The sequence below is a fragment of the Psychrobacter sp. L7 genome (assembly GCF_002810365.1).
In the GTDB taxonomy this organism is placed as follows: domain Bacteria; phylum Pseudomonadota; class Gammaproteobacteria; order Pseudomonadales; family Moraxellaceae; genus Psychrobacter; species Psychrobacter celer.
Window position 1 is genome coordinate 57672 of record NZ_NEXR01000010.1, and the last position, 230686, is coordinate 288357.

The following is a 230686-nucleotide window of genomic DNA, read 5'->3' on the forward strand; positions in this document are numbered from 1 at the left end:
TATCATTCGTCTGGCTCAGCCAAAGGCGGATAACGCGGCTAGCACAAACAATGCACCAGCCTCTCAAGCTGCCGCGCCGCAAACCGTCACCGCACCGCAGCCACCCACCGTACAAAACCGCCCGCCGATGAGTACGTTGCAGCCACAAGACGTCAGGCCACCAGCGACGCCTGAATTCACTGGTACCACACGTGTCTACGATCCAGGTCCGATGAATGCCACTGGCATCGACCTTCGTAGTGGTCAGCTGACCAACATCCCCACTCCGCAAGTACAACTGTCTGATATCAGCTTTGTACCAACGGTACTGATTCCGCAGCAGACGGGCGATAATAATGACAAGCTTGATGTCAGCCTACTCGATGACTTTATCAAAGATGTCTCACCCAACGCTCGTCATTACCCACCCAACTTCCCTAATCGCTCACAGCGTCACTACACCCGCGAAAAAATCAAGGTGTTGGCAGAGTGGATTGAGCCTTATGCCAAAGCGCCGAACGCGTCTTATGATGTACTGATTCGGGCAGCGAAGCTCAATGGCATGGGCCGCAACCTAGATTTGGGCTCGGACTATACTATCCGCGGTGGGCAGTATGTGGATCGCGCCATCAAAATTCAGCCAGACAGCGGCGAAGCCAACTTCTTGTATGGCATGATGCTCTCAGAAGGTGGCGGGTTTAAAGAAGGTCAAAAGTACTTAGACCGTGCCGTCTCGTTGGGCTACACCGAAGCAGAGCAAAGCTTGGCACAATCAGACCTTCTTAGCGATCGCCGTGACAAAGCCTTGGAGCGTCTGCGTCGCCTCGAAAGTCAGAACCCCGACAACGACATTATTCCTCAGCAAATCAAACTTATCGAAGAAGGTAAGTTTTATATCTGGGACATCCCTGCCCCTGACATCAATGTCAAACCAAGCGTCTAATCTGCTGTACATCAGCTTGTTTGACCGATAGCCCTTATAGCGCCTTCATTTTCTCACTAAAAATGAAGGTGTTTTTTTGCTGGATAATAAATAGTCTAATCGCAAAAGTTACGCTACACTTATCTGCACGCCTGCCGGCACTCCTTCGCCTTTTTGATACTCGTTTTTGGGATTGACTTATGACGCCGCTTAGCCTTATCAAACCGATGATGCACACCAATCAAAAAACGCGGTCGATGACCCTAGCAGTCTTGCTTGCCGCAGTAGCGCTACTGCCTGCCTGTAGCACGGTGTCTGTCAACAAACAAACCTCCGCAAAAACCATCGCCGACCAGCGCGGCAATATCGTCACTGATAAAAAACTGAGTAGCGACACCGCCTCAGCGCTGCTATCTGCAGGGCTAAACGAGCAAGCCTGTATGCAGCAGTTTGATCTGTGCTTGACGCAGCTGACCGATAGCATACTAAATAAACACTACCGCCCTGCTTTAGCGATTTTTGCCGAGCTACACTATGCCAAAGCCCGTCAGCTGGCACGCTCGCAAGCCTGCCGCGACGCCTTGTCTCGTCCGCCGCTTGATCCCTATTATGCCAATGCGCCGCTAAGTGCAGAAGACGCCAAAGTCCAGCAACAAAACACCAGTCGCTGTCTCAATGACTATCAAGAGCGGCTATTTGATGCGGTAAAATCGAGCTACACCTATTTATTTTATGACGCGCTCGTACACGATTTTGAGGGAGCGGATAAGGCCAGCGGGCAGTCGCAGCAACAAAACCGTATTCCCAATGATACAGATATTCAGACCCAAGACATATATAACGCGGCCAGCAACGATATCATCACTCAGCTGTATAAGTCCGCTGATGGCACGGACAAACTGATGGGCGAGGCACAGATAGAATACCTCCCCATCACCTCAAGCAAGCGTGATAGCAGCGAGCAAGCAGCCATCGCCAATTTATCACCGATCACAGGCAAACCCACTGACCAAATCAAAGTGATGAAAATAGCCGTTGATGACTATCAGCTTGGCGTCTATCTGCCAAACGAAAACAGCTACTTACAAAATGCGCACAAGCAAGCCTCAGCACTTGCCGACCTAGTCTCCACTTACGAGCTGCGCCTCTCTGGCCTAAACTCTATCAGCAAACGCCCGGGGCTCGGCATCAGCCTAGTGGCATCGTTAGATGATCGTTATACCACAACGATTCGGCAACTATTGGCGTCGTCGTTGGCGGGGCGCTTGTCCTATGAGCAAAACAGCGACAGCGTCAATGAGAATGAGAGTAATCCAAGCTCGCGTATCTATCCTACAGGCCATTTGTTATTGACCGGCCTTATCAAGCCCAGCGGCGATAGCGTTTTAGACGCGCTGAGCAGCCGCACGCTCGATATCCACCTCTATAACCCGTATCAAACAGAGCATGTCAATATCTTGGGTGATAACTACCCCATCGCGGCCAATTTTTCGGCAGGCTATGGTCTTTGGTTGGCAGAAAACCAGCTGGACGGTGTCGGTTATCTTAATCTCATCACTCGCCAGCCTGACGCCCGACTGCCCAAGCTGTTTATGCTCGAGCCCTATGACCCTGATAAGCGCGTGCTGATTATGCTGCACGGCCTCGCCTCTAGTCCTGCAACGTGGGTCAACTTGACCAACGATACCTTAAACGATGATAAGCTGCGCGATAACTATCAAGTCTGGCAGATATTTTATCCCACCAATCTACCGATTTTAGAAAACCGCTATCAAATCCAGCGCCTGATCAATAGCACTTATGCCCAAACCGACCCACAAGGACAGAACCGCGCCAGCAAAAACAGCGTGATTATCAGCCACAGCATGGGCGCTGTCATCGCCCGTATGATGCTATCAGACGACAATCTGGTCGAGGATTTAGACAGCTTAGACGATCAAAACCTGCTCTCTAATAGCGAAAAGCGGCAAATTCGCGATGCTCTTAAAGCCTCATTTGGTGAGACCGAGCTCAAAGAGCGCTTTGAGCTCACAACCTTACCGCAAGTGGATACAGCGGTGTTTTTATCAGCGCCGTTTCGCGGCACCGATTATGCAGACCGCTGGTTTACCCGTGCGCTGCGCCGCATTGTGTATCTGCCCGTTGGGCTGGTCAAGACGGTCACAGACAATCTGGCGACCATTGCCACCCAAGGCGACTTGGCACAAAACCCACTTGGCGCTTTATACCTACAAAACGGTGCCAGCCAATTGAGTGACAAATCCTCATTTATTCAATTGACCCGAGATATCTCCATCAATGACCGTATTACTTATCACTCCATCATCGCCAATAACGATTCAGATATCACCAAAGGGCTGGCACAGATGCAGCCAGGCAATGCCAAAATCGACTTATCACAAGCCATAAAAGAAGAAAAAGACAGTCACGCTACCAGCACTAGCGCTACTGACACCGCCAATACTGCTAACAATAAAGCATCGACACAGCCGCTGGTGGCCGCAGTCACCGTCGATAAAAACATCAGCCAAGCGTTGACTGAACGTCTATCAGACGGCATCGTGCCTTATACCAGTGCGCACTTAGACGGTGCAGCTTCTGAGACCATTATAAATGGGGGTCATAGTATTCAGAGCAACCCCCAGACTATCTTGACGCTACGGCGGATCTTGCACAAGCAATTACAAGAATAATACTCAAGCCGTTGCCGCAGATAATGAGCAGCTGACTGTAAGGAAAAGTAGAAACGCTACAAACTGATAACATGTTGCTTATTTGTACCCCACTCGGTGACAGATAGGCATGATAGCCGCCCTGATAGCAGCGCAGATTTTTTTAAATAAATCATTGTTTTTATTGTTGTTTTTAAAGAATCTATCTGTTTTTTTACCCCAAATATTCGTGACTACTAGGTAGGTCGTCAGGGTGCTGCATCGCTTGCGTGTGTACCGAGGGAGGCGCATAATATATTGACAGCACATAACAGTCATGTATTAATTTATAAGGATGTAAATTACTTAATTCAGCTAAACAGTCGTTAGCTTAGCCACCATGTATCATTTAGGTCGCGCGCTAATCCATACTGAGACACAATCTGCCTATTGCCTATATATAAATAAAGACAGTATGCAGACTGTTATTTGAGCGTGTGAGGGAAGCCTGCGCTATTCAGCTAACAGATAAGGGTAACCGTTTATGTTCGCTACGTTTATGATTGACCAGCTCGATGCGCTGATGCTTGCGCGTATCCAATTCGCTTTTGTTATCTCATTTCATATTGTTTTTCCCGCCTTTTCTATTGGTCTGGCCAGCTGGCTGACGGTGCTTGAGTTCCGTTGGTTAAAGACCGGCGAGCCTATTTATGCTGAAGTCTATAAGCATTGGGTCAAAATATTTGCCGTGGTCTTTGGTATGGGGGTGGTCTCGGGCGTGGTGATGTCCTACCAGTTCGGTACCAACTGGGCGGTGTTTTCGGACAAAGCCGGTAACGTTTTAGGCCCTCTACTTGCCTATGAGGTATTGACTGCGTTTTTCTTAGAGGCGTCCTTTTTGGGGATTATGCTGTTTGGCTGGGGCCGCGTGAGTAAGCGGATGCACTTTGCTTCGACAGCCATCGTTGCCATCGGTACGCTAATTTCAGGATTTTGGATTTTGTCTGCCAACAGCTTTATGCAGACGCCGCAGGGCTTTATGCTGGGCGCGGATGGCATCTTGTATCCTACCAACTGGTTTGAGATTATTTTTAACCCATCCTTTCCTTACCGTTATGCCCATATGATGACGGCGGCGTTTTTGACCACCGCCTTCGTCGTTGGCGGTATCGGTGCTTACTATCTGCAATCTAAAAAGCACAAAGAGCACCGTCAGCATGGCCGTGTCATGTTAGGTATGGCGATGATTATGGCAATATTTGTCGCGCCAGCACAGGTGTTGATTGGTGATGAGCACGGTCTTAACACCTTAGAGCATCAGCCAGCCAAAATCGCTGCTATGGAAGGTATCTGGGAAGATGAGCGCGGCGCGGCTCTGCGCTTGTTTGCGCTGCCTGATCAAGAAAACCAAACCAATAAGTACGAGGTAGCCATCCCTTATGTTTCAGGCTTGATTCTCACCCATTCGTTTGATGGTGAAGTTAAGGGTCTCAAAAACTGGGCACCTGAAGATCAGCCCCCTGTGGCTATTGTATTTTGGGCGTTTCGTATTATGGTCGGTATTGGCATGCTCATGGTGTTGGTCGGCTTATTTAGTCTGTATAAATACTTTAAAAAACAACAGTATGATCCACAAAGTGTCTGGTTTCACCGTGCGTGGATGATGATGACGCCGCTTGGTTTTATCGCATTGCTGGCTGGTTGGTTTGTCACCGAAACAGGACGTCAGCCATGGACGGTATATGGCGTGATACGTACGGCCGAGAGTATGTCACCCCTCGCCGCTCAGCAAGTCGCCACGACACTGATTGGTTTTATTGTGCTTTATGTGTTTGTCTTTGGCGCAGGGAGTTTTTATATCTTGCGACTGATCGCTCAGGGGCCAAAACCGTTTGAAGATCCCGCTGAGGACAATTTCTATGAGCACTCAGTCACAGAGAGTCAAGGACGGACACTAAGCGGTGATAGCAGTCCTGATCAAAGTACAAAAGAAAATATCGATACACCTGCTGATGATGTCGATGATGGAGGGTTACGCTAATGTTTAACTACGGTGATGTATTAGACTTACCTTTGATCTGGGGCGGCTTGATTGCCTTATCTGTCTTTATTTATGTGTTGCTTGATGGTTTTGATTTGGGCTGCGGGATTTTATTTCCTTTTGCAGGCTCAGACAAAAACCGTAGCCGCATGATGAACTCTATCGCGCCTTTTTGGGATGGCAATGAGACGTGGCTGGTACTGGGCGGTGGCGGTTTATTCGCAGCTTTCCCAGTCGCTTATGGCATTATCATGACAGGATTGTATCTGCCGGTCATCTTTATGCTGTTTGGCCTGATCATGCGCGGCGTGGCGTTTGAGTTTCGTTTTAAAGCCTCCTCACGTCGTCACGTATGGGACAGTTTTTTCTTTATCGGCTCCGTGGTGGCGACTTTTTGCCAAGGGCTGATGTTGGGCGCGTTGATACAAGGGATTGAGGCAAGCAATCGTCTCTATACAGGCGGGCCTTTTGATTGGTTCACGCCTTTTTCTATCATTTGCGGTATTGCCATGATTATCGGCTATGCGCTCCTTGGCTCTACGTGGCTCATTATCAAAACCGAGCATACTTTACAAGTATGGGCACGCAAGGTTTCAGGCTGGATGCTATTGGCACTGATCATCGCAATGGTCGTCGTCACAGGCTTTATGTATTTTTCTGATATCAAAGCGCTTGAAGGCTGGTTTAGCTTCCCAGGCTTGCTATATTTGGCACCCATGCCGATTATCGTGCTGCTCTTGGCCTTTTTGATGCGTAAAGACCTAAAGACAGAGCGTGAATATCGCCCATTTCTCTTGACGGTGGCGTTATTTTTGATGGGTTATATCGGGGTCTGTTTTGCCGTTTTCCCTTATATCGTCCCGTATGAAATGACGATTTATGAAGCAGCAGCAGCGGATACCTCGCTATCCTTTATGCTGATTGGGGCCGCTATCATGCTACCGATTATCTTAAGTTATACCGCTTTTGCCTACTATACTTTTAAGGGCAAGACAGATCATGAGCATATGTACTAGGCGTAGTATATGTGCTAAGTCAGAACAAGCAGTATGAGAAACAAGTAGCATCAGAGAAATGACAGCTAAAAAGTGACAGGCCACCGCAAAAGGTGGCGGTCACTACGCCCGCCCGTATGGCGTATCTATAAAAAGATAGGAGACGAATATGAAAAAGCTCAGTAAAAAGCAATCACAATGGGCATGGTTTATTGGTCTATATATCGCGGGTTTTTTGGTGATTTTTACCATTGCCCAATTGATTAAGCTGGCTATGGGTGTCTAGCTCATAGATACCTAGCGTTGGGTAACCCACCCTTTATGGCTTATCGTGCCTTAGCAAACGAAAAAGCAGCGCCACAAATGGTCGCTGCTTTTTTATTGTCCTATAGATAGTGAGCACTAAGCGCCTTGATGACTGGCGGCTCCTTTATCATCGATAAACTCATTGACTTGCGCCAAACGTTCAGGTGTGCCAACGTCTATCCAGTTATCTGCTATCACCTCGGCGGTGATTTGAAACTTCATCATCGCCTGCTTGAGCAGCGGCGCCAGTGCCGCTGGCTGACCTGAGGCCAACCCATCGACCAGTCTTGGCGACATCACGCTGATACCAGCAAAGGTATGTTTGTCTGCATTATCAATCGGCTGCTCGCTGGCAAGACCATTGTTAATGGCAAAATCCCCGCCACTATTGTGCTCTGGATTGTCAATCAGCAATAGATGCGCGCGCTGATCCGCCCCCAGCTTATAGTCAATCAATTGCGAAAAATCATAAGTCGTCCACACATCCGAGTTGACTAAAATAAACGGCTCATCTCGTAGCTTGGCTGCCTGCAGCGCCTGAAATATCCCTCCTGCCGTCTCCAGTGGCTCATCGCTTTCGACCGACCAATGCAGGGTCACGCCATATTGCGCCCCGTCACCCAACCTCTCTATCAGGGTATCGGCGAGCCATGAGGCGTTGATAGTGATATCGGTAATACCAGCCGCTCGTAGTGCCTTGATATGCCAGACGATCAGCGGCTGACCGCCCACCTCTACCAAAGGCTTGGGAGTCTCTAAGGTCAGCGGCCGCAGACGCGTACCCTTGCCAGCTGCCAAAATCATTGCTTGAGTAATCGTTGCTTGGTTGGTCTCAGACATGTGCGCTCCGTGTTTTTGTTTTTGTTATTGCTTTTTAAATACTGCTAAATACTGCCTAGGGCGTGCCTTCAATTCACTCGGTAGTTATCTAAACGGGCTAAAAATGGCCTAAATATATTGCTGCACAAACTGACGCTGATACGCTGGCAATATATGCTCTCTTAGATAGTCATTGAAAGGTGCCACCGCTTGCTGCATCTGCAGGCTACCATGCGCCTCCAACCATTCTAGCTCAACCATAAAATCGCGCATCACTTTCGGAATATCGGCCAAATAGCGGTCTTTGCCATCACGCTGCGATAGGCGCACAAAGATTCCCAGTACCTTTAGATGGCGCTGGACACCCATGACATTCATATCGTTTTCAAACTGCGCGATATCGGCAGCTGTGCTCAAGCCTGCTTGCTTTTGTAATTGCCAAAAATCACGCGTCCATGCAGATATCTGCGGCTCAGACCACTCCACATAAGCATCACGCAGCAGCGATACCAAATCATAAGTATAAGCGCCAATCACCGCATCTTGAAAATCAATCACCCCCAAGCGTGAGTGATCGGCTTGATCTTGCATCAAGTTGCGGCTGTGATAATCACGATGGACGACGACTGCTGGCTGCTGCAAAATCTCTTGTATCAATACCGCTTTTAGCGCCCGCCACAGCTTTGGATCAACTGCCACGCCGATATATGGCATAAACCATTCACTAAACAAATCCATCTCTCGGTCTAGCAGTGCACTGTCATAATCAGGCAGCTGATGCTCAGATTTTGCTTGTTCAACAGAGAGTGTTTGTAATGCGACCAACGTCTGCATGGCCAGCTGATAATGGCGATCGACTTGCTCGGGCGTGGCTTTAACTAGTAAATGAGCAAACTCTACCGTACCAAAGTCTTGTAGCACCAAAAAGCCTTTTGCCACATCCTGCGCAATCAGCGTTGGCACATTGATCACAGGTGCCATCAATTTGGCGACATTGATAAACTGACGCATGGCGTCTTGTTCATCAGCCGAATCCATGACAATATAACGTGCCGCTTGCGATTGGGGCTCTGTTGTCAGCTGCAGGCGATGATACTGACGCGCGCTGGCATCCCCTGGCAGACTCTGTAAATCAAAGGTCTGCTCTGTAAAGACTGCTTGTAGCCAGTCGTGCAATTGCTGCTGGCGGCTGTTGGGTAGCGGCTGGGTCATAGGGCTCTCTAAAATCGTATTATCGGTTATAAAAAAGTAAATGTCGGTGGTCAACAACTAAAGTAGTGATAAGTCTGGCAAAACCTTGCTAAAATAGTGACGCCTATCTTGGTCATCATCGCTTTTATTGGTAGATAAGCGCGCGTTTGGCACGATGGCTACTGCTGAGCATAAATGCAGCAGCCTGTGCTCATCTTATAATTTTTGGTAAATAGTGTAGCTGATTTGGTTTTTTTTGACTATGATTAGTCGTCATTATATGTAAAACCGCCTGACTGTTGACACCATTTAGCATAATAAGGTCAATCTGTCGGCGCTGATGTATGACAGTATCTAAAAGATACGGCCACTCAATTACGTATCGCAATCTAACCGGCTCTGCAATCATAGGTGTGCCCTTGCTATATTCTTCGCTCTACCAAAGCATTCGTTTGATCTTATTTGGCGCGTTAGGTTTATCGAGCCTTGCGGTCAATGCCGCACTCAGCGAGGCAGAACCACAGACACAAACGACCAAGCCACTGTCTGCGGATAGCGCGCACCGTCCTGCTTATCTAGCAGCAAATCAGGCTGCCAGTCGCGCGGCAAAGGACACCCACCATGCTTTTGACCAAGATATCCGTTATCCTCAAAGCGCTCTTACGCCCAGCGCAAAAAATCCGACTGTAAACAATGCCCGTGCAAAAAACGCCCATACATCGAGCGATAGCGACAGTACGCCAAGCCCGTCACTGGGGGCAACAGCGATCAATAACCACGGCAATAGCAATGACGACAGTAGCGTCTCAGGCTCTGCCTTGCCGCCAGCATTTGTGCCAGCCCCTGCGATACCCGACACGCTCGATGCGCAGTATGGCGGCGTTACATTTTTTGATGAGCCTACCGGCACCATTAATACCGACAATACCTCCCTACAAACGCCTGAGCAAGTGGCCAGCACTCTAGATATCGATACCACAGCCACTATGGCTCACCATGCCAATCCTGAGGTTAATACCAGTAACAGTATCCATTACAACGCTGGCGCTGATACCCATAACGATAATAACAATACTGATACCCCTAACAGCGACGAGAGTATTCAAGACAGCCTCAAACGGTTGGCTGATTTTTATGAGCTTACACCTGAAACTGAGACAGCGGCACCAAACATCAATAGCAGCATGAGTCTGCCAGACGATGAAACAAACGCGCTACCAGAGGCGCTCATGCCGAGTGTACAAACCATTTCAAAGGTTGGCCGCAATCTAGAGCTGCTGCCTAGGGCAATCGATAGTGCCCAGCGCTGTGAAGGTCAATGGGTCTATCCTAAACGCAACCCCAATTATCAGCGGGCAGTCAATGAAGCAGGCGGCATCAATGGACAAACCGCGCCGAATGTCAGTGAGATACCAAACCAGCAAGCGCCGCTATTTTCAGAGTCAGACTACGGCTATTATGACAACGTCGACTATGCTGAGCTATCAGGCAATGTCATTATCAACCAAGGCACCCAGCATATCGAAGCTGACAAAGTATTGCTGGATTTGGGCAGCGGTGTGGCGGCAGCGCAAGGCAAAGTCATGTTTACGGACAAGGCAACTGGCAGGCGAGCCGCGCAGCGCAAGGCAAACCAAACCCAAGTCAATTTGACAGACAAAGCGACTCAAGGCGGCCTCATCGGGGTGGCAGATAGCCTCAATTACAACACCGAAACAGGCCAATCCACCGCCAAAGACGTGGCGTTCGCCAGTGTCGAATTACAAGCTCACGGCTATGCCAAGCAGCTAAACAGACCCAATGAGACGCAGTATGAGCTCGATGAGGTGATGTTTAGCACCTGCCCACCGACCAATCGAAAATGGCAATTTGACGCCAAAAGCATCGATTTAGATACCGACACCGGTCGCGGCGAGGCATATAACACGACTTTTCGTGTCGCCGATGTGCCCGTATTTTACTTGCCTTATTTTAACTTTCCGATAGACAGTCGGCGTAGCAGCGGGTTTTTGTTACCCAGCGCCAGTGTCAGTAGTGAAAACGGCTTAGAAGTTGATGTGCCTTATTATTTTAACTTAGCGCCCAACTATGATGCCACGCTCAACACGCACATCTATACCGATCGCAACCCTATGCTATCAGGTGAGTTTCGTTATTTGACCGAAAACTACGGCGAAGGTATCTTTAATGGCTCTTATTTGCCAAGCGACCGAGAGTATGGTGATGAAGATCGCAGTAGCTTTTTTTATGATCATGCATGGTCTTCTAAGAGCATTCCGCGGTTGAGCGGCGATGCCAAATACAGCTACGTGTCAGACTCAGATTATCTCGATGATTTTGATACCCTCGGCTTATCTGATAGTACGGTAAACTTACCAAGACGGGCGCGCCTAAACTACTATAACGACTATGTCAGCGGCGAGCTCAAAGTTGAGACTTTTCAGACGCTCGATGCGTTCAATGGTGATGGCGAGGCGTTGCAAGATAAGGACAAACCGTATTCACGCTTACCGCAGCTAAGCGTAAACTATCGCCTGCCCACCGCCAATAATTTTCATATAACTGGCGTCCATGACTCCGCTTATTTCAAAAAATCCATCGATGATGGCTCAGAAAACGAAAAAAGCGGCACACGTCTTTATAATAAAATCAGCGCCGTCTACCCTATCGAAAGCTCATGGGGCTATGTCAAACCCAAGCTCAGCCTCCAGCACCTGTATACGTCTTATGACGAAGACAGCTTGGCAGACAATCAGCTGAGTAAAGAAGATGGGAGCCAGTCAGTCTTTGTACCGCAGGCCAGTATCGACGCTGGACTGAACTTCTATCAAGCAGGCTCACCATTTGGCGCATTTGATGAGACCATGGGCGGTTACCGTTTGCTCAGCCCGCGCTTAAAGTACACCTACTCGCCATACAAAGATCAAAACGACATCCCAAACTTCAACACCCGTATCGCCTCTATCAACTATGAGCAGCTATTTTCTGACAGTTGGTTTTTAGGTCACGATCGTCTGCAAGATTTGCACGCCATCACACCGGGTATAAATTATCGTTACATCGATGCAACGGGTGTGACACGTTTTGATGGTAGCATTGCAGAGCAGTTTTATATCGACAATGGACGCGTAACCTTAGAGAATGAGCAGCCAGTCTTTACCTCTTCGTCTTCAGGAATGGTGTGGAATACCAGTACGCAGCCTTATAACAACTTTTGGGTCGATGTCAGCGGCGCTTTGACCAATGACTATGACCTAAATTATGTGACCACTGAGCTGCGTTATCAGCCATCGGACAATAGTTTGTTTAACGTCGGGTTTGTCAAGCGTCAGCGTGACGAAAACACCGATCAGCTGCCATTGTCTGCCTTTACCGCCTCCGCCATTTTTCCTATCAACAATAATTGGCGAGTATTGGCACAGGGTCAATACGATTATAACCGTGATAAAATGCTCGACTCTTTAGTCGGTGTCGATTACGAAGACTGCTGTTTTGGTTTTGCAGTTTATGGTCGTCGTTACTATAATGACCTCAATGTAAAGGACGAGCCAACCCAAGCGGTGATGGCTGAGATTAGACTAAATGGTTTGGGCAGTGGTAGCAGCCGTTTGACCCGCCTGCTCTCTGACAAAATCTTAGGTTTTGAGCCTGTACAAAACGCTTGGAAAGACTAAGACATGATAGGTACTATGTGACGCAGCAATGATACTGTGGGGCAATGGTACCGATATTTATAACCCTGTATTTTTAGGCTTTTAGGGACAACCCTGTCTATTATTTGATTATTAAGTGTATTGGGTAGAGTTAACCGACTACCATCCGATGCGATGACATTGATGAGGAGCATCATGAGATTTTTTTCTGTACGTCAGACCAGCCGCGCGGTACTGCTATCTATGGGTGCCAGCATTGCGCTCACTTTGAGTGCTCAAGCGGCAACCGTCAAGCCTGCGAGCGTCCAAGCGGCTGATCCAACCAGCACCAGTCGTTTAACACCAGTAAACAGTACCGACGGTATCATCGCTTTGGTCAATGAAAATGCTATCTTAAAAAGCGAATTGGTTGAGGCCATCCAGCAAACTCAGGCGCGCGCCCAAGCCGCGGGCGAACCGATAGCCAACTCAGCACAGCTACAGTCTGAAGTACTAAACGCCCTTATCTTGCGTGAGTTGCAATTATCCATGGTCCAGCGTATCGGTCTAAACCCTGATGAAGCCGCTATCAATCAACGTCTTGGCCAAATCGCACAGGCTGAAGGCTTAAATAGTATCGCCGCCTTGCAGCAGCGTCTAGATACTGCCCAAGCTGGTAGCTATGCTGCTCTGCGCGCGCAATTGATCGAAGACGCCGCTATTCAGGCATTGCAGCAGCGCCAAATCAGTAGCCGCGTACGCATCAGTGAGCAAGACATTGATGCGTTTTTGGCCTCACCTGAAGCCAAACGCCTAAACCAAAGTGAATACCAAACCATTCATGTGCGCGTGCCTTATATGGACGACTATAGCCGCCTATCCGAGGCGCAGCGCGAAGAAGCGCTAAAAGTCGCTCAAGCCCTACGTACGCGCCTGCTTACGCCAAATGTCGATGTCACAGAGGCCATCGCCGCCAGTCAAGGCAGCTACTCCATCCCGCTCCAAGGTGGCGACATGGGCTTTCATAAAGCAGCATCTCTACCGACAGAGCTATCTAGCGAGATTACCAAACTCGATGTGGGCGCCGTCAGTGCACCGCTTATCACACCAGAGGGTATCGACATCATTAAACTGGCTGACAAAAAAGCCAGTGACACCATGCTGGTACCGCAGTGGCATACTCGTCATATCCTCGTCAAAGTCGATGAGCTACAGACAGACGCCCTCGCCGAACAAAAAATCAATGACTTATACGAGCAGCTACGCAGTGGCGCTGACTTTGCAAGCTTGGCCTCGACCTACTCAGATGATCCAGGCTCTGCCGGACGTGGTGGCGATTTGGACTGGGTTAGTGAAGGCGATATGATAGGCCCATTTGAAGCCATGATGAAAAACACCACCGTGGGCGACTACTCTGCTCCTTTTAAAACGCAATTTGGCTGGCATATCCTGCAAGTCGAAGGCAAGCGTCAGCAGGACGTCAGCGACGAATATCGCCGCAATATGGCACGTCAAGCCCTGTATCAACGCCTAGCGCCGCAAGCAAAAGAAGACTGGCTCCAAGAGCTACGCGCGGGCGCTTATATCCAAGTGCTTGGCTAAGTGCCTATCGGTATATAAGCATAAGCTGTCGTATAAATATCGACAAAAACACCACTGTCAAAAAAAGGGTACATGCCAGCGCTTGTACCCTTTTTTGTTGCTTAGTAGGCGGCAGACTATCGTAAGAAACACACCTAGCGCTTATATTTTTATTATTAATTCAATCGATTACAAACACGATTATAAAAACCTAACCAGCATATAAACCCCCATAGCGACCATCATGATGTTTTCGGTCAAAGACACAAAACCAAGCGGTACATTTGAGTTACCGCCCACGCAAGCACACTTAAGCTCACGCTTGTCTATATAGACTGCTTTGAACACCGAGACGCCATTGATACCGCCGATAACTATCGCAACGACAGCCGCTATGATACTCAGCCATGCCACACCTGCTAGCATGGCAATACCGACAAAAGCCTCGGCGAAGGGATAAACATACGCATAGCGCACAACTTTGCGTGCCAATAAATCATAGCCCAAAAACTGATTGGTAAAGCTTTCTAAATCTTGTAGCTTTTGAATGGCAAGCACAATCATCGATAAGGCGATAAACCAGATAAGCGTTTGTATTGTCAATAGCGTACCGATCATGCCCCAAGTCAGCGAAATGCTGGCCAGTGCGGTGGTGGCAAATATGGCAATCACTGGCGTGTAGCTAAAGCCATCCTTTTGAGTAACCTTTTTACCAAAGTAGGCTTGCAGGTCATCATAGCCACCTACGCGCTCGCCATTAATAAGTATTTGCGGGGTGGTAGTAACATTGAATTTGTCTTTGACCGCTTGCGTCTCAGCATCGCGGGTTAAGGGTTTGTCCTCAATCTCATAGCCTTTACGCTGTAACAAATCGAGCGCCTTTAGCCCAAAGGGGCAAACGTGATCGGCTTTTACCATACGGTAGACGGTTGCTGTTTTCATGCTCAATACTCCCTTTACTTTATCCTCACCGATAGCTCAGTGTGCAAACGTTGTAGTCAGTACGAATATGGACACATCAGCGGTCAAACCCGCTGCCTTTGCTCGACTACTCTAGCTCTTTTATCAGCTGCTGCATCTCACCGATTTCGCGCTTTTGCGCTTTGATGATGTCATCGGCCAATTGACGAACACGCGGGTCATCGATATCGGCGCGCTCACTGGTCAAAATAGCGATAGAGTGGTGCGGTATCATCGCTTGCATCCAGTCGACTTGATCGACGGTTTGTTGTGAGCGCACGCCCCATATGCCAAAGGCAAATAGCACGACACTTAGCCCATAAACCATCAAATTGACTTTGGTTTTTTTGTACATATTACCCATAAAGGCAAGCATAATGACTGCCATCATTGCGCCCATATATAGCGCCATATAGGCACGCGTTTCACTAAAATAAACGTGATCCCATTGATAAGTATTAAAGTACATCATGATGTACATGACGATGGTCGAGGTAAGTATCATCAAAAAAAACTTCAGATACGGGTTCATTTGCGATTTATTATTATTCATATCCATGTGATTATCTCCATAAATGACACCTATATGGATAGATGCCAGTAATGAGCGTTATATTAATCTTAAGGCAGTTAGTAAGCACGCCTTTACAAAACTGATAGACTAAGACTGAAGTGCGGGTCTAAATCAAAACCAAAATTTCACCCCTGCCGTGACGCTACTGGTATCAACATCTTCGTTGTTTTGGCGACGTAAGTCTCTTGTATCTGATAATGCTGTCTCGTAGCTAAAACCCACATAAGGGGACAGCTGACGACTAAGCATCTCATAAGTGAGCCGAATCTCAGTTTCTAACTCATTAAAGCCTTTGGTAATGTTATTGTCAGTATCATCCTTGCTAAATACCGTTAACCCAGCTTCTGGGATTACCACCCAATGCTGGTCTAAGCGCCATTCATACTCTGCACCAAGGTCAAGCTGGACTTGACCGTCGGTATAAACATAGGCTCTAGCATCCGTCTCAATAAAGTAAGGCGCCGTGCCGGTAATACCAGCCATCAGTGCTGATTTGTCGTTTTCGGTATTATAAGCGGCGCCGACTTCGCCGTTCCAAAAGACACCAAGCGGTTTCCAGTAAGACAGCGAGCTTAGGCTATCGATGGCTTTATCGTCTTTGGTCTCGGCGCTACCCTCGGTACGCAATCTTACCCGATGACTATCATCACCATACCAGCCTTCGAGCTCAAAGTTGACGGCATCCTCTTCAAACTGATAGCCCAAATCATCTACCGATATGCCCCAAGTCGGCAGGCTACCCATCATCACCGGCTTACCAAATTCACCATAGCCTATGCCATTGGAGTAATTAGGACTACGCGCATCAGCTGGCGGCTCACCGCCTTGCATGCCAGACATATCCATATCGTCATGACTCATACCGCTGTGATCCATATCCGACATATCCATACTGCTATGGTCCATACCAGACATATCTATCTTATCGCCATGATCCATACTCGACATATCATCTGTCATATCCATACCGCTATGGTTCATATTCGACATGTGCATACTGCTGTGCTCCATATCTGACATGTTCATTTCGGCTGCTACTAAGGGTGACGCTAGCAATGCGAATGATGACACGCCGATGAATGGCAGACTTTTTTTAATGGTTTTCATAATGAGCCTCATATAGTCTATTTATTTTGAAAAAACACAGTGAGGCTGCTAGAAATTTTTGCAGCCTCTGTCTGCGTAGGCACAGCACGCAAGAAAATTTTTATCAGCCTCACGCCATGACTCTTACCTGTATATTCTTCAGATAAATTAAATTCCACCATTTCTATACAACAGCCACTTCTCTAAACATACCTGCTTCCATGTGATAGAGCAGATGGCAATGCCAAGCCCAGCGTCCCGCCTCGCCCGTCACATCAAAGCTCACCTTTTGCGCAGGATGTACCAATATCGTGTGTTTACGGACTTGAAAGTCACCACTAGGCGCGCGCAAATCACTCCACATACCGTGCAGATGCATTGGATGGCTCATCATGGTGTCATTAACTAAGGTAATGCGCACGCGCTCATTAGGCTTAATATTGACAGGCGGCGCGTCTTTAAACATGATGCCATCGAGCGCCCAGATATAGCGCTCCATGTTACCTGTTAGATGAATCTCAATCTCACGCGTGGGTGTGCGCTGCTCGCTCATGATCTCATTGCCAACAGAACGCAGCTGGCTATACGTCAGCACCTCTCTGTCGATGTTACGCAGATTAATCCCAGGATCATTGAGATTCATCCGCGGACTATCGACGCGCATATCGGTCTTAAAGTCATACTCGGTCTTGGCATGGTGTGCGTCATAACCCTTGTCGCCCATCGCCCCCATCATATCGGCCATGGTGAGCCACTCGATACCATCCATCTGAGGCGTGGCAGCACGAGCGCCTTTTTTAGTGGCTAAAGTTGCGGTCACATAATCGGTGCGATCGATGTTTTGCGCAAAGATAGTATGGGCGTCTTTAGTTGGCGTGACGATGACATCATAAGTTTCAGCGACGCCAATCCGAAAATCATCGACTTCTACTGGCGCGACATCATTGCCATCAGTACCGACGACTTTTATCTTCAGACCGGGTATGCGCACATCAAATATCGTCTGCGCAGAGCCATTGATAAAACGTAGCTTAACGGGTTGTCCTGCTTTAACAAGCTGCGCCCAATTCGCCTTAGTCGTTTTACCATTGATCAGATAAGTAAAGGTTTTCTCACCTGATAAATCACTAAAATCAGTCGGCATCATACGCATCTGATTCCACATTTTGCGCTTATCAAAAGCGGCCTCTATATCGGTGGCGGCAATATCGGAGAGGAGTTTTTTAAAGTCAGGCAGATGATAGTTATCAAAGTCAGCGCGCTGCTTGAGTAGTTTGAGTAACGTATGCGGATCACGGTGCGTCCAATCACTGAGCAAAATCACATGATCCTCTGCCACCGGATAACGCTCAGCGGCTTTTGGCTCGATGACGATCGCGCCGCGCATACCCGTTTGCTCCTGAAAGCCCGTGTGCGAGTGATACCAGTAAGTACCCGATTGCAATAGTTTGAATTTATAAGTAAAAGTGCTATTGGCGGGTATACCATCAAAGCTAATACCCGGCACGCCGTCCATCTCAAAAGGTACGAGCAGACCATGCCAATGAATAGAGGTCGGCTCATTCATCTGGTTATGCACGCGAATGATGACCGTATCGCCCTCTTGCATCTTCAGCGTTGGCGCAGGTAGTGAGTCATTAATCAGCGTGGCCATACTGGATTTTCCATTAACGATAACAGGCTTTTTGCTGATATATAGATCGAACTCATCACCCGTCAAGATAGGCACTTGATGATCGGGTCTATCGCTGTTAATAACCGCCTTGTTTTGCGAGTATGCAAGAGTACTATTAGCTATCGTTGGCAGGCCAGATAACATGGACGCCCCTACCAAGGCGGACGATCCTGTCAAAAAATGACGTCGGTTGAGCGTATTTTTATTATTCATAAGATGACTCGTAATAAGGAATTAATAAATACTAAAATCTCTAAAAACGCTTCAAACTATAGTTGCTGCTGCGGCGACTCAATTTGTGCATAAACCGTGCTGCTACCGTCTTTGTTAATTTGCATGATTTGATACGGATCAAATCTGTTTTGATACTCCATACCTGGACTGCCCATAGGCATACCCGGCACCGCAAGGCCAATCGCACCGCTTGGTGGGTTTGCTAAAAACTGCGCCACATATTTGGCTGGTACATGACCTTCAAACACATAACCATCACTCGTCACTGTAGTATGGCAAGAGCGCATATTATCAGGCACGCCGTAGCGCTGTTTAAACACCGCCAAGTCGCTGACATCTTGCCCGTCTGCCGTCATACCATGTTCCTCGGCATGACCGATCCATTCTTTACAGCAGCCACAATTGGCATCTTTGTAAACGGTGGCCGAGACGTTTTGTAAAATGGTTGATGATGGCTGCAGGTCTGATGCCTTTGTGTTTGACGCTGGGCTTATAGTCTCTACTGGTACTTGTGTGCTCGCCGTCGTTTGCTTATCAGCCGCATCGACATCTGGCTGACTACAAGCCATCAGCCCAACGCTCGCCGTCAATAAAACAACGCCGCCCAACCACTTATGGTCTGTATTAAACATCATGCTTTTATCCTTTTTTATCCCATTGCCTTGTATCAGATAATACTGTAGAGCGGGCGGCCTTTCACTAAGTCAACAGCCGTTATAAATGCGGCGGCCGATACCGTCCATAGTTTATATATTAGCGACCCCATTCTGACCGGCAGATGACGTGCAGATGACAATCCTGTCATCTTTGCCACCATCGATGTTCATAGCAGACAGAATCCTTTAGTATGGCCTTATGCTATGAACCTAATCTGCGAGGTGGGATGATGAAGGTATTATTGGTAGAAGATGAGATCAAACTTGGCGAGTATATAAAAAAAGGACTAACAGAAGCAGGGTTTGTCGTTGAGCATCATACAGCGGGTCTAGATGGCTATCATGCGCTCATGACCGATGAGTATAGCGTTGTGCTGATGGATGTCATGTTGCCTGATATCAGCGGCTTTGAGCTGATACGCAATTATCGCGCTGCCGGTAAGCAGACGCCTGTGCTGTTTTTGACCGCAAAAGACGAGTTGAGCGATCGAGTCAAAGGCATCGAGATCGGCGGCGATGATTATCTGACCAAACCTTTTGCCTTCGCCGAGCTGATCGTGCGTATAAAAAGCCTCTTGCGCCGCGCCAATCAAGCAGACTATAACAGCACGATATTACAGATAGCAGACCTACAGATGGATATCGCCAAGCGCACTGTGCATAGAGGCGATACAGCCATTAAGCTGACGGCCAAAGAGTTTGCTTTGTTGCAGTTTTTATTAGAGCGCCGAGGTGAGGTGCTCCCGCGCTCTGTCATCGCCTCACAAGTATGGGACATGAATTTTGATAGTGATACCAATGTCATCGATGTGGCCATCAGACGCCTACGGCTCAAAATCGATGATGACTATGAGACCAAGCTTATTCATACCGTGCGCGGCATGGGATATCGCTTAGATGCGGCAGATACCGCCATAGCAGAGACGGATAACGCGCGATGAAATATCGCTTTGATAATCGGCGCTTACCACTATTATGGCGTACGATTTTTTTATTGACGATCGTTGTCGTCATCTCCCAAATCGTTATTTATATTTGGGTACAACGCTCGGTCAGCGGCCACTTTGAGCAAATGGACTCAGAGATCATCACACATGCTGCCTTTAATTTGCGCAAACGTGCCGATTATTTTAATGAACGCACGACGGCGACTTTGCCATTGTCCTCTACGCCTTCAGCGCCACTTTATCCTGATGACCTGCACGCCTCATGGTCAGACTATAATCTAAAAATCCTAGTGACTGACAGACAAGGGCATCAACTGTCCAGTGCGCCAAGTGGCTTTGCTCATGAGCTGCCAGCGGACTTTGACCTTTGGTCATTATGGCAAACGCATCGCGAGCAGCAATTTGTTACCAAAATCAATGACCGAAACTACCGCGCGGTGCTCATCAAAGACGAGCAGATCCTCGCCTTGATTGCCTTACCAATTGATGTCCATCATCAGTACCTTTTACAGTTCAATCGTCAGCTAAGCCTGATTTTACTGGCGATTACGTTGTTACTGGTTTCTGTTGCGGCCTTGAGCGTCTATTGGGGATTTGCGCCTTTATCCACCATTGTACAAAAGATGCAAGGCATCAATCCAGAGCGCTTGGATGAAAGAGTAAGCGTCAGTGACATGCCACGCGAGCTACGGCCTTTGGCCGAGTCTTACAACCTCATGATGAGTAAACTTGAGGGTAATTTTGCTTCATTACTGCGGTTTTCGGACAATATCGCCCACGAGCTGCGCACACCGCTGGCCACCCTTGGTACACAGACCCAAGTCATGCTGAGTAAGACCCGAGATACGGAAGAGTACATCGAGCAGCTACACCATCAGCACGACACACTCCAGCAGCTATCAAGCCTCATCAATAATATGCTGCTACTTGCCAAAACTCAAAAAGGGCTACATGACTCACAGCTTGCGCCAGTAAATACAGAGGAGCTGATCATAAAACTGCTGGATTATTTTGAGCTGATAGCCGAAGACCGCCACTTACTCTTTAAAAAAACAGGCAGTTTTGAGATAGTATTGGGCGATGAAGGCCTGCTACAAAGACTGTTTGCCAATCTTATGTCAAACGCCATACATTACGCCGCCAGTGACAGCGTCATTAGCGTCGACGCTGCCATCGAAGACCCATCAGAGCTGCAACCTATCAAACCCTCTAACATCAGTACAGCTCATCGGTCAGCGCTCATCATTACCATTACCAATCGCATGGCGCAGCCTGTCAGTCAAGTAGAGGCAGACAAGCTGTTCGAGCGCTTTCATCGTCATCATACCACTACCAACATGCATGCTGGATCGGGGCTGGGGCTATCTATCGTACAAGCCATCGCCCAAGCCCATGATGGTACTGTCAGCATTCGCATCAGAGATCATGAGTACTTTGCCGTGAGTGTTAAGCTGTATCTGGCGCCAGTATAGTGGAGTCCAAATACATCAGCTATGGATACTTGTCTTCTACCAACAGATCTTCTACTAACAGTTTTTACAGACACAAAAAAACCTCAAACAATCTAATGTTTGAGGCGAAACTTTCTTAAACTTAATAGTTTAAATTCGTTTTAAATATGGCGCAGCGGACGGGACTCGAACCCGCGACCCCCGGCGTGACAGGCCGGTATTCTAACCAACTGAACTACCGCTGCTTAGGTCGTTTTAGCATCTTGCCTTTATAAGGGCCCACTTGCTAATAAGTGGTGGGTGATGACAGGCTCGAACTGCCGACATTCTGCGTGTAAGGCAGACGCTCTACCAACTGAGCTAATCACCCTGAGAAGCGTTAAAAATGGCACTGCAATTTTTGCTTCACAAGAGAATTTTCCTTAATGGGAATATTCTAACAGAAGCTGACTGACTAAAGCCTCGCTCTGTGGGTGTGTATTATATAGATTTACACATGGCTGTCAAACGGTATTTTGCCTTTTTTTCATGATTTTCTTTTATTTTAAAAAAACAATCAGCAAACCTATGTTTTTATTAATTTTATATTTTTTAAAATTTACAGATATTTCTAATATTGACGCATTCTGGATGCACAGCTTGGCTCGCTATCCCATGTTATAGTGAGTTCAGTATAAAAACGATACAGTGGGACTGGGATAAATTTTACGCAGCCTCTGTCGGCGCAGGCACAGCACGCAAGGAAAATTTATACCAGTTCCACGTTGACATATAATATATCTGTTTTATTGAGAATCGACTATATCTATGAAAAACCTGACCTTTATACTGCGGACACAACCCCTCTAGCCCTTCAAACTGCGGGGTAAATCGGCACTTGCTGGCCGCATTGACGACCAGCAAGACTTTTTTATATCAAAAAATGCGTGCGCGATGCCATTCATACGCTCTGCGGTAAAATCACAAAAGCAGGTTATTTTGCAGATTTATCCAAATCAATAGAGACCGAGTTGATACAGTAGCGCATACCTGTCGTCTCACGCGGTCCATCAGGGAACACATGACCCAAGTGCGCGCCGCAGTTACTACAGGTCACCTCGGTACGGCGCATACCTAATGAGTTGTCTTCATGCTCATCGATAGCGGCATTGTCGATACCTTGATCAAAGCTTGGCCAGCCGCAGCCTGCATCAAACTTGTTGTCAGCATCGAATAACTTTGCACCGCAGCCTTTACAGCGGTAGATACCTTCGTCATTGACATCATTATAAACGCCAGTAAACGGACGCTCTGTGCCTTTTTCGCGCATCACATGATACTCTTCGCTACTCAAACGCTCGCGCCAGTCAGCGTCGGTCAATTGACTGATTTCTTCTTTGCTAAGTTGGTTGTCTTGCATGGTTTATCCTTATTTATCGGTTTTGTCTAATTTTTTGTGGTTAATCGCTATAACATTATTTCGCTACAACACCATCTCGCTATAAAACTACCAAAATACAGAGCCAGTTAAGCCCATGATAATAATAACGATGCTATGTATTTGTCGATACAACCAGCATTATTCAAGGTGTCTACTATAAGAATATCATTCTACCTCTCAAGTCTGATGAGCACTGTAATAAAAATGATAAGAAAGCAGCGCTTCTCCCTTTGGCAATTTATGAGCGTCTTATATAGTCAAATTGGTTAGGCGAGTTGGTCATGCTTTAAAAACCGGATAGCTTGGCAAAAGCTACAGATATACTCAGGGCACCGCTTAAAGATATATTTTGCAAGTTATTCTTGCATTGTAAAATAAGCCAATAGATACGGCTTGCATTGATAGATAAAATGCAATAATATCTTGCATTGGCGTTAAACATTTATGCGCCGCAATCACAGATTTATTGATGCGTAAGACTCGCACTACCACATATATATAGGCTTAAATGTAATGGCTGATAACAATAAAAAGAGCACTCAGGCTGAGCGACTGGTGCAGCTGCGCCGTGATAAAGGGCTGACCGCCGAGCAGCTAGCCCAAGCGATGACTGCCGCTGGCGCTAAGGTCAGTCGCGGTGCTATCTCTAACTGGGAGCGTGGCACCAACGGTATCGTCTCATCCAAGCTGCCGACATTGGCACGTATTTTGGGCTGTAGCGAAGGGTATTTGCTGCGCGGTGAGAGTGCAGCCGATACAGAGCTGCCCCGCCCTAACAGCGCCCCTGAGCTAGCGATAGCTCAATCCGGTGGCCAACATCGCGTGTTAGACGAGCATATCAGTCAATCCCAAAAACCAATCAGCCAAGCTGATGCAGCCATGACACAAGCTCCTTCACCAACCAACCAGACAAGCGATCCCTTTATGAATACAATAAAAAAGTCTGACAAATTACAAAACGTCTGCTACGACATTCGTGGCCCCCTACTTCAGACTGCCAATAAAATGGAAGCAGAAGGCAAACGTATTTTGAAGCTCAACGTTGGCAACCCTGCGCCCTTCGGTTTAGAGGCTCCGCATGAGATTTTGCGCGACGTATCAATGAACCTGCCAGAGGCGACTGGTTACTCAGACTCGCAAGGGATTTTTTCGGCGCGAAAGGCCGTGCTGCAATATTATCAATCAAAAGGACTCCTCTCTGCCGTCGATGTGCGCGACGTCTATCTGGGCAACGGCGTGTCTGAGCTGATTGTGATGACCATGCAGGCGCTGATGAATGATGGAGATGAAGTACTGATTCCGATGCCAGACTATCCACTGTGGACGGCCGCGGCAAATCTGGCTGGTGGCACCGCTGTCCATTATCGCTGTAATGAAGACGATAACTGGCACCCAGATATCGAAGACATCAAATCTAAAATCACGCCCAAAACCAAAGGCATCGTCGTGATCAACCCCAACAACCCCACAGGGGCGCTCTACAGCGACGAGCTGCTACGACAGATTATTGAAGTGGCCAAAGCGCATAATCTGATCATCATGGCTGATGAGATTTATGATCGTATTCTGTATGATGATACCGTGCATACACCGATGAGCACCTTGACGGATGACGTGCTGGTACTCTCCTATAATGGTCTCTCAAAGTCGCACCGTATCGCAGGCTTTCGTGCCGGCTGGATGCTGGTTTCAGGGCAAAAGCAGCACGCCGCCGACTTTATCGAAGGCTTAGATATGCTGGCGTCCATGCGTTTGTGCTCCAACGTCCAAGGCCAGTACGCGATTCAAACGGCGATGGGCGGCTACCAGAGCATGAAAGAGCTGACCTCAAAGACGGGGCGCTTGTATAAGCAGCGTGAAATGGCCGTCACTCGCCTCAACGCCATTAAAGGTATTTCTTGCACCATGCCGCAGGGCGCGTTTTATTGTTTTCCCAAAATGGACCCTGAGGTTTACCCTATCGAAGACGACATGGCCTTTATGATGGATCTACTGGTAGAAGAAAATGTCCTGATGGTACAAGGCACCGGGTTTAACTGGGACAAACCTGACCACTTCCGCTTGGTGTTTTTGCCCAATATCCATGATCTAGAAAACGCCATGGATCGCTTGGATCGCTTTTTCGCCAAAAAGCGTCAGCAGTTTGGTACGGATTAGTCCCATCCACTGTCTGTGACTGAGCGCTAAGATAGGATAGGTTCTACATTTATAAAAAAACGCTTATCGGCATTAGGCTGATAAGCGTTTTTTATGAGAGTGTGCTCGTGTACAACACTGGCCACCTATCTGCATGCGTATCTTTGCACGATGGTTGCCGCTTTTGTTGGTTAAAAGATATTTTTTAGAACCACATAGCTTATCGCAGACATCGTAGCGGCAGCTGGCAAAGTGACAACCCACGCCAGACCAATTGGCTTCATCAGCGCCCAGTTGGTGTCTCTGTTGACAATACCAATCCCCAATACCGCACCGACCAACGTATGCGTACTCGATACTGGCAAGCCCATGGTCGAGGCACCCATCACGACGGCAGCGGCGGCCAACTCTGCTGAAAAGCCAGAAGCGGGATGCATTTTTGCCAAATTGGTACCGACAGTTTGAATAACTTCCTTACCAATAAACCAAAGACCGACGATCAGCGCCACCCCAAACGTCAACATCACCGCTGGTGGCACTGCCGCTTGTGAGGCAATCTCATTGGTGCGGATGACATCCATAATGGCCGCAAACGGGCCGACGGCGTTGGCAATGTCGTTTGAGCCATGACTAAAGGCAAAAGCGGAGGCCGTAAATACTTGCATCCAGCTAAACATAATAAAGGTCGCTTTGGTCAAATCCTCTTTATGCTTACCGCGGATACTTTTGGTGTAGATAAAGGTGGCCAACCAGACAAGGGCAGCAATCATGCCCATGATCAAAAAACCTTGTAGCGTCGTCAGGCTATTATTGACGTTTTTAAGACCTTTAAACACCACCAAAGACGTCATAATCGCGCCGCCAAGCGCAGCAATCATCGGCACCCATTGCTTGAGTGCTTTTAGTGTATCTAGACTGCTACGCTCATTTTCGATCTCATACAGCTTTTTGTAATAGTCCGTTTCTAAATCTTCGACGACACAATCATCATCTTTGTAGATTTCTTGGTCGCGCAGCATCGCTGAGGTATAAGCCAGCTGCTCCGACTCGGTCAGACGCTCCAGATACTCTTTATGATTTTGTTTTAAGACTTTTTTACTGGCTTTTAATTCACCAATATGAGCCTCGGTTCTATCGTTATACTCGATGATGTTTTTCTTGATTTGACCGTACAATATATAGGCCAAGATACCACCCAATAGAGGCGATAACACCCATGAGATGGCAATGGTGCCAACCGTGCCCCAATCGACTGTCGAGAGTGCCGTCGCGCTGCCACCCAAATCAAAGCCCAACACGATAGAGCTACCAACTACCCCGCCGATGATAGAGTGCGTGGTCGATACTGGCAGGCCTTTGCGAGTGGCAAACAACAGCCAGAATGCGGCCGCAACCAGAGCTGAGAGCATGACGTAAATGAACTGGTTGGGCGTGACGGTCAGACCATCTAAGTCTACGATGCCTTTGCGGATGGTGTCCGTCACTTCCCCGCCTGCCAGCACTGCGCCGGATACTTCAAATATCGCGGCGACCCCGAGCGCTTGCGGGATGGTCAACGTCCCCGCGCCCACCGAGGTGCCAAAGGAGTTGGCAACATCGTTACCACCGATATTAAATGCCATAAAGACACCAAAAGCGGTAGCGACAATAAATAGCGTCGTTTGTTGACGCATTGTGTAATCTAGACCCCACCATAAAAAGTAGGCGGTCATCGCAATCAGTAAAATGGCAAAAAATAGATTTATTCTCATAGAGCCGACTGATTTGGCGGGCCCTGTAGAGCTGCTGCTAATACCCATACGTTGATACGTCCTGCGTAAGCTGATTGAAATTATATGCGATTAAAGACAAGCGTGCCGAAGGTAAAACCCTTAATGCAACATGTCACAAAGCCGCAAGGGATATTGCTCAATCGTCTGATTACAGCATCTTGCGGCTTAGATTTTTGTGATGATAATGTTAGTACTTGATAACTACTAATTATGATAAGCGTTGTCAGAGCTGTGATGGTCGGTGTATTACCAAAGGCACCAATACAGGTCACAAGACTCTATTTGCTACGTTTTGTTGGGTGTAGCAAGAAACGTTACGCGCCTATTATATTCAATATAAGCACATAATGCATGATGATATTACAAGATTTGTAACTGCTCATGGTTAGGGCAGATGATACCGTGTTTACCTGCGCCATTATACGCTTATTTACGCCATACGCCTATAGCGACGATAGTTGTGCGATGGCATGATCCAAGACTTGCAGGCGCGCTTGGCGCTTTTCGTTGGTGGCAATGACGCACCATGGTGCCTTGTCTGTGTCTGTCCGTGCCAGCATATCAGCGGCCGCCTGTACATACCTCTCCCACTTATCGCGATTGCGCCAATCATCCTCCGTCAGCTTATACTGCTTGTGCGGTGTCTGCCGGCGTGCCTCAAAGCGCTGTAGCTGCTCTTTTTTGTCGATGGCCAGCCAGTATTTTATCACCAGCGTGCCTGCATCAGCTAGGTCGGCCTCAAAACGGTTGATTTCATCATAGGCACGCTGCCATGCCGCCGCGTCAGCAAAGCCTTCGATACGCTCAACCAACACTCGCCCGTACCAAGTCCGATCAAAGATAGCAATACGACTGATGCGGTCAGTGTGCTCGTTGGGCAGTTTATGCCAAAAGCGCCACAAATAAGGATGCTGCAGCTCATGAAGCATCGGTGCCCCGATATTATAGACCTGATACTCGCGCGGATCGAGCGGCGCTACTAGCCTTTTGATCGCCCCGCCTTTGCCAGCAGCATCCATGCCTTCAAAAGCAAAGACCACATGCCGACCGTTGCGCGCACGCAGTAGCGCAGCCAAATGCGCTTGCTTAGCCGCCAGCGCCTCTTTATAGTCAGACTTGTCTATTTTTGTGCTGGTGATTTCTTGTAGCTGATTGGGAATGGCGACTGGCACGAAGGTGCTGGGATAAGACTTTGCTTTAGTGTCATCCTTCGTCTTGCTACTTGCCAGCGCTTCTTGCATGGCGTGCAGCACCTCATGACAAAAATGATCGGCGGCAGCAGACTTGTCCTCCCCATCGATGATGACCCAGTCTGATTGTTGTCTAAGCAGCGCGGTTGCCACCTCATTGAAGGTATCGACCACTTGTCTGTCGTGCCAGTCCATTTGATACAAAAACTGTGGGTCTGCTGTTTTGTCAGTCAGGCGTTTTTGCAACGTATCGACATCGACATGAAACCAGCATTTAAGCAGTCGCGTTTGGTTGGCCGCCAAATCCTGCTCAAAGGCAGTTAGTTTCGCCAGCTGCTGCTGTAGGTAGTCTTGCCACTTGGTGGTCATACGAGACATCAAAGATGATGGCGCATCATCTTGTCTATTTTGACTCTTTGTCCCAGCGGCTGTTTCGGTAGTGTCTTTTGCGCAGGTCATACGCATGACGTCATACAGCAGGTCAGCATACCAATTCCCAAAATACACCATCACGTCACCGTGACGTGGCAACACGTTGGTATGCGTTTGCCAAATCGGCTGATAATCCAGTGGGCAGTCGCCAACGGTCGCCTCGACTTTTAGTAGCCGCGGATCTACCCAGCCTCTTAACTGCTTGACTGCGGTGCCTTTACCGGCTTGCTCCATCCCGTTGACCAGTACCAGCAGTCCCGTGGCTTTGTCATGGGTAGGCGAGCTTTGTTGCCGCGTTGCCCGCAGGGCGTATTGCGCCGTGACCAACGCCAGTCGCAGGGCATCTTTGTCCATAAAAAACTGGCTGAGCGGATTGGGTTTGAGACGCTGACTGATGACTTGTTTATCAGCTGGCGTGCGTCCAGCTGGTGCACTCTGCTCTGCGGCATGGTTATTTTTTGACATCACATCCTCCGTCCTAATTGGCTTTTTATAGGCTCATCCAATGCTGATTCATTGCATCAATCTTGCAAAATTTTGAGCCATTTTTATACTAGCACTCAGCCAATAGACTAAATAACGTTGCTGTGTAACCATTTGGGTAACAGTTTGGCATTTGTATTCTGTTTTGTTTTCTTTTAAGGTGAACACTTTTTACGATACGTCCGTTTGCTACAGGTTGTCTTTTAGAGATACGCAAGATATAGCTGCGTCTAAATAAATCAGATACATGGCTATTCAGATACATGGCAATAAAGCCGCTTCATAACAAGTTGCACGTTGATATGAGCGTATCGATTTTATAGCAAATTGACCGTACTGCTTTTTGACCTTGTCTTTCTGACATTGTCGTTATAATGACGGTATTTTTATACGGTTTTTAAAATCTTTATAGCGTTTTAAAAATTATTTTGCGCACAAAACCATTAAAATATGTCATTGACAGATAGGTAACACCACGCCATTTATCAGCACTTTGATAATATTATTGATTTTATAGGATTGATTGCCATGGCCGCTTTAGCCAACTTACAACAACACTTGACCCGCTTTTGGGCGCTGCCCTACCATCAAGACGATGCCCTAAACAATAAACTAAAAGACGTACAGTCATGGCAACAAACGCGCATCAAACACACGCACCATGAACTGTTTTCTCAGCCCAAAAATCAACTGATGGCTGAGTATTTTTTGACCCAGCTATACGGCGGCGATGAGTTTAAGCTACTGGCCAAACAGTTGGAGCGCATTTTACCCAAAGCGCAAAAGCTTGAGCGCTTGGCAAAAGAGTCGGCGCTGGAGGCTGGCAGTATGGGCATTCAAGCGGCGATTTTGGCGATTGAGCTGGATTTGCATTTAGCGCAGTGGTTACTGACCCAAGAGTTGCCAGTGACCGAAGACAATATGCTGGCCGCCTATCGTGCTGTCGATGAAGCAGAAGCACGCCGCGTCCAAATCGCCAACCTCAAAGACGTCTGTTATCGCACAGACAAGCATTTAAACTCATTTATGCTCAAAAAAGCCTTTGCTTTAGCCAAAGGCACCGCCTATCGCTATAATTTTCAACCACTGTATGATTTCATTGACACAGGCTTTCAGGCCATGAAACCACTCAAGAGTGTCAGTCATTTTATCGAGCCATTTTGCCAGCAGGAGCTTTTGATTATCGAGCAAGTGCATGCCACGGATAATGACGGTAAGCCAATGCGGTTTGGTGTATCATAGACTGATAGTGTAGATTGGCTAATACCAATACGCCCTACCAAGAAAATCATAACAATAACGAATAGGACACAATGATGACCGACAGCACAGACAACACCAACCGCGCCGCTAACACCCACGAGCCATCCAAGCAGGCCGAGCTGCAAGACAGTCTCGTCAAAGACAAGCTTGTCAAAGAAAGCATCCGTCATAATCAAGACATCACAGCGCAAGCACAAGCGCGGCAGACAGACGCTCAGCGCAGCCAGCACCATGATTTTACCCAAGTTCAAGACTTACCCACCGGAACCCCACAAGGTCAACAAACTACTATGCCTAATACGATCAATGACAGTGCTGACCCTAGCACTGCGCAAGCACAAACTGCCAAGCAGACGCTATTTAATCAGCGCGATGACATCAACAACCCGCACACGCCTGAAACCGATGGTAATGAGCAGACACACTTTGGCTATAAGACAGTCAATAAAGCAGAAAAACAAGCACGTGTGGCTGATGTCTTTACTTCTGTTGCCAAAAAATACGACATCATGAACGACCTTATGTCATTTGGTATCCATCGTCTATGGAAGCGTTACGCGATTAGCTTATCAGGCGTGCGGGCCGGTCAGCAGGTGCTCGATATCGCTGGCGGCACCGGCGACTTGGCCAAAGTGTTTAGCCGCGAAGTGGGTCGCCACGGCCATGTGGTACTATCAGACATCAACGCGGCCATGCTGGAGGTCGGCCGTGAGCGCCTGATCAATGCAGGCTGCAACAACGTAGATTTTGTATTGGCCAACGCCGAAACACTGGCACCGTTTGATGATGAAAGCTTTGATTTGGTGACCATCAGCTTTGGTCTACGCAACGTCACAGACAAAGACGCAGCGCTGCGAGCCATGTACCGCGTACTAAAGCCAGGTGGTCGCTTGTTGATTTTGGAGTTCTCAAAGCCCGTTTTTGAGCCACTGTCTAAAGCCTATGATCTGTATTCATTTACAGCGCTACCGATGATGGGCAAGCTGATTGCCAATGATTCTGAAAGTTACCAGTACTTGGCAGAGTCGATTCGTATGCATCCTGATCAGCAAACGCTAAAGCAAATGATGCAACAAGCTGGCTTTGAAAACTGTGATTATCACAATCTCACCGCCGGTATCGTCGCGGTGCATCGCGGTTTTAAGGCGTAATATTGCTTAGTATTTAGTATTTAGCACTTAGTATTTAGCACTTAGTATGTAGTACTTAACGCTGCGTCTTTTCTACTGCATGATGGGATAACGATGGTGACTATTGAGCCGCTACACTCTGTAGTCGTTGATTATTATAAACTTAGCGCTGTTGTTAGGCGCTTCACCAAACACGCGAGAGCCTTATGCTGACTGTTTTACTTTTGGCTGGTGCCGAAAAGCTGATTAACCTTGCTATCGCTAGCGATGACATTACCAAAGCAGGATTGGCCCCGCTTGCTGGTAAAGTATTGCGGCTAGAGATGGCCGTGCCTGAGATTCATCTAGACGTGCTGTTTAGCCATGAGCGTTTGCGCTTTGAGCCTGTGACCACGGACAGTGTGTTTGAGCCAAGCGGCACTATGGATGAGCGGCAAAAAGCCAGTAGGCAGCGCGCGCGTATCGGTCACAGCCGACCAGATTGCACCATCACAGTCGACAATCCTGCCCAACTGCTCAACCTGATGCGCGGCACCGAAGGCAACCTGCCTATCGCAGGCGACTATAAGGTACTCATGCAGCTAAAACAGCTGGTCGCAGGGTTTGACCCTGACGTGGCAGGACAGCTGGAGCCTTTCATCGGCAAGCCCATGGCCAGCCAATTACACCTGCTCATCTCTCAGCTAAAAAGCAGCTGGCGACATAGTGCCAAACGCGCATTTGATGACGTCAGCGATTGGGCCAATGATGTGGCAGGCAATGCTGCACCTGACCCCGCTGAGGTGGCAGAAGTTAATGATCTCAGGCAGCAGCTCCTCAAGCTACGTGCTGATGTGGCACGCGAAGAAGCGAGACTTGCAGCCATCAAAGAAGAGCAATCACGTTTTCTTAACAACTCGTTTCATCAGTAACTGGTCTGGGGCATGTTGAATATTTAACAAACCCTAAGCACCGCGCTACCCTATTTTTGAATTTTTTAGAGTGCTTATTTCTCATGCTACTATCTCACCGCGCCCGTTTATTTGAGCTTTGGCGTATCGCCGCCACTTATCGCATCGATACGCACCTGTCTTTAGAAGAGATGCCGCAGCTACAGCCTATCGCGCGCTTGATTCGTCTGCACCCCGCCGCGTGGGGCAAAAAACATCAGCCCAACGCCATTAAGTACGCCCTAGAAGACATGGGCACGCTGTTTTTAAAACTTGGCCAGCTGCTCTCTACGCGCCGTGATTTGGTGCCACCCGAGATCATCGAGCAGTTGGTGCAGCTACAAGATAAAGTCAAACCCTTCGACGCTGACGTTGCCATTGCTCAGATTCAGCACCCAAAACACGGCCTCGGTCAACCGATCAACACATTGTTTTCCCGCTTTGATGTCAAGCCACTAGCGGCGGCATCTATCGCCCAAGTACACACCGCGGCCTTGCATGATGGTCGTGAAGTGGTGGTAAAGGTGGTACGGCCGGATATTCGCGCCACCATCGTCTCTGACTTTGAGCTACTGCGCGAGCTGGCCGGCTGGGCATCAGCACGTATCGAAGCGGCGCGCGCGGTACATATCATCGATATCGTCGAAGACTACCGCCAAGTGATGCTCAATGAGCTGGATCTGACCTTGGAGGCGGACAATACCACGCAGATGCGCAATAACTTCTTAGGCTCGGCACTCATGTATGTGCCTGAAGTTTATGATGCCGCCAAAAACGTCATGGTCATGGAGCGCATCCAAGGCGTTCCTATCTCGCAGGTCGAGGTATTTAATAAGCTGGGTTATGACCGTGCGGCACTGGCAGAAAAAGGCTTAACGATATTTTTTACCCAAGTATTTCGCGATAACTTTTTTCATGCTGATATGCATCCGGGTAATGTCTTCGTTGAGACACCACCTGTCAAAGATTTATACGATGATACGGCAAAGCTTGGCCATGAGCCGCGCTATATCGGCCTTGATTGTGCCATCATGGGTACGCTATCAAGAGACGATCAGCTGGTGGTGGCGCGGATGCTGCTGGCAGTGATGAATAACAATTTCACGGCCGTGGTAGATATTGTCAGCCGTGCAGGCTGGATACCACCTAACGCTGACAAGCATGCACTCATGCGTGACATGAAACGCACCGTCGGTCCGATGCTACAAAAATCCATTAATGACATCGATTTTGCTGGAGTATTGATGCAGATTTTGGATATCGCCCGTCGTCATCATATGAGTATTCCGCCACAGTTAATGCTACTGCTCAAAACCTTGGTACATGTCGAGGGACTGGGGCGCGACCTATATCCTGAGCTTGATATTTGGTCGCTTGCCAAGCCCATCCTTAGCGGCTGGATCAAAGAGCAGCTCGACCCTGTGCGCAACTTACAACAGCTGCGCCAACAGTTGCCAGAGCTGTTATTATCGACCACGGATATCCCAAAACTACTCGACCAAGGTTTACAAAGCCTTGCCACGCAAGGGTCGCGGCAAGACAGTCAGCTCAGAGAAATACAGCAAATCCGAGCGGATATGCTCAATGACCGTCGTCGCGACTGGCTGGCACTCTCAGGCTTTGCTATCTTTATTGCGATTGCCACGCAAGTCGGCTGGTTTGCGCCTGTCTTTTATCTATTGGCCATCGTCGTGGTTGTTTGGCGGGTACTGGCCTAGTTGTTCTTTTAGCGCTCGTTATGCCATTGGCGTATATTGTTTTAGGGCGTCTCCTCATTTTAAAAATGGCGATAAAAATGAGATAAATTGCCGCCAAATAAGGAAAATATCGCCGTTAATATCGAGATATTCGTCAGCTATTCGACACCGTTTAGCCATTTTTAGCCCATTTAGATAGCTATCGATTAGATTGAGGACACGCCCTAGTCTACGTCCAAAAAAATAAAAACACATGCTGTCTAACAAATCATATATGTAGGAGTCATCCATGTCTGCCCTATCCGCCTTACCCGCATCCGAGCTGCACGATAACACTACGCCCGATCACAGTGCGGCCATAGCTGCGCTACAGACGCGCTTTGGCAAACAGCTGAGTGTCAATAAAGCGGTACGCGAGCAGCATGGTCATACCATGACATGGCTTGCCAACCAGCCACCCGATGCGGTGCTGACCGTGCAGGATAAACATGAGGTCGCCGCGGCTGTCGAGATTTGCAACCAGTATCAGATGCCAGTGATTGCTTTTGGTATAGGCTCATCCTTAGAAGGTCAGCTAAACGCGCCTTTTGGCGGGCTATGTATCGATATGCATGCGATGGATGCAATCTTACAAGTCAATAATGAAGATCTGACCGTGACCGTACAGCCTGGCGTCACACGCGAGCAGCTCAATCACTACCTGCGCGATACGGGGCTGTTTTTTCCGATAGACCCAGGCGCTAATGCCAGTATCGGTGGCATGGTGGCCACTCGCGCCTCTGGCACCAACGCTGTGCGCTACGGCACTATGAAAGATGTGGTGCTCGCTCTAGAAGTCGTGACCGCCAACGGGGAGATCGTACGTACAGGCACACGCGCCAAAAAGTCGGCCGCTGGATACGATCTAACACGGCTTATGATCGGCTCAGAAGGGACGCTAGGCATTGTCACCGAAGTCACGCTCAAGCTGTTTGGTATTAGCGAATGTATTGCTAGTGGTATCTGCCACTTCCCAACGATTGAGGACGCTTGTCAGGCGGTGATGCTTACCATCCAGATGTGCTTGCCAGTTGCCCGTATTGAGCTACTCGATGCCATGCAAATCAAAGCCTGTAATCAATATGCCAATCTAGACCTGACTGAGACGCCAACTTTGTTTGTGGAGTTTCATGGCACGGACGCGGGCGTGGCTGAGCAAGCAACAATCTTTACTGACATCATCGAAGAGTTTGGCGGTAGCGATTTTGCGTGGGACACAGACGAGGCCGAACGTAAGCGTCTGTGGCAAGCGCGGCACAATGCCTATCATGCCAGCTCTGCCCTACGGCCTGAAGCCAGCGCCTTATCGACCGATGCTTGTGTACCTATTTCGCGCTTGGCAGAGTGCGTCAGCGCCACGGCAAAAGACATCGAGGCATCAGGAATGATTGGCCCTATCGTCGGACATGTGGGTGATGGCAACTTTCATGTTTTATTATTGGTCGATACCGATAACCCTGAGGAAATCGCTACTGCCGATGGCATCATTAGCCGCCTGGCCATGCGCGCCATCGAGATGGATGGTACGTGCACAGGTGAGCATGGTATTGGTCAAGGCAAGCAAAAATATATGCAACAGGAGCATGGTAATGCCTTAGTATTGATGCAAGCCATCAAATCAGCGCTCGACCCCAATAACATCCTTAATCCTGGAAAAATATGGCCAAAGACTGTGGTCGCAGATTAACAGCCTACGCCGACCTATAGGCTATCCGATATGACAATTTTTCATTGAATGACTTGATAGCGACATCTCTGATTTAAACGAAGAAGCGCCACCTTTTAATCAACCAAAAGGCGGCGCTTTTTGTATAAAGGTGTTTTGGCCAGTTTTATATCATCTCATCTGGCCTATAACATCTGGTCAATGGCCATCTGCGTCAATACGCGGCCACGAGCCGTACGTAAAACGTAACCTTGCTGAATCAAATACGGCTCGATGACATCCTCAAGCGTGCCGCGATCCTCTGCCATTGCCGCCGCTACCGCCTCAACCCCTGCCGGCCCTCCATCAAAGCGCTCTTGCAATATCTCGATATAGCGTCTGTCCAAATGGTCAAGACCGCGCCTATCGACCGCCAGCATATCCAGCGCACTGCCTGCTATCGCGCCATTGATACGGCCATCGCCTTTGACCTCGGCATAATCACGTACACGGCGCAACAAACGGTTGGCAATCCTTGGGGTGCCGCGTGCACGGCGCGCAATCTCGACCGCACCGTCTTCACTCATCGGCACGCGCATCAAGCGCGCCGCTCGTGTCACAATGGTAGTCAGATCTGCGATATTATAAAACTCTAACCGCTGAACGATACCAAAACGATCTCGCAGAGGTGAAGTCAAAAGCCCCGCGCGCGTGGTCGCTGCTACCAGCGTAAATGGCGGCAAGTCCAGCTTGATAGAGCGTGCTGCAGGCCCTTCACCAATCATAATATCCAGCTGAAAATCTTCCATCGCAGGATAGAGTATCTCTTCGATGACGGAGCTTAACCGATGAATCTCATCGATAAATAACACATCACCTTCCTCTAGATTGGTCAACATAGCAGCCAAGTCACCAGGTCGCTCAAGGACAGGCCCCGAGGTTGAACGCAGGTTACCACCCAGCTCGCGCGCGATGATATTGGCCAGAGTCGTCTTACCTAGCCCTGGTGGCCCAAAGATAAGCGTATGATCCAACGCTTCATCACGGCCGCGCGCCGCTCCGATAAATACTTCCATCTGCTCACGCACGACAGGCTGGCCAATGTACTCTGCCAGTAGTGCTGGGCGAATATTTGCGTCAGGCGCATCACCGGCGCCCTCTAGCGGATTAATTAAACGATCTTGCGTCATAGTTTTTTCATTATATTAAAAATGTGAAATCATACAAAACATCATAAAGCACCAGCGCACGAAAGCACAGACGTAAACAAAAATAAGCGACAATCGATGTCGCTTATCTTAAGTCAACTATGCTAGGTCGCTGTCAAGCATATTCGGCATACCCTAATTAATAATAAAAACTGCCTTAAAAGCCTGACAACTGCTGCAAAGTCGCTTTTAGTAAGCTTTGCGTATCAGCAAACGTATCTCCACTACGCTTAGCCGCTTTAATCGCTTGTTGCGCTTCTTTTTCTTTGTAACCTAGGCTGATAAGTGCGCCCTCGACCTCAGCGATGATGCTGCCTTCGTGAGAAGCTGTGGTTACCTGCGTTGGCAGCTCTAACAAATCATTGTCGACTTCGATATTTTTTAGCTTGTCTTTGAGCTCAATTAATAACCGCTGTGCGGTTTTCTTGCCAATCCCTGGGATACGCGTCAGTGCACTCTCTGACTCTTGCTCGACATGCATCTTAAGCTCGGCGGCCGACATAGCAGATAGCATCGCTAACGCCATTTTTGCCCCCACACCATTGATTTTGATAAGCTGACGAAACACTTCGCGCTCTTTGCGATCGATAAACCCATAGAGCAGCTGCGCGTCTTCGCGCACATGCAAATGCGTCCAAATACGAGCCTGCTGATCGAGCTGTAACTGACAAAATGACGGCAATGGTAGCTCGATATCATACCCCACGCCAGATGCGGTCAAAATACATGCCGTTGGTGCCATCAGGTACGCGACCTGCCCTGTAATCAGTCCAATCATCATCCATTACCTATCATTATAAAAAATAAACCGCGCCATACTCTACGCTTAATACTCAATATTTTGGTTTAAAAACGCCTATGCAAAAACGTACACGTAAACCTCTTGCGCTTACACCCAAGCATTTAGAGAAAAAAAGGCGTTTGCATATCGATATGACAAACGCCTTCTTTGATAAGCTCAGCCCTACTTGTCAGGCTTAGTTATAAAAATCAACCATACCTTCAAGACTGATTGGGCGAATCTTGTGCGCTTGACCAGCAGAACCAAAGGCTTCAAAACGGTTGGTACAGATGTCAGACATCGCGACCATAGAGGCTTTGAAATATTTACGTGGATCAAACTCACTTGGGTTTTCTACCAAAAACTGGCGGATAGCGCCTGTGGAAGCCAACCGCAAATCGGTATCGATGTTTACTTTACGCACACCGTGTTTGATAGCCTCGACGATTTGCTCAACGGGCACGCCGTATGTTTCACCGATATCACCGCCATTTTCGTTGATGACTTTTAGCCACTCTTGCGGCACAGAGGACGAGCCATGCATGACCAAGTGCGTGTTTGGAATACGGGCATGAATCTCTTTGACGCGCTCGATAGATAGGATATCGCCTGTCGGTGGACGTGTAAACTTATAAGCACCGTGACTGGTACCAATCGCAATGGCAAGTGCATCGACATTGGTATCTTTGACAAACTGCTCGGCTTCGTCCGCACTGGTCAATAGCTGCTCATGGTCCAACACGCCCTCTGCTCCTGAGCCGTCTTCTTCACCCGCCATGCCAGTCTCAAGGCTACCTAAACAGCCAATCTCACCTTCGACAGAAACGCCGCACGCATGCGCCATCTTGACCACTTCGCGTGTGACGCTAGCGTTATAATCGTAATCCATTGGGGTTTTGCCGTCCTCACCCAGTGAGCCGTCCATCATCACCGATGAAAAACCAAGCTGAATAGAGCGTTGGCAAATGGCAGGCGACATGCCATGGTCTTGGTGCATCACTACAGGAATGTGCGGCCACTCTTCTATAGCAGCGATAATCAGATGACGCAAAAACGCCGAGCCTGCATATTTGCGAGCGCCAGCACTGGCTTGGACGATGACCGGTGAGTCGCAGGCGTCGGCCGCCATCATGATTGCACGCATCTGCTCTAAATTATTGACATTAAAAGCAGGCACCCCGTAATTATGCTCGGCAGCGTGATCTAGAAGTTGACGTAAGGATATTAAGGCCATAAAACGCTCTCTGATTAAAATTTTGGATAGTATGTAAAATAGCTTTTGAAATGATAGCAGCAACATAGCGCTGCCTATATGACTCGCCCAAAGCTGTACACTCAATGAGGTCAAAACTGCCCGTCTGGCAAAACCATTGGCAACTGGCAATAATAGACGCTCATTATCGTGCGCTGATTATAGCAAAAATTGCCTTGTCTTCGTAGCGGTTGCCTGACTATTTATTTTATGACGGATTGACTACAAAAAAATGCTTGTAGCGTTTCGCCATCACCATACAAAAAGCCTTGGCAATCGCCAAGGCTTTTGTAGTATTTTGAGGGCTTATAAAGCAGCTATTTTATGAGACAACCATTATAGGGCAGTCATAAAAAACTGCTTATTTAGCGAGCTGTACATCAATCTATCAGTAGTCAAACAGTGATAAAAAAGGTTTGAACCGGTCAAACGATGCTTATTTACTAAGCGACTAGTTTTGACAAGCTACTGATTATCGAACCTATTAGTACTGCTGCTCAGCATCAACTGCGACATCATTTGCGCCGTCAGCCACTGCATTTGCGCCATCAGCTACCGCTTCGGCAGTGTTTGCTACTGCTTTGTTGGTACCATCAGCGATTGCATCACCTGTGTTTTCTAGAGCGTCTGTCGCAGCCGCGCCAGCAGTTTCAGCGCTTTCGGCGACTTCAGTGCCAGCATTTTGAGCAGCAACTTCTGCTTCTGCAGCAGCAGCTTCTGTCTCTACAGCGGCGGCTTCAGTGTTGGCTGCGACATCATCACCAGCAGACTCAACAGCAGCTTCAGTGTTTTCTTCTGTTTGTTGGCTACACGCAGTGATAGCAAAAGTACCAGCAAGTACGCTAGCAAGTAACAAATGACGTTTTAACATAATAAACCTCTCGTAAATAAAGCATGTCAAAATACATGGTTGCGCTATTTTATAGAGTGCAAATAAGACATGCAATAATAATTTTCAGTGTATAAACAAATAAATACGACTTAATAATAATCGGCGACCATCAATACCGAAGTCTGTCATACAGAACACTATATTGATGGCCATCCTCTTATTTCCACAGCCTACCTTAGATGATTCATCATGGTTGTACGTCTAGTGTTACTAACGTACTAAGTAACGTTAAAGGTTTACGCATCTATTTGCAGGGCAGCAACTGCAGGCAGCACCTTGCCTTCGACAAATTCTAAGAAAGCACCGCCACCTGTAGACATATAACTGACGCCATCCGCCACTTGATATTTATCAATAGCAGCTAGCGTATCACCGCCGCCTGCGATAGAAAACCCAGCACTGTCTTTGACCGCTGCGGCCAATATCTGCGTACCCTGTCCAAAAGCATCCACTTCAAAAACTCCAACTGGACCATTCCATAAAATGGTCTTGGCATTGATGATAGCCTCAGCCAATCGCTCAGCGCTTTTTGGCGCGATATCCAAGATCATGTCGTTGTCGCCGATGGCATCGACCGACTTAATGGTCGCAGTGGCTTGTTGTAATGAACCAGTAAAATCGGCAAAGTCAATATCGCCTTTATCAGCCACCACCACAAACTCAGGCAATAAAATCTCAGTTTTGCTCATAATATCGCGAGCGCTATCGATCAAATCCGCTTCATACAATGATGCACCAACGCTATGACCTTGCGCCGCCAAAAACGTATTGGCAATACCGCCACCAACGATGATTTGGCTACATACCTCAGCTAAGCTATGCAGCACTTCAAGCTTGGTCGATACCTTTGAGCCACCCACGATAGCCAGCATTGGCTGAGCTGGTGTCTCTAACGCCAAACTTAGCGCATCAAGCTCTGCGGCCAATAACGGCCCTGCGCAGACCTTCTTGCCTGCTTGGCGCATGGCTTGAGTGACGCCCTCTGTCGATGCTTGGGCGCGATGCGCGGTACCAAAAGCATCCATCACAAACACATCGCACAAATCTGCGTATTTTTTTGCCAAAGCAGCTTCGTTTTTCTTCTCGCCTTTGTTAAAACGGACGTTTTCTAGTAGCACCACTTCACCCGCTTTGATAGACACGCCTTGATTCAGATAGTCAGTGTCTAAACGCACAGGCGCAGCCAGTTTGTCGCTCAGATAGTCAGCGACCGGTGCCAATGAATAAATGGCCTCAGGGCTACCTTCGGTTGGACGCCCAAGATGTGAGCAGACAATCACAGCCGCGCCTTTTTCTAGCGCCATCTTAATGGTAGGTAAGCTTGCTTGTAGGCGCGCATCACTGCTGACTTTGCCATCTTTGATTGGCACGTTTAAGTCTTCTCGAATCAAGACAACCTTATCCGTTAAGCTCAGCTCACTCATACGCAAAAAATTCATTAACTGCTCCTCTACATCATCTATTGTTAATCTACAGTGGACTGCTCGATAAGTCCTACTACCACATATTTATGGTCAATCCTAAATAAAACTGACACCATGGATACGATGCCGCACTATGCCGCCCGAGTGGTAGCGCTCAGGCCGATCAAAAACACTCTAGTAAGAATTTGTGGCGGTGTATTCTAGCAGTTTTCTGCCACGCTCTCCTATCAAAGCGTGGATTAAATATTACTCAGCAGACAATCAAACAAAACCGGCTTGACAAACTGATGATAAAAATCAGCATTTTATAAAACCAGTAACATTTCGTGGTGGCACTCATGGATTGCGCTGTTTATGATAAATCTACACTACGATGACCTTAGGCTAGACCAGAATAAATGCAGGCTCCGACAAACACAGGCACTAGCCTAATATTTTAGTGAATAATAACAACAAATTACTAGGAGAAAACCATGAGTATCGATCTAAAAACAGCAAAACAAGACCTATTAAAACTCAAAAAAGAGTACGAAACTCGCATCGACAAAATCGAAGAGCATATCCAAAACCCACAGGACGACCTCAACGAGCATTGGGAAGACCAAGCCATCTCCTACCGTCAAAACGACATGCGAAAAAATCTCATGGCTGAGGCGCGCCAAAGCCTAATCTATGTAGAAAACGCACTAAGCCGTATCGAAAACGGCACTTATGGAGAGTGCGAAGTATGCGGCGAGGCAATCGAAGAGCAGCGCTTAGAGGCCCTGCCCTATGCTACGTTATGTATGCAACACGCCAAATAACGAATGGCTTTTGACTTATCCTTGTGGCTTATTTCGTCTTGTGCCTTATATAGTTAACCTACTTTAGGGAGACTTTATATTGGATTGACGATACTTGGTCATCAGGCCTTTACATCACTGGCAGCGGTATGCCACTTTGCAAATGCTTGCTGCCACTGCTGACAACGAGGTGCTATCTGCGCCACAGGCAGATCCATAATATCTCCAACGACAGCCACATATTTGATAGACAGACCTGCCAGCGCGCCGACATTCTCAGCACTTAACCCGCCTATCACGCAGATATCGATGCCTTGCTGGCAGCCTTCTTTTAGCTGCTGGTACGAGATGGTATCGGCTTTAGGCTTGGTCGTAGAAGCAAAAACAGCACCCATGGCCGCATAGTCTGCGCCTTGCTGCTTGGCTTCTTTGACCAGCGCCACTTGTCCATGACACGTACGACCGATAATCTGATCCGGACTTATTTGGCGCTTGGCATCGACCATCTTGCTATCTTGCTGACCTAGGTGTACCCCGACACCGAGCTTGGCCGCCAGCGCACTATCATCATTGATCACGACTGGTACCTGATATCTGCGTGCCAGCTCGACGATTTGCTTGGCTTCTGCCAACAGTGTTGCCGCGCCATCTGGCAGTGCCGCTGTTTTTTTACGGCGTACTTGCAGCAGACCGACCAGCCCTGTTGCCAGCGCGGCCTCTAGCTTTTGATAGAGTTGCTCAAACTCATCATCGTTGGTCAGTAAATAAAGCTGAGGTACGACAGCCGATTGCAAGTGATTCATACCACGAGTATCCTTTTTGATATAAAAAAGGCCGTTATATGATATAACAGCCCTTTGAATTATTTTACCTGTCTATTTTTGATCTATATACTTGCGTTTGTGCATTTGTATAGTGACATCAGTGTCATCCGCACTTATACAGTACGACGCGTGGCCAAGCTGTTTAAGATATTCTTTGCATCGCCCCAGCGCGTGGCTGAGCTGTTTGCGCCCAAAATAACAATAATGGCTGGACGGTTATTGACCCTCGTTTCCATGACCACACAGCGCCCTGCTTCATTGATAAAGCCGGTCTTTGAGATACCAATAGGATAGCCACCCTCACGTACTAAGCTGCTGGTATTGTTGGCTTTATATGTGCGGTTGCCGCGAGAGTAATTTGATACAAAGAAATCATAGCTTTTGGTGGTGGAGAAGCGGCGAATCACATCGTAGTTACCCGCAGCGCGTACCATCTTGACCAAATCCTTTGATGACGCCACATTACGCTTGTCAAGACCCGTTGGATCACCAAAAAAGGCAGTCGTCATACCCAAGTCTTGCGCTTTGCGGTTCATCGCTCGCATAAAGGCACTATATCCACCTGGATAGTTACGCGCCAGACTCTTTGCGGCTGGGTTTTCCGACTTCATCAAGGCCATGAGCAGCATTTCGGCACGGTTGAGGCGATCCCCTACTTTTAGACGAGAGCTTGCGCGTTTGGGGCCGACGAAGTCTTCTGCGTCTAAGGTAATCTCTTCACGCATATCCAGACCGGCATCTAGTACCACCATCGCGGTCATGACCTTGGTGATACTGGCCATTGGACGGGCAATATCCGCGTCTTTTTCGTAGATAGACTCGCCTGTTTCAGCATCGATCACAGCCACACTACGCGAGTCTGTGCTGATCGGAATCATATCACTACTGCCAAAGGCGCCGCGATAGGTGGTGTTGTAGCGATTGCTATTGGTATAGCTATTATTGCTGCTGCCAAAACTGTTGGCATTGGTGATATTAGTGGTGCCATAACCGGTATCAACCTTTTTGATAGCAGAGCCTGTCGATTTGTACATAATCTTACGGGCTTCAGACAAGCTATCGGCACCGCCCCAGCTGATACGCGCGCTAGATTCTGTATCAGCGCTACCATTAATCGTAAGTGCAGCTTGTGCCACACCACCCAAACTCAGTGAAATCATGGCAGCGATCAGTTGCTGTTTGGTTAATGGTAGTTGCTTCATTGTGCCTCCTGCTGTCGCTATCACGCCAGATACATACGATCTGACGCCAAAAACGTTCATAGCGTTTATGAATAGGTTTGTAAGTACTCGTATAGAGTTTTTGTATTTTTAGTGTATCATGGTTTGCTTTTAAGTTTAATGTATCAAGCTGATTTAATGGTTTATTTTGTCCCAATTCAAATTTTGCTACAACCACTTTATATTATAGAAACATTGGTTCACATTTCAGCAATATATTTTAACCCAAAGCATGGCAATTATTCAAAATTTGATATATTAAACAACAACATCCACATAATATATTAGCAGTATTTTACATCGTCAAAAACTAAAAAATAACTTAGACAGTTTTTTGTCTGTGATTTATGCTAGGCAGTATCCCTTCTTCTGACAAATAGTAAAGAGTATAGTGATGATTAAAGTATTGGTAGTCGATGATCATGATTTGGTACGTATGGGTATCAGCCGTATGTTGTCAGACAGTGCGGATATTGAGGTGGTCGGTGAGGCCGATAGCGGCGACATGGCGATCAAAATGGCCAAACAGCTGCACCCTGATGTGGTATTACTCGATGTCAATATGCCCAATATTGGCGGGCTTGAGGCCACCAAACGTTTGGTTCAGCTAGACATGGGTATCAAGATTTTGGCGGTCAGCAGTATGTCGGCGCAGCCTTATCCTTCTATGCTGATCAAAGCTGGGGTCAACGGTTATATCACCAAAGGCACACCCTTAGACGAAATGATACGGGCAGTAAAAAAAGTCTATCAAGGGGGCCGCTATTTTAGCCAAGATGTCGCAGAGCAGCTAGCAGACGTCTTGCTATCAGACAATGCCAGCTCGCCCTTTGATTTGCTCAGTGATCGCGAAAAACAAGTAGCGATGATGGTCGTCAACTGCCAAAGCCCACAGCAAATCGCGGACCAGCTGTTTGTCAGTGTCAAAACCATCAATACGTATCGCTACCGTATCTATGAAAAAGTCGGGGTCGATAGCGATGTCAAACTGACACATTTAGCGATTCGTCATGGTCTGATTCAGCCATAATCTTCGCCTACTTGCCTGCTCAGTAAGTCAACCAGCTAAGCCAGACAGCCCTGTAAGTCAGCAAGTAAGATTGTCCATGACGGTACATTTATGAAACCTGCTATTCGTTTTGTCTCGACCATCACCCGCTCAGCGCCCCCCAATGACACCCTGCCATTGCCGCAGCTGCGTAAATTAGGACTTATTTATAGCAGTTATCGCTTTGCTGTGAGCTTGTTTTCTATGCTCATGGTCTATATCACCGCGCGTGCTGATAGCGGCGCGTCTTTGCCCAGTTTTTTGCAACAAACCACCCTGAGCTTTTATGTACTGCTTAGCATGATATTGCTCGGTTTGTTTTATGTGGTCAACAAACACATGCGCCAGCAGCTGGCCTTTGGCTTGGCTTTGGATGTCATTATCTTAAGCTTGCTGCTTTATACCGCAGGTGCGCCTGATTTGCAGCTGACCATGCTATATATGGTAGTGGTAGCGGCAAGCTTTATGCTACTTCACAGCTCTCAAGCATTGATCATCACCTTACTGGCGATTATTTTTGTTATTTATCAGCAGTTTTTTTATGCCATTGCCAATAGTATGAGCTTGACCAACTTAGGCGATGCACTGCTGATGTCTGCCAGTTTTTTGGCGGTGGGTGGCTTGAGCTGGTCTATCTCTCAGCGTTTGGTGCAGTTAGAAAAAGTGGCCGCTCGTCATGCCAAGGAAGTCGAGCGCCTAAATGTCATCAACCAAGAGGTCATCACTCAAATGGTCAATGGCGTTATTGTCATCGATCAGGCGCATATCGTGCTGGCAAATCTTGCCGCATATCAGCTGCTCAGTATCCCTCATCGTCCATCACTCACCGTACCTACTACCAGTGAAAGTCGTACGCCAAACGATAGGCGCAGGCTCGATAGCGCATCTGCTGCCCAATTAGCAGATTTTGAAGAGCAACTTGACGAGCAGCATCCACAGCTGCTTCAAGCCTGCTTGACTGTCGCAGCAGGACAGTCGCGTACCTTTACTTATGACTTACCTGCCGTGGCCAATGTATCAGTGTTTGGCAAGCTACGTGTACAGATTATCCCTCTAAAAGACGGCAGTAAACTGGTCATGCTCGAAGATTTGCGCCGTGAGCAAGCCAACGCTCAGCAGCTAAAACTGGCGTCTTTAGGACAGCTGACGGCCAGTATTGCTCATGAGATTAGAAACCCACTGGCCACCATCTCACAAGCCAGCCAGTTGCTCATGGAGGACGTTGTTGAAAGCTGTCACCCACCAGCAAGTAACGACATGACAAGCCCTGCCCCTGATTATAGTGATGAGCACATCGCAGCCAATCATGAGCTGTATAAAATGATATTTTCGCAGACCAAACGCGTCAATCGCATTATAGAAGACATCCTAAAGCTGTCGCGTCAGCAGCAAGCAAATCAGCAGCCCATCGTACTTGCCGAATGGATGCCTGCGTTTTTAGAAAACCATTTTCAGGGGCATGACGTGTTTTTGCGTGTTAAGACCCAGCCGACCATCTCCTTTGACACCCACCAACTAGAGCAAGTATTGATCAACTTAATCAACAATGGTTTGCGTCATAGTAGCTACGCCCACCCTCATGCCTTTGTGGAAATCGAGATTTATTGTGCAGATAACGATGTTATAATCGATATTTTAGATGGTGGTACTGGGGTCCGCGAGCATGACTTACCGCACCTGTTCAATCCGTTTTTTACCACAGATCAAGCAGGGACAGGACTTGGGTTGTATCTATCACAAGCCTTTTGCGAAGCCAATCAAGCTCGCTTGCTATATGTGCCTGAACACACAAAAACCTGCTTTCGCCTCATCGCACCTGCCATCAATGCCCGCACCCATGTATAAAATGCATTGGTACGACCTTACTATTTGTGTCCCAATACCGCACTGATAAGCTGAGCATTTGTAAGTACTTAACTGCAATTGTGATAGATGCTTTGATAATTTTTCGCTACCGAATACGATGAGATGATGTATGACAAAAACCGCGCTAGTCGTTGATGATGAAGTAGATCTGTGCCGATTAATGCAAATCACTTTAACCAAGATGGGCATCAAAAGTGATGTGGCTTATACATTGTCACAAGCAAGAGACTACTGGCAAGAGCGCGAGTATGACTTTTGCTTAACGGATCTCAAGCTCCCTGACGGCTCAGGGCTGGAGCTGGTCAAAGAAATCAGTGGCAGCACCAACACGCCCATTGCCGTTATTACCGCGCACGGTAGTATGGATTTGGCCATCGAAGCCCTCAAGCTTGGCGCTTTTGATTTTGTCAATAAACCACTTGAGCTGCCGCGCCTGCGCCAACTGGTCGAAAATGCCCTTAAAGTCACTCACCAAGGTGACGACCCCGAGGCCGCGCCTGAGTGTACCCCTGAGCAAAAACTCCTCGATAGTAGGCTGATCGGTGACTCAGCGGTGATGCTACCACTGAAAAACACCATTTTAAAACTGGCGCGCTCGCAAGCACCGGTGTTTTTATCAGGGGCGTCGGGTACAGGTAAGGAAGTGGTCGCCAGACTGATTCATGACCTCAGTCCACGCCGTGATGGTAGCTTTGTGCCTGTGAATTGCGGCGCCATACCCTCCGAGCTGATGGAGTCAGAGTTTTTTGGCCATAAAAAAGGCAGCTTCACGGGCGCGGTCGCTGACAAACAAGGCCTGTTTCAGCAAGCCAATGGCGGGACTTTATTTTTAGATGAAGTGGCTGACTTGCCGCTAGCGATGCAAGTCAAACTTCTGCGCGCCATTCAAGAAAAAACGGTAAGAGCCATCGGTGATACCAAAGAGATACCTGTCGATATCCGCATATTGTCTGCAACTCATAAAGATTTATCCCAGCTGGTGCAAGCTGGCACGTTTCGCCAAGACCTCTACTACCGCATCAACGTCATTGAATTAAAACTACCGACGCTCAACGCGCGCCGTGATGACATACCTGTACTAGCGACACACTTTTTGGCCTTGATCGCTGAAGAGTGGCAATTGGAGACGCCGCCTTCACTGACGGCAGCCGCCTGTGAGCGTTTGCAATATCACGACTTTGCAGGCAACGTGCGCGAGCTGCGTAACCTACTTGAGCGTGCAGTAACCCTAGCAGAAACGCCAAATATCGATATAAACCATCTGGGCCTGCCAGCGTTGACGCCGGCGGATACAGAGCCGCATGCGGTAAACGCAGCTACGCAAGGCACAGCACCAACAGCTGAAACACCTGCCGCCCGCACTCATCCTGCTTCAGCAGACACGCTTTTACCAAACAGTCCATCGGAACAAATGGTGCCCATAGACAGCTCAGCAGCACGCGATGATAAGAGTCAACCTATCCAAGCCCCGACTTCGGCCAGCAACTTGCATCCTTATCGCACCCATACTCAGCACTACCCTTCTGTCATCAAAGGTGCGGCGGCCAATCACCCAAAAACGGCGCAGGGCGACAGCGCCGAAAACATAAAAACGGCCAATCAGGCCGTACAAGCGCCAAACGAGACAAAAAACATCAACAATGCAGGCTTACCCGCCCAAGGCTTAGAGCATTATTTACAAGCGCAAGAAAAACAGCTGATCATCACCGCACTAAAGCAAACAGGCTGGAATAAAACCCAAGCCGCTGAACTGCTGGGCACGACTTTTCGCTCTTTACGTTACCGCATGAAAAAACTAGAGATCGATGAAGACCAGCTGGAATAAGGACCAGAGACGATCTATGGCACGGGCGACCATTATATGATCTAGATTGGTATTACTGAGCGCGGTTGGGTTTTCGGACAAAACGAACGCCTGACGTTAAGGCGCGCTCTTTGACCAGCTCAAGAGCCTGCTGTCGCCACGTGCTCTCATTTCCAGAGAGCATCACATCAGGTGTCACCCCGATCTCATCTATCTTTTTACCCGTGGCGGTCATATAGTTGGCGACCGTCAGTTTGACCGCTTGCTCATCGTTTAGCGGAATCACCGACTGTACCGATCCTTTACCATAGCTGACCTCCCCAAGGATAGTGGCGCGCTGCTGCGCCTGCAGGCTACTGGCAAGCACCTCGGCCGCCGAAGCCGAGTAGCGATTTTGTAGCACCACCATAGGTAGAGGCTTAAGGATGGCCTCACCTGTCGTGGACAGCACGCGCGGCTCGTTTTGGCGCGCTTGTACCTGCACCACATCAGTATCATTCATAAACAGACTGGCGACATTCACCGCCGAGGTAAGCACGCCGCCTGGATTGTCACGCAGATCCAACAAAATGCCTGAAACCGGCGCGTCTAGATCGATCAAACCCTCAAGCAGCCTGTCACGACTATCGTTTTGAAAGGCTGGTAGCCTAACCACCGCAATACCATCGACCAGCTCTATCTCAATAGTTTGCGGATGGCTGTTATTTCGCTGCAAAGTGGTAGTGTGTTTACGGCGACCCGCTTTAGAAGTCACCACATCTACTTGCGTGCCAGCGATACCCATTAGCAGTTGCTCAACGTCGTTGGTTTGGCGATTTTCATCAAGCTTAAACTCGCCCACCTGATGCAAATAATCGCCGACTGCGATGCCTTTTTTGTCAGCAGGTGAGTCATCGATGACCTCTGTGATGACCCAGTAGCCTTCTCGCGGCTGATAGCTGACCTTGATACCGACATCGCCTACGTCGCCTTCGGTAAAGGCACGCAGGTTTTCATAAGCCTCGGCATCCAAAAACTCAGCATGACTATCGAGCTTGGTCAACATACCGCTCATGGCATTATTAAACAGCGTCTCATCGTTGACCGCATCGACATACTCACGGCGCACCAAATCGACCACAGCGACAAAGGTCTTGAGCGTCTCAGGAGAAATGGCATTCAATGACACATGCGCAACCTCCGGCGGTATCGCGGTATCGATTACCTCGGCCTCGTCATTGAGCACGCTTTCATCGGCAACGCTATCTATCGAGTCATCGATGTCGTCGGCTGCCTCTAGCATGTCGGCGATATCTGATAGATTGTCTTCTGCAGGATCTATCTCATCCGTATTTAAGCCAATCAGTTGCAGCTTCTGCGCCGAATGATGACTGGGCGCCGCGGCCGCTTGAGAGATATTGACACTGACCAGCCCTAGCAGCGCTGCCATAAAGACAGGCTTACATAAAGCAGGCGTGCTGGATAAACGTCTGATATCGCGATTGATTTTTTTGATGAGAAAAGAGCGTATGGCATAAATAGGACGCATAAAATACTCGTGTTAATCATAAAATATCGTAATTTTTATTATAAAAATATCTGTGATAGCGACTTTATAAGATAGCATCAAGAGCAGAGTTAAGACTAGTAGTGTATTGCAAACCCTCAGTATGTAAATCGTTAACTGTCATTGGTAGACTGCGGTCGTGATAATAAAAAACACCTAAAAAAATACCTAAAAATATCGCGAAAAAAAGGAGAGACAATCATGATCTCTCCTTATAATATAACGGTACAACGTCTGTCTGTCCTTACCATAGCCATATTACCGCTACAGCACAACTCACAGCATAGCCACAGTATCGTCATTCACCGCAATGAGCAACACGCCGCTACTCATGAGGGTGGCGTATGATCATAAAACAGGCTTACGACGCTGGAACCAATAGGCTCTTACCTGTCATTTCAGCTGGTGCATCCACACTCATCAGGGTCAAAATTGTCGGAGCGATATCGCTGAGTTTACCCCCACTGCGCACCGTGAGTTTTTGCTCGCCGATATAAATCAGCGGTACCAACTCGGTGGTATGCTGAGTATGCACTTGCCCACTGTCATAGTCCTGCATTTGCTCACAGTTGCCATGATCAGCGGTGATCAGCATATCGCCGCCAGCCGTGCGCACAGCAGTCTCAAGACGGCCGATACAAACATCGAGCGCCTCTACCGCTTGCACCGCGGCATCAAAGATGCCCGTGTGCCCGACCATATCACCATTGGCATAATTGACCACTAACACATCATACTTGCCAGACTCAATCGCCTCGACCAGCTTATCCGTCACTTCAGGGGCGCTCATTTCAGGCTTCAGATCATAAGTGGCCACATCAGGTGATGGTACTAGGATACGGGTCTCGCCTTCATACTCCTCTTCGCGGCCACCACTAAAGAAAAACGTCACATGAGCGTACTTTTCCGTTTCGGCGATACGTAGCTGCGTTTTGCCGATGTTTTGCAAATACTCGCCAAGGGTGTTGGTCAATGAGGCGGGATGATAAGCGATGCTGGTGTGAGGATTGTCAGCCAGCACATCAGAGTATTTGGTCAGCATGACAAAGGCGGCCAGCTTTGGCTGCTTTTGACGGGCAAACCCTGAAAACTCATGATCTGGCAGCACAAACGCTTGGGTAAGCTCGCGAGCACGATCAGCGCGGAAGTTCATAAAGATCAGCGCGTCATTGTCTTCAACTGTATAAGGCATTTCATCACGGCCAATCACAGTCGTCGGACTGACAAACTCATCCGTCTCGCGCGCTTTATAAGCGGCTTGTACAGCACCATCGGCACGCGTTGCCAAGCGGTCAGCTTTGCCTTCAGTGATCAGCTCATAGGCTTTTTGGACGCGCTCCCAGCGATTGTCACGGTCCATGGCATAATAGCGCCCGATGATACTGGCAATCTGTACGCGGCCACCTTCGTAGTGGGCATTGAGCTTACCGATATGGTCACGCAAGCGATCGATATATTTATCAGCAGACTTAGGCGGCGTATCGCGGCCATCTAGAAAACAATGCACAAAGACGTTTTTGGCACCATGTACCAGCGCTGAGTGACACATCGCTTCGATATGGTCTTGATGCGAGTGCACCCCACCATCAGAGAGCAAGCCCATGATATGCACATTACCGCCCAAGTCGTTTGCCGCTTTTACTGCATCGACCAGCGCTTGATTTTTATAAAACTCACGGTTGGCCAACTCATTTGAGATACGCGTTGAGTCTTGATAAAGGACGCGGCCAGCGCCGAGGTTCATATGTCCCACTTCTGAGTTGCCAAACTGACCATCTGGTAAGCCCACATCTTCTCCAGAGGCAGAGATCAGGCCATGTGGGTATTGCTGATAGATTTTATCCAAGTTTGGCATATTGGCCGCAGCAATGGCATTGTCCTTATCTTCTTCACGATGACCAAAGCCGTCCAATATCATCAAAACATGCGGTGTTTTTTTGTTTTGTCCGCCGTTTTTGTCATTAAGTTGTGCCTGATTGTCATCGATAGACTCTGATGGTTGCTGGTTCGTGGTCATATATTACCGCTCCTCAAGTGAATGAACGCCTATAATGCTGTCTTAGGGTGTTGAAAGCCCTCTATATTAGCACATATCTGAAAATTGCTGAAAAACTGACAAATTTTCACTACGTAGCAATCTGTAATTGTTACTTGCAATCACACTTTTCATTGGTTAAGATGAAACTATTCTGAAGTGTTGGCTAGTAGATGTTTATTCCCTGAGCCGATAATGCTTTACTAGGATGTGGTACCTATTGCCTCATTGTGTATGCCTGCACCGCTTGCGGTGTATCAGGAAACCTGCAGAGGCAGTGACGCATCCGCCCTGAACTTCACGGTTCATGGGTCACCATCTTGCGGCGGCACTTCGGTTGTTCTATTCGGTCTTCTCTTTATTTTATCGCTTGTAAAATACAAATGATAAATAAGTCATCAAGACCAGCAAAAAGCCCCTTTCGCTCATCACGAAAGGGGCTTTTTGCTATCTGCTTTACGGCTTGCTATGATTCATCATTGGCAGACTTGGTGATTTTTTTCACATCTTTAGGCACGGTTTTTGCCGTACCATCTACGGTAGTATGCTGTTTAAAGACATCGCCAAACGGGTTTTGCGACTGCTGACCAAAGGGGTTTTGACCACCCATACCACCTGCACCGCCAAACGGATTTTGGCCGCCCATGCCACCAAATGGGTTTTGACCGCCCATCTGTCCACCCATTTGTTTTGCCATCATTTCCATCATTTTTTGCTGATTATTCATGACATAGTTGTTGGCCGCATCTTTCAGCTTTTTTTGTACAGGCGGCAACACAACCAATAACGCTAGTAAATCACTGAGCACCCCTGGTATCAGTAATAAAATACCGGCTGCCGCCATCGCCACACTCTTTAGCATGGTAGACTCTTGCGGGCGCATCGCTGGATTCATCATGCCACCTGCTTTCATCTGCTGCGCCATCGGGTTGAGCGCGGCCATGCCTTTGCGCATCAGTGACACACCGATGACAGCGGCGATGATAAACCACATAAATACCCACCAGCCACTCATAAACTGAGCAAGCAAATACCACAGCAGCATCTCAATAATAAACCAAACAATGGCGATACCAACGATCTGACCCATAAAGTGTCGTCCTATAAAATAAAAACCAATAAATAAAGCGCCATACAAATTAAGATGGCTAACATATGATGTATATGGGGATTGATTGCTATACTATCAAACTTATAGCGGATTTTTAAGATATAAAACAAAATGTAAGTAAGACGGAATACTATGGCAATTATTATTGGGATTGACCCAGGCTCGCGTATGACCGGTTATGGCATCGTGCAACAAACCGGCGACAAACTGACCTATATCGATGCAGGCACCATTCGCACAGATACTAAGGAGATGCCTGAGCGATTAAAGCGTATTTTCAATGGGTTGACGCGTATTACTCAGCACCATCTAAAATATACTGACGAGCCAATTCATACGGCAATCGAACAAGTATTTATGGCCGAAAACCCAGACTCAGCGCTGAAGCTCGGTCAAGCCCGCGGTGCCGCCATCGCCGCGATGGTAGCACTAGACTTAGAGGTGTCGGAGTACACTGCTCGTCAGATCAAGCAGGCGGTTTGCGGCTATGGCGCAGCGGCCAAAGAGCAAGTGCAGGAGATGGTATGCCGTATACTATCGTTAGACGTCGTGCCACAGCAAGATGCCGCCGACGGCCTTGCTTGTGCGATTTGTCATGCTCACTCCAGCCATTCGATGAACAAACTGATATTAAACAGCGCTATGCGCGGGCGCGGCAGCTCTAAGAAAAAAGGCCGCTGGCGGCTAACAGAAGAAGACTTGGGCAATTTACGCTAGGTCATCAAGCTATTTGTCTACAAACCATCAGACATAAAAAAACACGCGTCATTTGAACGCGTGTTTTTTTATGTCATTTTGGCTATCTAGCCCTCGTTTTAAATAACCAAAACGACCAACTTACTTACCTTAAAAGCCTCACTCTACCACGCTACTTTCTATCACGGCATCGAGTACATAAGCGTACTCTTCACCTGTTGATACTGCGTCTTCGGCATCCAGCTGATAGCGCTGGAGACGCAGCACTTCATCATGCTTGCCGTCATGCTGATAGCCTTCGATTTCGCCCGTGAACGCAGCCCATTTACCTTCACTGGTCTTGATACCTTGATCATCATAAGTGATGGGTTTGACTTGCAAACACTGCTGCGTCCCCTCAGTGGTGCAAGGGGCTTTTTTGGCATTGACGGCCCAAAAGACGGTTTTTCCTTTGCTATTATATTTCGCCTGTGAGGTCAGCCGCCCTTTCCAAGTCAACGTCACCTCATCGCTGGTCACTTGCGTGAGTAAGGGCCGCTCCTCGGTCGTCACGCTCAGCTCACTCGTACCCTGCATCAATGTGTTCAGACGATTTTCAGCCTCATTGAGATCTTGGCAGAGCATTTGTGTACTCATGCTCTCTTCGGTGGTCAACGTATGACCTTGCAGCTGATAAACCGCGCTCATAGCATTGCAGCCAACGCTATAGCTCAAAGTGTCTTGCCCTTGATTTTGGTTAAACAATAATGATACTTGGTCTTTGATATCAGCCAGCATAGACACCGAGGGCCCACTGCCAGCATTCTGAATATCCGATAACGTCCAACGATAGCGCGATAGGTTTGCGATCATTTTTTGCTCTACCGTCAGCTTATCATCATGGCCATCGTCTGTATCCGTATTTTCTACATTCATCTCGTTTATTGGCGTATCGCCATCTGCTTCACTGGTTGCCCCCGCTTCATGACTATCCACCGTGTCACCATCAGCAGGCGCAGTGGATTTTTGACAAGCGCCCAGCGCTAGGCTTGCTACTAGCATGCTTGGTAATAGCAGCCATTTCGAAGCGGGTTTTGCGGTTTTACTTACCATACAACGTACCTCTTAGTAAGCTTGGTTTCTTTTCTTGTATAAAACAGATGTGGCCAAAAAACTGTCAAATATCATTTAAGCTCTATTACAAAGCTTTTTATGCAACGTCTAAAAGCTCAGGACAGATTGCTCACTATAACGCTGAGTCTACTGCACTATGTAATAAAATGTTTGTTTTTATTACATCTTTTAAAAATAGTTCCCAAATCCATGTTTTAGTGCTAGTAGTCATGAGTTACTATCTTGCAGCTTCCATCTTGGCTTGATTATAACGCCTTATTAACACTGCATAAAAAAACAGCCAATCATGAGATAGGCTGTTTTAATTGAATATAAGCTGTCAGCAGTTGAAAGGTTAATTGAGCAGCTAATTAAGGTACACTTAATAAGTAAGCAGCCGACTACTTATCAATCTCTCGTGTCAATCTCTCGTCACCTACTGCCATCTACAGGCTTGGCTTTTGCCATATTTTTGATACTAAACTGCTCATTCATTTTTTGATAAAAACGCGCTAGGTTTTCACCTTGCTCGCTTGGGTCGACTTTAAGTATTTTGCCAAAATCCAACCCCAAATACAGCACAATATCAGCAAAGCTTAACTGCTCACCCACGAGATAGTCGCGACCTACTAAAGCGTTCTCAAAATAGCCCATGGCTTTGGTAGCACGGGTGATAGATGGCTGGACAAACTCAGGAACCTGCTCGACGCGCTGAGCCTTGGAGGGATGACTGTGCTGAAACGCCAGCATCAGGTTGTACAACACCTCAAACTCAGCGATGCGGCGCATGGAGCAAACTTGCGCGCGCTGTACCACATCATTCCCCATCACTGAGCGCTCGCCATAGACGCGGTCTAGATACTCACAGACCGCTTGTGAGTCATTAAGCACCGTCCCATCGTCTAAGGTCAAGACCGGTACCGTCTGCATCGGATTGATCTTGGTAAATTCCGCCGACATCTGCTCGTTGGCTGCAAAGTCGATATCTATCACATCGACGTCATCCATGTCATCGACATCAATCCCTTTTGACGCCAAGAGTATCAAAGCTTTACGCGGATTTGGGGCAGTACGAGTAACGTATAGTTTTTTCATAGTAAACTCCTTGTAAAATAAACAGATAACGATTCAGCCCTGCCAGCCATTATTATAATAAGTAATGAGCATTGCTGATTAATAAACGCATGGCTCTTTTATTTAGAATAGACTCTATACTATAGTTATAGCCTACTCGGGGCATCATAGCAAAGCTTTCTTGTTTTTTGCTAAGGCAGAGTCCTAAAGCAAGATAAATACGACAGTTGAGATATAAAAAAAGCCTCACAACTTTACGTCGTGAGGCTTTGTATCATGCGACTTGCCATTCACTGCCACTTATTTATTAGGGGCAGGTGTGGTACGTAGATAGGGCTTAATTTCTGTATGGCCTTTTGGATAGTTGGCAGGGATGTCTTCGTTTTTGACACTTGGCGGGATGATCACATCGTCGCCATCTTTCCAGTCGACTGGCGTGGCAACATTATACTCATCAGACAACTGTAGCGCATCGATGACCCGAACGATCTCATCAAAGTTACGACCACAGCTGGCTGGATAGGTCAGGGTCAGACGTACTTTTTTATTTGGATCAATGATAAACACGCTCCGAACGGTCGCGGTGTTATCAGCATTTGGGTGAATCATGTCATACAAATCCGCAACCGTGCGATCAGAGTCTGCAATGATAGGGAAGTTCACCGCAGTGCCTTGTGTCTCTTCGATGTCGCCGACCCAGCCTTTGTGATCTTCTAAGCCGTCCACTGACAAAGCAATCGGCTTGACATTGCGTTTTTGGAACTCACCGCCCAATGCAGCGGTGCGGCCAAGCTCAGTAGTACAAACTGGCGTATAGTCGGCAGGATGCGAAAACAATACCACCCAGCTATCACCCGCCCAATCATAAAAATTAATATCACCCTCTGTGGTGGTTGCATCAAAGTTTGGTGCGGTGTCGCCTAAACGTAAATGTGCCATACTAAATTCCTTATTTATATGAATGATGAGCGCTGAGCTTACTGTCTTATGCGCCCTATTATTATAAACCGATTATTGCAATGTGCGAGACGGTTTGATCATTTGCTTATCCCGTCTAGTGCATCAATAAAACTCACTTTATAGTACCAAACTGGTTATGAATGTCTTGTGAAGGATTGTAATTCGCTTATTCCATTTATCACTAAGCGAACCAGTATATAGGTAGCATAGCGCCTTAAACTACCATGCCTGTATCCCACACGCAAAATTCATAAAAAACCCACCCCTAGCGCACTAGAGATGGGTCAGTATAAAAGGGCAATGATTTGACATTAAACCCTAAGGGCACGCTCAAAGGCTATGCATTAAGCTGGCTTATAACTGTCGCGTAAGCTGACGATTTGGTTAAATACCGGCTTATCACTGGTGTGCTCTTCGCTATCGGCGATAAAGTAACCTTCACGCTCAAACTGAAAGCGCGTGCCAGCATCGCTATTGGCCAATGACGGCTCAACCACTGCCGCAAGCTCAGTCAACGAATTGGGATTGAGTACTTGATGCACATCACTGGCGCTACCTGGATCCTCGACACTAAATAGCTGCTCATACATACGCACGGTCGCAGGGACGCCAAGGCTGGCTGACACCCAATGAATCACGCCTTTGACCTTGCGGCCTTCAGGGTTGTTACCCAATGTCGCAGGATCAATCGTCGCTTTAAGCTCGGTCACATTGCCAGCATCGTCAGTAATATGCTCAGTCACGGCCAGCACATAAGTATTACGCAGGCGGATTTCTGGCTTTTCTGGTGACAGGCGCTTATAACCGGCTGGCGGCTCAATTTCATAGTCGCCTTGATCGATATAAAGGGTTTCGGTAAACGGAATCTCACGCTCACCCATATCGACATTAGGATGTTTTGGCTGCTTGAGCCATAGAGTCTGAGCATCTTCATCCCAGCGTGCATTGACGCTATCGGCCTTTTGTGACTCCCAGCTGCTGACCGCATCGCTAAAGTTCGTAATCGTCACTTTTAAAGGCTTGAGCACCGCCATGCCGCGCGCGGTCGTCGTCTCGAGTGATTGACGGATACTGAACTCTAATAGACGAAAATCAACAACGCTGTCGACTTTGGTCACGCCAACGCGCTCACAAAAATCGCGCAGGCCCTCTGGCGTATAACCACGACGACGCATACCCGCGATGGTCGGCATACGCGGATCATCCCAACCGCTTACCACCCCTTCATCGACCAACTGTTTGAGCTTGCGCTTACTGGTCATGGTGTGATCAACGTTTAAGCGGCTAAACTCATACTGATGCGGCGGCACCTCAAAGCCGATTTTTTCTACCGCCCAATCATAAAACGGACGATGGTCTTCAAACTCCAGTGTACACAATGAATGGGTGATACCTTCGAGCGCATCAGAGAGCGGATGGGCAAAATCATACATCGGATAGATGCACCATTTATCGCCGGTTTGATGATGCGCTTGGTGCATAACGCGGTAGATGACAGGGTCACGCATGTTCATATTAGGGCTTGCCATATCAATCTTGGCACGTAGCACCGCTTCGCCTTCGGCAAACTTGCCGTCTTTCATCTCATTAAAGCGCGCCAAGTTTTCTGCGACACTGGCATCACGCTGCGGTGATGGCGTGCCTGCCTCATTAAATGAGCCGCGGTTGTCGCGGATTTGTTCAGGCGACTGCAAATCCACATAAGCGTCGCCCTGCTCGATAAGCTGCACCGCCCATGCATAGAGCTGATCAAAATAACCTGAGGCATGATGCGCCTCGCCTGCCCACTCAAACCCAAGCCATTTGACATCGTTTTCGATATTGTCGATGAAGTCTTGTTTTTCTGCGGTTGGGTTGGTGTCATCAAAACGCAAATTACAGACACCGCCAAACTCCTCAGCAATACCAAAGTTTAGACAGATTGATTTGACATGACCCAAGTGCAAATAGCCGTTTGGCTCAGGGGGAAATCTCGTTACAATTTGGGGGTGTTTTTGCGCATTGACATCATCACGAATGATATTACGAATAAAGTCGTTTTTTTGTGCATTATTGCTTGAGTGCTCACTCATTACTCATTGCTCCTAGCGCAAGTGTTCAGCGCGTGTTACCACGCTCAAAAATGATAAATTAAAAAAGACTGATAAAAGATAACGTTGCGTTATTCTATCAGGTTTCGCAAAGGCATTAACAGCCTGATACATGACAGACGACAAAAAAGCCGTTAGACTAGCCATAACTTTTAGTCACCAACTTTTAACCACCACTTGACAGCGTTATTTAAGGCGCTGCAATCAAAAAGGAATATCACATGGTAGACATGCCACCAGTAGTAGAGCTAGACACCAATATGGGTGCGATCGTCATCGAACTCAACGAAGAAAAAGCACCAAAAACCGTCGAAAACTTCTTAAACTACGTAAAATCTGGCCATTATGACGGCACGATTTTTCATCGCATCATCGATGGCTTTATGATTCAAGGCGGCGGTATGGACGCTGAGATGAATGAAAAAGCAACCAACGCTCCCATCGAAAACGAAGCGGACAATGGCCTAAAGAACGACAAGGGCACTATCGCCATGGCGCGTACGCAAGATCCACATTCAGCGACCAGCCAGTTCTTTATCAACGTCAAAGACAATGACTTCCTAAACCACTCTGGCAAAAACATGCAAGGCTGGGGCTACACGGTATTTGGTAAAGTCACCAGCGGTATGGATGTCATCGACAAAATGCGCGGCGTACCAACCGGTCGCTTCGGCATGCATGCTGATGTGCCAAAAGAGCCTGTCGTTATCAACTCTGCGACCATCGTTTCTCAGTAGGTCGTGATAAGTAAGTGTTACTGATAGTCTGACAATAGACGACAAGGATTATGATAAATGCAAACGTTTAATCATCTGATAACGACCCGCCCACATGAGGTGCGGCAAGTATTCATCAGCGATTTGCATTTATCGCCAGAGGAGCCTGCCTTAGTGCAGGCTTTTTTGGCACTGCTTGATGACTGTTTGGCCCTGCCCGTCCTCAAACGCTTATTTATCTTAGGCGATTGGTTTGAGGTCTGGATCGGTGATGACGCTTATTTGACGTTGTCAGATGACGCGCGCCAAACCCACTGGCTCACCCCGCTTATCGCTAAATTAAAACAACTGCGCATCAAGGGCTGTGAGATATTGGTGATGCATGGCAATCGTGATTTTCTGCTGGGTCAGCCGTTTTGCAGCCTGTTTGGCGGGGAGCTGATTGATGAGCAGTATATGTTAACCATCGGGCAGCAACACTACCGTCTCGAGCATGGCGACGCGCTCTGTACCGATGATAAAAAATACCAGTTTTTTCGAAAAATCATGCGCAATCGTCTAACCCAGTGGTACCTGCTGAATAAATCCCTAGAAAAACGCTTGGCCATCGCGGAAAAAATGCGCCAAAAAAGCCAGAAAAACAACGCCAATAAAGCCGCTCACATTATGGACGTCAACGATGAGGCAGTGATACATGCCGTGGCTAATAGCGATGCGCTGCTACATGGCCATACCCATCGTCCAGATATCCATCAAGCGACCGATGATAAAAAACGCTACGTGCTGGGTGACTGGCGCTTAATCGATAAAGAGAAGCGGCAACCAATCGTCAACGCAGTGATTGGTGTGACGATCACTAATGCACACTCAGATAGCAATAAAGCTAACTTTGAATTGGTTGAATTTAGCTCACTGGTCTAGCTTCTTTTTTTACAAACCAAACGATGTCATAAAATAAGGGTCTGCTAACTATTTAGCAGACCCTTATTTTATGGCTATTAACTTATCAAGTGTAGGCTCATTACTTATCGAGCTTAACTTATCAATATTATTAAGGCATCAGTTTAAAAAAGTGCTGACGATAATGCTTAAGCTCACGAATAGAGTCGCGGATATCGTCTAATGCGAGATGGCTGCCGCCCTTTTCAAAGTTTTTTAAGATATCAGGGCGCCAGCGAAAGCACAGCTCTTTAATCGATGACACGTCAAGGTTGCGATAATGAAAGAAGCGCTCCAGCTCTGGCATTTGCCGCGCCAAAAAGCGACGATCTTGACAGATCGAGTTACCGCACATCGGCGACTTACCGCTATCGACCCACTTATTCAAAAACTTAATGGTTTCCGCTTCAGCCTCTGCCAGCGTCACCTTACTACGGCGCACCCGATCGATCAGACCTGACTGACCATGCTGTTTGGTATTCCAGTCATCCATTTTATTTAACACCTGATCGGATACTTTAATCGCAAACACTGGCCCTTCTGCCAGTACGTTTAAATCCTCATCAGTGACGACAGTAGCAATCTCGATAATTTCATCGTTTAAGGTGTCAAGTCCGGTCATCTCTAAGTCAATCCATACCAGCCCTTTTTTGCCTTGATTTTTGATCTTAATTTTATTGGGATGGTCGCCGGTAGTCATAAAATATCCTATGGTCAATAATGTTTGGAGCAAGTTGTTATATAAGTTATATAAAAAGTGCCGTTTTATCTACGGTGACAAGATGAGGGCATGGGATTTAACAGTGCCAAATCAGCCCTGATATTACAAAACCACTATCTGCCACGGACGGTTTAGGCTGTATGTTAGCAAATTTTCACGCTACACTTAGCAATATTTTTATAATAGGTCAAAACCATGGCATTAATACGGCAGCGCAAACTGACTAAACAACAGATTCGTCGCATTGACAAACAGCAGCTCGACAGTCAAGACAGCCTCGATGACAGTTTGATGGATGGCGTGGTCATGGCGCATTATGGCAAGCAGCTAGAGGTACAAATCACCAGCTTGCCTGCGGTGCTACCGGTGCAGCCAGAGATTGCGCCTGATGATCCTGAGCCATTTTGGCAAGCGCTGGAGTTGGGCGATATATGGCGCTGTCATGTGCGTACCAACCTGCCTATGCTGGCGGCAGGCGACCACGTACGCTGGACAGCTGACCCCAATACCGGCTTTGGCCGTATCGAGTCGGTCAAACCGCGTACCTCTCTTGTCTCGCGTCCTGATCGTTATCATAAGCTCAAGCCTGTCGCTGCCAATATCGATATCTTGGCGATCGTGTTTGCGCCACTGCCAGCGGCGGCGCCGTCCCTGATCGATCGCTATTTGGTGGTCTGTCATCACGCGGGCGTCAAGCCGCTATTGGTATTGAACAAAGCCGACCTACTCACGCAAGAAGACGGCGTCGATACCAGTGAACTATTGGCACAATACGCGGCCCTTGGTTACGAGAGCGTACTGACGTCGGTTGACTGTCCTGAAAACATCGCTGGTAGCGACGCCCAAACAGGTCTTGATGAGCTAAAGCGTCATATAGATAAAAAGCTGGTGATTTTTGCCGGACAATCTGGCGTCGGTAAAAGCAGCCTTATCAATGCGCTGTTGCCTGAGTCAGGGCAAATGGTCAACGTCATCTCCGAAAACTCAAAACTTGGCCAGCATACCACCACCACCAGTCGCTTATTGCCGTTTAATCCAGAGGACTTGACGGAGGGCGGTATCGTCGATACCCCTGGCATTCGTGAGTACGGGATTTGGCATCTGACCCCTGATGATATCATCTCAGGCTTTATTGAGCTTGCCCCTCTCGCTGGTGATTGTCGGTTCCGTGACTGTCGTCACACTCACAACAGCAAAGGCTGCGCGCTATGGCAAGCCGTAGCTGATGGTGATGTGCTACAGCGCCGAGTCGAAAACCTGGTGACCTTGAGCGAAGAGGCTGATACCAAGCCCTATTAACAACGCGATTTATCAAATCCGCATTATTAAACTGTAGGTTGCTCATCATACATTTACTATAGATGACCTAATCGGTATAATAGCGCCTTGTTCAAAATCATTGAGCTGTCTTCTCGGCTTAATAGAACACTTATTTTTTGGAGGTATGGTTTGGATCGTGCGCTAGAATTTGTGGGCAACCACCCGTTTTTGTTTGGTATATTAGCCGTACTTGCTGTGCTGTTTTTTACCATCGAAAACAAACGTAGCGGTAGAAAAATATCGCCCAACACGCTTGGTATGATGGTGAACTCGCAAAACGCGCAGCTGATCGATATTCGCGCCAAAAAGAAATTTTTGACCGGCTATATTCAAGGCAGCCGCAACATACCTTTTACTGAGCTAAAAGATCGCCTAGAAGAAATCCGCGCCATCCAGCAGCCAGTGGTCATCATCTGCGATATGGGCGTACAGGCAGGCGCAGCCATTCAAATGATTGGCAAAGATGACGTTTATCGCTTAGAAGGTGGCATTGGCGGCTGGCAGGCAGCTGGTATGCCGCTCGTTGGTTTAAAAGATGCCAAGTCAAAAACCAAAGGCAAGGCCAAGCCGTCATTGAACAAATAGCTGGTGCTGCATTATTTAGTACCAGTAACCATTAAAAAGACACCGCATTTAGGTGTCTTTTTTTATGTGGTATAGTCATTTCACTATAACAATGTTATAGCAAGGCTGATAGAAATTTTTGCAGTATCGAGCGGTGTAGGTACAGTACACTAGAAATTTTTATCGGCCTTGCTGGTTAATAAACACATAACTTTTTTATTTAGAATCGACTATAGTTATACCGCTGCAGCGCCTTTTTGGCCCATCTCGCTTGAATTTGCCTGACACATCCCCACTGTACTAATAAGCCCGGCCCAATACCTCGCACGTTTACTTGTGAGTAACCGATGATCATCATTTTTATCACATGATTGTTTATCGTATTTTTTATAATAACTAGGGTCTGTTAAGCATTTCGTTTTTTATTCATATTTTTTATGCGTAGTTTTTTATAATAAAGTCATTACTGACGACCATACTGACCAATAAGGATTTATCATGACTGTATCTGTCAAAGTTTATACCACGCCTATCTGTCCGTACTGCTCTAACGCCAAACAACTACTAAAAACCAAAGGCGTCGATTATGAAGAAATCGGTATGCACGATATGACGAGCGAAGAGCGCCGCGCATTGATGCAAAAGACCAATAACTATCGCACTGTGCCACAGATTTTTGTGGGTGATACCTTTGTCGGCGGTTTTGATGAGCTCAATCAACTGAACCAACAAGGCAAGCTTGACGAGCTATTGGCCGGTTAATTTACAAGTTTTTTGCAACCTTGTTTTGCGGTTTGTCATCAGCTGTGTAATGATAAGCAGCGGCAAAATAAAACACGGTATTATGCAATGTGTGTGATAAAACGGCGAGATTGATCTTTTTGATTCAATCTCGGCTACTATTACCATAAGGCTTTTACGACGACGCTTTTGTCATAGTATTTTTAACCACAGTATTTTTAATCATAACTTGCCCAATCATTTGATTTAATTTTAGAGGAATTATCATGGCTGAAGAACAAGCACAACCACAATTGGCACTAGAGCGCATTTATGTAAAAGACATGTCACTTGAAGTGCCAGGCGCGAGCGTATTTACCAAAGAGTGGAACCCAGAGCTTGACATCAATCTCTCTAGCAACGCAGAAAAGCTAGACGACGATCATTATCAAATCGTCTTGACCGTCAGCGTGACTGCAAAAAACGCAGGCGAAGCCGCATTTATCGCTGAGGTGCATCAAGCGGGTATTTTCTTATTAAAAGACATTCCAGAAGACCAAATCGGTCAAATTCTAGGCGCTTATTGCCCAAATGTGCTATTCCCCTATGCACGCGAAGTCATCAGCGACATCGTCACACGTGGTAGCTTCCCACAGTTACTGCTCGCTCCTGTGAACTTTGACCAAGCCTACGCACAAAGCCAGCAGCAAGCACAAGTTGATGCGCAAGGTAATGCATAAGCGGTGAGCTGCTAAAGCAGAAAAGAAAGCTGTTGTGTAAAATGCGTATTAAAAGCCGCTTACTTATCATAGGTAAGCGGCTTTTTTGTGAGTATGGTCGTGTGTGGGCAGGGTTGTGCGGGCAAGGCTATATGAATGCGTATCAGCCACAAAAAAACCCTGCTAAGAAACAGGGCTTTCAATCACGGCATCGGTTATCTTATAACGAGATTAACCCTTGAGCGCCGTTAAGATTTGTTGTTTGACATCGTCGATCGCTTGCGTACCGTCAAACTTATCGTAGTTCGGCGCATCACCACCTTCAGCCGCTTTGTTTTGATAAAAATCTACCAGCGCTGAGGTTTGCTGATGATACGTCGCTAGACGATCACGAATGGTCGACTCTTGATCGTCCTCACGCTGGATCAGCGCTTCACCCGTCACATCATCGATACCTTCGACCTTTGGCGGATTGTGATCGACGTGGTAAACACGGCCTGAGCCTGGGTGCTGGCGACGGCCAGACAAGCGCTTGACGATTTCGTCATCGGGTACGCTGATTTCGATGACATGATCGATTGCAACATCAGCATCAGCCAGCGCTTGCGCTTGTGGAATCGTACGTGGAAAACCATCTAAGATACAACCATTGGCACAGTCAGGCTTGGCGATACGTTCTTTCACTAGGTTAATGATAAGGTCATCAGATACCAAACCACCAGCATTCATGATGTCTTTGGCTTGTTTGCCAAGCTCACTGCCTTCTTTGATTGCTGCACGCAACATATCGCCAGTTGAGATCTGCGGAATATCATACTCTTTAGAAATAAACTGGGCTTGGGTACCTTTACCGGCGCCTGGTGGACCTAGCAAAATAATACGCATCATTACACGACTCTCCTTAATAGGTAGGATTTTGGGACTAATAAATACTTAGGGATTGGTTGGTTGCTAAGCTACCTTACCTTGTGGCTTGACAAAGCTCAAGTATTTTCATTATCTGCAGTAAAAAGTCGCAATGACTTCTCTGTTCATATAATGCAGTTGCGCGCTGCTGTGACGACGACAGCGCGCTTACTGAGTGGGTAATAGTCGCTACTAACAACCGTTATAAATACTAGGGAATTTGTTGATTGATTTCAACATTGGCCTGATTTTGATCGGCACTAATGACCACAGGGTTGCCAGATAAGTCGCCTGACTCAGCCGCCGCGGTGCCGCTATGACTGATACGAGCGATCACTGCCAGCTGTACCTTGTCTGCACGCGCCGATTGCAAGGTGCGTTCAGGCATCATCGCATCGAGATCGCTTAGACTGATAGTGGCCTCGCCTTGTTTGATCACGCTGATCGGTAAGCGCTTGGCGGCAAATGGCGGTCCACCATTGACATCACGTATCGCCACAAACAATACATCGTCCGCCTTGACAAGTGGCAACAGGCTGGCGCTGATTCTAATGCTTACCTCTACCCCTTCTGAGGCTTGCTGCTGCTGGGCGCTGACATTGGCGCTGAGCTCATCTAGGCTGGCTAAGGCTTTTGTATGGTCGCCAGGTTTGGCAGCGATACTGCTCCGCAGACGTTTAATCCAGCCTTGCGCCTCCTCAAAGTTATTACTACGCGCCTCGCCCATGGCCATCAGCATTTGCGCGCCTTCGTGGCGTGGGTTTTTGGCCAGCACATCCTGCAAGACGCGGCGACTGGTGGCGTCTAGTTGGCCTTTATTGGCAAAGAAGCTGATCTGCGCATAGGTCGTCGCAATTTCCTCGTTATCAGGCGATAAGCGATAAGCACGTGACAATGCCTCTAGCGCCGAATCTGTCGCTTCTAATGACAAAAACAGCTCAGATAAACGCATCCAGCGATTGGGGTCATCAGCATGACGATAGACATTGGTCTGCATCGCGCTGATAAGCTGCTGGCCGTTTTCGATTGCCCATACAGGTGGCTGATCGATTTTGCCAGTCAACAAGTCATCAGCGACTTTTCCGACCTTGTCTTCGGCCGTCCACAGCTCAAACACAGGCGTTCGGTCACCCACCATCAGATACGCCAGCGCAGCCAATACAGGCACCCAAACCATGAGAATCAGGCGGCTTTTGATACCAGGGGTGACCATCGGCGTGACTTCACGTTGGGCATCCAATAATTGCCGCTCAAGCTCGAGCTTTTGGTTTTGGTAGTGAGCATCATCGATGGTGCCACTGTCTTTGTCTGTTTGTAGCTCTGCCAGACGCTCGCGAAACACCGCCACGTTGATATCTAGTAGCTGGTTGTCCACAGAGGTGCCTGATATACGCGCGGCGCGCAGCCATGGCATGATGGTAATAACAGCAAGGAGTAAGGCAATCAGTAAGCTTAGAGCAATAAATAAGCCAGCAGTAGAGAATATGGTCATTTTTTGTCCTCGGGGCTTGTGGTGTCATGAGCGTCATTATCGGTGCTATTGGCACGCGATAATAGACGATCAAGTTCGGCTTTTTCGGCGGCGGTCAGCTCCGAGGCGGTATTATCTACCGTCACTCTACTCTGACCGCTCGCTGCCAGCTGGCGGCGCCGGCTTTGCCAAAACCACCCTATCAATAATACGATCAGTAGCAATGGCGGAAAAAACCATAAAATCCATGTCGATGGACGTACAGGCGGCTTGTAGCTGATAAAATCGCCGTAGCGCTCTTGCATATAAGCGCGAATCTCACCATCACTACGACCGTCTTTTACCATATCATAGGTTTTTTGCTTTAAATCTTGAGCGATCGGCGCATCAGAGCCGGCCAAGTTTTGGTTTTGACATTTCGGGCAACGCAGCTCTTCGATTAGCCCTCGGTATTGGGCTTCTTGTTGTACAGAGTCAAAATCATATACCTCTATCGCCGCGTAACTTACGCTACTGAGCAAGCACGCTAGGACAACGCCGGCCAGCTTCAGTATCAGGGTAGATAAGTGATTGGCCATCATTTACATGCCTCCGCAACCTGAGCTGGATCTGGGCTGATGTTTTTATCATTGGCGTCATTGAGCACCATAAGACAAGGGGTGATACGGCTTTGCCAATTGCTCTCGTTTACTTCGCCAATAATATGCTGGCGAATAACACCCTTCCCATCGACCACAAAGGTCTCAGGCGCACCGGTCAACCCCAAATCCAAAGCAAATTGACCAGATAAATCTTGAATAGACATCGAAAACGGATCGCCGCCGCGGTTGAGATAGCTGAGCGCATCACCGATATCGTCTTTGTAGTTGACGCCCACCAAGTTGACACCGCGCTCCTCTAGCTGCATCAAAAAAGGATGCTCGATGATACAAGTGGGACACCAAGAGCCCCAGACATTGAGCAAAAATGGCTGATCGGGCAAATTGTCGTTGGTCATGATACGGCTGGTGTCTGACAATAATGGCAACTCAAAAGGCGGCACCGGACGCTCAAGCGCCGTATTGGTCACGATATCCGTGGGCTTGCCCAGACGCATATACAGCATAACGAGTAAGCCGATAAACACAATCAGCGGAATCAAAAACCATACTTTTAGCTGCTTTTTGTTCATGGTTTTAGGCCCCTGTACAGAAGTTTTTTGGGTGCTATTTTCAGAGGAATGGTTGGATGAGCTCATGTGTTTACGCCCCTCTCTTTGGTGCTGGTGTATCCAAGTCGGCAACCGTGGCAAAGCCTGATTTTTTGGCAGCTATTTGCGCAGGTGTCTTGTCTTTATTAAAACGATAACGCTTATCAAGCATACTGAGCAGCGCGCCTAAGGCCATGATGATTGCGCCTAGCCATATCCAGCGAATCAGTGGCTTCACATAGATACGAATTGCCCATTCGTTACTGTCAGCAGCGATAGGCTCACCAAGCGCCACATAGACGTCACGCATGAGGCTGGCATCAACGGCAGCTTCGGTCATTGGCATCATGCTGATGATATAGTTACGTTTTTCAGGATACAAAGTCGTGACATCGCGCCCATCTTTGCTGACCAATACTTCAGCTTGAGTAGCATCAAAGTTACTGCCTTTGACTTCGCGAAAGTCCTTAACCGTAAAGTCATAGCCTTGGACATGGACGCTCTCGTTTGGCCCTAGTGCCACATCACGCTCGATGCTGAGCGTGCTGGTAAAGGCCACACCAATGACAGCAATGATGACACCAATATGCGCGGTTTGTTGTCCCCAATAGCTCAGACGTAGCTGGCGCAGCCCCTGCAGACGACTCGGGGCATTTTTGGTTTTGTCTTTGAAATCAACGACCATCCAAAACAACACCCAAAAACTGATCGCCAATGTCACGCCAATATTGAGCATGGCAGAGGGGCTAGCAAAGTAGGTGATAATCGCAGCCAGTACCAGACTACTTGCGGCAATCACCATGCCAGCGCCCAAGAGCGGACGGCTGTCTTTTTTCCAGCGAATGTTTGAGCCCATACCCATCGCGATGAGCAGCAGCCACGTCAGTGGCACAAACAGCGCGTTGAAGTACGGAGGGCCGACAGAGACCTGACCGAGGTTAAAAGAGTCAGCGATAATCGGATATAGCGTACCCAGCAATACCACCAAAGTGGCAATTAAGATAATAACGTTGTTAATCACCAAAAACGACTCTCGTGAGATCAGTTGATACTGACTCTCAACCGTCAAGCGCCAACCGCGCACCGCAAACATCAATAGCCCGCCGCCCACAACGATACCAAGAATCATCAAAACTACCAGCCCGCGCGTGGGATCGGCAGCAAATGAGTGCACCGAGGTAATCACCCCTGAGCGCACCAAAAAAGTACCAAGCAAGCTCAGCGCAAAGGCAAAAATAGCCAGCATGATCGTCCAAGCCTTAAAGACCCCGCGTTTTTCGGTCACCGCCAGCGAATGCAGCAACGCCGTACCAGCCAGCCACGGCATGAGTGAGGCGTTTTCTACAGGGTCCCAAAACCACCAACCACCCCAGCCAAGCTCATAATACGCCCACCAAGAGCCAAGAGCGATACCAACGGTCAAAAACCCCCAAGCCGCTAGCGCCCATGGACGCGACCAACGTGTCCATACTGCATCCAAACGCCCTTCCCACAATGCCGCCATACAAAAAGCAAATGGCACCGCTAAGCCCACATAGCCCATATACAGCATCGGCGGGTGAATGATCAGCCCAAAATCCTGCAAAAGTGGGTTTAGATCTACCCCATCTACGGGCAAATTGGGCAAGGTGCGATCAAATGGCGACGAGGTAAAAATCAGCATCGCCAGCATCATAACCTGCACACCAGCCAATATCACGAGCACCCGCGCGCGCATCGACAACGGCAAGCCACGGCTAAAATAGGAGACCAGCGCGCACCACGTGGCCATGATGGTCATCCACAACAAGAGCGAGCCTTCGTGCCCGCCCCATGTCGCCGAGAGTTTATAGTACCAAGGCAACAAAGTATTAGAGTGCTGCGTGACATAGACGAGACTAAAGTCATTGAAATAAAAGCCTGCCATCAACGCAACAAATGAAAAAATCATGGCAGCAAATTGCGCCCACGCGAGACTGGGCGCGAGACGCTGCCAAGCAACGTGATCGCGCATGACGCCAACGGTTGGTAATACCACCTGCAAAATCGCCAATATAAAGGCGGCCAGCAAGGCAAAATAACCCAATTCTGTGATTAACATACGGTCTAACCTTGTTTACCTTGGATACAATTAAGGATTTGCCAATAGCCTTTTGGCCACTGGCAAACGCGAAATAGTCCTTTATGCGGTCATAGTTTACGGTTAAAAACGGCGGTTTTAATGGCTATAGAAGCTGTAAAACTCGCTACTATTGTCGTGATGTATCAATAGGAATCATTGATACAAAAAACGTATCTGCTATTTATACTTATACTCAGCGATGCGCCCATGACAGATCACTGTACTGAAGGAAAAAACACCAAGACCAAATGCAGCCAGCCTGCCAAAAACCCTGTCAAACCACCAAGGATGATCAGCGTCATCTCGTCCTCTTTAAAGGCAGGACGCAGCAGGTTTTGAAACTCATTTGGCGTCAGTGCCCGAATCCGATCGCGAAACATCCCAAATATTTTACTGGCACGGCTCTCATTGAGCTCAGGATCACGCAGCGGCACCATCGTGGCCACGATTGACTTGTCAATAATGGTGTTTTTTAGCTGACCATACTCACGGCGGCCCAGTCCGACACGCAGCGTAGTACTGATCACAGGCGACTCTAACACCTGATACAAATGCGACTTCATCAAGTCACGCGTCTGCGGCGCGCGCGCGCCATACATCATCTCATTCATGATGTTTTCTAACGTCACCAAGTCTCGCACCACAATCTCAGCAAACACCTCAGAGACCTCTTCTTGCCGCTTCATAAAACCGCCCTGCAAACGGTACTGGGCGATGTGCGGCATTTGCGGCTGAATAAACGGAAAGCGGCGCTGAACTGTAAAAAACTTCACATAAGGTATAAAACGCGGCTCAACAGGATTAAACACCATCCAAATCGCAATCCAATTGGTCAAAAAGCCCCAAATCGCCGCAAAAAACGGCACGGTCCAATGCTGCGGCACCACCAAAAAGATAAACATCTGGATAATACCAAAGACCAGCCCAATCAAAGCGCTGATATGCCAGATAAAATCTATTTCTTTTTGGCCAACTTTCAAAAACATATTGACCATCAAGCGGCGATCACTCTCCATTTTATTGACAATCATCTGACGCATATCGACGAGATCTTCGACATGGTACGTCAAATCCGTCACCAAGGACTGCATGATGCTTGGCAGCTCTTTGTGCGCTTGGGCATAGACGCGGCGCTTGACAGCATATGGCAAATTGCCCCATAAGGCTGGCGAATGATCGAGCATAATTTCATCAATCAACACCTCAAGGTTTTTATCGACCGTCTCCGTGATAAAGGCTGCCATCTGCTCAGGCTCCATCGCCTGAAAAAACTCATCAAGCGACCCAAGCTTTGATAATGTCTGATCGACGATAACCCCCGATATCTTACCGGCTTTACGCGGCACGATACCCTGCCAGCCAATACCTGGCAAACCAAAAAACGGAAAGTTTGGGATACGAATACCCCAAAACTTAATCGGATAAAACAGCATTTTGAGCGCCATCCACACATGTGCCCAAGTGACAAAGGCGGTCACCGGCGGGATGGTTAGCATGGCAAAAAACTCTGGATGCTCAGCGATTGTCTGCCACAATGAAGTTACGTCCATGATTTATCTGATTCCTGACAGGTTGATTGTCGGTGCTAGTAAATGAGCGTTAGCAAACTTCGAGCGCGGCAAAAAGACGCGCGGCCATCATAACGACTATAAAACAAATCGCCTGATTTTAGCATACTTGCTATTTATTAGCACACGTCACAGCGCGCAAGTTGTGACTCATCTGACAAATAACGGTGAGCCACTGCCAGCGCTGATACAGCTAACCCAACATAGCAATCGCGCCCTTTAGGTCGTGTCTACTGATATTCACTTTATATGGACCTGATGATGGTGGTCGGCCAGATAGCGCCTGACAGCAGATAATCGTGACAAACCCGCTGACGAGTACTGCGCGCGCGCATGGCTTCTGTTATAATTTGTCCACCAACCGCATAAGATATCAGCCAGTCAGTTGCTAAGATGTCTTTTTGAGCAAAGACCATCTATGTGATTGAAACCCTTTGCATTATCCTTTATTCTTACCGCGCTTTGGCAAACCTGTCTATTTGTTTGCTTATTTTTTGTTATCCATGTTTTGCTGACTCAGCTTTATTGACTCGCTGACCGTTTGGGCTTTGATTTTTATGAATAAACCGCTGACTCCCAATACCGAACAGGTCAATCGTATTTTTACCAATCGCATTATCATCTTTGGCGCTATTATCCTCCTAGGATTGGGTGGTCTGATATTGCGTTATGGCTATCTGCAGGTCTATGCGCATGATAAATATACGACGCAAGCGGACAATAACCGTATCAAGCTGATCTCAGCGCCGCCGAGCCGTGGCTATGTCTATGATCGCAACGGCATTATCTTGGCCGACAATCAACCTGTCTTTACCGCGATGCTCAGCCCTGATGAGGTCGAAAACCCTGAGCGCACCTTAAACTTACTGGCGCCTATTTTTGATCTGACAGAGACGGACGTCACTGATATTTTGGCGCGTCTGAATAAAGCCAAAAACGATCCAGTCACCATCAAGATTGACCTAACCGAAGCGCAGGTGGCGCAGTTTAGCGAGCGTAAACCGTTTTTTCGGGGCGTGACGATTCGAAGTAAGCTGACCCGCTCCTATCCTTATGATGAGCTATTTGCCCATGTCATTGGCTATGTTGGCCGTATCAATGACAAAGAAACCAAGCGTATCGACAAGGATCGTTATGCAGGCACTGACCTCATCGGTAAAATCGGTATCGAAGATTATTATGAAGATATCCTCTTAGGGCAGCCAGGCTATCAATCGGTTGAGACCGACGCGCACGGCAACATCATCCGCCAATTAGACACCAAACCACCGATCGCGGGCAACGACATCACTTTGAGCTTAGATTATGGCCTACAAAAAGTCGCCCAGCAGCAGCTAGATGGCCGCCGCGGTGCCATTGTGGCCATTGACCCCAAAACAGGCGACGTACTGGCGTTTGTGAGTAACCCAAGCTACGACCCCAACCCCTTTATCTCTGGTATCTCCTTTAAAGATTATGGCGACCTGCGTGATGACCCAGATCAGCCGCTGTACAACCGTGCGCTGCAGGGCATGTATCCCCCTGCCTCTACCATCAAGCCCTTTGAGGGCTTGGGCGCGCTGCATTATGGCCTACGAGAGTGGGAGACCTCTATCTATGACCCAGGGTATTTTAGCTTGCCAGGCGACAGTCACCGTTTTCGTGACTGGAAACGCGGTGGTCATGGCTCAGTCGACCTCAAAAAATCGGTGGTGATGTCGGTGGACACTTATTACTATAAACTCGCCTATGAGATGGGCATTCAGCGCCTGCATGACTGGATGGTGCGCTTTGGTTTTGGAGAGCAGACAGGTATTGATTTGCCGCATGAGCGCTCAGGTATCATGCCATCGCCGAAGTGGAAAAAAGAAACTTATGATAAAGACTGGCTACCGGGTGAAACCATCTCAGTCAGTATCGGTCAAGGGTATTTTTTGGCGACGCCGCTACAGGTAGCCAACGCTACCGCCATGACGGCCAGCAAAGGGCAACATATCACCCCGCATTTACTCAAAAGTAGCGACGGCGCAGCGGATGTAAAGATCATCAGCAAACCTGATGGCAAAATCGACTACAATGGCAAGCCCTCAGACTGGCTACGCATGCATGACGCGATGGAGAGCGTGATAAAAAACGGCACCGGACGCCGTATTTATACCTCAGAATATCGCATCGCAGGCAAGACGGGTACCGCACAGGTCAAGTCCATCGCCCAAGGCAAGCGCTATGATAAGTCTGCGCTCGATAAGCGCCACTGGGACCACGCGTGGTTTAGTGGCTTTGCCCCTGTCGATGACCCACAAATCGCGCTGGCGGTGCTGGTCGAAAACGGTGGCGGCGGTAGTACCGTTGCCGCCCCAATTGGCCGCGCGCTCTTTGATTATTGGGTAATACAGCGGCACGATGACCCTATCTTGCCACCGACAGCAGACGAGCTAAAAGCCATTAAACGTCAAAAAGCGTTTGACAAAGCCATGCGTGATGCGCTGCGTGATAAAGAAGAAAAAGCACAAGCTGAGCAAACTGCCAATGCAGCGGCACAATAGGATACATAGGAATAATAAGCAAAATAAAGACCACGATCAGACACGGTAACCCAAGCCATGACAAAAAAATCCTCAAGCAGACGCGCCGCTAAAAACCGCACACCCAAAACCAGCCATCTGGCAAAGAGTAGCTCTGCCGGAGATGTCCGCATCATCGGTGGTGAACACAAGCGCCGTATCGTCCGATTCGTCGACGCCGAAGGCTTGCGTCCGACGCCCGACCGCCTGCGCGAAACATTATTTAACTGGTTGCTGGCTGATATACACGGCGCTTATGTGCTCGACAGCTGTGCAGGCAGCGGGGTGTTGGGGTTTGAAGCACTGTCACGCGGCGCGGCGCACACTACCTTTGTCGAGCCCAATCCTGCCCAATGCCGCTTACTTGAGCAAAGCGCCACGCAGCTACGCTTAGAGACTCATCGTTATCAAATTAACCAAGGTACAGCCGAACACGTTCTGATGCACAATCAAACCTTGCAACGTCACTTTGATATCGTCTTTATCGATCCGCCGTATGCGCAGGACTTATGGCAGCCTATCTTGACGACGCTCATCGATCAGTCGCTGATCACAAGTGACACGCTGCTGTATCTTGAGGCAGACAAAGCACTAGAGTATCAATTGCAGCAGTTGGCCGACCACCTTAGCCAATCAACGACCTGCGCGGCGCAGACAGAGCCAACAAGCATCAGCTTTGATTGCCTGAAACAAACCAAAGTCGGCCAAGTTGTCGCTGGACTTTATCGGCTGGCACCGTCATAATTGCACCGTGCTTGCAAAAAGTGAGTGATGAGCAAATCGCTTTTCTTTGCCTCACCGCTTTTAGCAAAATCACGCAACACCTACAAAATGTCTAAAACCGCTTAAAAACTGGCCAAACGCTGCAGTTTGATGCATAAAGGCAAAAATAAACCCCAATGCAGCTTGCAAGCGTAGGCGCTACTGCTTATAATGTGCAGTCTGTTTTTTGAGAGCCCCGTTCCCAGCTAAACTCTCAACGAATTCTAATTTTAAGGTTTTATCATGAAAACACTTAGTGCAAAACCAGCTGAAGTGACCCATGACTGGTATGTCGTAGATGCTGACGGCAAAACCCTTGGTCGCTTAGCCACTCAAATTGCTACTCGCTTACGTGGCAAGCATAAAACTTCTTATACTCCGCACGTAGATACTGGTGACTTCATCGTTGTCATCAACGCAGAAAAAATCGCGGTAACGGGTAAAAAAGCACAAGACAAAAAGTACTATCGTCACAGTGGCTACCCAGGTGGTATCAAAGAAACCAACTTCACCAAGCTGATTGCACATAAGCCTGAAGATGTTCTATACAAAGCAGTTAAGGGTATGCTTCCAAAGGGTCCTCTTGGCTATGCGATGATTAAGAAGCTAAAGCTATATGCCGGGGAAGAACATCCACATACTGCACAGCAACCTAAAGAACTAGACATCTAAGGAGTCACTTATGGAACGCAATTACGGAACTGGTCGCCGCAAGACGTCTACTGCTCGTGTCTTTTTAGCGAAAGGTACTGGTGCTATCGTTGTTAACGGTAAACCACTTGATGAATACTTCAGCCGTGAAACTTCACGCATGGTCGTTCGTCAGCCACTAGAGTTACTTGACTCTGCTAACGAATACGATCTATACGTAACCGTTGCAGGCGGTGGTATCAGTGGTCAAGCGGGCGCAATCCGCCACGGCATCACTCGTGCATTGATCGAAGCTGACGAAACATTAAAGCCTGCTCTAAAATCAGCTGGTTTTGTTACTCGTGACTCACGTCAAGTCGAACGTAAGAAATTGGGTCTACGTAAAGCACGTAAACGCCCACAATTCTCAAAACGTTAATCAAAGCTATATCTTATCTTTTTGCGATTGGCCGCTTTATCTCAAAACAGCCCTATCCGCATTAAGCCACAGAGTAGATTTGCAAAACCTTATAAGCTGGTCACAGCTTATAAGGTTTTTTTATGGCTATGTGTCTAATACTATTCTAAAAAAACCTGCTACACGCAAAAACCACCTTGCAAAGTATTCAGCACTACCCCATCATGATAGTAACTTTTATTACCTCATCCTTATTATGAAAGCGCCAGAACAATACGACCCCAGCAAGCACCCAAAGACTGATGTATCAGGCTCACGCCCTGCGTCGCCTAATCATATGGCCACAAACAACAGCAAATCACCTGCCATCCCTGCCGGTACGCCGACCATCACACAAAACCACAAACGCACCGCACAAGCAGAAAAAAAGCCTTTTGAATGGCAGTTTTTGTTGCCCAAATACTGGGGCATTTGGCTATTATTCTTTTTTATATTACCGATGATATATCTACCGCTGCGTTGGCAGTTTTGGTTGGGCCGTAAGCTAGGTATTTTGGTTTATACCGTAGCAGGCACGCGTCGGCGTGATACGCTGATAAATCTTAGGCTGGCCTTTCCAGAAAAACCAGAAGCTGAGCGCGAGCTGATGGCAAAGCAAGTGTTTGTCAACCAGGGCATCGGTGTGTTTGAGACCTTGTGTGCTTGGTTTCGCCCCAATGTCTTTACTCGTACTGTCTCAATCTCAGGACTACAGCATTTGGTTAATGCGCAAAACGACAATCGCCCTGTGATTTTGTTGGGTGCTCATTACACCATGCTGGATTTGGGCGGCTTGCTAAGCGCGCAGTTTTTCCCTGTCGATTGTATGTATCGACCTCAAAACAATCCATTGCTCGATTGGTTTATCTACAACGGCCGCACCACTATCTTTGGTAAGCAAATCTCTAGCCGCGATATGCGCAGCTTGGTCACCTCAATCAAAGCTGGACACGTGATTTGGTACTCACCCGATCAGGATTATGGCCTCAAACAAGGGGTGATGGCACCGTTTTTTGGCGTACCAGCAGCCACCATTACCGCCGCCAGACGTATGGCAAAACTGGGTGACAAACAGCATCCACCTGCGCTCATGGCACTGCATACCTATCGGCAAACGCCTGATAACTTACCGCGAGGCAAACGTCCTCATTATCACCTGACCATTACCCCAGCGCTGGAGAACTATCCTAGTAATGATGAGGTGGCTGATGCAACACGTGTCAATGAGATATTAGAAGGACTGATTCGTATTGATCCGACTCAGTGGATGTGGTTCCATCGCCGCTTCAAAAACGGCCCTGATGGTCGTACAGATATTTATAAGTAGACATTGATACCCAAACAAAGCAGTAGCTAAATTTGTTATAATTTGCGCCATCAAATTGAGTCGTTGACGTCAATACCACTCTTTTACTTAAGCAAAAATACTAATATCACTCTAATAAATTAAAAAGTAAACCAACCACGGATTTTTCATGACTAATCAAACTGACGCCCTTAATAAAGAACACAAACGCATCCTCACTGGCATCAAACCGACAGGTATCCCGCATCTAGGTAACTATGTCGGTGCCATTCGTCCAGCGATTGAGTCGATCCAAAATAGCGACGATGAGGCGTTTTTCTTTTTGGCCGACTATCACGGCATCATCGGCTGCTACGATCCTGCCGTCATCCATGAGTCAACCAAAATCATTGCTGCGACGTGGATTGCTTGTGGTCTTGACCCTGAGCGTGTGACGTTTTATCGTCAGTCGGATGTGCCTGAGATACCAGAGCTGGCTTGGATTTTGAACTGCTCATGCGCCAAAGGTCTGATGAACCGTGCCCATGCCTATAAAGCGGCAGTCGATATCAATACAGAAAAAGCCGATGTCGATCCAGATCAAGGCATCAACATGGGGCTGTTTGGCTATCCTGTACTCATGGCGGCGGACATATTGATGTTCAACGCTACCCACGTTCCCGTAGGCCGTGACCAAGTACAGCACATCGAAATGGCGCGTGACATCGCTGGCACCTTTAACCATCGCTACAAACCGCTCTTTACCCTCCCCTCAGCGGTCGTTGATGAAGACATACCTTTGCTGACAGGGCTTGATGGTCGTAAGATGAGCAAAAGCTATAGCAACACCATTCCTCTATTTGGTGAGACCAATCCACAAGTCAGCGCTGAAAAGCAAATGCACAAAGCCATCATGAAAATCGTCACCAACTCGCAATTGCCTGATGAGCCAAAAGACCCTGATGACTCAGCACTCTTTGAGATTTACAAAGCGTTTGCCACTGCTGAAGAAATCGCTGATATGCGCGCACAGTATGCCGCTGGTATCGGCTGGGGTGATGCCAAGCAAGTATTGTTTGATAAAATAAATAGCGAGATTGCGCCATTTCGCGCGCGTTATGAGGAGCTGATGGCCAACCCCAAAGAGCTTGAAGAAATCCTACAAATGGGGGCAAACAAAGCGCGCCGTCATAGCCGCAAACAGTTAGATAAGGCGCGCCGTGCTATTGGAATACGTCCACTTGCCAAACTTAAATAGCTCCTTACGTGGCAAAGTACGTCGCCATCAGGACAGGTGCTAAACATGCAAACCTCAACGACCAAACAATCAGCCGCTTTAGATAAAGCGGCTTTGTCTGCTAGCACGCCTGACAAAAAAGACAGCACCGCTATCAGCCAAATACCGCTACGTATCTATCAAACGCCTGTACAACATCTGCCCGATGATCTGTACGTGCCGCCTGGGGCCTTTGCCATTTGGCTTGAGCAATTTGCCGGGCCACTTGATTTTTTATTGTATCTGGTCAAAAAAAACAACGTCGATCTCACGCAAATGCCCATCTTGCCTATCACAGAGCAGTATCTGGCTTATATCAGTGAGCTAGATACCGAGCATTTTGAGCTGGCGGGCGACTACTTACTGATGGCATCCACATTGATTGCGATCAAATCTGAACTGCTGCTGCCCACGCCTGAGGTGCCAAGCGATGAGCGTGACCCAAAGGCAGAGCTGATCGAGCGCCTTGAAGAATACGCACAGATCAAGGCGGTCAGTCAACGCTTGGACAATCTGGTGCGTCTTGAGCGTGATGTGTTTTTGGCGATGGTCAGCATGCCCAGCACCGAGGTGATGAGCGCCGAATTACCTAGCTATTCACCAACTCTGTTGATCGATAGTTTGTTTAAGATGCAGTTGCAGCCTGATTATCAGATGCACACCATCAAGGTCGATGCCGTGCCGCTGTCTGACCGTATCGCCAGCATCAGCCGTCAGCTAAGCACGGATGGCGCGCGCTCGTTTTATGAGCTGCTGGACAAAACCCAAGGTAAGATCGGTGTGGTGGTCAGCTTCGTTGCCGTCCTGGAGCTGATAAAACGGCAGCTGATTGGCGTTGTAAGTACCGATTTAGAAAGTCGCCCTAACGATGCTGGTACTGATGCTGATACAGGGTCTGCAGAAGACGACCACATAGGACAACTAACGCTACAATGGCTGGCTTAATATTTTTTAGTAGAGAATATATGCAATGACAGACAACCAGCACCAATCGCCAACACAGACGGACGATTATTTAGAGACGATGAGTAAGCATATCGAAGTGCTGTTGCACGCATCAGAGACACCTCTTACTGACACGGTCTTAAAAAAACAGCTGTCGTTAACGGTCGAAGAGCTGACCCAAGCGCTAGAGCGGTTACAATTACGCTTAGCCAGCGGCGTGCTCAGTCTGCACAAGACCGCTAGTGGTTATCGACTGCAAATCTCAGATGACTATAGCGCGCTCATTCAGCGCGTGTTTCCGCAGCGTCAAGAGCGCCTAAGCCAAGCCCTGCTTGAGACTCTAAGCGTCATCGCCTATAAGCAGCCTGTGACCCGTAGCGATATCGAGCACGTACGCGGCGTGACGCTATCGAGTAATATCTTGCGCCAACTGTTTGATAAAGGCTGGATCGTCGAGGACGGCTATAAAGACACCTTAGGGCGCCCTGCACTGCTGCATACCACGCCGCAGTTTTTGGACGCCTTTGGGCTGACGCATTTGGATGAACTGCCGCCTATGCCAGACATGGAAGCTATCCAAGCGATGTCTTAGAGTCCTGCTGCCATAAAAAAGGACAAACCACGCAAGGCTTGTCCTTTTTTTATCCATAGTCGTTTGTTTTGAAGACTAAACTTACTGATTGATGACGTCCACACCCTTTGGCGGGGTAAATTTAAACTGGCTACTACCAATACTGGGGTTTAGCTTGATATTGCTAAACTTGATAGACGTAGTCTGACCCAAACTGTCATTGAGCACCATCATCACAGGCTTACCGCCGCTAAAGCTCATCGACAGGCTCTTAAAGCTCGCGCTATCGGCTTTTGGATAAAGCACGTAGTAGTTTTTATTGTCATAAGGCTGGGTGATTTTGAAGTTTTTATCAATTTTACTGGGATCACCCGACAGCAATAACGCTGGCGTGTTGCCTACTTGGCTATCGACATTTTGTTTGGTCGCTTGCTCTAAGTCTTTGTCATAGACCCACATCGAGTTGCCGTTGGCCACGATAAGCTGCTGCGACGGGGATTTGGTTTCCCAGCGAAAATTATTGGGACGCTGTACACTCATCGTGCCTGTAAAGGTGCCGCTATTGGCGCCTTTGGTGGTTTGGCTAAAGTTTGCGGTCATACTTTTGGTGTTTGCCAAAAGCTTATTTAAGCGCTTAGCGGCCGTTAAATTGTCCGCAGGGGCGGCGGTTGCTGATTGGCTGATCGCCATCATAGGAGCAGCCACGCCAAGCGATGTCATCAATACACCTGTCAACGCACTGCTCATCAGTTTTTGTGTTAAAGTGGTTGGTTTGCTAGATAACGTCATACTCATTCCTCTCTCAACATGCAAATCGCATAAAAATAAAATGTCTTCATTAAAATTGTTTTTTTCAATAAGTGCTTATCCCGCGCCAAAAAATCGACGTGAGTAAACAATGCAGACAGTGTGCCAGTTTTTTTATTACACGCCTAGTCATCGTTTGCAATCTTTACTACGGCTGCCATACACGCTTGTAACTGATTGACGCGCGGCGATTGTACATCATAAACCAAACGCACTGCCCTATGGCGCGATTGGGTAAGTTTTTTTAGATTCCTTCCAAACCGGTCGTCTAATAGACCAATAGCCGTCTTTTAAACTCGTAATCTGACATACAATGGCTGATACAAAGCGCCCAACAAAACACTTAGCTCAAAGCACTTAGTACAAAACGCTCAATAACGTTCGTGAGAAATGACTGGCATAAAAAAAGCTCCTACTGCCCTCAGACAGTAGAAGCTTTTTTGTTGTCATTTTATACAAATGAAAGATAAATAAAATGACGTCGCATCATTGCTAAGCCGTTATAGGCCATGAATTATGCGCTTTCAACCGATACATAACGACGGTTGAACTTACCTTTGGTCGCAAACTTTACAACGCCGTCATTTAGGGCAAATAAAGTATGGTCACGACCCATGCCAACGCCTTCGCCTGCGTGGAACTCTGTACCACGTTGACGTACGATGATGTTACCAGCTGTGATAGCTTGGCCACCAAAGATTTTTACGCCGAGCATTTTTGGGTTTGAATCACGACCGTTACGAGTCGAACCGGCAGCTTTTTTATGTGCCATGAGAAAATCTCCTTGTTAATGTGACTTACCGCCAATGCGATAACTCTTAAGCATTTAGTGCGCTAGTTTAGCGATAATCGCTAAATAGGGAATTAGGCATTAATGGCTTTGATTTTTAACAAGGTGTACCATTGGCGGTGACCTTGCTCTTTGTGATAGTGCTTACGACGGTTGTGCTTGATGATACGGATTTTTTCGCCGCGACCATGCTCAACCACTTCAACTTCTACGCTAGCGCCTTCAACAACAGGCTGACCGATTTTGACGTTATCGCCGTCAACAACCATCAACACGTCTTCTAGTTTGATTGTCTCGCCTTTTTCTGCTTTTAGTAGCTCAACTTTTAAAAGCTCATCGACGACAACGCGGTGCTGCTTACCACCAGTTTTGATTACTGCGTACATTGTATGACTCCGTTTAACCCGTGTGCCGTGGCTGATGTTATATCAACGCTTCGATAACGAACACGACAGGGAAAAATTAAAGGCAAGATTTTACGGCTTTTTGCTCATAAAAGCAAGCCGCGCCTCTTGTTTTTGTAAGGTGGTTACCTAAATACCATCGTCCGTATCTCTCTGCTTGTCAGTGATGATCAAGCTTTATAAAGGTGTTCGCTATTGCTACACACTTTTTATGGCCTGTGACTGTTTATAACTTACAATCAATGATTGTGAATGCCCAGTTACTTAGTCTAGGGCGTGTCTTTATTTCAAAAATGGTGATAAAAATGAGCTACATTGCGGCCAAACAAGGAAAATAGCGCCGTTAATATCGGGATATTGACCCGCTATTTGATGATGTTTGGCAAAATTTGGCCATTTTTAGCCCATTTAGATAACTATCGAGTGAATTGAAGACACACGCTAGCAGACACGCTAGCAAATACGACGCATGGCTAATGCCTAACGGTGGCCATTATAGCTTATATAATCAGTGACTTACAGTGCTTTATTTACTCTTTGGTTGTTTTTAATGTCTATTCTCGGTTGGCTGTTAGCGTCTACCTTCCCAGCCCAGTACCTATCCGCGTCAGCGCACTACACTTTAACCAACCATTCAAAAACACAGCTATGCTATTATAACCAAAACGACGCCTTTGCTATATAAGACCGAGGCTACCAAACTTTTTTATTTTGACTGATATGACGATTTATTATGACCAGTACCCTTTTAGACACGAATACGCCTAACGCTCAGCCCACGCCCAGCTATGCCGATATCCAAAGTATCGTGGCCGATGATTTTGAGATCATGGACAAACAAGTATTTGGCAGCCTGAACTCCAAAGTACAACTCGTCATGAGCGTCTCACAGCATGTGATCAATGCAGGGGGCAAACGTATGCGCCCACTTATCACCTTGCTATGTGCTCGTATGTTTGATGACAACCCATCACAATCAGCCATGCATTTGGCGGCCATCACAGAGATGCTGCATACTGCGACGCTGGTACACGATGATGTCATTGATGAGTCAGGTCAGCGCCGCGGCAAGCCCACGGCCAATGCCACGTGGGACAACGCCACCGCCGTACTGGTCGGTGATTATCTGATCGCCCGTGCCTTTAATTTATTGGTTGGTTTTCAAAGCTTGCCGCTATTGCAAGTATTCTCTGATGGCACCTGTGATATCGCTGAAGGCGAAGTCTTGCAGTTGCAGCATCAGCATAATCCTGAGGCCACTGAGACCGATTATCTCAACATCATCGATGGCAAAACCTCACGGCTGTTTATGATGGCGACCCAAGGCGCGGCGATTTTGCAAGGCAAGACAGAATATATGCCAGTGCTTGGCAATTTTGGCCAGCACTTCGGCAACGCCTTTCAAATCATCGATGATGTGCTCGACTACAGCGGCGACAGTGAGCTGATGGGTAAAAACCTTGGTGATGACTTGGCTGAAGGCAAGCCGACACTACCGACCATCAAAGCTCTTGAGCTCCTCAAGCAAAGCGACCATGAGGGTTATGAGCAATTAAGAGTCGCTGTACAAACGGGCAAAACCCCCAATGCCGCGCAGCTCATCGAACTGGTCCGTCAATCGGGTGCTTTAGACTACTGTAAGCTGCGCGCCTTAGAAGAAACCAAGCTGGCGCAACAGGCGCTTGAGAGCTTGCCTGACAACCGCTACCGTCATGGTCTGTATCAATTGACTGAGCTTGCCAGCGCGCGCTTGCTATAGGTTGTAATGTCATTAGTAGTAAGATCGTCGCACTCTTTGTCCAATGACCGAGTGATTAAGCGTTTATTTCCGCGGTCACAATTATGGCTTGCCAACGCCGATTTTTTGTAGACAGAGGCGACTTAGGCAGCAAAAAACACCTTAATAGTTATAGGGCTTTGCATTTTTAACAAAAGTTAACATTTATTTTTGCTGATTAATAGGCGGTTAGGGCTGCTCAGTTATTTGACATAACGCTGATATCACGGATAGTTAGCACTTATAGCGCTGCCAACATTGCTGATTTTTATGACAATCCGCGATATTAGTCACTTGACTGTGGGGTTACCCCTATAGTTTATAATTATTTATTCATTTTATACATCCATGTTGCCGCTTACTCATAGGTCTCCTACCCCTAAGCGGCGACTAAAACACAAAGCGTCTTACCGCGGTACCTCATTGATATAGCGCTATCAGATGTCCTAGTAGCGAGGTTTTGAATATGGTATAGGTGCTTTGAATCAATATTAATTTTTATATTCAATACGCTTAGGTTTATTGATAAACTTTTTATACTGCCATTATTCTTTATACATATTGCCGAGGACATTGATGAAGCATTCTACTCTTGCGCTTGTAATAGCATCTGTACTATCTGGAGCTGTACTGGTTGGCTGTGACAAAAACGAGGACGCCGCTGGCGCTGAAGCCGCTCAGCAGCAGATGCCGCCTGCGGTCGTCAACGTCCAAACCGTTACATTTGATACCGTCCCTCAAGTACAGACATTCTCTGGACGTACCGCCGCGTATCAAACCGCTGACGTCCGCCCACAGGTCAATGGTGTCATCGACGAAGTGCTGTTCCGTGAAGGAAGCAACGTCAAAAAAGGCCAGCCCCTTTATCGCATCAATACCGACAACTATGCGTCTTCTGTCGCCAGTGGGCAAGCCGCGGTGCAGCAAGCACAAGCCAACTATCAGACAGCACAGGCCAACAACGCCAATGCCAAAGCTGAGCTAGCCAGCCGTCAAGCCTCATTGGCACAGGCGCAAAACGACTTACAACGTCTGCAAGGGCTGGTCGATATCGATGCCATCTCCAAGCAGCAATACGAACAAGCACAAACCGCGGTACGCACCGCACAAGCTGCTGTACAAAGCGCGGCGGCCGCTGTCGGACAGACCCAAGCGGGCATCGAAAGTGCCAAAGCAGGCATTCAAACGGCTAAGGCTGGGCTACAAGCCAGCACACTAGACCTCAACCGTACCATCGTACGTGCGCCATTGACGGGTCGCACGGACCGCTCAAGCGTGACGGCGGGTACACTAGTGAGCGCAGGTCAGCCCGATCCGTTGGTGACCATCTCTCGCTTAGACCCTATCTATGTCGATATCAGTCAGTCATCATCTGAGCTACTGAAGCTACGCCAACAAATATCTGAAGGCAAAGCACAGCCAGGTATGAACTCTGTAGAGCTGGTATTAGAAGACGGCTCGGTCTATCCGGTACGCGGTAAGCTTGCGCTGTCTGAGGCCAAAGTCGATGAATCCACAGGCGCGGTCACCTTGCGCGCGATTTTCCCAAATAGCAACAATATCTTGTTGCCAGGCATGTACGTCACCGCTCGCCTCACGCAGAGCGTCATCACCAACGCCGCCTTAGTACCACAAAGTGCGGTCATGCGTACGCCTAAAGGCGACACGCAAGTGTACATCGCTGACAAAAACAACAAAATCCAAGTGCGTCCAGTCACCATCAATGGTACTTATGATGGACAATGGATCGTCACAGATGGCCTGCAAGCGGGTGATAAAGTGGTCGTTATTGGTGGCTCGAAGGTCAAACCTGAGCAAGAAGTGGTGGTAAAACCACTAGAGAGCGCCAATCCAGCACCATCTGCAAAAGGTGCTGAGGCCAAAACACCGCAGCAAGCGGCAAAAACAATGGATAAGAAGCCAGCTGGTAATGACACCTCTGAAAACAACGCTACCAAAGAAAAATCTACAGAAGCCGCTGCTAACTAATTCCATTCAAAGATAGGAAGACTTAGGGATATACTATGTCACGTTTTTTTATTAATCGCCCTATTTTTGCATGGGTGCTGGCTATTTTGGTCATGCTCATCGGGGTGATATCGGTCATCAATCTACCGATCGAACAGTATCCACGTATTGCACCGCCGACGATTTCGGTGAGTGCCAGCTATCCTGGTGCCAACGCCCAGACCGTCGAAGATTCCGTTGTCCAGATCATTGAACAACGTATGAAGGGCCTTGATGGTCTGATGTATATGTCATCGTCGAGCTCCTCAAACGGTAGCGCCTCTGTGACGCTCACCTTTGAAAACGGCACAGACCCTGATACGGCACAGGTACAAGTACAAAACAAACTACAAGCGGCCATGAGCTCGCTACCTGAGTCGGTGCAGCGTCAAGGCGTCAACGTCAACAAATCCTCCAGCAGCTTTTTGATGGTACAGGGTTTTATCTCCGAAGACGGTAGTATGGATCGTGCGGATATCGCCGACTATATCAACTCAAACGTCGTCGATCAGCTAAGCCGTGTCGAAGGGGTGGGTGAAGTACAGGTGTTCGGTTCGGCGTATGCCATGCGTATATGGCTGGACCCTGCGCGCTTGCGTAGCTACAACATGGTGCCCTCTGATGTGGTCAATGCGGTACGCTCACAAAACGCGCAAGTCTCAGCCGGTCAGTTAGGGCAAGCACCTGCTGACACCGATCGACAAGTCATCAACGCCACCGTCACCGTACAGAGCTATCTACAAACTCCTGAAGAGTTTAAAGATATCTTGCTAAAAACAGACACATCGGGCGCGCAAGTACGCCTCGGCGATGTCGCTGATGTCGAAATCGGTAGTGAAAACTATAGCGTCATCTCCTTGTATAACGGTCAAGAAGCGGCAGGTCTAGGTATCTCATTGGCTGCAGGCGCAAACGCGCTAGAGACCCGTGAGGCGGTCGGCGCACGTATGGCTGAGCTAGAAGCCAACTTCCCAGCAGGCCTTATCTCTGTTGTGCCTTATGACACCACGCCATTCGTACGTTTGTCTATCGAGCAAGTGGTTCATACACTGATCGAAGCGATCGTGCTGGTATTTATCGTCATGTTTATTTTCTTACAGAACTGGCGCGCCACTATCATTCCGACCCTTGCTGTCCCTGTCGTTCTACTCGGTACTTTTGCTGTACTGTATGTCGCAGGGTTTAGTGTCAACGTCTTGACCATGTTTGCGATGGTACTGTCCATCGGTCTGTTGGTCGATGATGCCATCGTCGTGGTAGAAAACGTCGAGCGTATTTTAGAAGAAGATCCGCATATCTCTATCAAGGATGCCACCCTACAGTCTATGGGTGAAATCAGTAAAATCGTTATCGGTATTGCCTTGATATTGTCAGCGGTATTCGTACCGATGGCTTTCTTTGGCGGCTCGACTGGGGTTATTTACCGTCAGTTCTCCATCACCTTGATCACCAGTATGGTGCTCTCTGCCTTGGTCGCGCTGATCTTTACGCCAGCGCTGTGTGTGACCCTACTAAAACGTAGTAAGAGTCACGAAAAAGGCAGCAACGAAGAACAAAAAGGCTTTTTTGGCTGGTTCAACCGCGGCTTCTTTAAACTTAGCCGCTCGTATGAAAACTTCGTTGGTAAGAGTATTCGGTTTAAGTGGCTATATCTGATCGGCTATGCCGCCATCATCGGTATCATGGCAGTGGTGTTCTTGCGTATTCCAGGTTCGTTTTTGCCAGAAGAAGACCAAGGTATTATGTTTACCTTAGTCCAGCTTCCTGCTGGCGCCACGCTAGATGAAACACAAGACGTGCTCGATAAAGTCAGTAACTATTACGACACGCAAGAAGGCGACAATATCGCCTCTGTCTTTACCATTGCAGGCTTTAGTTTTGCTGGACAAGGGCAAAACATGGGTCTGGCCTTTGTGCGCTTATCTGACTGGGCGGATCGTCCTGGTGAAGAAAACACCGCACAGGCTGTCGCTGATCGTGCCATGGGATATTTCTTTACCCAACTAAACGAAGCACAAGTCTTTGCCATCGTTCCACCAGCGATTACTGAGCTGGGTAACGCCAGTGGTTTTGACTTGATGATTCAGGATACCGGCAACCTCGGACACGAAGGCTTGCTCGAGGCGCGTAATATGCTGCTTGGCATGGCCGCCCAAAACGATCAAGTCGCAGGTGTGCGCCCTAACGGCCAAGAAGATGCGCCGCAGCTCAAAGTCAATATCAACCAAGAGCAGGCTGCCGCTTATGGCCTATCGCTTGGCAGCATCAATAGTGTTATTTCTACAGCTTGGGGCTCAAGCTATATCAATGACTTCGTCGATCGTGGTCGTATCAAACGCGTCTTTGTCCAAGGCGAGCCTAGCAGCCGTACCAACCCAGATGACATCGGTAAGTGGTATGTACGTAATGATACGGGCGATATGATTTCATTTGATGCGTTCTCTAGCAGCGAATGGCAATCAGGCTCTCCGCGTCTGACCCGTTATAACAGCTTGCCTTCTATGAACATCCAAGGTAGCGCTGCGCCTGGTCTTAGTACAGGTGAGGCAATGAGCGCGATGGAAGCCATGATGGAAAAACTGCCTGATGGCGTCGGCTACGAATGGACGGGTATGTCACTTGAGGAGCAAAAATCAGGTGCCCAAGCGCCCATGCTATATGCGCTGTCTATCTTAGTGGTATTCTTATGCCTAGCCGCTCTATATGAAAGCTGGTCCATCCCCTTCTCTGTCCTACTGGTGATTCCACTTGGGGTATTGGGAGCGGTGATATTTACCTGGCTACGCGGCTTTAACAACGATATTTACTTACAGGTGGGTCTACTCACCGTCGTTGGTCTGTCTGCCAAAAACGCGATTTTGATTATCGAGTTTGCCAAAGAGCACCAAGAAGAAGGCTATAGTCTAAAAGAGGCGGTAATGACCGCAGCACGTCAACGTCTGCGCCCAATTATCATGACCTCACTTGCCTTTGGACTCGGTGTTGTGCCATTATTCCTCGCCACAGGACCAGGTTCGGGCAGTCAAAACGCCATTGGTACCAGTGTGGTCGGCGGGGTTGTCACCGCGACATTCTTAGGTATCTTCTTTATCCCTATGTTCTACATCTGGGTGCGTAGTTTGTTCCCGCACAAATATGAGAACAATCAACCGAATGATAAAGATGGTGGCAGTGGCCCAACTGGCCCACAAACCCCAACGCCTTCTGAAAGTTATCAGCCTGCAAGCTTTGGAGACAATACACAATGAGTGCTCAAAAAACCTTAACCCTAAGCTCAGCTGCGGTAGCCAACATGGCTACCCCTGCCCACCCAACGCGGGCAGCACTGCGCAAAAACGGCGGTCGTCTTATCGGCTTGACCGCCTTGGCGCTCAGCATGGCAGCCTGTAACACCATTCCAAAGGCGGATATGCGTCCTGTATTGGCTGAGCCCAATGTGCCGATTGAGCAAACCTACGGCGCATTTGACAAAGAAACCGTCAGTAGTGGCGAGCAGCCAAGTATCGCAGGACAGCGCTGGCAGGACTTTTATAGCGATGAGCGCCTAAAAGGTCTGATTGCATTAGGACTGGAAAATAACAAAGACTTTGAAAGTGCGCGCCTTGCAATTGAGAAAGCGCGCGCGCAATATCAAATCACTGACATCAATGATTTGCCTGCGATCAACGCCAGTGGCGGCTACACGCGTCAAGCGCAAAATAGCGTCGACAAAAACCCCAACAGCAGCTATAACGTCAACCTAGGCTTGGCCAACTATGAGCTGGATTTTTGGGGCAAAATTGCCAGCTTAAAAGATCAAGCCTTGCAAAATTTCTTAGCGACGAGCGCCGCCAAAGACGCCACGCAAATCAGCCTGATTAGTAACATCGCCCAAAGCTATGCCAACCTAAGCTATAGCTTGGCGCAGCTAAAACTGGCAGAAGCCACTGCTGAGAGCCGTGAGCGCTCGCTGTTTATTGCCGACAAACGCTTTGAAGCTGGGGTCGATCCCAAACTGCCCTCATTACAAGCCAGCGCGTCTTTAGAAAATGCCAGACTGGCGGTACTACGCGCCCAGAGTAGTATTTTGACCTCGCGTAATGCCTTGCAGTATCTGATTGGCGCCCCGATTCCAAATGATTTGATTCCAGCGCCTGCCGTCAGCAATATCACAAGCCAGCAGATCTTTAATGCCGGCTTGCCAAGTGAGCTGTTGCGTTATCGCCCTGACGTCCTACAAGCAGAGTACAGCCTCAAAGCGGCTGGTGCCAATATCGAAGTGGCACGCGCTTCTTACTTCCCCTCTATCAGCCTAGCCAGTAGTGTAGGCGTGAGTAGTGGTAGTTTGGATGACTTGTTTAAGAGCGGCTCGGTGGGCTGGTCGTTTGGCCCAAGTATTAGCGTGCCTATCTTTGATGCAGGTCGCCTAGATGCCAACTACGACGTGGCCAAAATCGAGCGCGAGCAGACCTTGGCAAATTACGAAAAATCTATCCAAACCGCCTTCCGTGAAGTGTCAGATGTATTGGCCACACGTGCGACGCTAGGACAGCAGCTCGAAGCACAGTATCGTCTACAAGACAACTTTGAGCAAACCTATCAGATAGCAGATGCACGCTTTAAGGCTGGTATCGCAAACTATCTAGACGTACTCGATGCCCAGCGCTCGCTGTTCTCAACTCAGCAAGGTATCTTGGATTTGGAACTACAAAAAATCGTCAGCCAAATCGAGCTATACCAAGCGCTCGGTGGCGGTGCCAACCTTGATGTACCAACAGCCATTCCCGTACCACACAAAAACTTGGTACAATTGGTCAACTTACCTGCTAGCACCAACAAAGCAAAAGCAGTAAACGCTATCGAGGCTGCCAGCTCAGCACGGGTAGCCTCGCCGCAAGAAGCAGGTGCAATCAAGCAAGCGCAGGCCAAAGAGACCGCAAGCTTTGAGCCAACCGCGGTGGTCGATGTCAATGACGATGGTACAACAGATGCTGCGGTCGGGGTGATCAACGAAAAGACCACCTTTGACACCAGTACAGAGACCGTCCCTGTGACCCAGATCGTTGAACCATAAGCAGTCTTAACGAGGGCAAGGCAACACAATGCCCTAACAGTCGATACGTACCATCAGCCCTACCGACTTGGTAGGGCTTTTTGCTTTTGACCGTGGCTATTGGGTATAGTAGTCAGACCATACTAGCCAGCCTCACATAGCCGTATCAGACGGCAACGCTTAGAGCATGTAAAATTCATCAAACAAAACAAATATAAGGAATGATTATGAGCTATACCTTTAACCGCCAATATCCTGCCACTCGCTTGCGCCGCTTACGTTATAACGACAATGTACGCGCGATGATTCGTGAAGTGGAGCTACACCCCAAACACTTTATCGCCCCTGTTTTTGTCTTAGAAGGTAAAAATCAGCGTGAGGCCATCTCTAGCATGCCAGGGGTCGAGCGTCTATCTATCGATCTGCTGATCGATTATGCCAAAGCGCTATTAAATGAGGGCGTCACAACCATCGATATCTTCCCCGTCATTGACAACGCTCTAAAAACCCCAGACGGCAAAGCAGCCTACGATAAAAATGGCCTGACAGCGCGCGCAGTAAAAGCCGTAAAAGACGCCGTACCAGAAATGGTGGTGATGACTGACGTGGCACTGGACCCGTATACCTCACATGGCCAAGATGGTCTGCTCGACGATAGTGGCTATGTCATCAACGATGCCACCATCGAGGTATTGGTCAAGCAAGCCCTTGTCCATGCACAGGCTGGCGCTGATATTATCTCACCAAGTGACATGATGGATGGCCGCATCAAAGCCATGCGTGATGCCTTTGAGAGCGAAGGTCTTGTCAATACCGCTATCATGGCTTATTCTGCCAAATACGCCTCGGCTTATTATGGACCATTCCGTGATGCTGTCGGCAGTGCAGGCAACCTAAAAGGTGGGCACAAAAAACAATACCAAATGGACTTTGGTAACCGCGCCGAGGCTCTACACGAGGTGGCCATGGACATCAACGAAGGCGCCGATATGGTGATGATCAAGCCCGGTCAGCCTTATCTGGATTTGATTCGCGAAGTCAAAAACACCTTTGGCGTGCCGACTTTTGCTTATCAAGTATCTGGCGAATATGCCATGCACATGGCCGCGATTCAAAATGGCTGGCTGACTGATGCGGTGATCTTAGAGTCTTTGATTGGCTTTCGCCGCGCGGGTGCCGACGGCATCTTGACCTATTTTGCCTTAGAGGCAGCGCGTCAGCTAAACAACGCTTAAAGATAAGTTTAATCAATAACTTATCATTCAAAAACGCCCCAGCTAACATCGGTCAGCTGGGGCGTTTTTTGTTGTGAGATTTTTTATCAGTATCAGTTAACCTCTGCCTGCGAACCTCTTAAACACACAGACAATTTGATAAATAGTCACTTTAAAATAAACTTATGCCTTATCACGCTGATGTGGCGAATGAAAATCAATCGCAGGCCCGACAGGGACGATACGTGTTGGGTTGATATTGGTATGACTACCATAATAGTGCTGCTTGATATGCGTCATATTGACCGTCTCTGCGACGCCTGGCACTTGATACAACTCTCGCAGATAGCCCCACAGATTGGGGTAATCAACAATACGGCGTATGTTGCATTTAAAATGACCAAAATACACACTATCAAAACGCACAAGCGTGGTAAATAAGCGCCAATCTGCTTCTGTGATCGTCTGGCCGACCAAGTAGCGCTGCTGGGACAAGCGCGCCTCGAGCATGTCTAACGCCTCAAATAGCGCCGTCACTGCCTCTTCATAAGCAGCTTGCGTGGTAGCAAACCCTGCCTTATAGACGCCATTGTTTACCGCTGTATAGACCCTATCGTTGATCTCATCGATTTCGGCCACCTTCTCTGCTGGTAAAAAGTTACCAGCACGCGCGCCGACCTCATCAAAGGCGGTGTTAAACATACGGATGATCTCTGATGACTCATTGCTGACGATGGTATTGGTTTTTTTATCCCACAAGATAGGCACCGTGACGCGCCCTGTATAATCAGGCTTCGCCGCAACATATATCTCATAAGCATAATCGGCATCGTGTAGCGGATCAGCAATCACGCCCTCGCCCGCGGCAAACGTCCAGCCCTTATCACCCATAAATGGATGCACAACCGACAACGACACCATATCCTCCAAGCCCTTGAGCTTACGATAAATGGTGGTGCGATGCGCCCAAGGGCAAGCCAGCGATACATACAGATGATAACGGTTTGGCTCGGCTTTAAAACCGCCTACCCCTGATGGGCCTGCGCTACCGTCTGCGGTCACCCAGTTTCTAAAGCCTGCGTCCTCACGCTGGAAGCGGCCCCCACTGGATTTTGTGTCATACCACTGATCTTGCCACTTACCTTCGACTAATAATCCCATAATCTATCCCATTCTACGTTAATATCATCATAGCCTTGTCACCGTCATCATTGAGTGCTGACATCAAACAAAACAGTCTGAACAACGACCTCTGATCAAAACCATTGCTCTTTTATGAAAACCATTGCTCTTTTATGAAAACCAATGCGCCTTTATGAAAATCATAGTAACATCAATGCCGGTGATATCTCTATAAAGCCATAAAAAGCCTCAATCTGGAAGGGATTATAAGTATTTTCATAATAATTCAATTTTTTTATAAAAAAGGCTTGCAAAGTCTTAAAAACTTGCTAAAATGCTCAACCTAAATAGGCGTATAGCTCAGTTGGTTAGAGCGCTACCTTGACATGGTAGAGGTCGCTAGTTCGAATCTAGTTACGCCTACCAGATTCGAAAAGCCCCAATCTTTATGATTGGGGCTTTTTTTTATGTATCCCGTCCTGAAAGAAGAAGGTACTACTTATCGTTCGCTATTTTCTTGACAGCTTTAGCTTTGAATTCGTCACTGCAAGCTCTCACTTTCTTGATCATAGCAAACTCCGATTAATGAGCTTAGTTTATCAAGTTTCTCTCTACGGTTTTTTCAGCATGGCTCAGTCTGATAGTAGCAGTCATTTTCAGCAAGACGCTAAAAAAGCGATGTCGTCATTACTAAATAAAAGAGATACATTGTATACGACGGGTGCTGCGTAAAATTCATTCCAGTCTCGCTGTATCCTGTTTATATTGACCTGACTATATATAAAAACAGCTGATGTATAATGAATATAAAATGATAGCCTATACAGATGGGTAAAACATATGAATATCGAAAGTGATAGCGCCAGCCAAGTAGAGATTGTTTATGAAGATGAGTTTTTGGTGGCGATTAATAAAGAGGCGGGATTATTGGTGCATCGCAGCTGGCTGGATAAGGGCGAGACGCGCTTTGCTCTGCAGCTGACCCGTGATGCCGTAGGCTGTCATGTGTTTCCCGTACATCGTCTGGATCGGCCGACGTCAGGGGTATTACTGTTTGCCAAAAATGCGGACGTGGCGCGCTCGTTGACCGAGGCTTTTACTACGCGCAAGGTAACCAAGCAATATTTGGCGGTGGTGCGCGGCTTTATGCCAGAGCAAGGCTTTGTTGATCATGCGCTAAGCTTTCAGCCAGACGCCATCGCCGATAAGTTTGCCAATGTGGACAAACCCGCTCAAGAAGCGGTGACTCATTGGCAACGCTTAGCACAGATCGAGCTGCCATTTGCCGTATCAAAAAAGCACAATACCAGCCGCTATAGCCTCATGCGCTTGATGCCCATCACTGGCCGCAAGCATCAGTTGCGCCGGCATATGAAGCATTTGTTTCACCCTATCGTGGGTGATACCAGTCACGGCGATGGACGGCACAATCGATTTTTTCGTACTCAGTATGATTGCACGCGCATGCTACTGCATGCTCACAGTTTGGCGCTCAGCCATCCTGTCACCGGTGAGCCACTGCTACTAAAAGCAGGACTGGACGAGCAGTGGCGTCACATCATAGAGACCTTTGCTTGGACAGCGAGTATTACAGACTAGGGCGTGTTGAACATCCAAATGTTCAACACGCCCTAGGCGCAGGTATCCATCGCTGCTATTTACCGATGCGCCAGCTTTTTATTTTGGTAAAAAAACCTTTTATTCTCTCAGAAAAGCTAAACGCCTCGGACGCAGGCACTGCCTCGACCTGATGGCGCGCCGCCAGTATCGGCTGCTGGAGTAGTCGCTCATGATGATCAAAGGCGCGATCCAGACTGATACTCATCATAGAAAAATTGGTCGGTCGTGGTAAGCAGCGATACACTTGACCCTTATTGATTAAATCAATCACCATATGAGCATCTTTAAATTCAGTCAGCATCAACACCATTAAGTCTGGCTGGATGTTTTTTAGGGCATAAACCACAGGCGTGATGTTTTCTTCGTTGAGCGTGGCGTCAGCAATGGTGACCCCAAAGCGCTTTTTTTGTAATAAGCTTGCTGCCTGCTCCAGCGTGTTTGCCCAGCTCACTGTATAGGCACCCTTAAAATGACCTTTTATTTGCTGATAGACATGCTCGTCATCGTCTAATACCAGTAGATGGCGCTTGCCAGCTGCATTACTGTATGCAGAATGAGACAGTGCGGTGTCCCCAAAAACACTCGGGGCAATGTCTTGTGTTTGTTGAGCAATCTCTGTCGCTTTGTTGATGACGTCTTTTAGCTCGTCATTTTGCCAAGGTTTGGTGATATAACGATAAATCTCGCCTTCATTGACCGAATCAATCACCGCGTTTAGATCGGCATAGCCGGTCAATAAAATACGAATGGTATTTGGCGATTTTTCTTTGATATCACGCAGCACTTCTGTCCCTTGCTTATCTGGCATACGCTGATCACTGATGACCACTTGGACATCGTGGCGGCTGACATACGCCATCAGCTCGGCGGCATCAGTGGTGGTAAACACATCGTGCGACTGGCGAAAGTGCATCTTTAAACTGCGTAAAATGCGCGGTTCATCATCGATAAAGGCAATCTTTGGTTTTTGCATGTCATTCTCTTTATAGTTTTAAGTCTATTCATTTTCAAATAAAGCCCGAGCTGGTTTGCTCTTATGGGCAGTCGACTGCACAGGCAGCAGCAGCGTAAACGTCGTGCCCTCCCCAACGACTGAGCTGACCTCCATACGTCCATGATGCTGCTCCATGATTTGCGCGCTAATAGCCAGCCCTAGGCCTGTACCCTCACCGGCTTTTTTGGTGGTAAAAAATGGCTCAAAAATCTGTACCAGCTTGCTCTCCTCGATGCCCACGCCATTGTCTTTGACACTCACGGCTAGGTACTGCTGGGTGTCATCGACAGATGACGTAATATGCAATGTGCCTTTACGATCGGCTGGCATGGCTTGAGCGGCATTATTAAATAGGTTTAATAACACTTGGTTGATTTGTGAAGGGTTACATTGAATCAATGGCAGCTCGGCAAGCTCTGTGCTGACGTCTAGGTTTTTTAGATTGTTTCGCGCCATGACAAGGGAGGTGGTGATACAGTCATTGATATCGACGTCTTTTACTTTAGATTCATCAATTCGAGAAAAATCACGCAAGCTGACGACCAGCTCTGCAATCTGATCGACCCCGTACAGCCCGTCTTTAATCAAATCGGCCAAATCCTCACTGACCTCATCTTCTTTGATTGCCTCGCAGCATTGTAAGGTTTGCGCTATCAGCTGCTCTGTTTTTTCTAGCGGGGTATTTGGCGCTTTTAAGGCCTGCAATAACTGCTCGATATGCTGTATCAGCTCATCAAAACGCCCAAGATTATCACCCACCAATTCCATGTTGCTGCGCACATAGCCAAGCGGGGTATTGACCTCGTGTGCCACGCCTGCCACCATCTGGCCGAGCGTGGCCATTTTTTCGGAGCGTACCAGCTGCACTTGTGAGGCTTTTAGCTCATCCATGGCTTGCTGTAGGTCTTGGGTTCGAGCTGCGACTTGCTTTTCTAGATGGACATTGATTTCAGCCAGTGCGCCTTCGTTTTCGACGATGCGGTCGATCAGCTGATTGGTTTGTTCACTGATGACATGGATTTCACTGACTGCTGAGGCTGGCAGTTTGTGCGCGCTTAACTGCTGATATTGCTTTTGTTCAATCAGCGCACCCATGTCAGCCACAGCATCGGCCATCCGCTTGAGCGGCCGCGTGAAGTAGCGACGAAACACCCATGCGGTCAATAATAAGATCGGTATAAAACCCAACAACATGGCCTGAATCAGCTTGTCAGACAACGCATTTGCCACGCTCATCATATCGTTATCAGGCTTGACGACGACCATCTTCCAATAGGTAAACGGCATACGAAAGACAAAAGCGGTCGCTGGCTGCTGCAATATAAAATCATTAGGCACAGCGATGGTCTCAACCAAATGACTGTCTACAAGCGCAAACGTCTGATCAATATTTAATAGTAGTAAAGCAGAGAGCAGTTTGGACTCTTGCTCGCTAATTTTGTCTAGATTGGTGGTGCTCAAGATACTACGAGCAGCGAGTGTAAAGCGGCCTTCATCTTTTGCCAGTGCTTCATCGATTAGCTGATTATTGATACGCTCTAAGCTGTCCGCAATCGGTGCAAAACCAGGGCTTTGGGCGGCCAGCTGCCGTGCCGTGACTACCTCACCTTGCGGATTATTCTCAGTCGTTTGTGTGACCTTCGATTGCTCTGGAAAGGCCAAAAACCGATTGTCCAAATCGACCAAAAACACATAACCACCGAGCTTGTCTTGCCACTTTTTCATGGCAGCGCCGAGGTTATCCAGCAACAAATTAAAGCTCACTACCCCATCAAACGCCTGATTGCGACTGTCATACAGCGCCTTGGCACAGGTCATTACCCGCTGATTGCTCACAGGATCGACGTAGGCTCGGCTCCAGACGCAGTGGTCGTGCCGCGCATACATCGCAGGGATGTACCACCAGTCCCGATAATACGGGGTTGGCGTTTGACGAGCTTGATTATAACGCGTCAATGGCTGCATCACGCCTGACGTGTCTCGCGCCCAGACAAACGACTGGCGCTCGCGGCCTTGTACATACATATTGGGATCAAACCACACACCGCCGCCCACGATACGCGCATCCGTCTGCTGCATGAGGTTGCCAAAGGTTTGTTTATAAATGTCATCTTGTTTTGGCAAGCCGCCTGCCATCGTGCTGGTGGCTTTGGCCAGTCCATCGACATGATTGATACTGGCCATGATGCTATTGATGGCTTCGTTGCCAGTTTCTACGACTATCTCTGACGTCATCGCTAGAATGCGCGGTTTGGCTTGTGTTTGTATGACCCAGTACACCAATAAAATAATCAACAAAAAAGCCAGTGCCAAAATAACCAAGATACGAGTGGAAATACTGCCAGACCGACCAACAACCTTCATAAACATCCCTAATGGCTATGCGTTGACTGCTATCGACATATCAATAAATAACTAAAGATATGAGTGTGACGCAACCACGATTTATCGTGAGCACAAGGATACGGTGCCGTTATGACAATATGATGACAAAACTGGTGTTTACTATTATTCAGACCATACAAATAAAAAAGCCCTCAGCAGTCACGCTAAGAGCTTTTTTAGAAAACAACAATAAACTTTACTTCACTAATGTTTTAGATGATAGTAATTCAGATAATAGTACTTTAAATGATTTGTTGTATGACTGGCATTATGTGAGCGCTGGTGGCACCGAGTACGTTCCGACGACATGAGCCACCATATCGCTTGAGCCTTCTGAGTACAGCGACACCTCACCAACTATCAGGGTGCGTCCCACTTTCATCAGGGTACACTCCGCTATGATGCGAGCCTCAGACGAGGGTTTTCGCAAAAAATTAATCGTCAAACTGGTGGTCACGGTCAAAGGTACGATGCCGATCCTACCGAGGATGGCCACATAAATTGCCACATCCGCGATGCTCATCAATACAGGCCCTGATACTGTCCCACCTGGGCGCAGCTCATCTATGCCAATATCATGTGATAGCACTGCCCCTTTATCATCTACCGACTCGACCACGCATTTGGTCTGCGGAAACTCTGCTGCCATAAAGGCGACGATCTGTTCTTTAGTTGCCGACATATACGCTCCTTGTTCAGCGGTTCTTATTCCTTTATAAGTTACTTTTTTGCTTACTGCTGTTTTGTATCACTGTCTTTTGCTGCTCGCGCCGTCACTCTTACCCCGCCCCACGTCACCAAAACCACACCTACCGCAATCAGTGAAGCGCCTAAAAACAATCCCTCAGGCGGCGTCTCTTTTTGCAAAAAAATAGCGATTGGCACGCCGACGACCGCGCCCACCGCGCCCAATAAGCTAAGCAGGACTGGGCCACCCGTCTTTTGTAATAAAAACAATAGCAAAAACTGCCCAGCAAAGAGCCACGCTTGTAAGACAATCACAGCGATTGGCAGCCATCCTGTATGCGGTAACGCCACTGAAAAGCCCGGCAACGCTGCACACAATAATAATAGCAATGCCGCCGCCAACAGCATCCCTGGTGCTAGTGAGTGGGGAGAGGCACCCGCAGGCCAGCGCAACGTGCGGTAAATATTACCCACTGCCAGCAGCACTGGCCCACACAGCGCGATCAATACCCAAAACATACTGGTGTCTGGCGCAGAGAATTTGTGTACCGCCAGCACTCCCGCCCCCAGTAGCGCAGCCCCCACACCAAACGCACGACTGATATCAAAGCGCTCCATGCGTAAAGTAAGCGCGGCCAGATAAGTAAGCAGCGGCGGCAACGACACAATCAGCGCCACAAACCCTGCACCGACATGAGGAATGGCCGAAAATAGCAACAAATTAGACCCCGCCACACTGACCAAAGCGGCGATAACATAATACTCAAAGCTGCGTTTACTCAAGGGTGGCAACTCGTGCCTAAGTACAGCCATCACCAACAGTATGAGAGCGGCACCTGCTATCGACCAAAACAAAAACGCCAATGGTGTCAGCCCCACCACTCCTGCATATTTTGCCACATTGGTCGAGACACCGATCAGTGCCCCACCCGCCAACAGACACAGTACGGGGACAAGCCATGTTGCTTTACCCGAACGTGTGGGCGGCGTCATGCGTGTACTCATCGGCTATCCTATCGGATCGTATTTTATCGTTGATCGTCATACTCATACGGTTTCATTCCGATGATGATTGGCCCCACTAGCGTAAGGGCCGCGGTAAAACCCTTGCCAATATGAAAAAACATCCATGTTTCACCCATTAATCATAAACATATGAGATTAAAAAAACTGACGCTACCAGTCCTTTTATAGCAAAACCAAGAAACCACATAAGCTCTTTTAGAAATACTTGGCTTATCTTTAGAACGACTACCATAGCACATATCTTTGTGACTCCATCAGGTAACCCACCTCTTTGTGACTCTATCAGGTAATCCACCAAGCAGCTGTCATGCGTAGCCATCAAAAGTAAAAAAGAGTAAGACACCATGCCTTACTCTTTCATCTATGCGCTTTTATTTGTGCGCCTTTAATCGTGAATACAGATCAAGCCATCAAGGCGTAAACTGTGCGTATTTAGCACAAGATGCTGGCTGCCAATAAAACTCAGTAGCAAAGAACTCATCATCACGCAGTCTTCCTTCATAGCTATCATCGAAGATAATCTTATACTGGCAAGTTTCTACGTTATTATCAGCGTCATAAAACGTGAGAATATAATCCCATTCACGAGCATTAAAACCTTCGCTAAAGTGCGGTGTACCGATGAGCTTGTAAATTTCATCCTTTGTCGTCCCTACGCTAATCTTGGCAACATCATCGTGATTGACGATATTACCGCCTTTTTGCCATGCTTTGTTGGGATCAGGAAACACCAAGTCATCGGCATCGACAGAGCCATGCTGCGCCCCAGCGGTTAAGTGCCAAGTTGGTAAAATGTTTTTTTGACTACAGCCCGTCATCGTAAAAAGTAATGCCGTCGCTGCCAGTAAGCCATAATGATATAGTCAGTCTAGAATAAAAGAGATACAACCCATATCATGAAACAGCTTAGGTAGATTATTCTCCATCCAGCCTTGACGTAGAAATTTTGCCTGTGCCCACTTCTTTTCAATGGGATTTAGATCAGGGCTGTAGGGTGGCAACCAAAGAATACGATGGCCATGTCTGTTCAGTAGTTTTTGAATGCATTTGTTCTTATGAAATCTAGCATTGTCCATCACGATCACACATTTTGTTTTAAGACTTGGTATTAGCGTGTGTTTGCACCAGTGGTAGAATATGCTGCTGTTAATATTTTGCTCAAAGTAATCTAAGGCAAATAACATTTTTTCATAGAGCGCACCAATAACGTTAGTGCGCTTTCTTGCTTGCCAGTTATAGCTGTCGATACAGGGTTTACCTATCGGTGCATAGCCATGAGAACGAATGGTTTCAGCCTCAAAGCCGCTTTCATCCATGTACACAATGGGATAGCCTTGCTGMATAAAACTATTGAGCTTACTCTGATACGCTGCTCTTTTTATTGGACACRCTTTTGGATGCTCTAAGGTCTTTTTTTTGACTGATACCAAGGCGCTTTAGGGCAATATCAATGCCTGACTTGCTACAGCCTAAACGTTGAGCTCGCTCGTACATGTAATCGTCTGGATACTGCGCGACGTCTTTGAGAAGTGCTTCATTTGGTATTTTACTGGGTGGCTTATCCCGAGTTTGTTTGATACTTGGATTTTTCAGCCAACGCTGTAAAGTGGTTTTGCTGATGTCATAGAAAATACAAGCTTGACGAATGCTCATGTCTTTGTCTTTGACGCTTTTTATAACTTGCGTTCGAAAGTCTGCTGAGTAAGTCATAATGATTATATCTTTCTCTTTATTTTAAAAGCATTGTATCTTATTTATAAAAGACTGACTATAGTTCTTCTTCAGTATTCTCAATAAAATTGATGGCTAAGTTCTTCATTTCACAATCCCTGTTTTGGTAGTCGTGTTCCACTGTTCGATTGAAGTGCTAAAGCTGCTTTTTGGGCTTGCTCTTGAATAAATCTTTTATTGTAATGCATTGCCGTACCAGATCCTTGCTTCCATCCCATTAAATAAGAGCGAAATTGCTCTTGTTTTTCCTCACTTACAGATTCGTCCATTGAGTCCATTTTTTCTGAAAACTTACGATTCCATGTATGCCGTAGCTTATGGCCTGTTAATTTATACAAATCAGGTGATACAGTTTTTACGATGTTAAGTACTTTGTAATAGCTAGATTTTGATATAGGCTGCCCAACTGTTGGCCCTTCTTTATGAGTAACAAACAGAAAATCGTTTCTCTTCGCATTAGTGACTTTACGCCTATCTTTGGTAATATATTCATGAATCTCTTTGCTCAGAATTTCTCCAAGAAGTGTTGTACGTTCTAATGTCTTAGCATTGGGTTCTTGTACCCTAGGATCATTTTTATCATCAGCACGCCTAACAACTTTTAGTTGGTGCTTGGAAAAGTCAATGTCACTTACTCTTAAATTAAGTAATTCACCACCTCTAATTCCAAGGTGATATAGAATTAAAATCATTAATCGATTACGTCGTTGTATCTGCTCACCAAATGGATTATATTCTGACCCTACCTTTATTACCTCAAACAAGACCTCTAACTGGTCATCGTTAAGTGACCTATCCTGATCTCGGTTACGACCTTTTTTTACTGGACGTCGTGCCTTTATCTGTGTCTCCACTCTTTTTATTTGTCTCGCTTCAACTGTACTTGGTTGCTTAATCAAATGATTAGCATACCAACTTAAGTATTGAGCAATGGTAGTCAAGCGCATGTAATGAGTTATTGAGCTAACTACACCTTCATTACCAACATAGCAACCCTCATCAGCTACCTTGGAGAATCTTCTCTGAGTGTAGTCTCGCAAATCGTCTAATTCATAAGTTTCAAATAACTCTCGACATAGAACCCGCTCCTCAAGGTTTATATCTCTGTCATCTAAAAACCTAAGGAATATTGCTATGTTATTAGCTGCTGACAACATAGTTGAAAATGAGTCTGACTTATTACGAAGTTGGGTTGTGATGAATAAATTAGGGTGGTAGATAGGTAGCTGTGTTATTCGATCAATGACTAAGCAATAACGTTCTCCACTACTCATTGAAAAAGATGTCGTTCCGAAAGAATTAATCATTATGATACCTCAATACTTTACATAATAACAAGGTACACTATATCCAATTAATACTCAATATATATTTTACGTTATTCTCGTTATGCAAATAAAAGAAAACCCGCTAGTGGCGGGTTTTCAAGACATATACTTTACATTAAAGTCTAAGGTGAATCCTAGAAGGGTTAAGTATACCAAAATAGACAAATTAAAATTAAAAAATATAAATATCATATACTTAGATACATTAAATGCAATATTTTCTATAAAAAATTGTATTTAATAGGTTTTTATTCACTATCCTATGAGTAAATCCAACTAAAGGTAGCACTTCTAACTATTAGTTACATACGGCCGTTAAGTTAACACTATTTTAGCTTAACTTAAATTCTTCTCAGTCTGCCACCATTGTGCCAGTTTAAAGCACATTGGTTCCTTTATATTTATAATACCTTGACCTGGAGCTAATTCATCGATAGCCTCCTGCAATTGAAAGGTACTCTTAGGAGTTCCAAGAAAATGCTCTATTACTTTGTAATCTTTATTGTTGATATTTAGACATATAGGTATCTTAACCTGAGAAACAAAGTCGAAGTTCTTTGTTTTATAATCTTCTGCCCCTTGTGACAACATTATTATAACTACACCTTTAGATCGAAGTAGACGCAACATCTCTTCAAGAGCTTTGCTAGCGTTTTTATTCTTAAGGTATATATGTGCTTCATCAATAACAATCACGTAACGCAGAGGAAAAATACTATCTACTGGTGTACAGTCGTTAGTTGAACTAAAAAAAGATACTAAGTAGCGTAAGACTAAAAACACTATTAACTGTCTTAAAGTATCGGAAAGCTCTTGAGGTAAGTTCAGGTAAAGGCTCTCATCAAAAATAGATTTTTCAGAGAAATCACAGTTAAAAATATTACTATTTAAGTCTTCGATTCCTGCATACAAACTATCCTTCTTTTTATTATTTTTCTCATAAAACTCATCTACAGAACTAAACAGTTCATTTATTGTAGGAATTCTATTCTCATCAATACTATCAAATAATTCCGTTAAAATACCTTTAAGAATGCTTTTTTGGTTTATACCGATGTTTGGTGTGAATGTCGCTATCGTTTCTACAAATAAGTTTATACTAAATAGCCTATGATTTTGATCGGTCTTAATTACAGATAATGGGTTAAAGTCCAACCCTCCATCCTTGATAATATCTACAAATTTACATTTCGTATTTTCAAGAAAAGTCGATAATGAACCTGAATCACCCTCGCCTTTGTAATCGAAAAATATAAACTTTAGTTCACTATTTGTTTTCTGAGATATCTGATATAGAACATCCTTAATTAATTGTGTTTTTCCTGAACCTGCCATTCCTGCTATAGCAATATTCCTATTATCAAACTCTCTTAAATCATTTAATCTAATTTCGACCTTACTTCCATCGCTAAACTCACCCAAATCAAATTTAAGTAATGCTTTAAATTCAGCAACTTCAATTTTTGTCTCTGTTGATGCAGTATGTACAAAGACTGGTTTCTGAGATAACCCTTTATTGAAAATTTTTGCTAAATATTTTACATGACCACCTGATACAGTATCAGCCATTTTTACTTTCTCTAGCCACTGTGTTAATCCATCAGATAAATGTAATTTGTACAGTCGGATAAAATCTGCACTAGTTAATTTTTGATTATAATGCTGGCATAGTACCGCATAATATATAGACTCATTATCTATATCATCTATATAACGACCAAATACATTGCTCGTAGGAGAGAACTCTTTACCATCATTTCCACTGATTTGCTCTTCATTAGAGTAGTACTTATCATTAGACAAACTTAAAGCGAAAGCAATTCGCATGGTAACTGTCTCATATCTAAACTCATAAATTTTCGTAAGCTTTTCAAGTCTTTCTGTCGTTTCTTGATTGAGCTTGAATCTAATCATTTCTAATCCCTTTAAAATAACCTTCTACAAATTTCGAATTTTTACCATCATGTTCAAGCAGGAACGATTTTGCTACAACTCCTTCTATCTTACGGTAGCGTGTTGGTGTTATCTCATTATTTGTTGAAAGCAACACAACTTGATCCGATAAGGTTGGATAATAATATTGCAATATACTGGTAATATGCTCATCATCCAATCGCCCAAGAGGAGTATCGATAAATATTGGAAGCGGATATAATGATTCTTTTAAGATTGCTTTGATAAGACTAGATATGTAAAGTTGTTTTTCACCTTGTGATAATGATTCTTTTTTCAATTCTTCATCATTATCGTCATACAAAAACACCTTCATACCGTGTCCATCTGGAAGAATATTAACTACGACTTCATTAATAAAGCTATTGTTAGATACTTTCATTTTATGCATAAGACTTCGAAGTTCTTTTAATATATTACTTTCAAGACTAGTTTTTTTAGCTTGTTTCTGACTTTCAATGAAAATATTTAGTACGTCAATATAACTTTGTGCTGCATTAATTTTTATTTGATTTTCATTTGATACTTCAATCTTCTTCATAAGAGTATCTAATTGTGCCTTCTTCCTTGTAATTTCTTCGGATTCTCTACTAATCCTCTCAACATTACTCCCTATCTTCTGAATAATTTCTTTAACGTCTTGCTTTAACCTTTCACGTTTATTAATAACATCAGATATATATTCATCAACTTGATCTGCATCGATCCTACTAAGAGTTGAGTTTATTTCAGAAAGTCTATTCTCAGAATTGTTCAATTGATCTAGAATCTCTTCAACTGATTTTTGATTGTATGAATTTACAACAATCAATGAGTTATCGATTAACTGCTTATCTGATTTAGTCAAATCATGTTCGAAATCTAGAACACAATCAGATTCTTTATCTCCAAAAATATCCTCACCTAAGTCTTTTGCTTTTTCATAGAAAAAAACTTTATCCTTGAAAGATAAAGTTGAACTTTCTGGTTGAGGAGGTTCATTAAAAAGCAGCTCAATAAACTGTTCAATCTTTTCAAGATTAACTAATGCATTGTTTTCTGCATTTTCATTATTTTGCTGGTTTTTCAAGTGTTCGTTTACTTGGTGTAATTTTCCTGAAAGCATGACCAACGGTATAACTTCACCAAGAGCATTAAACTCGCTCTCTAATGTTGAGATTTTATCTAGTATTTTCGATCTTTCACCGACAAGCTCTTCTTTACTAATATTGTATTCTTGAGGAGCAGATGCATTAATAATTTTTTCATACTGAGCGATTTTTTGCTCTTTAATCTCTATTTCATTGTTTAAATTTGTATTTTCATCTTCTAATTCATCTATACTATCAGTCTTATTATCAATACTTTTATCTATATCATTAACTTGATTTTCTGATCTGCCCGTAAGGCTATGCTTTTTCAAAGATTGAATATACTTACCTAAATCTAAAGAAAGTTGTTCGTAAATATCTAATCCTAACACTTTGTTCAATGCGTCATTAATGAAACTACCTTCATCTTTAATAGATAGATTAGCTACTTCAGATATTTTCTCACCATCAAAAAATACAAATTTAGCAGCATCAATTGGTATAACAAAATCATTGATAAAGTTAAATTTATCTTCTTCATCCTCGTAAATTAATTTACCATTTTTATCAAGAATTAGTAGGTTCTCGCTAAAATTTTCTGTATCAAACTCTCTGGTTATAGTCACTTCGTTAAAATCAAACTGTTCTATCTGAAAAGGTAATCTTAGATCAGATATTTTTATACTTATTGAAAATTCTTTTTCGCCTTTTTCTTTTGCTGTTGCATTTAAGGAATGTTCCATAAAAGAACTATAGTTACGCTCTTTACGTATTTCCTTTTTAAAATTATCATCTATCTGTGATATCTTTTCCCCATATAAGCACCAAACAATGGATAGTAAAAAATTTGTCTTTCCGTAACCGTTCTTACCACCTACTAATATAATATTTTTTTCATTAGAAACGGATAAATCAATACGATTACTCTGAAAATACTGCCTAAAGTTATTTATTTCAATATATTCAAAACGCATAATTAATCCTCTATTATTTCAGTAATAACTTTATTGATGTAATTAACCCGCTTATAAAGCTTTTTTATTTTTTCCGCCTCTAACATAGTGTTCAAACGTTCGTAATCAACATTACTTTCCATGCATATTTTTTTTAGTTCTTCTATTTGATTCTCGACATTAACTCTTCTCTCTATACTGTATATTTCACTCATACTGACTCCGATTGTCATAATAGGTAATAATACTTTTGATCTTACTATCTCTATCTTCTGATAATTTATTATCTAGATATCTTTTCCTTTGTATACCATACCACCTATATACTCTGGGGGCTTCATCAAAGTCATCACTTGCTTTAGGTATTCTTCCATACAGTTCAACAAAAGATAACAAGTTTAAATAACTCTCATCCCATGTTCTATTCTCTTTATCCAATCTTTCTAAAACATTAAACTCATCAGAATAATTTTTACTATCTAGACCAACATATTGTTTTTTAAAAAAAACGAACCCTCTTTGATTATTAAATTTTAAATTACTCATTAAGTTTCCACAGTCAACATCCCTGTATCTAGATATTTTTTCTGATATATCGGAAATGTGTAGAGGTAAGTCACTATTTTTTAAGATATTCTCAGCCATTTCTAGCATTGTTCCACCTAAGAAATCATCTCGCTCATGCTCCCACTCTTTTAACCCCCATATACTTCGTCTTCCAAGAGGAACAAATCTACTGTCCGCATTAAAACACCCTCTAAATGTATTTTCCGATCGATCAAAATCTGGATATTTTTCTAACAATATATTATATATTAGGTCTATCTTTGAAGGCTCACCTATTTCTTTTAATATTTCATAAGCATAATCTGGAACTGTTCTAGAAGTATTTCTTTTAAACTCTAATTCGTTAAACTCATTTACAAAAACTCCTGACTCCTTCATAATTAGATCTTCAGAATTTCTAATTAAAAATTCATCTAACTCTTCTCCATTATGCAAATACCTATTGAGAAAATTATTAAAATCCAAATAATAATCTTCTTCAATCTTACTTTTACTTAATATTTTTATATCATCTACCAAGGAAACAAAGTCTAATTTATTATACACATCTTTATCTAACAAATAAAAGCTACTAAAACTAGTATTTTCCTTACCCTGAATATTAGCTAGATGTTCAGATGTTACTTCAGGTATTAATACTTTGTTTTTAGAACAAATTGAATATAGGTATGCAATAAATTCTTTTGAAAAACTTACATTATTTTTATTATTTACACTCTCTATCGTTTCATTTGTTAGTTCCAATATATCCTTGTCGCTACTATCCCAGCCAGAGTATATCTCTCTATAAAATATATCACGCATTCCTTTCAATACTTCATCCAATCTTAACAGACTTTTAAACCTTAACTGTCTAATTCTTTCTCTAGTTAATCCAAAATTATTCCCTACTTCTTCCAAAGTCCTTTCTTTAAAGTTATCGTATATATTTAGACACTCTAAAGCTATATCATTTCTTTCACCAAATACTATACCTTCTCTAATAACATAGTCGATTATCTTCAATCCTGAATAGCCATCTATATCCAAACTAGAATCATCTCTAGATCCATACAGCAAGACTTCAAATAACTGTTCTATTAATCCCTCTCTCTCACTTCTGTCTAAATAAATATTTTTTAAAACCTGATCGTAGAAGAAGTTAATATCTTTAAAAGATTTTGAACCTACCTTTATATTAGAGTTATTATCAATCAATCGAATCTCACTTACGATTTTTTTTACTCTTAAATCTTGATTATAGTATTCAGTAATATATTTTTGTGAACGAGACGATAATGAGCTTAGGACAAAATTGATAAAATCATTAATTGAATCCCTATCTTTTTTTACTAGGCTACTTACCAATTCTGAAAGATTATTCCAACTTGTTACTTTACAGTCTACTTCATCTTCTATGTTATCTTGATAACTATGGATTTCAACTTCTTTATTCGCCAAAATTGTTAGTTCATCATTAGTCTTTCGCCCACATTTACTCAGTCTATAAAAGTCACTATACTTTTCTTTATATTCTATCAACTCACCTAAAGTATTCAGGTGATTTTCCATACATATATTATAAGCCCTAACGGAAATCTCGCCTTTATTATAAAAACTTTTAATTTCTATTTCTCTTTCTTTAGAGAATAATTCTAATTGATTTTCACTACCTAAACTGGAAACCTTGGAAAGTTCTTTATTATTCTCACTTCCATATCCTTTGACTCCTTTAGAGCTATGATTGTATATTTGAGATAAAATATTTAACTCATTGATTATATCCAAATCAAAACTTTCTAAAATAGTAGTATCAGTGAAACCGATGAGAAATTCATTAAAATCTATTTTTGTATGCAGGTTGTATTTTATACATATATTATATGCACTTAGAGAGATTAAACCCTTTTCTTTTAAATTTACGATATCCATAAAACCACCAATTACAATATAACCAACTCGGAATATAAAAATCACGGAAACTTTAGCAAGCCATTAGCACCAACTTCTTTTGCGAACTGTTTACACAGAGGCTTAACGAAGGTCATTTTACCAGCACTATACTTTTTCAAATCATACCAACTACACTAGGGGCTGTATAGAATTGAGGATCCATTGAAAAAAATAAGCAACGCCTTACTCTACTGTTTACCACAACAAAGAAATAAGGCATCACTTATGACTCGCACCAAGCTCAGCGATGAACTTTGGCACAAGCTATTTATTATATTGCGACAAATTAACATACATAACAAGCCCAATCTAAGACGTACCGTTGAAGGCATGCTGTACCGCATAAGAGTAGGCTGTCCATGGCGAGACTTACCTTCTTATTTCGGTCATTGGTCTAGCATATATCATCAATACCGTTATTGGCGTAAAACCGGTAAATGGCAAAAGCTCATGAAAATAATCACAGCAAACTATGATAGTGAATGGTTATTTATAGACGGTAGCGTGGTCAAAGCTCATCAGCATAGTTCAGGTGCAGCCAGTCATCTTGATGAGGCCATTGGTAAAAGCGTTGCAGGTAATAGCAGCAAACTGCACTTAGTGGTCGATGCTTGTGGCAACCCTATACATGTTGAGCTGTCAGGTGGGCAAGTGCATGACGCTAAGATGGCAAAGACGTTGATATTTAGCACGATTAATAACCAGACTAAAGCGGTGATTGCAGACAGGGGCTACGATAGTAGCGATATTAGAGAGTGTATCTTCACGCACTGTGCTCAGTCAGTCATACCTGTTAAGTCGAACTCTAAAAGCTGTAACGACACACTAGATTGGTATTTGTATCGTTGCCGTCATTTGGTAGAAAACGCTTTTGCTAGATTGAAACATTTTAGGGGCATTGCCACGCGATATGATAAGCTCAAAGATAGCTATGCAGCGGCGGTAATGCTCGCTTGTGTCTTTATCTGGTTGCCCCTGATTTGAATTCTATACACACCCTATAGTTTACTTTGTACTACTTCTAATAGTGTGCCAACCTTACATGTACTATAATTTACTTCCAAACTAGTTATTATGCATTATTTTCAACACCAAATCACTAAACTATTGTCAATAAAATAGCAGTATATAAAAATTGTTATGGAATTTGAATATCGTTTTTTACTTCTGCTTTTCCGATAGAGGTTGGTCGAGTGTAGACAAATCTACATTTGGCATCATGGAAAGATTATATTGCCACCTTCGGTACTGCTCTACCCATAGCCTTTCTTTTGCTTTAAACTCTTCTTCTAAATGATGAATTTGGTTTCTTAGCTCAGCATTTTCGTTGATAAGTATATCAATAGTCACATCACTCATTGTTTCAATGACCTGTGATTTTGCCTTTTTAAGCGTTTGCTTACGTCTATTAAATGCCTGTTTGACTTCAGGGTAGCCCATTAGAGTAAACTTAGAGACAGAATCTTTCCCTAAAGCAGAAGCAACTCGGACAGCGAACTTATCCCATGTCAGCTTGCCTGACCATTTCTTCAATATGTCTTCAACTAAATCCAATTCCTTTTCACTTATAAGTTTTGGCTTCATAACCCACCCTGTAAAATCGCTAGAAAGTTAGACTCTGTTGTGAGAGTAATCTTTTCACTCAAGGTTGAGTTATCTGTGACCTCTGTAGAATATCCAAGCTCATTTAGTGCTATTCGCGTTAAGCTCACATCTAGATCTTCTGGAACACGGATAATAAGCCCTTCAGGATAGTCATCATTATCTAAATATGTTAACAGAGTCTTAATTATTGCAAGTTTTTTACTTTGATAAATGACCCAGCTACTAGCACCTGAATAGTCGTTATTATCAGCCTCTACTGCTCTATTAAGCTCATGTTTGACAACCTGCTCTAATTCTAATAATCGCTCTTTTGTATTCGGCATACCTTTAATGCAAGAGTGCTCTTTACACGTTACACATTCACCTGCTTTTGAACATGGTGACATAGTCCAATCATGCTCGCAGTATCCAAACCCAGAAGCTTGAACTACACCATATCGATCTTTATGACCTAGCATTTCAAAAGTAATAGGTACATTAACCTTTACAGCTTGTAGAGCTTTAGTCCCGTCGTGAGCCTCTAGGCCAAGACTAATTAGTTTTCTTGACTCCTTTGCCAATTCCTCCATAGGACGTAAATCATAAGCTCTGTTGTCTTGAATACGGCTACGTCCTGCAAACATTGCTAAGTCTAATGACTCCATCTCGCCACGTTCAGCCATTGTAGACAACCACACTCGAATTTGATGCGAAGTAATTACTAAGTTGTCTCCGTTTTGTTCCTTTAATCCCACAGATGTAAATAAAGACTGTACTATTGTACCCTTTTTTCTTTCATGAATACTGCCTAAAGCATCATTTAGTTGATTTATAGTAGGAGCAGTAAAACTATAGCCTTTAGATTGAAACTCGCTATGAAGCTCCTTGTCTCTAACAAGGCATAACATGTCTGATACGGGCTTATTAATTTCTGAAAGATTAGGAAATTTAGGAAAAGACTTTTTATAATTTCCCACAGTATAAGCAGCTAAATCTCGATAGGTAATACAGTCCTTTGTTTCAAAAAGATTTTGAATCCACTTTTGCTTGTAGTAATTTAAGAAAGCACTTCTTTCTATAGATTCAGCAAAATCATTCGGTATATTGTCCTGTGAAAGCCCCATAGCCGCTGCAAACTCTAGAATAGTCAGTGGAGCATCTTCGCGATGATCTCCTGCGGTAATGCAGCCATCATGTCGATAGAACTCATTAGGATGCTTGATTGACCACTGTGTAGCTCTTCTAGCAGGCTCTCCAATATCAATTAGCCTTTGCACCGCCTCTCTCACCGTTGGCTCAATTAGAGGGTGTACAGGTTTCGGTATAAATCCACCACCTTTAGCAGCGACCCAACGAATATTTAAAATAGTATGCTCTTCTTTGACGACTTTACCCGAAGTATCGACCACCTCCTTAAATGCTGTTGTTTCAAATAAACAATCTGTAGTCAGAAAATGTAGCTCTCCACCTCTGCTTGGAGCAGCCATCAACAATACAGCTTGAGATGAATAAAATTGCTCATAAGGCGTTCTAGCCAACCGAAAAGCATCAGCTAAACAACTAATCTGGTGACTAGTTAATAATCTATTTTCTTGCCAAGCTCTATCTTCGTGAGAAGTTCCTGTAGCCTTTTCATTTGGTCGTTTCCAAGGGTTTTTCCATATTGGTATCGTTAAGTTTATTTTATACTCTTGAATATCACTCAATAAACTTTCAAGCACTTGACCAGCACGATATAATGCACCTGAAGATAGACGATTTTCTAAGCTCTCAGTAGTTTTTCGTAGTGTTATACCATTGAAATCAAGAATATCAGCGCTTTCATTAGTTTCGACTAGCATTTCATAAACAGTTTTCAGCACAACCATATAATTTGCAGGATTTCTTTCTTTCCATGTTTGCAAGTCTCTCATGTATGCTTTCGCAAAATCTCTAAAAGGTTGTAGCATTAACTCCCCAGTCTTATTACCTTGAGATTTTAGTCCAGTAAAATGCATAGATGAGCTACGACCATTTTTATATATAACCTTCCAGTTGTCGCTATTGAAGCCACCTTGATCCTCATAAATACTCAAGTTATTCTTGGCTCTCTCAATAAAATCAAGAAGGTTTTTTTTGTAATCAACTTCATGCTTTGGCGTAAAAGGTATAACCTGTGTCATATCAAAGAACCTCCTCTAGCTTGATTTTATCGCATGCATTCATAATAGCTTTGACATGAGCTAGTTGAAGACTAAAAGATTGTAAAATCAAATCGCTAGCTCCCATAGCTTGCTTATGTTCAATTTCTTCCATTAGATCCAGTAACACATCTTCCCAAGGAGCGTCTAATAATGGTTGAAACTGACTGCATAAAAGACAGGCTTTCAAGCCACTGTTACAGGCAGGAGAGCCTCCACAGTTACCTACCTGATTGTTTGAAGATTGGAAGACACGGCTATTAGGATCATTACCTCTTAATGCTTGAGCTTCGGAATGAATAAGACGCCCTTCAAATTTTGCAGATAACAACTCCATTGCATCATTCATCTTGTCAAAAACCCTCAGTGCTAACTCACCTGTATGCTGAGTATATACACTTAGTTGCTGAGTATCTGAATGATCAAGCAAGTAGGCTAGCTGCACACCTGTAATACCATTCCTGACAAGATTGGTCGCTCTAGTTCGCCTACATCTTATAGGTGTAAAGTGAATGTAGTCGCCTGTACACTCAGAAATAGCATCACATTTACGAGATATTTGTCTATCCATATAATGAACGTCAGTTGCAGATAGATGTAAGTAATCAGGAGTATTTACAATAACGTCTTTATAGTCGGTTACTTTCATTTCTCGCAATGAATCGCGGTTCAAAAAAATAGGTAACTGTTCAATATCGTTATCGTCAAGTCTAGGCAATTTAGAAGAAACAAAGGATTTAACCTCATTAACTTGATTTACTACAATCAAATACAAGTCTTCAGTAATAGTTAAAGACCTGCATTCAGAACGGAATTTACCACCTCTTTGTTTCGCTCTTGGGATATTAATAGAATATATATTTCTATTATTGACCACTTTATGAGTAACGTCACATATTCTTAACGCTCTGATTTGGCTTGGCCTTCTAGCTGTTGCATATATCAAATAGAGCCATGTAAACTCCTCTAAAGACAGGATTTTATCTTGGAAAGCGTTACCCGCCCATATTAATAATGATTGCTGTTCAGTGAGCGTATAAGCGCCCGTATGAGGACATTGATGTAAGACAGCTTTACCTTTTACATTTCCCTTTAAGACTAGCCGATCAAGTGTATCTGATATATCACTATTAACCCCTGGATGTTTCCATTCAACCCAATTTCTTAGTAATGAGCGAATCGTTCCCAACTTATACTCATTTTCAGAATCTAAAGTTGATTTATACTTCAAAATTAGCTCTGAGCTAATTTTGCCACCTGTGTAGATATTGGGATCTAACAAATATTGCTTAAAATAATGCCAACAATTTTGAGTATGCTTTGCGGAGACCTCTTCAGCCATCCGTGCAGTAGTGAGCTTAAATCCTTGTAAAACACTACCTGAAACATTCCCCACATTACCCCAATTGATACTGTACGAATTATCCAATTTCCAAACAACATCTTGAAAATTTGATTCATAGCCTGATTTAGATCTAATAATAAAGGAGTCTGACCTCTCAATATCTTCTACACAATTATTTAATACTGCAGCGGTGTTCATCTTAGTTAGTCATCCTTAGGGTTAATAAGAAAATCCATCTTTCGCATTTCTTGCAATAATAGTGATTCAGCCTGTTTTTTAGTATGCCTCAAGTTGTAAATACTCGAAGAACTTTCATGTTTATGACCCATAAGATACATTCTATTTTCAAGTTCTTTCTTTTCTGAGATGACATCATGTAACCGCCCTTCTTCTCTTGCCTTCTCATTGTTCTTATCAATACTAATCGATAGCCGATTGTTAAAATCATGCCTGAAACCATGCCTAGTTATTCTCTTTGCGCCTTTAAAACCATACTTTTTGATGAAGTCAGCTAAATTTTCATCCTCTGCAACTTTTTCAACAATTTTTGAAAACTGTATAAGAGAAATAGGATTTCCAGAACTTGTCCCTTTGTGAGATACGAATAAAAAACTATGCTTATTTGCATTACTAATAAGCGGACGTTCTTGAATAACGTATGACCTAATCTCTTCAGATAGTTCAGATGTTATAGGGATATCGCGCTCAAGAGTTTTAGCATTAGGCTCGATTGACCTATAAGTATCCTCAAGGTCATCATGTTTACGACGAATTTCAATTAGGTTTTGAGAGAACTTAATATCAGTTATTTTCAACTGAAGGATCTCTCCGCTTCTCAGACCAGTTTCATACAGCAATCTGAATAAAAGGTAGTTTCGATTTTTAACCAGCTTGGTAAAAGGATTTTTGTGGTTGAGTGGTCTTACCAACTCCATAACCTCAGAAAACACTTCTGGAGGTGGGGCTTTAGCATCAGGATCAAACGTTGTTCTACGACTACCACCTTTAGACTTTTTACTTAAAAGCAACTCTTTAGTTTCTTTAATGATTGCAACATAGCTTGAGAAACTTGCTTTGTTTCTGAGAAGGTTATTTGCTAAGAATTCGAAATATTCAGAAATAACTTTGATTCTTTGATTTTGTTGGGCAATGGATACAGTTGCTAATGGCGCTTTAGATGTAGGCTTCTTGAATTGGATTACCTTATTATTCGAATCATTTAGCTTTCGAGCAGTCTTTGTTTGAAGCTTACAATGCTCAGCAATGGATTGAACTTCGGAATGTGAGAAAAACCGAATATTATTACTACTTTTATTTTGTGATGCTGTAATTATCCTGTCAGACAGACGAGCTTTTATTTTCGCTTCCCAAAGACTGAGATGATACAGGTGACTAATATATGCTCTTTGAGTTGAGTGTGTATAAGATCGTACAACAGTAGTCATGAATAACGTTATCCAAAAGTCAGGAATACCATTCTCATCAACAAGAAGAGAAAACCTTTCACCACTTGTTTCAATAAACTCTTTTCTCTTTAGGACTGGCATTAGGCTACTACTCTAAGTAAATACAATAAATAATATTATACAAAGTTATCAAATACAAATACAATATATTTTTGATATAAAAATAGCTCAATGATATTATTATCAATGAGCTACAGTATTACAAATGCAATATATTATTATTGTATAAGTTAGAACGGAATATCATCATCGACTGGACCATCAGGCATCGCTGTTGGCTTAGGCTGAGAGGCATTTTGCGCTGACTGATTGAATGGGTTTTGCTGAGGATTGCTTTGGTTGTTATAAGCATTTTGATTGTTATAACCCCCTTGATTACCACCCTGCGCCATGCCTTGAGCTGCTACGCCGCCTGCTTGGTTGTAGCCGCCTTGCTGACCAAAGCTGTTTTGGCCGCCTTGACTACCATAGCTCCCGCCTTGACTTTGACCGCCACCGCTTGCGCCATCGAGCATCTGCATTTGCTCAGCGCGAATCTCGGTGATATAGCGATCTTGACCATTTTGGTCTTGGTATTTACGCGTGCGCAAACTGCCCTCGATATAGACCTTACTGCCCTTACGAAGATACTGCGCTGCAATCTCGCCTAGACGATTAAAGAGTGAGATACGATGCCATTCGGTCGCTTCTCTTTTTTCGCCGCTTTGCTTGTCTGTCCACTGCTCTGATGTCGCAACCGAGATATTGGTCACGCTACCACCGTTGTTAAACTGACGTGCCTCAGGGTCTGCTCCAAGGTTACCGATGATGATAACTTTATTAACTCCGCGCATGGTACCGTCCTTTTATTTATGAATAATTTAGTGAATCGTATCTATGATGATTCAATGAAGCCAATATGCCCCATCATCGTTAATGCTATCGACAATACGATTTTACAGTAATTTGATTTTACTTTAACCAATTTTTATTTAAATATCTAGTGGGCTTTGTGCCAGATGCGACAGTGCTTGTCGCGAGTCGTCGGTGAGCTGGGTTTTGTCCAGCTTAAGATAGGCCACCTGCTCTTTTGCCATCACCACTAGCTCGTCTACGCCATCTACCGCCAGCATTTGCCGCGACCAGTCTTGGATATTGATGTTTTTAGGAATGGTAATGGTGGTACTTGATAGATACGGCGGCTGGGCGATCGGAAATATCAGTAATAGCGCCGCGCCCATAATCAGCGCCAGTACGCCCCATGCCAGCAAATTTGGCTGCGTCAATAGTATGCCACCCAGCGCCCCGCCGACAAATGCACCAAAAAACTGACTGGATGAGTTTAGTCCCATCGCTGTGGCTTTATTGGCGACTGGTGCACGCTTGGATATCCAAGACGGTATCGTCGCCTCAAGCAAGTTAAAGCCCATAAAGTATAAGAGTAAACCCAAAATAATCCCAACGCCCACATGGCTACCCAGCGCCAGTAATGCCAGTGCCGCGGTCATCAGGCCGATCGCACCCAAAAACACCTGACGCATTTTGCGCTTTTTTTCTGCGACAATAATAAAAGGTATCGCTACCGCAAAGCCAATAAACAACAGTGGCAAATACACCAAGCCCTGCTGATGAACCGACAAACCCAGCACCTCAGAGAGCTGATGCGGCAAAAGAACAAATATCGCCGTCATGGTCAGGTGTAGCGCAAAAATACTGATATGCAGACGGTTTAAATCGCCAATTTTTAGCACGCTGGCCAACTGCTGACCGATAGATTTGTTGTCCAAGTTATGTTTGAGCACTCGTAGCGGCGTCGGCACCACAAACAGTAGCATCATTGCCAATACCGCAAAACCCGATGTCAGCCAAAACAAGCCTGACATACCAAGCGACCCCACCAACAAAGGGCCAAAGGCAAAGGCCAACATAATAGAGGTGGCAATGGTCAAGCCCATCGTCGCCATCGCTTTGGTACGCATCTCCTCGCGCGTGACATCAGCGAGTAGCGCCATCAATACCGCCGACACCGCACCGCTTCCTGCCAGCGCCCGACCGATGATGACCTCATAAATATCGGTGGCGTTGGCTGCAATCATACCGCCCAAAGCAAACAATATCAGACCCAAAAAGATAATCGGCTTACGCGGAAACTTGTCAGCAGCAAGGCTCATCGGTATCTGAAAAATCGCCTGACCCAGCCCATAAACCCCGACCGCCAAACCAATCAAAAACGGCGTAGCATGCGCATAATTGTCGCCATACACCGAAAACACAGGCACAATCATAAACAGGCCAATCATACGCAGGGCAAAGATGCCGCCGACCCCGAGGATTGCCCGTTTTTCTACGCTATTCATACTTGCCTCACAGGTTTATCATTGCTGATATAGTCGATTCACTCTAAAAAATGACGACCAGTAGGTCTATACTTAACTTATTTTAAAATAGATTATCCATACATCAATATCACAGTTGATCTATCAGGGCACTCGCCTACAAATCAAGCCCTCTAAATTAAGGCCCCTAGTATAAGACATTCGCCGTTTGGTTGCCGAGACTTTTGTTTTTTGTTACCAAGTGCGTCTCTAGCGGCTTTTTGCCTTGAATAATGCACGCATCATGACAATAAAGTACAACGTTATCAATAAGGTTGCGGATTCGCTTGAGCCATTAAGTGCTGACTAAGACAAGCGTTCTGGTCAAAACCATAACAAAGGATACCTGTTAGGTAACACAGATTTGATTTAGATTGGCGGAGTCTAACAAAACTTGTGAGATAAAAACGGCCTAGATGGTTTAGCTGCCTTAAACGGTTTCGTTAAAGATTACCCAGCTTATAAAAAACGCGCGCGAAAAAGCACGCACTAAAAAATAGGATAAAAACCGCAGCGAGGCCTGACAAAGACACTATAAAAACCGAAGCAATAAAGAAAGCGTATCGTCTATAAAAGCATCGCTTATAAATAGTTATCGTAAAAACATAGCTTACAAAAACGCTGTTTATAAAAACCAGCTATCTTTTGCGTCACTATTTTGACCCTCATACACTTTAAAAATAACATAGCGCGACTGGGATGCTGTTTTACATGGCTGGTTTAAATGTAGGTTGCGCTCACTACTTCTTATACATCAGTATTTTTTATCCATCACTTTAGCAAATAGGAAACCTATCACCGATGGCAAATGACCACATTGCAATACGCGGCGCCCGCACACACAACCTAAAAAACATCGATCTGGACATCCCGCGCGATAAGTTCGTGGTAATCACAGGTTTATCAGGCTCTGGTAAATCATCCTTGGCGTTTGACACCTTGTATGCCGAAGGGCAACGCCGCTATGTCGAGAGTCTGTCCGCCTATGCGCGTCAGTTTCTCTCACAAATGGAGAAGCCCGAAGTCGATAGCATCGAGGGACTCTCCCCTGCTATTGCCATTGAGCAAAAATCCACCAACCACAACCCGCGCTCGACGGTCGGTACCATCACCGAGATCTATGACTATCTGCGCCTGCTCTATGCCCGTATCGGCACGCCTTATTGCCCCGAGCATGGCGAACCGATGGTGGCGCAGTCTGTCACCGAGATGGTCGATCAGATCATGGCGCTGCCGACAGACACCAAGCTTATGATCCTGGCTCCTGTAATTCGTGAGCGTAAAGGCGAGCATACGGTCTTACTTGAGCAGCTGATCGGACAAGGCTTCGTCCGTGTGCGTGTCGATGGCGATGTCTATGATACCGATGAGCTACCCACGCTCGATAAAAAGAAAAAACACACCATCGAAGTCGTCGTCGATCGTTTTAAAGTCCGCGACGATTTGGGCAACCGCGTCGCCGAAAGTCTCGAGACTGCCCTACGCTTAGGCCAAGGTCTGGTCACACTACACTTTATGGATGGCAACCCAAACGCAGACAGTGCTGACGACCAAGTGATGTCAGCCAAGCACTCCTGCCCTGTCTGTGATCGAGCAGTGCCTGAGCTTGAGCCGCGGATGTTTAGTTTTAACAACCCATACGGCGCTTGTCCAAGCTGTGACGGTCTGGGTAAACGTCAGTATTTTGCTGCTGAGAAGCTGATTACCCATCATGAAAAATCGCTCAATCAAGGCGCAATCAATGGTTGGGACAAGCGTCATGCCTATTATTTTGGCCTGCTCTCTACCGTCTGCAAGCACTTTGACATCGATATGGATGCGCCGTGGCAAGCACTGCCAAAAGCGCAACAAGACATCATCATGCACGGCTCTGGTAAAGAAAAACTGAGTTTTAACTTCACCGATGAGCGCGGGCGCAAGACCAATAAGACGGTACCATTTGAAGGCGTATTGCCCTATCTTGAGCGCCGTTATGCCAAGACCCAAAGTAACCTTGTGCGTGATGAGCTGGCAAAATATCTGGCTGATACTACCTGCAACGTCTGCGATGGTGCACGTCTCAATGAAATCTCGCGCAACGTGCGTGTCGATGAGCAGACCATCGCCGATATCGTCAAGCTCTCCATCGGTGATGCCGCTGACTATTATAAAACCTTAAAGATTGGCGGCCATAAAGGTGAAGTGGCAGAAAAAATCTTTAAAGAGATTAATGAGCGCCTAAACTTCCTCGTCAGTGTCGGGCTAGATTATTTGACCCTTGCTCGCTCTGCTGAGACGCTATCGGGTGGGGAGGCACAGCGTATCCGTCTTGCCAGTCAAATTGGTGCCGGTCTCATGGGCGTGATGTATGTGCTCGATGAGCCGTCGATCGGTCTGCATCAGCGTGACAACGATCGCTTACTAAAGACTCTAACGCGGCTGCGTGACTTGGGTAATACCGTCCTTGTCGTTGAGCATGATGAAGACGCCATACGTCAGGCCGATCACGTCATCGATATCGGTGTCGGCGCAGGCGTGCATGGCGGTCATATCATCGCGCAAGGTACGATCGATGAGATCATGGCGACCCCAGACTCGCTGACTGGACAATATATGTCTGGCGAGAAAAAAATCGAGATTCCCCAAGTACGGCATAAAGCCAAGACCATGGAAGTTGAGACCAAAGGTAAAGCCAAACCAAAGCAGGTGCCAATGACGATCGAGCTAAAAGGCGCGTCAGGTAACAACTTAAAAGACGTCGATCTGAGCTTGCCAGTCGGTGTGATGACCTGTGTCACTGGCGTATCCGGCTCGGGCAAATCAACCTTGATCAACCGCACCTTGATGCCGATTGCAGCGACTCAGTTAAATAACGCTTCTACCCTTATCGCGGATAAGCATGACAGCATCAGCGGGCTTGAACATTTGGACAAAATGGTCGATATCGACCAAAGCCCGATCGGCCGTACCCCGCGCTCAAATCCTGCCACCTATACTGGCGTGTTTACCCCTGTGCGTGAAATGTTTGCTCAAACGCCTGAGGCGCGCGCCCGTGGTTATAAACCCGGCCGCTTTAGCTTCAACGTCAAAGGCGGACGCTGTGAGATGTGTCAGGGCGATGGCCTGATTAAAGTCGAGATGCACTTCTTACCTGATATGTATGTGCCGTGTGATAGCTGCCACGGCAAACGCTATAACCGTGAGACGCTAGAGATTTACTATAAAGGCAAAACCATCGCCGATGTGCTAGAGATGACGGTGGAGGATGCCACTGAGTTTTTCTCAGCCATTCCTGCGATTCATCGTCGTCTGCAAGCGCTGATGGATGTGGGGCTAAGCTACATTCACCTAGGTCAATCCGCGCCTACCCTATCGGGCGGTGAAGCGCAGCGAGTCAAACTGGCGCGTGAGCTGGCCAAGCGTGACACGGGACAAACGCTCTATATTTTGGATGAGCCGACCACTGGCCTGCATTTCCATGATATCGACAAGCTGCTTAATATCCTGCATGCGCTACGTGATAAAGGTAACACCATCGTGGTCATCGAGCATAACTTAGATGTGATCAAAACTGCGGATTGGGTGATTGATCTTGGCCCTGAAGGCGGTAAAGGCGGCGGTATGATCATCGCGGAGGGTACGCCTGAGGAAGTGGCGGACGTCAAAGGCTCATACACTGGTGAGTTTTTAAAGCCGATGCTTACGCAGGCGATGAAAGAAGTGAGTTAATACCGTTAGTTATGATTGATAAAAGGCCACTCTTTATAGGGTGGCCTTTTTTTGGGTAGAGTTTTAACTTTGGTGTTAATATAATTATTATTTTAAGAACATCTGTAAGGTAATGAGCAATGGCAAATGTAGAAAATCTTGAGAAGAAGCTTTTAGATCTAATAGATACTAAAAGTCCTTTTGCCATTGCTCTGACTGGCGAATGGGGTGTTGGTAAGACGCGCTTTTGGAAGAGTTTTTACGAGAAGAATCACACGAATTTAGGTGTTAATAAGTACTCTTACGTTTCTCTCTTTGGTATAGAATCAATAGAAGCTTTAAAGTTTGAAATTGCTCTTAGCACCCATGAGACTACTCAAAAAAAGGACTATCTTTCTGGTCTCAAAGGTATCTTTAAAAAGAGTTTAGAGGCTATAGACTTGCCAAAACTTGAAGGTACAGGCGTTACCTTGTCTCTCAGTAAAGGCATGATAAGTAGTGCTATGACTAGTCTTATCGGAGATACCTTAATTTGTATTGATGATATTGAACGTCTATCTAAAAACCTAGATATCAGAGATATAATGGGTTTAGTTAATCATTTAAGCTTAGAAAAAAACTGTAAGGTAGTAGTGATATTGCATGATATTAAAGCAAATGAGCAGTTTCAAGAGTACAAGGAAAAGGTGTTTGATGAAGTACTTATTTTAGATGAGTCTCTGACAGCTATAGAGAAATTGGTCAACGACAACAACTTATTTACAACCTACAAAAAATTCTATCAAGTGATAGGTATTAAGAATATAAGGTTTTATCAACGCGTTATTAAAACGTTTAATACATTAATGAATAGTTTGCCTGACACTTTGAGTTTAGTAAGTAAACAACAAATATTAGATTCAATCTTAATTATTCGACTTGCTTATGATATACCTAATCTAATTTATGAGGGACTCACATTTGATCAGTTTGTAAAACATTGTAGTCAGAACGCACTTGCATTGAGCGATGATTATTTTGTAGGGAATATTAATAAAGCTAATGCGTCCAACGAAGATAATCAACTCAAAAAGGATATCCGCTTTAAGATTGATGACTTTTTTAAACCATTGACCGAACGATTTTTAATCAGAGATTGGGGAGAAGTGATTGTCAGTCTAGTAAAAGATCTATCAACTGATGATGACCAAACTAAATTTTTAATTGATTCTGATATACTGACTGAAGCAAAAATTTTAAATGATCGCCAGCATGACCAACTCTTGACAGAGTATCATAGCTTAAACCCTAGCAAGGATTTTATTGAACGTTGGTACAAAGTTGTTAAAGATAGAATAGGAAGAGAGAATCTTAATAATTTAAGTTTTTATTATAAAGTTCTACAAGATTACGGTAAGGAAGAATGGGCGGCAAGTTTCGATAAAAAAGTTAGAGAGCATATTGTATCTAAAATTAACCAACATAATGGAGTTACTGACTTAGATAGCTGGTATTTTTTTGGTAGATCTGATCATGAAAGATACTACGATTTTGTTAAAAATACTATTGCCGTTCATGAGATTAATTCTATAGATAAAAACTCTATTAAAGATATATTTCAGCGCTACTATCAGCATAAGGGTTGTAATGATAATGATGAGATGTTCTTAAGCAAACTTGACCAAGAAATATTAAGCGAAATTATATGGTCTGATACTGGCTTTGATTCAAGAGAGCGTAAACGTTTTATATTATCTATTCTACTACATCCTAATCTAAGTAATAAGGCTGAGGTTCGACAATGGATTCTTAATATTTTAAATGATCAAATTAAATATAATCCAAATAGTAAGGTACCGATTCAAGACTGGCTTAACTATACTAATAACTTGACTGAGAACTTAGATAAATAGTTTTTTGTACCATTATACTTGATGATAGGCTGTTGATATAACAGATATTAATTACAGTCGCCAGTTTAACTCGTAGGTTGGATTAAAGAAGAAAACCCAACAATTCATATTAAGCAAAACTATAATGTTGGGTCTCGTTCCTCGTAACTAACCTAAAAGTTAGATATTTTTCAGAGTTGATGTATAAAAACACCCCACCTAAACAAACTCCCTCTCAACATTCATCATTCTTGCATCCACCGTCCGCTCTATCTTCTCCTCAATTTGGCTGCACTGTGACTCAACCTCACGTTTGGACAGCCCAACGATCACGAATGTCCATTCGCTGGCATCATGCCTATCACGCTCGCCGCTCTCGCACACTGCAACACTTGGCGTATTGCCAAAACGTGCGTGCAAGCCGCCCATACGTTGGCGTTTTTCTTTTAATGAGCTACATCCGGGTAGCGCAAAAGTCAGGGTTAAGATAGCAATATGCATTTTATTCTCCTTGCGGCAATGGTTTACGCTTTATAATAGTAGCAAATAAGCAGGGCAAGTTATGCTATCTTTACCTCTATCCATATCAATATCTCAGCCAATATGCATACTCCTCCAATGACCTCTACCAGCTACATACAGCAGCAGCGTATTACTCGATTATGCGTACGCTGCGGCCTACTTCTTATGCAATATGGCGCGGAGTCTGCCGTGGTGGTGGATTTGTCCAAACGCTTGGGGCTGGCCTTAGGTATGAACAGCGTCGAATGCTCGCTGAACTTTAACGCCATTACCTTGACCACCATCTGTGATGAGCGCTGTATCACCACCACCCGAGACACCATAAACCAAAGCATCAATGTCAATTTACTCGTACAAATCCAGCAAATCATCAATAAAACCGAAGCCAATACCAGTAGCGGCAAGCTAGGTAACAATACGCTAAAGTCTGAGCTGACGGACCGCACCATCCTTGCCTTTGATGAGCTAGATAAGGCGGTGTATCCAACGTGGTTGGTGGGCATGTTTGTAGGAGCGTCTTGCGCCGCATTTGCCTATCTAAACGGCGGCAGCTGGGCAATTACTGGGGTGACCTTTATCGCCGGTATGGTGGCGATGTTTACTCGTATTTATTTGTCCAAGCATCATTTCAACCCTTTTATCACCGTCATTGCCACCGCTTTTATCGCTTCCTTGATCGGGGCGACGACTTATTATTTTGATATTGGCAATAATGCCGATATTGCGGTGGCCTCTAGCGTGCTACTACTGGTGCCCAGCTTTCCTTTGATCAACTCCTTATCCGATATCTTAAAGGGCTATGTCAATATCGGCGTTGGGCGAGCGGTGTTTACTTATATGCTGACCTTGTCCGCGTGCGTGGGCATCGTCATGGCGCTGGTGTTACTGCAAATACAGCATTGGGGGTTTTGATATGTGGCTCATTGAGACTGTCGCGCTATCATGCATCATCACTCTTGGTTGGACGCTGATGTTTACCGTGCCCAAACGCTATATTTTGCCGTGTTTGCTGATGACGGCGTTTGGCTTCGGACTAAAAACTGCCCTTGTCTATCAGCATGTCCATCTGGCGGTGGCCAGCTTTTTTGGAGCGATGCTTGCCAGCTTTTTGGGAGTATATTTTTCTAAAAAATATACCCTACCGCCCAAAGCGCTGATCTCACCAAGCGTCATCTGTATGATGCCCGGTATTGCCGCTTATAAGGCAATGGTCAGTATGGTACAGATAGGCTATTTTGGTTTTTCGGACGAGTTATTTAGCCAAATGATGGTGTATTTGTTCGAGGCCTTGTTTGTGACCTCAGGGTTGGTGCTGGGTCTGTCGATTCCTGGGCTGTTATTTTATAGACGTCGCGCCATTGTTTAGGTATCGTTTATAGTATGTTGGGTCTTTGCCCATTCTCTTAATAGCGGCTGTTTATGTTGTACCATACCTACAGTGGTCGGTTGCACCCTGCCGCGACAATACTCAAGACAGCACTTATCAATCATACATACAAGGATAAAACATGAGCAAACATTATGATTATATCGCCATTGGCGGCGGTAGCGGCGGTATTGCCTCGATCAACCGCGCCGCCAGCTACGGCAAAAAATGCGCCATTATCGAAGCGGCGCAACTAGGCGGCACGTGCGTCAACTGGGGCTGCGTACCCAAAAAGGTGATGTGGTATGGCGCGCAAGTGGCCGAAGCGATTGAGAAGTATGCGCCAGATTATGGCTTTGATGTGGAATTAAAAAACTTTGACTTTCAAAAACTGGTACAAAGCCGCCAGCAATATATCCAAAATATCCACCGCGCTTATGACAATAATCTGGCCAAAAACGGCGTGGAAGTAATCAAAGGCTTTGCAAAATTTGTCGATACCAATACGGTCGAAGTCAATGGCGAGCATATCACTGCCGATCATATCCTGATCGCGACGGGCGGACATCCTATTAAGCCTAAGATCAAAGGCGCAGAGCACGGCATCGATTCTGATGGTTTTTTTAAATTGACTCATTTGCCAAAAAGGGTCGCTATCGCAGGCGCAGGCTATATCGCTGTCGAAATCGCAGGCGTACTCAACAGCCTCGGCGCTGAGGTACATCTCTATGTCCGCCAGCATTCGCCGCTGCGCTCGTTTGATCACACTATCGTCGAGGCGCTGCTGATAGAGATGGAGCAAGACGGTATTCATCTGCATACCAACACCACACTCACCGAAGTCAATAAAAACGAAGATGGCTGTTTAGAGCTGTTCACCAAAGATGGTACGCTTGATACGGTCGATTGCTTGATTTGGGCAATTGGGCGCGCGCCTTCAACCGACAACATAAACCTGCAAGTAACGGGCGTAGAAACCACCGAGTTTGGCAAAATCAAAGTCGATAAATTCCAAAATACCAATGTCGATGGTATTTACGCGGTCGGTGATATTATCGAAAATAGTATTGATCTGACACCAGTTGCCATCGCCGCTGGTAGGCGTCTGTCTGAGCGCTTGTTTAACGACAAGACCGATGAGCATTTAACATACGAGCTGGTACCGACGGTGATTTTTACTCACCCTGCGATTGGGACGGTTGGCTTATCTGAGATCGATGCGGTGGCGCAGTATGGCAAAGACACCATCAAATGCTACACCTCGACCTTTACCTCGATGTATAGCGCGGTGACGCAGCATCGCCAAAAGTGCGTGATGAAGCTGGTGTGCTTAGGTGAGGAGGAAAAAATCATCGGCCTACATGGCATCGGTTACGGGGTCGATGAGATGCTGCAAGGCTTTGCAGTGGCGATCAAGATGGGTGCGACTAAGGCTGACTTTGACAATACCGTCGCCATCCATCCGACAGGTGCAGAAGAGTTTGTGACGATGCGTTAGACAGACTGAATGAGAAGAAAGGCTATTTTTAACGAAATGGCCTTTTTTATTGTCTATTTTTGCTTTAGTGTAAAACCACATACAGACAGCACAATCCTGATGCTGCTATGATGCGTTTAATAATGACCGTTGCGAGATGACTGTGTGGCAGATGTACCTTTTTATATTACCCGTGGGCTTAGGCATCATGACCTTGGCAGGGAGTTTGCTATTTTTATTCGCTTTTCTTATGTCTGATGATAATGCCACGCGCGTACCAGCTTTTACTTGGTTTAAGCGCTTGATTATCGTGGCATTTATCTTATTGAGTGTCGGCCTGTTTATGACCTTTGGGCATTTTTGGGGTTAGGGTTTACGCACTCACCACTTTTTCTAATTCCAATAATTCTAAATCCTGACGTTTTGGTTCGCCATTATTGCCATCATCTGGGAATGGCATTTTATTGCCATTTAGCTGATAGCCGCGGCGCTGATAGTAGGCTAATAGCTCGGGGCGATGGCTCAAGATAGACATGGTCAGACGACTTGGCTGGCCGTTATCTGCTAGATGCCGCGTAGCAAACGTCTCTGCCGCTTGTAATATCTCATTGCCAACGCCGCACCCTTGCAGCTCTGGATGCACGGCAAACATACCGATATAAGCACAAGTGGCTACATTGTCATCTGTTTTTATGTCCACTGCGATGCAGCCTAGCAGCTCGCCTGTTTCTGCATCATCACGTGCGCCTGTCGTGGTTTTTGGATAAACAAACAGGTAGTGTGTTGGATGATCGATGACGCCTGCCAGCTCGTCTGCCGTGGTACGAATACCGCCCACCAGATCCGCTTCATTTGTCCAGCCTGCGGTCTCTCGGTAGCAGCGGTTGAGTAGCTGCTCGAGCGCGGCGATATCGGCGCGGCGGGCTTGCCGCAAAAAAACAGCATCCTTACTTATAATCTCTTTATTCATACTCTGTGATATCCTTTTACTATTACGATATAAAAAGCTGACTTGAATAATCAAGCCAGCTTTTTATAGTAAACCTTATCACCCTCTAAATGCTAGCGCGACAGTAGTTGTGCTTGCTCAATCATGTCAAATCCGGCACTGAGCTGCGCGCGCGTTGGCGCATGACCACGGCGTAATAGCTCAGAAAAAGCGATCAGCTCTTTGTCTCGTCCAAGCGAGCTTGCAGCACTGGCACGGGTGTCTTCCGCCTCATCATCGAAGTAGTATTCGATATAATCTAGGCTATCTGGCGAGCCAAATAATATGCCTTTATCAGGGGTTGCGGCATGTCCGCTGTAGCGTAGGCTTTTGCCATACTGTCCAGTCCAAAAAAACGGAATACGTTCCTCTAACGAGTGGTCATTGTCTTCATTTAAGATAGCAGCAGCCGTTACCATGCCATGCTGTAAGGCCACGCGCCAATGCTCAATACGCATGCGCCCCATCTGATTGGTGGCTTTGGCAATATCGCCCAGTGCATAGACGCCGTCGCGTAGCTGTAGGCGCTCATCGACTTGCACGCCATCGGGATCATTTACTTCATTTAATATCTCGGTACGTGGTGCCACGCCCGTACCCAAAACCACCACATCTGCTGCCAGCGTACTGCCGTCTGACAGTGTGACACCGCTGACGTGACTGCCATCTTCATTGATGCTCTCAACACCTGCACCAAACACAAAGCGCACCCCATTTTCTTCATGCAGTTTGATAAGCGTATTACTCACCGCCTCAGAGACGATATTGCTCATGACGCGGCGACTGCGCCCGACGATGGTGACGGAGGCGGCATTGCCAGCCTGCATCAGCGCTGACGCCGCCTCCATGCCGATAAATCCTGTACCGACGATGACGACGTTTTTGTTATCGGTAGCACCTTTGATCGCCTTAGCATCATCCATACTACGTAGCGTATAGACGCCCGCTAGCTCAGCACCTTGAAATGGCGGTATCTTCGGCTCGGCGCCTGTTGCCACGACCAAAAAATCCGCAGTCTGCTGCTCGTGGTTACCATCGTCGCCTTCAATGACAATCGTACGCTCATTGGGCAGTACTGCGCTGACGGTTTGATTTAGGCGCAGCTCAATGTTGTTATTACTGGCCCACTCGCGGCCACCTAGCATCAGATACTTCTCATCCATCTTGCCTGCCAAAAACATTTTGGACAATAAAGGACGGTTGTAAGGGGCGTAACTGTCTTTACTAATTAAGGTAATTTTGCCGCCATAACCCGTATGACGTAGCTGATTGGCGGTCATAAATCCTGCACCGCCGCCGCCTACGATGATGGTATGCGTGTCGGTCAGCTTGTCATTTGCGGCACGGTTGTCTATCTTGGCCGCGGTATCCACCACCAACCGTTCGCCCTCATCGATCAGCTCATATTGAGTCAGGCCACGCATCGCGACAGGCTCTAATAGCGTACCGTCGCGGCTGTCAAAACTACCATGATGCCATGGACAGATCACTCTATCGCCGCAGCGCAACCCCTCACCCAAGTCGGTACCGGCATGGGGACATTTGCCATCAAATGCGCTAAACTCATCACGGTCACGCGTGACTAAAATGATGCTATCGTCCTCTTGTTTATAAGACTTCATGCCACCATCTGGGATGTCGGACTTATCGATAGTCACTAAATTTTTGGCGGCGATTTTGTCAGCGGCTTGATTATTGTTTGTTTGGCTCATAGGTCATCCTTAACAGTTATTGTTGATAGGCTGGCATCCGTATTGGCTTAGGCGGGCTTGGGCAGGATTGTATTGGCTCAAACCAAAAGACCACTTATAGACATTTAGACACTACATTCAAAAATACGTATTATCTGATAGTAGCAAGACCACTTGGCTGACGCTGTTTATTTGTATGCGTGCCACGTTGCAAAACGTAACTTTTTGGCTGTTATTTTCATTAATTATATTCTCATTACTTACCTTTATCTCGCGTACGTCCCTCTTACCCTTATCAAAACAAAAGACACCTTTATGACTTCCCAAGATCAAGATAATCAGAACGATACAACGACACATCAGCCATCTACTCATGAGCGGGCTATGAGCGACACGCTGACAAGCACTGATATAAAAGCGGCGACAGACACCGAGCGGCTGCCGCAGCCTATACCGCAACCTTTAAGGCAGGCAACTTATAAAACCCAAAACAATGACTTCATTGTCAATGAAATATTGCCGCTTGACTTCACAGGCGAGGGTGAGCACTTGTGGCTACATATCAAAAAATCAGGGATAAATACGGCCTATCTGGCCAAGCTGCTATCAGAATGGGCAGAGATCCCACTGCGCGATGTTGGTTATTCGGGGCTCAAAGACCGTCATGCGCTGACGACGCAGTGGTTTAGCTTAAGAATCCCCAAAAAGCAACTGCCCAACTCTGAGTTTGCCCCAGTAGACATCAGTGACAACGAGTCCGTCACCATCATCGCCCAGCATTGGCACCACAAAAAGCTCAATCGCGGTACTCACCGCGCCAATCAATTTACCATTATCCTACGAGAAATCGAGTTTGCCAGTAATATCGCAGCTACTGACGCCAAGCAGGCAACCGAGCAACATCTGGCTACTATCAGCAAAACAGGCGTGCCCAATTACTTTGGCCCCCAGCGTTTTGGTTATGAAGGCAACAACATCGCAGAAGCCCTACGGCTATTTGCTCGTCCCATACCGGCGAGCAAACCAAAAACCAAAAAGAGTAAACGCAAACGCGCGCCACGTGAGCAAAACGCCATGGAGCTATCTGCGGCTCGTAGTCTGATATTTAATGAGATATTGGCAGCCAGAGTCCGCGTAGGCAACTGGGATACTGGGCTGGCAGGTGAGGTATTTAACTTAAACGGCTCAGGCTCGATATTTGGCAGTGAGGCAATAGACGATGCCTTACGCGCACGGATGATGAGTGGTGATATTCATCCGACTGGGGTGCTGTGGGGCGTGGGTAACGATAAGGTTAGCGGCATGGCAGCGCAGCTTGAGAGCGATATTGTGAAAAATAATGCCTTATTGACACAGCTGGCCATGGGCTTAGAGCAGCGCGATGTCAAAGCCCAGCGCCGAGCACTGCGTTTGCCGATTGAAGCGCTAAGCTGGGAGTGGTTAGATGCATCCGATAGCAATGAGCAAGCGCTGGTGCTGAGCTTTACCTTGACGACTGGCAGCTTTGCCACCAGTGTATTGGCCAGCATTTACAGTTGGGCTCAGCTTAGATACCACACAGCATCGCATGGCGGCTATTTTCGCTGACGAACATATGATTGGCACTGACCACTTGGTCGCGGCCACGGTCTTTTGCTTCATAGAGCGCCTTGTCCGCTGTACAGATTAAACGCTGGCAAATATCAGGTGGCAAAAGGGTCTGGTACTCTGGCGGTAAGGCGGATCTGTGGTGCCGGGGCTTGCCTGCGAGCGCTGGTTGCAGCGTCGCCTCTAACTGTAACTGCTCTGTACGGGCTTGTTTCATACACACACTTTGTTCGTGAGTGAATGTGTATAGCCCCAAGCTTGCGGTGACGCTAAACGCCTTATTATCATCGACCTTGATGACGTGCTTACTGATGTCTTTGCGGAGCTGTTCGGCGATGAGCATCGCCCCATCGTGACTCGTGGCTGGCAGGACAATCAAAAACTCTTCGCCGCCATAGCGACTCACGATGGCCGCATCGGTCAATGCCTGCGTCAGCGTCTGCGCCACTTCAAACAACACCTGATCGCCGACCTCATGACCATAGGTGTCATTGATGTCTTTAAACCAATCCAAATCTAGCAAGATAACGCTAAAGTCCTGCCCGTCTTGTAGCTCTTTTAGCGCCTGCTTCATCTGCGTCAAACCGTATCGACGATTTTTGAGCTGGGTTAGCTCGTCTTGATTGGCATGCTTTAATATCTCGTTTTTGCTGTCATCTAATATCAACAACAACGTACGAAACATATAAACGATAAAGATTGCTTTGGGTAAGGCCAGTAGCACATGGGTTGCGCGCCAAAAAAACGTCGAAGAGCGCTGTAGCTCACTGATACTCGACCAGTCTAATGCCACCCCTTTAAACACCGAGGTGGCAAGCGTGTTTTCGATCGCCATCAGCTCGTTATACGTCAGGTAATTTTGGCTGTCTAAAAATGGATAAACAAACGTCAGTTGGCGCAAGTTGGGCAGATGAATACCAAAGTAAGGCGCCAAGATAGCCAATAAAATCAGAGCAATCTGTAGCAAAAACACGCGCCACGCATAGCGGCGTTTGATCAGCATCATCCCAAGCATCGCACCGCCTACCAGCGAGACACCCGCAAACAAACTGCTATAACCGACCATGACGATCACAGTGGCGATATAAAAAGTATAAGGCACCACCAACAGCAGCTGCCATTTGTTTAAGTTTTTGTTTTTTATGGCAGTCGTTTGCCGTTTAAGACGCGACAGATGGCGTGCGATACCCCAAAAAAACACACCCATCACCGTAATGCCAAGCCACAGCGGATACAACAGATGAATATAAACATAAGCGCCTAAGGCATCTTGATACCACCAGACAAACACACACCAAAGCCAGTGTAAAAACACCTCCATCAAGATAAATACTGCCAACAAAGCAGTCCTATCAGCAGCTTGCCATTCGAAGATTGCTCGCGAGAGTCGCTTGTAGCCTAAATGAGGAAACGATACAGACATAGTTTGGCTACCGCAAAAAATGTAAATACACCAGACATAACATGAGTGAAAGCAACCAACGACTACAACTGCTATATAAAAATAAGCGTCTATTAAATATAAGCTCAGATAACTGCGTGGGTAAGAGATAAACGTCCTACCCATCGTACAAACGCTGGCCACCACTTAAGTGTGGCAAGATTTTTCTGAGGTTTCAATCTGTTTTGGCTATTTATTAGACAAACGCTCACCTCAAAGTGTAACCAAATAAGCGGCGGCATCGCGCTTCTAGACAAATGTATATGAGCCGTTAGCCAAGCGTGGTAAACGACTGCCAGACGCCTTGTTGGTCAGGTGTCAATGCAGGAACGTCGCCCAAGCGCCGCCACGGCATATTGCTACCATGAAAGTCACTACCAACCGAAGCGACCAAATTGTTGGCGGCGATACTACGATCGACCATGCGGCGGGTGCTGATAGGCTCACTGTTGGCTGGCAGCTCACAACCATCACCGCCCAGCCCAGCAAACTCTTCGATCAGCTTACGCACCCGCGTGGCTGAGAGATGATAACGCGTCGGATGCGCCAATACAGCCTTGCCGCCACACGCATGTATCAGCTCGATACCCTCAGCCATGCTCAGCGCATCGATCGCCACATAGGCAGGTTTATTATCCGCCAGATATTTGTCAAAGGCCTTTTGTACCGTTTTGACGTCGCCGCGCTCAAACAGTACCTGACCGATATGAGCGCGTCCGACCCCTTGCGGGTTGCCACCGGCTTTATCCAGTACGGCCTGCCACAGCTCCTCATAATCGAGACTTAATAACTCACTAAGCTTCTCAGTGATTTTCTGACCGCGAGTAGCGCGGCTGTCTTGTAACTGCTGCAAAGTTGCGTGCATTTTATCTCGGTCAATAAAATCCAGCCCCAGCACATGGATGATTTTTTTGGTTGATTTGTTTTTGCCATAGCCGCCGCTAAGCGTATGCTCACAGCTAATCTCAACCCCATTAATCAGCTGCATATCGCAGGCCGTCGCCGCTACCCGCGCCTCATCAATCCCCGCCAGCGTATCATGATCGGTCAGTGCCAATACATTGACACCAGCTGCGTGGGCACGTTGCACCACTTCGGTCGGTGCATAAGTACCATCAGAGCAGGTACTGTGACAATGTAAATCAAATTTCATAAAATAAGCCTTAGCTTTAATAGTATATAAAAGTATAGTCAGTTCGAAATAAAATCGATGCGCTCATATGAACGGGCAACTGGTATAAATTTTCCTTGCTTGCTGTGTCTACGCTGACAGATGCTGCGCAAAATTCATACCAGCTGCACTGTATCGGTTTTAAAGTGAGTTAACTATATAAAAAGTCAATAATAACTCGGCGCGCCTGCTCATCAGCAACAACCCTTTCGATATAGCAGTAGCACGACTGATCAGCCGCACTGACTATTGGCGCGCAGGCTTGTGATATCGTATGATTATCGCGTTGTTTGCTTTTTTTTGCCGCAGTAGACGTGTAAACTACCCCATACGTTTTTGTTGGACATCCCACTTGCTATGAAAGCCTTATTAGACTTTATTCCTTTAATTGCCTTTTTTATCGCTGCTCGTTACAGTGGTATCTTGGCGGCGGCGGGTGCACTACTGATCGCCACCATCGTCGTTTATGCCATTCACTTCATTCGGCAAAAAGGCAAATTTGATAAACAGCAATGGGTCGTTTTGTTATTGACCATTTTGTTCTGTGGTGGCACGTTATTGCTGCGTGATGATGTCTATCTACGCTGGAAGTCACCAATCATCAACGGCATCTTTGCCTTGACGCTGATTGTCAGTGCCGCGATCAATAAACCCTTGATGCAGCTGGCCATGAAAGATGTCTTTTCACTGACGATGAGCGGCTGGAAAAAACTGACTGTCGCGTGGGGGTTGTTTTTTGCCTTTATGGGCATCTTGCATTATATCACAGCGTTTATGATGTCAGATGAAGCCTGGATCAACTTTAAAACTTATGGCTGGATTCCAATTATGTTGGTGTTTGTCGTCGCTCAGTTTGCAGTACTAAAAAAGCATCTCAATCCAGCATTGACGGATAAGTCGGCAAAGTAGCAAAGTCGCGCGCGTTATTATTTCTATGATTTTATAATAATTTGCAGCGCCAGCTAAATGCCAATCGCGACCATCATGATGCCATCTTGGCACATTTGTATCGATACTCGCGATTTTTTATCAGCTTATGTGGTTAGGGCTTGTTGAACATTCACCCCTTTTATTTACTGTTTATTTTATGAGGAAGTCTCATGTCCTTATTTGCCATCATCGGTCATGACGTAGCCGATAGCCGCGCGCAGCGTCAACCCACCCGCGCTGAGCACGTCGCCCGTCTGCAGGCACTCGACCAAGAAAACCGCCTAATTATCGCAGGCCCCACCCCTATCGAACACGGTTTGGAGGCAATGTCAGGTAGCCTAATCATCGCTGACTTTGACTCTATCGAGGCGGCGCAGGCGTGGGCAAACGACGAGCCCTACCTACGTGATGGCGTCTATAGCCATGTCGATATCAGACCTTTTATTCATACGTTGCCAAAATCTGGTAACGGCGCTGCACAAGTGACCAAACCGTGAGCCGATACCCCTCTGTAATAAATACGCTTGGCCCTACGTCTGCGCTTGCTAGAGTGTTGTTGGTCATGGCGCTGGCCGCGCAGTCTGCTTATGCAGCACCGAGCGTCACCGATACGGCTGCAAGCACTGCCGCCCCTTTGGTAGAGCAAGCCGCAGCAGGTGCAGCGGGTACCAACGCCAGCCTTGATATCAATAACTCCTTGGCCGCGCAGTTGCAGCCGTCCAGTCAAGCGCTCTCCGATGCCAATCAGCAGCTCCTTAGCCGCAATGCCCAATTGCAGCGGCAAGTGAATGACTTACAAACCCAAGTCAATGTCTTGATATATGAGAGTAAGGGCCAGTTGTTTTTATATGGCGCTTTTACGGTTTTGATCAGCTTGCTTGTGGGTATTTTTATCTCGTGGCTTGTGTTTGTCCGCCGTGAGCGCTGGTAGTTTTATTTATCGTCTTTTTGCTTTGTCTGATGTGACCATTTATGTCTAACGCCGCCCCAAAAAACAGCCGTACATCTGCCTCCTTGCCAGATAAACAGCCAAATAGCCAGCCAGATACGCAGTCGTCAAACAGTCACTCACCACAGCCTTCTGCCATCCGCCCTGCCAAAATCGACTGGCAAATGGATGACACGGGTAATAAAGTACCGGTATCTGGTGAGTTTGGTGATGTGTATTTTTCCCATGCCGATGGTCTCGCAGAGTCGCGTTATGTGTTTTTGGCGCACAATCAACTCGCCGAGCGCTTGGCAAACCTTGCGCCAATGCAATGCTTTAGCATCGCGGAGTTGGGGCTTGGCACGGGGCTAAATTTATTGGCAACGTGGCAGCTCTGGCGTGCGCTGCGTGACAGGCATCCGCACTTAGCCACAGCGAAGCTGCATTTTATTACCACAGAAAAATTCCCGATCGCGCACGCCGATCTTACTAAAATTTTAGCCTTATGGACACAGCGTGCGCCTGAGCTGGCCGAGCTGATTGAGCAGTTTTTGGCCGCCTATCCGCCGCTCATCGCAGGCTGTCATCGCTTGCGTTTTTTTGATGACAACTTAACGGTCGATATATGGTTGGGCGATGCCGCTGACAGCTTGACGAAATTGGCATCAGGGACGCACCTAACGCCAGCGCCTGCTATCGATGCTTGGTATCTGGACGGATTTGCGCCGTCTTGCAACAGCACCTTATGGGCTGAAAATATCTTTGCACAGATACAGCGGCTATCGTCTCCCAGCACGACCGCGGCTACTTATAGCTGCGCCGGTATCGTCAAACGCGCGCTAAAAGACTGCGGCTTTGAGATCAAAAAAGTCAAAGGCTTTGGCCGCAAGCGTGAGATGCTCACTGCCATCATGTCAGCGCCAGTAAGCGATGAGACGTATGAACACACTGATAATCGAGCGGCTGACCACCAAGCTATAGATAATGGCCATAGTATCGTCATTGGTGCTGGTATCTCAGGGCTGATGATGGCATGGACGCTGGCCAATCGCGGCATCCAGGTGACCTTGCTGGATAAAACGGCACCGTTGGCAGGGGCGTCAGGCAATCCGCGCGCCCTACTCGCGCCCAAAATGACGCCCATCCATCATGTCGACGAGCATCTGCATACTATCGGCTATCTCTATAGTAGCAGACTATATCGAACGCTCAATGACAAGGCTACGCAGCAGCTAGCGCCAGTGCTTGAGCCGACAGGCGCGCTCGATTTGCTGATAAAAGCCAATATCGGCACCGAGCAAATTGCAGATTATCCGGATGAGATGGCCACCACGCTACCACATGCGCAGGCACAAAGCATCAGCGGACTAACCATGCAAGACTTAACAGAAAACTTATATTTACCACAGTCTGGCTTGGTCAATCCGCACGCCTTAAAAAACACCATCCTGACGCATCCGCTCATCCGTTTTCAACAAATAGACGTTTACGATATTAGCGAGACGGCGCAAACCGCTACGATTAAAGGTAATGATCAGGATGATAGTATCGTCTCTCTTGATGCCGATAACGTGGTGATTTGCGCCGCTTATGAAAGCCATCAATTAGATCAGCGTATTTTTGATTGTCGGAAAATCCGTGGTCAGCTTTCGTGGTTTACACCTACAGCCGAACAACTCGCAAAACTACCTAAAATACCGCTTAAATATAGCGGCTATTGCACCTCATTTAGCGGGCAAGTTGGTGATGGTAGGTTGAATAATGTGGTAGAAGGCGAACAGTATTTATTGTTAGGCGCAAGCTTTGTGCGTAATGACACAGGCACCGATATTCGTGATGAAGAGCATCAGATTAGCCGTGACAAGCTCGTCACTGCCATTCCTGAGATGGCAGCAGTGATTCCAACAGATACCGCTCTATGGCGGGGACGTGCAGGCATTCGCACGCAAACGCCTGATTATCATCCAATGGTTGGGCTGTTGGTAGATAGTAAGCGGCTTTGGACAATGAGCGCAATGGGCGCAAAAGGCTATGCATTAGCCCCCATATGTGCTGAGGCCTTGGCAGATATGATGCTCGGCTCGTTTGCACCGTTGTCGGCAGCGATGCAATCACGCCTATCACCGAACCGCACGCGCTTGCAGACGCCGCTTGCAGACTAGGGCGTGTCCTCATTTTGAAAATGGTGATAAAAATGAGATAAATCGCCGTCAAACAAGGAAAATAGCGCAGATAATATCGAGATATTCGTCAGCTATTTGACACCGTTTGGCCAGATTTCGCCCATTTAGATGGCTATCGATTGAATTGAGGACACACCCTAGTTTAAAGAAAATACCATCACAAAGAAAACCACTATTTACCCTATAAAATACCGTTGGCGTGGTCGTGGATTGTTCCTATTGGTTTACTGTGCTTAAATATCGCTATCTTACTAGACAAGCAGCGCCTTATGACGACCCTAGCCCCCACATTGACGAGCTTTCTAAGAGCCATCCCTTCAAGTGCCATGTCTCAAAAGGCGCGGCGCCTTTATCTTTTGTTGCCTGCTGCCGTGCTCAGCCTGCAACTAGCAGCTTGTCAAGAAACGCCCGCGCCCGCTGACGGTACTCAAACTGAGATCCGCACCCAACCAGTAGCGGCCACAAATACTGATACCGATCGTGCTGATAGCGATGAAGCACAAACGGAGCACACTCAGATTGCGCCAGCAACAGCAACCGACCATGATGTCAACCTAACGGAATTAGAAAGCGATCTTGACGGTGCAGCGCCGGCTGCCTCCGATACGCCGCCTACCCCAAACCCAGAGCAAGCCATTAAAGGCGCGCAAATCACCGACGTGCGTTATATAAGCGCAGCTGGTGAGTCATTATCTGTCACTTTTGAGACCTCGGCGGCGGGCGTACTCAATGCCATTGTCACCTTGCCCAATAAATCAACGATGACCCTAAGCGCCCCAGAAGGCCAAGGCAATAACCCAACGTATCGCTCAAGCGATGGTGATGTTCAATTGGTCAGTCATGCAGGTGGCGGCAGTATCGACCTGATTAAAAACGATAACGTCAAAAGCTTTGATGCCATTAGTGCTGACGCTGAAGTCATCACTGAGTAAATTACCAGTTGATAATTTATTAAAAAACAAATGCCTTAAGCCTTAAGCCTCTTAAAAAGAATATTTTAAGCAATAAAAAAGGCGGCACACGATAATCACGTTTGCCGCCTCTTTCATGACTGCTTATTTTTAGCCAAAACCCGTTGTCTTGCCAAATACCTCGACCAGCCAACTCATAAGCGCCCACAGCCCCCACGCGATCATCGCGATGACGATAAGGCCGATGATGTCTGGGATATGCAGATACACCCAAGCCACAATAGGATTACGCCAAAAGCGACTTTGCTGCTGCTTGTCTTCTAATGATTGATGTAAAAACGGCCGATCCATATGCATGGTTTCGGTGATGCCATACTCATTATGTAGATGCTCATGGACGATTCCCAAAGTCTTGCGGCTGGGACGTATAAAGATATCCAGCAATGTGCCGATACCAGGGACGATACCGACCACCATATCGATCAATGCCAGTTTCACTGCAGGCGTCATCTTATGTGCCGGCACGCCTAGCTGACGACCTAATATAAAGGCATAGCTGGTCAACGCCAGCCCCGCCAAATCCCCTGCCAGCGGAATGGTTGACAGCGCGGCATCAGCGCCCATGCCTTGCTTGGTAAATGGCACCCGCACCAATGAGTCCATAGTGTTGGCAAATTTGGCCAGTTTACGCTCGGTGGCGATGACCTGCGCGCGCGTCAGTCCATGTTCAGCCAATTTGGCTTGATAATCGACGCTTGGACCATTGGGTTCTACCCGTTTTCCCGCTTTTGACTTTGATAGCTTGTTAAATTTATCCATTAAAAGTCGTCCATAGACACGCAATTGCAATAAGCGCAAAGACATAGCGCCCGACCCAGATATTGGCCAAAAACGCCTGAAAGCAAGACATTGCACGACGCGTGGCACAGGCGCTGTTTTGCTTAGCAAACATCATCGCCACCAACGCTAGTCCAAATACTGGCGTTATGCCAAGCGACGTCGGCGCAAAGTAGTGCCACATCACCACGCCCATAATGAGTAAAAATAGCATCTGTAGTAGCGAGATGATAACGACATCATAGCGGCCAAATAATATCGCCGTTGATTTAACCCCAATCTTTAGATCATCTTCACGGTCAGCCATGGCATACTGGGTATCATATGCTACCGTCCAGCACATATAAGCGATAAACAACAGCCAACACCAGATGTCAGGCGCGCCTTGTATCGCGACATACGCCATCGGTATCGCCCAGCCAAACGCGGCGGCCAAAAACACTTGCGGCAAATGGGTATAGCGCTTCATAAAGGGATAAATAAAGGCCAATATGACCGCCCCTAACGACCAATAAAACACTGCGATAGGCAAAAAAAACAATAAACTGGCGCTGAGTAAGACAAGTATCACAAAAGCTGCGATGGCTTCTTTGGCAGACAGGCGACCATCTGCTAATGGTCGGCCTTTGGTACGAGACACATGACCGTCGACCTTGCGATCGGCAAAGTCATTAATCGCACAGCCTGCCGCCCGCATAAAAATCGCCCCGAGCGCAAATAATACAAATACTTTTAGGCTGGGCAAGCCTGCCGTCGCTCCTTGCTGCTGCGCCTCACCCATCGCCGCCAGCATCACGCCCCATAGCGTCGGCCAAAGTAGTAGCTCTATACCGACTGGTTTATCAAAACGGGTCAATTGCAGGTAGGCATGTATTTTGTCTGAAAATGTCATGGTATTTTAATTATCATCAATAAAAAGTTAGGTAACCAGCTTATATGCTCGGATAAGATTACTGGATCTGCTGCCATAATTTATTGGCTTCGATCAGTGATAGCTCAGGATATTTTTTGCGTAGGGCTTTTATAGCCGCGATGTCACCTTTAGCAGCATGCTGACGTAGGTAAGCCAAATAAGCTTGCGTGCCTGTTTGCTCACGCAATCGTGCTTTTAGTTGCAGTATCTGTGTGCGTAGCGCGATGTTGTATAACAGTAGGCCCGCGCCCATGATCCATATGACTAACGCTGACATTCCGGCTCCTAAATTCATTAACTCCAAACACTCAAGCGGATTAACTGAGTCCATTCGTCGTAATAACAAAACGTCTATCACACAAAATAACCATCAAAGCGCACTGCTTCGTTATGCCAACTCTCATTGGGTGGTTGATTGGCAAGCGCTGGGGCGAGCTGTGGACGCTTTACCACCACGCGGCCTTGTTTGTCACTATTTTGCCTGACGATAGCTTGCGCATGTTGTAGCAGCTGGCGCTCTTCGTCCAGTGTCGGCGGGCTTGCTAACTGGTGCAGCGCTTGCATATGCTTGCCGACTTTTGCGCCTTTGCCAGTCTTGCTGTCTTGGTAGCTGTCTTCTGGAAACATCGGATCTAGATAGACCACATCGACGGCTTTAGTCTCATTTGTTATATCAGCTTGTAAGGTTGCAAAGTAGCTGAGCGCATCAGTGTTGATAATTTGCAGACGGCTCATCAGCTTTTGCCAATTGGGCTGTGCACTCATGCGCTGCTGCTCTACTAACAATAGCAATGCCATCAACGGCTGCTGCTCGAGCATGGTAACTTGTGCGCCGGTGCTGGCCAATATCAAACTGTCATGACCAAAGCCTGCGGTGGCATCAATCACACGGCTGTCCGCTGTGACCTTCGCTGCTTGCAGCAATAGCTCAGACTTACGCCCAGCGCTTACCACGCGGCGCTGCAATTTATCCCATTCTGGCGCCACGCTTAGCCCATCGCTCAGCCACGATAGCTTGTCTTTTTGATCCAATACTAAAACAGGTACGCTGGAGGTTTGGCTTAACTGCTGGCGACGTTTTTGAGTGAGCTTATCGTGCAATCGCTCAGTATTTAAGACAACGGGCAGCTGGTGCTGTACTATCAAGGCTTGCAAGCGCTCAATCTGTGCTTGCTGGCTATCGCTGATATAAAACAGGTGACAGTAACTTTGCACATTAGGAGGGTTAGCTGCTGGTCGCGGCGCGCTCATGACTATTTCTCTCTATTTATTACTTATATAACCACAAATCATCGCACCCATTTAGCCTGCCATTTGATAGCCAAATAACCAAGACGCCAACAATACGATGACTCCAGTGATAATCCGTAGCCATGCAAAAATCGTAAAATCACGGCGACTGACCCATGCTACCAGCCAGCGAATACAAAGCAGCGCGACGATAAATGACACCACTGTGCCTACGCCCAATACCAGCCAGTCTTCGCGACTGCTCAATACATCACCGTGTTTGAGCAAGTCTAATAATGCAGCACCCACAATGACCGGAATCCCCAAAAAGAATGAAAACTCAGCCGAAGCCTTGCGCGAGACGCCAAGCCACAGCGCACCAATGATGGTCGCCCCTGAGCGAGAGGTTCCCGGAATGAGAGCCAGACATTGAAACAACCCTATCATCAGCGCTGTCTTTAGACTGACGTCTTCGGCCTCACATGCAATGACGGTCTTAGGGCGTTTTTCGACATAAAAAATCAGCAGACCACCGATGATAAGCATGATAGCGACTGTGATCGGATTAAACAGATAAGTCTTAATCTCATCGGCAAAAGTAAAGCCCACCAGCATCACCGGAATAGTGGCGACAATCAGACTCAGCCCCAGCTGCCGTGGGTTGCTCATGCCAGCGGCCTTGCCAGTCAGCAGACCCATAAACGCTTGCCAGAGCCGTCCCCAGTAATCGTAAATGACCGCCAAAATCGCACCAAGCTGCACCACCACCACAAACAAATCAACTTTGTCTTTGCTCCAAAACCCCATGACATCGGCTGACAAAATCATATAGCCGGTACTAGAGATGGGCAAAAACTCAGTGATACCTTCAACGATACCCATGATGACAGCTTGAATTAATAAAATGATATCCACGGTGGTATTCCTAAACCCAGATTGACAGGTGACTGAGTATAATGTTTGCGGTGTTGTTATCGTCTATACGGCTAGCCGCAGTTAGGCCTTGCCTTGCTCTTTGAGGGTTTTCCATGCTTGGTTGCGCAGATACTTTGGTAGCGCATGTGCCGCATCGGTACCGCCAGTATGCATAAATTGGGCGATACCAATCTGCCCTATCACCACGGCGTCCGGCCAGACATCATCATGACACACCTGACCGTCTTGTGGTTTGAGTAATACTGAGCCATTACCAGCGATAGGTAAATTCAGCGTCGTCTGACTGTCATAATCGAGCAGCTGCTCTGTGCTTTCGTCATCAGCCGTCGACACTGGCTGCATAATGGCGGCTGTCTCTTCGGTCTGCTTTATCTTATAGTGACCAAAATATACTTGCTGCATCCGCGCATCAAGGGCGCTATAAACCTCTGTCACGCCATACTGCTGATACGCGCATTGGGCAATGGCCTGCAGGCTTGAGACACCAACGCAAGGCAGATCATGCGCCACAGACAACGCTTGCACCACGGCGGTATTGATACGTATGCCGCTAAACGCGCCAGGGCCACGGTTAAATATTAATGCTTGTATATCTGCAAGCTTTAGATTGGCCTCCAACAAGGCGGCATCAATCATCGGCAAGATTTGCTGGGTTTGCTGACGTTTGCCGCTCTCTGTATGAGCGGACAATACCTGTCCACTGACATCTAAAACGGCGATCGAACACTGATCAAACACGGTATCCATTGCTAAAAACATCACAACCTCAATTTTGTCGCTCGGCATAAACTTATGCCCTAATAAATCAGCGCCTATCATAGCATTTAGGATAGGCAAGTTTTATGAATTTCTACGTTTTTCATACTTTCTTTATCAGTACCAACTCGCGCTTGGCAAATATAAAAGACCCCAAAGCCGTCACAGCTTTGAGGTCTCTTTGATGGTCGTTATACCTGCCGTATTTATAATACTGACGACCATACTGACGACCATGACCGCCAATCAAGGCTTAAAAGCGCGTTTTGAACTTTTTGGGCGCTTGGTTTTGTAGCTCTTGCATCTGCTTTTGCATCTCTTCGGTGCTCGGCATGTTATTTGGATCCAGCCCCATTTGCTTTGCCATCTGTGCAGGATTCACATCTTTAGCGCCGCCTTGCTGACCACCGCCAAACAGTGGGCCGCCGCCAGATCCACCGCCGCCCATCAGGCCTTGCATCGACTTCATCATTTTACTGATGCCTTCTGGCTTTGAGATCATTTTCATCATTTTTGCCATTTGCTTGTGCTGCTTTAGTAAGCGGTTGACGTCTTGAATCTCGCGCCCAGAGCCTGCGGCAATACGGCGCTTGCGGCTTGGGTTGATCTTATCTGGGTTTTTACGCTCAAACGGCGTCATAGAGTTAATCAACGCCTCCATTTCACGTACTTTTTCTTCAGGTTTGGCATCCTCGACCGCTTTTTGCATGTCTGAGCCGCCCATACCTGGCATCTTGTCCAAAAAGCCTGCCATGCCGCCCATGCTCTTCATTTGCTGAAATTGGGTCAACAGATCCTCAAGGTCAAAATCGCCGCCCTTTTGTATCTTTTTCGCCATTTTTTCGGCTTTATCACGGTCGATTTTTTGTTCGACTTCTTCGACCAGACTCAGTACGTCACCCATACCGAGGATACGCTGGGCGATACGCTCAGGATGAAAGAGCTCTAAGGCGTCCAGCTTTTCGCCGCGACCCAAAAACTTAATCGGCTTGCCTGTGATGGCACGTACAGACAACGCCGCACCGCCGCGCGCATCACCATCGGTCTTGGTGAGGATAACGCCTGTTAGCGGTAGCGCATCATTAAAGGCTTTGGCAGTGTTGGCGGCATCTTGACCCGTCATCGCATCGACGACAAACAACGTCTCAGATGGATTGACCGCAGCCGTTAATGCCTTGATCTCATCCATCATGGTGTCGTCAATGTGCAAACGACCCGCGGTATCGATGATCAAGATATCTTGGTATTGGATTTTGGCTTCTTCGATAGCGCGGCGGGCGATATCTATCGGGTTTTCATCCGTGCTTGAGTTGACAAACTTGGCATTGACCTGACCGGCCACTTGCTCAAGTTGCTTAATCGCGGCTGGACGATAGACGTCTGCTGAGACCAGCATGACTTTTTTCTTTTGCCGCTCTTGTAAGTACTTGGCAAGCTTACCTGCCGTGGTGGTTTTACCCGCCCCTTGTAGGCCTGCTAATAGATAGACAACCGGCGGTTTACCAGTCATCTCTAATTGCTGGTTGGCACTGCCCATCATTTCGGTCAGCTCGTCATGGACGATTTTGACAAAGGCTTGGCCCGGTGCCAACTCTTTTAGCACTTCTGCCCCTAGTGCCTGCTCTTTGACACGTTTGACAAAGTCGCGGGTGACAGGTAGCGCCACGTCAGCCTCTAGTAATGCCATACGCACTTCGCGCAGCGTGTCTTTGATATTGTCTTCAGTCAGTTGTCCAGATCCTACGATATTACGTAGGCTCGACGATAAGCGTTCTGTTAAGGTATCAAACATAAATAACTCTCAGTTAAAATAATACAGTTAAAATAGTTGTTCGTTAAATCAGCGCTTAGTAAACCAGTTAACCGATTTATCAATAATATCAGGGTGTCTGAACATATTAAGGGACGCTTTTAGCACAAGCCCTTATGAGATGGTCACAAAAAACAGCAAATAATCCTGACTATACCATGAAGACGATACGGTACTTATGGTCGTTTTGCAGAGGTTTAAACCCTCTTGCTGCAGATAATGCGGCCACCAAGCATTTATCAAGAATAAGTAAGATGGTACTCAATTGCCACCCATTTTATGATAAATTGGAGGATTATTCTAATCATTCCGATAATACCACTTTGGTGATACATTGAGCGGTCATGTTGCGCTCAGTATGAGATGAGGTTTTATATCTGTGCACTTTGCATTCTTACTTGCTAGCCTGACTTATATAGCGGTCAGCGTTTACATCGGTTGGGCGCTGATTGCTGATAAACCTATCTACAAAGGCCGCAGTCTAGGCTTATTGCTGCTCGGGATGGCCGCGCATGCCGCGCTACTTTATCCATCTGTGGTGACGTTGTATGGCCTAAATTTTAATTTGTTTAACGTCATCAGCCTGATCAGCTTATTTTTCTTGTGTTTTTATGTGCTGTTTAGCCTGTATCGTCCGATTGTCAGCCTCGGTATCTTGGCGGCGCCGACCGCGCTGGCAGGCATGACCATCGGCTATGTCGGCCGTGCCCCCTATCAGCCCATTACCGATATCAGCCTCGGGCTTGAGACTCATATTTTACTGTCGCTGGCGGCCTATTGTGTGCTGCTGATGGCGGCGGTGCAAGCACTGTTTTTACGGCTGCAAATCCGTGAGCTTAAGCACAAAACCATCCACCGATTTTGGGTTAATAAACTGCCATCTCTACAAAGTATGGAGAGCTTGTTGTTTGATATGCTCTTAGTTGGCTTTGTCTTGCTTAGTATCGCGCTGGGGATTGGCTTTATTTACGTACAGGACTTGATGGCGCAGCATATCGTCCACAAAACCGTGTTTAGCCTGCTGTCTTGGTTGTTGTTTGGTGGCTTATTACTCGGTCATTGGCGCGCAGGCTGGCGCGGCAAACGTGCGGCCAACATCACCATTTATGCGTTTATCCTGCTGGCTATTGGCTTTGTTGGTAGCAAGTTTGTATTAGAGATGCTGCTATAGTTGGTATTTTCAAGCAGCAAACATAAAAAGACCGCCAGTCGTGATAGAAGATGACTGGCGGCCTTTTTACTGACATACAGTGATTTCAGCACTATTTGATTACATACCTTAATTAAACACCACGGTTTTATTACCCGCCACAATCACGCGGTTTTGTACATGCCAGTTGACTGCACGTGCCAAGACATTGCGCTCGATATCACGGCCAATAGCGCGCAGCTCCGCCACGCCCTGACGATGGGTGACGCGGTGTACGTCTTGCTCGATGATAGGTCCTTGATCGAGCTCGGCGGTGACATAGTGCGCTGTTGCGCCGATAAGTTTGACGCCTTTGTCATAAGCCTGACGATACGGGTCGGCACCGACAAACGCTGGCAAAAATGAGTGATGGATATTAATCACCTGCATCGGCCAGCGTTTGACAAAATCGGACGACAATATCTGCATATAACGCGCCAATACCAATAAGTCATTGCCTGCCATCAGCGTATGAATCTGCTCTTCGGCATCTGCTTTGTTGTCCTTCGTCACCGGTACATGATGGAAAGTGATGCCAAAGTTTTCTACCGCTTGGCGCAGGTCTGGATGGTTGCTGACCACACACGTAATATCACAATCGAGCAAGCCGCGCTGATGACGCCATAATAAGTCCAATAACGCATGATCGAACTTTGACACCAAAATACCGACCTTGGTTTTGATGGCATTGTTGTGTAGCCGCCACGTCATGTTGTGGCGCTTAGCAACCGTATGCGCAAAACTGGCCTCAAAGTTATCCATAATTTCGCCCAAGCCCGCCAAAGCAAACTCTAAACGCATAAAGTACTGCCCGCCCTCATGCGCGGTGGAATACTGATCCAAGGTAATGATGTTCGCGCCATAGCGATGGATAAACTCAGATACCGCTTGGACGATGCCCGCTTGGTCGCGGCACTTAATGAGTAGCGTCGCCGTATCGATAGCCGCTGTCGTTTGCGAAAATTTTGCTGATGTACTTGGCGATGACACAGCTGCATTGTCGCTTGGTGTGGTGTTACTTGGTGTTGTTTTACTTAGCATAATACGCCCAATTCAAAAAACAAAGCTATCAGCTTTACATGGTCATGCTGATAGCAAAAATCTAATAAAAGTATAGGAAACCGACTATTCTAATCGTTTTTACAAAACTTTGCTGATTGAGTTGCTTATATTTGGTGATTAAGATTATAAATGCAAAAACCCCCAACGCAGGGTTGGGGGTTTTGTAGAATGATAAGATAACTATTGTAACTACCTAATAGTATAAATATAGCTAGTTACATTACCATTTGGGGCAGTAGCCGTAATCTTAACCTCATCTGTTACTTGACAATTCTTCAGCTTAAAAGTTGTAAAAGTTCCTAAGTTATCACCAGGCATACCAGTTGCCACGTTAGCGGGTACCTTAGTAACACCTGATAAGGTTGCTTCACAAGTATTATTTTTGCTTTCTACACTAATTTCGCCTTCAGGTGGATTTACAAACTTTGAAGAAACACCCTGACCCCTACTGTTTGTAGTTATCGTATACTCTATTTCTCCAACTTTTACGATTACACTTGATTTAGGGTTAGCGTCAGCTACCTCTATCACGTATCCATTTTCTACTGCAACAATTTTGGCTGTTGGATCTGCAGAAGTTTGATCAATACCTGCACCACTGATCGTAGTACCAGAGGGCATAGGACTTAAGTCGTAAAACCCGCCACTATTGACGCGAAAAGTCACTAGTGTATCACTACTGAAAATAGCTTGGACTGGACGTACTGTAAAGTTATTAGCTTGATCTAAACTTCCGACAGTAAAGCGTGCATCATTACCATTAGAGAGTAAAGTAACAGCTTGATAGCGTACCACGGCATCTAAATCAGTATTACAAGTATTTGCTTTGTTTGGAGAAACAAACTCACTTATATAATTAGCTTCGTATTGACGCTTTTTCAGCTCAGACAATGATGGAAATTTTAGATTGATATATCTATCAAGGTTGTTTTCACACTGATTACTCGCCCCAGTTGTCATTGGATAAGTAAACTCACCAATTTCAAACTCACCGCTTTCATTATCATCACGAAATGTATCACCGATATTGTGAACTAATATATCAACACCTTCATCCCAAGCATTGTTTTCGTTCATATCAATATATTCTTTTTCACCTTCAGCAACCGCTAGAATGCTTACACGACCATCGCCCGGACGTGGATTTTGCGTTGTAAAAGTGACAGTACAGTTACCATCGACTGTGGCACAGCTCGAAGTAATCTTGCCACCTTCAGCAGTAAAGTTAATTACTGTGCCATCAGGCACTTTATTGCCATTACGATCTACCATTCTTGCATTTATTTGAGTGCTATCGCCATCATAAGACCAATCTAAAACGTTCTTCTCCCATGATAAACTAAGGCCCGTCTGAGTGACTCGTGAGCTGGCTACTGTTATATTTTTTGACAAAGCGTTTATTAATGGATCGTCTACTAAAGAAACCTCAATCTCTACTGGGCCAGGCGTTGTACCAGGAAATATAGGCACAATAATCTGACCATTAGCATCAGTGGTTGCTACATAAGACTGCTGGTTTCTATTCGGCCCAAAAGTAAGCCCAAAAGGTGACTTCTCTAAAGAAACTCTAACTTGTTCATTTGCAAGGGTAGTAGATCCGGAATATACTGTAAACTCCGCTTGTCCTGTAGAAGATGAACCACTACCTCGAATACCTAGACTTAGGTCATTAGAGGTATAAATAATTGAAGTAGCTTCAGCAGAGGCTACAGTAATAGTCGTTGATTTAGTTTGATTACCTGTACGTGCAGATACCCTCACTAAACCACTACATAGCGTGGTATCCAAATTGATGGCTTTAAAAACTGCTTTAACCATCCCTTCGCTATCAGAAGTAACTTGCTCTGGTATTTGACCGCAGCCACTATTGAGGTTTACTAAAACGCCACTCAGTGCATCACCTGCTTCATTAGTAACCTTCAAACTGATGGGCGTTTGGCCTCCTGATGCCAAACTATTGGACCCGACCGTTATTTCTGATAAAGTCACATTTGTTGCCTGAACGGAGAAGGTCGTATCGGCTGTGGCCGTTTGCTGATTATAGGTTGCATTCGCTGATATAGTATATGCACCTGAAACCTCTGCGTTATCAGGCTTTAAAAATATTTGTGCTATGCCTTCCGCATCTGTCAAAACTGCGCCTGATGTCGTTTGAGAAAGGCTTATCCCTTCTGCATCAATATCAAAAACAACTTTTGCATTTATAATAGGGTTTTTAGCGTTATCAACAACCTTTATTTGATAGTAAGCTCCCTCTAAGTTAACTGAATTTATAACATTACCATCAGCATTATAGAGTGCACTTTCAACAATATTGATTTCTTCGACATTTTGCTCGCCACCGTCAGAACCTCCTCCATTGCCAGGCTGCTCAGGGCCCAAGTCAGGTGTTGGTGCTATTGTATCTGTACCATCACCGCCGCCACAGCCAGCCAATGTAAGTGCTAAAGTTAGCGCTGTCAGTTGAAACAACTTAGAAGAAAGTGGACGTGAACTATATGACATATTTGGAACTCCGCATCGGCAGTAATTTATTCGCGCAAATAAGCAAGATATCATTGTCTAGAATCATGACAGACTGATAATGATACATAGAATTACAGTAAGGTTGGTTGTATTAACAGATTGTATTAAATATATAACAGCAACTTTACTGACTTTTGTTATAACTTACAACTAAAAAATGAATCTTTACTATTAAATAATCAACAACATAGACGGCTCATTTCAGGGTATAATAGTTACCCTTTAGACCGACGATAATCATAAAAATATTTGAGTATTCATCTGTTTTATGGTATAAATGTCGGCTTTAAAATTTTCTGAATTGGTGGGTCTGTTATTTGCCTTTAGTAACAGTCATATCAGCTCAACCTTCATATAGTTTTGTTTGGTGCAAAGCTGCCGCTTGCTGTGTCCATGCCGCAAAAACGCGCAACTTGCCCAGACTGGTATGAGAATCCCTCATACCTCATAGATTAGGAGTTCGCCATGTCTCGAGTTTGCCAAGTGACTGGAAAGCGCCCTATGGTGGGTAATAATGTTTCGCACGCAAACAACAAAACCCGTCGTCGCTTTCTACCAAACCTTCACAACCATCGTTTTTGGGTAGAGTCAGAAAACCGTTTTGTACGTCTACGTGTGTCTACCAAAGGTATGCGCATCATCGACAAAGTTGGTATTGATAAAGTGTTAGCAGATTTGCGCGCACAAGGTCAAAAAGTTTAAGCCACGCGCTTATCACCACCATCTAAAGGAAAGCTATCATGAGAGATAAAATCAAATTAGTATCGACTGCTGGTACTGGCTATTATTACACCACGACCAAAAACAAGCGCACGATGCCTGGCAAAATGGAGATCAAAAAATATGATCCTAAAGTCCGCCAGCACGTGATCTTTAAAGAAGCAAAAATCAAATAATACGGCAATGCTGATTATTTGAATATAAAAAAGGGCTTATCGATTGATAAGCCCTTTTTTTGTCTGTTTTATCTGCTACTTTTTTCTACTGTCACTCGCATGGCGCTTTGGCCGTAGGTTTTCAGCTAACTATCTGTCTATAGTACATCGGCTAGCTTAGTGCAGTACACCAGCCAACTAGCTATAATGCGCCGGCTCTTTGTCATAGACATGGGCGTGCCACTGGCTCATTTGTTTTTGCATGATCACCTGAATGGCAGCATGAATCATATGCTGACCTATCGCCTGCGTATCACTACCGAGGATGTCTTTGAGTTTTTCAGAAAAATCAATGGTCATGAGCGGTGCTTCATTTTGCTCAGCATCACGTAGTAGCAGTCGCCCATCATCGGCCTCTACCAGCTCAAGCGTGGTTTCTCTTCCAAATCCTGCGAATTGATCGCTATTCTCGTTATCTACTTCTATCTCATTATCGATATCGATGTCGTATGGCATTCATGTGTTCCTTATTGTCCCGTGATGAAGTACTGGCAAAATACGTCGCGTCTGGCCACGTGATTACGCTAAGTAATACGGGTAAAACTGTCTTATGCATACAATGGACGCTTTGGCCCTGAAATTCAAGGGCTGTCACGTAAGTCTTCTATTCTAGAGTCCGCTTTTGTGTCAAGTATTTGCGCCAGCACATGCGCCGATCAGCGCCAGTAGCGCAGTTTTGCTAAGGTAAATAAGAAAGCGACAAACATACCCAGATAATACATGAGCTTTAGCTCAAGCGATGGGTCACGGTATTTAAATGGCAAGGCAACAGTCGCTGTCGCCGTAGGAAATATCAGCAGCATCAGTAGCCAGTTTTCGATGACATTGAGCCAGCTTTGCAAGTCGGTGCCATGACGTAAGGATGACAGCCCAAGCAGCAGACAAGCCACTATCAGGATAATAAACAAACTGTTGGGTAAGTCTTTGGGAAAAATAAGATCGAAGATTTTATCAGAAGGTTTTGACATGCAAGCGTCCAGTCACGCCCAAACAGCGTGACGTATTTATGAATAAAAAGTAAGCAGTCACAAAAGGGTGAGTTCGCTCATACACACTAACCTGTCCTCATAACAGGGTATTTGATATGCACGATACGCAAAACCCCTTAGTTTATGCAGTATAGCGAGGCACATAACAACTTAACTATAAGTCCCCATCAGCCACAGCATGGCCACGCATGCGGTCAGCCAGCCAAGCGTTAAGGCATTACGAGTTTCGATATGCATGCCTTTGACTTTGTTGAGCAGGCGCGAACCCAGCCAAAAAAACAGCGGAATACCCAGCACAAAGGCTGGGACGATGACCGCTGCATGGCGCAGCACCGTCTCCACATCCTCACCGAGCATCAGCCGAAAGCCATAACCGGCTAAGCTGAGTACAAGCGCAAATACAGCAAGACCAATGGTAATACCTTTAGGCACTAAGCTGCGCTGTCGCGGCGCGTGGCTATTTACAGAATCAGGCGGCACTGATGCGTGTGGCGGTTTGTTTGTGTTCATATGTCACCTTTTTACCTTTGTAGGGCGCTCACGCTCACAGCAGCCGTGAGACGTGCCCCATCTCAGCTATGCGCTCGCGTTGGCCAATGCCAGCTCTGCACGCATGGCGTCGATTGCAGCTTTATAATCTGGCTGATTAAATATCGCCGAGCCTGCGACAAACATATCAGCACCCGCTTCAGCGATCGCACGGATATTGCTGGCCTTGACGCCGCCATCCACTTCAAGCCTGATATCACGGCCACTGGTGATGATGCGCTGACGCACCTCCCGCACCTTGCCCAGCGTACTGTCGATAAACGACTGACCGCCAAACCCTGGGTTGACACTCATTAGCAGGATTTGATCGACCTTATCCATCACGTAGTCCAAGTAGTGTAAAGGCGTTGCTGGGTTTAATACCAAACCGCACTCAGCGCCGCCATCTTTGATCAGCTGCAAAGAGCGGTCGATATGCGCGCTGGCTTCTGGATGAAAGGTAATGATGCTGGCCCCTGCGTCCAAAAACTGCTCAATCATACCATCGACAGGCGACACCATCAGATGCACATCGATAGGGGCATCGACGCCATAATCACGTAGCGCCTTACAGATCATGCTACCAAACGTTAAGTTGGGTACGTAGTGATTGTCCATGACATCAAAATGAATGACATCAGCGCCAGCCTCTAATACCTTTTCGACCTCTTCACCAAGTCTGGCAAAGTCAGCCGATAAGATAGAAGGCGCAATAAGATAAGGCTTAGAAGGACTGCTCATAAATAAACTACCTGATTGATGATTGTATAAAAATAACAAGGCTAGAAATAACAAGGCTCAAAACCACAGCTAACGCGGCTTATATTGCGTTTTGCAATAAGCGCGTCCTACGCTAAAGGAGCGTTTGGCGTCATGTTTGGTAGCACGGCAGCTGACACGCCGACGCCATAGGCGAAAAGACGACGGTTTTAGCGTGTGACGCATCAGCTTAATAACTACTTTCTCATTTAGACCATAACCATGCTCTATCGCTGAAAATGGCGTCCTATCCTCCCACGCCATCTCTATCACGCGTGATATCTGCGCCTCATCTAGCACGCTCAGACTACTACCTGTATGCTGAGGACAGGGCTGCGGCTCAGTTGACGCCCGCTTACCATGTTGCTTGCTTTGTAAGGCGGCAATCATATCAGCGCGCATAATGGTAAGCGAGGCTGAGGCACAAGCAGCCTGCGATATAGCAGGCTTGGAAGTTATGATATCTTGATAACTTGCCTTCATATTTTAACCTTAATAAACATAAGCAATCTACCGTACAGCACCTATATGAAAGCCTACGCACAAAAAACAGCTCGGGACAAACAAGCCACTAGCCAAACTGCGCCATACGCCAATGGTGCTCGATATGATCATTAATAAAAGTTTGGATAAAGTAATAACTATGGTCATGGCCTGCTTGATAACGTAATGTTAAGGGCTGTTTGGCTTTTTCACAAGCGTCAAGCAACTTATTGGTCTGTAATTGGCCGTCTGCCAAAAAATTGTCCGCTGCGCCTTGATCGACCAAAATACTTGTATACTGCTGACCGACTTTTTCTATCGTTTTTGCTACATCTGCTTGCGCCCACTGCGCTTTATCATCACCAAAGTACTCTGTAAAAGCAGCCTCGCCCCATGCCGACTCGCTGGCGGCGCATACTGGTGACAGCGCTGATACGCTGACAAACTTACTTGGGAATTTAAACCCTAATAGCAGTGCCCCATGACCACCCATTGAGTGTCCTGTCACACCGATGCTATCGATAGGAAACTCTGAGCGCAGTAAGTCATATAGCTCATCTACGATATAGCTTTGCATATTAAAATGCTCGGACCACGGTGCCTGCGCAGCATCGACATAGTAGCTGGCGCCCTGCCCGACAAAATAACGCTCATCATTTGGCACATCCACCGACTCACTACTTCTCGGCGAGGTGTCTGGCGCGATAAATATCATCCCAAGCTCGCTGCATTTTTGTTGAAAATGCGCTTTGTGCGTGACGTTATCGGCATTACACGTCAAACCTGATAAATATAAAACAGCTGGACAGCGGCGACCTGCGAGCGCCTCATCTGGCAAGTAGATACTAAATGTCATCGCAGTCTTTGTCGCTGTCGACTGATGGCTATAATAGTGCTGCTCGCCATCAAAACAGCGATTGGCACTAAGCTGCGTGAGCTGTGAGCTGGTAGAGAAGCTATGATGATAGGAGTTACTCATAAGTCAGATCCTTTTTATCTAAGATAAAATACTGGTCAAATATATGACGCTTAACGAGAGAATACATGGGCCATGCTGTCTTATATTGGTAAGATCAACGCATCCCATCAATAGCGGCGACCGCTGGACGGGCAGCGTTTTTAGGTGCGGCATCGATACCAGCCCCCTCTATAATGCGTGCCACTGGCGGCCGCGTTTTATCAAACAGCACTTGCTCAAAGGCTGGCAGCGCCGTCTCCATTAGACTACCGATGGCCATTTGCGGCTCAGAGGGCTCAAAGCCCATCAGGTTTTCGCGCTTACTAACCCGCCGTCTTGCGTCTTTAAAGGCCGCCGCAAAGCTGGTATTGCTACGTAAGCTCTCGGCAAAAAACGCCTGGCCAAAATAAGTCATCTCAGCGGTGTTGGTACAACCAAACGACATCTTATCAGCGGCTGAGGCGGTAATCACCACCGTGGTCGGCGACGCCAGCTCGTCGATAAACGAGCCAGAATAACAGGCAGACACCACAATCACTCGCCAGCGAATACCAGAAGTATCCAGTGCCTCACGCAGCCATGCCGCGTCGAGGTTTTCCATAGCGAGCGGCGGGTTGGCCAATTGAATCAGGTCTTCGGTGCCGTGTGATGAGAGCGTCATAAACAGCACATCTTCATCGGTATTCATCTGCTGGCCAATTTTTTTTAGCCCGCGCAAGATACTGGTCTTGGTCGCCACCGGCTCATCTAGCCAGCTATAAGTATTATTAATCAAAGCAAGCGAGCGACCACTGGTGCCAAACCGCACATCAAACAGCTCACGGACTTTATTGATCTCCGAGCGAAATACATTTTGCTCAGAAAACCCCGCCACACCCATAAAATACCAGTCGGTTTTGCCCGTGATACCCGGATCGATACTGTTTAGAGCGTTTTCGAGCAAACGCGGCTGCTTATAGAGCGCCGCCTCCTCTAGCACAGGCTCGATAGGAATTTGTTTAAATATGGGCTGATCAGCGACGTTACGCTGCCAGATAGTCAAAAGCGCCACCGCACCGAGCAGCACAAGGATACGCTCCCACCACGGAATACGCAGACGCCGCGAAAATATCCAAAGCAGTGCCAGTGTCTGCCACAAAAAAAGCAGCAAAAATAAAATAGGTAAAAACGAATAACTCCAGTCAGGTAACCAGCCATGACTGCCCAAAAACTGTACCAAGCTTTGTAGCAGCGCCGATAAGGTATCCGCGACCAGCCATAGTACCACGGGCACAAACACCAAGGTTTGATTGCTCGCTCGCCGTGCCAAGATGATACCACTGAGCAAGATAATCATCGGCCAAATAAGATAGCTGACCAGTCCTTGCTCATTAAACACGCTGCCATTTTCGGCTGCCAGCCACGAAAACAGCACATTACTGCTCAGCGCCAATAGCGCAAAAACAGCAAACTGTATAAACGTAGGCTTGACCCAAGAAAACGCCCGCGTTGAGCCTACTAGCATCCATAAGGTTGCAATGATATTGGCCGCGAAATTGAGCGAAAAACGCTGAAGCGATACGGTTTTTAACGACGCAAGTGACAAAGACTTAGACCTCTAGCCAGTCGAGAGAAATAACGCAAATCAAGGATAGCACGCTTTACTGTCAGCGTTTTTTAATAGACCATTTTATATACTTTATCTAATGTTTGTACGGTGTACCGACAGCAATTTTATCCCTAATTGACGATAAAATAGGGTTAAAAATAAAAAACCCAGCCAAATAGCTTAGCGCGCTAATCTATCGCGATTGTAACGGATTGTCGCCTAAGAGGATAAGGCTGATTTGTAAAATTCGGCTATATTTACATAAAAACATATAAAAAAAGAGGCCTTGAGTACAAGACCTCCTTTATTAGTCACTGATATCAGCCGTGCTTACTTCATCAATAGCTCGTTGACGCGTTTTAGATACGCGGCTGGGTCGTCAAGTTGACCACCGTCGGCCAATAGTGCTTGATCAAAAATCACTTGCGCCAGCTCATCAAACTGCTCGCTGGTTTCTAATTTTTTGATCAATGGATGCTCTGGGTTGACTTCAAGCGTGGGCTTGCTCTCTGGCACCTCTTGACCCATTTGCTTAAGCATCTGAATCATCTGCGGGGAGAGCTCACCTTCGCCGACCACCAAACACGCTGGGCTGTCGACCAGACGCGTTGAGACTTTGACGTCTTTGGCACGTGCGCCTAGGGTCGTTTTTAGTTTGTCAACGACTGGCTTCATGGCCTCTTGCGCCTTTTCCGCTTCCGCTTTTTCTTCTTCGTCTTGCAAATCGCCCAAATCTACCGCACCTTTGGCGATGTTTTGTAGCGGCGTGTCATCAAACTGGGTCAAGAAGTTCATCGCCCACTCATCGACGCGGCTGGTCATCAAGATCACTTCGATGCCTTTTTTCTTAAACAGCTCAAGCTGCGGGCTGTTTTTGGCAGCAGCGAGGTTGTCAGCCGTGAGATAGTAGATGGCTTTTTGCCCATCTTTCATACGCGCTTTATAGTCCTCAAAGCTGGTCTCGATCTTGTCATTGGTGCTGGTGGCATAGCGCAGCAACTTGGCAATACGCGCTTGGTTGCCCATGTCCTCGCCCAGGCCTTCTTTGATGACATCGCCAAACTCGCTATAGAACTGCGCAAATTTTTCTTGCTTATCGCTGTCCTCGCTGTTGGCAAGGCTCGCCAGCAAAGTCAGTACGCGGCGCGCGTTACCATCACGGATAGATTTTACATCGCGTGACTCTTGTAACAGCTCACGGCTGACGTTCAGTGGTAAGTCAGCAGAGTCGATCACCCCTTTGACAAAGCGCAGATACATCGGTAGTAGCTGCTCTGCTTCATCCATGATAAAGACGCGTTTAACATACAGCTTTAGCCCATGCTGCTGCTCGCGTGTGTACAGATCCATTGGCGCTTTTTTAGGAATATATAACAGCTGGGTGTACTGCACGCGGCCTTCGACACGGTTGTGTGTCCATGTGAGCGGATCGTCCATGTCATAAGTGATGTTTTTATAAAAATCGACATATTCATCATCTTCGATTTCAGATGCTGAGCGTGTCCACAGCGCACTGGCTTTGTTGATGGTTTCCCATTCATCGGTCAAGACCAGCTGACCACCGGCTGGTGCGTCGCTACTATCGTTTTCGTCCGCACCTTCCTCTTTGACATCTTCTTGCCAAACTTCTTTACGCATCTGAATCGGCAAGCTGATGTGATCTGAGTATTTGTTGACCAGACGCTTGATCTTCCCGCGGTCTAGGTAGTGGTCTTCACCTTCACTGTATTCTTCTTTTAAGTGCAGCGTGATACGGGTGCCACGAGTGTCTTTTGTGATGGTCTCAACCGTAAAGCTTCCCGTGCCATCAGATACCCAGCGAACGCCTTGATCGGCAGGCTCACCGGCTTTGCGCGACTCAACGGTGATGGTGTCGGCCACGATAAACCCTGAATAAAAGCCCACCCCAAACTGACCAATCAGCTGACCGTCTTGTTTTTGCGACTCAGACAGCTTATCTAAAAAAGCTTTGGTGCCTGATTTGGCGATGGTACCTAGGTTTTCGATGGCATCGGCTTCATTCATACCGATACCATTATCGATAAAGCTGATGGTTTTGGCCTCGGTGTCGACATCGATGCGAATCTTAAGCTCGCCGTCGTCTTCATAAAGGCTGTCATCATTGGTGGCTTCAAAGCGCAACTTATCACAAGCGTCCGAGGCGTTAGAGACCAGCTCACGAACGAAAATATCGGCATTAGAATATAGCGAATGGGTCACCAAGTGCAGTAGCTGGGCGACTTCTGCTTCAAAACTGTGTTTTTTTACATCAGCGGAACTTTGATTGTCCACTTGGGTCTGCTCACTCATAAAAACTCCTATTATTCATACCAAAGATGCTGTCATCAGCAGCGGTGAATCACAAATTTTCCAATACCAACAGTATGGCATCTCTGGCCATAAAGGCTGGGCGATAAATACTGTTAGGCTGGTTAATCAGATAGGGGCACAGGCAAAAATTTCAAGCCAAAATACCGCAAAAACCAATATTGATCATAAAAATCGTCCACAAAAAAACCGCCTAAGTTGACTTAAGCGGTTTTTATCATTTTTTAGCATTGAGTGGCGTTGCCTCGCTTGCCTCCTTTAGGCACGCCAAGCATGCGCTGCGGCTTATAGACAGCTTGGCAGATGACGCGCTGGATCAGCGTCACGGGCAGCCATCGCATCTTCGACGCTCAAGCCCAAAGCCTTGGCCACGCCCTCGCCATACGCAGGGTCACACCAATGGCAGTTACGAATATGACGATACTGGATAAAGTCTGGCACGCCTGCCATGTTTCTGGCGGTATTATCAAACAAGACCTGCTGCTGCTCAGCACTCATCAAATGAAACAACGCGCGTGGCTGGCTAAAGTAGTCGCTGTCGTCTTCGCGAAAATCATAGTGCGCCGCATCGCCATCAATCTTTAAGGGTGGCTCGGCATAATCAGGCTGCTCCTGCCACTGGCTAAAGCTGTTTGGCTCATAGTGTGGGCGGCTGCCATAGTTGTCATCGACGCGGCCTTGACCATCACGGTGGTTGCTCATCACAGGACAGCGCGGCTTGTTGACAGGGATCTGTTGATGGTTGACACCGACACGGTAACGCTGAGCATCGGCGTAGTTCACCAAGCGATTTTGGAGCATTCTGTCTGGTGAGACGCTGATACCTGGGACTAGGTTGCTAGGCGCAAACGCAGCTTGCTCGACATCGACAAAATAGTTGTCAGAGTTTTTGTTGAGCTCAAACTCACCCACTTCGATAAGCGGATAATCCCCTTTTGGCCATACTTTGGTCAAGTCAAACGGATGGTAAGGGACGGTATCTGCCTCAGCTTCTGGCATGATTTGCACGTACATTTTCCACTTCGGAAAATCGCCATTTTCGATAGCATCGTACAAGTCTTTTTGATTGCTTTCGCGGTCCATACCGACGACTTCACGAGCTTCGTCATCGGTTAAGTTTTTGATGCCTTGCTGCGTACGGAAATGAAATTTCACCCAATAGCGCTCGCCTGCTTCGTTCCAAAAGCTGTAGGTGTGCGAGCCAAAGCCATGCATGTGTCTGTACGAGGCTGGGATGCCGCGATCACTCATGACGATGGTGACTTGGTGAAAGGCTTCTGGTAATAAAGTCCAAAAATCCCAGTTGTTGGTCGCTGAGCGCATGTTGGTACGTGGATCGCGTTTGACTGCTTTGTTTAAATCTGGGAATTTGCGTGGATCGCGCAAAAAGAACACAGGCGTGTTGTTGCCGACCATGTCCCAGTTACCCTCTTCGGTATAAAACTTCAAGGCAAAGCCGCGAATGTCGCGCTCAGCATCAGCAGCGCCGCGCTCGCCTGCCACAGTACTAAAGCGCGCAAACATCTCGGTTTTTTTGCCCACTTCGCTAAAAATAGCCGCGCGGGTATATTTGCTGATGTCATTGGTCACGGTAAAGGTACCAAACGCGCCTGAGCCTTTGGCGTGCATACGGCGCTCTGGAATCACTTCGCGGACAAAATTGCCAAGCTTTTCATTGAGCCAGATATCTTGAGCCAATAATGGGCCGCGCTTGCCTGCGGTCATGCTGTTTTGGTTGTCAGCGACTGGTGCGCCATTACCCATGGTCAATTGGGTTGGGGCGTAAGGGCATTTTTTATCACTCATGGTCATACTCCTGTAAAAACAAATGAAAGTGCCAAACTTATTCTGAATACGCTTCTAGCAGTATATCTAGAATGCTCGTCAGTTTGTTTGAAAAGCGGTGATCTTTGTTCAGATGAATTTTGTTCATAGTAACCTGCCTGTGCAGTTATCTTACCTAGCCTTTGCTTGATTACTATTACAACCGATTCGGCTTGTTTTGTATAATTAATTAATCACATGATTTCATTTTATTTTACAGAACTATAAGAGGCTTTGCGATAATTGCCATGGTTCTGGCTCTGCTTTGCCTTCGTTAATATGGTCAGCATAGTTGGCATGGTCGCGAATGCGGCGTATATGCTCGCCTACCTACGCTCGCTCACCTTCTTTATACTAGCGCGGCATCGGGCGGATGGTCAGTATTTGTTCGCTACGACCAAAGGGCCCATGCACATCGTGGAGCACAGCACTGGTCAGCCCGATACCATCAGCGCCATACTGCTGTACCGCCTCGATACCGAGCCAGCGACCCTTAGGGACGCGGTGCATGTGGATTTGCAGGTCTGTATTGGGAAACATCCACTCTAGTTTTGACAGCCCTAAACCCAGTCTTGGTACCACGCCATTGGCAGTATCGACCATGCCCAGCAGATGCACCATATCATCAGTGGGTACGCCCTCTACCATCTCGACATCGTTGGTTATCCAAACCATGCCGCGACCTTCTCGGCGATCTGGAGCGGCCACCAAGCGCACACTTTCGATAAAGCCGCCCGGCCAGCCTTTCATATCCTCCCAAGCAGGCAACGTTTCTGGCTTATGCTGTGCTGGTTGATCCTCAATGCCAGCGATGGCGCTGGTGTCTTGCGTCAGCAGTCGCCATGCCCTAGCAATAATGGCATCACGACCACGGCTGCTCATTACCGCCTCGACAAGCTCGATGGTCTTGCCTGGGCGAATACAGCGCGTGGTGATGGTAAACTCATCAAGCGGTATCAGCCCCAAAATATCTAAGCTAATACGAGCGATGCGCATGTTTTTTTGCGGCGCATACCCTTGTAGCTCAGCGCTCAGCACCCCAGTAGCTGGCGCCATATGTTGCTCGTGCTCGTTCCACGCGCCTTGGGCATGCTGCGTCGGCTGATAATGCGCGATACTGACACCCTCTGCCAATGGTTCGCGTTTGACCAGTTTGTAGTACGCTGACATAATTTTCCTTAATATTTTCGATTCTCTTTTTTATTTAAAGCACACTATTTATGACCGCAAACTGTCTGGCTGATCCTGCCTGACTTATCGTCGACGTGTACCTTATATGAGCTTGGTTGGATATGATTTTGATTGGAATAACGTGTTGCCGGATTCGATAAGCATACGTTATTTGCTCAATCGTTGTTTTTGCATGGTCAGCAGTGTGCGACTCTTGACCATGATAAATAGAAAAAACGCCATCACCGCAATCAGTACGCCATACAAGACGCTATAACCCTTTATAAACTGAGCGGTATTGAGTAGCAGCATCAGCACCAAGACGATGGTGACAAAGGTATTGATTTTTAGCTGCTTGTTGATCTCATCTAGCGTGGCTTCTGCTAAGACAAACTTTGTTTTTGGCTGCTGTTGACTCATATCACTTGCCTACTTGAGTGACCGGAATGCGCAGCGCTTTTGGCAGGCTAAACGTCACGTTTTCTTCGATACCCGATAGCTCGCTTGGCAAATCGCCACCCCAGTCTTGTAGCTGCTTTAGCACTTCTTGGATCAGGACTTCCGGCGCTGAGGCACCAGCCGTCACCCCGATACTCTGCACACCCTCCAACCAGCTTTTGTCCATCTCGCTGGCATTGTCTATCAGATACGCACGGCAATCCATACGTTCGGCCAGCTCGCGCAGACGGTTGGAGTTTGATGAGTTTGGTGAGCCAACGACCAACACCACTTCACAGCGGCCCGCCAAGTCTTTGACCGCATCTTGGCGGTTTTGGGTGGCGTAGCAGATATCGTCTTTGCGCGGGCCTTGAATGCTTGGAAACTTATCGCGCAGTGCATCGATGACGCGCGCGGTGTCATCCATCGATAGCGTAGTTTGGGTGACAAACGCTAGGCGCTCAGCATCTTGGACACTGAGTGCAGCCACATCACTTTCGTTTTCGACCAGATGAATCTGACCGCCATGCCCACGGTTAAATCGCCCCATGGTGCCTTCGACTTCTGGATGTCCAGCATGGCCGATCAGCACAGCATCCATGCCCTCTTGTGCAAACTTTGCCACTTCGATATGCACTTTGGTGACGAGCGGACAAGTGGCGTCAAATACCGTCAAATCGCGGCGCTCAGCCTCATCCTCGACCGCCTTTGACACCCCGTGTGCTGAAAAAATAACGATGGAGCCATCTGGCACTTCATCCAATTCTTCAACGAATACCGCGCCGCGATTGGCCAAGTCTGAGACCACAAATTTATTATGTACCACCTCGTGGCGGACATAAATGGGCGGCTCAAAACGTGTCAATGCTTCGTTGACAATCGCAATAGCGCGATCGACACCAGCACAAAATCCCCGCGGATTGGCAAGATAAATTTGCATAAAAAGGCCTATCATTAGATAATTTGTATTTAAGACTATATAAAACGTCTCACAACAGCTTGGATTAAGCTTTGATTGAAGGTTTGGGATAAAACCCATGCGTTACTGTAGCATAATTTGCTTTTATTGCCTTTGAAATTCCCGCGCCGGTCACAGTTAGTACGTAGTAGTCATGTGACTACCGCCTACTGATGGGCAGGGGCTTTATTATGCGTAACGGCCGTTTATCACGGTACCAATCAACCCTGCTATCGCCATAAATGATGGCGATTTTTCTTTTTACCAGCTTTTTATATTTATTAGGGCACTCGCTACTAGGACACACTGTATGACAGGTTCATTATTTATCATCACCGCCGCTTCAGGTACTGGCAAGACCTCACTGGTAAAACAGCTATTGGCTACCACCAATGACTTGACTGTCAGTGTGTCACATACCACGCGCGCGCCGCGTCCAGGCGAGGTCGATGGTCAGCATTATCATTTTACCAATGTCGACAAATTCGTCGCCGCCATCCATGACAATCAGTTTTTGGAGCATGCTGAGGTGTTTGGCAACTACTATGGCACCTCAGAGCAAAGCGTACGGGCGCAGTTAGACGCAGGCGTCGATGTCATCTTAGAGATTGACTGGCAAGGGGCGCTACAAGTCAAAAAAATCTTTACGGACGCGGTGATGATTTTTATTTTACCGCCCAGTATCGACACCCTGCGTCAGCGTCTATCGACACGCGCGCAAGACTCGATGGAGGTCATCGAGCAGCGTTTGGCCGGTGCAGTGGCGGAAATGGCGCAGTACGTCCATTTTGATTATGTGATTATAAATGACAACTTTGAGGTGGCATTGACTGAGCTAAAGGCCATTATCGTCGCTGACAGGCAGACCCTAAGCCGCCAGCAGCAGCGCTACCATCGCACCATCGCCAATCTGCTCGGCACTCAGGCAGACTAAAACGTCAGACAAATTAACGCGTTAAAAGGGCGGCGTGCCAGATTTTGTGATGTAGAGATAAAAAAGCAACGACGCGGCGGGGCAAAAAATGCTATAATATCTAGCTATCCCCCTTTATATATTTTTGATATTATTTTTATTGAGTGGCGGCCATCCTCGCCACTTAATAAAAACAACCGAGGTAGCTATTTATGGCACGAGTGACGATTGAAGATTGTTTAGATAACGTAGATAATCGCTTTGAGCTGATTTTAGTCGCAAGCAAGCGCGCCCGTCAATTGGCCAAAGGTATCGCTGAGCCAATGGTTGATGTCGATAATGACAAACCAACGGTTTTGGCATTACGTGAGATTGCTGCTGGCAAAATCACCCGCGATATTTTAAATCAGCCAGAGCATAACTTTGCAACCAGCTCATTAGACTTAGCCCTGTCAGGTGATCATAGCTTTTAATCTTTAATCATGGTTTGTTAGACCAACCAGATTAAGGCGGGCTATATATGCCCCAAAAGCCGTCATATCATCATGACAAAAGAGACCACAGCATAAGCTGTGGTTTTTTGGTTGTATCAGTTGTAATGACCACTGAGACCCCAAAATATACCACTGAGTGGGAATTTTTAGATTTTTTGCCGCGCGATTTGCTTAGCTGTTGACATTGAATGCGATTTAAGATTAATTAGAAGGTGCACGGCTCTCACTCTCACGTTTTCTATAGCGAGTTCATATTTTGTCAGCCGCCGCTTATCTTGATCGATGATTGAGTGTTATCGCAGTTGCCTAGTCATAAAAAGCAGCCATAAAAACTGGTCATAAAACCCAGTCATCAAATATAGGATCGTCACTTTATGATTCAAACCTTGCCCAAACTCAGTCATCACCTAGTCGATGATGCTCAATATAACTTATTGCGCTCAGTAGGCTACCTCACTGCCGCCGAGCGGCGTGATGTTATTGATGCCTGTGAGTTTGGTGACATCGCCCATATCAAGGATAAGCGCAAATCAGGGGAGCCTTATATCACCCACCCTATTGCGGTCGCTGAGATACTGGCAGGTTTTCGCTTGGATCGAGATACCATCATTGCGGCGATTTTGCATGATACGGTAGAGGACACTGAGGTCAGCGATGAGCAAATCGCTGAGCGCTATGGCAAAGCCGTAGCCAGATTGGTCGATGGCGTCACCAAGCTCAAATCCTCGGCACACAATAAACAAGAAAACAAAGCCGCCACTTTTCACAAGATTTTGACCGCGACCCTCGCAGATCCACGAGTATTGATCATCAAGCTGGCAGATCGCCTGCACAACATGTCGACATTGGATGCGGTACGCCCAGAAAAACAGCGCACCACCGCACAAGAAACGCTGGATTTTTATGTGCCCTTTGCGCGGCTGATGGGTCTCAATGACATCGCCGATTATATCGAGGTACTGTGCTATCGCAATCTTGACTCTGAGATGTACAACAAGCTCTCAGATAAGCTGTTGCAACACGGCTTGGGGCGCAATTTTCAACGAGAAGCCATTCATCGCTATCTGAGTATCGTGTTAAATAACTTAGATCTAAACGGTCTGGTCAAGGTCTTGGACAACCGCGTGGTGATTTACCGACAGTTTTTTCGCAACCGCGGCGAAATCAGTGCGCTATTGCGTCATTATGCGTTTGAAATCGTACTCGACAATATCGAAGCTTGCGATAAGCTCGCCTATTATCTGATCAAAAAATACCAAATCGACGACACCCATATTGCTGATAATATTCGCCGCCCGCTGCCAGGTGGCAATCAGTCGCTGACGCTCATCTACGAGCGCGACAATGACGTGGTCAAAGTCACGATTTTGACCAAGCAAATGCAAAGCGCGGCAAGGCTTGGGGTCATCGGTGCTGAGCACGCCTCTGATGTCAGTCAATCAGTCATTCAAGCGTCCTTGCGTAACATGAAGGACTTGGTCGAAGAAGACAGCTTAAATGATGGCAGTCCTGACTTTTCGGCGGCCGTCTCTACTATTAACGAGCTGATGGATTATCTACACTCTAGCAAAATCATTTGCTATAGCCCCAAAGGCCGAGCCTACGAGCTGCCGCAAGGCGCCACCGCCCTAGACTTTGCTTATGCTGTCGGCCCGATGGTCGGCAACGTCGCTGTCGGTGCCAACATCGATGGCAAAAAAGCCAAACTGGGCACGGTGGTCAAAAATGGCCAACTGGTTGAAATCGAGGTCGACAACCACTCAGAGCCAAAAGCAGAGTGGCTTGGGTTTGTAGCCACCAACAAGGCCCGCGAAGAGATATTGCGCTGGTTTAAGGACTTGTCCGCCGCTGACAAACAGCATCATGGAAAGCAAGCCTTAGATCGCGCGCTTAAGACTTATCAAAAAAGCCTTGACGATCTGACAGACAGCGACTGGAAAAACCTAACTGAATGGCGCGGTTTGACAGAAAAAAACACCTTATTTGAGCAAATCAGCTCTGGCACATTGCTGCCGCAGCTGGTCGTTACCCGTTTATTTAGTGACGAAGTCAACGACCTACACGCGCAAGAGCATAGCGCTGATATGACCCAGCCGCAGCAGCTGATCGTCAACGCCTCAGGGGTTGAGATCAACTTTGCCAACTGCTGTCATCCGATCTACGGCGACCCTATCGTCGGTCATTTATCACGCCACGGTCTGGTCGTCCATCGTCATAAGTGTTTTTCGCTTGATGACATTCGTAAAGACAATCCTTATCAGGTCATTCAACTGCGTTGGCGCAGCGATAAAGCTGTTAACCAAAGCGAGGCGGGCGAGACGGGGATCAAAAATAACGGTAAGGTTCGTTTCCCCGCTTATCTTAAACTCTCTATCGCCTTGAGCGATGAGCAAATCAGTGAAGTGATTTATCACTTGCGCCAGCTCAATATGGGCGTCGAAAAAATCGATGTACGCAGCAGCGATACCATCCTCCATATCGTGGTACGTAGCCGCAACCACTTAGCGCAGGGTATCCGCGAGCTACGCTCATTACTCGGCTTCCCCAATATTATCCGTCTATATCAGCTATAGCACTAAATGGCGGCCAGATGTGTCGCTCTATCGTCGAATCCAAATAAATCAGACACAAGGCTATCAAGTCGTGTTTATATTGGATTGACGATCGCACAAGCAGCTTTTTACGACGTGGCAAATTATAAAACGCGGCGCGATGCTCAGAGGTTTTTAGAAAGCAGTAAACAATGCTAAACTGGGCAGCTTGCAGCAAGACAGTACAGGCTGCCACTGTATGCTCAAAACCCAACTGATAAACCCATCTAACAACAGATAACAAGGATATCCTATGACTCGTCAAACCATCCAAACAGACAAAGCACCTGCCGCCGTTGGCACTTACTCACAAGCCGTCAAAGTTGGCAACACTGTCTATGTCTCAGGTCAGCTGGGTTTTGACCCAGACACCATGGAGCTAAAAGAAGGCTTTGAAGCACAAGCCAAGCAAGTATTTGCCAACCTAAAAGCCGTCTGTGAAGCCGCTGGCGGTAGCTTAAGTGACGTGGTGAAGTTCAACGTTTCTTTGACCGATCTAAGCGACTTTGCCGTGCTCAACGATGTGTTTGCCGCCAACCTAAGCGAGCCATACCCAGCGCGCGCGGCGGTACAAGTCGCCGCTTTGCCAAAGGGCGGCGTGGTTGAGATCGAAGCCATCATGTATATTGAGTAAGCCTACCACTCATATCTGTGTTGTAACGATAAGCTTAGCACCCTGCTAAGCTTATTGGTTTTTAGCAGTGAATAGCTGAATAGAGTCTATTAAATATTCAAATATTTTTGGTTAATGCGGCGTTATTTCGACTTTAATGTCCTAATACTGCCTATAGTCAGTTCACTATAAAAATGTTATAGCAAGGCTGATAGAAATTTTTGCAGCCTCTGTCTGCGTAGGCACAGCACGCCAAAAAATTTTTATCGGCCTTGCTGATCAATAAACGTATGACTCTTTTATTTAGAATCGACTATATGCCGACCATGTAAATCATCGTCTGTGGCAATGACATCTCTCTAATAAGACGGCGACGCCTTTTATGTTGGTACAAGTTGCTCTACCTGTGCCCCTTTACCGGGTATTTGACTATCGCCTGCCAGCAGCTACGCAGGCCACCCCAACCGCTGAGCCTAGCGCGCGTCCAGCAATCGGTAGCCGTGTCGAAGTTCCTTTCGGTCGGCAGACACTTATCGGTATCGTGGTTGCTCATATCGCTGCCGCCGATAGCAGCGTACCACTAAATAAGCTCAAATCTATCTATCGATGCTTGGATGACGAGCCTATCTTAAACGCGGCGATGCTAAAGCTTGCTTACTGGCTGGCACGCTACTATCACTATCCACTGGGCGATGTGTTTGGCGTGATCCTGCCGACGCTGGTGCGTCAAGGCAAGCCGCTAGACCTTTTGATCACGCACTGGCGCATACTGCCGAACATCACTGATGACGACTTTCATCCCAATGCCAAAAAACAAAAACAGCAGTTTGATATGCTCAAATTGCACGGCGAGCGCGGTGCCAGCGAAGACGTTTTATTATTAGAAGGCATGCAGCGGCCTTTTTTAAAGACACTGGAAGAAAAAGGACTCATCGAGCGCTATATCGAGCCAAAACAAGCACCGACGCCTGTCAAACTGGCCAAACTGCCGCTTGATCTCCATGACGAGCAGCAACAGGCGGTCAGCACCATCATCGCCGCTCATAAAGCTGGCCGTTATACTGGTTTTTTATTAAACGGTATTACTGGTAGCGGTAAGACCGAAGTGTATTTACAAGTCATGCAAGCGGTACTTGAAGCGGGCAAACAGGTTTTGATTTTGGTGCCAGAGATTGGCTTGACACCGCAGACGCGCGCCCGTTTTGCCAGCCGTTTTGCCGCAGATATCGTGCTGCTACACTCTGGCATGAACAACACCCACCGCCTGCAGGGCTGGCAAGACTGCCGTACAGGACACGCTCAAATCATCATTGGTACACGCTCAGCAGTGCTCTATCCTTTCGCCGATTTAGGGTTGATTGTCGTTGACGAGGCACATGATGGCTCGTATAAGCAGCAAGACACCCTGCGCTATCATGCCGCAGATGTCGCGCTTTATCGCGGTGTGCAATACAACATCCCCGTCATACTCGGTACCGCCACCCCTTCGCTTGAGCATCTAAAACTGGTCGATGATGGCAAACTCATAGAATGTCAGCTATCGACACGACCAGGCAATGCCAAGCCTGCGCCCATGCAGCTTATCGATGCGCGTCTGCAAAGTACGCACCAGCAGACAACGGACGACGGCGCCCGCTACGATACTGGACTGACAGACGCCATGATTGGGGCAATACGGCAAACCCTAGAAGCTGGCGACCAGGTGCTGGTGTTTTTAAATCGGCGCGGCTACGCACCTGTCTTATTGTGCGAAGCTTGCGGCTGGCAAGCAGATTGTCCACGCTGTGATGCGCATTTAACAGTACACTATAGCCGCCAAAACAGCAGTAATGCCTATCTCAAATGCCACCACTGCGACTGGCAAGCTTATATTCCAGCGGTGTGCCCTGATTGCGGCAGTCAAAACTTGGATGCCAAAGGTATAGGCACGACAAGGCTTAGCGAAAATTTGCACGCGATTTTTGCCAATCCGCAAACCAGCAAAGTCCTATACCCTATCATTCAAATCGATCGTGATACCACAAGGCGCAAAGACAGCTGGGAAAATATTTATCAGCGTATCAATCAAGGTGATCCTGCTATCTTGGTTGGCACGCAGATGGTCGCCAAAGGCCATCACTTTCCAAACGTTACTTTGGTGTGCTTACCCAACGCCGATCGCGGCTTTTTGTCCGCGGATTTTCGCTCGCCTGAGCATACCGCGCAGCTGATGATTCAGGTCGCCGGTCGAGCAGGACGCGGAGACAAGGCAGGACGTGTGTTAATCCAAACGCTACAGCCTGACAACGCGCTACTGCTAAAGCTGGTAAAAGACGGCTACCTGTCATTTGCGCAGGATCTACTACGAGAGCGCAAAATGATGGGACTGCCGCCTTATACCCATGCCGCGCTGATTCGCTGCGAAGGCAAAACCCTAGCCGCCACCATACAAGCGCTCAAAGATGCCATCGCTATCTTGTCCAGTAACCACAATTTGGCCGTGCTCGGGCCCATCGATGCCCCCATGAGCAAAAAAAATAGTCGCTACCATGCCCAGCTACTCCTCATCGCCAAAGAGCGCGGGCAGCTCCACCAAGTACTAAGCCACTGGTGGCAACCCGTACTGGCACTACCCAGCGCTAAATATCTAAAACTGACTTTAGATATCGACCCTGTCGGCTGGTAGGCTGACACCTCAAACTTATCACCGTTTCCTCTTATTGTTCTTAGGCTACCAAACGTATAGTCAATTCAAAATAACATGGTGATAAACTGAAGAGTGCTACTGGAATGAATGTTGCGCAGCCTCTGTGATAACAGCACGCAAGGAAAATTCATACCAGTAGCACGATGTCATTTTTGCAGTGAATCGATTATAGCTTACTGGCTGCCTTTTTACCTCGTCGTTACAGCTTCTAATACTCGACTATGTTAGATTTATTGTTAATCCTTGAAGTTATTTACGATAAATCTTAATAAATTTGAGTAACATTATGAGTCAAGAAGATCCCAGTCATAAGCAAAATAAGCATGTGCCTGCAAGTGAGCATAGTGATGTGCATAAAAATGACGATAGTAACTATACTGCTGACAATCAAGACGCTCATGATCACGACACTCACCTAGAGCAAAACACCGCGCCAAGAGATACCAAAGGCTATCAGCGTACGTTACTGATTAGCTTTGTGATCATCACAGGTTATATGTTTATCGAGGCGATTGGTGGCTTGTTAACTGGCAGCTTGGCGCTACTCTCCGATGCCGGTCACATGCTCAGCGACGCCATCGCCCTTGGTGCGACGTTGATGGCATTTAAAATCGGCGAAAAAGCCGCCACCCATCAAAAGACCTTTGGCTATAAACGCTTTGAGATTATCGTGGCCACCGTCAATGGTGCGACGCTGGTAATTATCGCCTTGATGATTTTTTATGAAGCGATCAAACGTTTTAACTCACCGCCAGAGATTGCCACCCAAGGTATGTTAATCGTCGCCACCATCGGTATGCTGGTTAATATCTTGGTCGCTTGGCTGATGCATCGTGGTAGTAGCGGCAGCGATGGGCACACCCACAGCCATGGAGCAAATGAAGACAAAGTAAATAAAGAAAAGGCAAATAAAGACCATGTAAAAACCAAAAGTGCTGACCCAAAAGAGCCTGTCAACCTCAATATGCAAAGCGCTTACTTGCATGTATTAAGTGATTTGATGGGCTCAGTAGCCGCTATTGTCGCTGCGTTACTGATGATGGGGTTTGGCTGGGTTTGGGCCGATGCCGCAGCGTCGGTGATCGTCGCCATACTTATCTTAGTAAGTGGTTACCGAGTTGTACGTGATTCGGTACATATCTTGATGGAGGGCACGCCAGAAGGCATATCGCTGGTGGATGTCGAAGACAAACTGCTTGCCCATCCACAAGTAAAACAAGTCCACGACCTGCATGTCTGGAGCATCACCAGCGGGCTAAATGCGCTATCTTGCCATGTGGTGGTCGATGGGGATATGAGAATCTCGGATGCCAGCGTATTGATTGCCAATCTTGAGCAAGGTTTGCTTGCGCTTGGTATTCATCACGCCACCATTCAGGTTGAGAGCTTGTCACACCCGCAGACCGGCACCCATAGCGATGCATTGGTCTGCGACATATCAGAGCAGCAAAGCTCTGCGAATAGCCATATCGGGCACAGTCACTAGGGCGTGCCCTCCATTTAATCGACAGTCACCTAAATGGGTTAAAAATAGCTCACTCTGCTTATCACCTACCCATCACCTTCAACCTACCACCGCCAACCCATCTCAACAATTTCTAGCAAAACTTTACTTATCCTATTTAAAAAAATCCTTTTACTGGTGTTTATATGGTTATAATAATTATAAACTGCCATTTTACTGATTGATTTGCCATGGCAGATACACTGAGTTGTATTTTTTTAACCGATTCATTGACGATGTGATCTTATGTCTAGACGTTCCGCGCCCTTTGTCGCCCCAGACTATATTGACAACCCAACGTCAAAAGAGGGCAAAAAACACGCCAAAGTTTTGCTATCGACGCTGCAAGACGATATTGCTCAGTTTCGTGACGAGCAGTTTCCACCTGATATCTTGCGTCAGATCCGCGACATGCCTATTTATGAAGGTAACTTAGCAGAGGTGCAGGCCTACCAGCAGCGTTGGCAGCCCCTACTTGAGCGCGCGATGGCTTTTTATCCTGCAGCCAACCTACCGCCTGATTATCTGCCACTGCCAGCCAGCCTCGAGATACCGCAGTTTATTTATCATGTGCAGCGCCTGCATCTGACCAAAACCCGAGCCAAAGAATCCAAAAGCTTTGGCTCGGTCGGTGCCCTGACTGATAAATGCGGCGATTATAGTGCCGAGGAGACTGCGCGCATGTCAGCAGTATTTGATAACGATGACGAGGCAAGATTAGTGGCGCATCGTGAGTTTATTGACCTACGTGCTTATGTGTTTTGCCGCGATAGTAAGGGTGAGATGATGGAGCCTGAGCGCGTACGCTTTTATCGTACCGGTCTTATCGTCCATGCGTTGCCTGATTTTAAAGTCGTCGATAGCAGACAGACCCCGCGTAAACGCCGTAACGATGCTTACAACAACCCCATCGCCGACAATGGCGTTTGGAAAATTTACCGCAAAAAATAACGCAGGTTTCTGATGTTTTTCTGACCACGTTTTTTATTATGTCTTTGACCTTGCCACTATTTAAGGATACCAGATGTTCGCTGCCGCCGCCGGCTCACCAAATTTGATGTTACAAGCTACAATCTTTTTAGGAGCAGCGCTGCTGTTTGTACCCCTTGGTAAACGATTTGGTATCGCGACAGTTTTAGGGTATCTCATTACTGGTTTGATTTTGGGGCCGAGCGGCTTGGATGTGGCAGGTGATGCTGAGAGCTTGCTGCATTTCTCTGAATTTGGCGTGGTCATGCTGCTGTTTATTATTGGCCTTGAGCTACAACCATCGCGGCTTTGGGCACTACGGCGCTCCATCTTTGTCCTCGGTGGTTTGCAAGTTGGCCTCACTGGCATGCTACTAATGTGGCTTTTGCACCAGTTTTTTTCTTTGGCATTAGATACTGCCTTTATCGTCGGTTTTGGCCTTGCACTCTCCTCCACCGCTTTTGTCTTACAGATACTGACCGAAAAGCAGCAGCTCTCTAGCACTCATGGCCGTGAAGCCTTTACTATTTTATTGTTTCAAGACATCGCCGTCATTCCTTTATTGGCGGTCATTCCGTTTTTGTCAGGGGTGCGCGAGCAAAGCTACGACCTGCTGTATTTTGGTAAAGTGTTTGCCGTATTTGCGGGTCTGATTTTTGCCAGCCGTTATGTGGTACGTCCATTTTTTAAGTTTGTGGCCTCCAGTGGCGCCTCTGAGCTGCTCACGGCGGTGGCGCTTTTCATTGTGATGGGCGTGTCGATTTTGATGGGTCAGATTGGTCTATCAATGGCACTGGGCGCGTTTTTGACGGGCGTATTGCTGGCCGACTCTGAATATCGTCACGAGCTCGAAGCCAGTATCGAGCCGTTTAAAGGCTTGCTTTTGGGCTTGTTTTTTATGTCGGTTGGCATGCTCACAGACGTCAAGCTTATCTTAGCGGAGCCTATTTTTATTATTGGCTGCGCCATTGCGCTGATGGTGATTAAGTTTGCCGTGATTACCGCCATCGCCAAAGTCTCAGGCAATCGCTGGCCGACCAGTATTAGGCTAGGCGTGACACTGGCACAAGGCGGTGAATTTGCCTTTGTCCTCTTTAGCGTGGCAAGCGCCCAAAACGTCTTGCGCCCTGAGCTTGCCAACACCTTAAACCTCATCGTCACCATCTCTATGGCGCTCACACCGTTGGCGTTTTTATTGCTAGAAAAAATCGGCGAGCCATTATTTGCCAAAAGCAAGCCCAGCCGTGAGTACGATGCGATTCCTGATCATGAGCATCAAGTCATCATTGCAGGGTTTGGCCGTGTCGGGCAGATTATCGGGCGCGTACTGCGCATGCACAATATCGAATTTACCGCCATTGAACGCTCAGCCAACCGTGTTGATTTCGTGCGTAAATTTGGTAACCAAGTCTATTACGGCGACCCAAAAAACCCTGAAATCCTCCGCGCTGCTGGCATCAAAAAAGCACGGGTGTTTATATTGGCGATTGACGATTTGGAGCGCTCTATCACCACCGCCCAATATTTGCGCAAAAACTACCCCGATATGATCGTCTTAGCACGAGCGCGGGATCGTCAGCATTATTATCGCTTGCGTGAAGTAGGCGTACGTCATATTTGGCGCGAGACTTACCTGTCGTCGTTAGATATGTCGCGCGAGTCGCTACAGCTGCTGGGCATCTCTCCAGAAAAAGCCCGAGAAACGGTGCAGACATTCCGTGATTACGATGATGACTTGATTGAGCGCCAGCAAGCCATTTATGGCGACGAAGCCAGCCTGATCGAGTCGGCGCAGTCAGCCATGGCAGAGCTTGAGAGTCTATTTGATGAAGATATCGATAAAGCGCGCAAGATGGATTTGACTGACTTTTATGAGGCACTAAAGAGTCAAGCAACGCCTGTCGATGACCAAGATGCCAGCGCCGCTGATTCTAAACCCTAAAGCACTGTCATTATAAACTATTGTCACTCTAAAACATTGTCCTTGACGACTTTGACGACATTGACTGGGATACACGCTCGATAGCACCCCCTTGCTTCGATATCGATGCATCAATCAGCTAGGCAGCTTTTTGGGGCTTGTTTTTTATTGAGTGAGCTGGTGCAAGCCCAATCATCACTATCTGGCAAATGATAAAAGACCAAGGTCTGATCATTGAGGTAGCGCACTGGAAAGCTGACGTTTTGAATGGTCGCAATGATGGCGCAATCGGTATTGGTCACCCCTGGCGCTTGGACTGCGATATGCATGCGCACCTGCTGATCCTCGGTACTAAGCGGCAGATTCACAGGACACTGCCCAGTCTGCTGATAGATCAGCGCCACCCGGTTTTGGGCGTTTTTGGCGATATCATAAGTATCAAACAGCACCGCGTTTTCTTTTGGTTTGGCAACGATAGGCAAAAACTGCACCTTAATCACCAGTAGCGCAAATGCAAAAAACCCAAAGCCAAGCCCCAAACCAAACAAGCTCACGCCGCCTTCTTTTTTTAGGTGCGCCTTTTGCGCCTCCTCATCACGCGGATGGTCATTGATAGCATCCGCAATCTCACGACGCGCCATACGATAATAATAGGCATCCGTCCAGCGCGCCACCATAAACGACCAAAACAGCCAAATAGCCGCGGCAATACCGATACGGGTGGCCATCTGATACGCATCAGGGACATAAGACATCGCCACAAACTCAAACGCCACCAAGACCAGCGCCACATTGAGCTGAATAAACGACCAACCCGCCACACTATAGACAATGGCGTCCATATAGCGCTTGCGGTATAGCAGCCAAGGAAAAGTGATGAAAAATGCCGCCCAGTGCCATTTGGGCGATAAATACCCTTGCTCATCAAATTCCTCAAAGCGCTTTAGATAATAACGCTGGCTACGATGGCCAATAAACCATTTGTCCAGCTGCCTGCGCTTGGCTGCTGTGAGCTGTTCTTGATAAAACGGCGGTGGCGAATCCGTTTCGATAAATAACATGAGAGTACGCTCTAAGTTTTAAAAAATATCAATCGTTATTATATGATAACGCCAACTGCCCTGTATAGAAAACCCGTGTACACCGATTTGACGTCTTTCGATACTTTAATACCCTTTATCATCTCGATAGTCTTTACTATCACTTTTGATGTCACATCTATTCTCATCTCCTACAACTGTATAAAACCGCTAAAAACGTATTGCACATTCACAGTCGCAGCAATATCACTTATAATGACGCCATCTCACTCACCTAATGAAGCACTGCCCATCTTATGAGTCAACATCCTGATAGTAATGACAATCTCACCAGTACGCCAACCACTGATGAGCAAACCCTAATCGACGTCGGCACAGCGAGCGCTGACGTTGATGACAACCAAAGCACGCCTGCCGCGGACAAACACATTCGTATCGTCAATACCTTTATGAAACGACGTACACACATGAACAAAAACGCCGAGCTGGCGTTGACTGCGCCCGAGTTCGCCGATTATTTGGTCAATAACAGCTTTGGCGATGGCGACTTAACTGGCATCCATGACTTGCGCGCGCTATTTGCCGATAGCCCAAATGGCAGTGACGCACCGCTGACCCTAGAGATTGGGTTTGGCTTGGGCGACTCGTTCATCGAGATGGCCGCCGCAGAGCCGGCGCGCAACTTTGTCGGCATCGAAGTCCATGAGCCAGGCATTGGCAAATGCGCCTATATGGCCGGCACCCAAGGCTTGCGTAACGTCAAAATAATCAATGGTGACGCCATCCAACTACTCAAACAGCTACCAGAAAACCATATCGACCGTATTCAGCTGTACTTCCCTGACCCATGGCAAAAAAAGCGCCACTATAAGCGCCGCTTTGTCAGTCCTGAACGCATGGCGATTGTGACACGCAGCCTAACCCAAGGCGGCTGGTTTCATACCGCCACTGACTGGGAGCATTATGCTTTTTGGATGCTGGAGGTACTAGACAACTTTGCTGGCCTCACCAACCAAGCAGGTGCAGGCAACTTTATTGACAGACCAGACTTTCGTCCAATGACCAAATTTGAGCGCCGCGGCATCGCGCGTGGTCATGGCGTCTGGGATTTGATTTATAGCAAAGACTAAAACCAAGCGATTAGAAATCTACTCTTAGATAAAGAGCGATAAAGGCGGCTAACAGATTAGCCGCCTTTTTTATGCGCGGCGCTTTGCCAGCGAAGATGATCAAGAGCGCGGCGGAATGTGACCGATACAGCGGATAAAAACGCGCCTTAACACGGCCGACTAAGTATAAAAAGCTTGCCATACGGTCAACTCAGCGATTCTTGCGACCATTTTGACGGTTTTATTTTTATAACAATAAATATTTTATGGTGTGAAACATCGGCGACACAGACTAATTTTTTGAGAAAAACACACACGTGACATCACAAAATCTGCTTTGATCTTTAAGAAGTCGTAACAAGCGATTTGCGCAAACATTGATGTTACAAGGGCTTGGTGAGTTCTCCCCATAAGCTGTGGATAACCCTGTGTATAAGTCATAACTTGACAAGCAATTCCCTAGATATATTAAAGGGTCAGGTAAAATCGTTCATTTTTTGTACAATTTAAAAACCTTTAAAAATCAACAATTTACGCTTATAGAGAGAAGCTAAAAATTTATTTCTTATATTTTTTAGAAAAATCGAAATCAGAGCCGATGTTTCACAATCAGCGAATTTTTACCGAAGATATATTGTGGACAACTGCAAACCCTATTGACAAACAATACCATTTTCCTATCCAAAATACTTGCTAATTTTGCCAATACTTATATAACTCTAAAAATAATATGCATGCGACAACCGATGTCGTTTAGCATACCTGCACCCTTAGTATGCTATCTAGATTTTGTTATAATATCCTTATCCAATCAACCATACATCCCTAACGCTTAGATAAATGAACAAACGCCTTAATAATGAGAAGGCGCTGCTTGCACAAGGGGTTATATCAAACTTTTATTTACTTTTATCCGTCATTAATTTTACTGTATAGTAGAATGATTGCACTCTCGACATCATCGATACGACATCTTATTCGTCTTGCTAGACACTGGCCGTTGCCTACCATTTGGGGAGCCGTCGGTATATATGGCCCGTAACCTTCCTATTACCCGTATTTTATCTATCATCGAATTTATCGTTTTACACTAATGATTGAAGACAAGGAATCCAGTATGGACGACAATAAAGCCAAAGCTCTCAAAGCCGCACTTGGTCAAATCGAAAAACAATTTGGTAAAAATACCATCATGCAACTAGGCGATGACTCTGCAGTCCTCGATGCCGATGTGGTCTCGACAGGCTCGCTAGGACTAGATATCGCGCTTGGTATTGGCGGCTTGCCAAAAGGCCGTATCATTGAGATTTATGGACCAGAGAGCTCAGGTAAAACCACCATGACGCTACAAGCAATCGCTGAGTGTCAAAAACAAGGCGGTACTTGTGCCTTTATCGATGCCGAGCATGCGCTTGATCCGGTTTATGCGCGTAAGCTTGGGGTCAATACAGATGACCTACTGCTCTCTCAGCCTGATAACGGTGAGCAGGCGTTGGAGATTACCGATATGCTGGTACGCTCAGGAGCGGTCGATATGATCGTGGTCGACTCCGTCGCCGCACTCACGCCGCGCGCTGAGATTGAAGGCGAGATGGGCGACTCACACATGGGTCTACAAGCCCGCTTGATGAGTCAAGCGCTGCGTAAGATCACAGGTAATGCCAAACGCTCTAACTGTATGGTGGTGTTTATCAACCAGATCCGTATGAAAATCGGCGTGATGTTTGGTAGCCCAGAAACCACAACCGGTGGTAATGCGCTGAAATTCTATGCCTCAGTACGTATGGATATTCGCCGTATCGGGGCGGTCAAAAACGGTGATGAAATCATCGGCAACCAAACCCGTGTCAAAGTTATCAAAAATAAAATGGCACCACCCTTCCGCCAAGCTGAGTTTGAAATCACTTATGGCGAAGGCACCAATCACCTAGCAGAGGTCATCGACTTAGGTGTCGAAATTGGCGCTGTGGGTAAAGCAGGCTCTTGGTACAGCTATGGCGATGAAAAAATCGGTCAGGGTAAAGCCAACTCTGTGCTTTTCTTAAAAGAAAACCCTAGTATTGCTCAAGAAATCGAAGATAAGATCCGTGAAGAAAAGCTTGGTAGCAAAAAAGACGCCAAAGACACTGACGCCTCTCAAAAAGATGAAAACCTAGCGCCTGAGCCAGTACAATAACGGCACGCTTATTTATCGTTATGATTGATTATGAACATTAAAACCTTAGCTGAAATACTCGCTGAATCGGACGCCGACTCAGCGAGCGCCCCTACTAGCAAGTTCAAAAAAACCTCTAAAACCTCTAAAACCTCTAAAACCTCTAAAACCTCTAAAACCTCTAAAACCTCTAAAACCTCTAAAACCTCTAAAACCTCTAAAACCTCCCAAACGCCCAAAGCGCTCAGATCGCCTCATGCAGCACGGGTCGATAAAAATACGTCTCAGAAGTCAGCGTCTACAGCCAAACGTAAAAGACGTGAAAAACGCTTTCATCCAGCCGCGAGCTATAGCCCTGAACCTAACGACGCACCTGCGTATCAGCCACCAAAAGCGCAAAGTATCAAAGAGATGCTGGCCGAGGTAAAGCATCATATTCATGGTCATTCGGACGATAGCGCCTCTACCAACACCGCTGATAGCGATGCACGTATAGAGGGTGTAGATTATTTAGAGAGCACAGAAGGCTCAGCGCCACTGCTTGGCCCTAAAGCCGTCCATCGTTACGATACAGACGCGCAAGCGGACAACTTACCTGCTGCTCTAAAAGCGTACCTTCGCACCCCTGAACAAAGGCAAGCCGAGATTGACGCTATCAAGGCAGAGAGTCGCCTGCGCTGGCTGGCTTTTTATTATCTGTCGCGCCGTGAGTACGGTAAAGCAGAGCTAAAGCAAAAACTGCTCGATAAGGAGCAAGACCCAGACAAGATTGATGCCTTACTCGATGAGTTTGAGAAAAAAGGCTATCAAAGTGATTACCGCACCACCCTCATGCTCATCCGTGAAAACATCCGTAAAGGACGGGGTCGCGGCCGCATCAAGCAAGCATTTTATCAAAAAAAAATAGTCATGCCAGACAACATCGATGAGCTGATCGATATGGCAAATGCAGAGTCTGAGGAATTTAGCGAATTTGTCGAGGATGGTGATGACAATCTGGTCGAAGGCGTTGACTGGCTAAAGCTGGCGGTGACCGCTCGCACCAAAAAATACGGCAATACCTTGCCCCGTGAGCCAAAAGACAAGGCTCGTCAATTACGGTTTTTGCAGTATAGAGGCTTTAAAAGTGACATCTGCTTTGCCGCCCTTGACTACACACTTGAGACATTAGATGAGCGATTTTAACCGTGACTCATCTAACACTCAGATACCTATTAATAATAGCCAAGCACTTTCCACCATATCATACCTGCCCCTATCCAAATCACCAGATTGACCACACTCATAATAGCGCCGATGCCCCACCACTCTTTTAAGGTCACATACCCTGAGTTAAAGATGACGGGGGCGGTGCCGGTCGCATAATGGGTGAGGGTCATCATAATGTTGCCCGCTGCTGCCAAAATCAGCGCATATAGCATGGGCGGCGCTCCTAAGCTCAGCCCGACGGCATAAAAGGCGGCAAATAAAGCGGTAATATGCGCAGTCGTACTTGCAAAGAAGTAATGAATGTACAAATACACCAGCGTCAAAACCGCCACGGCACCTACCCAGCCTAGACCTGTCGTACCAATCATCGCTTCAATATTATCAGAAAACCAGCGAATCAAGCCAAGCTCATTCAGATAAGCGGCCATCATAATCAAGGCACCAAACCAGATGATGGTATCCCAAGCAGATTTTTCTTTGAGAATATCCTCCCACGTCAGCACCCCAGTCAATATCAAGGTCGTCAGACCGATAAAAGCTGTCGTCGTGGCATCGACGCTGTATTGCTCACCCAATAGCAGCGCCGGTATATTAGCCCAGAGTAGTAGCATCAGGCCAAACACACCGAGCATGATTTTTTCTTGGCGGCTAATGCTACCCATGTCTGCCAAATTGTCTTTTGCAAAACCTTTAGCGTCGGGCGTGACTTTGACATCAGGTGGATAGATCAGATAAATCACCAAGGGCATCACCACCAAGCACAGAATGCCCGGCACAAACATCGCCACCGCCCACGTTGTCCACGACAGCTGAATGTTGCCGCCTGTGGCTTTATTTACCAGGTCTACCACTAAAGGGTTGGGCGCGGTCGCGGTGATAAACATCCCTGAGGTAATCGGATTGGCGTGGTAATTGACCATTGCCAGATAGCGACCAATTTTATTTTGCGTGCCTTCCTCTGGCGTTGAATGAAAGCTTTGGGCGATAGATTTCATAATAGGATGAATAATACCGCCACCACGCGCGGTATTCGACGGCGTGATAGGCGCTATCATCAGCTCAGCCGCCGTCAATGAGTACGCGACTCCGATGGTTTTTTTGCCAAAGATAGAAATAAAATAATAAGCAATGCGGCGACCAAGACCAGTCTTGATAAGGCCGCGCGATATCATTACTGCGATACCAATCAACCATATCAGCGGGCTTGAATAGCTAGAGAGCGCATCATTGATGGCTTGTTTTGGGCTGTCACTGGTCACACCCGTCAAAGCCACGAGCGTCACGGCGATGACCGCTATCGCCCCGATGGGTAGCACTTTACCAATAATGGCAACGATGGTGGCGATAAATAAAGCCAGCATGTGCCATGCTTCAGGGGTGACGCCCATCGGTACAGGAATGACAAACCAGATGATAAGACCTACGACGATGGCAATAGCGGCTTGGATCGGCTTAAACGGCATGCGTCAGTATCCTATGCAGTGGCTGATACCCTCATCTTATAAGATTACCAGCACCATTGTGCATTTGTTCACCATTTTTAACATATCTATGTAGCATGTATTGTTGAAGTCCTCACAACAAAAAAGAGCACGCTACACAAACGTGCTCTTTTGACCGCTATCAGCTGTCTGCGTAAGTAGCGGCAGACTACACAGCTAAAGGTAGCTATAACACAGACATGGGGCCATTATCGTAAAGTACCTAAACGGTTGGACAAATGGCTGATGATTTGATCAATCTCTTCGTTAGCCTCCGCTTCGGTATCTAAGTTACCTTTGGGGGTAAGCTGATTTACGACTTCAGGTAGCAGCTCTGCAATGCCTTGGCGCACCTCGGCTTCGTTGGCACCAGTATGCGCTGCCACTTGTTGAATCTCACTTTCATCAAACAACCGATTGACATCGTTTGGATCGAGGTTTTCGTTGTCTTGCTGATTGCTCATCCAAGAGCGTGCTTGGTTTTCATAGCCCATGCCCGTGATTTTGGATAATGCACCGCTCAGACCACCATTACGCTTGATCCAGCTAAGCACCATGGGCATAAGCGCGGCGATAAGCATGCCTTTACCGCCAAAGCCGCTTTGACTGCGCTGACCACCCAGTACGCTTCCTAAGATATCACCCAAACCACCAGCGCCTGCGCTGACACCACCACGCGGCGCGCCGCCAGTAAGACCGTCGATGATATCATCTAGGCCAAAGCCATTATCTGGCTGACGATCGTGTTGACGCGGATTATAGCCACCTGCCTGACTGCCTCCCAGCACGCTTCCTAAGATATCACCCAGACCGCCTGTCCGCCTTGTATCAACCCGCTGATTGACTGGGTTATGCTGGGCGTCGGCAGGATTCATGGCTTGACGAGCCACCTGACTGACTAAATTCCCTAATAAACTCATATTTTTCTCCTTTTTTATCATTATCGTGGTCTAGCACATTGTTTTTTTAGCCGTTATTTATCGGTAGCCATTTTTTAACGCCGCTGCCTCACAACATACATTATCACCATAACTTTTATAACCATACTTTCTACAACAGTGTTGTTATAGTCAGCTCAAAGCAAAACTGTCATAAGTTTAAACGCGCTACTGGTATAATTTTTACTTGCGTGCTGCGTCCCCAGAGGCTGCGAAAAATTCATCCCAGTAGCGCTATAACACTTTTAAAGTCTATCGACTATAGTTAGTTGTCAATTAATAGTGATATTAATATAGCAAGCTTTTTCGCTGATCGAGATAGGTATTTTGTTATGACATGTAGGCGCTTGTAAGCCTGTACATCGCTACCAAGGGAAAAGAAGATAAGTATTTAGACCGTATTGCCCGTGCTCATATTGGCCAAAACATTTAGCTCTCGCCACTGCTCGGGGCTGACTTGATCGCGAAAAACTGTCACGGCCAACGAACGATGATAAGGCTCGATGATGTCGAATTCAAAACTGAGCGCCCACTCAAAACGGTGAATGGCTTGTAGATTTGCCAACCATAAGCCCTCCCCCTGCGCCGTACGCATCAACAGCTGCCAGTATTGATCAAGGCGCTGACTCACTGGCGGCTGGCTTAGATGTAGCAGGATCGGCCGCGATACGGTCAAATAACCAAGCACGGCGGCTGTCACCACTAAGACCAGCACGTACTGCCAAAGCGCCAAAGACGCTAATAAACCAAGCCCTATCATGATGCTTGCTAAGCTCAGATATAACAGCAAACGCAATCGGCTCCTAGGCTCGATAGCAGTATCAATACGCAGGGCAGTTATCGAATCCATGATATCGCGGTAATCTCATAAGGTGTGTGATAGCGAATTAGGGCATCAACTCTTTGGTATGACGCCATGTTTTAATTTTATTGACCAGCGCCCAGATATCGTCGCTCTCTGGGCGGTTTTGGTTGGTAAAATAATCCAATAAGTCCGGGTCTTCGTGGGTGAGCATTTCGGCAAAGGTCGCCTGTTCAGCAGCATCTGCGGTCAAATACTGTTCCTTGACGTAAGGGTCGATATAAAAATCCAGCTCTTTTAGGCCGCGGCGAGCTTGATAGATGACGCGGCGCTGCTCATTGGTTGGCTCAGGTTGCTTGTTTGCAGATATGCTCATAGGAAACGCCTCATAGCTAGTAGGTACATTATTTAGTAGATTGATAGTGATGGTTGTTGGTCGTAATGACAGAGGTTTGATGATACTCGGTTAATTGCTGCCAGAGCGCGGCCGCTTGCTGCATCATCGCTACATTATGAGTACGGATGATACTCGCGCCTTGCTGCAATGCCAACAATCCAGCCGCCGTACCGATCGCATCGCGCTCGCTCGCTTGCGTAGTGGCAACTGCTGGTACACCGCTCTTAGTGAGTACCTGTGCCAAAAAACGCTTACGCGAGATACCAAACATCAATGGCAAACCAAGCGTTTGTAACTTATCAAGCTGGGTCAATAGTGCACAATGATGCTCGTAATCTTTTGCAAAACCAAAGCCTGGATCGATGATGAGGTTTTCACGCTTCACGCCAGCACAGGTCACCTCTTCAATACGAGCAAGCAGCTCGCGACTGACATCACCGATTACCTCGTCATATTGCGCCAACTCATTCATGGTCGTGGGCTCGCCGCGCATGTGCATCAGCATCACCGGTATATCAAGTGCTGCTGCTAATTGGGCTGCACCCTCACGTCTGAGCGCGCGTACATCATTCCAAATATCAGCGCCTGCATCAAACGCTGCTTGCATCACCGTCGGGCTACTGGTATCGATCGACAGCCAAATATCCTGACCCATCTCACCTAACTGCTGACGAATGACTGTCACCACTGGCACCACACGCTGCACTTCTTCATCCGTCGCTACAGGCGCGGCATTTGGACGGGTAGATTCGCCGCCGATATCGATAATCGTCGCCCCTTCATTTATCAGCTGTTTACAATGCTGCAGCGCTTTATCTGCCGCGGTAAACTGACCACCATCTGAAAACGAGTCTGGCGTCACATTTAATATTCCCATCACCTGCGGCTGCGATAGATCCAAAACTTTGTTGCGGCTGCGAATGCGATAAGTCGGTAAAGGCTGAAACAATGACATAGGCCATCCATTATCAATAAAAGGAGCTAAAAAAGGGGTAATCGGTATTGGCGATCGTTTGCTTATGATACCAGTAAATCCCATACGGTTCTAAATTCTGAATAAAATACGAGCCATAAAAAAGCCCTTTATCAAAAAGGGCTTTTTAACTTAAACAGTGATCTGCCAGCGGTCTTTTACAATTTTACTTGCTTGCTCTACATCGCTGGTAATGGCGGCGGTGTCGGACCCGTGGTTTTAACGTCATTTTTTGACAAGTTCACTTCGTTGGGCTGATACACTCTTGGTGGACGTGGCTCTTCACCTGCCAAAATGTCTTGCAACTGATCCCGATCGATGGTTTCCCACTTCATCAAGGCATCGACCATCGCATGCATCTTGTCTTGGTTGGCTTCGATCAGCTCGCGAGCGATATCATATTGCTCTTCTAACATGCGCCGCACTTCTTCATCGACCTTTTGCTGTGTGGCCTCTGAAATCGTACGGCTGCTAGAGCCAAAATAACCTTGTGAGCTGTCTTCATCTTCATACACCATGATACCTAGCGCATCAGACATACCATACTTAGTGACCATCGCTCGTGCCATTTTGGTAGCACGCTCAAAGTCGTTGGACGCGCCCGTTGACATCTGATTGATAAAGACTTCTTCAGCAATACGGCCACCGAATAAAATAGCAATATCATTGAGCATTTTTGACTTATACATGCTGGTCTGGTCATGCTCAGGTAGCTGCCAAGTCACACCAAGGGCAAATCCGCGCGGCATGATCGTTACTTTATGCACAGGGTCGGTACCTGGTAGTAGCTCAGCAACCAAGGCATGTCCTGCTTCATGATAAGCAGTAGCACGGCGCTCTTCTTCGCGTATCACCATCGATTTGCGCTCAGGACCCATATATAGCTTGTCTTTTGCGTCCTCAAAGTCATTCATATCGACGCTGGTTTTGTTGCGACGGGCGGCAAATAGTGCCGCTTCGTTGACCAAGTTGGCCAGCTGGGCACCACTAAAGCCAGGCGTACCACGCGCAAGAGAGCTGGCATCGACACCGATAGTATTCGGCAATTTACGCAAATGTACTTTTAAAATCTGCTCACGACCTTTGATATCGGGCAAGCCTACTTGTACCTGACGGTCAAAACGGCCTGGACGCAGTAGCGCTTTATCGAGTACATCAGCGCGGTTGGTCGCGGCAATCACGATCACGCCTTCGTTACCTTCAAAGCCGTCCATCTCAACCAATAGTTGGTTCAATGTCTGCTCACGCTCATCATTACCGCCGCCCATACCAGAGCCACGGTGGCGACCAACGGCATCGATCTCATCGATAAAGATAATACAAGGGGCACTCTTTTTCGCTTGCTCAAACATATCGCGCACACGTGAGGCACCCACACCGACAAACATCTCGACAAAGTCAGACCCTGAGATAGAAAAGAACGGTACTTTGGCTTCACCAGCGATGGCACGCGCCAATAGCGTCTTACCCGTACCAGGCGGTCCAACCATCAAGATACCGCGTGGGATGGTCGCACCTAGCTTGGTAAACTTGTCTGGATCGCGCAAGAAGTCAACGACCTCGACCACTTCTTCTTTGGCCTCTTCACAGCCTGCGACATCCTCAAAATTGACGTTGATTTGGTCTTCGGTGAGCATTTTGGCTTTTGATTTACCAAAGCTCATCGGACCACCGCCCTTGCCGCCAGCGCCGCCTTGCATATTACGCATAAAGAATAAAAACAGACCAATAATCAATAAAATTGGGAAACTGGCTATCAGCAATTGCATCAAGACGCTTTGGCGTTTCGGAGCAGTTCCTTGAACTTCAACCTGATTTTCACGCAACAGCGGCATCAGCTCGTCGTCTGACACAGCGGGTCTAATGGTCTCAAAAGATGAGCCATTTTTCTTTTCACCGGTGATTTGCTCGCCGTCGATTTCAACACTGGCTACCTGGTTTTCTGACACCGCGGTCACAAACTCAGAGTAGTTAAGGTTATCCGGCTCAGAGGATTGATCAAAGCCGCTAAACACCAGCACCAAAATGCCGATTACCACCAGCCACAATAAGGTATTTTTTACCATGTCGCTCACTAGTTATTCCCATCCCTTACTTATTGGTGTGTTTACTAAACACGTGACGTCCATAAACGTTTGGCTCATTTGACGATATATAAATCTCAACGAGCGTATCGGGCGTTTATTATCAGACGACTTTGCCTAAAACTCATGCTTAAAACAAAGTTAATATACCATGATATGTGGTGCTCCCCTGCATAATTCAAGCAGGTTTCACTTTTATTCAGTTAACGATTGTAGCGGATTTTCACGCATGGTATCCATCTTTTATGATGGCGTACTCTCCCGCTTACAATAGCAGCAACTCATTGAAACTAAAACTATTTGATCGCCACCCAAAACATCTCTTTTGATCGTGGTCGTGAGGCAGCGGGCTTGATGCTACGGATTTTACTAAAATCACGCTGCATCTGCTGACGTAATTCTTGTGTACCCTCACCCTGAAACACTTTCATAATAAGCGCGCCACCTTTGGGTAAGGTTGCCAGCGCAAAGTCGACCGCCAGCTCGCATAGGTACATCATACGCGGCTGATCAATCGCGCGATTGCCAGAAGTATTGGGCGCCATATCTGATAGCACCACATCGACCTGCCGATCGCCCACTTCTGCCATAATCGCGTCAAACACCTCAGCCTCACGAAAGTCACCTTGGATAAAGGTGACATCTGGCAACGCATCCATCGGCAAGATATCAGAGGCGATCAAAATACCTTTATCACCCACCAACTGCCCAGCCACTTGTGACCAGCTACCAGGCGCACTGCCCAAATCCACAACCGTCATGCCTTTTTTGATTAGGCTGGTCTTTTCATTGATTTCTAGGAGCTTATAAGCTGCGCGGGCACGGTAGCCGTCTTTTTGGGCCTTTTGTACATAATGGTCGTCAATATGCTCTTGCATCCAAGCACTGCTGCTTTTTGACAATTTTTTGTTTTCGATACGCGTGGCCAAAATACCTGCTCCTATTACTCTGCAAAACTTTATGCGCTTTGCTAACGATACACTTTGAAACGCCTGATGCACGCAAGACATAGTACCAATGAGGCGATTTATCTATAAATGCGCTTAAATCATCAAATTCTCTTGGTTAAATAACTGTTTTAAAAGGCAGTAGCGTTTATAATGTGGTCAAACCTTCAGTTTAACATTTTCGGCACGTAAAATCGTGCAAAATCCCGCCGATCTCATGCAAGTTGGTCATAGATTATCTATAATGATCACTCACTGCCGTTGGCGGTAATATTTTTATTTTTATCAATACCTAGGAATTCTATGCAACTCGATAACGCTACCATCAAACGTCTAAAAGGCATCGGCCATGAGCTAAAGCCTATCGTTATGATTGGCAACAAAGGCATCACTCCCACCATCACCGAAGAGATTGATCGTGCTTTATCAGATCATGAGCTCATCAAGGTAAAACTACCGGCCGGCACCAAAGAAGAGCGTGATACCATCGGCGCAGAGCTTGCGGCGGCGGCAAACGCCACTTTGGTACATTCTATCGGTCGTATGGCGTTGCTACTACGCCAAAACCCAAATGCCAATCCAAAACTCTCTAATCTCACTCGTCACGCCCAGTAGTATGTCGGCACAAAGAGGCGGTGTGGATTTAGTGCGGATAAATAAATGGTCGTGCTGTGTGTGACCATGCCGCAATACGCCTGCTATCTGCTATACCCTAAAACCGCGCGGCATGTTGCTCGCGGTTTTTTGCATGATGGGTATATAATCAATCTACTATGAAATAAATATCAGTAGCACTCTGGCACCGCAGTTTTTTTATGTAGGATTAACTATATAGACCTAGCGCAATAGACCTCGCGCAGTATTCATACTACCTATCGAAAAGACTGCCTATCAAAACTAGTGCGTATCAAAACAGTGATTACATCATGAGCCAAGTCTTTCATTTACGTTTAGCCACCGACAGCCTCGCCATCCAGGCGCAGCAATTAGGTGTCAGTATCGCTGCGCTATCAGAGATCCGCGTGAGCGTACACGCAGACATCAGCAAGACGTCGCCTTTTTATCTACAGCTTCATTATCAGCTCAGCATGCCCACACCCTCTATGGCGCACCGACTAGAGTGGCCAGTATGGCAGTCAGACAAGGTCGGTTTTGCAGACTATCTGTGGGAGGAGACCTGCCTTGAGTGCTTTATCAGTGCTAAAATCCCGCAAGCTCCTATGGCAAAGGCAAACGCACCTTATATCGAAATCAATGCTAGTCCAGATGGTCGTTACGCACTGTATCAGTTTGATGGCTATCGGCACCCAGATACTTTGCCGCCGCCAGCCTTGATGACAGATATACAAACCCGTGCCACGCTCGATTGGCCAACATCGAGCGTAAACTCAAGCTCAGGTGTAAACTTGGCCCGCTCAGTTGATTTTGAGCGTTACTTGCATATACCAGTGACGCCATTGCCGCATCAGCAATACACCGTATATGGCACCGTGATTGAGTACCTCCACCCCTGCGTTATCTTATGGCTAGATAAGACGGCGCTATATTTTGCACCCTCTCACGCTACCCCGCCTGATTTTCATAATCGCCAGCATTGGTGCAAGTTTGTGCTTTAGCTGTTGTGTGCTTCGTGCTATGACAACACAAATAAAAAAACTCAGTAATGTCATAAAGAGCATTACTGAGTTTGGAGAAAACCGGTAAATCAGCTCACTATCAGCTGATTACTAAACGGATTATTATTTGTCTGCCATGGCAAGATAGATACCACGATCTGAGGCATCATCTACGTATTGTGAGTCGCGCCATGTGGTATAACTATGGACACCGCTGTATGGGCTGATACCCTTTTGGCGGAAGTCAGATACCCAGTCGGTACCATCAAAAATCTGGATATGGCCGTGCGGGCGTCTTGAGCTACGGTCATAGACGATCACATCACCCACCTGATGCGGTGTGTCATTACTGATTTTGGTAAAGCCTGCTTGGGCAAGCGTGCCACGCGTGGCGTACTGATACGCTGAAGGATTTGGCGTAAACTCATAGCCTGCTGATTGCAAGGCTTTACGGACATAGCGGGCACAGTAGCCAGAGCTTCTAGACAACGCCACGCGTGAAGCACGTGCTGCGGCAATGGCAGGAGCTGAGTTGCTATCAGGTACACGGCTTGCTTGCTGCTGGCGCTGCTCATAAGAGAGGCGGCTGGTGAGCGAGGCAAGTTGATATTCTTTTTGCTTGGCATGAGCACTTAGGTTGTCAATTGCTTGACTGATTTCATCATTACTATAAACATGGGCGCCGCTATTGGTGCTATAGATATTGCGACTAGAACCGTAGCTCACAGAAGTAGAGATGTTTGTGACGGTATGACTCAAGGTATTATTTGGTTGAAAGGTCGTTTCGACAGCACCACTCGTCTGTGCTATGCCCATTCCCAATACTGACAAAATTAATAAAGCTTGTTTCATAAATTTACTACCTATGGTTAATACAGGATTGCTCGTCATCCATGACGACGCATCAATTAATTTAGAGGATATCCACATCAAGCAAACATGATAAAATCCTTATCACAACCACTTCTTTTATCGTGACTTACACCGATAGTTTTGGTCTGGTCAACTGCCCCATCACTCACTTGTTATATACTGCGGTTAGCATGTTTATGATAAATATCGTTTTTGTCACCTACTAGATGAGTTATCACGATGTCAAAAAAACAGCCCAATCGGCTTGCCAAGCTTATTGATCATCAAGCTTTTGCTGGTAGCGCACTACCCCAAACCCTTGCTGATAATATGCAGTTTTATATAAAAGCGACCAATGAGATAAAAGCGCTACTGGTAGATTGTCTACCTGAGGAAATCCTCAATAGCTGCTGGGTCGTCGGACTTACTGCTGAGCAATTGGTGCTCAGTGTCAGCTCAATGACGGCTGCTAACCATATTCGCTATTTACAGAGCGCGTACTTGCAAGTCCTTAATGAGCAGTCAATTACATTTAAACAACTCAAGCAAATTCGCGTCATTGTAGCCAATACTTCTACTGAAAATCATGTATCAAAATCATCTTCAGGGCTAGCGGCGGCCTCATCAAAATCTCGTAAAGCTAATAAAAATCAGGCTCTTAGCCAAAACACAAAGCGGACTATATCACAGGCTGCAGAGCATGTCACCACTGATGAAAACCTCAAAAAAGCACTTTTGCGCCTAGCAAATCACTAAAAATCATCTCATTACTATGTAAAGTTATGTAAACGAAAACAGAAAATCATCCCTTGAACGCTGGGTTTTTGTAATATCGCAAACAAAAAAAATCGTCTATCGCTTTCATTCAAATAATGAATGAAAGCGATAGACGATTATAAAATTATCCACAGCTTTTATATTGTCTAGGTTAGCGCAGAATTGTTAAAGTAAGCTAAACAATACATTCAAAAATACGAATATTCTATGACTGTAAGCATGGGCAACTTATGTAATATTGCGTAAATGTTTCGATACTTCGTGTATATTCCTGTATTTATCCTTCAACGGCCAAACCATTGAGTGGCAAATATTCGATAGGACAAGTTACGTTGTCATCAAATGTTACAATTTCAAAGTTATCATGATTGGATAATATCTCACGTACCAGCAAATTGTTTAGAGCATGACCAGATTTATAGGCATTAAAACGACCTAAAATAGGATAACCTATCAGATATAAATCGCCCAATGCGTCTAAAATTTTATGACGGACAAATTCATCATTGAAACGCAGGCCTTCTTCGTTGAGTACGCTCATATCATCGATGACAATGGCATTGTCCATACTACCGCCTAGCGCCAAGTTGTTTTGACGCAAAGCTTCGATATCACGTAAAAACCCAAATGTACGAGCCGAGCTGAGCTGCTCGATGAAGTTTTGGGTCGAGAACTGCAATTGGGCGTGCTGAAAGTCTTTGTCGATAGCAGGATGATCAAAGTCAATCTCAAAGTTTAATTCAAACCCCTCATAAGGGCGTAACTCCGCCCATTTATCATCGACTTTTACTCGTACAGGTCGCACAATCTTGATGAATTTTTTGGGTGCTTCTTGCTCACAGAATCCCGCTTCCAGCAGTAAAGCGACAAAAGGCGCCGCACTGCCATCCATGATAGGTATCTCTGATGCCGACACGCGAATCAATAAATTATCAATACCCAGTCCAGCAACCGCACTAAGCAAATGCTCTACTGTACCCACGCGCGTACCTCCAAAGACCAGATTGGAGGACATCATGGTATCTTGTACCAAAAAGGCACTGGCTGGAATCGGTTGGCTACCGGCGATGTCTGAGCGCTCGAAAACAATACCTGTATCGACTGGCTGCGGATGAAACGCTAAGTCAACAGGCTGACCACTATGGAGACCAGTACCTGTAACGGCTATCGCTGTTTTTATGGTTCTTTGGTTCATGGCTGTCTTCTCACATATTTTGTTACAATTGCCATAGTGTACCATTTCCCGCCCCTATTTCGCTATAGTTAAAAGTAGCTAATTTACTTATCTCCTTGATTGATAACACTTATCACTGATTTTTTGCCGTCATCTGTGGTCTGTTTTTTCTCTTATATCCGTATCTACATCTCAAAATCTGTCATACTTTTTAACACTTAGATCAGGTTTGTAAACTACAGCAGACACAAAAAAGCCAGCAATGTATGCTGGCTTTTTTGTCTATATCTTATATGACAGACAAAATCTGTATGACAAACTACTTGTTTTGCTGACGCTTTAGATAGTCTTGAATACTGTTGGTTTTGGTCTTAGGCTGCTCTTGTATAGTGTTTGCACGGGCAGCATGGTCTTGATACATTTGCGCTTGTGATTGCTTTTGACTGTTTAACGCACTGGTATGTACGTTAGGATCAACAGGCTGAGTACTGTTTACAGACGGTACTGGTTGCTCTTTCACTTCCGGCTCTTTGCCAGCGTTTTCGTCTAAAGTAAGACCGGTTGCGATGACGGTAACATGCAAATCATCGCCCATTTTTTCATCGATCACTGAGCCATAGAAAATATGCGCGTCATCGATGTCTGTGATTTCTTCGACGATTTCACTGATTTTGCTCATCTCGTCGAGTGATAATGACTCAGAGGAGATAACGTTGACCAACAGGCCTTTGGCGTTTTCTAGGCGTAAATCATCAAGTAGTGGCGATCTGATGGCTTTTTCTGTGGCTTGACGAGCACGATCATCACCGCTGGCGCGGCCAATTCCCATCATAGCGTGACCTTTGGCTGTCATCGCGGTGCGAATATCGTTAAAGTCAATATTAATCATACCTTCGCTGGCGATGGTCTCAGCGATACCTTGAACCGCATGCAATAATACGTCATCGGCTTTTTTAAAGGCATCCTGCATTGAGATATTGCCATAGACGCTCATCAGCTTGTCGTTTGGAATGGTAATGATAGAGTCTACAAAATTGGTCAGCTGCTCGATACCTGCCTTTGCCGCCTTAATGCGTTTACCACCTTCAAATTTAAATGGCGTGGTCACAACAGCAACTGTCAACACTTCCATCTCTTTTGCGATACGAGCCACCACTGGCGCGGCACCCGTACCCGTACCACCACCCATTCCAGCGGTAATAAACACCATGTCTGAATGCTCAAGCAAGCCGCGGATGGCCTCTTCTTCGCTCTCTGCTGCTTCGCGGCCTACTTCTGGGTTGGCACCAGCACCTAGCCCGCGGTTGGTCTTTGCGCCCAGCTGCAGTTTATGCGGCGCTGTCAGACGGTCAAGTGCTTGTTTATCCGTATTGGCACAGACGAAGGTTACACCTCTAATCCCTTGTTGTACCATATGTTCAACCGCATTACCGCCGCCGCCACCCACACCGAATACTGTGAAGCTTGCTTGGCCGTTATTTTGAAGCTGGTTATCATCTGGCATGGTGTATTTTAACATAAAAAAGATTCTCCAGTTGCAGATAGCGTAATGTTCGATACGTAGTAACGCACTCATGTGGCGCGCTATCGACATACTATATATAAATGTATTTAAATAAAATAGGGTAAATGGCCCAAATAGTTTGTCTAAGACGTAATATGTCGTCTTAGCACGGTATTTACTGCTCAATCTATCGTTTGTCGGTCTCGCTCTTGCCTCACCCCTCTATAAGCCTATATCAGAGTGTCTCGACTAAAAGCATGACCCAACAGTATCAGCGGCACTTAGCAGCGTCATAGTATCTTTTTTAAGACATTGGCAAAACGCTGGCCTGCGCTCTGAAAAACGCCCGTGACACGGCTTTTTTTGATGGCTTCAGGCTCGCTTTTTTCACTGCGGCGAAACTGCTCACTTTGACTATATAGTAGTGTACCAAATGCCGTCTGATAAGCGCGATCATTCACTTGGATATTGAGCTGTCTAAACGCTTCGTCATTATCAAAATGATTGTGTGCGCTGATTGCAGGATGAGTATTGGTCAGCACCACCGGCATTTTGAGCAGCTTTTTGGTAAAGGGTATCATGCCTTTAATGGCCGTACCGCCGCCTGTGAGCACGATGCCTTTATCAATATAGCCGATTAGGTCAGCCTCATGCAATTGACGCGCCACTTCGGTAAATATCTGTATATAGCGCGCTTCAATAATACGTGCCAGATTATAGGTACCGATATTGATCTCGTCATTCGAGCCTTGTGGCTTAAAAAGAAAAAACGAGCTGGGATCGACGCTATTGACATCGACGGTACCATACGTTTTTTTGAGTTTTTCCGCCTCAATCATCGAGATGCCAAAATCTGCTGAAATGTCCATCGTTACCTCATGGCTACCCGTGGCGATACAATGGGTAAAAATCAGCTTGTTTTCTTTGTAAACACAAATACTGGTCGTACTAGCGCCAATATCCACCAAGCAAACCCCTTGCTGGCGCTCATCGCTCATCAAGCTATATTCCGCACTAGTCACCGCATCAAACACAATATGATCGATGCCGACATCACAGCTTTGTAAGAGTTTTTGGATATTTTGGCGACTAGAAACCGGCATCATCATCATGTGATACATCACGGTGATGTTGTGCGCCATCATCTCAATGGCATCATCGACCATATAGTCTTGCTCATCGACATAGATACCCTGCTGGCAGCAATGCATCAGATAATAATCTGGCGACAAATCGCGGGATTTGGCATTGGATAGGGCTTGCACCATGTCTTTGGCACGGACCACTTCGTCTTCGACTCGCACCTCACCTGCACTGTTGCTACTGAGGAGCTCGGGCGTGGCAAGCGTGAGCCACACACTATGCACGCGGCAATTGGCCGTGTCTTCGGCTTCTTGAATGGCTTGTTTGATGGCGCCTTGTAGACGTTCGCGGTGTTTGATTTGCCCTTGATAAAAATCACTGTTTTTAACTTGTCCCACGCCCAGTATGCGAATGTCTGTTGCAGAGACGACATTGCCTATCACGACATATACTGCCGTGGCGCTTAGATGGACAACAACCAGATTTTCAGTATTTTTCATGGTACCAGACAAATTATCGCTAAACAGGAGAGCAGATGACGTCTCCATTAAATCATTAAAACCATCGCTATATTCTTTGTAGTAAATAAACAACTTGTACTAAATAAAAAACTTGTCTTAAATAAACAGCGGCTATCTGTCGGTGCGCTATGACTGGCTGTTTATCAGGTTTGTGCAAGACCGCTCATGCTTATCTTTCTGAGCCGGCTTTTATCATTTTTTACTCAGCATCACCACCGATTATGATGAGCGTGCTGGTGGCGCGCTGATATCCCAAGAGATGGTAAAGCCGTTTTTGTAACGCAAGTCCACTGACTGTATCTCATCACGGCGATCGCTTAATTGATTGGCCAGTAATTGACTCAGATTAAGCAGTTTTTGCGCCGTATTTTCGTTATCGACAATCACTCGCAATCCATTATCAAAACGAATCAGCCACGTCATTCTGGGTGATAAGATGATGTCCTCGACCTGTATACCTAGCGGCGCATACCAGTCGTTGACTTGCTGCATTTGCTGCATGATGACTGGTGCTTGTGATATCTCACCTTGCAGCGTCGCAAAACCCTCTTGCGCCAGATCTTTGCTATCAGCAGGCACAAAAACCGCGCCTTTTGCATCGACCAGTCGCTCTGTACCAAAGTTTGCAATCGCTTGTTTGGGCAGTGCCGTCACCACGATGCCGCGTTGCCAATCGCGTGAGACACTCACTTGATCGACCCATGCCAGCCCTGTTGCGATATCTCTGAGCGCTTGCAAATCAGAGGTAAAAAAACTACTGACTTTTTGCTGATTCATCACTTGACTGAGCGAACGATACTGCGTCACGGTCAAGCCCTGATTGCTCACATGAATAGCAGCTGGCGGGGCATCTCGCAGCGCCTTGCCGCCCATCAGTAGTATCAGTACCAACAAACCTAGTACCAAGACCATAAATAAGTATCTAACCGAAGTCGGTACTTGAAAACTAGAGGTCGGGCGACGGGTTTTATCACTCATCAAGTCAGTTGCCTCGTTGACAGTTTGAGCCATAACGACCTTTTTCCCTATATTTGCATAGATTGCTCATGCTGTTTGTTGATATAAATTGGCTCATCGATGTTGCAAACCGTTTAAGTGCAAACCTCTTAAATAGTAGGTTAGCAAATACTTGGGAGAAAACGACATTTATAGTGCGCTTATGCTCTGTTAAATGTAACATTTTTCTTACTTTATGAACGACTTATGACAGCTGCTCATAAAAAACACAAATATCACCAAAACAACCTAATAATTACAATATTAACGTATTTTGTGGTCAAACAATAGCCTAACCCCAAAGAGTGACTATGAATTTACACAAGTTTACATGAAGCTATGACACAGCAGCGCTAGCGATACATTATCCGTTTTCACGCCCTGCTGGTTTTCGGACAAAACAGCTTTTGGTAACCATCACTACACAGTCTGAGACAAAATATGCCAGCACAGCGCGTCAAAATCCATACCGCGCGCTTTTGCAGCCATCGGCACCAAGCTATGACTGGTCATCCCAGGTACTGTGTTGATTTCTAACAGCCAAAAATTGCCCGCCTCATCCTGCATGGCATCGATGCGGCCCCAGCCTTTGGCATCGACGGCACGGAACGCGGCAAGGCTCAGCTCTTGTAAGTGCTTTTCGTCGGTGGCACTTAAGCCGCAAGGAATATAGTAGCTGGTGTCGTTGCGATTGTATTTGGCCTCAAAATCATAGAAATTGGTGATATCGGCAGGCTCAAGGCGAATCACAGGGTAGGCCTCGTCATCGATGATCACGATGGTAAACTCACGACCAGTAATCCAGCGCTCTGCCATGACCGCGTCGCCGCACTGCACGGCTGTTGCATAGGCGGCCGGTAGCTCGTCGAGATTGTTGACTTTGGTCATGCCAATGCTTGAACCTTCATGCACCGGTTTGATAATGAGCGGCAAACCCAGCATATTGACCACTTGCTGCCAATCGGTGTCGGCTGTCAATAATGAGAACGGCGCGGTTGATAAGCCGCACCCTTGCCATAACTGCTTGGTGCGTACTTTATCCATACCCAGTGCCGAGGCCAAAATACCTGAGCCTGTCTGCGGAATATCGAACCATTGCAGCACGCCTTGTAGCAAGCCGTCTTCGCCGCCGCGGCCATGCAAGACATTAAACACGCGATCATACTGACGAAGCTCGGTGATGTCTTGGTGCTTAGGATCAAAATGGGTGGCATCAACGCCTTGGTTTTGCAAAGCTTGCAAGACAGCAGCCCCGCTGTCTAACGACACGCTGCGCTCATTGCTACTGCCACCATAAACAACGGCCACTTTACCAAATTCACTAGCATTTTTGACTTTAGAGGTCACCGCTTTTGATGACTGCTCTTTGGTTGATTGCTTGTTTTCCATACTGCTCTTCCCTGCTTGTGCCGCTGCTGCGATGGCTGGCTCTGGGTTGATGATAATGGTTTTATCCTCAGTGATAGGCTCATCTTGTTTTAGCGTCTCTGCTAGGCTATCTGGAGTGTCTTGCTGAGTTTGTATCGTCATGAGGATAATTCCTAAAAGTCTTTTAGCTTACTGGATATAAAGGTTGTTTGCGGCCAAGTCGATAGCAATCTGCCCAACATTACCAGCGCCTTGAGTGATCAGCATGTCATTGGCCTTTAATAAACGCTGCATAGCAGGGGCCAGATTGTCCTTATCGATAATCGTCGGCTCGACTTCACCGCGCAGACGGATACTGCGTGCTAAGGATTTGGTATCAGCACCAGCAATCGGATTTTCGCCTGCAGAGTAAACTTCTAATAACAACAACTCATCGACGCTTGAGAGCACTTCGACAAACTCATCATAGCAGTCACGTGTGCGGGTATAACGGTGCGGCTGAAACAGCATCACCAAGCGGCGATCCGGAAAGCTTTGGCGCGCCGCTTTAATCGTCGCATCGACTTCTTTTGGATGATGGCCATAGTCATCGATGAGTAACACATCGCCCTCATCGACATCCACAGCAGCGTGCTGCTCAAAGCGGCGACCAACGCCTTCAAACTTTTGCAAAGCGCGAGTAATCGCCTCGTCATCGACGCCTTCATCGGTCGCCATGGTGATAGCGGCCAGCGCATTGTAGACGTTATGGATGCCAGGGATGTTTAAGGTAAGACGCAGCGGCTCGCGGTCGCGGCGCAATACGGTAAAATGCGTCTTGGTGCCTTCACTCACCACATCGATCGCTTGCACATCATTAAAAGGCTCAAGCCCAAAGGTCAATACTGGACGGCCAATATCATCAATCATCGCATACAGCTCAGGATCATCACCGCAAACCACAGCCAAACCATAAAACGGCATGTTTTGTAAAAACTGAATATAAGCCGATTTGAGCTTATCAAAGCTGTTTTCGTAGGTGTCCATATGGTCTTGATCGATATTGGTCACAATCGCCGCCATCGGATGCAAGGACAAAAACGACGCATCTGACTCATCGGCCTCGGCCACCAAATAACGACTGCTACCGAGCGCGGCGTTTTTGCCAGACGCATTGAGTTTACCGCCGATGACGTAGGTCGGGTCTAGCTGCGCCTCTGCCATCATCGTGGTCAATAAGCTGGTGGTGGTGGTCTTGCCATGTGCACCCGCAACCGCGATACCATGACGATAACGCATCAGCTCGCCCAACATATCAGCACGGCGCACCACAGGCAGGCGCGCTTCTAACGCTGCTTTAACCTCAGGATTGCTCCGATCAATCGCGGAGGACACAACGATGACATCGGCGTTGGCGATGTTTTTAGAGTCATGCCCAATCGATATATCGATACCAATCTGCTGTAAGCGGCGCGTCACCACACTGTCAGCAATATCAGAGCCGCTGACCTGATAGCCTTGATTGTTCATCACCTCTGCAATACCGCACATCCCCGAGCCGCCAATACCGACAAAATGCAGATGTTGAATACGGCGCATTTCTGGTATTTCGATCAAACGCTTGGGTAGAGATTTTTCAGAGGTAGACATAAGAGATTCTCTTGGTTAAAGGCAAATAAAATAGGGTAAGTCAAAATAACTGATTAAGACAATGAGCCTCAACGCCTGTCGCTGACAACGGTGGAAACTATAACGTTTGCCAAATGATATCAGCAACCTGCTTGCTGGCATGGCGATTGGCAAGCGCGTGGCCTTTCTTGGCCATCTCCAAACACGTGGCGCGATCCAGTGCCGCCAGCTCTTGGCTCAAGCGCTGCGCGGTCAGCTCAGACTGCGGCAATAAAATCGCAGCACCGTGGTCAGTTAACGTGCGGGCATTGGCGGTTTGATGGTCATCCACCGCGTGTGGCAATGGCACAAAAATCGCCGCAATACCGACGTTTTGAATCTCAGTGACCGTCAAAGCGCCGGCACGGCATACGATGACATCTGCCCAATTATAGGCGGCGGCCATGTCATCGATAAAAGGCTGTACCACAAACGTGTGCTGGCTCAAATCCTCATGATCGTAGGCCGCTTGCGTCGTTTGTTCATTATTACGGCCGCATTGATGACGCACATCAAACGGCTGATCTAATAGCGCCAAAGCCTTGGGCACATTAGTGTTGAGCGCTTGTGCACCCAGCGATCCGCCTACTACTAATAGCTTTAAGGGCGTGCTGTCGTGGATATCATAACGCTCAGTAGGCTTTGTGACGCCCGTAATGGCGTTGCGCACAGGGTTGCCCACTGTCTCAAGCTTAGCATCCTGCTGGCTATTGGCAAACGTATCTTCAAACGCTTGTAGCACCTTGGTCGCCATCTTGGACAAATAGCGATTGCTCATACCAGCGATGGCGTTTTGCTCATGAATGATCAGTGGGGTTTTGGTCAAACGCGCTGCAATACCGCCAGGCGCGGTGACATAGCCTCCAAAACCCACCACCATATCGATCTGATTGCTACGAATCACTTTGATAGCCGCCATCGTCGCCGAAAGCAGGGTCACCGGCAGCTTTAATAGACGGCCAACGCCCTTGCCACGCAGACCCTGCATATCGATTGCATGAAAGCGGTAGCCTGTCGGCTCGACCAAGCGATTTTCCATACCAGTGGGCGTGCCCAGCCAGTGAATCACCGCGCCGCGTTTGCTCAGCTCTTCACTAACGGCCAGTGCCGGAAACACGTGGCCACCTGTCCCAGCAGCCATCATTAGTATATGCGGTGTTTTCATGAACCCCTGCCTATCTTTTTTTTATTTATATGAAGCACTTATTGTCCTATCGTGGTCATGGCCCACCGTCCAAAATGAGCCGCCGAAAGCTGGCATAGTATAGTGTAAATTATGGGCTGATATATAGTACTTTATGCACAGTTCATAACAAAAATCCAAGCCATGAAAAATCACAGCTTGGGCGTTATTAGCGTGTGCTTAGAGGCGCATTTTTCGGCCCCATCTTAGCACAAGGGTTTTTTCTCATTGTGCACATACTTTAGTAATAAATTACGCTATCGTTACTGCTTTGTTTAATGAGCGCGCTTGTGCTCGATTGCGATAATCAAATCTGTAGCAATATCGGTGCCACACTGGTCATCAATCTCGCGTACACAAGTCGGACTGGTAACGTTAATCTCTGTAATACGGCCGCCGATCAAATCCAGCCCGACAAACATAAGACCTTTTTCTTTGACGATGGGCGCGACGACCTCTGCCACTTGACGCTCCATATCGGTGAGCGGCATCGCCACCCCACTACCACCGGCCGCAAGATTGCCACGCGTCTCGCCTTTGACTGGAATACGTGCCAAGCTATAATCAACCACCACGCCATCGACGATGAGCACACGCTTATCGCCCTCAGCGATCTCAGGTAAGTAGCGCTGCGCCATGATCGGCAAAGTCTCAAGCTCGGTCAACATCTCTAACGTCACCCCGATATTTGGGCTGTCAGCGGTCAGGCGAAAAATACCGGTGCCGCCCATGCCGTCTAAGGGTTTGACGATGACGTCTTGTTGCTCGGCGATAAACTGGCGAATGTGTGCCTGTTTGCTGGTCACAATCGTCGGACTCATATAGTCGCTAAACCAAGTGGCAAACAGCTTTTCATTACAGTCGCGAATCGCTTGTGGGTCATTGACCACCAACACGCCTGCCGCTTTGGCATGATCCAGCATATAAGTGGCATAAATGAAGCGCATATCAAACGGTGGATCTTTACGCATCAAAATCACATCAAAATCACTGATCGCGCCTGTGGCCTTGTCGCCCAAGCTATAAAAATCTGCCGGATCACGTTTGACGGTCACAGGCTGGGTATCGGCCATCAACTGACCGCGATCCAGCCACAGATCATGAATCTGACAATAGCCAAGCGTATGACCACGGTCTTGAGCCGCCCACATCATCGCCAAGCTGGTGTCCTTTTTATAATTGACCTGCTCGATAGGGTCCATGATGACCAGTATGTGTAAGGATTTTTTTTGATTTTCTTGGCTCATAATAAGACTCATTTATATTAGATGGTTTAGGCGCGCTGATATATAACTGATATACAGCCGATCTGTATACTGTCAATCACAGAGCAGCAGCCACTATAACGATAATGACCAACTATACACCGTACTGCGCGCGGTAATGCTGCATTTTTGCAAGTTGGGTAGCATCTTTGTACTGGCCATTTGCCGCTGCCAAGTAGCTGATCAGATCATCGATATCGACCAATGCTCGTACTGGTACGTTTAGCGTCGCGGCCAGCTCTTGGATAGCAGAGTGCTCACCTTGGCCTTTTTCTTTACGATCAAGCGCCACGATAATACCTGCCACGCTGGCGCCCGCTTGCTCGAGTATCTCGACCACTTCGCGCATCGCTGTGCCAGCCGTAATCACATCATCGAGCACCCAGACCGCCTTACCGCTGACATCTGCACCCACCAAGTTACCGCCCTCGCCATGTGTTTTGGCCTCTTTGCGGTTATAGCCCCATTTGGCGTTGATACCGTGATACTGCCACAACGCTTGCGCGGTGGCGGCAACGAAAGGAATGCCTTTATAAGCCGCACCAAAGATGACCAGCTCTTGCATGTCCGCCTCGTCACTTTTGATCATTTGTGCCGCCAAAGCATCTGCATAGCCGCGTGCCAGCAAAGACAACATCTCACCTGTCGCCAGCAAGCCTGCATTAAAAAAATAGGGACTGATACGACCAGACTTTAGGACGAACTCGCCAAACTTAAGCACTTGGTTGTCAAGCGCTAGCTGAATAAATTGATGTGAAGAAAAAGAGGCGGTTTGGGCGTCAGCAGTTGCAGCATTTAGCATGAGATATTCCTATAGGCAAAAAAAGACAAAAAAGTGGCGTTATTGTACGCATTATTGATCAGCTTGACCAACCGTTGATGGCATAATCCTGCATATTGGGATAACGCATCAATAAGCCATTACGCGATGAGAGGTTAAAGTAACAGTGACCGTCGTGGCTGACTTGTATGTCCCAGCCCAAATGGTAGGCGGCGACCACGATATGACCTGCAAACACTCGAATTTGCCGATAAACATGGCGCTGCGCAGGCTCACAAATCATCTGACTGAGCAAATAGCTGCGTACGTACTGGCACACTTGCGCCGCACTATAGCGGTGATTGATACTTTTACGTGTCTGGCACTGCTTTAGCGCATGAACCGCCGCGCTGCACGCCATGATGTCAGTGGCCAAGCTGCCCTCGCCCGTTTCAAACTGCTGCGGCTGCAAGATCACCTGCCAGTCATCGGCATAGGCATCGCTTAGTAACTCGTCAGGATTATAGCGTTTGATAAGAGCGCGCAAAGAGGCGGTAGAAGCTTTGGTCTTCTCAGGCAAGCCTGCGCTTGTTTGGTGAGTTTTTACTGAGCGATCAGCAGGCGCAAAACCATAACGATGGAGCGCTGGATACGCGCGCATGGCCTGATGGATATCGGCCATATCCAACAGTATCATGCCACCGAGCGGCGATAGTAGCGGCTGTTCGCTGTGGTTTTGATAAAAGCTGTCAGGCAACTCGACAAGCTTTGCTGCCTGTAATAGCGCCAAATGCTCAGCCAACGCCTCAGAGGCAATCAGCGCCCATTTCGATAAATTGCTGGTACAAGGCTGATAGAACCGCGCAGAGTTGCCGTAAAGCCGGCGCAGCTGACCGTTTAGCCGCCGTGCTGGCTCTGGAATATCACTCAGCGGCCGTGCAGGATCGAGCGGCGCTTGGCTTGGATCAAAATTAGGGTGCACGATGGCAGGCTGCTGACTATCAGGCAACGTAGAGGAGCGCTCAGCATTGCCTTCTGCCAGCATGTCGCTTGCTGCGTGCTTTGCAGTAGATAAGCGGCTCTCAGAAGTAGAAGGCTGGGTCATGAAATCTCCATCAATGATAAAAAACGATAAGCGCGAACTAAGTACCAGCTGTGCTGTATCGGTTTTAAAATAACTGAACGATAGGGTTGATGATAGACGGCTATTTTACGCTTGATGGCGCAAAATATCACGGTAACCTACTTGCCAGTCAGGATAGTCAAGCCACGCTAATGGTATATTGCTGTGCAGACGCTTGCCCGTGACAGCGGTTTTTTCATCCGCTATCGCTGGCGGTGCTTCTCCCACTTGCGCACTGAGCCAAACACCAAGCTCCAAGGTGGTGACTGGCGCATAATCCGTCGCAATATAAAGCGGCTTTGGAGCAGCAATGGTCAAGACGTTGACGATGATATTGACCAAGTCGCTATCCATAATACGATTGCTCCAGTGGGCAGCGGCGACGGGCTTTTTTTGCGGATCGCGGGCTTGACGCAGGCGCATCAGACGCTCGCGCCCATAGATACCACTAGGGCGAATAACAATGGCGCGATCAGCAAAGCCTTGCTGCAGTACCTTTTCTGCTTGCAAGATAATTTGCGAAGCTTCGCGCTTAGGCATGGTCGGCACCGTCTCTTCGTCTATCCACTCACCGCCATCCTGCCCATAAACGCCCGTTGACGAAATAAACACAACGCGCGTCAGATGTGGTAGTTGCTCGGCCAGTGCGGCTACATGCTGAGCAATCGCCAAATAGCTGTTTTGATAACCGCTGGCTGAGTAGTCATCAGGCGTGACGATAATCGCCAGATGGGTAAAGTCTTGTAGCTCATCAGCGCGCAAGCGCAAGGCATCTGCTTGCATAAAGCTTGCTTGATCATTTAAATCATAGTGCTCGCGGGTGCGGCGAGCAAGACCGGTGACTGATAAACCGTCCTGCGCCAGTTTATTGGTCACGGGCAGTCCGATGTCGCCTTGTCCGATAATCAGTAGGTGCATACTCATTTTATATCCTTAAAAATAGCGTCGGTATGACAGCTGTATATCGTCATTGGCGTCGATACGCTCCTGCCACTCATAGCTGGCATTGATGCGCACTGCTTGATTTTTATCGATATCGTACTGTAGGCCGATGCTTGAGATTGGCTGCCAATAATGACTGCGAACGTCTGGGTCGTCACTGCTGCCATGATACCAATATGGCAATTGCAATTGGGCTTGCGCGCGTAACTGATTGTTAATCTGATAGTCACAGCCTGCATTGACCCCAGCACCGACACGAAAGCCTTTATGGATGCCGCGGCCTGCTTGCCCCTTCCCTGACAATAGAGCGTAGCATAGCTGCGGCGGCATCTCTCCGCTGCCAGCTTTTGGGCTACCGAGCGCCCACGACCAGCCCGTCTCGTAGCCGGTGCTACCGACCAAGTGATCGCGCCCTGATGGTTGCGAGCCATCATTTACGCGGGTCGCCTCGACACTGGCGCCCCAGGTTTTGCCTTGTTTGGCGGTATTGACAGGATTAGAAGAGCGGCCTCGCAGGATTGTAAAATTCTCTAATACCACACGATCTGGCTCATGGTCTTTACTGGTGTCTGTCTCATAAAAACGCACGGTCGCAGCCAGTGCCTCTAGATTAAAAAACTGAGGAAATCCTGAAGCACGATCCAAGGTATCATGGAATCCCAAACGCAACCCCACATCAAGGTAGCCGTTATCACCGCGCTGACCTGCGCCAATCTGAGCCACTTGCAATGGATGTCTATCGATTGGGTTGTTGTCCGAGGCAATAATGCCATGATCTATGATGGTCTTTTCATCGCCAGCTGAGATACTCGATGCCACATTGCGCGCTGCTGATTGAATATTACTCGCGTCATCATTGGTGAGATTTTGATAGCCCAGTGCGGCCGCCTTGGCCTTATTTAGCTCGGCTTGACGCACCGTACTATCAGATGGGGTATAACGGGCATCTGCCAATAAAGACTCCTCATCAAGCAGCTTGACCACATCGGAGGGAATGACCACATAAGGCAGCTGGCTGAGCAAATCCTGCTCGGGGCGCACCACATCGATCAGACGCAGAATCTCAGAGGCGCAGTTGTCCGTGGTAAAATAATAAGGAATGTCTAAATCCTTAGTCTCCCACACATGCAGGATGATTTGCTGCACCTCTGCGGGTGTCAAATCCAACTGATACGTCCACGCGTCACGCTCATCGTCTTTGAGATATTTGGCCAGCTTTTCGGGATAAGGGTCGATCTCAATTCTATTATTATACCCGCCGCTGGTGGCTTTAATGGCATAAATAGCAAACGCATCGTCAGGGTCGCCATCGACAGTGTCATTGAGGGCGTAAGCATGGTGAATCTGACTGGGGTCAGCAGCACTGATCGGTGAGTCGATACGTAGCAAGGTATGGGCGAACGCGGAGATTGGATTGTCCAAGTACTCCTCAGCAAACATAATGGACAGCTGCTCGGGGTTTAGCATCGCCATCCACTCTGTCAGCTCAGGGCAGTCCGCTTGCAAGCTTGAGCTATCAATGCCTAGCCTCTGAGTGAGCCAGTGTGTGCGCGCAGGAAACCGGCAAATAGCTGACTGTGCATCGCTGCTGGGTTTGGACTCAGGCGGTGCGACCCTCTGCTCGGCCAAGGCCACTAGCAGCGCATCCAGCTCAGCGCCAGCGTCGTGCTGGCCGTCAGTGCTGAGGAAAAACGTAGGACTATCGATAAGGCTTTTGGACGCGCCTTTATTAAAGAGTGATTTTTTATCATCCAAAAAGTACAACAATCGCCGCCAAGTGGTATGCTCAGCCAGACTGTGCGCTTGCACCTGCTGACGCCATGTGGCTAATAATTGCTCGGCTTCGCTATTTTGACTATGCAAGGTGCCATCAGTCTGCGGCGTTAGGCTATGGCTAATATCAGCCGTGATGGTTGGCGCAGCCGCCAGCTCGCCTGTCATCACCAAGGGCGCAGGCGTCGGCAACACAGCCTGCACTTGCGCTGAGAGTAGCAGCGCTGCCACTGCAAAAGGCAAACGTGCACGCACGCAGCACGCTCGCAGGCGAGTAGCGCTTGAGGTACAATTTACAGAAAAACTCGGCTTTGTAGACATGAGGAAACTCTCGCCCGTTATCATATGAGTGAATATTAATCTAAATAACAACTAAATATGCTAACCACCATCATCGATGACATACATCTGACATCTGCGCTCAACCTATTTATAACGAAAACGACAATATAAAGAGAACATTATGCCCAGCTCAACCATCCCATCATCCATGACTATCGATGATGGCCTACTATCGGCCGCCACTTGGCTTGCATCACCCAATTTTAATAAGCGACCTGAGCACACCACCATTGATACCATTGTCATTCACAATATCAGTCTACCGCCCAACGAGTTTGGCGCATGCGGCTCTGATGGTGTGCATTATGTCAAAGCACTATTTACCAATCAGTTGGACTGGGACGCCCATCCGTATTTTCAGACGATCAAAGGTGCTGAAGTGTCAGCGCACCTGTTCATAGAACGTGATGGCGCAATTACGCAGTTTGTTAACTTCAATGAGCGTGCGTGGCATGCTGGCAGATCCAACTACCTTGGGCGACCTGAGTGTAATGATTATAGCATCGGCATCGAGCTTGAAGGGTCTGATTTTGTGCCCTTTACCGCCGCGCAATACCACACGCTTGCAGCCGTCGTCGCGGCTATATATAGCGCCTACCCCAACACCCGCCGTCACCTCACTGGACACAGCGACATCGCCCCTGGACGCAAGACCGATCCAGGCGAGTTTTTTGAATGGGCGCGGCTGCGTGAGCTTATTGCTCATCAAATGGCAGGATAGCTGCTGGCTGGCTGGCTGGCTGGCTGGCTGGCTGGTAGCATTTCCACAGTCGTTCCATTTATCTCGATAACGAAAGTGCTATAATTTGTCAGTTTTTTGACACCCATCACTCAGTAACTTCTTATCAGCAGCCCCTTATCAGTAAACAACATAGCAAAACAGGTTCTTATGGCAAAAAGTCGGTTATTTCGCTCTACGATGGTGGTCAGTAGCATGACCATGCTGTCTCGTGTTTTAGGCTTGCTACGTGATGTGGTGTTATTGGGCGTGTTTGGTGCAGGTGGCCTGATGGATGCCTTTTTGGTCGCTTTTAAGATTCCAAACTTTTTGCGGCGTCTGTTTGCCGAAGGCGCTTTTAGCCAAGCATTCGTCCCTGTGCTGTCTGAGTATAAAGAAAAATATAGCCTACAGCAGGTGCAGATCTTGGTCAGTCGTACCTCAGGGGCGCTGCTACTGGTGCTGTCCATGCTGACGGTGCTGGTGATTTTAATTGCGCCGTGGGTGGTGACACTGTTTGCCCCAGGGTTTGCTGAACAACCCGACAAATTTGCCATCACCGCTGAGCTGCTGCGCCTGACTTTTCCGTATTTGCTGTTTATCTCTATGACCGCCTTTGCCAGCGGTATCCTACAAAGCTATGGCCGCTTTGCCGCACCAGCCTTCGCCCCCGTATTATTAAACTTGTGCATGATTGGTGGTGCGCTGATTTTCGCGCCGATGTTTGATACACCGATCATGGCGCTCGGCTATGCAGTGGCTATCGCAGGATTGCTACAGTTTTTGATACAGCTGCCGCAGCTTTGGCAACAAAAGCTGCTGGTCGCGCCCAAGGTTGACTTCAAGCATGAAGGGGTCAGACGTATTCTAAAGCTGATGCTTCCCGCTATCTTTGGTGTCTCGGTCACCCAGATTAATCTGCTGCTCAATACCGTCTTTGCCTCATTGATGATAGGCGGCTCAGTCTCTTGGCTCTATGCAGCTGAGCGCATGAGCGAGCTACCGCTTGGGCTCATCGGGGTGGCGATTGGGACGGTGATTTTGCCCAGCTTATCAAAGAGCGAAGCGCAAAAAGACGATGTCAGCTTTAAAAAAACCATCGACTGGGCGGCACGTCTGATTATTTTGGTGGGCGTGCCAGCGTCGGCGGCGTTATTTATCTTAGCCGACGTGCTCATGCAGGCGCTGTTTTTGCGCGGAGAGTTTACTTTGCGTGACTCACAGATGAGCGCGCTGGCGCTGCGTAGTATGGCGGGTGGTATTTTAGGCTTTATGCTGATTAAGATTTTTGCGCCTGCGTTTTTTGCGCGGCAAGACACCAAAACCCCAGTAAAAATCGGTATTATCTCTGTCTTTGCCAATATGATTTTTAGCGTGGTTTTTATCGGTATTTTTTACTTTTTAGAGATGCCGCTACATGGCGGATTGGCCTTAGCCACCACAGGTGCCGCCTTTGTCAACGCCGGCTTGTTGTATTATTTCTTATATCAGCGTGAGATTTTTCGCTTTGGTAGTCATTGGAAAAAACTGTTTGCTCAGTTTGCGATTGCTACAAGTGCCATGGTTGCCGCCCTGTACGTCATGCTGCCTTATTTTCCAACCGATGAGGCGCAGTGGCAGCGTATCATTGCTCTGCTCGTCATGTGTGCGGTGGGCGCAGCGGTCTATGGCGTGGTGTTATTGGCCACAGGCTTTCGTCCGCGCCAGCTCAAACATGGCTAAACGACGCCTTTACCAAACCAAAACAAGCCTTATATGAGAAATGATAGTGCGTGAAGCCGATAGTTGTGATAATTGACGTTTAACGAATACATAAATTTTAAGGGTCAATATGACAACGAAACAATCCACCTTACTACGCTTACCGACCTTACTCACTGCTAGCGTTCTAAGCACCGGCTTACTTGTGAGTGGTTGTGGCAATAATGATAATGTCGAGACAGCTGCCAATCATACTGCAGATACCGCAGCTATTGAAGAGACAGCAGCTGTTGCCAAAACCTCTGAGGATGACCTAACGACTGCAGTAGAGACAGTCGATAGCGACAATGACGTGAAGCGTGAGCAGATAGCGGCCAATACTGAAGATAAAACCGCTATCGATAGTGATAATGTCAATCCTGTCACCGCCTCTGCCAAGCAAAAAAGCTTGGTCACTAATCCAACCGAAGCAGACACGCCAGAAGATACGGTAAAAAAAGCGCTAGATAGCTTATATTATGGTGATGCCAAAAAATCCGCCTCATATTATGAAGTGAATATGGCAAACTTTGAAGAAGAGCTGGCCAACACTCAGTCAGCGTTTCAACAAACAGTCGATGGCGTCACCATTACGGATACCAAGTATAGTGATGATAAAACGCGTGCCACCATCACAGGCGAGCTGATGCTAAAAGGCCAAAGTGAGCCTGCGCCGCTGACTTATGAGCTGCAAAAGATAGATGGTCAGTGGAAAATTTTAGGTTAATGTGGTTTAGGTTAATGTGGCTTAGTTAAGGTGTTTTTGATAAATGTCCTTTAGATGAATACTCTTTATATAAAGGCCGCTCAAATGATAAACATCTTCGGTCAAAAGATGCCAAACCAACGCATTTAAGACGTTTTATTTGAGATGCCATCTGACGTCACCGCTTTACCGAGCATCACCACATCAGCGACAAACCCCTGCATATCGCATACTTTTGGCATATAGCCCCACTGCTCAAAGCCAAGCTTACCAAACAGTCCTAAGCTTGGCTGATTGTGCGCAAAGATTAGGGCGACGACATTATGAATACCAAGGCTTGGTGCTTGCGTCAGCATCCAGCGTGTCAGCAAACTGCCTAAACCCTTTGCTTGATAGTCTTGATGCAGATAGATACTCATCTCTGTGCTGATATGATAAGCCATACGCGCATATAAGTCGCTAAAACTGCCCCACGCCACGATTGGTGATGTTTTTTGACTGGTTTGCACCGCTTGCACTGTTTGAGCTGTATCCTCGCTCGCTTGCTCCCTCGATTGAGCCCTAGCTCTAACGACATAAATAGGCCGCGTCGGACTGTTTATGTGCTCGGCAAACCACGCGGCGCGCTCTTCACAGGTCACTGGTGTCAGCTGCGCTGTGGCTTGTTTGCCAGCGATACTTTGATTGTAAATCGCCACAACCTCGGGCAAGTCCTCTGCTCTAGCATGCTGTACCGACCATACATCATTGAGATGGTAAGACGGGGCCAAAGCAGGTAAAGAAGTAGCAGTCATAGAATGTCCAGAGCTAAAAAGCGACACAGGGTATTTGGGAAAATAATACTCACCATCTAGACCTTCATCAACAGATAGCAAAGCCGCGATAGCGCAGATCAGCAAACGCGTTTTTTGCGATGCAGCCATCGCTGGCACAAATCGTTTGATACTGGTTCGTTTGATACTGGTATTATCCATAGACCATAAGATGTTAGTATGGCTATTTTACTTTATAATGGCTGGTTTTAGACACCTCAATGTTTTATCTGGACGTGTTTTTTCCTTCTTTATTTGGTCTTATTTATCATAGCTGACATTTATGAACACCTATTTTCTTGAGCAACTGATTGCCACACCAAGCGCCCTGCCTGCCCATACTCACCCAGTAGCGCTAGCGCCTTGTGTGCTCACTATCGGTAACTTTGATGGTGTGCATTTAGGCCATCAAGCGATGCTCGCCCAAGTACGCGATATCGCTGATGCGCGGGGGCTTGACGCTGCTGTCATGATATTTGAGCCGCAGCCACGTGAGTTTTTTGCGCCAGCAAGCGCCCCCGCCCGCCTCACTAACTTGGCAGAAAAGCAGACACTACTTGCAGAGTACGGCGTAGAGACACTCATTGTCGCAGGATTTGACAATGAGTTTCGCTCGCTATCGGCGCAGGCATTCGCGGATTTACTGGCACTGCGCCTAAACGTCAAAGCCTTGGTGCTAGGAGATGATTTTAAATTTGGTCATGATCGGACGGGTGACAGTGCGTTTTTGCGCAGCTACGGCTTAGACGTGACCAATCTGCATACCGTCGTCGATGATGGCGGCAAAGCGGCACGTATCAGCTCAACCCGTGTGCGTGATTTGCTATTGGCAGGAGATATTGCGTCGGCCAACGCCTTGCTTGGCCGCGATTATACAATGACAGGCGAGGTCATCAGTGGGGATAAAATCGGCCGTACTCTGGACTTTCCCACCGCCAATATCGAGCTTAAGCGCTTAAAGCCTGCGCTGCATGGTATCTTTGCCGTCGATGTGGTCAGCTTGGATGACAAAGGCGAGACAATCGCAGATGGTTTAACAAAACTGGCTAATGATGACACTATGGGCATAACAGGCTTGCGTCCGCACAGTTTGTTTGGCACGGCCAGCATCGGCACCCGCCCCTCTGTCGACAAAGCCCACGACTGGCGCTTAGAGGTACATTTCCCTAACCTACAAGCTGACTTATATGGCCTGACGCTACAAGTGCGCTTCTTGCACTATTTGCATGGCGAGCGCCATTATGAGAGCTTAGACGCCCTAAAAACAGGTATCCATAATGATGTCAAAGAGCTGATTGCTTGGCGCGCGCAGCAGCCTGATTAAGCAGTATATTCAGATGTGATAGGTGTGAAGCTCAGACGTTCAGACAAAAAAACCCACAGTCGATATCGTACTGTGGGTTTTTTATGCTTTTCTAATATTTCTATATTGGGTTTTTTATATCAGCTTTTAGGCATCTGGATGCATACGGACATTTAATTCATCAATCGTCTCTACCCAAGCGGCGTCTTTTTTCCACTCCTCTTGCAAAAACATACGCTGATTTTCCGTCCAGATATCAGAATCTACCAGTTTTTCATCTTTGGCCAATTTGTTTTTTTCGATAAACTGATTAATCGCCTCATCAGAGCTATCGAGTCCTAACTGGGCAAATAGCTCATTCATATTATATTCAGGTTCACCTAGCATACTGTCTCTCCTTAAATGGTGCAGGTTTAATTGTACTTATTATTGCAACGAACCCATTTATTGTAGCAAGCTTTTTTTTGTTCGCTGTTAATCCACGTTTATCTAACGTTATCAATTGTATTGATGAGGGTCTCAATAAATGTCAACGCACAAAAAAGCCCTCAGCTCATCGATGAGGGCTTTTTTTATGGCTGTCTACCATACTTTTAGCAAAGTCATGGCTTATGGTAGTAGGTGTGCTACCGCATCACGCTCTTCGCTCAGCTCTTGCTCAGTGGCAGCCATTTTCTCTTTTGAGAATTCTGATGACACGTCAACGCCGTCTACGATAGACCAGTCACCGTTAGCGCATGTGCATGGGAATGAGTAGATAAGGCCTTCAGCGATACCGTATTCGCCATTTGAGTAAACACCCATAGAGACCCAATCGTTCTCGTCAGTACCGAGCGCCCACGTGCGCATATGAGCAATAGCAGCGTTGGCAGCGGAAGCTGCAGACGAGGCGCCACGAGCTTTAATGATAGCCGCGCCGCGCTGCTGTACTTCTGGGATGTACGTGTTTTCGTACCAATCACGATCAACCAACTCTAGCGCTGGTTTGCCATTGACAGTCGCAGCCGTTAGGTCTGGATACTGGGTCGATGAGTGGTTGCCCCAGATGGTCATGTTTTTGATGTCATTGACAGTGCTGTCAGTTTTTTCGGCCAGCTGTGCCATCGCACGGTTATGATCTAGGCGAGTCATGGCGGTGAAGTTACGTGGATCTAAATCTGGCGCGTTACGCTGAGCGATTAGCGCGTTGGTGTTGGCAGGGTTGCCGACGACCAATACTTTTACATCACGGCTAGCCACTTCGTTCAATGCTTTGCCTTGTGCTGAGAAAATCGCAGCGTTGGCTTCTAGTAAGTCCTTACGCTCCATACCTGGGCCACGTGGACGGGCACCGACGAGTAACGCGTAGTCAGCATCTTTGAATGCCACATTTGCATCATCAGTTTGAACGATACCTGCCAACAATGGGAATGCGCAGTCTTCTAGTTCCATGACCACACCCTTTAGGGCGTCAAGCGCTGGTGTGATTTCAAGCAATTGCAAAATAACTGGCTGATCTTTACCTAGCATCTCGCCAGATGCAATACGAAATAGCATCGCGTAGCTGATATTACCAGCGGCACCAGTGACGGCAACACGTAAAGGCTGTTTCATTGACATTGAATACTCCCTAATTGATGGTTAGATCATTCATGATTGTAATAGATGATTATCTTTTTAGATATCGACTTGTTTGCTGCACAAAGGCAGCGCTAAACCGAGAGCTAGTGTAGCACTTCGTTTGGTAAATCGTCTAGAGACAATCAGAGGCTTGCCGCGGATTGTCACAGATTATATTGTTACATTTTATACAAAATAATCGACGGGGTCACAAAAACACTGAGGCGACCAGCGCTTAAAAAAACGGGTAAAAACAAGGTAGAAACAAGATAAAAGACAGCGAGTAAAGACTAAAACACGGCCTTAAACAATCACCAAAAAGAGAGCGTGGCAAAACAGCCTGCAAAAAAACAGCGCTCATACCCGAATAGTACAGCGGCCAGTGTCCATGTTGGAGTACGACAACACCTACTTACCGCCTGAGATGATAAACTTGCTACCGCAATTATTTACCACTTGATAGCACTTACCAAAATCACTGCCATCATAACAGACATGGATGTCGGTCAAAATCGACTGACGACGATTGCCAGCCTGACAGATCAGATCAATACCACTGGCGGACATACCGCTATTTAAGCGCGTCATTTGACTGATAAATCGCGCCTTAGACACAGTATAACTGTTACCCGTATTAAGCTCGTTTGGGAGTTTTAGCGCACCCGCGTAGTTGGTGATTTGACGAAAGTAACTGGCCGCACTCAGAGGGCTACAAGCGCCGTAACGCTGCCATGCCTGACTACGAACCGTGGTATCAGGCATGATACGATTGACGACTTTTAGCTGTAGCGGTGTCAGACGCGGCTCACTGCCCACGCCGCAGCGCTCACCATAGCCCATATCTAGCCCCGACACCGTCAAAGAGTAGCCTTCTAAGCATTGACGCATGCGCGCGCGTGTCGGCTGGATGCTGCATAGCGCAGGGGTCATCTCAATCATCAACACCCGCTGTCCTGTCTTGACGGTGCTAGCAGCGTGCGCGGGTAACAACATCACGCCTTGCAATATGATCAGCACGCCTATACTAGATGACGCCATAATGGCTCGGCCAGATGGGCTAAACTTGGACGCCGATTTATAAGTCAAGTGCATTTTCATCTGTGATGATGAGGGATGCCTCGCTTTTGATAATACAGACAGGGTAAAATATTTTTTGATCATAGGAGGCTGGAAACATCTAGCAATGACAAAACATGGACTATCACTTAGGGCTGCACAAAGACGTCGATATCGGACATCGCAAGGCTTACTAAGCATAAAGGTAACAAAAACATGAGTGCTTACCAATTGATAAACACAAAACTTTGGCGCTAAACAACAGGCCAATAACCACAACACAATAAAATCATGGTAGCAAACCGTTTTTTTTAATCTATAGCAGAAACGTAAACATCGGAGCAAGGCGGCAGCTGTAACACCGCCATATATGCGGCTCCCTGCTAAAGTCAGGTCTGTGCCAAAGCGGCAGCACCAAGAGCAATGGCCATGTTGTCGCTACATCTGTCCTAAAATAAGCCACCAAAGGCAAACCATCAAAGACGAGGCATTGATGGCTATTAAAGGATAAAAGTATTAAAACGCTGCTGGCACGGTGCCCATACGCTGCGAGATCGGCTGACTGCGGCCAAGCAAACTGCTATATACCGTCGCGTTTTCCATCACATGCTTGACATAGTTACGAGTCTCAGGAAAAGCTATCGACTCCACATACTGGTCAGCCGCAAGTGAGCCATACACAGGCTGCCAGCGTTTGGCGTTGTTGGGTCCAGCATTATAGCCTGCGGTGGCCAGTACTGGCTGGTAGTTGAGCTTGCCTAAGATATCACCCATATACCATGTGCCATAGCGGATATTGGTGTCGCCGCTGTTGGCACGGCTGGCGCTATAGCTCTCGCCCAAATGACGAGCGATATACTTTGCTGTACCTGGCATGATTTGCATCAAGCCGCTTGCACCAACGTTTGAGCGTGCCGACGTCACAAAACGGCTCTCTTGACGCATGATACCATAAGCCCACGCAGGATCGATGCCTGCCGACTGGCTATAGCGTACCACTGCGCTCTGGTGCGGCATCGGATGCGATAGCGCCAGACTGTTTACGCTATCGGTATTATCAATCGCATAAATAGCCCGATCCAGCCAGCCCATGTCATAGGCTTGCTGAGCGGCAGCAATGATGAGGCTGTCATCACGATTGTCTCGGGCCTGCTTGACAGCCCAGTTCCACTCGCGGTTGGCATAGCCGCGACTCGCGTCAGAGTTGTATAGTGCAAATGCACGAGCAAAGTGTGGGTTTTGCATGACGCGGGCGCGATCTGCGGCGCTGACAGTTGGCAAGTTATTGCCGCCCAAACGGCTGGCATCAAAACGCTGACCGACTTTATCTTTTGCTAGCAGGCCATAGTAATCATTACTCTTGGCGATATTTTGATACATTCTTTTTGCTAGGCCGCGTTTACCTGCATCACTTGATTGCTCATAAGCGCGTGCCAGCCAATATTGCCACTGATTGCTTTTTTGGGTTTCGCCATCCATCTTTGAGATGGCTTCGACCACATCATCCCAGCGGCTAAAGCGAATCGCGGCCATGGCATAGTCTTCGGCTTCTTCAAAGTTAAAGTCATCATCTAAGCTATTGCGAAACCAGTCTACCGCTTCAGCATTAAACCCATCATCGGTATTATGATTCATACGCTGTACCCCAAGGATACGATAGGCGTAGCGGCGGGTTTCGTCATTGAGCAAGTGTGTCGCGCGCTGATTGTCTTGTTTGATATCAAAGTCCAACTGTAGCGCTGCTTCACGATAAGACTTATCGGCGACGCGGCCCAATGCATATAAGTACAAGTATTGGTTGGTTTGGCTGGCAGGCTCACGACCAAAACGCGTAAAAAACGCCGATGGGTTGAGCTGAATCTCACTCAACGCCGCATAAGCAATGGGCGTCCCTAATCGCGATGACAAAGCCATGATATCGCCCGTCTTGCCTTTACGTAGCATACGCTTGAGGCGCGCGGCGCGATCTTGGTTGCTAATCAAGGCGTTATTATTCATCTCCATCGCCAGCTGATCACACAGTGCAGGCTGCTTTTTGGTGGTCAGCCATACATCAGACTTGGCCGCCATGGCACGCATGGTATCGCCGCCATTATTAAAACCAAGCGCCACCGCACAGCGCTCAGAGCTATCGGCATTGGTTATCAGATTGGCCACTTGCCGTACAGCGGCATAATCATTGGCTGCCGCTTTGGTCTCAGCAAAGTCCGCCACCAGCTTTTCGGCCATGACCGTATTAGGATACTGACGGACAAACTGCGCCACCGCCGCCGAGCTTTGTGAGCCCAAATCCAAGTTCATGCGCCAATAGGTCGGGTACATCGCAAACAACCCACCACTCATCAACTGTTCGTAATTATACAGTGCGCTGACATCTCCCCGATCGGCTGCTATCGCCGCCGCCATAAACGAGTCAATGCTGTTGTCTTGTTGATAACTGGGTTTTTGCTCAAAGCGGTCATCCTCGCCCCACGTCAGCTCCGCACAAGCAACTTGTGATAGGCCAAGCGCACCAAGGGCTGTCGCCATGAAGACGCCAAACCGCAGCGTACTGGTGGTCAACCGCGATGGGCGGTATTCTCGATGAACAGAGGCTCTATCCTTGATACTATGAGCGGCGCGCAACTTTGTCATACTGACTCTCTTTATTATGTCTTTATCAATAGGTAAACAGCGGTTTATCACGTACCGCTAAGCGTATGCCACTTATCATACTATACCCGTTGCACTTTCAACCATCACCTTTACCTTTTATTAATAAATACGACAGTACGGTGTAACATAAAAGTGATAGTAAGCGGTGTTATTTTGCAAAGTGGTGATTAATCGCAGTAAATAATTGATACTGTTAGAAATAACCCACCCTATCGCCGCTTAATGACCCTTGCTAATTTTTCACATTGGCACAGGGTTGTGATAAAATACGCCACCTGTTAATCGGCTACCCTGCTATATTTTAGTCAATCATGGACTTATCCTTATGAGTGTTACTGTATTTAATCCCCGCCTCGATGACGCTAATGTTACCCCAACAACGGCGAGCGCGCCTACCGTTGCGGCACTCAAAGACTCAAGTTCTGCCAGCATGTCTGCCGATCAAGCCCCGACCAAAAAAGTCTTTGTTACCACGCAAGGCTGTCAGATGAACGTCTATGATTCTGGCAAGATGCTCGATGTGCTCGGTGATTCACACGGTATGGAGGTCACGCACAACATCGATGAAGCAGACGTCCTGCTCATGAACACCTGCTCTATCCGCGAAAAAGCGCAAGAAAAAGTATTTTCAGAGCTGGGCCGCTGGCGCAAACTGAAAGAAAAACGTCCCGACTTGGTCATCGGTGTCGGCGGCTGCGTGGCCTCACAAGAAGGCGATAATATCCAAAAGCGCGCGCCCTATGTCGACATGGTGTTTGGCCCACAAACCTTGCACCGTCTGCCAGAGCTGTATGATCAATCAAATGAGCAGCGTAATATCGCACCCAAAAACCGTATTGGCACCATTGATGTGTCATTTCCGAGTATCGAGAAGTTTGACTTTTTGCCGGAGCCGCGTGTCGAGGGCTACAAAGCTTTTGTCTCTATCATGGAAGGCTGCTCGAAGTATTGCTCGTTTTGTGTGGTGCCTTATACTCGCGGCGAAGAGCTCTCGCGCCCGCTCGACGACGTCTTGGCCGAGATTGACAGTCTTGCCGAGCAAGGCATTCGTGAGATAAACCTACTTGGTCAAAACGTTAATGGCTATCGCGGCGAAAAAGACGACGGCAGTATTTGCCGTTTTGCAGAATTGCTGCACTATGTCTCGCACGTCGATGGTATCGAGCGTATTCGCTATACCACCAGCCACCCGCTGGAGTTTACTGACGATATCATCGATGCCTATGCCAAGCTGCCAGAGCTGGTGTCGCACCTACACCTGCCGGTACAAAGCGGCTCAAATAATATCCTTGCGGCGATGAAACGCAACCACACTATCGATGTCTATATCAATCAGATCAATAAGTTAAAAGCCATTCGTCCCGACATTCACTTATCGAGCGACTTTATCATCGGGTTCCCTGGTGAGACCGATGAAGATTTTCAAGATACATTGAACCTGGCAAAGACGTTGAACTTTGATCACTCGTACAGCTTTATTTACTCTAAGCGTCCGGGCACGCCCGCCGCTGAGCTGCCTGACAATGTGAGCTTTGCCACCAAAAAAGCGCGCTTGGCAGAGTTTCAAAAAGTCATTATTGAGTCAACGCTAGCCAAGACCCATGAGATGGTCGGCACCACGACGCGTGTCTTGGTTGAGCAAGTGGCCGACCGTCACCCTGATTGCTTGATTGGTACCGCGGATAACACCCGCACGGTGATGTTCCCTTATAATGAGGCACAAATGAACGAGTTACTCGGTAAAATCGTCAGCGTACGCGTGACCGACTTTGTCAGCCCGCACATGGTTAAGGGTGAGCTGGTCGAGGTATTGGCGTAGTGTTGCCTGCGTAGATATCAGCCTTCTGCTTCTTAAACGCTCATCAAAAAGCCGCTCTCTACTGAGGTAGGGAGCGGCTTTTTTTAGCAGTGGCTAGGGCGTGTCGAACATTCAACCTTGGCAAGGTTAAACCATAAATCCATTCAATACCTCAGCCAATAGTGCCGCTGCAATAAGAATAAATATCACCCCGCAGCCACGGTTGAGCCATGCTAAGCGACTGCCAACATCTAGCCAGCTGGCCAGCTTTTTGCCACCAAGCGTATAGACAATCTGCCAAATCGTCTCACTCAAAAACAGCCCGCAAGTCAGCATAAGATACTGCGGCCATAATGGCGCACTAAAATTGATAAACTTGGGGAAAAAGGCGGCAAAAAACAAAATGGCTTTGGGGTTGGACAACGATACCCATACCCCAGTACGAAATAGCGTCATGTTGCTGGGCGAGGCCTTTACCGCGGCGCTAGAGAGCGAACGCGGCCGAGGCGTGTCGTGCGCGGCCAAGGACGGCAACTCTGGATAATCGGCCGCCACCTCTTCGCTCATCTCGCGCGCATCATTCATCAAACTGCTTGCACTTGCATCACGCCAAGAGCTGATACCCAAATAGATCAAATAAGCAGCACCAACGGTCTTAATCAGGGTCAGCAGCCACGGCGACTGACGACTAATCACATCGAGCCCCAGTAGCGTCGAGAGTAGCAATAAAAACAGCCCAAGACTCAGACCCGCCAGCGTCCATAGCGTGCGCTTTACCCCATAGTTCATCCCATACTGAAACGCCAGCAGCATATTAGGACCAGGGGTCGCCGAGATAAAAAACGTACTTGCAAAAAACATCGCAAACAGATGCCAAGACATCAGCCAACCCCTACTTTTTATAAAAACAACTGAATATACCTAAAACGAAGACACGTAAACACCACCATAAGGACGGTGTATTTTATGCCTACTTATATAAAAAACAAGCGATTTTATGCGTCAGACTCGCTATAGGCGAATCCAAATACATCAGATACGTGGCTATCAAGGCGCTCCAATGAAACGTTGTGTCGTTTTTTATATCAAATTGACTGTATTAAACTCACGACTGCGATGTAGCGCTTACTAATAACTTTTGCAAAAACGCATCACAGCGCGCCATCTCACTAAGCGCGACAAACTCATCAGCCTTATGCGCCTGCTCGATACTACCAGGACCGCAGATAATCGTCGGAATACCGCTATTGGTAAACTGTCCGCCCTCTGTGGCATAAGCCACTTTGTGGCGGGTGTCATCATCGGTGAGCGCCGCTATCAGCGCTTGTAGCTCGGCACTATCCTTGTCAGTCATCGCAGGCACGGCCTCCATCTGTAGCAGTTCAATGCCAGTATCAGCAGCACGCGCTTGCATCTGCGCGCTTAGCTCTGCGACCTTGGCTTTGATCGGTACCAAGACATCGTCTTGTGTCATGTGCGGCAAGTTACGATAATCAAAGGTAAACTCACACAGATTGGGCACGATATTGGTCGCAGTGCCGCCTTGTATGGTGCCGACAGACAACGTCGAATACGGCACATCAAACCACTCATCATTGTCATCACGGCCGCTGATCTCGTCTGCCAGCTCATCGACATAACCAATCAAACGGCTGGCATAGCTGATGGCGTTGACACCTTGCGTGGTCAATGACGAATGCGCCGACTGACCATGTACACGGCAACGATAAACCGCGACGCCTTTATGCGCGACAACCATCGTCATATTGGTCGGCTCACCGACAATACAATAATCAGGCGTGATACCGCGCGCCTTGAGATCTGCCAGCAGCAATGGCGCACCCAAGCAGCCAACCTCTTCATCAAACGACAATGCCAAATGCAACGGCCGGCGCAATTGACCGGCGTTAGACAACTTTACTGCTTGCGGTAATAGCGTCAGCGCGCAAGCAATAAAGCCTTTCATGTCGCAGGCACCGCGGCCATAGAGCTTATCGCCGCGAATGGTCGCAGTAAACGGTGCTGTCGTCCAGTCCTGCCCCTCCACTGGCACCACATCGGTATGACCGGACAGCACCAGACCATGGTTCACCTCATCAGCGTTTGCCCCAGCAGGTACTGTGACAAACAAATTGGCCTTATCTTTGGCGTCATTAAAGGTCAGATCTACGGTCAAACCCAACTGCTCACAGTACGCTTGCACATCCTCAATCAACACTAGATTTGAGTGGCGACTGACGGTATCAAAACCAATCAAACGCCTAAGCCAGTCGATACTATCTGTAGGATAGCCAGTGGCGTACGAGTCGTCTTTGAGCTGATCATCACTGTGTAAAGTCATAAAACATCCTTATTATGAGGTATCTGTCACGATATAGAACACTAGCTTCTGTGCTATTTTCTGTGCAGAGCGCGCTGGTATAGCGCCTTTATTTCGGTATCTAAGCCCGCCACCGGCCCATCGACAGGTACGTTTGGGGCCACTTCTTGGATAGACAAAGCGCTAATAGGAGAGGCTGATTTTGCGCCAAACTCCTCCATCCATTCACTCAACTGTTTTGATGAGCTGACATAAACGATACGACCAAGCCCTGCCCACGCATGCGCCGCTGAGCACATCGCGCAGTGCTCCCCTGAGGTATAGACCACCGCTTTTGCACGTGCTTCAGGAGTCATGTTTTGAGCTGCCCACTTGGCAACGGCGATCTCAGGATGGTACGTGGGATCAACCGTATTGGCACGGTTGCGATCTTCTTTTAACACTCTACCTTCGCCATCGACCAACACACTACCAAACGGCGCGTCACCTGCCGCGACGGCTTCAGCAGCTAGAGCAATGCAGCGGCGCAAGTGCACCAAGTCACTATCATGAATCATCGGCTTTCCTCTCGTTTTTATCAGCACTGCTTTTATCAGCGCTGTTTAGCATCATGCAGCAGGCGCTTATCTTCCTATCATCGACCCGTTAAGAATAAGTACAGAGCTATAAAACATAAAAGCTGTACTCCTTTTATTTAGGATTTACGATATAGGCGTCGTCCCCCCTTGAGGTTTAAGAAGGGTTATTTTGGTTCATCGCATCCACCACAGGCGGCATTGGTTTTGGCAACTTACCTTCTGCTTGTAGCTCTTTGGTGGTTTTTGCATCGATGGCCAATCCAGCAATTAGCGCGATGTCTTTTACTGGTTTGCGCTTGCGAGTTGCAAAGCTCACGGGCACCATCCGCGCAAACTCGTAAATATATAGATAAGATTCTTCGCCGCCCTCAAAGTCTTCATCTTCTGCCAGGCGAATTGCTCCAATCTTGGCCAAATCCGACAGCATCTCGTTTTCCTCGCTACTGATCTGGCAATCAGTGATACCAAAGCCTGTCATAAAACCATTGGCCCACTGTTTCAACGCCATCACACGCTCGTATAGATCGTGTTCGTCATCTGGTAGCAGCGGCATATACGCATAAGCATCGTCTTTGTCTTTGAGCTGAAACACCGTGTCTTCTGCTTCTTCTGTGAGCAAAGTCAGCGCCGCTTCAGGCAGTGGCGCAAAGCTCAGCTCTTCAAACACCTTTGCCCATACTTGCTCGTCAGGCGCGTTACACGCCGTCATCAACCCCGTCATCAGACCATGCACCTCACTGATCGATACGTCATTCCAGTCGTCAAATGCGGTCAGCCACGTATTCCAGCCGGAGATATTGTCATTCATAATAATTGTCCTAGTAAATGGTTGTGACTTATAAAATCAGAAAAATTGCTTATAAAACAAAAAATCAGCTCGATACCACTCATCGCGCTGAGCCAAAAAATACATAGATAAGATTTAGGTATATGTAATTACTTTGTTGATATAGATATTATGAGGTCACCTATGGCATTATTAAATACACAAAACAAAATTCATTCACGCTTACTTGTTAAGGATAAAAACTGACTATGTATGATCAACTTAGAATATTAGAAAAAATGATACTCGACATCAAAAAACAGTATCAGCTTGTCAGTGCTGAACTTAGCAGCCTAAAAAAGCACCCAACCACAGATCCAAAGCAAATCACCGACTTACAAAACAAGCTAAATACCAGCCATAGCGAGCGTGACGGTGCCAAAAAACAACTGAACGATCTGGATAAACGCTATCAAAGCTTGGCCGAAGCCCATCATATGATCGGTGAAGAGCAAGACAAGCTACAAAAGCAGATCAGCCAATTACAACAACAAAACCGTGAATTGCAGCAGCATAATAATGAGCTAAAGCAGCAGTATAGCGATATCAAACAACAAAATAGCGAATTACAGAAAAAAAACCAGTTGGCAGCAGAGCGTACTCAAGTTGTCCTCAAACGCCTCACACGTATCGACCAAGCCGAAAGTTAGAGTCTTGGTGATCGCTGTAATAGCTGACACCCCCATTTACTGACCCATATATTGTAGGATTTATCATGACTGATGACCACACCAATGCCGCAAACAACCCGCCTAAGCAAGCAGGACCTAGCGTATCCAAAGCCCCTGTCAGCCCAACCACGGCAGGCACTACCAGCAAGCCTGTGACACCCGAGTCCCAAGTCAAAAAAGTCGATATTGTCATCGCGGGCGTGACCTACCCCATTTACTGTCCGATCCATGAGCAAGAGGAGCTACTGTCTGCTGTCTCCTATATCAATAACTACGCGCTGGATCTCAGACGTGAGGCACCCAGCCTGAGCCAAGAAAGCCTGCTGGTGCTGTGCTGCCTTAACTTATATGAGAAAATCCATGCCAATCAAAGAAGCGAAGAGGATCGCCTGCAGCAAGACAAGCAGTCTGAGGCGCTACTCAATAAGATCATGAAAGACGCCCAATCTATTTTGTAGGCCAGCGTGTCTTTTGGCCTGCTTGATAGATAGGTTAACAAGAGAGTTTATGAGTAAATAAAAAAGCGCTTGGCTCATAGAGCCAAGCGCTTTTTTGATACGCTTTTTGATACTATGGCTAGCCGCCATCATGCATTAGGATCATATACCTTGCCTGCATGATAGTCTGCCTGATGCTCGTAATTGCAAAAAAACAAAACGTTACTATCCGTCTCCATACTACTAGCACTTGGCTGTGCAGCATTTGCCGTGACAGATACGGGCTTGGTTTCGAGGACACCGCGGTACTCAGCCAAGCTATTGCCACAAAAATCACAGGTGCGCGGTGTGACCACATCGCCTTTTTGCGGCATCATGCTTTTGGGCGGCCGCGGATACATAAACTTATAAAAGGCCCACATCACAGCCCAGATGATGAGAATCACAATAATCACAGCAAACACGGCGGTGCTCCTTTGAAGATGGGTTCAGACATGATAAATGCAGCGCGGCAGCATCGCCCAAAAAGCTGGCAATATAAGGCCAGCTCTTTTATGGGCTAAATAGGCTGGTAGATGCAATATAAACCAGCAAAAACAGGCCGGGAACCTTTGACTATAACAGATATAGTCGTTACTAGGGCGTGTCCTCAATTCAATCAACAGCCATCTAAATGGGCTAAAAATGGCTAAATCTGGTCAAACGGTGTCAAATAGCTGACTAATATCTCGATATTATCTGCGCTATTTTCCTTGTTTGACGGCGATTTATCTCATTTTTATCGCCATTTTTAAAATGAGGACACGCCCTAAATAAACGAGATACACGGTATAAACTCGCTGGACTGGTACAAATTTCCTTGCGTTCGGTGCTGCGCCGACGGGTGCGGCAAAAATTTATCCCAGTCTCGCTGTATTCTTTTTATACTGACCTGACTATATCTTAGCGACAACGAGCGCGCTATAGCTGTAACTCACTGATATCAGCCACGGTCAAAAACAGCGCTCGTACTTGCTTGAGCAGCGCCAAGCGGTTGTTTTTTAGCGCCGCATCTTCACTGTTGACCATAACATCAGCGAAAAACTGGGTCAAAGGCGCATCCAGACTTGCCAGCGTTTGCAAAACTTGCGTATAGTCAGCGGTTTCTAGCAAAGGCTTGACCGCTGTTTGCGCTTGTTGAACAGCTTGATACAATTCCTGCTCAGCAGGCTCAGACAATAGCGCCTCGTCGACGTTATCTGCCACGCTGACCTCTGACTTGGCCAATATATTTGCTACCCGTTTGTTTGAATCGGCAAGTTTTTCAGCTTGAGCCAGTTCACTAAACGCTTGTACCGCACGAATACGCTGATCAAAATCCAGCGGCATATGCGGCTGGATCGCTTGAACCGCTTGGATGGTATCGACGCTCACGCCCTGCTCGGTGTACATCGCCCGATAGCGAGAATTTAAGAAGCCCATCACTTGGGTAAAAGTATCACCCATTTTAGCAATCTTACTGCCATCGCTGGTGCTATAGCCTTTAACCGCTTGCTCAACCAAAGCGGCAAGATTGATCGGTAGCTGTTTTTCGATCAAGATACGCAAAATACCAATGGCCGAGCGGCGCAGACTAAACGGATCTTTTGAGCCGGTAGGTGCTTGGTCAATGGCAAAAATACCGACCAGCGTATCCAAACGATCGGCCAATGCCAGACAAATACCAATCGGCGTCTGCGGCAATACATCACCGCTAAACTTCGGCAAATACTGCTCTTGCAGACTGTCCGCGACTGCCGCAGGCTCACCATTTAAGCGTGCATAGTAGGTTCCGGCGATACCTTGCAACTCCGGATACTCACCGACGAGCGAGCTTGCTAGATCAGCTTTGGACAAGATGGCAGCGCGCACGGTGTCTTCGACCTCGATATCGTGGCCTTGCTGCTGCATCAAAGTGGCGATAAAGGCAGCAAGCTTGGCAATACGCTCAGACTTTTCCCAAATCGTACCGAGCTTGTCTTGGAAAACGCGAGTCTTTAAGCTCTCGGTCAAAGCAAACAGTGGCTGTTTTTGATCTTGCAAAAAGAAAAACTCGGCATCAGCCAAGCGCGGCCGCACGACTTTTTCGTTGCCTTCGATGATTTGATTCGGGTCTTTTGACTCAATATTGGTGATAAAAATAAAGTACGGCTGCAACTTACCTGCTTTATCGGTTAAGCAAAAATACTTTTGATCCGCTTGCATAGTGGAGATTAGCGCCTCTTGCGGCACTTGCAAAAAGCGCGGCTCAAAGCTTGCTCTAAGCGCAATCGGGAAATCAACCAGCGCGGTCACTTCATCTAGCAACTCTTGCGGTACGATGGCGTCGGCGTTGACTTCATCGGCCAGTGCTTTGACTTGGTTTTTGATGAGCATTTGACGCTTATCAAAATCGGCCACCACTTTTAGATCCGTTAGCAGCGACTCGTAGTCGGTAGCATGAGCAATCTTACGATAGTCAGGGCTGTGGAAGCGGTGACCACGGGTTTGGTTGCTGGTTTGATGCCCTTGGATAGTGGCATCGATTACCGCATCGTCTTGCATCAAGACTGCCCACTGTACCGGACGCACAAACTCATCACGGCTGCTACCTGAGCGCATACGCTTGGCAATTGGCAGACTATCTAATGCCGTCTGAAAGATGCTCGGTAGCAGCTCTGTGGTCGCTTGACCGTGAATAGTCTGCTCGTAGCCGACATAATCCCCTTTATCGGTGTTAATCGTTATCAGCTCGCTGGCTTCAATCCCTAAACCCTTAGCAAAGCCCATCGCTGCACGGGTTGGGTTGCCATCGCTATCAAACGCTGCTTTAATCGCAGGGCCACGTTTTTGCTCGGTACGATCAGGCTGCTTATCGCTAATTCCTGTGATCTGAATCGCCAAACGGCGCGGTGCGGCAAAGGACTTGATGGCATCAAAACTGATATCGGCGTCTTTTAGTTGCTCGGTGACACTTGTTTGCAAGGCATCGCGTAGCGGTTTTAGGCTTTTTGGAGGTAGCTCTTCACACCCCAGTTCAAATAAAATAATACTCATGGGATGCTCCTATTTGTCGTTGGTAGATTGGTGGTTGTTGGTCACGGCTTTATCGCCTGTCACATCGTCTGCTGCCGCGTCTTCTTCTGGTGCTTTTGGTAGATACTTATCGAGCGCTGCTTGGCGATGTTCTTCATCAGCCAACGGGAAGCCAAGCTTGGCACGCGCTTCAACATAACCAAAGGCCACTTTGCGCGCCAAGGTACGGACACGCAAAATAAAGCGCTGACGCTCCGTCACAGAAATGGCGCCACGAGCGTCCAGTAGGTTAAAGGCATGAGAGGCTTTGAGTACCATCTCGTAGGCTGGCAACGGCAATCCTTCGGCCACAAGCTTATCAGCCTGCTGCTCATAAAAATCAAACATCTGCCCCATCATCGGCACATCGGCGTGCTCAAAGTTATAAGTGGACTGCTCCACTTCGTTTTGATGAAAGACATCGCCATAGGTCACGCGGCCAAACTCACCATCCGCCCAAACCAAATCATAGACGCTATCGACGCCTTGTACATACATCGCTAGACGCTCAAGACCGTAAGTAATCTCGCCGGTGACTGGAAAGCACTCAATGCCGCCCACTTGCTGAAAATAGGTAAACTGCGTGACTTCCATACCGTTTAGCCAAATCTCCCAGCCCAGACCCCACGCCCCAAGCGTTGGCGACTCCCAGTTGTCTTCGACAAAACGCACGTCATGAACCAGCGGATCGATACCGATGGCGCGCAGTGAGTCCAAATACAGCTCTTGGATATTGGGCGGATTGGGCTTGAGCACCACTTGAAACTGGTAATAATGCTGCAAGCGGTTTGGGTTGTCACCGTAGCGGCCATCTGTCGGGCGGCGTGATGGCTGCACATAAGCAGCATTCCAGCGCTCAGGGCCAAGCGAGCGCAAAAACGTCGCCGTATGAAAGGTACCGGCACCGACTTCCATATCGTAAGGCTGCAAGACCACGCAGCCTTTGTCAGCCCAATAATTTTGCAAGGTTAGGATGAGATCTTGAAACGTCATCGGTTGAGAATCTTTCGCTTGTGATGTCATAGTTTGGATTGTCATAGTTTGGGGCATCTTAATAAAGCCACTGTGGAATGAGTATTATGAAATATTGATAGCGCTCGTATTGCCTATTTGGCAACGACTCTATTTGCCTGCTCACCTTACTAAAAATTGACCATTTTATCCATATTTACCGCAACTAAATTTATGCTATCTGTCCAAATACCGTGCGCTATGCCCCATATCAAATGGCATCGAGGGTATTTATGTCTATCCAGCAGCGTAAACACAGCACGCACATAAACCCTATACCCGTCGCACCTCTCAACTTATAACCATTTTTTCAATTGACCATATAGTCGATGCACTCTAAGAAGAACATAGCGCTACTGGGATGAATTTTGCGCCGCCTCTGGGAACGCAGCACGCAAGTAAAATTTATACCAGTAGCGCGTTTAAGTTTATATAACAGTTTTATCTTCAATTGATCATAAAGGCAAAAACAAAAAAATACCCAAATGCGTGAGCATCTGGGCAGGAGGAAAAGTATGTCGCTGGTATCCTGATGGGTCAGGCTTTTTGTTTTTTTAATAACGCTTACTTGGTGACGCTTGTTTTTTGATACAGATTTTAATATAAGCAAAGCTGGGTACGAACCGTTTGTACGTCAATCTATAAAACATCAGCCTATCGGGCGCTACTGATAAGACTCATGAGTGGCTTTTGGCATGATAATCCATAAAATAATATAAATTAAGATACCTGGAACCGCTGCACTCAGTGAAGACACAATCACAAACAATACTCTTACCCAAGTAGGCGACCAACCGACGTATTCTGCAATACCGCCCATCACCCCTGCTATCATACGATTGTTTTGCGAGCGATGTAATTTTGCTAATTTAGCCAAATCCAATACCTCTCTATTTTATGTTTTCTATTTCTTGTTATTTGAGACTAGATAAAAGACCGCTATTTTTGCCTTATAGTTTTCGCATTGTATTTTTTATCTTATGTCTTTTAGTTAGGCTTAATCTGTAGCCTTTCTAACTTACAAATCAGTATAGCAACTATTTTCTTATGGTCTGTTGAAGATGTACCAGTGCTTTGTGAGTTTATGCTACCTAAGCTTGCCCTAATCTGTCCTAATTACCTGTAAGCTACTGATTTTAAATAATTATTTCAAAATGTTTCAAAAATGGATTTGTTGCCAAAACCTTACTTTCACTACCTACCTACTCTAAAATACCAAGCATAATCAACCAGATACGCTTATATGATTTTTCTGGTTATACTGATGATTGTATCTATAGGTTTATAGGCAATCCGATATCAGAACAATACAGCGAGATGACAAGTCGTTTTTTGCAGCCTCTGTGATAACAGTACACAAGGAGAATTTGTACCAGTTGCACGTTCATAG

General features: G+C 46.9%; 190 protein-coding genes, 3 tRNA genes and 1 other RNA gene (1 of these 194 running past the window's edge). 79 read left to right on the plus strand and 115 right to left on the minus strand.

Annotation, left to right across the window (positions count from 1 at the left end):
• The 5 genes from CAP50_RS09930 to CAP50_RS12955 form a co-directional block, all read left to right on the plus strand.
• On the plus strand, nucleotides 1–922 hold the 3' portion of the coding sequence (locus CAP50_RS09930; protein ID WP_100749883.1) for a tetratricopeptide repeat protein. Its footprint begins 191 nt before the window's first position; the window shows 922 of its 1113 coding nt (coding positions 192–1113); its start codon lies beyond the left edge, outside the window; it ends in the stop codon at nucleotides 920–922.
• A 236-nt stretch (nucleotides 923–1158) separates the two neighbouring features.
• The gene (locus CAP50_RS09935; RefSeq protein WP_100750086.1) at nucleotides 1159–3594 is read left to right on the plus strand and encodes an esterase/lipase family protein; all 2436 of its coding nucleotides are present in this window, start codon (nucleotides 1159–1161) and stop codon (nucleotides 3592–3594) included.
• A 502-nt stretch (nucleotides 3595–4096) separates the two neighbouring features.
• The gene (locus CAP50_RS09940; protein ID WP_075100685.1) at nucleotides 4097–5593 is read left to right on the plus strand and encodes a cytochrome ubiquinol oxidase subunit I; all 1497 of its coding nucleotides are present in this window, start codon (nucleotides 4097–4099) and stop codon (nucleotides 5591–5593) included.
• Nucleotides 5593–6609, plus strand: coding sequence for a cytochrome d ubiquinol oxidase subunit II (gene cydB / locus CAP50_RS09945; protein ID WP_075100684.1), 1017 nt, complete (start codon nucleotides 5593–5595; stop codon nucleotides 6607–6609). The genes CAP50_RS09940 and cydB overlap by 1 nt, the downstream gene beginning before the upstream one ends.
• Nucleotides 6610–6757: 148 nt before the next feature.
• Nucleotides 6758–6874 (plus strand): DUF2474 domain-containing protein, encoded by a 117-nt coding sequence (locus CAP50_RS12955; protein ID WP_372046312.1) that lies wholly within the window; start codon nucleotides 6758–6760, stop codon nucleotides 6872–6874.
• 116 nt (nucleotides 6875–6990) lie between these two features.
• Here the strand turns inward: CAP50_RS12955 and murU are convergent, their stop codons facing one another.
• The gene (gene murU, locus CAP50_RS09950; RefSeq protein WP_075100683.1) at nucleotides 6991–7734 is read right to left on the minus strand and encodes an N-acetylmuramate alpha-1-phosphate uridylyltransferase MurU; all 744 of its coding nucleotides are present in this window, start codon (nucleotides 7732–7734) and stop codon (nucleotides 6991–6993) included.
• A 108-nt stretch (nucleotides 7735–7842) separates the two neighbouring features.
• Nucleotides 7843–8925, minus strand: coding sequence for an aminoglycoside phosphotransferase family protein (locus CAP50_RS09955; RefSeq protein ID WP_075100773.1), 1083 nt, complete (start codon nucleotides 8923–8925; stop codon nucleotides 7843–7845).
• A gap of 398 nt (nucleotides 8926–9323) precedes the next feature.
• Between CAP50_RS09955 and CAP50_RS09965 the strand changes: the two genes are divergently transcribed.
• Together CAP50_RS09965 and CAP50_RS09970 are read left to right on the plus strand one after the other, a co-directional pair.
• Complete coding sequence (locus tag CAP50_RS09965) at nucleotides 9324–12578, plus strand: LPS-assembly protein LptD (protein ID WP_241900741.1); 3255 nt, start codon at nucleotides 9324–9326, stop codon at nucleotides 12576–12578.
• 174 nt (nucleotides 12579–12752) lie between these two features.
• A complete protein-coding gene (locus CAP50_RS09970; RefSeq protein ID WP_100749884.1) occupies nucleotides 12753–14138 on the plus strand; it encodes a peptidylprolyl isomerase in 1386 nt (461 codons plus the stop codon).
• A 180-nt stretch (nucleotides 14139–14318) separates the two neighbouring features.
• Here the strand turns inward: CAP50_RS09970 and CAP50_RS09975 are convergent, their stop codons facing one another.
• The 5 genes from CAP50_RS09975 to CAP50_RS09995 form a co-directional block, all read right to left on the minus strand.
• Nucleotides 14319–15059 carry a MauE/DoxX family redox-associated membrane protein gene (locus CAP50_RS09975; RefSeq protein WP_100749885.1) on the minus strand — a complete coding sequence of 247 codons (741 nt, stop codon included), beginning with the start codon at nucleotides 15057–15059 and terminating at the stop codon, nucleotides 14319–14321.
• 106 nt (nucleotides 15060–15165) lie between these two features.
• Nucleotides 15166–15636: a DUF305 domain-containing protein gene (locus CAP50_RS09980; RefSeq protein ID WP_100749886.1), complete on the minus strand. Its 471-nt coding sequence runs from the start codon at nucleotides 15634–15636 to the stop codon at nucleotides 15166–15168.
• A gap of 126 nt (nucleotides 15637–15762) precedes the next feature.
• Nucleotides 15763–16758, minus strand: a complete 996-nt coding sequence (locus CAP50_RS09985) for a copper resistance protein B (protein ID WP_075100678.1) — start codon at nucleotides 16756–16758, stop codon at nucleotides 15763–15765.
• 163 nt (nucleotides 16759–16921) lie between these two features.
• Complete coding sequence (locus CAP50_RS09990; RefSeq protein WP_100749887.1) at nucleotides 16922–18625, minus strand: copper resistance system multicopper oxidase; 1704 nt, start codon at nucleotides 18623–18625, stop codon at nucleotides 16922–16924.
• Between the two features lie 56 nt (nucleotides 18626–18681).
• On the minus strand, nucleotides 18682–19278 hold the full coding sequence (locus CAP50_RS09995) for a DUF411 domain-containing protein (protein WP_446737510.1): 597 nt from the start codon (nucleotides 19276–19278) through the stop codon (nucleotides 18682–18684).
• A 254-nt stretch (nucleotides 19279–19532) separates the two neighbouring features.
• On the opposite strand from CAP50_RS09995, the gene CAP50_RS10000 reads away from it, so the two are divergent.
• Together CAP50_RS10000 and CAP50_RS10005 are read left to right on the plus strand one after the other, a co-directional pair.
• Nucleotides 19533–20243 carry a heavy metal response regulator transcription factor gene (locus CAP50_RS10000; protein ID WP_075100675.1) on the plus strand — a complete coding sequence of 237 codons (711 nt, stop codon included), beginning with the start codon at nucleotides 19533–19535 and terminating at the stop codon, nucleotides 20241–20243.
• Entirely contained in the window at nucleotides 20240–21721 is a 1482-nt protein-coding gene (locus tag CAP50_RS10005) for an ATP-binding protein (protein ID WP_100749889.1), read from the plus strand. The genes CAP50_RS10000 and CAP50_RS10005 overlap by 4 nt, the downstream gene beginning before the upstream one ends.
• Before the next feature lie 147 nt (nucleotides 21722–21868).
• Here the strand turns inward: CAP50_RS10005 and CAP50_RS10010 are convergent.
• The 3 genes from CAP50_RS10010 to msrB form a co-directional block, all read right to left on the minus strand.
• Nucleotides 21869–21945 (minus strand) — tRNA-Asp (locus CAP50_RS10010).
• A gap of 49 nt (nucleotides 21946–21994) precedes the next feature.
• Nucleotides 21995–22070 (minus strand) — tRNA-Val (locus tag CAP50_RS10015).
• A 603-nt stretch (nucleotides 22071–22673) separates the two neighbouring features.
• Nucleotides 22674–23099 (minus strand): peptide-methionine (R)-S-oxide reductase MsrB, encoded by a 426-nt coding sequence (gene msrB, locus CAP50_RS10025; RefSeq protein ID WP_100749890.1) that lies wholly within the window; start codon nucleotides 23097–23099, stop codon nucleotides 22674–22676.
• Between the two features lie 534 nt (nucleotides 23100–23633).
• On the opposite strand from msrB, the gene CAP50_RS10030 reads away from it, so the two are divergent.
• Nucleotides 23634–25277, plus strand: coding sequence for an aminotransferase class I/II-fold pyridoxal phosphate-dependent enzyme (locus CAP50_RS10030; RefSeq protein WP_100749891.1), 1644 nt, complete (start codon nucleotides 23634–23636; stop codon nucleotides 25275–25277).
• A gap of 170 nt (nucleotides 25278–25447) precedes the next feature.
• On the opposite strand, the gene CAP50_RS10035 is transcribed toward CAP50_RS10030, so the two are convergent.
• Both CAP50_RS10035 and CAP50_RS10040 read right to left on the minus strand, forming a co-directional pair.
• Nucleotides 25448–27055, minus strand: coding sequence for an inorganic phosphate transporter (locus CAP50_RS10035; RefSeq protein ID WP_075100670.1), 1608 nt, complete (start codon nucleotides 27053–27055; stop codon nucleotides 25448–25450).
• 416 nt (nucleotides 27056–27471) lie between these two features.
• Nucleotides 27472–29115, minus strand: a complete 1644-nt coding sequence (locus CAP50_RS10040; RefSeq protein WP_100749892.1) for an ATPase — start codon at nucleotides 29113–29115, stop codon at nucleotides 27472–27474.
• 546 nt (nucleotides 29116–29661) lie between these two features.
• Between CAP50_RS10040 and CAP50_RS10045 the strand changes: the two genes are divergently transcribed.
• The 5 genes from CAP50_RS10045 to CAP50_RS10070 all read left to right on the plus strand — a co-directional run bounded on the left by CAP50_RS10045 (nucleotide 29662) and on the right by CAP50_RS10070 (nucleotide 35878).
• Nucleotides 29662–30375 (plus strand): FFLEELY motif protein, encoded by a 714-nt coding sequence (locus tag CAP50_RS10045; protein ID WP_100749893.1) that lies wholly within the window; start codon nucleotides 29662–29664, stop codon nucleotides 30373–30375.
• 74 nt (nucleotides 30376–30449) lie between these two features.
• Complete coding sequence (gene ubiE, locus CAP50_RS10050) at nucleotides 30450–31547, plus strand: bifunctional demethylmenaquinone methyltransferase/2-methoxy-6-polyprenyl-1,4-benzoquinol methylase UbiE (protein ID WP_241900742.1); 1098 nt, start codon at nucleotides 30450–30452, stop codon at nucleotides 31545–31547.
• Nucleotides 31548–31732: 185 nt separating this feature from the next.
• Nucleotides 31733–32437, plus strand: a complete 705-nt coding sequence (locus CAP50_RS10055) for a ubiquinone biosynthesis accessory factor UbiJ (protein WP_100749894.1) — start codon at nucleotides 31733–31735, stop codon at nucleotides 32435–32437.
• A gap of 83 nt (nucleotides 32438–32520) precedes the next feature.
• Nucleotides 32521–34173, plus strand: a complete 1653-nt coding sequence (locus CAP50_RS10060) for an ABC1 kinase family protein (protein WP_100749895.1) — start codon at nucleotides 32521–32523, stop codon at nucleotides 34171–34173.
• Between the two features lie 268 nt (nucleotides 34174–34441).
• On the plus strand, nucleotides 34442–35878 hold the full coding sequence (locus CAP50_RS10070; RefSeq protein ID WP_100749897.1) for an FAD-binding oxidoreductase: 1437 nt from the start codon (nucleotides 34442–34444) through the stop codon (nucleotides 35876–35878).
• Nucleotides 35879–36042: 164 nt separating this feature from the next.
• On the opposite strand, the gene ruvB is transcribed toward CAP50_RS10070, so the two are convergent.
• The 5 genes from ruvB to CAP50_RS10095 all read right to left on the minus strand — a co-directional run bounded on the left by ruvB (nucleotide 36043) and on the right by CAP50_RS10095 (nucleotide 41408).
• Nucleotides 36043–37026 carry a Holliday junction branch migration DNA helicase RuvB gene (gene ruvB, locus CAP50_RS10075; RefSeq protein ID WP_075100664.1) on the minus strand — a complete coding sequence of 328 codons (984 nt, stop codon included), beginning with the start codon at nucleotides 37024–37026 and terminating at the stop codon, nucleotides 36043–36045.
• Nucleotides 37027–37201: 175 nt separating this feature from the next.
• Nucleotides 37202–37822: a Holliday junction branch migration protein RuvA gene (gene ruvA, locus CAP50_RS10080; RefSeq protein WP_075100770.1), complete on the minus strand. Its 621-nt coding sequence runs from the start codon at nucleotides 37820–37822 to the stop codon at nucleotides 37202–37204.
• A gap of 199 nt (nucleotides 37823–38021) precedes the next feature.
• Nucleotides 38022–39059 (minus strand): class II fructose-bisphosphate aldolase, encoded by a 1038-nt coding sequence (gene fba / locus CAP50_RS10085; protein WP_075100769.1) that lies wholly within the window; start codon nucleotides 39057–39059, stop codon nucleotides 38022–38024.
• A gap of 502 nt (nucleotides 39060–39561) precedes the next feature.
• On the minus strand, nucleotides 39562–39948 hold the full coding sequence (locus CAP50_RS10090; protein ID WP_075100663.1) for a hypothetical protein: 387 nt from the start codon (nucleotides 39946–39948) through the stop codon (nucleotides 39562–39564).
• Nucleotides 39949–40205: 257 nt separating this feature from the next.
• A complete protein-coding gene (locus CAP50_RS10095) occupies nucleotides 40206–41408 on the minus strand; it encodes a phosphoglycerate kinase (protein WP_100749898.1) in 1203 nt (400 codons plus the stop codon).
• A 458-nt stretch (nucleotides 41409–41866) separates the two neighbouring features.
• Between CAP50_RS10095 and CAP50_RS10100 the strand changes: the two genes are divergently transcribed.
• Nucleotides 41867–42196 carry a TraR/DksA C4-type zinc finger protein gene (locus tag CAP50_RS10100; protein ID WP_100749899.1) on the plus strand — a complete coding sequence of 110 codons (330 nt, stop codon included), beginning with the start codon at nucleotides 41867–41869 and terminating at the stop codon, nucleotides 42194–42196.
• Between the two features lie 101 nt (nucleotides 42197–42297).
• On the opposite strand, the gene CAP50_RS10105 is transcribed toward CAP50_RS10100, so the two are convergent.
• Nucleotides 42298–42978 carry a thiamine phosphate synthase gene (locus tag CAP50_RS10105; protein ID WP_100749900.1) on the minus strand — a complete coding sequence of 227 codons (681 nt, stop codon included), beginning with the start codon at nucleotides 42976–42978 and terminating at the stop codon, nucleotides 42298–42300.
• A 134-nt stretch (nucleotides 42979–43112) separates the two neighbouring features.
• Nucleotides 43113–44201, minus strand: a complete 1089-nt coding sequence (locus tag CAP50_RS10110; protein ID WP_100749901.1) for a serine hydrolase — start codon at nucleotides 44199–44201, stop codon at nucleotides 43113–43115.
• Between the two features lie 412 nt (nucleotides 44202–44613).
• Between CAP50_RS10110 and CAP50_RS10115 the strand changes: the two genes are divergently transcribed.
• From CAP50_RS10115 to CAP50_RS10125, 3 genes are all read left to right on the plus strand, one after another.
• Nucleotides 44614–45249, plus strand: coding sequence for a response regulator (locus CAP50_RS10115; protein ID WP_075100658.1), 636 nt, complete (start codon nucleotides 44614–44616; stop codon nucleotides 45247–45249).
• 90 nt (nucleotides 45250–45339) lie between these two features.
• On the plus strand, nucleotides 45340–47112 hold the full coding sequence (locus CAP50_RS10120) for a sensor histidine kinase (RefSeq protein WP_100749902.1): 1773 nt from the start codon (nucleotides 45340–45342) through the stop codon (nucleotides 47110–47112).
• A gap of 130 nt (nucleotides 47113–47242) precedes the next feature.
• A complete protein-coding gene (locus CAP50_RS10125; protein WP_100749903.1) occupies nucleotides 47243–48958 on the plus strand; it encodes a sigma-54-dependent transcriptional regulator in 1716 nt (571 codons plus the stop codon).
• Nucleotides 48959–49010: 52 nt separating this feature from the next.
• Here the strand turns inward: CAP50_RS10125 and CAP50_RS10130 are convergent, their stop codons facing one another.
• Nucleotides 49011–50465 carry a S41 family peptidase gene (locus CAP50_RS10130; protein ID WP_100749904.1) on the minus strand — a complete coding sequence of 485 codons (1455 nt, stop codon included), beginning with the start codon at nucleotides 50463–50465 and terminating at the stop codon, nucleotides 49011–49013.
• A 219-nt stretch (nucleotides 50466–50684) separates the two neighbouring features.
• Between CAP50_RS10130 and CAP50_RS12740 the strand changes: the two genes are divergently transcribed.
• Nucleotides 50685–50831, plus strand: coding sequence for a hypothetical protein (locus CAP50_RS12740; protein WP_172953119.1), 147 nt, complete (start codon nucleotides 50685–50687; stop codon nucleotides 50829–50831).
• A gap of 13 nt (nucleotides 50832–50844) precedes the next feature.
• Here the strand turns inward: CAP50_RS12740 and gpmI are convergent, their stop codons facing one another.
• Nucleotides 50845–52500 (minus strand): 2,3-bisphosphoglycerate-independent phosphoglycerate mutase, encoded by a 1656-nt coding sequence (gene gpmI / locus CAP50_RS10135; RefSeq protein ID WP_100749905.1) that lies wholly within the window; start codon nucleotides 52498–52500, stop codon nucleotides 50845–50847.
• Nucleotides 52501–52666: 166 nt separating this feature from the next.
• On the opposite strand from gpmI, the gene ssrS reads away from it, so the two are divergent.
• Nucleotides 52667–52862: non-coding RNA, 6S RNA (gene ssrS, locus CAP50_RS10140), on the plus strand.
• A gap of 122 nt (nucleotides 52863–52984) precedes the next feature.
• Here the strand turns inward: ssrS and CAP50_RS10145 are convergent.
• Nucleotides 52985–53608 carry an FxsA family protein gene (locus tag CAP50_RS10145; protein ID WP_100749906.1) on the minus strand — a complete coding sequence of 208 codons (624 nt, stop codon included), beginning with the start codon at nucleotides 53606–53608 and terminating at the stop codon, nucleotides 52985–52987.
• A gap of 153 nt (nucleotides 53609–53761) precedes the next feature.
• On the opposite strand from CAP50_RS10145, the gene ruvC reads away from it, so the two are divergent.
• Entirely contained in the window at nucleotides 53762–54346 is a 585-nt protein-coding gene (ruvC, locus tag CAP50_RS10150) for a crossover junction endodeoxyribonuclease RuvC (RefSeq protein ID WP_075100653.1), read from the plus strand.
• Between the two features lie 138 nt (nucleotides 54347–54484).
• Here the strand turns inward: ruvC and CAP50_RS10155 are convergent, their stop codons facing one another.
• From CAP50_RS10155 to CAP50_RS10170, 4 genes are all read right to left on the minus strand, one after another.
• Nucleotides 54485–55417, minus strand: a complete 933-nt coding sequence (locus CAP50_RS10155) for an META domain-containing protein (protein WP_100749907.1) — start codon at nucleotides 55415–55417, stop codon at nucleotides 54485–54487.
• Between the two features lie 432 nt (nucleotides 55418–55849).
• Nucleotides 55850–56512, minus strand: coding sequence for a glutathione S-transferase family protein (locus CAP50_RS10160; RefSeq protein ID WP_100749908.1), 663 nt, complete (start codon nucleotides 56510–56512; stop codon nucleotides 55850–55852).
• Between the two features lie 279 nt (nucleotides 56513–56791).
• Nucleotides 56792–57430 (minus strand): peroxiredoxin, encoded by a 639-nt coding sequence (locus CAP50_RS10165; protein ID WP_075100650.1) that lies wholly within the window; start codon nucleotides 57428–57430, stop codon nucleotides 56792–56794.
• 365 nt (nucleotides 57431–57795) lie between these two features.
• The gene (locus CAP50_RS10170) at nucleotides 57796–59523 is read right to left on the minus strand and encodes a glutamine--tRNA ligase/YqeY domain fusion protein (RefSeq protein WP_100749909.1); all 1728 of its coding nucleotides are present in this window, start codon (nucleotides 59521–59523) and stop codon (nucleotides 57796–57798) included.
• Nucleotides 59524–59762: 239 nt separating this feature from the next.
• On the opposite strand from CAP50_RS10170, the gene CAP50_RS10175 reads away from it, so the two are divergent.
• Entirely contained in the window at nucleotides 59763–60278 is a 516-nt protein-coding gene (locus CAP50_RS10175; protein ID WP_075103604.1) for a peptidylprolyl isomerase, read from the plus strand.
• Nucleotides 60279–60335: 57 nt separating this feature from the next.
• Nucleotides 60336–61178 (plus strand): UDP-2,3-diacylglucosamine diphosphatase, encoded by an 843-nt coding sequence (locus CAP50_RS10180; RefSeq protein ID WP_100749910.1) that lies wholly within the window; start codon nucleotides 60336–60338, stop codon nucleotides 61176–61178.
• A gap of 130 nt (nucleotides 61179–61308) precedes the next feature.
• Here CAP50_RS10180 and orn read toward each other — a convergent pair whose 3' ends face one another.
• Nucleotides 61309–61896, minus strand: a complete 588-nt coding sequence (gene orn, locus CAP50_RS10185; RefSeq protein ID WP_075100646.1) for an oligoribonuclease — start codon at nucleotides 61894–61896, stop codon at nucleotides 61309–61311.
• 216 nt (nucleotides 61897–62112) lie between these two features.
• On the opposite strand from orn, the gene rsgA reads away from it, so the two are divergent.
• From rsgA to secB, 4 genes are all read left to right on the plus strand, one after another.
• Complete coding sequence (gene rsgA / locus CAP50_RS10190) at nucleotides 62113–63216, plus strand: ribosome small subunit-dependent GTPase A (RefSeq protein WP_100749911.1); 1104 nt, start codon at nucleotides 62113–62115, stop codon at nucleotides 63214–63216.
• 150 nt (nucleotides 63217–63366) lie between these two features.
• The gene (locus tag CAP50_RS10195) at nucleotides 63367–63822 is read left to right on the plus strand and encodes a rhodanese-like domain-containing protein (RefSeq protein ID WP_075100644.1); all 456 of its coding nucleotides are present in this window, start codon (nucleotides 63367–63369) and stop codon (nucleotides 63820–63822) included.
• 477 nt (nucleotides 63823–64299) lie between these two features.
• The gene (gene grxC / locus CAP50_RS10200) at nucleotides 64300–64563 is read left to right on the plus strand and encodes a glutaredoxin 3 (protein WP_075100643.1); all 264 of its coding nucleotides are present in this window, start codon (nucleotides 64300–64302) and stop codon (nucleotides 64561–64563) included.
• Between the two features lie 245 nt (nucleotides 64564–64808).
• Complete coding sequence (gene secB, locus CAP50_RS10205; protein ID WP_075100642.1) at nucleotides 64809–65261, plus strand: protein-export chaperone SecB; 453 nt, start codon at nucleotides 64809–64811, stop codon at nucleotides 65259–65261.
• 210 nt (nucleotides 65262–65471) lie between these two features.
• On the opposite strand, the gene adk is transcribed toward secB, so the two are convergent.
• The 6 genes from adk to CAP50_RS10240 all read right to left on the minus strand — a co-directional run bounded on the left by adk (nucleotide 65472) and on the right by CAP50_RS10240 (nucleotide 72457).
• The gene (adk, locus tag CAP50_RS10215; protein ID WP_172953130.1) at nucleotides 65472–66125 is read right to left on the minus strand and encodes an adenylate kinase; all 654 of its coding nucleotides are present in this window, start codon (nucleotides 66123–66125) and stop codon (nucleotides 65472–65474) included.
• 232 nt (nucleotides 66126–66357) lie between these two features.
• Nucleotides 66358–67638: a c-type cytochrome biogenesis protein CcmI gene (gene ccmI / locus CAP50_RS10220; RefSeq protein WP_100749913.1), complete on the minus strand. Its 1281-nt coding sequence runs from the start codon at nucleotides 67636–67638 to the stop codon at nucleotides 66358–66360.
• Nucleotides 67635–68198 (minus strand): cytochrome c-type biogenesis protein, encoded by a 564-nt coding sequence (locus CAP50_RS10225; RefSeq protein WP_100749914.1) that lies wholly within the window; start codon nucleotides 68196–68198, stop codon nucleotides 67635–67637. The genes ccmI and CAP50_RS10225 overlap by 4 nt, the downstream gene beginning before the upstream one ends.
• Complete coding sequence (locus tag CAP50_RS10230; protein WP_100749915.1) at nucleotides 68195–68854, minus strand: DsbE family thiol:disulfide interchange protein; 660 nt, start codon at nucleotides 68852–68854, stop codon at nucleotides 68195–68197. Before CAP50_RS10230 ends, CAP50_RS10225 begins: the two co-directional genes overlap by 4 nt.
• 4 nt (nucleotides 68855–68858) lie before the next feature.
• Nucleotides 68859–70886 (minus strand): heme lyase CcmF/NrfE family subunit, encoded by a 2028-nt coding sequence (locus tag CAP50_RS10235; protein ID WP_100749916.1) that lies wholly within the window; start codon nucleotides 70884–70886, stop codon nucleotides 68859–68861.
• A 236-nt stretch (nucleotides 70887–71122) separates the two neighbouring features.
• Nucleotides 71123–72457 (minus strand): hypothetical protein, encoded by a 1335-nt coding sequence (locus CAP50_RS10240; protein ID WP_100749917.1) that lies wholly within the window; start codon nucleotides 72455–72457, stop codon nucleotides 71123–71125.
• 575 nt (nucleotides 72458–73032) lie between these two features.
• Between CAP50_RS10240 and mrdA the strand changes: the two genes are divergently transcribed.
• The 8 genes from mrdA to scpB all read left to right on the plus strand — a co-directional run bounded on the left by mrdA (nucleotide 73033) and on the right by scpB (nucleotide 80965).
• Entirely contained in the window at nucleotides 73033–75000 is a 1968-nt protein-coding gene (gene mrdA, locus CAP50_RS10245; RefSeq protein ID WP_100749918.1) for a penicillin-binding protein 2, read from the plus strand.
• Nucleotides 75001–75057: 57 nt separating this feature from the next.
• Nucleotides 75058–75762 (plus strand): 16S rRNA (guanine(966)-N(2))-methyltransferase RsmD, encoded by a 705-nt coding sequence (gene rsmD / locus CAP50_RS10250; protein ID WP_100749919.1) that lies wholly within the window; start codon nucleotides 75058–75060, stop codon nucleotides 75760–75762.
• Nucleotides 75763–76023: 261 nt separating this feature from the next.
• Complete coding sequence (rplM, locus tag CAP50_RS10255; protein ID WP_075100632.1) at nucleotides 76024–76452, plus strand: 50S ribosomal protein L13; 429 nt, start codon at nucleotides 76024–76026, stop codon at nucleotides 76450–76452.
• A gap of 10 nt (nucleotides 76453–76462) precedes the next feature.
• Nucleotides 76463–76849 (plus strand): 30S ribosomal protein S9, encoded by a 387-nt coding sequence (rpsI, locus tag CAP50_RS10260; RefSeq protein WP_075100631.1) that lies wholly within the window; start codon nucleotides 76463–76465, stop codon nucleotides 76847–76849.
• A gap of 235 nt (nucleotides 76850–77084) precedes the next feature.
• Nucleotides 77085–78194, plus strand: coding sequence for an LpxL/LpxP family acyltransferase (locus CAP50_RS10265; protein ID WP_100749920.1), 1110 nt, complete (start codon nucleotides 77085–77087; stop codon nucleotides 78192–78194).
• A gap of 148 nt (nucleotides 78195–78342) precedes the next feature.
• A complete protein-coding gene (locus tag CAP50_RS10270; protein ID WP_100749921.1) occupies nucleotides 78343–79410 on the plus strand; it encodes a tryptophan--tRNA ligase in 1068 nt (355 codons plus the stop codon).
• Between the two features lie 45 nt (nucleotides 79411–79455).
• On the plus strand, nucleotides 79456–80373 hold the full coding sequence (locus tag CAP50_RS10275) for a segregation and condensation protein A (RefSeq protein WP_100749922.1): 918 nt from the start codon (nucleotides 79456–79458) through the stop codon (nucleotides 80371–80373).
• 25 nt (nucleotides 80374–80398) lie between these two features.
• Nucleotides 80399–80965: an SMC-Scp complex subunit ScpB gene (gene scpB / locus CAP50_RS10280; RefSeq protein ID WP_100749923.1), complete on the plus strand. Its 567-nt coding sequence runs from the start codon at nucleotides 80399–80401 to the stop codon at nucleotides 80963–80965.
• Between the two features lie 81 nt (nucleotides 80966–81046).
• Here scpB and lolA read toward each other — a convergent pair whose 3' ends face one another.
• The 3 genes from lolA to rplU all read right to left on the minus strand — a co-directional run bounded on the left by lolA (nucleotide 81047) and on the right by rplU (nucleotide 82927).
• Nucleotides 81047–81733 carry an outer membrane lipoprotein chaperone LolA gene (gene lolA, locus CAP50_RS10285; RefSeq protein WP_100749924.1) on the minus strand — a complete coding sequence of 229 codons (687 nt, stop codon included), beginning with the start codon at nucleotides 81731–81733 and terminating at the stop codon, nucleotides 81047–81049.
• 532 nt (nucleotides 81734–82265) lie between these two features.
• Complete coding sequence (gene rpmA, locus CAP50_RS10290; protein WP_075100627.1) at nucleotides 82266–82523, minus strand: 50S ribosomal protein L27; 258 nt, start codon at nucleotides 82521–82523, stop codon at nucleotides 82266–82268.
• Nucleotides 82524–82615: 92 nt separating this feature from the next.
• The gene (gene rplU / locus CAP50_RS10295; protein WP_075100626.1) at nucleotides 82616–82927 is read right to left on the minus strand and encodes a 50S ribosomal protein L21; all 312 of its coding nucleotides are present in this window, start codon (nucleotides 82925–82927) and stop codon (nucleotides 82616–82618) included.
• A gap of 751 nt (nucleotides 82928–83678) precedes the next feature.
• Here rplU and CAP50_RS10300 point away from each other — a divergent pair.
• The 5 genes from CAP50_RS10300 to hemB all read left to right on the plus strand — a co-directional run bounded on the left by CAP50_RS10300 (nucleotide 83679) and on the right by hemB (nucleotide 92996).
• Entirely contained in the window at nucleotides 83679–84704 is a 1026-nt protein-coding gene (locus tag CAP50_RS10300) for a polyprenyl synthetase family protein (RefSeq protein ID WP_100749925.1), read from the plus strand.
• A gap of 594 nt (nucleotides 84705–85298) precedes the next feature.
• Entirely contained in the window at nucleotides 85299–86711 is a 1413-nt protein-coding gene (locus CAP50_RS10305) for an efflux RND transporter periplasmic adaptor subunit (protein WP_075100624.1), read from the plus strand.
• Between the two features lie 35 nt (nucleotides 86712–86746).
• Nucleotides 86747–89977 carry an efflux RND transporter permease subunit gene (locus CAP50_RS10310; RefSeq protein WP_100749926.1) on the plus strand — a complete coding sequence of 1077 codons (3231 nt, stop codon included), beginning with the start codon at nucleotides 86747–86749 and terminating at the stop codon, nucleotides 89975–89977.
• Nucleotides 89974–91782 (plus strand): efflux transporter outer membrane subunit, encoded by a 1809-nt coding sequence (locus CAP50_RS10315; protein ID WP_100749927.1) that lies wholly within the window; start codon nucleotides 89974–89976, stop codon nucleotides 91780–91782. Before CAP50_RS10310 ends, CAP50_RS10315 begins: the two co-directional genes overlap by 4 nt.
• 206 nt (nucleotides 91783–91988) lie before the next feature.
• Complete coding sequence (gene hemB, locus CAP50_RS10320; protein ID WP_075100621.1) at nucleotides 91989–92996, plus strand: porphobilinogen synthase; 1008 nt, start codon at nucleotides 91989–91991, stop codon at nucleotides 92994–92996.
• A 162-nt stretch (nucleotides 92997–93158) separates the two neighbouring features.
• Here the strand turns inward: hemB and CAP50_RS10325 are convergent, their stop codons facing one another.
• Nucleotides 93159–94136: a glutathione S-transferase family protein gene (locus CAP50_RS10325; RefSeq protein ID WP_100749928.1), complete on the minus strand. Its 978-nt coding sequence runs from the start codon at nucleotides 94134–94136 to the stop codon at nucleotides 93159–93161.
• Nucleotides 94137–94446: 310 nt separating this feature from the next.
• Between CAP50_RS10325 and CAP50_RS10330 the strand changes: the two genes are divergently transcribed.
• Nucleotides 94447–94523 (plus strand) — tRNA-Val (locus CAP50_RS10330).
• Nucleotides 94524–94937: 414 nt separating this feature from the next.
• Nucleotides 94938–95696: a tRNA pseudouridine(65) synthase TruC gene (gene truC / locus CAP50_RS10335; protein WP_100749929.1), complete on the plus strand. Its 759-nt coding sequence runs from the start codon at nucleotides 94938–94940 to the stop codon at nucleotides 95694–95696.
• A 55-nt stretch (nucleotides 95697–95751) separates the two neighbouring features.
• Here the strand turns inward: truC and CAP50_RS10340 are convergent, their stop codons facing one another.
• The 12 genes from CAP50_RS10340 to CAP50_RS10400 all read right to left on the minus strand — a co-directional run bounded on the left by CAP50_RS10340 (nucleotide 95752) and on the right by CAP50_RS10400 (nucleotide 110322).
• A complete protein-coding gene (locus CAP50_RS10340) occupies nucleotides 95752–96690 on the minus strand; it encodes a response regulator (protein WP_100749930.1) in 939 nt (312 codons plus the stop codon).
• Between the two features lie 24 nt (nucleotides 96691–96714).
• On the minus strand, nucleotides 96715–99075 hold the full coding sequence (locus CAP50_RS10345; protein WP_100749931.1) for an ATP-binding protein: 2361 nt from the start codon (nucleotides 99073–99075) through the stop codon (nucleotides 96715–96717).
• A gap of 289 nt (nucleotides 99076–99364) precedes the next feature.
• Nucleotides 99365–99778: a PaaI family thioesterase gene (locus CAP50_RS10350; RefSeq protein WP_100749932.1), complete on the minus strand. Its 414-nt coding sequence runs from the start codon at nucleotides 99776–99778 to the stop codon at nucleotides 99365–99367.
• Nucleotides 99779–99828: 50 nt separating this feature from the next.
• A complete protein-coding gene (locus CAP50_RS10355) occupies nucleotides 99829–100788 on the minus strand; it encodes a DMT family transporter (RefSeq protein WP_100749933.1) in 960 nt (319 codons plus the stop codon).
• Nucleotides 100789–101219: 431 nt separating this feature from the next.
• Entirely contained in the window at nucleotides 101220–101627 is a 408-nt protein-coding gene (locus CAP50_RS10365; RefSeq protein ID WP_100749935.1) for an outer membrane protein assembly factor BamE, read from the minus strand.
• A gap of 45 nt (nucleotides 101628–101672) precedes the next feature.
• Entirely contained in the window at nucleotides 101673–102239 is a 567-nt protein-coding gene (locus CAP50_RS10370; RefSeq protein ID WP_153045443.1) for an IS630 family transposase, read from the minus strand.
• Nucleotides 102166–102519, minus strand: a complete 354-nt coding sequence (locus CAP50_RS10375) for an IS630 transposase-related protein (protein ID WP_075100793.1) — start codon at nucleotides 102517–102519, stop codon at nucleotides 102166–102168. The genes CAP50_RS10370 and CAP50_RS10375 overlap by 74 nt, the downstream gene beginning before the upstream one ends.
• A 110-nt stretch (nucleotides 102520–102629) precedes the next feature.
• A complete protein-coding gene (locus CAP50_RS10380) occupies nucleotides 102630–103847 on the minus strand; it encodes a tyrosine-type recombinase/integrase (RefSeq protein ID WP_100749936.1) in 1218 nt (405 codons plus the stop codon).
• Nucleotides 103848–104204: 357 nt separating this feature from the next.
• Entirely contained in the window at nucleotides 104205–105782 is a 1578-nt protein-coding gene (locus CAP50_RS10385) for a DndE family protein (RefSeq protein WP_198411624.1), read from the minus strand.
• A complete protein-coding gene (gene dndD / locus CAP50_RS10390) occupies nucleotides 105775–107865 on the minus strand; it encodes a DNA sulfur modification protein DndD (protein ID WP_100749937.1) in 2091 nt (696 codons plus the stop codon). The genes CAP50_RS10385 and dndD overlap by 8 nt, the downstream gene beginning before the upstream one ends.
• 2 nt (nucleotides 107866–107867) lie before the next feature.
• Nucleotides 107868–108059, minus strand: a complete 192-nt coding sequence (locus tag CAP50_RS10395) for a hypothetical protein (protein ID WP_100749938.1) — start codon at nucleotides 108057–108059, stop codon at nucleotides 107868–107870.
• Nucleotides 108052–110322, minus strand: coding sequence for a sigma factor-like helix-turn-helix DNA-binding protein (locus tag CAP50_RS10400; protein ID WP_100749939.1), 2271 nt, complete (start codon nucleotides 110320–110322; stop codon nucleotides 108052–108054). The genes CAP50_RS10395 and CAP50_RS10400 overlap by 8 nt, the downstream gene beginning before the upstream one ends.
• A gap of 246 nt (nucleotides 110323–110568) precedes the next feature.
• Between CAP50_RS10400 and CAP50_RS10405 the strand changes: the two genes are divergently transcribed.
• Nucleotides 110569–111327, plus strand: a complete 759-nt coding sequence (locus CAP50_RS10405) for an IS5 family transposase (RefSeq protein WP_100749940.1) — start codon at nucleotides 110569–110571, stop codon at nucleotides 111325–111327.
• Nucleotides 111328–111504: 177 nt separating this feature from the next.
• Here CAP50_RS10405 and CAP50_RS10410 read toward each other — a convergent pair whose 3' ends face one another.
• The 6 genes from CAP50_RS10410 to CAP50_RS10435 all read right to left on the minus strand — a co-directional run bounded on the left by CAP50_RS10410 (nucleotide 111505) and on the right by CAP50_RS10435 (nucleotide 119254).
• Nucleotides 111505–111927 carry a hypothetical protein gene (locus tag CAP50_RS10410; protein WP_100749941.1) on the minus strand — a complete coding sequence of 141 codons (423 nt, stop codon included), beginning with the start codon at nucleotides 111925–111927 and terminating at the stop codon, nucleotides 111505–111507.
• Nucleotides 111924–114089, minus strand: coding sequence for a hypothetical protein (locus tag CAP50_RS10415; protein ID WP_241900743.1), 2166 nt, complete (start codon nucleotides 114087–114089; stop codon nucleotides 111924–111926). Before CAP50_RS10415 ends, CAP50_RS10410 begins: the two co-directional genes overlap by 4 nt.
• A 1-nt stretch (nucleotide 114090) precedes the next feature.
• Nucleotides 114091–115650: a site-specific integrase gene (locus CAP50_RS10420; RefSeq protein ID WP_100749942.1), complete on the minus strand. Its 1560-nt coding sequence runs from the start codon at nucleotides 115648–115650 to the stop codon at nucleotides 114091–114093.
• Between the two features lie 5 nt (nucleotides 115651–115655).
• A complete protein-coding gene (locus tag CAP50_RS10425) occupies nucleotides 115656–116999 on the minus strand; it encodes a site-specific integrase (protein WP_100749943.1) in 1344 nt (447 codons plus the stop codon).
• Between the two features lie 149 nt (nucleotides 117000–117148).
• On the minus strand, nucleotides 117149–117751 hold the full coding sequence (ssb, locus tag CAP50_RS10430; protein ID WP_100749944.1) for a single-stranded DNA-binding protein: 603 nt from the start codon (nucleotides 117749–117751) through the stop codon (nucleotides 117149–117151).
• Nucleotides 117752–117889: 138 nt separating this feature from the next.
• A complete protein-coding gene (locus tag CAP50_RS10435) occupies nucleotides 117890–119254 on the minus strand; it encodes an MFS transporter (protein ID WP_100749945.1) in 1365 nt (454 codons plus the stop codon).
• Between the two features lie 819 nt (nucleotides 119255–120073).
• On the opposite strand from CAP50_RS10435, the gene uvrA reads away from it, so the two are divergent.
• On the plus strand, nucleotides 120074–122980 hold the full coding sequence (uvrA, locus tag CAP50_RS10440) for an excinuclease ABC subunit UvrA (RefSeq protein WP_100749946.1): 2907 nt from the start codon (nucleotides 120074–120076) through the stop codon (nucleotides 122978–122980).
• Nucleotides 122981–123099: 119 nt separating this feature from the next.
• Complete coding sequence (locus CAP50_RS10445; protein ID WP_100749947.1) at nucleotides 123100–124851, plus strand: P-loop NTPase fold protein; 1752 nt, start codon at nucleotides 123100–123102, stop codon at nucleotides 124849–124851.
• A gap of 198 nt (nucleotides 124852–125049) precedes the next feature.
• On the opposite strand, the gene CAP50_RS10450 is transcribed toward CAP50_RS10445, so the two are convergent.
• On the minus strand, nucleotides 125050–125331 hold the full coding sequence (locus CAP50_RS10450; RefSeq protein WP_100749948.1) for a DUF503 domain-containing protein: 282 nt from the start codon (nucleotides 125329–125331) through the stop codon (nucleotides 125050–125052).
• Between the two features lie 117 nt (nucleotides 125332–125448).
• Here CAP50_RS10450 and CAP50_RS10455 point away from each other — a divergent pair, with 117 nt between their 5' ends.
• The 3 genes from CAP50_RS10455 to gorA all read left to right on the plus strand — a co-directional run bounded on the left by CAP50_RS10455 (nucleotide 125449) and on the right by gorA (nucleotide 128216).
• Entirely contained in the window at nucleotides 125449–126264 is an 816-nt protein-coding gene (locus CAP50_RS10455; RefSeq protein WP_100749949.1) for a threonine/serine ThrE exporter family protein, read from the plus strand.
• Between the two features lies 1 nt (nucleotide 126265).
• Complete coding sequence (locus CAP50_RS10460; RefSeq protein ID WP_075100506.1) at nucleotides 126266–126718, plus strand: threonine/serine exporter family protein; 453 nt, start codon at nucleotides 126266–126268, stop codon at nucleotides 126716–126718.
• A gap of 142 nt (nucleotides 126719–126860) precedes the next feature.
• Nucleotides 126861–128216, plus strand: coding sequence for a glutathione-disulfide reductase (gene gorA / locus CAP50_RS10465; RefSeq protein WP_100749950.1), 1356 nt, complete (start codon nucleotides 126861–126863; stop codon nucleotides 128214–128216).
• A 352-nt stretch (nucleotides 128217–128568) separates the two neighbouring features.
• Here the strand turns inward: gorA and CAP50_RS10475 are convergent, their stop codons facing one another.
• Together CAP50_RS10475 and CAP50_RS10480 are read right to left on the minus strand one after the other, a co-directional pair.
• A complete protein-coding gene (locus tag CAP50_RS10475) occupies nucleotides 128569–129165 on the minus strand; it encodes a GNAT family N-acetyltransferase (protein ID WP_100749952.1) in 597 nt (198 codons plus the stop codon).
• 92 nt (nucleotides 129166–129257) lie between these two features.
• Nucleotides 129258–130895 carry an FAD-dependent oxidoreductase gene (locus tag CAP50_RS10480; RefSeq protein ID WP_100749953.1) on the minus strand — a complete coding sequence of 546 codons (1638 nt, stop codon included), beginning with the start codon at nucleotides 130893–130895 and terminating at the stop codon, nucleotides 129258–129260.
• 363 nt (nucleotides 130896–131258) lie between these two features.
• On the opposite strand from CAP50_RS10480, the gene truD reads away from it, so the two are divergent.
• Nucleotides 131259–132461 carry a tRNA pseudouridine(13) synthase TruD gene (truD, locus tag CAP50_RS10485; protein WP_100750091.1) on the plus strand — a complete coding sequence of 401 codons (1203 nt, stop codon included), beginning with the start codon at nucleotides 131259–131261 and terminating at the stop codon, nucleotides 132459–132461.
• Here the strand turns inward: truD and CAP50_RS10490 are convergent.
• Together CAP50_RS10490 and CAP50_RS10495 are read right to left on the minus strand one after the other, a co-directional pair.
• Nucleotides 132421–133884 carry a GGDEF domain-containing protein gene (locus CAP50_RS10490; protein ID WP_100749954.1) on the minus strand — a complete coding sequence of 488 codons (1464 nt, stop codon included), beginning with the start codon at nucleotides 133882–133884 and terminating at the stop codon, nucleotides 132421–132423. The two genes, truD and CAP50_RS10490, sit on opposite strands and share 41 nt — an antisense overlap.
• 289 nt (nucleotides 133885–134173) lie before the next feature.
• Nucleotides 134174–135055 carry a PHP domain-containing protein gene (locus CAP50_RS10495; RefSeq protein WP_100749955.1) on the minus strand — a complete coding sequence of 294 codons (882 nt, stop codon included), beginning with the start codon at nucleotides 135053–135055 and terminating at the stop codon, nucleotides 134174–134176.
• Between the two features lie 375 nt (nucleotides 135056–135430).
• On the opposite strand from CAP50_RS10495, the gene ispZ reads away from it, so the two are divergent.
• The 5 genes from ispZ (at nucleotide 135431) to CAP50_RS10520 (ending at nucleotide 140046) form a co-directional block, all read left to right on the plus strand.
• The gene (gene ispZ / locus CAP50_RS10500; protein ID WP_100749956.1) at nucleotides 135431–135982 is read left to right on the plus strand and encodes a septation protein IspZ; all 552 of its coding nucleotides are present in this window, start codon (nucleotides 135431–135433) and stop codon (nucleotides 135980–135982) included.
• A gap of 191 nt (nucleotides 135983–136173) precedes the next feature.
• The gene (locus tag CAP50_RS10505) at nucleotides 136174–136500 is read left to right on the plus strand and encodes a YciI family protein (protein WP_100749957.1); all 327 of its coding nucleotides are present in this window, start codon (nucleotides 136174–136176) and stop codon (nucleotides 136498–136500) included.
• Complete coding sequence (locus CAP50_RS10510) at nucleotides 136497–136934, plus strand: hypothetical protein (protein ID WP_075100498.1); 438 nt, start codon at nucleotides 136497–136499, stop codon at nucleotides 136932–136934. The genes CAP50_RS10505 and CAP50_RS10510 overlap by 4 nt, the downstream gene beginning before the upstream one ends.
• 182 nt (nucleotides 136935–137116) lie before the next feature.
• On the plus strand, nucleotides 137117–139093 hold the full coding sequence (gene mnmC, locus CAP50_RS10515; protein WP_241900763.1) for an FAD-dependent 5-carboxymethylaminomethyl-2-thiouridine(34) oxidoreductase MnmC: 1977 nt from the start codon (nucleotides 137117–137119) through the stop codon (nucleotides 139091–139093).
• Nucleotides 139094–139383: 290 nt separating this feature from the next.
• On the plus strand, nucleotides 139384–140046 hold the full coding sequence (locus CAP50_RS10520; protein WP_241900744.1) for a hypothetical protein: 663 nt from the start codon (nucleotides 139384–139386) through the stop codon (nucleotides 140044–140046).
• Nucleotides 140047–140175: 129 nt separating this feature from the next.
• Here the strand turns inward: CAP50_RS10520 and CAP50_RS10525 are convergent, their stop codons facing one another.
• The 7 genes from CAP50_RS10525 to ffh form a co-directional block, all read right to left on the minus strand.
• On the minus strand, nucleotides 140176–140844 hold the full coding sequence (locus CAP50_RS10525; RefSeq protein WP_100749960.1) for a DUF4112 domain-containing protein: 669 nt from the start codon (nucleotides 140842–140844) through the stop codon (nucleotides 140176–140178).
• Nucleotides 140837–141754 (minus strand): 4-hydroxybenzoate octaprenyltransferase, encoded by a 918-nt coding sequence (ubiA, locus tag CAP50_RS10530; RefSeq protein WP_100749961.1) that lies wholly within the window; start codon nucleotides 141752–141754, stop codon nucleotides 140837–140839. Before ubiA ends, CAP50_RS10525 begins: the two co-directional genes overlap by 8 nt.
• 58 nt (nucleotides 141755–141812) lie before the next feature.
• Nucleotides 141813–142052, minus strand: a complete 240-nt coding sequence (locus CAP50_RS10535) for a hypothetical protein (RefSeq protein ID WP_100749962.1) — start codon at nucleotides 142050–142052, stop codon at nucleotides 141813–141815.
• 77 nt (nucleotides 142053–142129) lie between these two features.
• On the minus strand, nucleotides 142130–143026 hold the full coding sequence (locus CAP50_RS10540; protein WP_100749963.1) for a class I SAM-dependent methyltransferase: 897 nt from the start codon (nucleotides 143024–143026) through the stop codon (nucleotides 142130–142132).
• Nucleotides 143027–143077: 51 nt separating this feature from the next.
• Nucleotides 143078–143920: an undecaprenyl-diphosphate phosphatase gene (locus CAP50_RS10545; RefSeq protein ID WP_075100492.1), complete on the minus strand. Its 843-nt coding sequence runs from the start codon at nucleotides 143918–143920 to the stop codon at nucleotides 143078–143080.
• A gap of 81 nt (nucleotides 143921–144001) precedes the next feature.
• Nucleotides 144002–144700, minus strand: coding sequence for a tRNA (adenosine(37)-N6)-threonylcarbamoyltransferase complex dimerization subunit type 1 TsaB (tsaB, locus tag CAP50_RS10550; protein ID WP_100750092.1), 699 nt, complete (start codon nucleotides 144698–144700; stop codon nucleotides 144002–144004).
• Between the two features lie 250 nt (nucleotides 144701–144950).
• Complete coding sequence (gene ffh / locus CAP50_RS10555) at nucleotides 144951–146489, minus strand: signal recognition particle protein (protein WP_100749964.1); 1539 nt, start codon at nucleotides 146487–146489, stop codon at nucleotides 144951–144953.
• A 397-nt stretch (nucleotides 146490–146886) separates the two neighbouring features.
• On the opposite strand from ffh, the gene CAP50_RS10560 reads away from it, so the two are divergent.
• Complete coding sequence (locus tag CAP50_RS10560; RefSeq protein WP_100749965.1) at nucleotides 146887–147678, plus strand: cytochrome C assembly family protein; 792 nt, start codon at nucleotides 146887–146889, stop codon at nucleotides 147676–147678.
• 108 nt (nucleotides 147679–147786) lie between these two features.
• Here CAP50_RS10560 and purU read toward each other — a convergent pair whose 3' ends face one another.
• Both purU and CAP50_RS10570 read right to left on the minus strand, forming a co-directional pair.
• The gene (gene purU, locus CAP50_RS10565) at nucleotides 147787–148737 is read right to left on the minus strand and encodes a formyltetrahydrofolate deformylase (protein WP_100749966.1); all 951 of its coding nucleotides are present in this window, start codon (nucleotides 148735–148737) and stop codon (nucleotides 147787–147789) included.
• A 210-nt stretch (nucleotides 148738–148947) separates the two neighbouring features.
• Nucleotides 148948–151263, minus strand: coding sequence for an Ig-like domain-containing protein (locus tag CAP50_RS10570; protein WP_100749967.1), 2316 nt, complete (start codon nucleotides 151261–151263; stop codon nucleotides 148948–148950).
• Nucleotides 151264–151749: 486 nt separating this feature from the next.
• Here CAP50_RS10570 and rpmB point away from each other — a divergent pair, with 486 nt between their 5' ends.
• Nucleotides 151750–151986, plus strand: a complete 237-nt coding sequence (gene rpmB / locus CAP50_RS10575; protein ID WP_075100488.1) for a 50S ribosomal protein L28 — start codon at nucleotides 151750–151752, stop codon at nucleotides 151984–151986.
• Between the two features lie 38 nt (nucleotides 151987–152024).
• Nucleotides 152025–152180 (plus strand): 50S ribosomal protein L33, encoded by a 156-nt coding sequence (gene rpmG / locus CAP50_RS10580; protein WP_075100487.1) that lies wholly within the window; start codon nucleotides 152025–152027, stop codon nucleotides 152178–152180.
• A 177-nt stretch (nucleotides 152181–152357) separates the two neighbouring features.
• Here the strand turns inward: rpmG and CAP50_RS10585 are convergent, their stop codons facing one another.
• From CAP50_RS10585 to ispH, 12 genes are all read right to left on the minus strand, one after another.
• On the minus strand, nucleotides 152358–152675 hold the full coding sequence (locus CAP50_RS10585; protein WP_075100486.1) for a hypothetical protein: 318 nt from the start codon (nucleotides 152673–152675) through the stop codon (nucleotides 152358–152360).
• A 200-nt stretch (nucleotides 152676–152875) separates the two neighbouring features.
• Nucleotides 152876–153187, minus strand: coding sequence for a hypothetical protein (locus tag CAP50_RS10590; RefSeq protein WP_100749968.1), 312 nt, complete (start codon nucleotides 153185–153187; stop codon nucleotides 152876–152878).
• Between the two features lie 171 nt (nucleotides 153188–153358).
• Nucleotides 153359–153718 carry a hypothetical protein gene (locus tag CAP50_RS10595; protein WP_241900745.1) on the minus strand — a complete coding sequence of 120 codons (360 nt, stop codon included), beginning with the start codon at nucleotides 153716–153718 and terminating at the stop codon, nucleotides 153359–153361.
• 66 nt (nucleotides 153719–153784) lie between these two features.
• Nucleotides 153785–154477: a ribulose-phosphate 3-epimerase gene (rpe, locus tag CAP50_RS10600; RefSeq protein WP_075100483.1), complete on the minus strand. Its 693-nt coding sequence runs from the start codon at nucleotides 154475–154477 to the stop codon at nucleotides 153785–153787.
• A gap of 69 nt (nucleotides 154478–154546) precedes the next feature.
• Nucleotides 154547–154801, minus strand: coding sequence for a TIGR03643 family protein (locus CAP50_RS12910; protein WP_342365020.1), 255 nt, complete (start codon nucleotides 154799–154801; stop codon nucleotides 154547–154549).
• 265 nt (nucleotides 154802–155066) lie between these two features.
• Nucleotides 155067–155957 (minus strand): S-formylglutathione hydrolase, encoded by an 891-nt coding sequence (gene fghA, locus CAP50_RS10610; RefSeq protein WP_100749969.1) that lies wholly within the window; start codon nucleotides 155955–155957, stop codon nucleotides 155067–155069.
• Nucleotides 155958–156051: 94 nt separating this feature from the next.
• Nucleotides 156052–157521: a C13 family peptidase gene (locus tag CAP50_RS10615; RefSeq protein WP_100749970.1), complete on the minus strand. Its 1470-nt coding sequence runs from the start codon at nucleotides 157519–157521 to the stop codon at nucleotides 156052–156054.
• A gap of 333 nt (nucleotides 157522–157854) precedes the next feature.
• Nucleotides 157855–159834: a molecular chaperone HtpG gene (gene htpG, locus CAP50_RS10620; RefSeq protein WP_100749971.1), complete on the minus strand. Its 1980-nt coding sequence runs from the start codon at nucleotides 159832–159834 to the stop codon at nucleotides 157855–157857.
• A gap of 303 nt (nucleotides 159835–160137) precedes the next feature.
• A complete protein-coding gene (locus CAP50_RS10625; RefSeq protein ID WP_274539914.1) occupies nucleotides 160138–161664 on the minus strand; it encodes a catalase in 1527 nt (508 codons plus the stop codon).
• A gap of 366 nt (nucleotides 161665–162030) precedes the next feature.
• Nucleotides 162031–162846: a thioesterase family protein gene (locus CAP50_RS10630; RefSeq protein WP_100749973.1), complete on the minus strand. Its 816-nt coding sequence runs from the start codon at nucleotides 162844–162846 to the stop codon at nucleotides 162031–162033.
• Between the two features lie 168 nt (nucleotides 162847–163014).
• Nucleotides 163015–163266: a hypothetical protein gene (locus CAP50_RS10635; protein ID WP_075100476.1), complete on the minus strand. Its 252-nt coding sequence runs from the start codon at nucleotides 163264–163266 to the stop codon at nucleotides 163015–163017.
• A gap of 1 nt (nucleotide 163267) precedes the next feature.
• Entirely contained in the window at nucleotides 163268–164224 is a 957-nt protein-coding gene (gene ispH, locus CAP50_RS10640) for a 4-hydroxy-3-methylbut-2-enyl diphosphate reductase (RefSeq protein ID WP_075100475.1), read from the minus strand.
• A gap of 328 nt (nucleotides 164225–164552) precedes the next feature.
• On the opposite strand from ispH, the gene gmk reads away from it, so the two are divergent.
• The 8 genes from gmk (at nucleotide 164553) to CAP50_RS10680 (ending at nucleotide 175954) form a co-directional block, all read left to right on the plus strand.
• Nucleotides 164553–165176 (plus strand): guanylate kinase, encoded by a 624-nt coding sequence (gene gmk, locus CAP50_RS10645; RefSeq protein WP_100749974.1) that lies wholly within the window; start codon nucleotides 164553–164555, stop codon nucleotides 165174–165176.
• 191 nt (nucleotides 165177–165367) lie between these two features.
• Nucleotides 165368–165628: a DNA-directed RNA polymerase subunit omega gene (rpoZ, locus tag CAP50_RS10650; protein ID WP_068403827.1), complete on the plus strand. Its 261-nt coding sequence runs from the start codon at nucleotides 165368–165370 to the stop codon at nucleotides 165626–165628.
• Between the two features lie 395 nt (nucleotides 165629–166023).
• A complete protein-coding gene (locus CAP50_RS10655) occupies nucleotides 166024–168222 on the plus strand; it encodes a RelA/SpoT family protein (protein WP_100749975.1) in 2199 nt (732 codons plus the stop codon).
• Nucleotides 168223–168493: 271 nt separating this feature from the next.
• Nucleotides 168494–168874 (plus strand): RidA family protein, encoded by a 381-nt coding sequence (locus CAP50_RS10660; protein WP_075100471.1) that lies wholly within the window; start codon nucleotides 168494–168496, stop codon nucleotides 168872–168874.
• 361 nt (nucleotides 168875–169235) lie between these two features.
• Nucleotides 169236–171518, plus strand: a complete 2283-nt coding sequence (locus CAP50_RS10665; RefSeq protein WP_100749976.1) for a primosomal protein N' — start codon at nucleotides 169236–169238, stop codon at nucleotides 171516–171518.
• Between the two features lie 307 nt (nucleotides 171519–171825).
• Nucleotides 171826–173025 carry a cation diffusion facilitator family transporter gene (locus tag CAP50_RS10670; RefSeq protein WP_100749977.1) on the plus strand — a complete coding sequence of 400 codons (1200 nt, stop codon included), beginning with the start codon at nucleotides 171826–171828 and terminating at the stop codon, nucleotides 173023–173025.
• Between the two features lie 264 nt (nucleotides 173026–173289).
• Complete coding sequence (locus tag CAP50_RS10675) at nucleotides 173290–173994, plus strand: hypothetical protein (protein WP_075100468.1); 705 nt, start codon at nucleotides 173290–173292, stop codon at nucleotides 173992–173994.
• Between the two features lie 73 nt (nucleotides 173995–174067).
• Nucleotides 174068–175954, plus strand: coding sequence for a monovalent cation:proton antiporter-2 (CPA2) family protein (locus CAP50_RS10680; protein ID WP_075100467.1), 1887 nt, complete (start codon nucleotides 174068–174070; stop codon nucleotides 175952–175954).
• A 110-nt stretch (nucleotides 175955–176064) separates the two neighbouring features.
• On the opposite strand, the gene CAP50_RS10685 is transcribed toward CAP50_RS10680, so the two are convergent.
• Nucleotides 176065–176994 (minus strand): DUF2628 domain-containing protein, encoded by a 930-nt coding sequence (locus CAP50_RS10685; RefSeq protein ID WP_100749978.1) that lies wholly within the window; start codon nucleotides 176992–176994, stop codon nucleotides 176065–176067.
• A 275-nt stretch (nucleotides 176995–177269) separates the two neighbouring features.
• Between CAP50_RS10685 and trmB the strand changes: the two genes are divergently transcribed.
• The 3 genes from trmB to CAP50_RS10700 all read left to right on the plus strand — a co-directional run bounded on the left by trmB (nucleotide 177270) and on the right by CAP50_RS10700 (nucleotide 181422).
• Nucleotides 177270–178103, plus strand: coding sequence for a tRNA (guanosine(46)-N7)-methyltransferase TrmB (gene trmB / locus CAP50_RS10690; RefSeq protein ID WP_100749979.1), 834 nt, complete (start codon nucleotides 177270–177272; stop codon nucleotides 178101–178103).
• A gap of 1096 nt (nucleotides 178104–179199) precedes the next feature.
• The gene (recA, locus tag CAP50_RS10695) at nucleotides 179200–180258 is read left to right on the plus strand and encodes a recombinase RecA (protein WP_100749980.1); all 1059 of its coding nucleotides are present in this window, start codon (nucleotides 179200–179202) and stop codon (nucleotides 180256–180258) included.
• A gap of 30 nt (nucleotides 180259–180288) precedes the next feature.
• Nucleotides 180289–181422: a regulatory protein RecX gene (locus CAP50_RS10700; RefSeq protein ID WP_100749981.1), complete on the plus strand. Its 1134-nt coding sequence runs from the start codon at nucleotides 180289–180291 to the stop codon at nucleotides 181420–181422.
• Between the two features lie 29 nt (nucleotides 181423–181451).
• On the opposite strand, the gene CAP50_RS10705 is transcribed toward CAP50_RS10700, so the two are convergent.
• From CAP50_RS10705 to CAP50_RS10735, 7 genes are all read right to left on the minus strand, one after another.
• Nucleotides 181452–182909, minus strand: a complete 1458-nt coding sequence (locus CAP50_RS10705; RefSeq protein WP_100749982.1) for an anion permease — start codon at nucleotides 182907–182909, stop codon at nucleotides 181452–181454.
• 227 nt (nucleotides 182910–183136) lie between these two features.
• Nucleotides 183137–183847 (minus strand): YidB family protein, encoded by a 711-nt coding sequence (locus CAP50_RS10710; RefSeq protein WP_100749983.1) that lies wholly within the window; start codon nucleotides 183845–183847, stop codon nucleotides 183137–183139.
• Between the two features lie 409 nt (nucleotides 183848–184256).
• The gene (locus CAP50_RS10715; protein WP_100749984.1) at nucleotides 184257–184715 is read right to left on the minus strand and encodes a hypothetical protein; all 459 of its coding nucleotides are present in this window, start codon (nucleotides 184713–184715) and stop codon (nucleotides 184257–184259) included.
• A gap of 37 nt (nucleotides 184716–184752) precedes the next feature.
• A complete protein-coding gene (locus tag CAP50_RS10720; protein ID WP_172953120.1) occupies nucleotides 184753–185043 on the minus strand; it encodes an FAD assembly factor SdhE in 291 nt (96 codons plus the stop codon).
• A 28-nt stretch (nucleotides 185044–185071) separates the two neighbouring features.
• The gene (folP, locus tag CAP50_RS10725; RefSeq protein WP_100749985.1) at nucleotides 185072–186019 is read right to left on the minus strand and encodes a dihydropteroate synthase; all 948 of its coding nucleotides are present in this window, start codon (nucleotides 186017–186019) and stop codon (nucleotides 185072–185074) included.
• A 197-nt stretch (nucleotides 186020–186216) separates the two neighbouring features.
• Nucleotides 186217–188112, minus strand: a complete 1896-nt coding sequence (gene ftsH / locus CAP50_RS10730) for an ATP-dependent zinc metalloprotease FtsH (protein WP_075100457.1) — start codon at nucleotides 188110–188112, stop codon at nucleotides 186217–186219.
• 305 nt (nucleotides 188113–188417) lie between these two features.
• The gene (locus CAP50_RS10735; protein ID WP_075100456.1) at nucleotides 188418–189050 is read right to left on the minus strand and encodes an RlmE family RNA methyltransferase; all 633 of its coding nucleotides are present in this window, start codon (nucleotides 189048–189050) and stop codon (nucleotides 188418–188420) included.
• Between the two features lie 321 nt (nucleotides 189051–189371).
• Between CAP50_RS10735 and CAP50_RS10740 the strand changes: the two genes are divergently transcribed.
• Entirely contained in the window at nucleotides 189372–189683 is a 312-nt protein-coding gene (locus CAP50_RS10740) for a YhbY family RNA-binding protein (protein ID WP_075100455.1), read from the plus strand.
• A 311-nt stretch (nucleotides 189684–189994) separates the two neighbouring features.
• Complete coding sequence (locus CAP50_RS10745) at nucleotides 189995–190684, plus strand: hypothetical protein (protein WP_100749986.1); 690 nt, start codon at nucleotides 189995–189997, stop codon at nucleotides 190682–190684.
• Nucleotides 190685–190807: 123 nt separating this feature from the next.
• Here CAP50_RS10745 and CAP50_RS10750 read toward each other — a convergent pair whose 3' ends face one another.
• Nucleotides 190808–191536, minus strand: a complete 729-nt coding sequence (locus tag CAP50_RS10750; RefSeq protein WP_075100453.1) for a CHAP domain-containing protein — start codon at nucleotides 191534–191536, stop codon at nucleotides 190808–190810.
• A 240-nt stretch (nucleotides 191537–191776) separates the two neighbouring features.
• On the opposite strand from CAP50_RS10750, the gene CAP50_RS10755 reads away from it, so the two are divergent.
• A complete protein-coding gene (locus CAP50_RS10755) occupies nucleotides 191777–192292 on the plus strand; it encodes a DciA family protein (RefSeq protein ID WP_100749987.1) in 516 nt (171 codons plus the stop codon).
• Between the two features lie 298 nt (nucleotides 192293–192590).
• Here the strand turns inward: CAP50_RS10755 and lpxC are convergent, their stop codons facing one another.
• The 12 genes from lpxC to CAP50_RS10815 form a co-directional block, all read right to left on the minus strand.
• Nucleotides 192591–193508 (minus strand): UDP-3-O-acyl-N-acetylglucosamine deacetylase, encoded by a 918-nt coding sequence (gene lpxC, locus CAP50_RS10760; RefSeq protein ID WP_172953121.1) that lies wholly within the window; start codon nucleotides 193506–193508, stop codon nucleotides 192591–192593.
• 298 nt (nucleotides 193509–193806) lie between these two features.
• A complete protein-coding gene (gene ftsZ / locus CAP50_RS10765) occupies nucleotides 193807–195006 on the minus strand; it encodes a cell division protein FtsZ (protein ID WP_075100743.1) in 1200 nt (399 codons plus the stop codon).
• Nucleotides 195007–195281: 275 nt separating this feature from the next.
• Nucleotides 195282–196574 (minus strand): cell division protein FtsA, encoded by a 1293-nt coding sequence (gene ftsA, locus CAP50_RS10770; protein ID WP_198411626.1) that lies wholly within the window; start codon nucleotides 196572–196574, stop codon nucleotides 195282–195284.
• A 240-nt stretch (nucleotides 196575–196814) separates the two neighbouring features.
• Nucleotides 196815–197606: a cell division protein FtsQ/DivIB gene (locus CAP50_RS10775; protein WP_075100450.1), complete on the minus strand. Its 792-nt coding sequence runs from the start codon at nucleotides 197604–197606 to the stop codon at nucleotides 196815–196817.
• A gap of 405 nt (nucleotides 197607–198011) precedes the next feature.
• A complete protein-coding gene (locus tag CAP50_RS10780; protein ID WP_100750096.1) occupies nucleotides 198012–198980 on the minus strand; it encodes a D-alanine--D-alanine ligase in 969 nt (322 codons plus the stop codon).
• A 168-nt stretch (nucleotides 198981–199148) separates the two neighbouring features.
• On the minus strand, nucleotides 199149–200588 hold the full coding sequence (murC, locus tag CAP50_RS10785; protein ID WP_075100449.1) for a UDP-N-acetylmuramate--L-alanine ligase: 1440 nt from the start codon (nucleotides 200586–200588) through the stop codon (nucleotides 199149–199151).
• Between the two features lie 97 nt (nucleotides 200589–200685).
• Nucleotides 200686–201771, minus strand: coding sequence for an undecaprenyldiphospho-muramoylpentapeptide beta-N-acetylglucosaminyltransferase (gene murG, locus CAP50_RS10790; RefSeq protein ID WP_100749990.1), 1086 nt, complete (start codon nucleotides 201769–201771; stop codon nucleotides 200686–200688).
• Between the two features lie 293 nt (nucleotides 201772–202064).
• Nucleotides 202065–203036: a glutathione synthase gene (gene gshB, locus CAP50_RS10795; RefSeq protein WP_100749991.1), complete on the minus strand. Its 972-nt coding sequence runs from the start codon at nucleotides 203034–203036 to the stop codon at nucleotides 202065–202067.
• Between the two features lie 112 nt (nucleotides 203037–203148).
• The gene (gene pyrE / locus CAP50_RS10800) at nucleotides 203149–203856 is read right to left on the minus strand and encodes an orotate phosphoribosyltransferase (protein WP_100749992.1); all 708 of its coding nucleotides are present in this window, start codon (nucleotides 203854–203856) and stop codon (nucleotides 203149–203151) included.
• 58 nt (nucleotides 203857–203914) lie between these two features.
• Nucleotides 203915–204919 carry a hypothetical protein gene (locus tag CAP50_RS10805; RefSeq protein ID WP_100749993.1) on the minus strand — a complete coding sequence of 335 codons (1005 nt, stop codon included), beginning with the start codon at nucleotides 204917–204919 and terminating at the stop codon, nucleotides 203915–203917.
• 105 nt (nucleotides 204920–205024) lie between these two features.
• On the minus strand, nucleotides 205025–205861 hold the full coding sequence (locus CAP50_RS10810; RefSeq protein WP_100749994.1) for an SDR family oxidoreductase: 837 nt from the start codon (nucleotides 205859–205861) through the stop codon (nucleotides 205025–205027).
• A gap of 9 nt (nucleotides 205862–205870) precedes the next feature.
• Nucleotides 205871–207973, minus strand: coding sequence for an Lnb N-terminal periplasmic domain-containing protein (locus tag CAP50_RS10815; protein WP_241900747.1), 2103 nt, complete (start codon nucleotides 207971–207973; stop codon nucleotides 205871–205873).
• Between the two features lie 142 nt (nucleotides 207974–208115).
• On the opposite strand from CAP50_RS10815, the gene ampD reads away from it, so the two are divergent.
• From ampD to CAP50_RS10830, 3 genes are all read left to right on the plus strand, one after another.
• Complete coding sequence (gene ampD, locus CAP50_RS10820) at nucleotides 208116–208715, plus strand: 1,6-anhydro-N-acetylmuramyl-L-alanine amidase AmpD (RefSeq protein WP_100749996.1); 600 nt, start codon at nucleotides 208116–208118, stop codon at nucleotides 208713–208715.
• 168 nt (nucleotides 208716–208883) lie between these two features.
• Nucleotides 208884–210434 carry a murein biosynthesis integral membrane protein MurJ gene (murJ, locus tag CAP50_RS10825; RefSeq protein WP_100749997.1) on the plus strand — a complete coding sequence of 517 codons (1551 nt, stop codon included), beginning with the start codon at nucleotides 208884–208886 and terminating at the stop codon, nucleotides 210432–210434.
• A 109-nt stretch (nucleotides 210435–210543) separates the two neighbouring features.
• Complete coding sequence (locus CAP50_RS10830) at nucleotides 210544–211179, plus strand: hypothetical protein (protein WP_100749998.1); 636 nt, start codon at nucleotides 210544–210546, stop codon at nucleotides 211177–211179.
• A gap of 125 nt (nucleotides 211180–211304) precedes the next feature.
• On the opposite strand, the gene CAP50_RS10835 is transcribed toward CAP50_RS10830, so the two are convergent.
• Complete coding sequence (locus CAP50_RS10835) at nucleotides 211305–211952, minus strand: GNAT family N-acetyltransferase (protein WP_100750097.1); 648 nt, start codon at nucleotides 211950–211952, stop codon at nucleotides 211305–211307.
• A 301-nt stretch (nucleotides 211953–212253) separates the two neighbouring features.
• On the opposite strand from CAP50_RS10835, the gene ribF reads away from it, so the two are divergent.
• Entirely contained in the window at nucleotides 212254–213294 is a 1041-nt protein-coding gene (gene ribF / locus CAP50_RS10840) for a riboflavin biosynthesis protein RibF (protein WP_100749999.1), read from the plus strand.
• A 126-nt stretch (nucleotides 213295–213420) separates the two neighbouring features.
• Here the strand turns inward: ribF and CAP50_RS10845 are convergent, their stop codons facing one another.
• The 4 genes from CAP50_RS10845 to CAP50_RS10860 form a co-directional block, all read right to left on the minus strand.
• On the minus strand, nucleotides 213421–213660 hold the full coding sequence (locus CAP50_RS10845; protein WP_100750000.1) for a DUF2789 domain-containing protein: 240 nt from the start codon (nucleotides 213658–213660) through the stop codon (nucleotides 213421–213423).
• Between the two features lie 222 nt (nucleotides 213661–213882).
• Nucleotides 213883–214872, minus strand: a complete 990-nt coding sequence (locus CAP50_RS10850) for a malate dehydrogenase (RefSeq protein ID WP_172953122.1) — start codon at nucleotides 214870–214872, stop codon at nucleotides 213883–213885.
• Nucleotides 214873–215280: 408 nt separating this feature from the next.
• Nucleotides 215281–215910, minus strand: coding sequence for a hypothetical protein (locus CAP50_RS10855; protein ID WP_172953123.1), 630 nt, complete (start codon nucleotides 215908–215910; stop codon nucleotides 215281–215283).
• A 534-nt stretch (nucleotides 215911–216444) separates the two neighbouring features.
• Complete coding sequence (locus tag CAP50_RS10860) at nucleotides 216445–218457, minus strand: transglycosylase SLT domain-containing protein (RefSeq protein ID WP_446737511.1); 2013 nt, start codon at nucleotides 218455–218457, stop codon at nucleotides 216445–216447.
• 451 nt (nucleotides 218458–218908) lie between these two features.
• Between CAP50_RS10860 and miaB the strand changes: the two genes are divergently transcribed.
• Nucleotides 218909–220402, plus strand: a complete 1494-nt coding sequence (gene miaB / locus CAP50_RS10865; protein ID WP_075100437.1) for a tRNA (N6-isopentenyl adenosine(37)-C2)-methylthiotransferase MiaB — start codon at nucleotides 218909–218911, stop codon at nucleotides 220400–220402.
• Nucleotides 220403–220528: 126 nt separating this feature from the next.
• Here miaB and CAP50_RS10870 read toward each other — a convergent pair whose 3' ends face one another.
• From CAP50_RS10870 to CAP50_RS10885, 4 genes are all read right to left on the minus strand, one after another.
• The gene (locus tag CAP50_RS10870) at nucleotides 220529–221263 is read right to left on the minus strand and encodes a LysE family translocator (protein ID WP_075100436.1); all 735 of its coding nucleotides are present in this window, start codon (nucleotides 221261–221263) and stop codon (nucleotides 220529–220531) included.
• Nucleotides 221264–221486: 223 nt separating this feature from the next.
• Nucleotides 221487–222722, minus strand: a complete 1236-nt coding sequence (argE, locus tag CAP50_RS10875) for an acetylornithine deacetylase (RefSeq protein WP_100750002.1) — start codon at nucleotides 222720–222722, stop codon at nucleotides 221487–221489.
• A 53-nt stretch (nucleotides 222723–222775) separates the two neighbouring features.
• A complete protein-coding gene (locus CAP50_RS10880) occupies nucleotides 222776–223258 on the minus strand; it encodes a nucleoside deaminase (RefSeq protein WP_100750003.1) in 483 nt (160 codons plus the stop codon).
• 175 nt (nucleotides 223259–223433) lie between these two features.
• Nucleotides 223434–224087, minus strand: a complete 654-nt coding sequence (locus tag CAP50_RS10885; RefSeq protein ID WP_100750004.1) for a UPF0149 family protein — start codon at nucleotides 224085–224087, stop codon at nucleotides 223434–223436.
• Between the two features lie 227 nt (nucleotides 224088–224314).
• On the opposite strand from CAP50_RS10885, the gene CAP50_RS10890 reads away from it, so the two are divergent.
• A complete protein-coding gene (locus CAP50_RS10890; protein WP_100750005.1) occupies nucleotides 224315–224755 on the plus strand; it encodes a hypothetical protein in 441 nt (146 codons plus the stop codon).
• A gap of 65 nt (nucleotides 224756–224820) precedes the next feature.
• Nucleotides 224821–225234, plus strand: a complete 414-nt coding sequence (locus tag CAP50_RS10895) for a cell division protein ZapA (RefSeq protein WP_083608458.1) — start codon at nucleotides 224821–224823, stop codon at nucleotides 225232–225234.
• Between the two features lie 128 nt (nucleotides 225235–225362).
• Here CAP50_RS10895 and CAP50_RS10900 read toward each other — a convergent pair whose 3' ends face one another.
• The 4 genes from CAP50_RS10900 to CAP50_RS10915 all read right to left on the minus strand — a co-directional run bounded on the left by CAP50_RS10900 (nucleotide 225363) and on the right by CAP50_RS10915 (nucleotide 230173).
• Entirely contained in the window at nucleotides 225363–225677 is a 315-nt protein-coding gene (locus tag CAP50_RS10900) for a hypothetical protein (RefSeq protein WP_075100432.1), read from the minus strand.
• Between the two features lie 496 nt (nucleotides 225678–226173).
• Nucleotides 226174–228267: a glycine--tRNA ligase subunit beta gene (glyS, locus tag CAP50_RS10905; protein ID WP_075100431.1), complete on the minus strand. Its 2094-nt coding sequence runs from the start codon at nucleotides 228265–228267 to the stop codon at nucleotides 226174–226176.
• Nucleotides 228268–228276: 9 nt separating this feature from the next.
• Nucleotides 228277–229323 carry a glycine--tRNA ligase subunit alpha gene (gene glyQ, locus CAP50_RS10910; protein WP_075100430.1) on the minus strand — a complete coding sequence of 349 codons (1047 nt, stop codon included), beginning with the start codon at nucleotides 229321–229323 and terminating at the stop codon, nucleotides 228277–228279.
• Nucleotides 229324–229960: 637 nt separating this feature from the next.
• Entirely contained in the window at nucleotides 229961–230173 is a 213-nt protein-coding gene (locus tag CAP50_RS10915; protein WP_075100736.1) for a PspC domain-containing protein, read from the minus strand.
• Nucleotides 230174–230686: the final 513 nt, after the last annotated feature.

Excerpts from the sequence above, each read along its gene's own strand:
- CAP50_RS09935 (WP_100750086.1), top strand. The coding sequence starts at position 1,159 with ATGACCCTAGCAGTCTTGCTTGCCGCAGTAGCGCTACTGCCTGCCTGT.
- CAP50_RS09940 (WP_075100685.1), top strand. The coding sequence starts at position 4,097 with ATGTTCGCTACGTTTATGATTGACCAGCTCGATGCGCTGATGCTTGCG.
- cydB (WP_075100684.1), top strand. The coding sequence starts at position 5,593 with ATGTTTAACTACGGTGATGTATTAGACTTACCTTTGATCTGGGGCGGC.
- CAP50_RS12955 (WP_372046312.1), top strand. The coding sequence starts at position 6,758 with ATGAAAAAGCTCAGTAAAAAGCAATCACAATGGGCATGGTTTATTGGT.
- murU (WP_075100683.1), bottom strand. The coding sequence starts at position 7,734 with ATGTCTGAGACCAACCAAGCAACGATTACTCAAGCAATGATTTTGGCA.
- CAP50_RS09955 (WP_075100773.1), bottom strand. The coding sequence starts at position 8,925 with ATGACCCAGCCGCTACCCAACAGCCGCCAGCAGCAATTGCACGACTGG.
- CAP50_RS09970 (WP_100749884.1), top strand. The coding sequence starts at position 12,753 with ATGAGATTTTTTTCTGTACGTCAGACCAGCCGCGCGGTACTGCTATCT.
- CAP50_RS09975 (WP_100749885.1), bottom strand. The coding sequence starts at position 15,059 with ATGAAAACAGCAACCGTCTACCGTATGGTAAAAGCCGATCACGTTTGC.
- CAP50_RS09980 (WP_100749886.1), bottom strand. The coding sequence starts at position 15,636 with ATGGATATGAATAATAATAAATCGCAAATGAACCCGTATCTGAAGTTT.
- CAP50_RS09985 (WP_075100678.1), bottom strand. The coding sequence starts at position 16,758 with ATGAAAACCATTAAAAAAAGTCTGCCATTCATCGGCGTGTCATCATTC.
- CAP50_RS09990 (WP_100749887.1), bottom strand. The coding sequence starts at position 18,625 with ATGAATAATAAAAATACGCTCAACCGACGTCATTTTTTGACAGGATCG.
- CAP50_RS09995 (WP_446737510.1), bottom strand. The coding sequence starts at position 19,278 with ATGTTTAATACAGACCATAAGTGGTTGGGCGGCGTTGTTTTATTGACG.
- CAP50_RS10000 (WP_075100675.1), top strand. The coding sequence starts at position 19,533 with ATGAAGGTATTATTGGTAGAAGATGAGATCAAACTTGGCGAGTATATA.
- CAP50_RS10005 (WP_100749889.1), top strand. The coding sequence starts at position 20,240 with ATGAAATATCGCTTTGATAATCGGCGCTTACCACTATTATGGCGTACG.
- msrB (WP_100749890.1), bottom strand. The coding sequence starts at position 23,099 with ATGCAAGACAACCAACTTAGCAAAGAAGAAATCAGTCAATTGACCGAC.
- CAP50_RS10030 (WP_100749891.1), top strand. The coding sequence starts at position 23,634 with ATGGCTGATAACAATAAAAAGAGCACTCAGGCTGAGCGACTGGTGCAG.
- CAP50_RS10035 (WP_075100670.1), bottom strand. The coding sequence starts at position 27,055 with ATGGGTATTAGCAGCAGCTCTACAGGGCCCGCCAAATCAGTCGGCTCT.
- CAP50_RS10040 (WP_100749892.1), bottom strand. The coding sequence starts at position 29,115 with ATGTCAAAAAATAACCATGCCGCAGAGCAGAGTGCACCAGCTGGACGC.
- CAP50_RS10045 (WP_100749893.1), top strand. The coding sequence starts at position 29,662 with ATGGCCGCTTTAGCCAACTTACAACAACACTTGACCCGCTTTTGGGCG.
- ubiE (WP_241900742.1), top strand. The coding sequence starts at position 30,450 with ATGACCGACAGCACAGACAACACCAACCGCGCCGCTAACACCCACGAG.
- CAP50_RS10055 (WP_100749894.1), top strand. The coding sequence starts at position 31,733 with ATGCTGACTGTTTTACTTTTGGCTGGTGCCGAAAAGCTGATTAACCTT.
- CAP50_RS10060 (WP_100749895.1), top strand. The coding sequence starts at position 32,521 with ATGCTACTATCTCACCGCGCCCGTTTATTTGAGCTTTGGCGTATCGCC.
- CAP50_RS10070 (WP_100749897.1), top strand. The coding sequence starts at position 34,442 with ATGTCTGCCCTATCCGCCTTACCCGCATCCGAGCTGCACGATAACACT.
- ruvB (WP_075100664.1), bottom strand. The coding sequence starts at position 37,026 with ATGACGCAAGATCGTTTAATTAATCCGCTAGAGGGCGCCGGTGATGCG.
- ruvA (WP_075100770.1), bottom strand. The coding sequence starts at position 37,822 with ATGATTGGACTGATTACAGGGCAGGTCGCGTACCTGATGGCACCAACG.
- fba (WP_075100769.1), bottom strand. The coding sequence starts at position 39,059 with ATGGCCTTAATATCCTTACGTCAACTTCTAGATCACGCTGCCGAGCAT.
- CAP50_RS10090 (WP_075100663.1), bottom strand. The coding sequence starts at position 39,948 with ATGTTAAAACGTCATTTGTTACTTGCTAGCGTACTTGCTGGTACTTTT.
- CAP50_RS10095 (WP_100749898.1), bottom strand. The coding sequence starts at position 41,408 with ATGAATTTTTTGCGTATGAGTGAGCTGAGCTTAACGGATAAGGTTGTC.
- CAP50_RS10100 (WP_100749899.1), top strand. The coding sequence starts at position 41,867 with ATGAGTATCGATCTAAAAACAGCAAAACAAGACCTATTAAAACTCAAA.
- CAP50_RS10105 (WP_100749900.1), bottom strand. The coding sequence starts at position 42,978 with ATGAATCACTTGCAATCGGCTGTCGTACCTCAGCTTTATTTACTGACC.
- CAP50_RS10110 (WP_100749901.1), bottom strand. The coding sequence starts at position 44,201 with ATGAAGCAACTACCATTAACCAAACAGCAACTGATCGCTGCCATGATT.
- CAP50_RS10115 (WP_075100658.1), top strand. The coding sequence starts at position 44,614 with ATGATTAAAGTATTGGTAGTCGATGATCATGATTTGGTACGTATGGGT.
- CAP50_RS10120 (WP_100749902.1), top strand. The coding sequence starts at position 45,340 with ATGAAACCTGCTATTCGTTTTGTCTCGACCATCACCCGCTCAGCGCCC.
- CAP50_RS10125 (WP_100749903.1), top strand. The coding sequence starts at position 47,243 with ATGACAAAAACCGCGCTAGTCGTTGATGATGAAGTAGATCTGTGCCGA.
- CAP50_RS10130 (WP_100749904.1), bottom strand. The coding sequence starts at position 50,465 with ATGCGTCCTATTTATGCCATACGCTCTTTTCTCATCAAAAAAATCAAT.
- CAP50_RS12740 (WP_172953119.1), top strand. The coding sequence starts at position 50,685 with ATGATCTCTCCTTATAATATAACGGTACAACGTCTGTCTGTCCTTACC.
- gpmI (WP_100749905.1), bottom strand. The coding sequence starts at position 52,500 with ATGACCACGAACCAGCAACCATCAGAGTCTATCGATGACAATCAGGCA.
- CAP50_RS10145 (WP_100749906.1), bottom strand. The coding sequence starts at position 53,608 with ATGGGTCAGATCGTTGGTATCGCCATTGTTTGGTTTATTATTGAGATG.
- ruvC (WP_075100653.1), top strand. The coding sequence starts at position 53,762 with ATGGCAATTATTATTGGGATTGACCCAGGCTCGCGTATGACCGGTTAT.
- CAP50_RS10155 (WP_100749907.1), bottom strand. The coding sequence starts at position 55,417 with ATGGTAAGTAAAACCGCAAAACCCGCTTCGAAATGGCTGCTATTACCA.
- CAP50_RS10160 (WP_100749908.1), bottom strand. The coding sequence starts at position 56,512 with ATGAAAAAACTATACGTTACTCGTACTGCCCCAAATCCGCGTAAAGCT.
- CAP50_RS10165 (WP_075100650.1), bottom strand. The coding sequence starts at position 57,430 with ATGGCACATTTACGTTTAGGCGACACCGCACCAAACTTTGATGCAACC.
- CAP50_RS10170 (WP_100749909.1), bottom strand. The coding sequence starts at position 59,523 with ATGAGTGAGCACTCAAGCAATAATGCACAAAAAAACGACTTTATTCGT.
- CAP50_RS10175 (WP_075103604.1), top strand. The coding sequence starts at position 59,763 with ATGGTAGACATGCCACCAGTAGTAGAGCTAGACACCAATATGGGTGCG.
- CAP50_RS10180 (WP_100749910.1), top strand. The coding sequence starts at position 60,336 with ATGCAAACGTTTAATCATCTGATAACGACCCGCCCACATGAGGTGCGG.
- orn (WP_075100646.1), bottom strand. The coding sequence starts at position 61,896 with ATGACTACCGGCGACCATCCCAATAAAATTAAGATCAAAAATCAAGGC.
- rsgA (WP_100749911.1), top strand. The coding sequence starts at position 62,113 with ATGGCATTAATACGGCAGCGCAAACTGACTAAACAACAGATTCGTCGC.
- grxC (WP_075100643.1), top strand. The coding sequence starts at position 64,300 with ATGACTGTATCTGTCAAAGTTTATACCACGCCTATCTGTCCGTACTGC.
- secB (WP_075100642.1), top strand. The coding sequence starts at position 64,809 with ATGGCTGAAGAACAAGCACAACCACAATTGGCACTAGAGCGCATTTAT.
- adk (WP_172953130.1), bottom strand. The coding sequence starts at position 66,125 with ATGCGTATTATTTTGCTAGGTCCACCAGGCGCCGGTAAAGGTACCCAA.
- ccmI (WP_100749913.1), bottom strand. The coding sequence starts at position 67,638 with ATGACCATATTCTCTACTGCTGGCTTATTTATTGCTCTAAGCTTACTG.
- CAP50_RS10225 (WP_100749914.1), bottom strand. The coding sequence starts at position 68,198 with ATGATGGCCAATCACTTATCTACCCTGATACTGAAGCTGGCCGGCGTT.
- CAP50_RS10230 (WP_100749915.1), bottom strand. The coding sequence starts at position 68,854 with ATGAGCTCATCCAACCATTCCTCTGAAAATAGCACCCAAAAAACTTCT.
- CAP50_RS10235 (WP_100749916.1), bottom strand. The coding sequence starts at position 70,886 with ATGTTAATCACAGAATTGGGTTATTTTGCCTTGCTGGCCGCCTTTATA.
- CAP50_RS10240 (WP_100749917.1), bottom strand. The coding sequence starts at position 72,457 with ATGGACGTAACTTCATTGTGGCAGACAATCGCTGAGCATCCAGAGTTT.
- mrdA (WP_100749918.1), top strand. The coding sequence starts at position 73,033 with ATGAATAAACCGCTGACTCCCAATACCGAACAGGTCAATCGTATTTTT.
- rsmD (WP_100749919.1), top strand. The coding sequence starts at position 75,058 with ATGACAAAAAAATCCTCAAGCAGACGCGCCGCTAAAAACCGCACACCC.
- rplM (WP_075100632.1), top strand. The coding sequence starts at position 76,024 with ATGAAAACACTTAGTGCAAAACCAGCTGAAGTGACCCATGACTGGTAT.
- rpsI (WP_075100631.1), top strand. The coding sequence starts at position 76,463 with ATGGAACGCAATTACGGAACTGGTCGCCGCAAGACGTCTACTGCTCGT.
- CAP50_RS10265 (WP_100749920.1), top strand. The coding sequence starts at position 77,085 with ATGAAAGCGCCAGAACAATACGACCCCAGCAAGCACCCAAAGACTGAT.
- CAP50_RS10270 (WP_100749921.1), top strand. The coding sequence starts at position 78,343 with ATGACTAATCAAACTGACGCCCTTAATAAAGAACACAAACGCATCCTC.
- CAP50_RS10275 (WP_100749922.1), top strand. The coding sequence starts at position 79,456 with ATGCAAACCTCAACGACCAAACAATCAGCCGCTTTAGATAAAGCGGCT.
- scpB (WP_100749923.1), top strand. The coding sequence starts at position 80,399 with ATGACAGACAACCAGCACCAATCGCCAACACAGACGGACGATTATTTA.
- lolA (WP_100749924.1), bottom strand. The coding sequence starts at position 81,733 with ATGACGTTATCTAGCAAACCAACCACTTTAACACAAAAACTGATGAGC.
- rpmA (WP_075100627.1), bottom strand. The coding sequence starts at position 82,523 with ATGGCACATAAAAAAGCTGCCGGTTCGACTCGTAACGGTCGTGATTCA.
- rplU (WP_075100626.1), bottom strand. The coding sequence starts at position 82,927 with ATGTACGCAGTAATCAAAACTGGTGGTAAGCAGCACCGCGTTGTCGTC.
- CAP50_RS10300 (WP_100749925.1), top strand. The coding sequence starts at position 83,679 with ATGACCAGTACCCTTTTAGACACGAATACGCCTAACGCTCAGCCCACG.
- CAP50_RS10305 (WP_075100624.1), top strand. The coding sequence starts at position 85,299 with ATGAAGCATTCTACTCTTGCGCTTGTAATAGCATCTGTACTATCTGGA.
- CAP50_RS10310 (WP_100749926.1), top strand. The coding sequence starts at position 86,747 with ATGTCACGTTTTTTTATTAATCGCCCTATTTTTGCATGGGTGCTGGCT.
- CAP50_RS10315 (WP_100749927.1), top strand. The coding sequence starts at position 89,974 with ATGAGTGCTCAAAAAACCTTAACCCTAAGCTCAGCTGCGGTAGCCAAC.
- hemB (WP_075100621.1), top strand. The coding sequence starts at position 91,989 with ATGAGCTATACCTTTAACCGCCAATATCCTGCCACTCGCTTGCGCCGC.
- CAP50_RS10325 (WP_100749928.1), bottom strand. The coding sequence starts at position 94,136 with ATGGGATTATTAGTCGAAGGTAAGTGGCAAGATCAGTGGTATGACACA.
- truC (WP_100749929.1), top strand. The coding sequence starts at position 94,938 with ATGAATATCGAAAGTGATAGCGCCAGCCAAGTAGAGATTGTTTATGAA.
- CAP50_RS10340 (WP_100749930.1), bottom strand. The coding sequence starts at position 96,690 with ATGCAAAAACCAAAGATTGCCTTTATCGATGATGAACCGCGCATTTTA.
- CAP50_RS10345 (WP_100749931.1), bottom strand. The coding sequence starts at position 99,075 with ATGAAGGTTGTTGGTCGGTCTGGCAGTATTTCCACTCGTATCTTGGTT.
- CAP50_RS10350 (WP_100749932.1), bottom strand. The coding sequence starts at position 99,778 with ATGTCGGCAACTAAAGAACAGATCGTCGCCTTTATGGCAGCAGAGTTT.
- CAP50_RS10355 (WP_100749933.1), bottom strand. The coding sequence starts at position 100,788 with ATGAGTACACGCATGACGCCGCCCACACGTTCGGGTAAAGCAACATGG.
- CAP50_RS10365 (WP_100749935.1), bottom strand. The coding sequence starts at position 101,627 with ATGACGGGCTGTAGTCAAAAAAACATTTTACCAACTTGGCACTTAACC.
- CAP50_RS10380 (WP_100749936.1), bottom strand. The coding sequence starts at position 103,847 with ATGATTAATTCTTTCGGAACGACATCTTTTTCAATGAGTAGTGGAGAA.
- CAP50_RS10385 (WP_198411624.1), bottom strand. The coding sequence starts at position 105,782 with ATGATTAGATTCAAGCTCAATCAAGAAACGACAGAAAGACTTGAAAAG.
- dndD (WP_100749937.1), bottom strand. The coding sequence starts at position 107,865 with ATGCGTTTTGAATATATTGAAATAAATAACTTTAGGCAGTATTTTCAG.
- CAP50_RS10395 (WP_100749938.1), bottom strand. The coding sequence starts at position 108,059 with ATGAGTGAAATATACAGTATAGAGAGAAGAGTTAATGTCGAGAATCAA.
- CAP50_RS10400 (WP_100749939.1), bottom strand. The coding sequence starts at position 110,322 with ATGGATATCGTAAATTTAAAAGAAAAGGGTTTAATCTCTCTAAGTGCA.
- CAP50_RS10405 (WP_100749940.1), top strand. The coding sequence starts at position 110,569 with ATGACTCGCACCAAGCTCAGCGATGAACTTTGGCACAAGCTATTTATT.
- CAP50_RS10410 (WP_100749941.1), bottom strand. The coding sequence starts at position 111,927 with ATGAAGCCAAAACTTATAAGTGAAAAGGAATTGGATTTAGTTGAAGAC.
- CAP50_RS10415 (WP_241900743.1), bottom strand. The coding sequence starts at position 114,089 with ATGACACAGGTTATACCTTTTACGCCAAAGCATGAAGTTGATTACAAA.
- CAP50_RS10420 (WP_100749942.1), bottom strand. The coding sequence starts at position 115,650 with ATGAACACCGCTGCAGTATTAAATAATTGTGTAGAAGATATTGAGAGG.
- CAP50_RS10425 (WP_100749943.1), bottom strand. The coding sequence starts at position 116,999 with ATGCCAGTCCTAAAGAGAAAAGAGTTTATTGAAACAAGTGGTGAAAGG.
- ssb (WP_100749944.1), bottom strand. The coding sequence starts at position 117,751 with ATGCGCGGAGTTAATAAAGTTATCATCATCGGTAACCTTGGAGCAGAC.
- CAP50_RS10435 (WP_100749945.1), bottom strand. The coding sequence starts at position 119,254 with ATGAATAGCGTAGAAAAACGGGCAATCCTCGGGGTCGGCGGCATCTTT.
- uvrA (WP_100749946.1), top strand. The coding sequence starts at position 120,074 with ATGGCAAATGACCACATTGCAATACGCGGCGCCCGCACACACAACCTA.
- CAP50_RS10445 (WP_100749947.1), top strand. The coding sequence starts at position 123,100 with ATGGCAAATGTAGAAAATCTTGAGAAGAAGCTTTTAGATCTAATAGAT.
- CAP50_RS10450 (WP_100749948.1), bottom strand. The coding sequence starts at position 125,331 with ATGCATATTGCTATCTTAACCCTGACTTTTGCGCTACCCGGATGTAGC.
- CAP50_RS10455 (WP_100749949.1), top strand. The coding sequence starts at position 125,449 with ATGACCTCTACCAGCTACATACAGCAGCAGCGTATTACTCGATTATGC.
- CAP50_RS10460 (WP_075100506.1), top strand. The coding sequence starts at position 126,266 with ATGTGGCTCATTGAGACTGTCGCGCTATCATGCATCATCACTCTTGGT.
- gorA (WP_100749950.1), top strand. The coding sequence starts at position 126,861 with ATGAGCAAACATTATGATTATATCGCCATTGGCGGCGGTAGCGGCGGT.
- CAP50_RS10475 (WP_100749952.1), bottom strand. The coding sequence starts at position 129,165 with ATGAATAAAGAGATTATAAGTAAGGATGCTGTTTTTTTGCGGCAAGCC.
- CAP50_RS10480 (WP_100749953.1), bottom strand. The coding sequence starts at position 130,895 with ATGAGCCAAACAAACAATAATCAAGCCGCTGACAAAATCGCCGCCAAA.
- truD (WP_100750091.1), top strand. The coding sequence starts at position 131,259 with ATGAGCGACACGCTGACAAGCACTGATATAAAAGCGGCGACAGACACC.
- CAP50_RS10490 (WP_100749954.1), bottom strand. The coding sequence starts at position 133,884 with ATGTCTGTATCGTTTCCTCATTTAGGCTACAAGCGACTCTCGCGAGCA.
- CAP50_RS10495 (WP_100749955.1), bottom strand. The coding sequence starts at position 135,055 with ATGAAATTTGATTTACATTGTCACAGTACCTGCTCTGATGGTACTTAT.
- ispZ (WP_100749956.1), top strand. The coding sequence starts at position 135,431 with ATGAAAGCCTTATTAGACTTTATTCCTTTAATTGCCTTTTTTATCGCT.
- CAP50_RS10505 (WP_100749957.1), top strand. The coding sequence starts at position 136,174 with ATGTCCTTATTTGCCATCATCGGTCATGACGTAGCCGATAGCCGCGCG.
- mnmC (WP_241900763.1), top strand. The coding sequence starts at position 137,117 with ATGGATGACACGGGTAATAAAGTACCGGTATCTGGTGAGTTTGGTGAT.
- CAP50_RS10520 (WP_241900744.1), top strand. The coding sequence starts at position 139,384 with ATGACGACCCTAGCCCCCACATTGACGAGCTTTCTAAGAGCCATCCCT.
- CAP50_RS10525 (WP_100749960.1), bottom strand. The coding sequence starts at position 140,844 with ATGGATAAATTTAACAAGCTATCAAAGTCAAAAGCGGGAAAACGGGTA.
- ubiA (WP_100749961.1), bottom strand. The coding sequence starts at position 141,754 with ATGACATTTTCAGACAAAATACATGCCTACCTGCAATTGACCCGTTTT.
- CAP50_RS10535 (WP_100749962.1), bottom strand. The coding sequence starts at position 142,052 with ATGTCAGCGTTAGTCATATGGATCATGGGCGCGGGCCTACTGTTATAC.
- CAP50_RS10540 (WP_100749963.1), bottom strand. The coding sequence starts at position 143,026 with ATGAGCGCGCCGCGACCAGCAGCTAACCCTCCTAATGTGCAAAGTTAC.
- tsaB (WP_100750092.1), bottom strand. The coding sequence starts at position 144,700 with ATGTTTTTAGCAATGGATACCGTGTTTGATCAGTGTTCGATCGCCGTT.
- ffh (WP_100749964.1), bottom strand. The coding sequence starts at position 146,489 with ATGTTTGATACCTTAACAGAACGCTTATCGTCGAGCCTACGTAATATC.
- purU (WP_100749966.1), bottom strand. The coding sequence starts at position 148,737 with ATGCTAAGTAAAACAACACCAAGTAACACCACACCAAGCGACAATGCA.
- CAP50_RS10570 (WP_100749967.1), bottom strand. The coding sequence starts at position 151,263 with ATGTCATATAGTTCACGTCCACTTTCTTCTAAGTTGTTTCAACTGACA.
- rpmB (WP_075100488.1), top strand. The coding sequence starts at position 151,750 with ATGTCTCGAGTTTGCCAAGTGACTGGAAAGCGCCCTATGGTGGGTAAT.
- rpmG (WP_075100487.1), top strand. The coding sequence starts at position 152,025 with ATGAGAGATAAAATCAAATTAGTATCGACTGCTGGTACTGGCTATTAT.
- CAP50_RS10585 (WP_075100486.1), bottom strand. The coding sequence starts at position 152,675 with ATGCCATACGACATCGATATCGATAATGAGATAGAAGTAGATAACGAG.
- CAP50_RS10590 (WP_100749968.1), bottom strand. The coding sequence starts at position 153,187 with ATGTCAAAACCTTCTGATAAAATCTTCGATCTTATTTTTCCCAAAGAC.
- CAP50_RS10595 (WP_241900745.1), bottom strand. The coding sequence starts at position 153,718 with ATGAACACAAACAAACCGCCACACGCATCAGTGCCGCCTGATTCTGTA.
- rpe (WP_075100483.1), bottom strand. The coding sequence starts at position 154,477 with ATGAGCAGTCCTTCTAAGCCTTATCTTATTGCGCCTTCTATCTTATCG.
- fghA (WP_100749969.1), bottom strand. The coding sequence starts at position 155,957 with ATGAGTAACTCCTATCATCATAGCTTCTCTACCAGCTCACAGCTCACG.
- htpG (WP_100749971.1), bottom strand. The coding sequence starts at position 159,834 with ATGAGTGAGCAGACCCAAGTGGACAATCAAAGTTCCGCTGATGTAAAA.
- CAP50_RS10625 (WP_274539914.1), bottom strand. The coding sequence starts at position 161,664 with ATGACCATGAGTGATAAAAAATGCCCTTACGCCCCAACCCAATTGACC.
- CAP50_RS10630 (WP_100749973.1), bottom strand. The coding sequence starts at position 162,846 with ATGTCAGCGTACTACAAACTGGTCAAACGCGAACCATTGGCAGAGGGT.
- CAP50_RS10635 (WP_075100476.1), bottom strand. The coding sequence starts at position 163,266 with ATGAGTCAACAGCAGCCAAAAACAAAGTTTGTCTTAGCAGAAGCCACG.
- ispH (WP_075100475.1), bottom strand. The coding sequence starts at position 164,224 with ATGCAAATTTATCTTGCCAATCCGCGGGGATTTTGTGCTGGTGTCGAT.
- gmk (WP_100749974.1), top strand. The coding sequence starts at position 164,553 with ATGACAGGTTCATTATTTATCATCACCGCCGCTTCAGGTACTGGCAAG.
- rpoZ (WP_068403827.1), top strand. The coding sequence starts at position 165,368 with ATGGCACGAGTGACGATTGAAGATTGTTTAGATAACGTAGATAATCGC.
- CAP50_RS10655 (WP_100749975.1), top strand. The coding sequence starts at position 166,024 with ATGATTCAAACCTTGCCCAAACTCAGTCATCACCTAGTCGATGATGCT.
- CAP50_RS10660 (WP_075100471.1), top strand. The coding sequence starts at position 168,494 with ATGACTCGTCAAACCATCCAAACAGACAAAGCACCTGCCGCCGTTGGC.
- CAP50_RS10665 (WP_100749976.1), top strand. The coding sequence starts at position 169,236 with ATGTTGGTACAAGTTGCTCTACCTGTGCCCCTTTACCGGGTATTTGAC.
- CAP50_RS10670 (WP_100749977.1), top strand. The coding sequence starts at position 171,826 with ATGAGTCAAGAAGATCCCAGTCATAAGCAAAATAAGCATGTGCCTGCA.
- CAP50_RS10675 (WP_075100468.1), top strand. The coding sequence starts at position 173,290 with ATGTCTAGACGTTCCGCGCCCTTTGTCGCCCCAGACTATATTGACAAC.
- CAP50_RS10680 (WP_075100467.1), top strand. The coding sequence starts at position 174,068 with ATGTTCGCTGCCGCCGCCGGCTCACCAAATTTGATGTTACAAGCTACA.
- CAP50_RS10685 (WP_100749978.1), bottom strand. The coding sequence starts at position 176,994 with ATGTTATTTATCGAAACGGATTCGCCACCGCCGTTTTATCAAGAACAG.
- trmB (WP_100749979.1), top strand. The coding sequence starts at position 177,270 with ATGAGTCAACATCCTGATAGTAATGACAATCTCACCAGTACGCCAACC.
- recA (WP_100749980.1), top strand. The coding sequence starts at position 179,200 with ATGGACGACAATAAAGCCAAAGCTCTCAAAGCCGCACTTGGTCAAATC.
- CAP50_RS10700 (WP_100749981.1), top strand. The coding sequence starts at position 180,289 with ATGAACATTAAAACCTTAGCTGAAATACTCGCTGAATCGGACGCCGAC.
- CAP50_RS10705 (WP_100749982.1), bottom strand. The coding sequence starts at position 182,909 with ATGCCGTTTAAGCCGATCCAAGCCGCTATTGCCATCGTCGTAGGTCTT.
- CAP50_RS10710 (WP_100749983.1), bottom strand. The coding sequence starts at position 183,847 with ATGAGTTTATTAGGGAATTTAGTCAGTCAGGTGGCTCGTCAAGCCATG.
- CAP50_RS10715 (WP_100749984.1), bottom strand. The coding sequence starts at position 184,715 with ATGGATTCGATAACTGCCCTGCGTATTGATACTGCTATCGAGCCTAGG.
- CAP50_RS10720 (WP_172953120.1), bottom strand. The coding sequence starts at position 185,043 with ATGAGCATATCTGCAAACAAGCAACCTGAGCCAACCAATGAGCAGCGC.
- folP (WP_100749985.1), bottom strand. The coding sequence starts at position 186,019 with ATGTCATTGTTTCAGCCTTTACCGACTTATCGCATTCGCAGCCGCAAC.
- CAP50_RS10740 (WP_075100455.1), top strand. The coding sequence starts at position 189,372 with ATGCAACTCGATAACGCTACCATCAAACGTCTAAAAGGCATCGGCCAT.
- CAP50_RS10745 (WP_100749986.1), top strand. The coding sequence starts at position 189,995 with ATGAGCCAAGTCTTTCATTTACGTTTAGCCACCGACAGCCTCGCCATC.
- CAP50_RS10750 (WP_075100453.1), bottom strand. The coding sequence starts at position 191,536 with ATGAAACAAGCTTTATTAATTTTGTCAGTATTGGGAATGGGCATAGCA.
- CAP50_RS10755 (WP_100749987.1), top strand. The coding sequence starts at position 191,777 with ATGTCAAAAAAACAGCCCAATCGGCTTGCCAAGCTTATTGATCATCAA.
- lpxC (WP_172953121.1), bottom strand. The coding sequence starts at position 193,508 with ATGAACCAAAGAACCATAAAAACAGCGATAGCCGTTACAGGTACTGGT.
- ftsZ (WP_075100743.1), bottom strand. The coding sequence starts at position 195,006 with ATGTTAAAATACACCATGCCAGATGATAACCAGCTTCAAAATAACGGC.
- ftsA (WP_198411626.1), bottom strand. The coding sequence starts at position 196,574 with ATGAAAAATACTGAAAATCTGGTTGTTGTCCATCTAAGCGCCACGGCA.
- CAP50_RS10775 (WP_075100450.1), bottom strand. The coding sequence starts at position 197,606 with ATGGCTCAAACTGTCAACGAGGCAACTGACTTGATGAGTGATAAAACC.
- CAP50_RS10780 (WP_100750096.1), bottom strand. The coding sequence starts at position 198,980 with ATGGAAAACAAGCAATCAACCAAAGAGCAGTCATCAAAAGCGGTGACC.
- murC (WP_075100449.1), bottom strand. The coding sequence starts at position 200,588 with ATGTCTACCTCTGAAAAATCTCTACCCAAGCGTTTGATCGAAATACCA.
- murG (WP_100749990.1), bottom strand. The coding sequence starts at position 201,771 with ATGAAAACACCGCATATACTAATGATGGCTGCTGGGACAGGTGGCCAC.
- gshB (WP_100749991.1), bottom strand. The coding sequence starts at position 203,036 with ATGAGCCAAGAAAATCAAAAAAAATCCTTACACATACTGGTCATCATG.
- pyrE (WP_100749992.1), bottom strand. The coding sequence starts at position 203,856 with ATGCTAAATGCTGCAACTGCTGACGCCCAAACCGCCTCTTTTTCTTCA.
- CAP50_RS10805 (WP_100749993.1), bottom strand. The coding sequence starts at position 204,919 with ATGACCCAGCCTTCTACTTCTGAGAGCCGCTTATCTACTGCAAAGCAC.
- CAP50_RS10810 (WP_100749994.1), bottom strand. The coding sequence starts at position 205,861 with ATGAGTATGCACCTACTGATTATCGGACAAGGCGACATCGGACTGCCC.
- CAP50_RS10815 (WP_241900747.1), bottom strand. The coding sequence starts at position 207,973 with ATGTCTACAAAGCCGAGTTTTTCTGTAAATTGTACCTCAAGCGCTACT.
- ampD (WP_100749996.1), top strand. The coding sequence starts at position 208,116 with ATGCCCAGCTCAACCATCCCATCATCCATGACTATCGATGATGGCCTA.
- murJ (WP_100749997.1), top strand. The coding sequence starts at position 208,884 with ATGGCAAAAAGTCGGTTATTTCGCTCTACGATGGTGGTCAGTAGCATG.
- CAP50_RS10830 (WP_100749998.1), top strand. The coding sequence starts at position 210,544 with ATGACAACGAAACAATCCACCTTACTACGCTTACCGACCTTACTCACT.
- CAP50_RS10835 (WP_100750097.1), bottom strand. The coding sequence starts at position 211,952 with ATGACTGCTACTTCTTTACCTGCTTTGGCCCCGTCTTACCATCTCAAT.
- ribF (WP_100749999.1), top strand. The coding sequence starts at position 212,254 with ATGAACACCTATTTTCTTGAGCAACTGATTGCCACACCAAGCGCCCTG.
- CAP50_RS10845 (WP_100750000.1), bottom strand. The coding sequence starts at position 213,660 with ATGCTAGGTGAACCTGAATATAATATGAATGAGCTATTTGCCCAGTTA.
- CAP50_RS10850 (WP_172953122.1), bottom strand. The coding sequence starts at position 214,872 with ATGTCAATGAAACAGCCTTTACGTGTTGCCGTCACTGGTGCCGCTGGT.
- CAP50_RS10855 (WP_172953123.1), bottom strand. The coding sequence starts at position 215,910 with ATGGCGTCATCTAGTATAGGCGTGCTGATCATATTGCAAGGCGTGATG.
- CAP50_RS10860 (WP_446737511.1), bottom strand. The coding sequence starts at position 218,457 with ATGGCGACAGCCCTTGGTGCGCTTGGCCTATCACAAGTTGCTTGTGCG.
- miaB (WP_075100437.1), top strand. The coding sequence starts at position 218,909 with ATGAGTGTTACTGTATTTAATCCCCGCCTCGATGACGCTAATGTTACC.
- CAP50_RS10870 (WP_075100436.1), bottom strand. The coding sequence starts at position 221,263 with ATGTCTTGGCATCTGTTTGCGATGTTTTTTGCAAGTACGTTTTTTATC.
- argE (WP_100750002.1), bottom strand. The coding sequence starts at position 222,722 with ATGACTTTACACAGTGATGATCAGCTCAAAGACGACTCGTACGCCACT.
- CAP50_RS10880 (WP_100750003.1), bottom strand. The coding sequence starts at position 223,258 with ATGATTCATGATAGTGACTTGGTGCACTTGCGCCGCTGCATTGCTCTA.
- CAP50_RS10885 (WP_100750004.1), bottom strand. The coding sequence starts at position 224,087 with ATGAATGACAATATCTCCGGCTGGAATACGTGGCTGACCGCATTTGAC.
- CAP50_RS10890 (WP_100750005.1), top strand. The coding sequence starts at position 224,315 with ATGTATGATCAACTTAGAATATTAGAAAAAATGATACTCGACATCAAA.
- CAP50_RS10895 (WP_083608458.1), top strand. The coding sequence starts at position 224,821 with ATGACTGATGACCACACCAATGCCGCAAACAACCCGCCTAAGCAAGCA.
- glyS (WP_075100431.1), bottom strand. The coding sequence starts at position 228,267 with ATGAGTATTATTTTATTTGAACTGGGGTGTGAAGAGCTACCTCCAAAA.
- glyQ (WP_075100430.1), bottom strand. The coding sequence starts at position 229,323 with ATGACAATCCAAACTATGACATCACAAGCGAAAGATTCTCAACCGATG.